Below are 163,092 nucleotides of genomic sequence, written 5' to 3' on the forward strand. Positions count from 1 at the left end.
TGGCCGCACACTTGAAGAGGGTGCGTATTTAAAACAACAAGATGTCCTCGCGCGGATGACAAATCGCGTATTTACGGCCGCCTGGTCGTGACTGCCTCAGTAACTAATCACAACTAAAAAGTGAGGGAGCTTCTATGTTCAAGTACTCGTCTTCAAGTGTTAAAGCGTTCACTGGATTAACTGCGTTACTTGTATTTACAGTGCCGGTCGCCGCCCATTGCGAAAGCCTGACGGTGATTTCATTCGGTGGCGCGACAAAGGCAGCGCAAGAGGGTGCTTATTTCAAACCCTTTGAAAAAAGCGGCGCGGGCAAAGTGGTGGTCGGCGAGTACAGCGGCGAGCTGTCCAAAGTGAAGGCCATGGTGGATGTTGGCCAGGTCAGTTGGGATGTCGTTGAAGTTGAAAGCCCCGAGCTGTTGCGCGGATGTGAAGAGGGGTTGTTCGAGAAGCTGAACCCGGCGCTGATCGGCGAAGCCGCCAACTACTTGCCCGGCGCGGTCAGCGAATGCGGCGTGGCCAGTTATGTATGGTCGATGGTGCTGGCCTACAATTCGGGCAAGGTCAGCGCAGCGCCAACCTCCTGGGCGGCCCTGTGGGACCTGCAGCAATATCCGGGCAAGCGCGGCCTGCGCAAAGGCGCCAAGTACACGCTGGAAGTGGCGCTGCTCGCCGATGGCGTCAAGCAGGCGGACCTGTACAAAGTCCTGGGTACCAAGGAAGGCGTGGATCGGGCATTCCGCAAGCTTGACCAGATCAAGCCCTCGATCCAGTGGTGGGAAGCGGGTGCGCAGCCTCCTCAATGGCTCACGGCAGGCGACGTCGTCATGTCCGCCGCCTACAACGGTCGCATTGCTGTCGCGCAGAAGGAAGGTTCGAAACTGGCGATCTCGTGGAACGGTCACCTTTACGACCCTGATCACTGGGCCATCGTGCGTGGCAGTCCGAACAAGGCGCTGGCCGAACGCTTCATCGTTTTTGCCAGCCAGGCGAGCGGCCAGAAGTCCTTTTCCACCCAGATTCCCTACGGCCCGATCCGCAAGGATGTGCTGGCGCAGCTGCCGGCCGACACCCTGGCCCAGCTCCCCACGGCCCAGGCCAATCTGGCTGAAGGCCAGTTGGTCGATGCCACCTTCTGGGTCGATCACGGCGAAGAACTCGAGGAACGCTTCAACGCCTGGGCGGCTCGCTAAGCGGCCATCAAGCGCGGCGCAAAGGGCTTATTCAACTCAGGAGAATCCGACATGCCAACAGACTTCAAACCCCAGCGCGAAACCAGGGACTATCAAGCCAGCGATGCCGCCCACCACATTCACGCTTTCCTTGATCAGAAGGCGCTGAATGCCGAAGGCCCTCGCGTCATCGTCGGTGGCGAGCGCCTGCACCTGTGGGACAACGACGGCAATCGCTACCTCGATGGCATGTCGGGTTTGTGGTGCACCAACCTGGGTTACGGGCGCAAGGATCTCGCCGCCGCGGCCACGCGCCAGCTGGAGCAGCTGCCGTACTACAACATGTTCTTCCACACCACCCACCCGGCGGTGGTGGAGCTGTCGGAACTGCTGTTCAGCCTGCTGCCCAGGCACTACAGCCACGCGATCTACACCAACTCCGGTTCCGAAGCCAACGAGGTGTTGATTCGCACCGTGCGCCGCTACTGGCAGATTCTCGGCAAGCCGCAGAAGAAGACCATCATCGGCCGCTGGAATGGTTATCACGGCTCGACCCTGGGCGCGAGTGCGCTGGGCGGCATGAAGTTCATGCATGAAATGGGCGGTGTAATTCCAGATGTCGCGCACATTGATGAACCCTACTGGTTCGCTCACGAGGGCGACCTGACCCCGGCGGAGTTCGGCCTGCGCGCGGCCCGTCAGCTGGAAGCGAAGATTCTCGAACTGGGCGCGCAGAACGTGGCCGCCTTTATCGCCGAGCCTTTCCAGGGCGCTGGCGGCATGATCTTTCCGCCAGAAAGCTACTGGCCGCAAATCCAGCGGATCTGCCGCCAGTACGACGTGCTGCTGTGTGCTGACGAGGTGATCGGTGGTTTCGGTCGGACCGGTGAATGGTTCGCGCACCAACACTTCGATTTCGAGCCGGACACCCTGTCGATCGCCAAGGGCCTGACGTCGGGCTACATCCCCATGGGTGGTTTGATCCTGAGCCGGCGCATGGCCGAGGTGCTGGTGGAGCAGGGCGGCGTGTTCGCCCACGGCCTGACCTATTCCGGTCACCCGGTGGCGGCCGCCGTCGCCATCGCCAACCTCACGGCGTTGCGCGATGAGGGGGTGGTTACCCAGGTGAAGCAAGACACCGGCCCGTACCTGCAACAGTGCCTGCGCGAAGTGTTTGGCGATCATCCGCTGGTGGGTGAGATCCAGGGCGTCGGGCTGGTGGCGGCGTTGCAGTTTGCGCAAGACAAGGCCACCCGCCAGCGCTTTGCCAACGAAGCTGACATCGCCTGGCGCTGTCGCACCCTCGGTTTTGAAGAAGGCCTCATCATTCGCTCGACACAGGGTCGCATGATCATGGCGCCGGCCTTGATCGCGACCCGCGGTGAAATCGATGAATTGGTATCCAAGACGAAGATTGCCGTGGATAGAACGGCGCAGGAAATTGGCGTGCTTTAAATATCTGAAACCGTAGGAGCGAGCCCTGCTCGCGAAACACTCAAGGGCGCCGCTGGGCGTCTGGTTTTACGCGTCATCGTTAACGATTATCGCGAGCAGAACTCGCGCCTACAGGTTTTGCGTCAATACATATTCAATAAAAAACAATGAAGTTATCGGCCAGTTTTTTTCTAACTAGTCACTATAAAAATCATCATTTCGCTATTTGCATTTGCCGAACAGAATAAAACCACCCCGCAAACAACGTTATATGCGCGGAACTTATTTATTAAAACGGCTGATCTGTCGCGTTTGAGAAGGGCACAAGCATGACCACTAATAAGATTGAAGTAGATACGCTTGTTGTCGGGGCGGGCCAGGCCGGCGTCGCCATGAGTGAGCACTTGAGCAAACTCGGTGTTCCCCATCTGGTTCTGGAGCGTAACCGCATTGCGGAAGCGTGGCGCACCGGGCGCTGGGATTCGCTGGTGGCCAACGGTCCGGTCTGGCATGACCGCTTCCCGGGGCTGGCGTTCGAAGACCTTGAGCCCGATGCCTTCGCCTCAAAGGATCAGGTGGCGGCTTACTTCCAAGCCTATGCCGAGAAATTCGAAGCGCCGATCCGCTCCGGTGTCGAGGTCAAAAAAGTGGTCCGCAACGCTGACCGTCCGGGCTTCACCATCGAGACCTCCGAAGGCGTGATCGAGGCCAATCGCGTGGTAGCGGCCACCGGCCCGTTCCAGCGCCCGGTCATTCCGCCGATTGCTCCAAAAGACGCGCGGATCACGCAAATTCACTCGGCCCAGTATTTCAATCCGCAGCAACTGCCCGAAGGCGGCGTGCTGGTGGTGGGGGCGGGCTCTTCCGGTGTCCAGATCGCCGATGAATTGCAGCGCGCCGGTAAACCGGTCTACCTGTCCGTCGGCCAGCATGACCGGCCGCCTCGCGCTTATCGCAACCGAGACTTCTGCTGGTGGCTGGGGGTCCTGGGGCTCTGGGATGCCGAGGTCATGCAACCGGGGCGCGAGCACGTGACCATCGCGGTCAGCGGTGCGCGTGGCGGCAATACCGTCGATTTCCGGGCGCTGGCCCGGCAGGGCGTCACGCTGGTGGGCCTGACCCGGTCCTTCCACGACGGCGTGGTGACGTTCCAGGAGGATCTGGCGCAGAACGTCGCGGCCGGCGACGAGAACTACCTGTCGCTGCTGGATGCGGCGGACGCCTACGTCACGCGCAACGGTCTCGACCTGCCGGAAGAACCCGAAGCCCGGTTCATGCTGCCTGACCCGGATTGCATCACCCACCCGATCCTGGAACTGGACCTGGCCGAGGCGGGTATCACCTCGATCATCTGGGCCACCGGCTACGCCGTCGATTACAGCTGGCTGCAAGTCGACGCGTTTGACGACAAGGGCAAGCCGCGTCACCAGCGCGGTGTGTCCAGCGAGCCGGGTGTGTACTTCGTCGGCCTGCCATGGCTGTCGCGTCGCGGCTCCAGCTTTATCTGGGGCGTCTGGCACGACGCCAAGCATGTCGCCGGGCACATTGCCACGCAGCGCCAGTACCTGGAGTACCGCGACCCGTCGCAGCGCTAGGAACCGATCATCAATCAAGTTTCAGGGGACTCTAAGATGCCGACTCACACGCGAATTCGCATGTTCAATACCAAGGACACCTATCCCAACCAATCCCTGGACAATGACCTTTGCCAGGCCGTGCGGGCGGGCAACACGGTGTACGTGCGGGGCCAGATCGGCACCGATTTCGAGGGCAACCTCGTGGGGCTGGGCGACCCGGGGGCGCAGGCCGAACAGGCGATGAAAAACGTCAGGCAGCTTCTGGAAGAAGCGGGCAGCGATCTGTCGCATATCGTCAAAACCACCACCTACATCATCGACCCGCGTTATCGCGAACCGGTGTACCAGGTGGTGGGCAAGTGGTTGAAAGGCGTGTTCCCGATCTCGACGGGGCTGGTGATTTCCGGGCTTGGACAACCGCAGTGGCTGATGGAAATCGATGTGATCGCCGTTATCCCGGATGACTGGCAGCCGAACTGAACTGGCGCGGTCAAATGTGGGAGCGGGCTTGCTCGCGAAAGCTGCATGCCAGGCAATATTGAATGGGGCTGACACACCGCCCTCGCGAGCAAGCCCGCTCCCACGGGCGTGGCGTCAAGGGGTCAAGGCGTGGCCGGTAGCAGGAACCGCGCAATCACCGGCAAATGATCGGAAATACGCAATGTATCATCCTGCCGGACCATGGCCTCGACACGTTTGATCCGCGGGCTGTAGAACAGGTAGTCGACGGTACGGTCCGGGCCGTTCAGGCCCGTGTCGTTCGGGTAGTGGGTCAGCCAGCGGGCGCGGTCGATACCGCCGGCTTCGTTGTTGGTGGGGATCATCGGGTATTTGTCCCACAGCACGTGCAATGCGCTGTCGGCGGCGTAGGGCGTGCGTTGCTCGGTGGGCAGGCGCTGGTATTGACCCAGCGGCAACAGATTGAAATCACCGCCGATCAGCCACGGTGTGCCACGGCTTTCGAACTTGTCGAGGACCTTGGCCACCGCCGAGATCTGTTTTTGCAGCGTCTCGTCGGCTTGCGTCACGCGGTCCAGATGGGTGTTGAGCACCGCGATCTGGCCGTTGTCGCTCAACGGCAGGTAGGCCACCAGCAAGGCGTTTTTCGGTTGGAACTGGCGGCTGATCACATTGGCTGGCGCGACCGGCAATTGCAGGCGCTGGGCATGTTCGATCTGAAAGCGGCTCAGGGTTGCCAGTTGCCGGCCAACGCTGCCGAAGATATGCGGATCAGGCACAAAGTCAGCCTTCCAGTCGAAGGCGTAGACGCTGCACGGGTACAGATCGGCAACCCGTTCCTGCAACAGTTTGAGCTGGTTCTGGTATTCGCTGGCCTTGGCGCCATCATCGAGTTCCTGCAACAGCACGACGTCCGGTTGCTCGTCGCGAATCACCCGCGCCACTTCGTCGAGGCTGAAGGCCATGTCTTCGCGGGTGGGGGCGTCGTCGGTGCCGGTGGCCAGGTCATTCCAGAACACATAGCGCTTGCCCGCCAGGTACTGGACGTTCCAGGTCATGACTTTCAGCGCCTGGCCAGGCGCCAGGGTCGGCGCCTTGGTGCTGCAACTGACCGGCAGCACTTCCCGGGCCTCCGGGCGCCAGGTCAGGCTATAAATCGTCACGGCGGCCAGGACGATCAGGATCAGCAATCCCGGCAAGGTGTAGCGCAGCAGTCGGGTCATGGCTCGGCTTATCGCGTTACGGAAGTTGTGCCCGAGCATACCCGAGTGACAGGCGGTCGCCCAAGGTCAGCGTGGCCCTTCGATTTTTTCCGGTGCCTCGCTGATCAGCATGAACAGGCGGAACAGCACCACGCTGGTGAACAGTTGCAGGAAACTCTGGGCGCTGTCGATCAGCAGCGACACCACCGGGTTCTGCGGCTCGGGATACACCGCCAGCGTCGCGCCCTTGAGCAGCCACAACGGTCCCATCACGCACAGGATGCACACCAGGATGCGGATGAAATGCCCGCGGGTCAGGCGCAGGCTTTCCTTCATCGCCGCCAGCGGCGCCAGGCCACGCAGCACCAGCAGGTACTCGCCGAAGGCCAGGGTCACCATCAACCAGATCCCCGGCAGGAAATACAGCGACAGGCCCAGCAGGATCAACAGAGTGTTGAGGGCGGTCAACAGGGCGAAGCGCGGCCACAGGTAGGCGGACCTGGACAGCAATTCGCGATTGCCCGGCGATTCGCCACGGCTGCGGGCATCGAGGAACAGAATCAACGCGGCGGTGTACAGCGGATAGACCAGCAGGCCGACGATCACGCTGATGCCGGGAAAACTGTCCGGCTCGGTGGAGTGGTCGACCACTTGTTGCAACAGGGCCTCGACGATCACCAGCGGCAGGCACAGCTGCACGATCTGGCCCAGATTGCGCTTGAAGAAATACAGGGAGTCACGCAGTACATCGAACGGATTCATCAGTCGGTATCGCAGGTGGGAAGCAGTGGCTCACTTTAACCGATGAAGTGCGGGAGGGCGCAAACGTAAACGTCGGGTAAAGGTCATTGAAACATCTTGTTTCAGCCTCCATTAAGGTCGGGCACCTTATCCTCAAGTGGAAAGGACAACGATTTCCCCCGGCAATCTACGAGGTCGCCATGAACAGCGAAGAACAAACCCTGATCGATGGACTGTTTTCCCGGCTGCAACAGGCCGAAACGGACTCAGCCCCGCGCGACGCCCAGGCCGAGACGCGGATCAAGGAGCATCTGGGCCGCCAACCCGCGGCGGGTTATTTCATGACCCAGGCGATCCTGGTGCAAGAGGCCGCGATCAAGAGCCTCGATGAACAGAACAGGCAACTGACCCAGCAGGTTCAGCAATTGCAGGCCGAGCTGCAACAAGCCAGGGCCCAGGCCGCCGCTCCGGCACCGGTTCCGGCCAGCGGTGGTTTCCTGTCGAGTATCTTTGGTGGCGGTTCCCGGGAGCCGCAGCCTGCGCCGAGCCAGAGCGCGCCCGCGTCGAGCGCCGGTGGCTGGCGTGAGCCGGGGCGGTCCTCGTTCAACTCGCAAGCCCCCCAGCAGAATGTTGCCGCCCCGACGCAACCTTACGCCCCGCAACAAGCGGCACCGATGGCCGGCAGCAGCTTCCTCGGTGGCGCACTGAAAACCGCGGCCGGTGTCGCGGGTGGCGTGATGCTGGCCCAAGGCATCAGCAGCCTGTTTCATCACAATCAGCAACCCCAGGAGGTCGTTGAAGTCATCAAGGAAGAACCGGCCCAGGTGAACGATCAGGGTAACAATGGCTGGGGCGACGACCAGCGTATGGCCGGTAATGATGCCTACGGCAATGACCAGGGCGGCTTTACCGACACCGACTACAGCGATGACAGCTCATCGTTCTTTGGCGGCGACGACGACACCTTCGTCTGATTCGCCATTCGTCCGGAGCGCCACGGCGCTTTCGGCCGATTATTCGCGGAATTCTCCTTCAGACTGGCATACTGGGCGACTTTTCGGGCCTGGTGCCTGATCCTGCCTGCGCACCAAGGGGATGTTGCGGTGAAGAAGATCGCTGTGTTCGCCGATGTCCAGAACCTCTATTACACCGTGCGTCAGGCTTATGGTTGCCACTTCAACTATGCCGCGCTGTGGGCTGAAATCAGCAAGCAGGGGCAGATTGTCGAGGCCTACGCCTACGCCATCGATCGTGGCGACAGCAAACAGCAGCAGTTCCAGCAGATCCTGCGCAACCTCGGTTTTACCGTGAAGCTCAAGCCTTACATCCAGCGCAGCGACGGCTCGGCCAAGGGCGACTGGGACGTGGGCATCACCCTCGACATCATGGACGCGGCCGACCATGTCGATGAAGTGGTGCTGGCGTCCGGTGACGGGGATTTCGACATGCTGCTGGAACGCATCATCAGCAAGCACGGCGTGCAGGCGGTGGCCTACGGCGTGCCGGGCCTGACCGCCAACTCGCTGATCCGCGCCGCCAGCCGCTACGTGCCGATCGAAGGCGCGTTGCTGCTCAAGAATTGATTTTTACGGAGTTGAAACAGGTTTGGAACGCATCGCAGTCATCGACTTTGAAACCACCGGGATCTCCCCGAGCAGCAGCTGCCGGGCCACGGAAATTGCCGTGGTGATCCTTGAACAGGGGCGCATCGTCGAGCGTTACCAGAGCCTGATGAATGCCGGCGTGCGCGTCCCGGCCTTCATCGAGCAACTCACGGGCATCAGCAACGCGATGCTGCGCACCGCGCCGTCGGCCGAGCAGGTGATGAACGAGGTCAACGAATTCGTCGGCACCACGCCATTGCTGGCGCACAACGCCGCGTTCGACCAGAAGTTCTGGGACTTCGAACTGGGGCGGATCAAACGCACACGCCTGCAGAACTTCGCTTGCTCGCTGTTGCTGGCTCGGCGCCTGATGCCCGCCGCGCCGAACCATAAACTCGGCACCCTGACTACCTTCGCCAACCTGCCCAACACCGGCAAGGCTCACCGGGCCATGGCCGACGCGGAAATGGCGGCCAACCTGACGGCGCACCTGGCTGAAGAGTTGCGCCAGAAGCACGGTTTGCGCGAGCTGTCCCATGATCTGCTGTGCAAGTTGCAGAAGGTGCCGGCGGCGAAAGTGGGCGAGCACCTCAAGCGTTATCGCGGGTTCTAGGACCTGCGCCCATCAAATGTGGGAGCGGGCTTGCTCGCGAATGCGGTTCATCATTCAACAATGGTGTTGGCTGACCCACCGCATTCGCGAGCAAGCCCGCTCCCACAGAGACAGTGCCAACTTACGCTTTACCATTCCCTTCCAACTGCCCCAACGGCACGCGCTTTTCGATCGCGCTCGACAACACGATCGACGTCTTGCTGAACCCGAACTGGGCCACCCGGTTGATCAGCTCTTCCAGCTCCGGCATCGAACCCACCGCCGCTTGCATGATCACGCACGGGTCGCCGGTCACCCGGTGGCATTCGGTCAGTTGCGGGATTTTGATCAGGTCGTCGTAGGCCTTCTGGTTGCCGTGCTGGTTCAGGCGCAGTTCGATCACACACTGGATCGGCAGCCCGACCCTGGACAGGTCGACTTTCGCCTGGTAACCGGTGATCACGCCGCTGGCTTCGAGCTTGGCCACGCGTTCGGCCACGGCCGGGGCGGACAGATTGACCTTGCGCGCCAGGTCGGCGTAGGAGGCGCGACCGTTTTCCAGCAGGGCGCTGAGCAGCATGCGATCGTACTTATCCATCGTGGCGACTCCTGAAAAATGGCGAACTTTCGAAAACACGGTTTATAGCCATGAACTCCGTGTTTTGAAAAGTGTACCGACGGTTTAAACAGGTTTTGTAACTTATTTTCCCGCCTCAGCCTTTCTAGAATAGCCGTTCACCTGTTCTGCCTGTGAGCTGCCCATCATGCCTGGCCTACGTCGCTTCCCCTTACCGTTGATCGCTGCCTTTTTCGCCTTGTACGTGATTTGGGGCTCGACTTACCTGGTGATCCGCATCGGCGTGGAGTACTGGCCACCCTTGCTGCTGGCCGGTATCCGCTTCGTGATCGCCGGAAGCCTGATGTACGCCTTCCTGCGCTGGCGCGGGGCACCGGCACCGACCTGGGCCCAGTGGAAAGCCGCCGGGATCATCGGCGTATTGCTACTGGCCTGCGGCAACGGCGCGGTCAGCGTGGCCGAGCACACGGGCGTGGCCTCCGGCGTGGCGGCGTTGGCGGTGGCGACGGTGCCGCTGTTTACCTTGCTCTGTGGTTATTTCTGGGGCGCGCGCAACACCCGTCTCGAGTGGGCGGGCGTTGCGCTTGGAATGATCGGCATTGTCATGCTCAACCTCGGTTCCAACCTGCAATCGAGCCCGTTGGGCGCAGCCCTGCTGATTTTTGCCGCCGCCACCTGGGCCTTCGGTTCGGTCTGGAGCAAACACTTGCCGTTGCCCCAGGGCGCCATGGCCAGTGCCGTGGAAATGCTGGTGGGGGGCGTGGTGTTGCTGATTGCCAGCGCCGTCAGCGGTGAGCACCTGGAGAAGGTGCCGCCGATCGAAGGCTGGGCCGCACTGGCGTACCTCACCGTGTTCGGTTCGATCATCGCGTTCAACGCCTACATGTACCTGTTGAAACACGTGCGTCCGGCGGCGGCCACCAGTTACGCCTACGTCAACCCGGCGGTGGCGGTGTTGCTGGGGATCGTGTTTGTCGGCGAGACCATCGGCCTCGAAGAGGCGCTGGCGATGCTGGTGATCATTAGCGCCGTGGTGTTGATCGGTCTGCCGCAGTGGCGTCGTACGCCGGAACGGCCAGTGGTGAAGGTTGTACCGACAGAATCCCGTGTGAATTAGGGTAAACTGCGCGCCATTGCATCTTGTTTTGCACACTTGTTTTGCACAACCCGCGCTGAATTTTCCTACGGTATTCCCATGACTTTCGCCTCCCTTGGCCTGATCGAACCCTTGCTGCGCTCCCTTGAGACGCTCGGCTACCAGACGCCGACGCCGGTTCAGGCGCAAGCCATCCCGGCGGTGCTGGCCGGTCGCGACCTGATGGCCGCCGCCCAGACCGGCACCGGCAAGACCGCCGGTTTCGCCCTGCCGCTCCTGCAACTGCTGGCCATGGAAGGGCCGAAAGTCACCGCCAACTCGGTGCGTGCGCTGATCCTGGTGCCGACCCGCGAACTGGCCGAGCAGGTTCACGAAGCCGTGCGTCAGTACGCCGAGAACCTGCCGTTGCGCACCTACGCGGTGTACGGCGGCGTCAGCATCAACCCGCAAATGATGAAGCTGCGCAGCGGCGTGGACCTGCTGGTCGCGACGCCGGGCCGCCTGCTCGACCTGTTCCGCCAGAACGCACTGAAGTTCAACCAGTTGCAAACCCTGGTACTGGACGAAGCCGACCGCATGCTCGACCTGGGGTTTTCCGAAGAGCTGGCGAACATTTACCGCGCCTTGCCGAAGAAACGTCAGACGCTGTTGTTCTCCGCGACCTTCTCCGATGACATCCGCCTGCTGGCCGGGCAAATGCTCAACGACCCGCTGAGCATCGAAGTCAGCCCGCGCAACGTGGCGGCCAACACCGTCAAGCAGTGGGTGGTGACGGTGGACAAGAAGCGCAAGCCGGAACTGTTCGTGCACTTGATGCGCAAGGGCAAGTGGAAGCAGGTGCTGGTGTTCGCCAAGACCCGCAACGGCGTGGACGCGCTGGTGGAAAAACTCCAGGGCCTGGGCATCAATGCCGACGGCATCCACGGCGACAAACCCCAGGCGACCCGCCAGCGGGCACTGGACCGCTTCAAGGCCAGCGAAGTGCAGATCCTGGTCGCCACCGACGTTGCGGCCCGTGGCCTGGACATCGAAGACTTGCCACTGGTGGTCAACTTCGACTTGCCGATCGTGGCTGAGGACTACATCCACCGGATCGGTCGTACCGGCCGTGCGGGTTCGACCGGCGAGGCCATTTCGCTGGTGTGCGCCGATGAAGTGAACCTGTTGTCGGCCATCGAGATGTTGACCCGCCAGACCTTGAAGCGCCAGAGCGAACCGGACTTCGAACCTGAGCACCGGGTGCCGGACACCGATGCCAGTGGCCAGGTGATCAAGAAGCCGAAGAAACCGAAGAAGCCAAAGGCTTCCGGTGGTGGCGGCAAGCGCAATCTGGGCAAGTGGGTAGACAGCGGTGAAGTGGCTGCGCCGGAGCCTTCGGTCAAGCCTGTGCGAAAAGTGCCGGTGTTCAATACCGGGCCGCGCAAGCGCAAGCCTTAATAACTGCTGCGCCTGTCAGGCCGCCTTCGCGAGCAAGCCCGCTCCCACATTTGGAATGCGTTCCAATGTGGGAGCGGGCTTGCTCGCGAAGGGCGCACCTCGGTCTTCAGCCCTTGCGCTGCAACCATTCAATAATCCCCAACCCCGCCGCCCGCCCACTGGCAAAACACGCAGTCAGCAGATAGCCGCCCGTCGGCGCTTCCCAATCGAGCATTTCTCCCGCGCAGAACACGCCGGGCAATGGCTTGAGCATCAATCGCTCATCCATCGCTTCGAACATCACACCGCCTGCACTGCTGATCGCTTCGTCCAGTGGCCGGGCTTTCACCAGGGTCAGCGGCAAGGCTTTAATCGCTTTGGCCAGCAACGACATGTCGTTGAAGGTTTCGGCGGATGTCAGCTCCCGCAACAACCCCGCTTTCACCCCGTCGATCCCCAACTGACTGTGCAGATGCTTGGCCATCGAGCGCGAGCCACGCGGCTTGCTCAGCGTGGCCTGGATTTTATCCACAGGCCGGCCCGGCAGCAGATCAATGTGGATTGTTGCCGAACCGTGCAAGTTAATCGCTTCGCGGATCGGCGCCGACAGGGCGTAGATCAGGCTGCCTTCAATGCCGGTGGCGGTGATCACGCATTCGCCCAACCGTGGAATGTCGTCGTTCAAACCGATGGCGATGTTTTTCAGCGGCGCTCCGGCGAATTTGCTGACCATCAATTCGCTCCAGGCCTGCACCTCGAAGCCGCAATTGCTAGGTTGCAGCGGCGCCAGTCCTACACCGCGCTGCTCCAGCGGCAGCATCCACGCGCCGTCGGAACCCAGGCGCGACCAGCTGCCGCCGCCCAGGGCGAGCAGGGTGGCGTCGGCCTGTACGGATTTCTCGCCGCCGGGGCTGTCGATTCGCAAGTGGCCGGCGTCATTCCAGCCGAGCCAGCGATGACGTGTGTGGATAACCACGCCAGCGTCGCGCAGGCGCTTGAGCCAGGCACGCAGCAAGGGTGCGGCTTTCATGTCGGTCGGGAAGACCCGGCCGGAGCTGCCGACAAAGGTGTCGATGCCCAGGTCGTGAATCCACTGGCACAACGCATCGGCACCGAAGCTGCGCAGCAGCGGCGCAATCTGCGGTGCACGCTCGGCGTAGCGCGAGAGGAACGCCGGATAGGCTTCGGAGTGGGTGATGTTCATGCCGCCGACGCCGGCCAGGAGGAATTTTCGCCCCACCGAAGGCATGCCGTCATACAGGTCGACCTGGATCCCGGCCTGGCTCAGCACTTCAGCCGCCATCAAACCGGCTGGGCCGCCGCCGATGATGGCGACGCGGGAAGGGGAGGAGGTCGAGGATTGAGTCATGGGAGCGCTGCGGTTTTGGCGAATGAAGCCGGGCATTCTACCGCACAGATCTAATGTGGGAGCGGGCTTGCTCGCGAAAGCAGTGTGTCAGTCGGCATCTGTGTTGAATGTTAAATCGCATTCGCGAGCAAGCCCGCTCCCACAGGTGACGGCTGTGGATTTGTGGGTGGTTAAAAAACAACCACTGCTCTGTAGCCCCCAACCGGCAAGGGCTGTAGTGCCTTTCACTCAGGTTATCCACAGGCGGTTCCACAGGCATTGTGGGTAAAGCATCCACAACTCAGTGACAACCTGATGACTGCCAGACCCGTTGTGCGCTGTGATGCAGGATACCGTGGCGTCGCGCCAGGGCCTGGCGGTCCTTGCTGTAGCCGCCGCCGATCACTCCGACCACCGGAATGTCGCGGCCCAGGCAATGGCGCATCACGCTTTCATCGCGGGCGGCGACGCCCTGGTCGGTCAGCTTCAGGTAACCCAGCGCGTCATCCTTGTGCACATCGACGCCGGCGTCGTACAGCACCAGGTCCGGCTGATAGAGCGGCAGCAGATAATTCAGCGCATCGTCCACCACCTTCAGGTACTCCTCGTCGCCCATGCCGTTGGGCAGCGGAATGTCCCAGTCACTTTCGGCCTTGCGTGCAGGAAAGTTCTTTTCGCAGTGCAGGGAAACGGTAATGGCCTCCGGGGTGTCGTGCAGGATGCGGGCCGTACCGTCGCCCTGGTGCACGTCGCAATCGAAGATCAGGACGCGGTTCACCCGGCCGCTTTCCAGCAGGAAATGGCTGATCACCGCCAGGTCATTGAAGATGCAGAACCCGGCCGGGTGATCGTAGTGTGCGTGGTGCGTGCCGCCCGCCAGGTGACAGGCCAGGCCATGTTCCAGGGCCTGCTCGGCCGCCAGCAGGGAGCCGCCGACCGCCCGCACCGTGCGCCGGGCCAGGGCTTCGCTCCAGGGCAGGCCAAGGCGCCGTTGATCCTCGCGGGACAATTCGCCGCCCATGTAGCGTTCGATATACGAAGGGTCATGGGCGAGGGCGAGAATCTCCGGGGGGCACAGTTGCGGGCGCAGCAGGTCGGCGTCGCGGGTCAGGCCGCTGTCCACCAGGTGATCGCGCAGCAGGCGAAACTTGTCCATGGGGAAGCGGTGATCCGCCGGGAACTCGGGGCTGTAGTCTTCGTGGTAGATCAGCGGCAGGGACATGATTGCGTTGTCTGCAAAGGCTTACGGGAATGAGTGAAGGATCCTACCAGCGTTGTAGACTGGCGACATCCAAACGGAGGGGCGGGGGACGATGGAGCCGATACTGAAACTCGAGAGCGCGCGTCTGTTAATGCGCCAGTGGCGCGATGAGGATCTGCCGGATTTTGCGGCGATGTGTGCCGACCCACAGGTCATGCGCTATTTTCCGACGGCCCTGAGTCGACTGGAAAGTGCGTCATTGATCGGGCGAATCAGGGGTCATTTTGCCGAGCACGGGTTTGGCCTGTGGGCACTGGAACGCAAGGACACCGGGCAGTTCATCGGTTTTACCGGGCTGCTGGTGGTCGGGTTCGATGCGCCGTTCACCCCGGCCATCGAGATCGGCTGGCGCCTGGCGCGCGAACACTGGGGCCTGGGTTATGCCAGCGAAGCGGCGTGGACCGCTCTGCGTTGCGGGTTTGACCGTGTGGCGGTGAACGAAATCGTCTCGTTCACCGCGGACAGCAACCTGCCATCGCAGAAAGTCATGCAGGCCATCGGCATGCACCATGACCCCGCCGACGATTTCGAGCACCCGAAGCTTGCGGTCGACCATCCCCTGCGTCACCACGTGCTGTATCGCATCAGCCGCGAACAATGGCTGCAAACCTTGCATGGATAACCTGACATAGACGTTTACAATGGCCCTCATGTTGGCACGGGCCAGAAACTGAATCGACCGACGCAGCCAAGACTGCGCGGCATTGCGTTGTGTGAGGAGAGTCTGAATGAGCCAAGTGTTGGATGATCTGGTGGACCTGCTGACCCTGGAACCGATCGAAGAAAACCTGTTCCGTGGCCGCAGCCAGGACCTGGGGTTTCGTCAGTTGTTCGGCGGCCAGGTGCTGGGCCAGTCGCTGTCGGCGGCCAGTCAGACCGTCGAAGAGACGCGCCATGTGCATTCGATGCACGGTTATTTCCTGCGTCCGGGCGATGCCGGGTTGCCGGTGGTGTATCAGGTTGACCGGGTTCGCGATGGCGGCAGTTTCAGCACGCGCCGGGTGACGGCGATCCAGAAGGGTCATCCGATCTTCACTTGCAGCGCCTCGTTCCAGTACGACGAAGAAGGCTTCCAGCACCAGAGCGAAATGCCGCAAGTGGTCGGGCCGGAAAACCTGCCGTCGGAGCTGGAGCTGACCCAGCAGCGCGCGCACCTGATCCCGGAAAAAATGCGCGAAAAACTGCTGTGCCCGAAACCGATCGAGTTCCGCCCGATCACCGAGAAAGACCCCTACAACCCGCAACCCTCCGATCCGATCAAGTACGTCTGGTTTCGCGCCGACGGTGCCCTGGCCGACTCCCCGGCGCTGCACAAGTATTTGCTGGCCTATGCCTCGGATTTCGGGCTGCTGACCACTTCGATGCAACCCCATGGCAAATCGGTCTGGCACAAGGACATGCAGGTTGCCAGCCTCGATCACGCGCTGTGGTTTCACGCCGACCTGCGCGCCGATGACTGGTTGCTCTACGCCATGGACAGCCCGTGGGCCGGCAACTCTCGCGGGTTCTCCCGTGGCAGCGTGTTCAACCGCGCCGGGCAACTGGTGGCCTCGGTCACGCAGGAAGGCCTGATTCGCCATCGCAAGGATTGGGCATGAGCCTGGCCGACGTCCGCCACTGGGTATTCGACATGGACGGCACCCTGACGGTGGCCGTGCATGACTTCGCGGCAATTCGCGTGGCCTTGGCGATCCCGGCCGACGACGACATCCTGACCCACCTCGCCGCGCTGCCGGCCGATGAAGCCGCGGCCAAGCACGCGTGGCTGCTGGAACACGAGCGCGACTTGGCGCTGGGCTCGAAGCCGGCACCGGGCGCGGTGGAACTGGTGCGTGAATTGGCCGGGCGCGGTTATCGCCTGGGCATCCTCACGCGCAATGCCCGTGAGCTGGCGCATGTCACCCTGGAGGCCATCGGCCTGGCCGACTGCTTTGCGGCACAGGATGTATTGGGCCGCGATGAAGCGCCGCCCAAACCCCATCCCGGTGGTTTGCTGAAACTGGCCGAGGCCTGGAAGGTACCGACCGGCGAGATGGTGATGGTCGGCGATTACCGTTTCGATCTGGATTGCGGGCGAGCGGCGGGGACACGCACAGTGTTGGTGAATCTGCCGGACAACCCGTGGCCCGAGTTGACCGATTGGCATGCGGCGGATTGTGTTGAGTTGCGGCGGATGCTCATTGTTTGAGATTGAAGATCAAAAGATCGCAGCCTTCGGCAGCTCCTACACGGGAATCGAGAACACCCTGTAGGAGCTGCCGAAGGCTGCGATCTTTTGGCGATTATTGAAACAACGCTTTTTGCCCCTCCGGCGAGGTCAACATTCCATCCCCGTTATGCCCGACCCCGGGCACCTCGATCAGCTGCTGATTCAACCCTTGCGGTTGCAGCCGCTTCAGATAATCGAAATACAAACGCCCACGCGCCAATCGGTTCGGCCCTTGGGCCTTGGCCTCGCAGCTTTTATCCAGCGCCCGATGATTCGGATCGATGTCCTGCTGCCCCAATAGGTAAACGATGTCGCGCTTGAGGTATTTTTCCTGCAGTTGCGCGGCGGTTTGTCCTTCGGCGTAGGCGGGTAAATCCGTCAGCCCGTATTTCCAGCGATTGAAGTCGGGGCACGCGGCGTGGTTGAAAGCCACTGGCCGGCGCTCATCGAAAAATGCGTAGGAAGACGGGTTGGCGATCACGTAGCGCACCTGCACGCCGGCGGCGTCCAGGGCGGGTTGATCGTGGCCCAGCAAGGCGTAGCGCTGAACCACTTGGGCGCCACCGGAGTGGCCGGCGATGACGATCTGCTTCACGTCCGGAAACTGCTGGCGGTCACCCAGGCGGGCGACGATCTCGTCCAGTGCCTCATAGGCGCTCAGGCGAAACGGCGCAGTGGATTCGCCACCGGCCATCCACTCGTTGCCTTGCCAGCGCAACACCGTGTCAGCCACCGGGTGCAGCGCGACATCGGTTTCGTTAAGGAATTGTGGGGCGATCACCAGGGTGGTTGCGCTTTGCCCCGCCAGTTCGGCCGAGTGTTCGCCGCTGTGCAGGTAGGTTTGCGCATTGCGCAGGCGACCGTGGACGATGATCAACACCCGTTCGATTTTTGCCGGGGCGGGGCTGATGCCGACCGCCATCTCGCCGGACTTCAACAACAGGCGTCCGGGACTGACTTCCTTGACGCCATGCCCGGCAGCCCAGGTAGTCGGGAAAGGGCTTGTGCAAGTGATCAGCAACGCCAACAACCATTTTTTCATCTACAGGTTTTTCGCCGCGAAGGTATCGCACTGGCCGACCTGGCCCTGGGCGAATCCGGTTTTGAACCAGCGCACCCGTTGCGCCGACGTGCCATGGGTAAACGAGTCCGGCACCACGCGGCCCTGACCCTGTTGCTGCAAGCGATCGTCGCCGATGGCATTGGCGGCGTTGAGTGCTTCTTCGATGTCACCCGGTTCCAGCCAGTTCAGGCGCTGCTGCGCATGGTTGGCCCAGACCCCGGCCAGGCAATCGGCCTGCAGTTCCTGACGGACCAGCAAACCGCCGTCACCTTCCATTTGCCGGCCCTGTTGGCGGGCCGCCTGAATCTTCGCGGACACCCCGAGCAAGGTCTGCACATGGTGGCCGACTTCGTGGGCGATCACGTAGGCCTGGGCGAAGTCGCCGGCGGCCGAAAAACGCTGGGACATCTCCTGGAAGAAACTGGTATCCAGATACACCTTCTGGTCCGCCGGGCAGTAGAACGGACCGGTCGCCGAGGTCGCCAGGCCGCAGGCCGAGTTGACGCGATTGCTGAACAGCACCAGGGTCGGGTCCTTATATTGACGGCCCGCCTGCTGGAAAATCTGCCGCCAGGTGTCCTCGGTATCGCCCAGGATCGAACGGACGAATTCGGCCCCTTCGTCATTGGCCGGGGGCGCCTTGCGGGTCTGGTTGGTGGCGGGTGCCGATTGCTCGCCCATTTGCCCGGTGAGCTGGCCGAGGATCTGCATCGGGTCCTGGCCGGTGATCCAGCCGATCCCGACAATCAGAATAATGGCTGTCAGGCTCAGGCCCTTGCCGCCACCGAAGCGCATCCCGCCGCCTCCGCCGCCGACATCATCGCCACGCGCATCGACCACGTTGTCGCTGCGTCGTCCTTTTTTCCATAGCATGTAGGAATCCTCTTGTGTTCTGGGTAAAGCTCCGTGCGATGAGTGTTGCTGCCAAGTGGGGGCGGCGCCAGTCCGGTCGTCAGACAGCCTGGGGCGCCGCGGGTTCTGCGCAGGGTGTGATATCAGCGGTTTCGATGACGGGTGGGTCTTACAAGTCCACGGGGGAGAAGGTGTCGCAAGCCTGCGTGAGGCCTGTGTCAAAACCGGTCTTGAACCAGCTCACGCGCTGCTCGGAGGTGCCGTGGGCGAATGTCTCTGGCCGAACGGGGGCGTTTTGGGCGCGTTGCAGGTTGTCATCGCCAAACGTGCTGGCGGCATGCAGGGCGGCTTCAAGATCGCCAGGTTCCAGCCACGCCAGGCGCTGCTGTGCATGGTGTGCCCAGACGCCGGCCAGGCAATCGGCCTGCAACTCGCCACGTACCTCCAGGCCGCCATCGCCGGTTACTGGCCTGCTTTCGCGCAATGCTTGTTCGAGTGGCTCGGACATGCCCAGTTCCAACTGCACGTGATGGCCAATTTCGTGGGCGATGATGTAGGCCCGCGCAAAGTCGGCGGCCACGGAAAACTGCCGCTCCAGTCTCGCGAAGAAGGCGAGGTCGACATACACCTGCTTGTTGCCCGGGCAATAGAAGGGGCCGCTGGAGGAGCGGGCGAAGCCACAGCCGGTGCTCACGCCGTTATCGAACAGCGTCAGCGTGGGCGGCGGATAGTGCCGTCCCGATTGCGCAAACAGCTGCGTCCAGGTGTCTTCGGTCTCGCCCAGGACTGACTGGACAAACGTCAGTTGCAGGTCTTCGGGGGGCTCGATCGAGCGGGTGGCGGCGGTGGGTTCATGAAGGCCAACGGGGGCGGTGTCACTCAGTGTCGCGTAAAGCCCTGCGCCTGCCAGGGCAAGCGCCGCCAGCCCGGCGCCGAGGGTTGTCCCTGTGAGTGTGCGGGCATCCTTGCCCTGGCGAGTGTCGTTTACGTGGTCGCTGCGTCTGGCTTTTTTCCATAGCATGGTTGCGGTCTCTCATGGATTGATGGCGGATATCGCCGGCTCCATGAATAACCGCGCCGGCCAAAGGCTGCGGGGGAAATGTGTAAGGGTTGGTAAGGCCATGGACGGTCGGGCGGTGATTGCGCGTCGTCCATGGCCATTGACCAGTTACGCGTCGAACGCATCCCACAGTGGCGCGAAGTCCGGGCTCACCTGGCGTTCGCGCTTGGACAGACCGGCGATCAAGCGACGGTCTTCGTCATCGAGTTGCACCTCAAGCGCCGCAAGATTGGCTTGCTGATTGGCCTTACTGCTGGCCTTGGGAATCGCCGCCACGTTCGGCTGGTCCAGCAACCACTTGAGCGCGACCTGGGTAGGCAGTACGCCATGTTTGGCGGCGATCTGCCGAATGGCCGGGATGTCCGACACCTTGTTGCGTGCCAGCGGCGAGTAGGCCGTCAGCGCCAGGTCGTGTCGGCGGGCGTAGTTCAGCAAGGCGTTCTGGCCGAGCAGCACGTGGTACTCCACCTGGATCGCCGAGAGCGGTACCCCCATGTCCTCGACGACTTTACGCAACAGCGGCAGCGGAAAGTTCGCCACGCCAATGTTGCGCGCCAGGCCCTGTTCCTTGAACGACACCAGGGTGTCGAGGGTGCGCGGCAAATCCCAGTCGGTGGCGGGCCAATGGATCATGAACAGGTCGACGTAGTCGCTGTGCAAGGCCTTGAGGCTGCGGTCCATGGAATGGCGCATGGCGTCGGGCTGCAACTGATCCCACCAGACCTTGGTGGTGACGTGGAGTTGCTCACGGGGTGTCGGACTATTCGCCAGCGCCTGACCGACTGCGTCCTCGTTGTTGTAGGCCGCCGCCGTATCGATGTGCCGATAGCCCAGCGCCAGGGCCTGTTCCACGGCACGGGTGCATTCGTCACCCAGCATCGGCCAGGTGCCGAGGCCGAGTATTGGCATGTTCAATCCCTGTGCATTAACGATGTGCTGCATGGTCGATCTCCTGTTCGTAAGCGGTGATGCCTGCAAGGTGGCGGGCGGCGACGTAGCCGAACGTCAGCGCCGGGCCAAGGTTGATGCCGCCGGCGGGGTAGTGCCCGCCCATGATGCTGGCCATGTCGCCGCCCGCCGCGTACAGCCCGGCGATGGGCTGGCCCGAGTCGTCCAGGACCTGGGCATGCGGGTTGACCTTGAGCCCGGCGAAGGTGCCAAAGCAGCCGGGCTGGACCTTCACGGCATAGAACGGCCCGTGTTCGAGCGGGGCGACGCAAGGGTTGGGCTGCTGCGACGCATCACCCTGTTTGCGGTTGTAGGGGGTCGAGCCCCGGCCGAACTGCGGGTCTTCGCCGTGGCGGGCGTGACGGTTGTACTCGGCCACGGTGTTGCGCAAACCAAGTGGATCGATGCCGCAGGCCGACGCCAATGCCTCAAGGGTATTGCCGGTTTTCAGATAGCCGCTGCGGATAAAGGGTGCCAGCGGCACGGGAAACGGCCGCGAGATGCCCAGGCCGTAACGCCGTTGAAAGCCGTGGGTGCAGATGAGCCAGGAGGCGACCGCGTCACCGGGCGGGGCGGCGGCGACCATGGCCGTCACATAGTCGTAGTAGCCGTTGGCTTCGTTGACAAAGCGCTGGCCGTTGCTCAGCACGCCGATGATCCCGGGCTTGCCGCGCTCGATGATGTGCGGGAAGTGACCGGTGCTGCCATCGCCGTGGGGCACTTCGGAGACGGGCGCCCAGGCGACGGGGGATTGCAGGTCGGTGTCCACCTGGGCGCCGACGCTTTCGCCCAGGCGCAGGCCATCGCCGGACACGCCGAGTGGCGGCAGGGCCAGGTGTTCATGACCGGTGGGCGTGCGCGGGAACAGTGCCTTGCGCCGTTCGATGTCATTGGCAAAGCCACCGGCCGCCAGCACCACCGCCTTGCGCGCATTGATCCGCACCGGGCCTTTGGTGGTGTTGACCACCGCGCCGCGCACCTGATTGTTTTCGTGCAGCAGCTCGGTGACGGGGGCCGACTCCCAGAGCAACACGCCGAGGTCATCGGCGGATTTTGCCAGGCGTGCCACCAGCGCCACGCCGTTGACCAGTTGCATCGCCCGGCCATGCACGGCGAGATCAAACAGATGACGGGTAAAACGCCGGGTGACGTGCCAGGCCGCCGACAGCGAACGGGTCAGGTTGAGAAACGCCGTGAGGTCCGCGCCCGCCATGATCGGCATGCCCATGAAGGACGTTTCCCGCATGGTTTTGCGCAGGCGCTTGAGCAACTTGCCGGTTTTTCGCCCGTCGTACGGCGCGGCGATCACCGAGCGCCCACCGGTGCCGGCGCCGGTTGTGTCGCCGTGGATGTCGGCGATCGCGTTGCCGTCGGCGAATTGCAGCGAGGTGTGCTGTTCGAAGAAGGCGACCATTTGCGGCCCGGCCTCCAGGAACGCATCGATCATCGCCGCTTGGTAATGCTCGCCCAACTCGTGTTTCAGGTAGGTGCGCGGCAGCTCGACGTCTTCGACGATGCCGGCGCGACGGGCCAGGGGGTTGCACGGCACCCAGGCCCAGCCCCCGGACCAGGCGGTCGCGCCGCCGAACACCGGATCCTTTTCAACCACGATGACGTTCAGGCCATGGTACGCCGCCGTCACAGCCGCCGATAAACCGGCCGCACCGGAGCCCACGATCAGCACATCGCAGTCGACGTCGGGAAGAAAGTGCGGTTGGGCAGGCATGGTTCGGGCTCCAGCGTTTATTGTTTTGGAATTAGGTTCCAGAAAATATAAGAAGCTGATTGAGGCAGGCAAGGACGGTGAGCGTAAAGCGGGCGGTTATCGGACGTTCAGTTCCAGATTTCGCGATCAGCCGGTTGTCTTCTAGAATCGACAAAATTTGCGTGGAGACGCCCATGGCCGGCAGTCAGATCGAACGTGTTTTCAGTGTGCTCGAAAGTCTCACCAGCGACCCTCGCGGCCTGCCGATGCAGACCCTGGCCGAGCAACTGGACATTCCCAAGAGCGCCACTCACCGTCTGCTCGCTGAGCTGATCCGCCTGGGTTATGTGCGGCAGAATCCGGATAACCTGCGTTACCAATTGTCGACCAAACTGGTGGCGATGGGGTTCCGTTACCTGTCGAGCAGCGGCGCCGATATCGTGCAGCCGGTGCTCGATCGCCTGGCGCAGGAAACCGGTGAACTGGTGCGCCTGGGGGTGATCGAGGGTGAGCGGCTGACCTGGATTGCCAAGTCCCAGGGCGCCCGTTCCGGACTGCGCTATGACCCGGACATGGGCCGTGACGCGCCCCTGTTCTACACCGCGTCCGGGCATGCGTGGCTGGCGTGCATGAGCGATGCCGAGGCCTTGTCACTTGTGGAGCGCCAGGCGGCGGACCGGCCGTTGACGCTGGGGCCGAATGCACCGCGTTCCAATATCGAGCTGCTGGAACGGTTACGTCTTGCGCGGGAACAGGGCTATGCCTGTGTCGAGGAAAGTTCGGCGGTGGGGACATCGGCGATTGCCGCCGTGGTGCGCCATCCGGGGGATGGGCGGGTGATCGGCGTGCTCAGCATTGCCGGACCCAGCGCGCGGATGCCGGGTGCGCGGTTGCATGAATTGGCGCCGTTGTTGTTGGCGTTTACCGGGGAGTTGTCGGCGGCGAGTGTGGCCTCCGAGTTGTTCACCTGATCCAGCCCACAGATCACTACTGTGGCAATCGGAAAATGTGCGTTGTTCGAACACTATTCATATCTGCTTGTGTAAGAATCTGGAACTCGGTTCTAAATTGTTGGAATTCGCTCCTCCAACAATAACCAAAAGAGGTCCACTCCATGAGTTCGCCCCTTCGCATCGCCCTGATCGGCGCTGGCAATATGGGTCAACAGCATTACCAACATCTGAAAACCCTTGAGGAAGCCACCTTGTGCGCGGTGGCCGATCCCGGACCGCAGTCGGCGGGTCTCGCGGCACAATGGGGTGTAGCGCATTTCGCCGATCACCGTCAGATGCTGGAGCAGGCCAGGCCCGAGGCGGTGATCGTCGCCAACCCGAACAATTTGCACGTCAGCACCGCGCTCGATTGCCTCGCCGCGGGCGTGCCGGTGTTGCTGGAGAAACCGGTCGGCGTGCACCTGGATGAAGTCCGCGAGCTGGTGGCCGCTTCGAAAGCCACGGGGGTGCCTGTGCTGGTGGGCCATCACCGTCGTCACAATCCGTTGATCGTCCGTGCGCATGAGCTTGTCGGGAGTGGCGCCCTGGGGCGGTTGACCACCGTCACGGCGCTGTGGCAATTGCGCAAACCCGACAGCTATTTCGAGACCGCGTGGCGCCGCGAGGCCGGTGCGGGCATGTTGCTGACCAACCTGATCCACGACCTCGATCTGCTCCGGCATTTGTGCGGTGAAGTGCGTCAGGTCCAGGCCGTGACCAGCAACGCGATTCGCGGCTTTGGCAATGAAGATTGCGCGGCGGTGCTGCTGCAATTCGACAACGGCGCGCTGGGAAGCCTGACCGGTTCCGATGCGGTGGCCGCGCCCTGGAGCTGGGAGCTGGGTTCGGGGGAGAACCCGGTATATCCGCGCCAGGCCGACCAGCCGTGCTATTTGCTGGCCGGGACCGGCGGGGCGCTGAGCATTCCGCAACTCCAGCGCTGGCACTACACGCAGGTCGACGGTGGCTGGCACCAACCGCTGGAGAAGACCCGGGAATCCTTCACGGCCGATGAGGCGTTGCGTTTGCAGTTGCAGCACTTTGTGCGCGTTGCCCGGAGGCAAGTCGAACCGCTGGTGAGTGCCGCCGATGCTGCCCGCACCCTGGCGCTGATCGAAGCCATTCGCCAGGCCGCCGAAACCGGGCGCGCTTGCGCACCGTCCTTGATCGAGGGTTGACCATGAGTGAACGTATCTTTTCCCTGGCCAGCCTGACGGTCCTGGAGTTGTCGCCGCCCGACATGGTCGAGGTCGCGGCGCGGGCCGGCTACAGCCATGTCGGCCTGCGCCTGGTACCGGCGACACCGGAGGAGCACCATTTTGCATTGGTGGCCGATGAGGATCTGCGGCGCCGGACCCTGGCGCGCCTGCGCGACACCGGCATCCGTGTACTGGATGTGGAAATCCTGCGATTGAAACCGCACACCGTTGTCGCCGATTTCGAGAAGGTGCTGGCGGTCGGCGCCGAATTCGGTGCCAGTGAATTGCTGGTGGCCGGTAACGATGCCGACGAACAACGAATGACCGAAAACTTTGCAGAACTTTGCGATCTGGCAGCGTCTTATGGGCTGCATCCGCATCTGGAGTTCATGCCCTGGACCGACGCGCCCGATCTTGAGCAAGCCGTGCGCATTGTCGAGCGCGCCGGGCGCGAAAACGGTGCGGTGCTGGTGGACGCGTTTCACTTCGACCGTTCGGGCTCGCGGCTGGAAGACCTGGCCAGGGTGGCGCCTTCACGGTTACGGTATGCACAGTTGTGTGATGTGGCCGGACCCAGGCCCGCGGACATGGCCGAGATCTTGCGTCAGGCCCGTAACGAGCGACGTTTTCCCGGCGATGGCGACTGCGATTTGTCGGGGTTGCTGGTTTGTTTGCCGGCTAACATTCCCTTGAGCCTGGAGATTCCCACGGTGCACTTGCTGGAGCAGGGCGTGAGCGGGCTGGATCGGGCGCGAATGGCGCTGGATAAAACCCGGGAATTGTTGGCGCGGCTGTAAGCGCTGCTGCGCACCTGATCGCCTGTAGGAGCGAGCTCTGCTCGCGATGGTATCAATGACACCGCGTACCCTCAGACAGCACGCGTAATCGTTGACGACCATCGCGAGCAGAGCTCGCTCCTACAGATTAAGGCTGTAATTAAAGGAAACCCAATGACTGTCAGCACCCCGCTTTCCGGCGTCAATCAGCCCTTCAAAGGGATCCTGCTGATCGTTCTCGCAACCTTCCTGTTTTCCAGCCATGACGCGTTATCGAAGTACCTGTCGGGGTTCTATCCGATTGTCATGGTGGTGTGGGCGCGGTATGTGGTTCACACCTTGTTGATGGCCGGGATCTTTCTGCCGCAATCGGGGTTGGGGGTCTTGCGTACCAAGCGCCCGCTGCTTCAGTTGACCCGGGCGCTGTGCCTGCTGGGCACCAGCCTGTTCTTTACCACCGGCTTGATGTACATCCCGTTGGCCGAAGCGACCTCGGTCAACTTCCTGGCGCCGGTGCTGGTCACCGCGTTATCGGTGCCGCTGTTGAAGGAGCGGGTGACGCGGGGCCAGTGGCTGGCGGTGATTTTCGGTTTCAGCGGGGTGCTGATCATCGTCCACCCGGGGGGTGATTTGTTCACCCCGGCGGTGTTGCTGCCGTTCTGCTCGGCGCTGTTTTTCTGTTTCTATCAGTTGCTCACGCGCAAGCTCAGCGAGATCGACAGCCCGACCACCAGCAACTTTTTCGCCGGCCTGTGCAACACCCTGGTGATGAGCGCGCTGGTGCCGTTCTTCTGGCAGGTGCCGAGCCTGGTTCATGGCGCGATGATGTTGGCGCTGGGGGCTTGCGGCATGACGGCGCACCTGTTCCTGACCCAGGCTTTCCGCCATGCGGCGCCGGCCTTGCTGGCGCCGTTCAGCTATTGCCAGATTGTCTTTGCCGGCCTGTTGGGCTGGCTGCTGTTTTCCCACACGCCGACCCTGACCACCGTGATCGGCATCGCCGTGATCTGCTGCAGCGGGCTGGCGGCGGCCTGGCAGCAAAGCCGCCGCTGAGGCCGCTCAGAACCGAAAGCGCAGCACCAGGTTTTGCAGGCCCGCCGCCAGTTGCGACATCTCCTGGCTGGTGGCGCTGGTGCGGGTCGAGGCGTCGGCGCTTTGCAAGGACAGGTCGCGGATGTTCAGCAGGTTCCTGTCCACTTCGCGGGCCACCGCCGCTTGCTCTTCCGACGCGCTGGCAATCACCAGGTTGCGCTCATGGATTTGCTCCATGGCCCGGGTAATTTGCGCCAGCGCGACGCCGGCCTGTTCGGCAATCGACAGGGTTTCGGCAACGCGCTGGCTGTTACCGTGCATCGACAACACCACGCCCTCGGTATCGCCCTGGACCCGGCCGATCATCAGTTCGATTTCCCGGGTCGATTGCTGGGTACGATGGGCCAGCGCCCGCACTTCATCGGCCACCACCGCAAAACCGCGCCCGGCTTCCCCGGCCCGGGCGGCTTCGATGGCGGCATTGAGTGCCAGCAGGTTGGTCTGTTCGGCGATGGCGCGGATCACGTCCAGCACCTTGCCGATTTCCCGGGATTGCTCGGCCAGGGTCTGCACCTGTTGCAAGGCCTGGCCGGCATTGGCGCTCATCGCCTGGATCGCGTCCAGCGTTTCGATCACCCGCGCCTGGCCCTGGCTGGCTTGCCGGGTCGATTGACGGGTGCTGTCAGATGTCGAGACGGCATTGCGTGCGACTTCCTCCACGGCAACGGTCATCTCATTCACCGCCGTGGCGGCTTGTTCGATTTCGTTGTGTTGCTGTTGCAGCCTGCTGGAATCCAGGTGCGTGCTGTGGTTCATCTGCCCGGCGGCTGCGGCGAGTTGGGTCGAGGCCTCGCTGATGCGTTGCAGGGTTTCGCGCAGGCTGCCCTGCATGATCGACAAGGCGCTCAGCAGACGCGCCGTTTCATCGCCACCCTGGCTGTGGATCGGCGTGCCGAGATCGCCGGCCGCCACTTGCTCGGCCACTGCCACGGCCTGGCGAATCGGCACGACGATGCTGCGAATCAACAGCCAGGCCAGGAACACGGTCAGCAACGACACGGCCACCAGCGCCGCGACGACCGTGACTTTCACTTGATGGTAAAGCGCATCGGCCTGCTGCGCTGACTGGCTGACTTCGTTGGCGGTGAGGGCCACCAGCTCGGCGAACTGATCACCGGTCAGGGTCGAGTCATCCTGAATCCTGCCGTTGAGCAGCGCGGTCATTTCTTCGTGCCGGTTGTCCTGTGACAGGCTTTCGTATTGCGCCAGGGCCTGACGGTAACGGGTCACCGTCGCGACGAACTTTTCGTACGGCGCCCGGTTGTAGTCGCCAACCAGCGGCGCGAACTTGTCCAGGGCTTGTTCAAGCCAGCCTTGTACCTGGTGCAGGCGGGTGACGGTGGCGTCGAGCACCTTGGGCTCGCGGTTGAGCGCCATGCGCAGGCTCAGCACGCGAATGCTCAAGATGTAGTCGCGGATTTCCCCCAGGTAGCGGGTACTGGGCAAAGAAACGCTCTCGGTGTGCTGGCCCGTGGCTCGTACCTCGGCGACTTGTTTCAGGGCGAACAAGCCTTGCAACAGGACGAGCAGCGCGATGATGCCGAAGCTGATCACGGCGCGCTTGGCGATGCTCAGGTGTCTGGGTGACATGGTTTGACTTCCTTGGCGTCGAGTGAAAACTCGTGGATGCATGAATCGCAGGCAAAAAAAAGCGCAGGCCCGAAACCGGGCCCGCGCCGAGGGAACATCAGTCTTCTACTGTCGGGATCTTGCGCGGTGCCATGAAGTACATCCAGGTCAGCGCAATGAAGTACATCGCCGGAATCAGGGTGAACAGCACGGTGTAGTTGTTGTTGGTGACGGTCAGGATGTGCCCGACCAGCTGGGTCATGAACATCCCGCCAATCGCCGCACACATGCCGCCGAAGCCGAACACCGTGCTCATCATGTGCTTGGGCGTGTAGTCCATCACCAGGCTCCAGATGTTCGCGGTCCAGGCCTGGTGTGCGCCGATGGCCAGGGAAATCGCGGCGACCGCGACCCACAGGCTGCTGGAGCCAGCCGCCATGACCACGCCGATGATGCAGCAGGCGAACAGGAACATGGACATCAGTCGCGCCTTGATCGGGTTGACGCCGCGGCCGATCAGGAACGAGGACAGAATCCCGCCGCCGACACTGCCGAAGTCGGCGGTGAGGTAAATGATGATCAGCGGAATGCCCATCTGGGTCACGTTGATGCCCAGGTTGTATTGCTGGTTGAGGAAAGGTGGCAGCCAGTACAGGTAGAACCAGAACACCGGCGCGGTCATCGAGTAGGCGAGGGCGAAGGCCCAGGTGCCGCGCATGCGCAGGATTCGCGAGAACGGTACGCGGGTCTGTTCCGGTTCGACTTCGTTCTGGATGTAGTCCAGCTCCGACTGTTTGACGCTGGGGTGATCTTCCGGGTTGAAGTACTTCAGGCCCCAGAACAGCAGCCAGATACCGCCCAGTGCCGACATGCACAGGAAGGCGGCCTGCCAGCCCCAGACATGGAGGATCAGCGGCAGCAGCATTGGCGTGAACATCGCGCCGACGTTGGTCCCGGCGTTGAAAATACCGGTGGCCACGGCGCGTTCGCCGGCCGGGAACCACAGGCGTGTGGTCTTCACGCAGGCCGGGTAGTTGGCGGCTTCGGTCAGGCCGAGGATGAAGCGGCAGACCATGAAGCCGACCGCCGAGGTGGCCAGGCCGTGGGCGCCGGTCGCCAGGCTCCAGAGCAGTACCGCGCAGAAGAACACGCGCTTGACGCCGACCCGGTCGATCAAGCGGCCCTGCAGCACGAAACCGATGGCGTAGCCGACCTGGAACCAGAAGTTGATGTTGGCGTAGTCCATCGCCGTCCAGCTCATTTCCTTGGCCAGGATCGGCTGCATGACGCCGAGGGCGGCGCGGTCGATGTAGTTCAGGGTGGTGGCGAAGAACACCAGCGCCAGCATGCCCCAACGGGTCTTGCCGACGGCCATGGCGCCGCGGATTTTGTCGCCGATACCGCCGGTGGCGGCACTCATGGCCGGAGCCATGCGAGAGCTTTGAGTAGGGTTCATCTGTGCCATCCGTTCAATGACTGACAAGCGAGGCTCGTCTGGACTTCAAGGGCGCGTGATCAATCGATGGCGGCGGGCGCTGGACTGATCGGCTGGTTTCGTCGGCTGACGGGTTATTCAGCGAGCGGCACGTGGATGCCGGCGGTGCGCAGGGTTCGGATGGACGCCAGGCAAGGCGTAATGACGGTGGTTCGAGCGAACAAGGCGTTGAATGAGCGCATGAGCGTTTACCCGTTTTTTGAAATTTTTATGTGGTGTTCTGGGTCTTTGGTAACTGAGGTGGCCGGTTGATGACCTGACTCAATGTCGTGTTGATGTTGCGCAGTGAACAAAAAATCGTCAATTCACTGAGGGTCATTTTGTTCGATAATCGAACACAAAACTAACCGGGTAGTACACTTTAAATTGCTGTGAGGGATCGCGCAGCCAATAATTCACTCCAAGATAAACGCAATCCCTGTGTAGGAGCTGCCGAAGGCTGCGATCTTTTGATCTGGATTTTCAAGATCAAGATCAAGATCAAGATCAAGATCAAGACCAAGATCAAAAGATCGTCCGAACGCGGCCCGAGCCTTCGGCAGCTCCTACACATAAAGCGTGCAATGCCCCTAACAAGATTGCCTCCACCACCGGGAGCCGAACCATGCAGCGTTCCATTGCCACCGTATCCCTGAGCGGTACCCTGCCGGAAAAACTCGAAGCCATTGCCGCCGCCGGCTTCGATGGCGTCGAGATTTTCGAGAACGACCTTCTCTACTACGACGGCAGCCCGCGAGAAATTAAACAGATGTGCGCCGATCTCGGGATCGCCATCACCCTGTTCCAACCGTTCCGGGATTTCGAGGGCTGCCGCCGTGACCGTTTGCCGCGCAACCTGGAGCGGGCCGAGCGTAAGTTCGACCTGATGCAGGAGCTGGGCACCGACCTGGTGCTGGTGTGCAGCAACGCTTCTGCGGATTCGCTGGGTGATGAGCAAATTTTAGTCGATGATTTGCGACTGCTGGCCGAACGTGCCGGCGCGCGCGGCTTGCGCATCGGCTATGAGGCACTGGCCTGGGGCCGGCATGTGAACACCTGGCAACAGGTGTGGAATATCGTCCGTCAGGCGGATCACCCCAGCCTCGGGGTATTGCTCGACAGCTTTCATACGCTGTCGCTCAAGGGCGATCCGAGCGCCATCGCCGAGATTCCCGGCGACAAGATCTTCTTCGTGCAAATGGCCGACGCGCCAATCCTGGCCATGGACGTGCTGGAGTGGAGCCGGCATTTCCGCTGCTTCCCGGGCCAGGGCGAGTTCGATCTGGCGGGTTTCCTCGCACCGATCATCCAGAGCGGCTACACCGGGCCGCTGTCCCTGGAGATCTTCAACGACGGCTTCCGCGCCGCGCCGCCACGGGCCAACGCCGCCGACGGTTTGCGCTCGTTGCTGTACCTGGAAGAGAAAACCCGCCAGCGCCTGGCGCAGCAAGCCCAGCCAACGGCCAATGTCGATATTTTGTTCGAGACCCCGAAAGCCAGCGAATACAACGGCATCGAGTTTCTTGAGTTCGCCGTGGACGAAAGCCTCGGCGCCAAGCTCTCCCACTGGCTGGAGCGCCTGGGCTTCGTCAAGGCCGGGCAGCATCGTTCCAAGAGCGTCAGCCTGCTGCGCCAGGGCGATATCAACCTGATCCTCAACTCCGAGCCTTACTCGTTCGCCCACAGTTTTTTCGAAGCGCACGGTCCATCGCTGTGCGCCACCGCCGTGCGGGTCAAGGACAGTGCCAGCGCCCTGGCACGGGCCGTGGCCTACAAAGGCCAGCCCTATCGCGGGCTGGTCGGTCCCAATGAACTGGAGCTCGCCGCCGTGCGTGCGCCGGACGGCAGCCTGATTTACCTGGTGGACCAGGAGAAAGATGTCTACGGCACCGACTTCAATCTGCTACCCGACGCCGTGGCCAGCGGCGGACTCAAGCGTATCGACCACATGGCCATGGCGCTGCCGGCCGACAGCCTCGACAGTTGGGTGCTGTTCTACAAGAGCCTGCTGGACTTCGAGGCCGATGACGAAGTGGTCCTGCCCGACCCTTATGGCCTGGTGAAGAGTCGCGCATTGCGCAGCCGCGACAGTTCGATCCGCCTGCCGCTGAACATCTCCGAGAACCGCAACACCGCGATCTCACACGCGCTGTCGAGCTATCGCGGATCGGGGGTGCATCACATCGCCTTTGATTGCGACGACATCTTTGCCGAAGTCAGCCGGGCGAAAGCGGCGGGTGTGCCGCTGCTGGACATTCCGCTCAACTATTACGATGACCTGGCGGCGCGTTTCGATTTCGACGATGAATTCCTCAGCGAACTGGCCTATTTCAACGTGTTGTACGACCGCGATCCCCAGGGTGGCGAGCTGTTCCACGTGTACACCGAGCCGTTCGAAGGACGCTTTTTCTTCGAGATCATCCAGCGCAAGAACGGTTATGCCGGGTACGGTGCGGCCAACGTCGCGGTGCGCCTGGCGGCCATGGCCAAGTCTCGAAGTGGTGCCGTACGTCAGGCAAAGTTGTAGGAAAATCGTAATCACGCCGACAAACCGCCGCCGCACGGCTTCCTTCAGTGTGCGGCGCGGCTCATAATCGCCAACCTGTGCAGTGATGGCCGTGAGCCCGCAATGACAATGACTTCAGACTTTCCCGCAGTCCCCGATCAGCCAATTGCCGAACCGCGCAAGAGTCGCAAGAACAACCCGGAAAAAACCCGCGAGAACATCCTCCAGGAAGCGATTGTCGAGTTCGTTCAACAGGGATTGTCCGGCGCTCGCGTCGATGCCATCGCCGAGCGCATCCACACCTCCAAGCGCATGATCTATTACTACTTCGGCAGTAAGGAACAGCTCTACGTCGAGGTGCTGGAAAAGCTGTACGGCGATATCCGCAACACCGAAAACCGTCTGCACCTGGCCGAACTGGCGCCCGCGGAGGCTATTCGGCGCCTGGTGGAGTTCACCTTCGACCACCATGATCGCAATGTCGATTTCGTGCGGATCGTCAGCATCGAGAACATTCACAACGCCGAGTATGTGAAGCGCTCCGATGCCATCAAGGCGATGAACAACACCATCCTCGATTCACTGGGCGAGATTCTGCGTCGCGGCGCCGAGCAAGGCGTGTTCCGCACCGGGCTTGATCCGCTGGATGTGCATCTGCTGATCAGTTCGTTCTGCTTCTATCGCGTGTCGAACCGCCACACCTTCGGCGAGATTTTCCAGATCGACTTGCCGGACGAAAGCGTCAAGCTGCGTCATCGCGAGATGATCTGCGAGTCGGTGTTGCGCTACCTGCAGGCCTGAAACAATCGCAGCCTGCGGCAGCTCCTACAGGTGTATACAAAACTCTGTAGGAGCTGCCGAAGGCTGCGATCCTTTGCTCTTCAGACATTCATGCTCTGAAAATGCGCCAGCATCCGCTGCGCATCCGGCACGACGCCGCTGAACAGTTCAAACGCCTTCACCGCCTGGAACACCGCCATGTTGCCGCCATCCAGCGTCCGGCAACCCAGGGCGCGTGCATGGCGCAGCAGTTCGGTTTCCAGTGGGAAATAGACAATCTCCGCCACCCACAGCTCGGCGCGCAGCCATTCGGCTGGCACCGGCATGCCCGGCAGTTTTTTCATGCCCATCGGCGTGGTGTTCACCAGGCCGTCAGCCCCGGCCAGGGTCTGCGCCAGATCATGACCGGCCACCGCGCGACCGCTGCCGAAATGTTGGTTGAGGTTGTCGGCCAGGCTCTGGGCGCGGCTGATTTCCACGTCGAAAATGCTCAGCTGCCGTACGCCTTCGCTCAGCAACGCGTGGGCAACCGCCGCACCGGCGCCACCGGCCCCCATCTGGACCACGCGCTCACGGGCAACGTCCTTCAAGCCCCGGCGAAAACCCTCGGCAAATCCCAGGCAATCGGTGTTGTGGCCGATGCGCTTGCCGTCCTTGAGCACCACGGTGTTCACCGCGCCAATGCCACGGGCTTCCGGCGACAATTCGTCGAGCAGCGGGATGATCGCTTGCTTGCAGGGGAAGGTGATGTTCAACCCGGTGAAGTTCATCCGCTCGGCGGCCATCAGCAAGTCGGGCAGGGCGTTGCTGTCGAGTTGCAATTGATCGAGGTCGATCAGGCGATAGACGTAACGCAACCCCTGGGCATCGCCTTCATGCTCGTGCAGGGTTGGCGTGCGCGACGCCTGGATGCCCGCGCCGATCAGGCCGGCCAATATGGTTTGATTCTGTTTCACGGTGTTCACCCTTTCAGACGTTGGCTGAAATGCTCCAGCGCCAGGCGATAGCCGTGGCTGCCGAACCCGGCCATGACCGCCGTGGCAATGGCTGACACAAAGGAATGATGACGGAAGGGCTCACGGGCGTGGACGTTGGACAAATGGACTTCGATCACCGGCAGTTCGCTGGCGACCAGCGCGTCGCGAATCGCCACCGAGGTGTGGGTCCAGGCGGCGGGGTTGATCACGATCCCGGCGCAGCGGCCGCGTGCGCCGTGAATCCAGTCGAGCAGTTCGCCTTCGTGGTTGGTCTGGCGAAACTCCACCGCCAGGCCGAAATCTTCGGCGGCGCGGCCGCACAGGGCAGAAATGTCTGCCAGGGTTTCATGGCCATACGTGGCAGGTTCACGGGTGCCGAGCAGGTTCAGGTTCGGGCCGTTGAGCACCAGAATGATGGGGGACATCGAGGTTTCTCCACTTATTATTTTTGGCATTGGCCGAAGACTCCGGCCTGTGGAGATAAATTGTACTAGATGGTTAATTTGGTCAATTGATGAGCGGATCCTCGGGCTTTTTGTGTGCGGTGATCGGACGGTTTCGATCTCAGCGTGGCAGATGCTCCATCAGGAAATCGATAAATGCCCGCACTTTCAGCGGCATATGGCGGCTTTGCGGATAGAGCAAGGTAAACGGCCGCGAACGTCCACCGTAGGGCTTGAGCACTTCCACCAGGGCGCCATCGGCCAGTTCCTTTTCAACGATAAAGCGATAGGTCTGAAACAGCCCCGCACCGTGTTTCGCCAACGTCACGCCACCCAACACGTCGTCGGAACAGCTCAAGTTGCCCTCGGCCAGGATCTCGCGCTGGACGCCATTGTCATTGAACAACCAGGCAATGCGCCGACCGCTGCTGGGCAGTTCGTACTGAATGCATTCGTGCTGTTGCAGGTCATCGAGGGTTTGCGGGGTGCCGGCTCGCTTGAGGTAGTCGGGGCTGGCAATCATCACCAGGGCGGCGTCCTCCAGCTGCCGGGCGATCAGGCCGGAATCAGGAATCGCGCGCACGCGAATCGCCATGTCATAGCCTTCACCGACGAAATCGATGTTGCGGTTGCTGATGTGCGACTCGACCTTCACCGCCGGAAAGCGCGCGCGAAAGGCCGGTAACAGCGGCAGGATCCGGTGGTGGGCGTAGGTGGTCGGAATACTGATGCGCAGCGTCCCGGACGGCACCTGCTGTTGGCCCATGACTTCGCGCTGGGCTTCCACCAGTTGCGCCAATGCCTGGCGGCATTCTTCGTAGTATCGGCGACCGCTGTCAGTCAGATTGACGCTGCGGGTCGTGCGCGCAAACAGCCGCACCCCCAGCCGTTCCTCCATGCGCGACACCGAGCGGCTCACCGCAGCCGGCGTGACACCTGCCACCAGCGCGGCCGCGGTGAAACTGCCGGCCTCGGCGGCCAGGCAAAACAGCTCGATGCTGCCCAATTGAAGATCGTCGAATTGTCGCTGCATGATTAATTACACCGGGGATCAAATTAAGTGCGTGAAACAGTATTTATCAGATGCTCGCACACAGATACAGTGAGCTTCCGTTGGTAAGCCTTTCTTAATCAGTCGAGCAGGAGAAGCAGCATGCCTTTCGTCAGCGTTCGTATTACCCGTGACGGTGTGACCCGTGAGCAGAAAGCCCAGGTCATCGCCGAAATCACCGAGACCCTGCAGCGCGTGCTCGGCAAACCGCCGGAGCTGACCCACATCGTGATCGAGGAAATCGACACCGATAACTGGGGGTACAAGGGCATTACCACGACGGAGTTTCGGAAAAATCAGCCGGGGTGATTGTGGCCCAAGGCTAGACAGCCGTCCTTGTGACGGCTTTTTTGTGGGCGATGGGAAAGGATTGCTTACGAACTACAAGGTCCAACAGCGGGACCGACCGCTAGGCTCTGAGGCGTATTTTCAGTTTGGCGATGTGAGCCGGTGATCGGGTTTTACAAGGAGCGTCGAATTTACGGGTTCAATAACCTAACGGATGGGTTAGCATGAGAATATTCAGCTACAAAGGGCTTTCGGTGGCGATCCTGTTGCGTGATGAGCATTGTCCGCCTCACGCACATGTGGAGGCGGGCACGTGGAGTGCGAGGTTCAGGTTCACCTTCTGGCACAACGGTGTCGAGCTCTGGGATGTGGTCCCGCTTTCGCGTCGACCACCGTTGGCGGTGCTTGAGGGGGTGCGCCAGTCGCTCAAGCAACCGGCCCATTTGCTGCGTGCTCGTGACATCTGGTGGCGAAAATTACAGACGGTTTGCCTTGATAATCAATTGTGGGACTGGCACAGCAACGAAGTCGTCGCGGTGAAAAGAGTCGTCAGCACGGCCAACATCATTGGATCGGCTCGCTACGAACCTGAAACGAACACGACGCGATTGTTTCTGGCAGGTGCACAGAAATGTGTGGAGATCGAGTTATGAAAACAGTGAAGGTCAAGGTTCAGCCTGATAGGCCCGTGACAGAAAGTCGCCTGGACGAAGCCATCAGGCGTGGGCAAATGCGCAGAAACAACAGCCTCCAGGCGACGGCAGTCAAGTTTATTGCCCCGTGCCTGGCCATCAGCTTCGAAGATGGCAGCGGCGTCTTGCTGCCTGTTGCGAATTATCCTGAGTTCGATGATTTCGAGGCCGAGGATTTTGCCCGCCTGACCGTTGGTTTCGCCGGTACAGCACTCTGCCATGAAGGCAAGGACCTGGATGTGTCTCTCGCAGGCATGATTTCGGCGAGCCAGTCATTGATGACCATGGCCGCCTCGTTGATTGCCTCACGCAATGGTCGCCAGAGCAGCGCCGCCAAGGCTGAAGCCGCTCGGGCCAATGGCAAGAAAGGCGGACGGCCGCACAAGGTCGACGTCGTGCTTTGAACGCCCACAAAAAAGCCGTCGTGATGACGGCTGATTTGTTTGTGGCATCTGCAATCACCGCCGGGTCAACAACACCCCGGATTCCATGTGATGCGTCCACGGGAACTGGTCGAACATCGCGCATTGGGTGATGCGGTGGGTGTCGTGCAGTTGGGCGATGTTGGCCGCCAGGGTCTCCGGGTTGCAGGAGATGTAGAGGATGTTGTCGAAACGCCGGGTCAGTTCGCAGGTGTCCGGGTCCATGCCGGCGCGTGGCGGGTCGACGAAGACGCTACCGAATTCGTAGCTTTTCAGGTCGATGCCGTGCAGGCGACGGAACGGACGCACTTCGTTCAGCGCTTCGGTCAGTTCTTCGGCGGACAGGCGCACCAGCGTGACGTTATCCACAGCGTTTTCGCTGAGGTTGCTCAATGCCGCGTTGACCGAAGTCTTGCTGATTTCGGTGGCCAGCACTTTGCGCACGCGGGTGGCGAGCGGCAGGGTGAAGTTGCCGTTGCCGCAGTACAGCTCCAGCAAGTCGTCGGCGCGATCACCGAGCGCGTCATACGCCCAGTTGAGCATCTTCTGGTTCACGGTGCCGTTGGGTTGGGTGAACGCGCCTTCGGGTTGGCGATAGCTGAAGGTGCGACCGCCGACATCCAGTTTCTCGACCACGTAATCGTGACCGATGACTTCGCGCTTGCCCTTGGAACGGCCGATGATGCTGACGTTCAAGTCGGCCGCCAGTTTCGTGGCCGCCGCATGCCAGTGCTCGTCCAGCGGGCGGTGATAGCACAAGGTGATCATCGCATCGCCGGCCAACGTGGTCAGGAACTCCACCTGAAACAGCTTGTGGCTCAGGGCCGAACTGGCCTGCCACGCCGCCTTGAGCTGCGGCATCAACTGGTTGATGCGCAGGCTGGCGATCGGGAACTCTTCGATCAGGATCGGTGTGCGTTTGTCTTCCTGGGAAAACATCGCGTAGTGGCGCTCGCCGGCTTCACGCCACAGGCGGAATTCGGCGCGCAGGCGGAAATTCTGCAGAGGCGAGTCGAAAACGACCGGCTCCGGCGCGTCGAACGGCGCCAGCAGGTCACGCAGGCGCGTGACCTTGTCTTCGAGTTGAGCGGCGTAGGCCTGGGAATCAAAAGTCATGCGTTGAACCAACCCAGCTTGATCACGAACAGAATCGACAGGATCACCAGCGCCGGATTCAGCTCACGGCCGCGTCCGGACATCAACTTGATCGCGGTCCAGGCAATGAAACCGAAGGCGATGCCGTTGGCGATGGAATACGTGAACGGCATGGCCAGGGCGGTGATTACCACCGGCGCGGCCACCGTAATGTCGTCCCAGTCTATTTCGGCCAGGCCGGATGTCATCAGCACGGCGACGAACAGCAGCGCCGGCGCGGTGGCAAAGGCCGGGACGCTGGCGGCCAGTGGCGAGAAGAACAGGGCCAGCAGGAACAGGATCGCCACAACGATGGCGGTCAGGCCGGTGCGGCCACCGGCACTCACGCCCGCGGCGGATTCGATGTAGCTGGTGGTGGTCGAGGTGCCCAGCAGGGAGCCGGCCATCGCAGCGGTACTGTCGGCGATCAGGGCCCGGCCCATTTTCGGCATATGGCCGTCCTTGCCCATCAGGCCGGCGCGCTTGGCGACGCCGATCAGAGTGCCGGAGTTGTCGAACAGATCGACGAACAGGAAGGCGAAAATCACGCTGACCAGACCGATGTCCAGCGCGCCCTTGATGTCCAGTTGCAGGAAGGTCGGCGCCAGCGAAGGTGGCATCGACATCACGCCGCCGAACGGGGTGAAGCCCATGACGATGGAAATGATGGTCACCACCAGGATGCCGATCAGCACCGCACCGCGCACGGCCAGGGCTTCGAGGGCGACGATCAGGGCGAAGCCGAGGGTGGCGAGGATCGGTGCCGGTTGTTTCAGGTCACCGAGGCCGACCATGGTCGCCGGGTTGCTGACCACGATGCCGGCGTTATGCAGGGCGATCAGTGCCAGGAACAGGCCGATACCGGCGGCAATCGCCGAACGCAGCGGCAGCGGGATGCTGTTGATGATCCATTCACGGATGCGGAAGATCGACAGCAGGAAGAAGCACACGGCCGAGATGAATACCGCACCCAGCGCCACTTGCCAGGTGTGGCCCATGTGCAGGACCACGGTGTAGGTAAAGAAGGCGTTCAGGCCCATGCCCGGTGCGAGGGCGATCGGGTAGTTGGCGATCAGGCCCATGGTCGCGGAGCCGATGGCGGCTGCCAGGCAGGTGGCGACGAACACCGCGCCCTTGTCCATGCCGGTCTCGCCGAGGATGCTCGGGTTGACGAACAGAATGTAGGCCATGGCCAAAAAGGTCGTGACGCCCGCCAGAATCTCGGTGCGTACGTTGGTGTTGTGTGCCTTGAGTTGAAACAGCCTTTCCAGCATGTCTGCTCCCCGTGGCGCGCCCGGCGCCGTGAATGTATCGACCTCAACAGCAAAGCACAGACCACTGCGGGCGCCTGGGAATTTTCTGCGGGTCGGAAAAAGCCGCGCATCATACCAGTAGCACAGGGTTATGGCTGCTTATGGCGGTGATCGTCGTCGATGTTTTGCGTTGCGCTCGAGTCAGCCATACTGCACGCCGGTTTTCGGGGTGATTTTCTGGGTGGAAAGTGCATGAAAAATGTTCTGTGGAGCTTGATGGCTTGGCTGCTGGGGGCTCAAGCCGCCCTGGCGGCCTCGGCACCGCCGTTGACCCAGCTGAAAGTGCTCAAGGTCGAGTCGCCGGGCTGTGGTTTTGAGTCGATTGACGAAGGGCAGGCGCAGACGCGCTGCAATCACAGTGGCCCGAACATCAGGATCTACGTGCTGGAAGTGGGCTATGGGCGCAGCCAGCCTCATGTCGCCCTGGACGGCTTCGAGGTGAACGGCACCCGCACGCCGGTCTGTGCCTACGATAACGGCAACCTGACCGAGTGCACCGCCGGCCGGAAAACCGTCGGTAATGTGTACATTTTCGATCTGGCTGGCAAACAGGAAGGCACCTTCACCTTCAGCAACACCTCCCTCAATGCACCGGGCAACACGATGTCGACGCAGCTCTACATCAAGTAGCGTCCGGGCCTCGAACAAGGGTAAGGAAAGCTGACTACGCTTCAAGGATCATTCCGTGGATAGCACTCATGACCTTTAGAGCTTTGATTACCCTCGCCGAGGGCATTGATGACCTGCAAGCGGTCACCCTGGTCGATGTGCTGCGCCGCGCCAAGGTAGAGGTGGTGGTGGCCAGCATCGAAGGACGGCGCATGCTCACCTGCGCCCGCGGTACTCGCCTGACCACCGACGCCATGCTGGTGGACTTGCTCGCCCAGCCCTTCGACCTGATTGTCCTGCCGGGCGGTGCCGTGGGGGCGCAACACCTGGCGGCCCATCAACCCCTGCAACAACTGATCAAGGACCAGGCCGCGGCCGGTCGCCTGTTCGCCGGCATCGCCGAAGCCCCGGCGCTGGCGCTGCAAACCTATGGCGTGTTGCGCCAGCGGCGTATGACCTGCCTGCCTTCGGCCAGTCATCAACTCTCGGGCTGCAACTTCGTCGATCAACCGGTGGTGGTCGATGGCAACTGCATCACCGCCCAGGGCTCGGGCGCCGCGCTGGCATTTGCCCTGGCGCTGGTGGAGCAGCTGTGTGGCAAAGCCGCGCGGGCGGCGGTGGCAGGGGAGTTGGTTGTTTAGAACAATCAGACCTTCGCTTCTTCTTTCACCGGCACATGCATCCGGTCACGCTGGGCCAGGGTCGGGAACAGCTTGATCCAGGTCCCGGTCACCACCAGCGTGCCGATGCCGCCCATGACCACCGCCGGCACGGTGCCGAACCAGTGGGCGGTCAGGCCCGATTCGAATTCGCCCAACTGGTTCGACGCGCCGATGAACAGGCCGTTCACCGCGCTGACCCGGCCGCGCATTTCGTCCGGGGTTTCCAGCTGCACGAAAGAGGCGCGGATGACCATGCTGATCATGTCCGCGGCACCCAATACCACCAGCACCGCCAGCGAAAACCAGAACGAGGTCGACAGGCCGAAGGCGATGGTGGCGACGCCGAATACGCCCACGGCGGTAAACATCACACGTCCGACATTGCGCTCCACGGCGAACCTTGCCAGGTACAGCGACATCAACAACGCCCCCACCGCCGGCGCCGAACGCAGCAGGCCCAAGCCCCAGGGACCGGTGAGCAGAATGTCCTTGGCGAACACCGGCAACAACGCCGTCGCACCGCCGAGCAGGACGGCGAACAGGTCCAGGGAAATCGCCCCAAGAATGTCCGGCCTGCTGCGAATGAATCGGATCCCGGCCAGCAGCGAGTCCAGGGTGGCCTTGCCCTTGTTCAAGGGAGTCTGGCGCGCCGGCAGGTTGAGCATCAGCGTGCAGGCGATGAGGTAGAGGATCACGGTCGGGCCATAGACCCACACGCTGCCGAAGGCATAGAGCAGACCGCCGAGTGCTGGGGCGACGATGGTTGCCGATTGCTGGGCCGATTGCGCGGCGGCGACGGCCCGGGGGAACAGGGTGCCGGGCACGATGCTCGGCAGCAAGGCCTGGGTGGTCGGCATTTCGAAGGAGCGGGCGGCGCCGAGCAGGAACGCGAGGATGAAGATCATTTCCCGGGTGACATGGTCGGTAGCACTGCCAATGGCCAGCGACAGGGCGATCAGCGCTTGCAGGGACTGGCAGATCGCCGCGACCTTGCGCCGGTCGTAGCGATCCGCGACGTGCCCGGTGTGCAGCATGAACAGCACACGCGGGGCGAACTCGACCAACCCCACCAGACCCAGATCGAGCACGTTGCCGGTCAGTTGGTAGAGGTTCCAGCCGATGGCCACGGTGAGCATCTGGAAGCCGCTGGCGGTGAAAACCCGGGCCAGCCAGAACGCGAGGAAAGGGCGGTGGTGACGTAACAGCAAAGGCTCTTGGCTGGGCATTTGAAGGCAAATCTGGGGAGAGGGGAGGCGTGAGGTTATCACCAGCCTGTAACAAAAAGTTGCTGGATTTGAAAATTTCATTAGCCAGACATCGATTTCTGCCACGGGACAAATCCCTGTGGGAGCGGGCTTGCTCGCGAAGGCGCAGTGTCAGTCGACATCAATGGTGGATGTACCGACCCCTTCGCGAGCAAGCCCGCTCCCACAGGGATGTGTATCGACCTGTTTCCCCAGCCATGAGGCAACTTGTCACGCGGCAAAAGACCACGCGGTTCAAGGCCGGAAATGGGACTACTCTTTCAACGTTGATTGATCCAGATCAAACCCCGCCCGGGAATTGATCCGGTGGCCGCAAGGCCAGACGCCCTGCGTTGTGATGCTTGCAATAAAAAGAACGAATTCGAATTCGCCGCACTCCATAACCGTGGGGACCGAGGATGCAGGTTTCCAGCCCGCAGCCGTACTACCTGACAGAGGAAGACTTATGTTCGGTTTAGAGGCACTTGATCTCGCCCGAATTCAGTTCGCGTTCACCATCTCGTTCCACATCCTGTTCCCTGCCATCACCATTGGCCTGGCCAGTTACCTGGCGGTTCTTGAAGGCTTGTGGCTGAAAACCCACAACGACACTTACCGTGACCTCTATCATTTCTGGTCGAAGATCTTTGCCGTCAACTTCGGCATGGGCGTGGTCTCGGGGCTGGTCATGGCCTATCAGTTCGGTACCAACTGGAGCCGCTTCTCGGACTTCGCCGGTTCCGTGACCGGGCCGTTGCTGACGTACGAAGTGCTGACGGCATTCTTCCTCGAAGCCGGTTTTCTCGGCGTGATGCTGTTCGGCTGGAACAAGGTCGGGCGCGGCCTGCACTTTTTCGCAACCGTCATGGTTGCGATCGGCACGCTGATCTCGACTTTCTGGATCCTCGCCTCCAACAGCTGGATGCAGACCCCCCAGGGCTTTGAAATCGTCAACGGCCAGGTCATTCCGACCGACTGGCTGGCGGTGATCTTCAACCCGTCGTTCCCTTATCGCCTGATGCACATGGCCACGGCGGCGTTCGTCGCGACCGCGTTCTTCGTTGGCGCCTCGGCGGCCTGGCACTTATTGCGCGGCAAGGACAACCCGGCGATCCGCAAGATGTTGTCGATGGCGATGTGGATGGCGCTGATCGTGGCCCCGATCCAGGCCGTCATCGGTGACTTCCACGGCCTCAACACCCTTGAACATCAGCCAGCCAAAATCGCTGCGATCGAGGGCCACTGGGAAAACAAAGGTGACGAGCCGACGCCGCTGATCCTGTTCGGCTGGCCGGACATGAAAGAAGAGAAGACCAAGTACGCCGTCGAGATTCCGTACCTGGGCAGCCTGATCCTGACTCACTCGCTGGACAAACAGGTGCCGGCGCTCAAGGAGTTCCCGCCTGAAGACCGGCCGAATTCGACCATCGTGTTCTGGTCGTTCCGGATCATGGTCGGCCTGGGTTTCCTGATGATCTTCACCGGTCTGTGGAGCCTGTGGCTGCGCAAGCGTGACACGCTCTACACGTCGCGCCCGTTCCTGTACCTGGCCTTGTGGATGGGACCGTCCGGGCTGATCGCAATCCTGGCCGGCTGGTTCACCACGGAAATCGGTCGTCAACCGTGGGTGGTGTACGGCCTGATGCGCACGGCGGATGCGTCTTCCAACCATAGCGTCATGCAGATGAGCATCACCCTGATCCTGTTTGTCGTGGTGTATTTCGCACTGTTCGGTGCCGGCCTGGGTTACATGATGCGCCTGGTGCGCAAAGGGCCGAAGATCGATGAAGGCAAGGAAACCAACGACGGAGGTCCTGGCCAGAAACGCACGCCGGCGCGTCCGCTGTCCGCTGCCGACGACGATCATGCCGATACCGACCGCACCGTGACCAAGGAGATTTGAATCATGGGTATTGATCTTCCGCTGATCTGGGCCGTGATCATCATCTTCGGCATCATGATGTACGTGGTCATGGACGGGTTTGACCTGGGCATCGGCATTCTCTTCCCGTTCATACCCGGCAAGACCGACCGGGACGTGATGATGAACACCGTCGCCCCGGTCTGGGACGGCAACGAAACCTGGCTGGTGCTGGGCGGTGCGGCGCTGTTCGGCGCCTTTCCGCTGGCTTATTCGGTGGTGCTTTCGGCGTTGTACCTGCCGCTGATCTTCATGCTGATCGGGCTGATTTTCCGTGGCGTGGCGTTCGAGTTCCGCTTCAAGGCGCGGGACGACAAACGCCATCTCTGGGACAAGGCCTTCATCGGCGGTTCGATCGCCGCGACGTTCTTCCAGGGCGTGGCGCTGGGCGCCTTCATCGATGGCTTGCCGGTGGTCGATCGACAGTTCGCCGGCGGTTCACTGGACTGGTTGACACCCTTCACAATGTTCTGCGGCGCCGCGTTGGTGGTGGCCTACGCGTTGTTGGGCTGCACCTGGCTGATCATGAAGACTGAAGGCAAGTTGCAGGAGCAGATGCACAACCTGGCGCGGCCACTGGCGTTCGTGTTGCTGGCGGTGATCGGTATCGTCAGCATCTGGACGCCGCTGGCCCACGCTGAAATCGCCGCGCGCTGGTTCACCCTGCCCAACCTGTTCTGGTTCCTGCCGGTGCCGATTTTGGTGCTGGTGACCTTGTACGGCCTGATTCGCGCGGTGGCCCGCAATGCGCACTACACGCCATTCCTGTTGACGCTGGTGCTGATCTTCCTCGGCTACAGCGGCCTGGGGATCAGCCTGTGGCCGAACATCGTGCCGCCGTCGATCTCTATCTGGGATGCCGCCGCGCCGCCGCAAAGCCAGGGCTTCATGCTGGTGGGCACGCTGTTCATCATCCCGTTTATCCTGGGCTACACCTTCTGGAGCTATTACGTGTTCCGCGGCAAGGTCACCCACGAAGACGGTTACCATTAGTCTGCCCCGCAGCCCTTGCTCGCGATGGCGTCGGCCGCGACGCCATCCATTTTGAAGAGGTTCAATGCAAATGAACGGCAAACATTCCCTGCACGACATTCAAGAAGCCGAAAAAAAGCCGCTGTGGCAGCGGCTCGGCTGGCTGGCCCTGATCTGGGTCGGCAGTGTCGGTGCACTGTTCATCGTGGCCAGCCTGATGCGGATGTTCATGAACGCCGCGGGCCTGAGCACTCACTGATATCCCATGCCGCGCTGTGCGGCGCGGATTCATAGCCCTCCGAGTGGAGGGTTTTTTTTGCCTCGTTATTTACGAGCCTTGAGAATCACGAACTTCGGCGTGGCCGCCACTTGTTCGACACCCCGGAACAAACGCGCCAGTTTGCTGTGGTACCCCAGGTGACGGTTACCGACGATGTACAGCGCACCGCCCACCACCAGCGCTTCCCGGGCTTGCTGGAACATCCGCCAGGCCAGGAAGTCGCCGACGACCTGTTGCTGGTGAAACGGTGGGTTGCACAGCACCACGTCCAGCGACTGGGGCTCCTGGCCAGCCAGGCCATCACCGGCACGCACGATGACATCGCGCTCACCCAGTGCGGCGCGCCAGTTTTCGGCGGCCGACTGCACGGCCATGAACGATTCATCCACCAGCGTGTAATGGGCGTCAGGGTTTTGCAGGGCACTGGCGATGGCCAGCACACCGTTGCCGCATCCGAGGTCGGCCACCCGTGCCGTGCCAAGACTCTTCGGCAGATGCGGCAAAAACGCCCGTGTGCCGATGTCCAGGCCTTCGCGGCAGAAGACGTTGGCGTGGTTGAGCAGTTCGATGGCAGGTGCGTCGAGACGATAGCGGGTCGGATAGGGCGACGTGACCGGCGCTTTGTCTTCAGCCGTGGCGATCAACAACCGCGCCTTCTTGACCGCCAGCGACGCCTGCACCGGCCCGATATAGCGTTCGAGCAGATCCCCCGCGGCACGTGGCAGATGCTTGATCATCGCCCCCGCGACGACTTGAGCGCCGGGTGCCAATTGGCCTTGCAGGCGAATCAGTTGTTCTTCCAGCAACGCCAGAGTCTTTGGCACGCGTATCAGGACCCGGTCAAACGGTCCCGCCGGTGTTTCGCTGGCTGCAATGGCCGGCACCGAATCGAATGCCAGGCCATTGCGGGCCAGGTTCTTCTCCAGCCCCTGGAACGCCAGGAATGAATCGCCGCTGCTGGTCACGTCGACCTTTCCGGCCAGGCTCGCGGCCAAGGCGCCGAAACTGTCGTTAAGGACCAGCACTCGTGTATCGATCGAGGTTTGCTGCTCGGCCAGATGGTTGAGCAGGTATTCGTCAGCCGCGTCAAAAGCTTGCAGCGGTTCGTTTTGCTGTTCAGGCTGGCGGATCAGGTCGAGGCTGGCGAAAGGTGTTTCGAGCAAAGGCATGGGGCGGGGCTCTGGGTAATCATCGGGGTATCCCGCGCCCAGGGGGCGTCGTGGCGGGCGGGGCCGTCCGAGTGCACTGCGTCGTGGAGGGTTCACACGTCAGCACTCAGGAGGAACCGTGGATGGTACTTTTTTTCGTGTCGGATTACTCGCAGGTTTTTCCAATCAGCGCATCAAAGTGCTGCTGAGCAAACCCGCCTTCGCGGCGGCAATGACAGCCGAGACCTTGTTGTTGACTCCGAACTTCCGGATGACTTCCTGGATATGGAAATTGACCGTGCGGGCGCTGAGGTTGAGGATCCGGGCGCTTTCATAAGCCGTCTTGCCATCCGCCGCCAGCTTCAACACGTCGATCTCCCGTGGCGACAAATGCGGCGATGACGATTTGGCTGGCACTTTGGGCAGTGTCTGCATCAACAGATGGTGTAAATGATGCCCGATGAAGAGGGAGAAACCGAGATTCTCATACAACTCCCACGCACTGATTTGGCGATGGCTCCTGGCCATACTCACGATGCTGCAGAATCCGCTTTGGTCATCATGAACGGCTTGCGACCAGCCATGCTGTAAGCCTTGTTGTTCGAGTGACTCCCATAGCCTGGGAGCATTGCGAAACAGTTCCTCACTCCAAAGTATTGGCAGTGTGGATTGATTGCAATGCGCCACTATTGGATCGATGGTGCCCAATTTGTTTTTCGCATATTCGGCGTTCCAGGCATCGGGATAATTGTTGAACCGCGACGTATGAAAATTCTCCGACTTCGTAGGGCAAGTTGTTGAAAAGGCGAAAAATTTAAAGCCGATGTTTTTGGCGAACTGCAGTGATGTTCGGTAGGCACTTTCAATTTCGCTCGTCGCAGATATTTGTTCGAGTTGTAACTCCTTCCACCTTTCCATCATGCAACTCCCTCTGTGTATATAACGCGATCAACCTAACTTGGATCTGGGATCACGATGAGTTTGGAGTGTAGGATGAATCCTACAATGACGCTGAGAATATTTTGAATTTATGCCCGGCTGAAAGTTACTGATCTGGTTCTATAGATAGGCGGTGGCAGGTTATTGAATGTCACTGTTAATATTAAAGATCTCATGGGTTAATCAAACTTCTGACGTGCTTCATATATAGATTGGCCGAATTTTTGTTGTTTGCAAATGAAGAGCATTTGCTCCAAAAACACTACAAATCGCCGGTGTTTATGGCGCCCGCTTTGCGAGACACTGCGGCTATCCGATGATTGGAGCCCCTCATGACCGCCAGTGAAGAGAAATTTACCCGTCAGACCCTGCTCGACGTTCAGCCCCTGACCCCGAACCTGTTCACCCTGCGCGCCACCCGGGATCCGGGCTTCCGTTTTCGAGCGGGGCAATTTGCCCGGCTAGGCGTCACCAAGGCGGACGGCAGCACGGTATGGCGTGCCTATTCCATGGTTTCATCGCCTTTTGACGACTTTCTCGAATTCTTTTCCATTGTTGTGCCGGGCGGTGAGTTCACCAGTGAGCTGAGCCGGCTGGGCGTTGGCGATACATTGCTGGTCGACCGCCAGGCCTTCGGTTACCTGACACTCGATCGTTTTGTCGATGGGCGGGATCTGTGGTTGTTGTCCACGGGCACTGGCCTGGCGCCGTTTTTGTCGATCCTCCAGGACTTCGAGGTATGGGAGAAATTCGAGCGAATCATCCTGGTCTACAGCGTTCGCGAAACCCGGGAGCTGGCCTATCAGGAGTTGATCGCTGGCCTGGCGCAGCGCGAATACCTGGCGGAATTCGCGCACAAGTTGCAACTCATCAACACCGTGACGCGTGAAGAGCATCCTGGCGCACTCAATGGACGAATTACCACGCTGATCGAAAATGGCGAACTAGAGCGCGCGGCCGGCGTGGCACTGACGCCGGAGCACTCGCGGGTCATGCTGTGCGGCAACCCGCAGATGATCGATGACACCCGTAAGTTGCTCAAGCAGCGTGACATGCACTTGAGCCTCAGCCGCCGACCGGGGCAGGTGGCGGTGGAAAATTTCTGGTAAAGAAACGGCGCCTGCAAGGCGCCGTCTTATTTGCCATCAGTGTGTTCAAGGTCGATTGTTCTGGGCCTTGAGCAGGTCGCGGATCTCCCCCAGCAACTCTTCTTCCTTGGTGGGAACCGGCGGCAGGGTAGGGGCCACGGCCTCCTCGCGCTTCAGGCGGTTGATGGCCTTGACGCCCATGAAGATTGCGAAGGCAACGATCACGAAGTCGATCAGGCTCTGGATGAATTTACCGTAGGCAAGCACCACCGCCGGGGCATCACCGCTGGCCGCTTTGAGCGTAATGGCCAGGTCACTGAAGTCCACCCCACCGATCAGCAGGCCAATGGGAGGCATGACCACGTCACCGACAAACGAGGTGACGATCTTGCCGAACGCGGCGCCGATGATGATACCGACGGCCATGTCGACCACATTGCCCTTGACGGCGAAGGCCTTGAACTCACTTATCACGCCCATAGGTTATTCCTTGTTACAGATGAGGTTGGTGAACGCAGTGTAATTCAGCAAGGTGCATTCTGCTTGAAACAACTGCTTGCAGGGCTTGCCTGCAATCGACCGGTTGGGCGTTGAAAAGTTTAAACAAAAGCTGATTTCGTCCTCGTATCTTCCTTTTTTGGCACACGCCTGCCAGGTCGTTTTCACTCTCTATCCAACTGGCCAGGATCTAAGGCTCGATTGATGATTTCTATGCGCCACAAAGTTTCGAAGGGTGGATATTTTCATGCTGTTGTAGAAGCGAATGATTCTAAGTTTAAACGTGGAGTGGAAATTCTATGCGGTGGTTAATACCCTTGCGGGTCCTGGGGTTGTTAGCTATTGAGTTGTACGGTGGATTTTTTATTTATAGGGTTCGTACAGGTTTCATATTTGATTGATGGCGGTTTTATAGGTTGTCGTCACGGATTGGTTATACAGCGGGTAACTTGATGTAATGTACTAACTGTTTAATGAGCTATAGGATTAGTGGTTCGTTTCGTTGCGCGCGATCAAATAAATTCCTTGCCTATCGACATCCGTAGGGCCTCAGCTCGCGCTGATTACGCGCGGCTGAGCTATCATCGCGGTTTTTGCCGGGAGTTCAGATGGCCAAGGCCAAGCGCATGTACGGCTGCACCGAGTGCGGCTCAACCTTCCCCAAGTGGGCCGGCCAGTGCGGTGAATGCGGGGCCTGGAACACACTGACCGAAACCATGGTGGAAAGCGGCGGGGCCGCGGCGCCCACCGGGCGTACCGGATGGGCCGGGCAACAGGCGCAGATCAAGACCCTGGCCGAAGTCAGCGTCGAAGAAATCCCGCGCTTTTCCACGGCATCCAGCGAGCTGGATCGGGTACTGGGTGGCGGTCTCGTCGACGGCTCGGTCGTGCTGATCGGCGGCGATCCCGGCATCGGCAAATCGACCATCCTTTTGCAAACCCTGTGCAACCTGGCCAAGAGCATGCCGGCCCTGTACGTCACGGGCGAAGAGTCCCAGCAACAAGTGGCCATGCGCGCCCGACGCCTGGGTTTGCCACAGGATCAACTGCGGGTCATGACCGAGACCTGCATTGAAACCATCATCGCCACGGCACGGCAGGAAAAGCCCAAGGTCATGGTGATCGACTCGATCCAGACGATCTTCACGGAACAACTGCAATCGGCGCCGGGTGGCGTCTCACAGGTGCGCGAAAGCGCGGCGTTGCTGGTGCGCTATGCCAAACAGAGCGGGACGGCGATCTTCCTGGTCGGCCACGTGACCAAGGAAGGCGCACTCGCCGGTCCTCGCGTGCTGGAGCACATGGTCGATACGGTGCTGTATTTTGAGGGCGAGTCCGACGGGCGTTTGCGCCTGTTGCGGGCGGTGAAGAACCGTTTCGGCGCGGTCAACGAGCTAGGCGTGTTCGGCATGACCGACAAGGGCCTGAAAGAAGTCTCCAATCCGTCGGCCATTTTCCTGACCCGCGCTCAGGAAGAAGTCCCGGGCAGTGTGGTCATGGCGACATGGGAAGGGACCCGGCCGATGCTGGTGGAAGTACAGGCGCTGGTGGATGACAGCCATCTGGCCAACCCGCGTCGAGTCACGCTGGGGCTGGACCAGAATCGCCTGGCAATGTTGCTGGCGGTGTTGCACCGTCACGGCGGTATTCCGACCCACGATCAGGACGTGTTTCTCAACGTGGTCGGTGGTGTGAAGGTCCTGGAGACAGCCTCTGACCTGGCGTTGATGGCGGCGGTGATGTCCAGCTTGCGCAACCGGCCGCTGCCCCATGATCTGCTGGTATTCGGTGAAGTCGGCCTGTCCGGCGAAGTGCGCCCGGTGCCCAGCGGTCAGGAACGACTGAAAGAAGCGGCCAAGCATGGCTTCAAGCGGGCCATCGTGCCCAAGGGCAATGCACCGAAAGAAGCGCCGGCGGGGTTGCAGATCATTGCCGTCACACGTCTGGAACAGGCCTTGGACGCCTTGTTCGAATAAACACAGGTCCCTGTAGCAGGCTGCGATCTTTTGACTTTGCTATTGAACAACAAGATCAAAAGATCGCAGCCTGCGGCAGCTCCTACAAGGTGTGCTCAGATGTCTATCAGGGCACCCAGCTCCCGCTCCAGTTCCTGCGGATCTCCCAGATTGAATTCAATCAACCGCCGCAGCCGTTCAATGGACTCCAGGCTGATATGCCGGCAGACAAATCCGAGCTGGCCGTGGTCTTCATGGCTTAGCCGCACATCCATCTCGATGTCGATGTCCTCGCTCAGATGAATATCGACGAAAAAATCCTGCCGCGGGTTGCCCAGCCAAGGTTCAGGCCGCTCGATCAGCAGCCCCTTGAGCGATAGATCGATCAGCTTCACCGGCCAGATGAACGCTCCCTGGCTCAGCTCGGTTTTGGCATCGAACGCAATACGTTTGAAGCGGCGGCGATCGGCGGGGTGGTCGCTCATGGCGCAATCCTCTGGATGTTCGCTGACTATAGACCCGCATTGTCAGAACCTGCCAGCCAGCACAAGCGTCTAGACCAACGTTGGGTATGGTCTTTGCCGTCAGTAGCGCTAAACTCGGTGTGGCTGTCTTTCTTGTCCACTCTGGCTGGAATCATAAAATGAAAAATAATAATAGCCTGCTACGCCACATACCCTGGCTGGTGCTGGCAATCGTGGGAGCGTGCGCCCTGGGCGTAGTGGCATTGCGCCGAGGCGAGGCGATCAACGCCTTATGGATTGTGGTCGCCGCCGTGGCCATTTATCTGGTCGCGTATCGTTACTACAGTCTGTTCATCGCTAACAATGTGATGCAACTCGACCCGCGACGGGCCACCCCCGCCGTGCTCAACAACGACGGTCTGGACTACGTTCCAACCAACAAACACATCCTTTTCGGCCACCACTTCGCGGCCATCGCCGGCGCGGGGCCGCTGGTCGGTCCGGTCCTGGCGGCGCAGATGGGCTACCTGCCCGGCACGCTGTGGCTGATCGCCGGTGTGGTGCTGGCCGGTGCAGTGCAGGACTTCATGGTCCTGTTCATGTCCACCCGCCGCAACGGCCGTTCGCTAGGCGATATGGTCCGTGAGGAAATGGGCCGCATCCCCGGCACCATCGCGCTGTTTGGCTGCTTCCTGATCATGATCATCATCCTCGCGGTTCTGGCGCTGATCGTGGTCAAGGCCCTGGCCGAAAGCCCGTGGGGCATCTTCACAGTGATGGCGACCATCCCGATCGCGATGTTCATGGGCATTTACATGCGCTACATCCGCCCGGGCCGCATCGGTGAAATCTCGGTAGTCGGCGTGTTGCTGCTGTTGGGTTCGATCTGGCTGGGCGGGCAAATCGCCGCTGATCCGGTGTGGGCCAAGGCCTTTACCTTCAATGGCGTGCAAATCACCTGGATGTTGATCGGCTACGGTTTCGTCGCCGCTTCGCTGCCGGTGTGGCTGATCCTGGCACCCCGTGACTACCTGTCGACCTTTCTGAAAATCGGCACCATCGTTGCCCTGGCGATCGGCATCCTGATCACCACGCCCGAGCTGAAAATGCCGGCGCTGACCCAGTTCATCGACGGCACCGGTCCGGTGTGGAAGGGCGGCCTGTTCCCGTTCCTGTTCATCACCATCGCCTGTGGCGCCGTGTCGGGTTTCCATGCACTGATTTCCTCCGGCACCACGCCCAAGCTGCTTGATAACGAGGTCAACGCCCGTTACATCGGCTACGGCGGCATGCTGATGGAATCCTTTGTGGCGATCATGGCCATGGTCGCCGCTTCGGTGATCGAGCCTGGCGTGTACTTCGCCATGAACAGTCCGGCGGCCGTGGTCGGCGGTGATGTGGTGGCAGTAGCACAAACCGTCAGCAGCTGGGGCTTTGCAATCACCCCGGAAGCGCTGCAAGCCGTGGCGCATGACATCGGTGAAACCACCATCCTGGCCCGTGCCGGTGGTGCGCCGACCCTGGCGGTGGGGATCGCGCAGATCCTGCACAGTGTGCTGCCAGGTGAAAACACCATGGCGTTCTGGTACCACTTCGCGATCCTGTTCGAAGCGCTGTTCATCCTGACCGCCGTCGACGCGGGCACCCGTGCCGGGCGTTTCATGCTGCAGGACTTGCTCGGTTCCTTCGTGCCAGCGCTCAAGCGCACGGAATCCTGGACCGCCAACCTGATTGCCACCGCCGGTTGCGTGGCCATGTGGGGCTGGCTGCTGTATCAGGGCGTGATCGATCCGCTGGGTGGCATCAACACCTTGTGGCCACTGTTCGGCATCTCCAACCAGATGCTGGCCGGTATCGCGCTGATGCTCGGCACCGTCGTGCTGATCAAAATGAAACGCCAGCGCTACATCTGGGTGACCTTGCTGCCAGCGGTATGGCTGCTGATCTGCACCACCACTGCCGGCTTCATCAAGCTGTTCGACGCCAACCCGGCGATCGGCTTCCTGTCGCTGGCCAAAAAATACAGCGATGCCCTGGCCAATGGTCAGATCCTCGCCCCGGCCAAGGACGTCACGCAGATGCAGCACGTGATCTTCAATGCCTACACCAATGCCACGCTGACCGCGCTGTTCCTGTTCGTGGTGTTCAGCATCCTGTTCTACGCGCTCAAGGTCGGCATCGCTTCCTGGGGCAAAAAAGAACGTACGGATAAAGAATCGCCCTTCCAGGCGCTGCCGGATGCGTGATCGAGGACTGCAACATGTTCAATGACTTGAGTCGCCTCGGTAAATACCTCGGTCAGGCCGCGCGCCTGATGGTCGGCATGCCCGACTACGACAATTACGTCGAGCATATGCAAAACAAGCACCCGGACAAACCGGTGATGAGCTATGAGGCGTTCTTCCGGGAACGTCAGGAGGCCCGTTACGGTGGCAAGGGCGGGCCGAAGTGTTGTTGATCCAACAACCAGGTTGACGCAATACCCTGTGGGAGCGGGATTGCTCGCGAAAGCGGTGTGTCATTCAACATTCATGTCGACTGATACGACGTCTTCGCGAGCAAGCCCGCTCCCACATTTGTTTTGTGTTTTTCTTTGAATTCAATGCAACAGGAGAGTCAGCGTGTCCTCCCCCATCCCGGTCACCATCCTCAGCGGCTTCCTCGGCGCAGGCAAAACCACGCTGTTGCGCCACCTGCTCAAAACCGAGCACGGCCTGAAAATCGCCGTGATCGAAAACGAATTCAGTGACGCCGGCATCGACACCCAACTGTTGGGTGATGAGCCGGTGCAAGTGATGACGCTGTCCAACGGCTGCGTCTGTTGCACCATCCACACCGACCTGACCAAAGCGCTGTATCTGCTGCTCGAACGCCTGGACAGCGGTGAAATCGCCTTCGACCGACTGGTGATTGAATGCACCGGCCTGGCCGATCCGGCACCGGTGGCGCAAACCTTCTTCATCGACGAAGAGCTGCGCGAGCGCTACATCCTCGACGGCATCATCACCCTGGTGGACGCCGCGCACGCCGAGACTCACCTGACCCAGACCATCGCCCAGGCACAGATCGGTTTCGCCGACCGTTTGCTGGTGAGCAAGCGCGACCTGGTGGATGAGCCGACGTTCAGCGCCCTGAGCGATCGCCTGACCCGTATCAACCGTCGCGCGCCGATTCGTGTGGTCGACCATGGCAAGATCGATCTGGCCGAACTGCTCGATGTGCGTGGTTTCAATCTCAATGCCGACCTGGGCGGCGGCGTGAGTTTGCGCCCGGTCACCCAGGCACCTTCCATCGACCGTATCTCCAGCCTGGTGCTGCGCACCGACAAGCCGCTGGATATCGACAAACTCAGCGAATTCATGAACGAACTGCTGGAAGACCATGGCAAGCAATTGCTGCGCTACAAGGGTGTATTGAACATCCTGGGCGAGCCACGGCGCATGGTGTTTCAAGGCGTTCTCAAGTTGTATGGATTCGATTGGGACACTGAATGGGCGGAAGATGAACCGCGTGAAAGCATCATCGTATTTATTGCCGATGATTTACCGGAGGATAAAATCCGAGAGGGGTTTACACGAGTGGCAGCAGAGTAGGGTTGAATAGTCGATACGATACGGTGAGTTGATAAGTGCCGTAGGAGCGAGGTTTTCATTCGAAAGCGATTTGTCTGGCCGTCGAGATAGCTCGCTCCTGGCGCATCGCAAGTAATCTTTACAGTCTGTTTCAGCCGGTTGGCATTTAAAAAGTACTTCGGATTGGCTGCTGATAGGTAGCGTCGTCGTTTACATTTTGTTCTGTTTGAAGTGGAGTGAAGTTTTCCGGTCAATGATAGTTTTGTTGTTCGCCAGTCAAGGCGATTAATAAACTTTCTTTCAGGAGAAACACCCATGCAAGAGCTGATTTTGGATCTGTCCGGTGAATTTGGTGCGGAGTTCCAGGCCTATGTGAATTCCGGTAACGCCGATGTCGCTGCGGAAATTGGTTGTGATACCACGGTTGGCTGTCCGACCGTGGCCTGCACCGTACTTCAACCCTGCTGCCTCCCATAATAAGACAAGGCGGGCTCTGGCCCGCCTTGTTTTTACGAGCTCCCGATATTGGCAAACTTTCTGAAAGTCGAGTGAATGTTATGAGTGCACCAATGGCGGAAAAGTATGATGCCTTGAGCAAAATGATTGATCTGCTGCACAAAGATGACAAGGCTATTCAGTATTGTTTTGGGATTGATCGTCAGGCGCTGCTGGAAGAGTATCGTGACACTTTATTGCTCGGTAATGCTACAGCCGATCGGGCAAGTGAGGCGGATCAGGCGAAAATAAGATTAATTGTTTCATTGTCTCAGGGTGACGATGCTGAGCAAGTTATGTTTGGCAGATTTTGTGCCTGTTGGTATGGTTTTCTAAGGCATGTGTTTGAACGTGATCCGAAGTATGAAACCCTATGTGAGTGGATTGATGTAGAAACGTTTTTGCCGAGTATTCGTTCTCACTTGACTTCACAGGTCAAACAACTTGCATTGAAATCCTTGGTTCATCAGCTCAACAGCCGGATTGCTGACGGTGCTGATCTGGATCTGGAACTATTTGATCGGGAAGTGGCTGGCGTGGGGCTGCCACAGTTCCTGGCATCATATCCGGTACTGACACGCATGCTGATTGAGCGGATCGAAGATACGGTCGCGTATCTGTACAAGATCCTATGTTATTTCAAGTTGGATATTTGCCAGCTTGAAAGCACTTTTGGATTATGCGAAAGGCAGATCGGTTCAATTTCCATGGGCTTGGGCGATGCTCATGCCAACGGCGAAACTGTCTGTTGCGTGAAAGTCGGCACTGTGGAGCTGATATTTAAACCAAGAAGCAATCGTGAAGTACTATTTTACAATGCGTTGCTCGAAAAGATGCGGACGCAGACGGGAAATAGCTATTTCGCCATACATGCACCCCTTATGGTTTCTTCGGATAATCACTGCTGGATTGAAAAAATCGAAAACGTGCCCTGCGAAACAGAAAGCGAGTTGTTGCTTTTCTATAAGCGCCTGGGGGCACAGGTTGCAGTGATCCATGCATTAAATGGCAAAGACTTCCACTATGAAAATATCATTGCCCATGGGAGCAGTCCGGTAATGATCGATCTTGAATGCCTGTTCACTTCGGCCATGGTTGATCTAAGGGTTGATGAACCGCATGGGCGGGCGCTTTTCAAAATCATCAGGCTCAATAGCCAGTCGGTGTTTACAACAGGTTTTGTTTCCAATGCAGCAGGCTCGGACAATGACCAAAGTGGTTTGAGCCGCCAACAGAGGTTTGTCGTCACGAGGCCACTGTTAGTACCTGAGCAGGGCTTCTATCGCTTGAAACCACAGGAAGTCGACACTCGCCCGTTGATGCAACACCTCCCTGTTTTCGAAGGTGAGGTGCGTTCGGTCATTGCTTACGAAGAGGCTTTTTTATACGGTTTCAAAGTTGGTTACGATGACGTAATGAACCATCGAGAGGCGGTACTTGAATTGCTGGCCGAGCATGCACAAGGGTTGAAGACCCGTGTGCTGATCAAAAGTACCCAACGCTATGCCGATTTCATCGGAATGATGACTCATCCACATTTCACTCAGTGTCAGTTCAAACATGAATTGTTACTCGCAACCTTGTGGGCTGATCTCGGTGACAGGCTAAATAAATACGATATCCCGAGACACGAAATCCACGATCTCAAGAAGGCTAATTTTCCATGTTTTACTCAAGCCTTGCTGTCTGACCATTTGCTCGACGCTCATGGTCAGACCGTTGCGCTTTTACCGATTGAGCTTCCTTTTGAGAGTTGCCGAAACAAGCTGGAAACACTATCCCCAAAGGACAAGGCGTTCCAGGTTCATATATTGCAGGCGTGTGTGTTTCCCCTCGCCACTGAATTTTTGCCACTCAATCGAAGTCACCACTTGGAAGCCGTCCCCGACTTTGGTCGCGTGCAGTATCTCGAAGGCGCTATGCGCATTGCCGCAATCATTGAAAAAAACCGCATCGACGGCGAGCTGGGCGATGTCGGCTGGACGTGCATTGAGACGCATCCCCGAACCGGCCGCAATTTTCTAACGCACATGGGCAATAGCTTGTTCAACGGAATGGGAGGACTGGCTATTTTCTACCTGAGTCTGTTCCGGGTTGGCGGGGTGACGCGTCACCGGGATGAGGCAGAGCGAATCCTGTATTCGATGAGTCAATCCCAAGGGCAATTTTCACGCAAGCTGGAGGTCAGTGCGTATCTCGGCCTGACTTCCTACCTGTACGTGTTGGTCAATTATGAGCTGATGACTGGCCGTCAGACCTATCAGGCGAACGTCGAAGAGCTGTTGTTGAAACTGGCGGATTTTCCACGCGAAGACGATGAATTCGATTTCATTCTGGGCTGGTGTGGCGCCCTGACCGTTCTGGTGAATCTGTACCAGCTCGGAAAGCGTGAGACATTGCGCCCCCTGATCGAAAAATTCTCAAACGCCATTCAATCGGCTCTGACGCTGGAGAAGGGAGTGCTGCGGCTCAAGACAACGGGGAAACCGCTGTTAACCGGTTTTTCTCATGGCATTTCGGGAGTTATGCAGGCAGTTGGCAAGGCTTGGGAGATTACGAAAGATCCACAGCTCGCCGAGCTGATTTCAACGTGGTTGCAAGCAGAAAACCATCACACGGTCGATGGTTACTGGCTTGACCTTCGGGAAGACGCCAAGTCTGCGTCATCTATTAAATGGTGCCATGGTGATGGCGGTATTCTCATTGCCCGGCATGGGCTGGTTCAATCGATGGGGAGGGCGTTGAGCGCCGAAACCAGAGCGGTACTCGAGCAGGATGCCGAGCGCTGTGAGCGCCATCTCTGGGAGCAGGGGCTCGGGTCTGGTTACAGCTTGTGCCATGGTGATTTTGGCAATCTGATGTGCCTGCTTAAACGCTATCGCGAGACAAGCAACGAATCGGGCATTGCGAAGGTCAATCGCGCGCTCTCTCAAGTGGCCCATAATTTCTTCAATGAAGATTTTCTGGATGAGTACAAGTTTCCCGACCTGAGCATGATGCTAGGCATCACGGGTGCTGGTCAGGCCCTGCTGCAGGCCGTGAATGCAGACTTGCCGGATGTATTGGCATTGGAGTTTGCCAAACCTGCTACTCACTGAGCGGCAATTTTGTCGCGCCCGTTGGCGTCAGCACACTACGGTACTGAGCGTGGCCCTTGTCGGGTGCCGGCATGACCCGCTCATAAAAAAACCGGCCATCTCTGGCCGGTTTTTCATTGCTGCGGTTTAGCGGGCTGATTAGGCGCCGTACACCGGCAGCTTCTTGCAGATAGCCTTGACCTTCTCGCGAACGGCGTCGATCACCGCTTCGTTGTTCAGGTCGGCCAGGATGTCGCAGATCCAGCCGGCCAGTTCCTTGCACTCGGCTTCCTTGAAGCCGCGAGTGGTCACCGCCGGGGTGCCGAAGCGCAGGCCGGAGGTGACGAACGGGGAGCGTGGGTCGTTTGGCACGGAGTTCTTGTTCACGGTGATGAACGCTTTGCCCAGAGCGGCGTCGGCGTCTTTACCGGAGATTTCCTGCTTGATCAGCGACAGCAGGAAGAGGTGGTTTTCAGTACCGCCGGAAACCACGTCGAAACCGCGCTCGATGAATACGCTGGCCATGGCCTGGGCGTTTTTCACCACTTGTTGCTGGTAGGCCTTGAACTCAGGCTGCAGCGCTTCCTTGAAGCAGATGGCCTTGGCGGCGATCACGTGCTCCAGCGGGCCACCCTGGGCGCCAGGGAATACGGCGGAGTTCAGCTTTTTCTCGATGTCGGCGTTGGCGCGAGCCAGGATCAGGCCGCCACGTGGACCGCGCAGGGTCTTGTGCGTGGTGGTGGTCACGACGTCAGCGAATGGAACCGGGTTCGGGTAGACGCCAGCGGCGACCAGACCGGCCACGTGGGCCATGTCGACGAACAGGTAGGCGCCAACTTTGTCAGCGATTTCGCGGAAGCGCGGGAAGTCCAGGATCTGCGAGTAGGCAGAGAAACCGGCCACGATCATCTTCGGCTTGTGCTCGACCGCCAGGCGCTCGACTTCGTCGTAGTCGATCAGGCCGTTGGCGTCGATCCCGTACTGGATGGCGTTGTACAGCTTGCCGGAGGACGAAACGCTGGCGCCGTGGGTCAGGTGACCGCCGTGGGCCAGGCTCATGCCCAGGATGGTGTCACCGGCCGACAGCAGGGCCAGATAGACGGCGCTGTTGGCTTGCGAACCGGCGTGCGGCTGAACGTTGGCGTAATCGGCGCCGAACAGTTCTTTTGCACGGTCGATGGCCAGTTGCTCAACGATGTCGACGTACTCGCAACCGCCGTAGTAGCGCTTGCCCGGGTAGCCTTCGGCGTACTTGTTGGTCAATACCGAGCCTTGAGCTTCCATCACCGCAGGGCTGGTGTAGTTTTCCGAAGCGATCAGCTCAATGTGCTCTTCCTGGCGCTGAGCTTCTTGCTCCATGGCGGCAAAGAGATCGGCGTCGTACTTGGCAATAGTCAAATCACGGCTGAACATGGCGGTCCTCAAGGATCGGGGGCAGAAAAGGGGGGCATTCTACCCCAACGGGTTTTGGAAGGCATATGAAAGGACATCATGTCGCAGACAAGTGGTGTTCATGCGGGGATTAGCGGTGATCGTGCCGGCCTCTTCGCGAGCAAGCCCGCTCCCACAGAGCAATGCATTCCAAAATGCGGGAGCGGCGGTGCGACGATTCGACTTGCTCGCGAAAGCGTCATCCGCCGCGTTGAAAAACGTCAGTCGAACACGAAGAGAGCATCATCGCTGAATTGCACTTCAAACCGGTCAGCCGGCATCGGCCGCCCGAACAGATAACCCTGGACCTCATCGCAACCGTGTTCCCTCAGGAAGTCCAGCTGCTCCTGGGTTTCCACACCTTCGGCGATCACCGCCAGGTTGAGGCTGTGGGCCATGGCGATGATCGCCCGGGCGATCTGCGCGTCCTGTTCGCCCGATGGCAGGCCGTCGACGAAGGTGCGGTCGATTTTCAGCACGTCGATCGGGAACTGCTTGAGGTAGTTGAGCGATGAGTAACCGGTGCCGAAGTCGTCGACCGCAATGCTCAGGCCGAGATTTTTCAAGCCGTCGAGGATCTGCATCGCCTCGCTGACTTCGCGCATCAGGATACTTTCGGTCAGCTCCAGTTCCAGGCACGCCGGTGGCAGGCCGGTGTCCTTGAGGATGGTGGCGATTCGCGTACCGAGCTGACCGTCGGAGAACTGTCGCGCCGAGATGTTCACCGACACCTTCGGCACCCGCACTTTGGCCTGATGCCAGGTCTTGAGCTGGCGGCATGCCTCGCTGATCACCCAGTCGCCCACGTCCACCACCAGGCCGAGCTCTTCGAGCACCGGGATGAAGTCCCCGGGCGGTACCAGGCCGCGGCGCGGATGGCGCCAGCGCAACAGGGCTTCGGCGCCGGTCAAACGTTTGCCATCGCCGCTGAATTGCGGTTGGTAATACAGGACGAACTCGTTCTGCTCCAGGGCATGGCGCAGGTCACTTTCCAGTTCCAGGCGCTCCAGGGCGCTGGCGTTCATGTCCGCCTGATAGAACTGGAAGTTGTTCTTGCCGCGCTCCTTGGCGTGGTACATCGCGGTGTCGGCGTTCTTCATCAGCTGGCTGAGTTCGTTGCCGTCCTGCGGGCTCAGGGCGATGCCGATACTGGCCGTGACGAAGAACTCACGGCCTTCGAGCACGAACGGTTTCACCAGGCTGGCGAGAATCTGTTCTGCCACATGAATTGCCCGGTTCAGGGCAATCTCCCGGTTGGCCCGTGGTTGCAGCAGCAGGGTGAACTCATCGCCGCCCATGCGCGCCACGGTGTCGTCGTCATCGACGCACCCCAGCAGGCGCGTGGCCATGTCCTTGAGCATGCGGTCGCCGGCGGCATGGCCCAGGGAGTCGTTGATCGGCTTGAAACGGTCCAGGTCAAGGAACATCAGCACCACCCACGACTTTTGCCGTTCGGCCGCTTGCAGCGCGGTGTGCAGGCGATCCTGGAACAGGGTGCGGTTGGGCAGGTGGGTCAGGGCATCGTAATAGGCGAGGCGATGAATCCGCTGCTCACTGGCCTTGCGCTCGCTGATGTCGCTGAAAAAGCACACGTAGCTGGCCAGGTCGCCTTCGTCGTCCAGTACCGCGGTAATGCCGACCCACGCCGGGTAATGTTCGCCATTACGGCGCTTGAGCCAGACTTCGCCTTCCCAGGTGCTGTTCTGGTTAAGTTGCTTGAGCACGTAATGCAGATGCGCTTCCTGTTCCTGGTCGACGGTCAGCATGTTCGGCAACTGGTCGAGTACTTGCTCCACCGCATAACCGCTGACGCGACTGAAGGCTTCGTTGGCCTGAACGATGTAGCCGGCCGGGTCGGTGATCAGGATCGCCGAGGTCGAGTGCTCGAATACCGTGGCGGCCATGCGCAGGTCTTTTTCGGCGCGGCGCTGCTGGCTGATGTCGCGACCGACACCGAGCACGCCTTCGAAGGTGTCGTGTTCGTCCCAGACCAGCACCAGCCGCAGTTCGATGGGAATCTTGCGCCCGTCGGCCCGCAGGCAGTCGAACAGGAACATCTGGGTCTGCACCTGGGTGCGCAACAGGGCCAGTTGTTCAGGTTGATCCAGGGCTTTGCTGACCCGCTCCATCAGGCTGTAGATGCCGGCCAGTTGCTGCGGGTTGGCGATGGTCGATTGCCAGCCGTTCTGGAAAATCCATTCGGCGTCGTAGCCCAGCACCGCTTGCACCGAGGGGCTGACGTAATTGAGTGACATGCGGTTGTCGGTGGAGATGATCACGTCGCTGATGCTTTCGGCGAGCATCCGGTAGCGCTGTTCGCTGTCGCGCAGGGACTCACTGGCCTCGATCTGCTCGGTGACGTCCTTGGCCACGCCGATGATGCGGGTCACCTGGTCGTGCTTGTCCCGTGCCAGGGCTTGTTCGCGAATGTCGAAACGCCGCCATTCCCCGTCCCGGTGACGGAAGCGCAGCTGGCATTGCATCAATTGGCTGTAGCCGCCTTGCCGCTGGTTCTGGCGCGAGCGGTGGTAGTAATCGGCATCGTCGGGGTGGAGGAGGATTTCCCAGAAATACTCGCCCATGTGCTGCAGTTCGGTGCGGTTGTAGCCCAGGGTCTGGCCCAGATGGTGGTTGCTGAAGATCATGCGCTGGCTGATCACGTCCTGTACGTACAGGTGATCGGGCACGGTGCGCACCACATCGGACCAGAATCCTTCGCGCTCCAGCAGTGACAACTCGATGAGCTTGCGGCTGGTGATGTCGGTGATGCTCAGGATCACCGCTTTGAAGCCTTCGGCGTTTTGTGGCAGGCGCAACACCAGCCACAGGTGCTGGTCGCGGCCGGTCGCGTCCTGGAGCTTGATTTCCAGTTCCAGTTGCTGCTGTTGATTGAGCACCGCTTCGAGCACCTGGTTGCCGATGGCGCTGCCGTCCAGCGGGTTGCCATCGATCAGCAAGTCCCAGGCTTGTCCGGAGGTACTGACGTTGAGCAACTGCAGGGCCACCTGGTTGACTTCGGTAATGCGCAGCGCCTGGAGCAGCTGCAGGCGCTGTTCCCGGTCCTCCAGCCACCCTTGCAGTTGCTCCTGACTCTGCAACCGGGCCTTGTCGAACGCGCTCTTGAGGCCAGACATGTCGAGTACACACAGCGCGACGCCCGTGCCTTCGAAGATTTCCTGATAACGGCGGCGACCTTCATGCAGCTGGCGCTGGCGCCGGCGCATGTTCAGCAGGACGATAAACGGCAGCATGGAGAAGGCCAGGCACAACAGGCATTTGCCGATGAAGGCCGGCAGCAGTTCCTCGAGCACCCGCTGGCGATCGAACAGCCCGCGCAGCTGCCAGTCACTGCCGCTCAGCGGAACGGTCAGTACGCTGTTGCTCACGTCGTCTTGGGTGAGCATGCCCGGGTTGACCAGGGGCAGCGCTTCATCGCGGCTGATGATCTGGTGGTTGAAGCGGTTTTCCACCAGCCATTGCGGACGGCCATCGGTCCCGTTCAGCTGGGTCAGGGACGAGAAAAACCTCGGATTGAAGCGCAAGGCCCAGTAGCCACGGGTACTGCCGCTGGCTTGATGCAGCAACAGATGCACCACCGAGCCATCGATGGCATTGCTGAAATAATGAGGCTGGGCACGACTGCGCCGGACCAGTTCGCTCAGGTAATCCGCGTCTTCGCTGTTGGTCGCGCTGTCGGTCAGGATGGTTCCGGACGGGCTGAGCAGGGCGAGGCTGGTCAGGTCGGGCAAGGACTTTTGCAGCTTGCGCAGCAGCTCCTGCTGTTCTTCGATACTTTGCGGCTGTTCAACGATCGGTAGCAGATTAAGGGCGATCTGCGCGTTGAGCGCCATGTTCAGGCTGACTTGCGCGGCCAGGTCGGCGGTGTAGTCGATGGTGTATTGGCGCTGGGTTTTCTGGTTTTCGCGCAGCTGGTCCAGCAGCTGCCAGAACAGCAGTGCAAGCAGTAAAAGCACGAGGCTCGCCAAGGCACTTTTCAGGGTTCCGCGCAGGGGCGAACCGTTCGCTGTTGAAGGTGCACTGGTGGTCAGGGGCGGAAGGACACTGGACAAGCTTTGATCCTGCGGTTTGGCTGGACTGGCGCGACGTGCACTATAAGCCGGACGCCCGAAGGGCGGCTAGCATGCCTTGAGTTGTGGCAAAGTGCCAGCCCCACTCGGCTGGACGGCCATCTGTCATTGAGGTAGCTTTGCCGGTTACGCGGGAGCGTTCCAGCTCCTAGAATCAGACTTTTTTCAGCGCGCACGCATTGATCCCCATCAAGCGGCCGACGCGCACGGTCTGGCCAGGCATCGCCTGCGCTTTATTATTCATCTGTCACTGACCCTAGGTTCTCCATGGCTCAATACGTATTCACCATGCATCGGCTGGGCAAAGTTGTGCCGCCGAAGCGGGAAATCCTGAAAAACATCTCCCTGTCGTTCTTCCCGGGCGCCAAGATCGGCGTGCTCGGTCTCAACGGTTCGGGTAAATCCACGCTGTTGAAAATCATGGCCGGCGTCGACACCGAGTTCGAGGGCGAAGCCCGTCCGATGCCGGAGCTGAACATCGGTTACCTGCCACAGGAACCGATCCTGGACCCGACCAAGACCGTGCGTGAAGTGGTCGAGGAAGCGGTCAGCGTGATCAAGAACGCCCAGGCACGCCTGGACGAGGTCTACGCGGCTTACGCGGATGAGGATGCCGACTTCGACAAACTGGCCGCTGAACAGGCCAAGCTCGAAGCCATCCTGCAAGCGGGCGACGGTCATAACCTGGAGCGCCAGCTGGAAGTCGCCGCCGATGCACTGCGCCTGCCGGCGTGGGATGCCAAGGTTGAATTCCTTTCCGGTGGCGAGAAGCGTCGTGTGGCCCTGTGCCGCCTGCTGCTGTCCGCCCCGGACATGCTGCTGCTCGACGAACCGACCAACCACCTGGACGCCGATTCCGTCGCCTGGCTGGAGCACTTCCTCCACGACTTCCCGGGCACCGTGGTAGCGATCACGCACGACCGTTACTTCCTGGACAACGTCGCCGGCTGGATTCTGGAACTCGACCGCGGCGCAGGCATTCCGTACGAAGGCAACTATTCGGGTTGGCTGGAAGCCAAGTCGGATCGTCTGGCGGCCGAATCCAAGCAACAGTCGGCTCACGAAAAAGCCATGAAGGAAGAACTGGAGTGGGTGCGCAAAGGCGCGAAGGCCCGCCAGTCGAAATCCAAGGCTCGCCTGCAACGCTTCGAAGAAATGCAATCGCAGGAATTCCAGAAGCGCAGCGAAACCAACGAGATCTACATCCCGGCCGGTCCGCGCCTGGGCGACAAGGTCATCGAGTTCAAGAACGTCACCAAGGGTTACGGCGATCGCGTGTTGATCGACAACCTGTCGTTCTCCATGCCTAAGGGCGCCATCGTCGGCGTGATCGGCGGTAACGGTGCCGGTAAGTCGACCCTGTTCCGCATGCTGATGGGCAAGGAAACACCGGATTCGGGCAGCATCGAAGTCGGCGAAACCGTGCAACTGGCGTGCGTCGACCAGAGCCGCGAAGACCTCGACGGCAGCAAGACGGTGTTCCAGCAGATTTCCGACGGTTCCGACCAGATCCGCATCGGCAACTACGAGATCCCGTCGCGCACCTACGTCGGTCGCTTCAACTTCAAGGGCGGCGACCAGCAGAAGTTCGTCAAGGACCTGTCCGGTGGTGAGCGCGGTCGCTTGCACCTGGCCTTGACCCTGAAGGAGGGCGGCAACGTCCTGCTGCTCGACGAACCGTCCAACGACCTCGACGTCGAAACCCTGCGTTCCCTGGAAGAAGCCTTGCTGGACTTCCCGGGCGCCGCCATTGTGATCTCTCACGATCGGTGGTTCCTTGACCGCGTCGCGACTCACATCCTGGCGTACGAAGACGACTCGCAAGCCGTGTTCTTCGAAGGCAACTACACCGAGTACGAAGCCGATCGTAAAAAGCGTCTCGGCGAAGCGGCTGCACAGCCGCACCGTGTACGCCACAAGAAACTGGCCTGATATCGGGTGGGTTGCATGAAAAAGCGGAGCCTTCGGGCTCCGTTTTTTTTTGCGTGTCTTTCAGTGCCTCTGCGGTGGGCCCATAGCGAGCAAGCCCGCTCCCACATTTGGTCGCATTCCACCTGGAGGAACGGGGTCAAAAGTGGGAGCGGGCTTGCTCGCGAATGCAGTCTTCATAACGGTGCGAATCTTGGTTTGTGAATCCCTTTTCAGGTGCAAAAACGGTCGGAAAACACGATCAATTTATATCCTGTGCACCATTTAATTTCATAAACGCGACATTCTGCTCTGTTCTTGTGCACGTTTCGTTTGTTAAAGTCCGGCCCAATTTCTTCCAACGACAATAATTTGCCGAGCCTTTTCCATGATCGAATCCGTCGAATCCTTCCTTGCCCGCCTGAAAAAACGCGATCCGGACCAACCTGAATTCCACCAGGCCGTCGAAGAAGTCCTGCGCAGCCTCTGGCCCTTTCTCGAGGCCAATCCCCACTATTTGACCTCCGGGATTCTGGAGCGAATTTGCGAGCCGGAGCGGGCGATCGTGTTTCGCGTTTCCTGGGTCGACGATCACGGCAAGGTGCAGGTCAATCGTGGTTTCCGCATCCAGATGAACAGCGCCATCGGTCCGTACAAGGGCGGTTTGCGCTTCCATCCTTCGGTCAACCTCGGCGTATTGAAATTCCTCGCGTTCGAGCAGACCTTCAAGAACTCGCTGACCTCGTTGCCCATGGGTGGCGGCAAGGGCGGTTCGGACTTCGATCCAAAAGGCAAAAGCGACGCGGAAGTCATGCGCTTCTGCCAGGCCTTCATGAGCGAGTTGTACCGTCACATCGGTGCCGACGTTGACGTGCCGGCCGGTGATATCGGCGTCGGTGCCCGGGAAATCGGTTTCCTGTTCGGCCAGTACAAGCGCCTGGGCAACCAGTTCACCAGCGTGCTGACCGGCAAGGGCCCAAGCTACGGCGGCAGCCTGATTCGTCCGGAGGCCACCGGTTTCGGTTGCGTCTACTTCGCCGAAGAGATGCTCAAGCGTCGCGGCCTGACGGTCGAAGGCAAGCGGGTAGCGATCTCCGGTTCCGGCAACGTCGCACAGTACGCGGCCCGCAAGGTCATGGACCTGGGCGGCAAAGTGATTTCGCTGTCGGATTCCGAAGGCACGCTCTACTGCGAGAGCGGTTTGACCGAGGAGCAGTGGCAAGCGGTGCTGGAGCTGAAAAACGTCCAGCGCGGACGCATCAGCGAGCTGGCTGGCCGATTTGGCCTGGAGTTCCTCGCCGGTCAGCACCCGTGGGAACTGAGCTGCGACATCGCGCTGCCGTGCGCCACGCAGAACGAACTGGATGCCGATGCCGCTCGCACTTTGCTGCGCAATGGCTGCGTCTGTGTGGCCGAAGGCGCCAACATGCCGACCACGCTTGAGGCAGTGGACCTGTTTATCGACGCCGGCATCCTGTTCGCGCCGGGCAAGGCTTCTAACGCGGGTGGGGTGGCCGTGAGCGGGCTGGAGATGTCGCAGAACGCCATGCGCCTGCTGTGGACCGGCGGTGAAGTGGACAGCAAGCTGCACGCCATCATGCAGTCGATCCACCACGCTTGCGTGCATTACGGTGAAGAGAACGGTCAGGTCAACTACGTGAAGGGCGCGAACATCGCCGGTTTCGTCAAGGTCGCCGACGCCATGCTCGCCCAGGGCGTGGTCTAAACCGGTTCGATACGGACGATCCCGATCAACTGATCGCCCGCCGGGCGTTGCCACAGCACCTCGTCACCGAGTTGCGCCCCGAGCAACGCCCGGCCCAGCGGCGATCCCCAATTGATCAGGCCTTTGGCGGCAGCGGCCTGGTCTTCACCGACCAATTGCACGCGGTGCTCGGTGCCTTGCTCATCGACGTAGGTGACCCGGCTGCCAATCTGCACCTTGCTGGTCGACGTCGCCGCGGGCACCACCTGAGCGCTTTGCAGGCGTTGGTGAAAGTAACGCAGATCCCGTTCAAGGTTGGCCAGCAGCTGCTTGTCAGCCTGATCACCCCTCGCCGATTGTTGGGCGTGCAATGCCTGCAACTCGGCGACCTTTTCCTGCAGCAGATCCAGGCCAGCGCCAGTGACGTAATTGGGCTGCGCGCTGACCTGCCGTTCGACCGGCTGATCGGCTTGCGCGGCGGCGTTATCTTCATTGACGAAGGCGCGACTCATGGTTTTCTCCCGAGATAGGGTTTGGGCCATGGTTGCAGGCTTTTGGTTTCAATGGATGTCTGTCAGCGACCTATTGCGAGCGATAGGCCCGGGCGGCGTCCTGATCCTTTTGCTGTTGCCAGGCTTTATCGCGCTCGTTCCAATGGCTGTTGCGATAGTCCGCGCGGTCCTGGTTCTCGCGCATGGCCTGGCACTGGCGAAAACCGTCACTCCAGCCTTCGGCGTAGTTGTTGTCTTTCAGGTAACGCGGGACATTTTTGCGAAACTCGCCGGTGATGGCGCCGGCGGCTTGCCGGCCACTGCTGCAGCCGTCATCGAAACCGTCGGCGAACGCCGGTGGATAACCCTTGGCGATCAGGTCTTCGTGGGTTGTCTGGCAACCGGTGATCAATAGCAACAAACCAACCAAACCTGCACAACGCCACATCCTCGACTCCCGGGCCGTTCGACGGCCTATAAGGAAAGTCTAGGTGCAGGCTTGTTAGCTGCTTGTGAAAGAAAGATCAAAAGATCGCAGCCTTCGGCAGCTCCTACAGGCGTACGCGATCCAATGTAGGAGCTGCCGAAGGCTGCGATCTTTTCAGTAGTGATACCACTTCACCTCAAGCATCACTTCATTTTCGGGCGAAGCCAGGTGGCTGAATTCGCGCTGGGCGCTCAGGCGCAGGCCCAGGTTGCGCGACAACGCCCACTGCTGGTTCAGGCTCACACTGCGGCGCACTTCGCCATTGGTGAAAAAATCCCCCTTGGATTCCAGGCTGAAATTGCCCAGCGGGTTCTTCCACAGCAGGCCGGTATTGAATCCCGCCGCTGGCGCAATAAACCCGGCGAAGTCATTGTTGTGCTCCACACGCACGGTGCCCAGGGCGAACCCCAGCATGTCGTCGCCCAGTTGCCAGGTGCCACCTCCGCCGCCATTGACGTGGCTGACCAGGTTTTCATCGTCATGCTTGCCCGGCACCCGCTCCAGGCCCCCGGTGACTTGCCACGACAGCGGTTGCAGCAGCTCATTGCGCGGGGTCAGGGAGCGTATGGTGGCCAGGTCCAGTTGTTGCACCTGCCAGTCATTGCCTTCGTACTGGCGCAGTTTCAGTTGCAGGATTTCGATCTGCGCTCCGAGGGGGAAACTTTCGGCGTTGTCGTTGAGGTCGTGGTAGGCCATGCGCAGGCCATATTCGCCAAAGGCCCGGTCCCCACGGGTGCCGATTCCCGCCTGCCAGGTACGGGATTCGTGGCCATCTTCAGGCAGGCCGGGTTGCGGGATGTCCAGTTCCGGTGCCGGGTTCTGGTTGATCGCCCGCAGCAGCTCGAAACTGCGCTGTGCCCGCTGCGGGTCACGCTCCTGGCCGTTGGCGCGGTAGCGTTCCAGGCGATAGGCGGCATCGATGATCAGCGCCTGCCGGTCGCGGGGTTGCGCCTTGAATTCCGGGTTTTGCAGTTGCTGCTGGTCGGCACTGACTTTCAGCACCCATTGCTGTTCTGCATCGGTCAAGGGTTCGGCACGGCTCAGCAGTTCGCGCTCGCGGGAAGGGCGGTACTCAATGGACTCCACCAGCCCTGCCTCTTTCACGGCTTTGACGGTGTCGGTGGGGATCGCGGTCAGCGGGAATTGCTCGGTCAGGCGCAAGCTCGGGCGCGCCACCTGCAGCAATTCCAGCAGGCGGTAGGAGCAGTTTTCGTCGAAGAAAAAGTAGTCGAACTGAATCTGTTTGAGTTCCCAGACATGCTCGACCATGCGCTCGGTCTCTGCCTGGGTCAGGTTCAGGCGGTACTCCCACAGGTCGCGATTTTCAAGGCTGCGGTATTCCGAGAGTTTCTCCTGGTAGGGGACCAGCGCGAACAGGCCGGGATACCCCCCCATCAAGCCTTTCCAGGCGTAGAGAATGCTGTTGTCCGAGCCTTCAATGTAGGCGCCGAAGTTGATCGCGTAACTGAGCAGTGAAGTCTTGTCGCTTTGTACATCCGCCTGGTCGATGCGCAGCAACGTGTGGCCGAACATTGAAGAGGGGCTATTGAGATAGGCCGCCGGGAAAATCATTACCGCGCTGTGGGGCGAGACGTCCTTGAACCATTGCTTGAATTCGGCACAGTCCGGCGCCGGCAAACCGGTCAGGTCGAGCTGCGCTTTCAGCCAACGGGTACGCGCCGGGTAGACGCATTGCGCATGCTGCTCGCCGGCACTGGCCGGAGCGTACAGTGCCTGTACGGTGGCTTGCAGTTCATGATCCGGATGTTCGTTACCGTCGGCGGCGAGAAAGAATTTCCTGTCACTGACATAGCTGCGCCAACCGCCAAGTTTGGCGGTTTCGTAATGGCCCAGGGAAATCCAGAAAGGGTCGTTGGCCAGTTGCTGCAAACGTTGATGATCGATAAGCGGCGCGGCGGACAGCGGCGCGCAGACACAGAGCGCCAGCCAGGCAAGGCGTTTGAGCATAGTCAGCAACTTAAACAGGAAAAAAACAAAGACCCAAAGTGGTCGATACCGCTCCACTGTAGGCGCTGACGAGTGAAACGAGGCTGCGATCTTTGCTTTTAGAGATCAAAAGATCGCAGCCTCGTTTCACTCGTCAGCTCCTACGGTTGATCGGGTGTTGTCCGACGAGGGCAGGTCCAAAAAATAAAGCCCGCTCCTCAAAGAGAAACGGGCGGGTCGAGCTTATGCCTGAGTGGCGTACTTGGCCAGACGAGGATCGTTCTTCAGAACGGCCAGGGTGTTGGTATGCACATCTTCCGCGGTCACGTCAGCCTTGCTGAAGATCTGCTGGAAGTGCTCGTGAGTGACGGCGGCGAAGTGCGCACGGTCTTCCGGCGCCACGCCCAGTACCACGGCGTAGGTCGTCAGCGCTTCGCCCTGACCTTTGGCCATGTCTTCGGACAGCTCGTTCATCATGCCATTCATGGCAAACCAGGATTTGCCGCCATAGGTCAGCGACGCGTTGGTCGAGCAACCGTTGGTACCGGAGGTCATACCGAAGGTTGCGTTACCGGAAGTGCCGTTGGTGGTGGATGCCAGGAAGTGAGCCGGAGTACCACGCTGACCTTCGAACAGCATGTTGCCCCAACCGCAATCCGGACCGCCTGGCGCCTGAGCCATGGCGTTGATGGATACAGCGGTGAAGAGAGTACCAAGAAGAATCCGTTTCATAGCTTTGTTCTCTTTATGTGCGTACCAATGGACAAGGGTTCTGACGCCTATCTCGTCAGTTTGGACCGGTTATTAATCCAGTCGCGCAGTTTGGAGTTTAGGCACGATCACGGGGTTCCGTGATTTTTTGCTAAATATTCGCTCAAAACAGCGATTTGGCGCGGCTCTGCGCCGGGGTTTCGACTTGTCTATGCTTTGGCTTGAGGCGCTCCTTGCCAGTCAGGCATGGGCGGCGCCAGAATGCCGCTATCTGCCCCGCCTGATTGTTAAGGAAGCCCGATGCCTGATCCTGTTGCTGCCAGCTTGCGTCTAGCGCCCGAAGCGCTGACCCGTCCGTTTTCCGCTGAACAGTTCAGCTTCTCTACCACCAATGATCTGGAGCCCTTTCGCGGTGTGCTTGGCCAGGAACGCGCGGTTGAAGCCTTGCAGTTCGGCGTGGCCATGCCACGCCCCGGTTATAACGTATTCGTCATGGGCGAGCCCGGCACCGGCCGGTTTTCGTTCGTCAAACGCTACCTGAAGGCCGAAGGCAAGCGCCTGCAGACCCCGGCGGACTGGGTCTACGTCAATAATTTCGATGAGCCGCGCGAGCCGCGCGCACTGGAATTGCCGTCGGGCACCGCTGGCGCGTTCATCGGCGACATCAACGGCTTGATCGACAACCTGCTGGCAACCTTTCCGGCGGTGTTCGAACACCCGTCCTACCAGCAGAAAAAAAGCGCCATCGACCGTGCGTTCAATCAGCGCTACGACAAGGCACTGGACATCATCGAGCGCCTGGCCCTGGAGAAAGACGTCGCGCTCTATCGCGACGCCAGCAATATCGCGTTCACCCCGATGCTCGAAGGCAAGGCGCTGGACGAGGCGGAATTCGCCCAGTTGCCGGAAGCTGATCGCGAGCGCTTCCACGAGGATATTTCCAACCTCGAGGAGCGCCTGAACGAAGAACTCGCCAGCCTGCCGCAATGGAAACGCGAGTCGAGCAATCAGCTGCGCCACCTCAACGAAGAAACCATCACCTTGGCCTTGCAGCCTTTGCTGTCGCCGTTGTCGGAGAAATACGCCGAGAACGCGGCGGTCTGCGGTTACCTGCAAGCCATGCAGGTGTACCTGCTCAAAACCGTGGTCGAGCAATTGGTCGATGACAGCAAGACCGACGCCGTTGCCCGCAAACTGCTGGAAGAACAATACGCGCCGAGCCTGGTGGTCGGTCATTCGGCCAGTGGCGGCGCGCCCGTGGTGTTCGAGCCGCACCCGACCTACGAAAACCTGTTCGGACGCATCGAATACAGCACCGATCAGGGAGCGCTGTACACCACCTATCGCCAGCTGCGTCCGGGTGCATTGCACCGGGCCAACGGTGGTTTCCTGATCCTGGAAGCGGACAAAATGCTCAGCGAGCCGTTCGTGTGGGACGCGCTGAAACGCGCCCTGCAGTCGCGCAAGCTGAAAATGGAATCGCCACTGGGCGAGATGGGCCGTTTTGCCACCGTCACCCTGACGCCGCAGCACATTCCGCTACAGGTCAAAGTCGTCATCATCGGCGCCCGTTCGCTGTACTACACGTTGCAGGACCTCGATCCGGACTTCCAGGAGATGTTCCGCGTCCTGGTGGATTTCGATGAAGACATCCCGATGGTCGACGAGAGCCTGGAACAGTTCGCCCAATTGCTCAAAACCCGTACGTCCGAGGAGGGCATGGCGCCGCTGACGGCCGATGCGGTGGCGCGCCTGGCGACCTACAGTGCGCGTCTGGCCGAGCATCAGGGGCGTTTGTCCGCCCGTATCGGCGATCTGTTCCAGCTGGTCAGCGAGGCGGATTTCATTCGTCACCTGGCGTCTGACGAAATGACCGACGCCGGCCACATCGAGCGTGCGCTCAAGGCCAAGGCCACCCGAACCGGGCGCGTCTCGGCGCGGATTCTCGATGACATGCTGGCGGGGATCATCCTGATCGACACCGACGGCGCCGCGGTCGGCAAGTGCAATGGTTTGACGGTGCTGGAAGTCGGCGATTCGGCCTTCGGTGTGCCGGCGCGGATTTCCGCCACGGTGTACCCGGGTGGCAGCGGCATTGTCGACATCGAGCGCGAGGTCAACCTCGGTCAACCGATCCACTCCAAGGGCGTGATGATTCTCACCGGGTACCTGGGCAGCCGTTACGCCCAGGAATTCCCGTTGGCGATCTCGGCGAGTATCGCCCTGGAGCAGTCCTACGGTTATGTGGATGGCGACAGTGCGTCCCTGGGCGAAGCGTGCACCTTGATTTCGGCCTTGTCGAAAACCCCGCTCAAGCAGTGTTTCGCCATCACCGGTTCGATCAACCAGTTCGGTGAAGTGCAGGCAGTGGGTGGGGTCAACGAGAAGATCGAAGGGTTCTTCCGCCTCTGCGAAGCCCGCGGCCTGACGGGCGAGCAGGGTGCGATCATTCCGCAGGCCAACGTGGCCACGCTGATGCTCGACGAGAAAGTGCTGGCGGCGGTGCGCGCGGGGCAGTTCCATGTCTACGCGGTACGCCAGGCCGACGAAGCGCTGAGCCTGCTGGTTGGTGAGCCAGCCGGCGCGCCGGATGAGAATGGCGAGTTTCCCGAAGGCAGCGTCAATGCGCGGGTGGTGGAACGCTTGCGGGTTATCGCGGAAATGATCAGCGAAGAGGACCTCAAGGAAGCCGAGAAAGAGATGGCGGTCGAGGCGTTGGTGGAGGCCAAGCCGGCCTGACATCAACAGGAGCACTGCGGTCCATTGTGGGAGCGGGTTTGCTCGCGAAAGCGATCTGACAGCCACTGATGTAGGGGCTGACGTGACGTTTTCGCGAGCAAGCCCGCTCCCACATTTGTTTCAGTTTTTGGCAGCAAAAGTGCCACTACTCTGACGTCAAACTTCACACAATGACCATTCGGCGCCTTCTGGTCTCACCTGACGTACTGGTCAGACTTTTCTTCTATTATCTGCTCAAGGATAGGGACAGAAATCACTGGATCGAGACAGCCTTCGCCTGGAGGCTGAATACCGGATCTACCGAGGGTCGCCGCCATGTCGCGCAACCTCTGCCTCACCCGTCAATGCCTGGGTCTTGTCACTCGTATCGAATGCGCCATCAAGCCGTTGGCTGGCGATACGGGCATGTGGACCTTACTGTTCGCCGCCGGCATGGCTGGCGAGCAACCTTCAGCCATCAAGGCCCAGGGCCCGTTCCATGGCCCATTCGTGGCTGAATCCATCCTCGATACCATCGTTGAAAGCCTGACCCTGCACGGCTACGAATTGGCCGATGATCCGCAGATCTGGTGCCTGCACCTGCAAGCCCAGCTGCGGGAAATCAATGGAGGCCGCTGCCGCAATGTGGGCGGTTTCGAGTTCCGGCCCGAACATTGACCCGCGTTATTGGGCCAGCCTGGATGTGTCAGCCCGATCGAGTTTGACCTCGTAACCATATTGCACGGTGGCGAGGTCAGTGCGCTGATAGCTTTCCAGGCGCGTGGGTTGCCCATAGAAGTAATGCACGGCAAACAGCGCCGGGCCTTCCGGGCTCGCGTCATGATTGACCGCCAGGATTTCCTTGAGGTAGTTACCGCTGTCGTCCTTGGCGAAAAAACGCCAGTCCTGATCCGCAAAGACTTTCTGATCGACGATCAGTGCATTGCCCTTGAGCTCAAGCCCCTTGGGCAGCTGGCGGGCATCGAGGGTCTTTTTCTCGATCGTGGCCAGGAACAGCGGCATGGAACCCACCACATAAGCCGGTGTTTGCGGGAACAGGTTCAAGTCGTAAGTGATGGTGCCGCGCAGGGGATCGACCTCATAGGCCTGCGGGGGCAGTTCGATCGGCTCATCGCGTTGGCCGTTGCTGTTCTCGGTGAAGAAACTCACCGGATTTTCACCGGGGTTGAAGGAAGTGCCGAGCAGTTCATCATTGAAGCTTCTGAGGTGATTGAACTCGATGCGCGCCGCGCTCGGGTCCTCCACCGATTGGCTGATACTGATACCCTTTTTCAGTTGTTCCTCGGTCAGCGTCGCGCCCTTGAGCCAGTTCGGCGCCTGGTCGTCATAGACCAGCACCGGCAGGTTCAGGGGCTGGATAGCCTTCTGCGTGGTGCGGCGGTCGAAGCGACGAACCGGCAGGTTCAGGTCCTTGCGGGTCACCGTGACCGCTGAAAAATCCAGCAGGCTGACTTCGAGACTCTCGATCGGTCCGTTGAAGTACACCTTGGAGTAGCGGTGCGTTTGCTGTTTCTCGAAGGTGCGCTGTTCTTGATCAAGCTGCTGTTCGAACGCCTCGCTCCAGACCTTCTGTTGCTGCATTTTCGCCAATTGTCGCTGATAGAAAGTGATTTGCGCGGTGGTTTCGTTGATCGAGCCGGAGCGCGAGAGGAATTGCCCGGTGGCGTCCCTGGCCTGGACGATGAGTGGGTTCAGCGGTGCTTCCCCGACTTCGGGGGCCTGCGGCGCATTGTTGTTGAATTCGATTTCCGCGTAGTTTTCGGCCAGTTTCAGCAAAGTGACGCTGAGGTTGTCATGGGTACGCGTGTGGCCAACATCCTTCTTCGTCAAATCGACACTGTAGAGCCGGCGCGGCGCAATGACTTCCACCTTGCCTTGCAGGCTGACCGGTTGCGGCTGGTTTTTGATGTCGACATCGAGGCCTTCGATGAAGGGGTAAGTCACGGTCAGGTCATCGGGGTTGGTCAGGTTGGAGCTTGAGGGGCTCAGCTGGATGCCGGGATCGGTTTCCGACCATTCCGGCTGGAAGGCAATGACGCGTTTGTTGCTCAGCGTGACCGATTGCCATTCCAGGCCATGGGGAAAAAGAAACGCGGCCGGTGTGCTGAAGTTGAAAGGAAACACCGGTTGCAGGTCGGTCAGGTAATCGGAGCTGGAGTCCTTATGCAGGATGAACAGCCCGTTGATGTAGGTGTCGACCAGCGCCTGCGGTGTGGGGTAATGCTTGAGGACGGCGAGGACATCTTCTGCGTATTCGGTCACCACCGGTTTGCTGTCGAGCTTGAGTTGCGCCCGTTCGAGCAACAACAGCGAGCCGCCGAGTTCGGCCACGGCATCCTTGAGTTTCGGGTCGGCAATGGCATCCAGGGATTTTTCGAACAGCGCTGTCTTTTCCTCAAGGCTGACCTCGCGCTTCTCTTCGCTGGGCGAACAGCCGTTCAGCAGCAGCGCCAGGCAGATTCCTGCACTGGTTAAAGGCAAGCGCACGTCCATTTCCCGTCTTCCTGTCCGATATCACTGAACTGTCAATGGTTTGGACACTAGCAGAAAAACTTTGACATACACGCGCAGGTGGCGGATTTACCGACGGTTTATGGCTGTAACGGTCGACTGCTATACTCGCGGCCATTTTCAGACCCTGTGTGAGATTCAATGGAACGCTTTATCGAAAACGCAATGTACGCCTCCCGCTGGCTGCTGGCGCCCATCTACTTCGGCTTGTCCCTTGGGCTGTTGGCCCTGGCGCTGAAATTCTTCCAGGAAGTCTTCCACGTCATCCCCAATGTGTTTTCGATGGCCGAATCGGACCTGATCCTGGTGCTGCTGTCGTTGATCGACATGGCGCTGGTCGGCGGTCTGCTGGTGATGGTGATGATTTCCGGATACGAAAACTTCGTGTCCCAGCTGGACATCGACGACAGCAAGGAAAAGCTCAACTGGCTGGGCACCATGGATTCGTCTTCCCTGAAGATGAAGGTGGCGGCGTCCATCGTGGCGATTTCCTCTATCCACTTGCTGCGCATCTTCATGGATGCCAAGAACGTCGATCCCGAGCATTTGCAGTGGTATGTGATCATTCACATGACGTTCGTGGTGTCGGCCTTTGCCATGGGCTACCTGGATAAAGTCACCAAGCACTGATCCCCCCCGCGGGTCCTCCTGGCGGGAAACAGACGGGCGGTGTGGTTTGTGGGTTGTACTTTGATGCGACGAGGCATATGCCTGTAACGGTATGACTCGCCACTGCACGAGGTGCGTTCATGAACCTGCAAGAGTTGAATGCCTACGCTGTCGCCGGGAAGGTCGACGAGCTGAATCTGATCTCGCTGGAAGGCGGGATCTACCTGCTGGAGGCGCGGATGCATGGCGCGGCCTTTCCATTGAGCGATACGCACGGTCACATGATGCACCTGCGTTCGGTGGAGCATGCCCGTGATGTCCTGCGCTCCTTTCCCAAGCTGAACTTCAACCTTGTGCATCACCTGGTGCATGACGAGATGTGCGGGCTCGGTGGCATTGACGAAAGCCTGAAGGTGCCGATCGACCTGCGTTCCACACGACAGGTCTGACGGCCCTCATCAACACGATGGCATCTGTGCTAGTCTGCTGGCCCTTTTGGTTCCGGGCGCTCCGGGACGCGCTGTGCACGCACGGCAAGTTCCCGGGCCGTCCGCACAGCGGAGCAGTGTCATGTCCGAAGTAAATCTGTCCACCGACGAAACCCGCGTCAGCTACGGTATCGGCCGTCAGCTGGGCGACCAACTGCGCGACAACCCGCCACCGGGCGTCAGCCTGGACGCGATCCTGGCCGGTCTGACCGACGCATTCGCCGGTCTGCCAAGCCGTGTCGGCCAGGAAGAAATGTCCGCCAGCTTCAAGGTGATCCGCGAAATCATGCAGGCCGAAGCTGCAGCCAAGGCTGAAGCGGCCGCTGGCGAAGGCCTGGCCTTCCTGGCTGAAAACGCGAAGCGTGACGGCATCACGACCCTGGCTTCCGGCCTGCAGTTCGAAGTACTGACTGCCGGTGAAGGCGCCAAGCCATCCCGTGAAGATACCGTGCGTACTCACTACCACGGCACCCTGATCGACGGCACTGTGTTCGACAGCTCCTACGATCGCGGCCAGCCTGCGGAATTCCCGGTTGGCGGCGTGATCGCCGGCTGGACCGAAGCCCTGCAACTGATGAATGCCGGCAGCAAATGGCGCCTGTACGTGCCGAGCGAACTCGCTTACGGCGCTCAAGGCGTTGGCAGCATTCCGCCGCACAGCGTACTGGTGTTCGACGTCGAGCTGCTCGACGTTCTGTAATACCTGGCCCGAATTCAACTCGGGCTGATGTGGGAGCGGGCTTGCTCGCGAAGGCGTTGCTTCAGTCGACCAACAAGTTGCCTGACACACTGCATTCGTGAACAGTTCCGCTCCCAGCGTTTTTACGGTGGTTCATATTTCGACCTTGTGATGCAGCTCACTGGTCGGGCGCAATGCCCGGGCATAGCAGAACAGGAACAGATTCCTCACCACTTCCTTGAGCACTACCGGTTCGCTTGAACTCAAGCCATTGAGGTCCAGGTCGCCCTGATCCTGCAGTTCGCTCAAGGCTTCCTCTTCAAGTACCGCACAGACTTCCCCGGTTTCCCGATGCAGGATTCTCAGGTAAGGGTGTGGGCGGTCCAGCCAGGCATCGATCAAATAAGTCATGTCTCATCTCCATTGATTGGGATTCAATGAGAATAATTCTTATTCATCAAATAGCAAGGGTCTATTGGCTGATCGAGGTTTTTTCCGGGTAAAGATTGCGTAAGGTCAAATCGGCTGGCGATTAGCTATCGGCTGGTTTTGTTGAGCGGGGCGGGGAGGGCGAGGCACCATCCCACGCGTGGCGCGGGATGGAATAGCGGCGAAATCAGACTTTCCTGACAAACTCGGATTTGAGCTTCATCGGGCCGATGCCGTCGATCTTGCAGTCGATGTCATGATCGCCATCGCACAGGCGGATGTTCTTGACCTTGGTGCCGACCTTGACCACCAGGGACGTGCCCTTGACCTTGAGGTCCTTGATCACGGTGATGGTATCGCCGTCCTGCAGGACGTTGCCGACCGAATCCTTTTTCACCGCGTCATCGGACACGGTTTCGGCTTCGCCGCTGGCGGACCATTCGTGGGCGCACTCGGGGCAGATCAGCTGGGCGCCGTCTTCATAGGTGTATTCGGAATTGCATTTCGGGCAGGGTGGCAACGTGCTCACTAAGGCTCCTTGAATTCAGGATCGCTAAAAAGCGCACATTGTATAGGGTTTTATCGGGGGAGGGTGCTGATAGCAAAAGATCGCAGCCTGCGGCAGCTCCTACAGGGTTAGTGTAGGAGCTGCCGCAGGCTGCGATCTTTTGATCGTGCTGTTGTGATCAGTGTGTACGGGCGACCGCAAACTCGCTCAATTCGACCAGTGCATCGCGATATTCGCTGGCGGGCAGCGCGTCGAGGCATTTGATCGCACGGGCCACGTAATCGCGGGCCAGGCGTGCGGTGTAATCCAGTGAACCGGACGCTTCCACGGCTTCACGGATACTTTCGAGGTCTTCGATGCCGCCTTTCTGGATCGCCTTGCGCACCAGGGCTGCCTGTTCCGGCGTACCTTCGCGCATGGTGTAGATCAGCGGCAGTGTCGGCTTGCCTTCGGCCAGGTCGTCACCGACGTTCTTGCCCAGGGTCTCGGCGTCGCCCTTGTAGTCCAGCAGGTCGTCGACCAGTTGGAAAGCCACGCCCAGGTGATCGCCAAAGGTGCGCAGCGCTTCGCTCTGCTCGGGCGTTGCACCGGCCAGGGCCGCGGCACTGTGGGTCGAGGCTTCGAAGAGCATCGCGGTCTTGCCGCGGATGACTTCCATGTAGGTTTCTTCGGTGGTGCTGGCGTCACGAACCTTCGACAGCTGCAACACCTCGCCTTCGGCGATGATGCGCGTGGCTTGCGAGAGGATCTTCATGACGGGCATGGATCCCAGTTCGACCATCATTTCGAAGGAGCGCGAATACAGGAAATCACCCACCAGCACGCTTGGCGCGTTGCCCCACATGGCGTTTGCCGTCGAGCGGCCACGGCGCATGCCGGACATGTCGACCACGTCGTCATGCAGCAGGGTCGCGGTGTGCAGGAACTCGATGGTGGCGGCCAGCAGGCGCAGGTCATCGCCTTCGCGGCCCAGCGCTTTGCCACACAGCAACACTAATAAAGGTCGAAGGCGTTTGCCGCCAGCCGAGGTGATGTAGTCGCCGATTTTCGATACCAGCGGCACTCGGGACGTCAGCTGCTTCTTGATGATGCCGTCGACGGCGCTAAAATCGTCCGCCACCGCGCGGTAGAAAGCTTGGGGTTGCATCAGCGACAGTCGCTCCAGAAGGGTTGCGCGGCATGCTAGGACCCACGTCCGGGCCTGTCAAGGCGCGATGGACGGCCTATTGCAAGGCGCTCGTGCCTTGCGTACAATCGCGCACCCTGAACTTCCTGGGCAGCACCTGCCTTACGCAATTGCAAGCGGGCCTTCCAGCCCCATGCAGCCATGCCAGCCAATACCTCTTCTTATAAAGAGCTGGGTGAGCAGGATTATCGGAGAAATACCATGTCTTATGCAGTAATCGTTACTGGCGGCAAGCAATACAAGGTCGCCCCAGGTGAATACCTGAAGATCGAAAAGCTGGAAGTCGCTACCGGCGAATCCGTTACCTTTGATCGCGTTCTGTTGGTTGCCAATGGCGACGACGTGAACATCGGCGCTCCAGTTGTTGCCGGCGCTACCGTTGTGGCTGAAGTGATCTCCCAAGGTCGTCACGATAAAGTCCGCATCATCAAGTTCCGTCGTCGTAAGCACCACATGAAGCGTATGGGCCACCGCCAGTGGTACACCGAGATCAAAATCACCGGTATTCAGGCTTAATTTCAGCCTAATTCCTCACTAGGAGAATTGACTCATGGCACACAAAAAAGCTGGTGGTAGTACCCGTAACGGTCGCGACTCAGAAGCCAAACGCCTTGGCGTGAAGATGTATGGCGGCCAGGCTATCAAAGCAGGCAACATCATCGTGCGTCAGCGCGGCACCCAATTCCACGCTGGCTACGGCGTTGGCATGGGTAAAGATCACACTCTCTTCGCGAAAATCGAAGGCGTGATCAAGTTTGAAGTAAAAGGCGCTTTCAACCGCCGTTACGTGAGCGTAATCGCGGCTTAATCGCGTGATCGCTGGAAAAGCCCTGTCTCGCGACGGGGCTTTTTCGTTTGTGGGGTGAGTCTCTTGCAAAACTGTTTGTATGGGCTGCCGGCGCTGGTTTTCGCGGTCGTTGATTGAGGTCGCTGCGCTCATTTTTGCAAGAGTCTTATGTCTTAGTGTTTTTCGGCTCGTCCGTATGGCGAGAGGCGTTTTGTTATGAAGTTTGTTGATGAAGTATCGATTCGGGTAAAGGCTGGCGACGGCGGCAACGGCTGCATGAGTTTCCGTCGCGAAAAATTCATCGAAAACGGTGGTCCGAACGGTGGTGATGGCGGTGATGGCGGCTCGGTCTACATGATCGCCGACGAAAACCTCAACACCCTGGTCGACTACCGTTACACCCGGCACTTCGATGCCGAGCGTGGCTCCAACGGCGGCAGCACTGACTGCACCGGCAAGAAAGGTGAAGAGCTGGTGTTGCGCGTACCGGTCGGCACTACGGTGATCGACTCCGCTACCCAGGAAGTGATCGGCGACCTGACCAAGGCTGGCCAGAAGTTGCTGGTTGCCCATGGCGGCTGGCACGGTCTGGGTAATACCCGTTTCAAATCCAGTACCAACCGTGCGCCACGCCAGACTACGCCGGGCAAGCCAGGCGAGCAGCGTGACCTCAAGCTGGAAATGAAAGTGCTGGCAGACGTCGGTCTGCTGGGCTTGCCGAACGCAGGCAAAAGTACCTTTATCCGTTCGGTGTCGGCCGCCAAGCCGAAAGTCGCCGACTACCCGTTCACCACCCTGGTGCCAAACCTGGGCGTGGTCAGCGTCGATCGCTGGAAAAGCTTCGTGGTGGCGGACATCCCGGGGCTGATCGAAGGTGCTTCGGACGGCGCGGGCCTGGGGATTCGCTTCCTCAAGCACTTGTCGCGTACCCGCCTGCTGTTGCATCTCGTCGACATGGCGCCGCTGGATGACACCAGTGCGCCGGACGCGGCAGAAGTCATCGTCAGCGAGCTGACCAAGTTCAGCCCGTCCCTGGCGGAGCGTGATCGTTGGTTGATCCTGAACAAGTGCGACCAGATCCTTGATGAAGAGCATGATGCGCGCGTCAAGGAAATCGTTGATCGCCTGGAGTGGACCGGTCCGGTCTACGTGATCTCGGCCATTGCCAAGCAGAACACCGAGCGTCTGTGCCACGACATCATGCGTTACCTGGAAGATCGTGCAGATCGCCTGGCTAACGACCCGGCCTACAAGGAAGAACTGGCCGATCTCGATCAGCGTATCGAAGACGAAGCCCGTGCCCAGCTGCAGGCGCTGGATGACCAGCGTGCCCTGCGTCGCAGCGGCGTGAAGTCGGTTCATGACATCGGTGACGATGATTGGGACGAAGAAGATGTGGATGACGAAGACGGTCCGGAAATCATTTACGTGCGCGACTGATTCGTTGCGATAAACTTAAGCGCCGCTCAATCGAGCGGCGTTTTAGTATCTGGAAATCGGTTGGTCACGAATAACGTCACGGGCAGTGCCAGGTCGCGCTGTCCTCAAGCTAAGGTTGAAGATGATGCGGAGCAAGGTGACAGGTGCGCAGCGTTGGGTCGTGAAAATCGGCAGCGCGTTGCTGACGGCGGACGGCAAGGGCCTGGATCGCGCGGCAATGGGTGTCTGGGTAGAGCAGATGGTGGCCCTGCATGAGGCTGGTGTCGAGCTGGTGCTGGTGTCCTCCGGGGCGGTGGCGGCTGGCATGAGCCGTTTGGGCTGGACTTCGCGACCCAGTGCAATGCACGAACTCCAGGCTGCTGCGGCCATCGGCCAGATGGGGTTGGTGCAGGCCTGGGAATCGAGCTTTGCCGAGCATGGCCGGCACACGGCGCAGATTCTGCTGACCCACGATGACCTGTCCGACCGCAAGCGCTACCTGAACGCCCGCAGCACCTTGCGCGCGCTGGTCGAGCTGAAGGTCATTCCGGTGATCAACGAAAACGACACCGTGGTCACCGACGAAATCCGTTTCGGCGACAACGACACCCTGGCGGCGCTGGTGGCCAACCTGGTCGAGGCGGACTTGCTGGTGATCCTGACCGATCGCGACGGCATGTTCGATGCTGATCCACGCAATAATCCCGATGCCCAGCTGATTTACGAAGCGCGCGCCGATGATCCTGCGCTGGATGCGGTGGCCGGCGGTACCGGGGGTGCGCTGGGGCGCGGTGGCATGCAGACCAAGTTGCGCGCGGCGCGTCTGGCGGCGCGTTCCGGGGCGCATACAATCATCGTCGGCGGGCGCCTTGAGCGTGTGCTGGATCGCCTGAAAGCGGGCGAACGCATTGGCACCTTGCTCTCGCCAGAGCGCGGCATGCTGGCGGCGCGCAAGCAGTGGCTGGCCGGACATCTGCAAACCCGTGGCACGCTGGTGCTGGATGCGGGCGCTGTGACGGCGTTGTCGCAAGGGAACAAGAGTTTGTTGCCGGTAGGCGTCAAGCTGGTGCAGGGCAGCTTCCGTCGCGGCGAGATGGTGGTCTGCGTGGCGCCGGACGGTCGGGAGATTGCTCGTGGCCTGGCCAACTACAGTGCACTGGAGGCGCAAAAAATCATCGGTCAGTCGTCTGAGGCGATTGTCGGTTTGCTGGGTTACATGGCGGAGCCGGAACTGGTTCATCGCGATAACCTGATTCTGGTCTGAAGGAATACCTGAATGCGTGTGGCGAAAGGATTACTGGGGCTGCTGCTGGCGATGCCGCTGTTGGCGTCGGCCGAGGAAATTGGCCAGGTGTCGACGGTGTTCAAGTTCGTCGGCCCGAACGACCGGATTGTCGTCGAGGCCTTCGACGATCCGAAGGTGGAGGGTGTGACCTGCTACCTGTCGCGCGCCAAGACCGGTGGCGTGAAGGGTGGCCTGGGATTGGCCGAGGATCGTGCCGAGGCTTCCATCGCTTGTCGCCAGGTCGGGCCGATCAAGTTCAGGGGTGATCTGAAGGATGGCGACGAGGTGTTCAAGGAGCGCACTTCGCTGGTGTTCAAGACCATGCAGGTCGTGCGTTTTCTCGACAAGAAGCGCAATACGCTGGTGTATCTGGTCTACAGCGATCGCTTGATCGAGGGCAGCCCGCAGAATGCGGTGACGGCGATTCCGATCTTGCCGTGGGCTAGCACTCAATAAGCTAGCGCAGGTCCAAATGTGGGAGCGGGCTTGCTCGCGAATGCGGTGTGTCAGTCAACATCTTTGCTGAATGACACACCGCATTCGCGAGCAAGCCCGCTCCCACTTTTTTCGCGTCAAATTCACTAAGTCACAGGCAATAAAAAACCGACCCTAAGGTCGGTTTTTTAATGAGCGTGTCGCTTAGGCAGCAGCGGCAACGTTCAGGGCCTTTACGTGGCCATTCAGGCGGCTCTTATGACGAGCGGCCTTGTTCTTGTGGATGATGCCTTTATCGGCCATACGGTCGATAACTGGCACAGCCAGAACGTAAGCAGCTTGAGCTTTAGCAGCGTCTTTTGCGTCGATGGCCTTAACTACATTCTTGATGTAGGTACGAACCATGGAACGCAGGCTGGCGTTGTGGCTGCGACGCTTCTCAGCCTGTTTTGCACGTTTTTTGGCGGAAGGTGAGTTGGCCACCGTCGAGCTCCTCGAAAGACTTTTTAGGAAATAGCAAACAAAATAGGCCGCGAATCATGCCGATGAGTTGATGTGTTGTCAAGGGCGGTTGATGCGTTCCGCTGAGTGGTCGATCTAAAGAGGCGGGATATTTATTTCCGGCGCTTGACCTGTAAACTCGCGAGCTTTGGCTCTGTGCTGTTGCGGCGCGGAGTATCGCATAAGTAGGCGCATAGTTCGCCTGCTGTTTATCGACAGGCACAAACTCCTTCAATGAATCTGCTCAAATCGTTGGCCGCCGTCAGCTCTATCACGATGCTTTCCCGGGTTCTGGGGTTCGTTCGTGACACCCTCATTGCGCGCACATTCGGCGCGGGAATGGCGACCGACGCCTTCTTCATCGCCTTCAAACTGCCCAATCTGTTGCGGCGCATCTTCGCCGAAGGGGCATTTTCCCAGGCGTTCGTGCCGATTCTTGCCGAATATAAAAGCCAGAAAGGCGATGAGGCGACACGCACGTTCATCGCCTACGTGTCGGGCCTGTTGACGCTGGTGCTGGCGTTGGTCACGGCATTGGGCATGCTGGCCGCGCCATGGGTCATCTGGGTGACGGCGCCGGGTTTTGCCGACACCCCGGAAAAGTTCGAGCTGACCTCCAGTCTGTTGCGGGTGACCTTTCCCTACATCCTGCTGATTTCCCTGTCGTCATTGGCCGGTGCGATTCTCAATACCTGGAACCGGTTCTCGGTGCCGGCCTTTGTGCCGACGCTACTCAACGTCAGCATGATCATATTCTCGCTGTTCCTGACGCCGTATTTCGATCCGCCGGTGATGGCGCTGGGCTGGGCGGTCCTGGCGGGCGGCCTGGCGCAATTGCTGTATCAGCTGCCTCACCTGAAAAAGATCGGCATGCTGGTGCTGCCGCGCCTGAATCTGCGTGACAGTGGCGTCTGGCGGGTGCTGAAGCAGATGCTGCCGGCGATTCTGGGTGTGTCGGTGAGTCAGATTTCGCTGATCATCAACACCATTTTTGCCTCGTTCCTGGTGGCCGGTTCCGTGTCCTGGATGTATTACGCCGATCGCTTGATGGAGCTGCCATCCGGCGTGCTGGGCGTGGCCCTGGGGACGATCCTGCTGCCAACGCTGGCCAAGACCTATGCCAGCAAGGATCGCCAGGAATATTCGCGCATCCTCGATTGGGGCCTGCGCCTGTGCTTCGTGCTGGTATTGCCCTGCGCCCTGGCGCTCGGGATTCTGGCCGAGCCACTGACCGTTTCACTGTTTCAATACGGTCAGTTCGATGCGCATGATTCGGCCATGACCCAGCGCGCGCTGATTGCCTATTCGGTCGGCCTGCTCGGGATTATCGTGATTAAAGTGCTGGCGCCGGGCTTTTATGCGCAACAAAACATCCGCACGCCGGTAAAAATCGCGATTTTCACCCTGATCGTCACGCAGCTGTTCAACCTGATGCTGATCGGCCCGCTGGCCCACGCCGGCCTGGCGCTCGCCATCAGCGCCGGCGCCTGTCTGAATGCCGGGCTGCTGTTCTACCAACTGCGCAAGCAGCAGATGTACCAGCCGCAACCGGGCTGGGCCAGGTTCGGCTTGAAACTGGTGATCGCGGTGATCGTAATGTCTGGTGTGTTGCTGGCCGGGATGCATTTCATGCCGGCCTGGGGCGAAGGGCAGATGCTTGAGCGTTTCCTGCGCCTGGGCGCCCTGGTCGTCGCGGGTGTGGTGGCGTATTTCGGCATGTTAGTGTTGATGGGCTTCCGCTTGCGCGACTTCAACCGCAAAGCGTTGGGCTGAGGATAAAACCTCGGTAAACAGGGGCGGGCCGGCATTTTTGTCGGCTCGATGACTTTGGGTTACGGTGTTGCCTGTCGTCGGCCGCCGGGTGTGGTTATAATCGACCACTTTATGAGCAAGAAGCGCGTTATGCAGCTGGTTCGAGGCCTCCACAATCTGCGCCCCCAGCATCGGGGCTGCGTCGCCACTATTGGCAACTTTGACGGTGTACACCGTGGCCACCAGGCTATCCTGGCGCGCCTGCGTGAGCGTGCGCTCGAGTTGGGCGTGCCCAGCTGCGTGGTGATTTTCGAGCCGCAGCCACGGGAATTCTTCGCTCCGGACACGGCACCTGCGCGTCTGGCCCGCCTGCGGGACAAACTGCAGCTGCTGGCCGCCGAAGGCGTCGACCGGGTGCTGTGCCTGGCGTTCAATCAGCGCCTGAGCAAGCTCAGCGCCAGCGAATTCGTCGATACCATCCTGGTCGATGGCCTCGGTGTGCAGCACCTTGAAGTCGGTGACGATTTCCGTTTCGGCTGCGACCGGGTAGGGGATTTCGATTTCCTGCAACAGGCCGGCGTCATGCAGGGTTTTACCGTCGAGGCGGCGCAGACGGTCGAGCTGGACGGCATCCGGGTCAGCAGCACCCAGGTGCGTAACGCGCTGGCCGCCGCTGACTTTGTCCTCGCCGAACGCCTGCTCGGTCGCCCGTATCGCATTGCCGGGCGTGTACTGCACGGCCAGAAACTGGCGCGTCAGTTGGGTACGCCCACCGCCAATATTCAGCTCAAGCGCCGTCGCGTTCCGTTTACCGGGGTTTACCTGGTCGACGTCGATATCGACGGCAAGACCTGGCCCGGTGTCGCCAATATCGGCGTACGGCCTACGGTTCAAGGTGACGGCAAAGCCCACCTCGAAGTCCATCTTTTAGATTTTGCCGGCGATCTGTACGACCGGCGTTTGACGGTGGTTTTCCACCACAAGCTGCGTGAAGAGCAGCGTTTCGCCTCCCTGGAGGCGTTGAAAACGGCGATCAACGCGGATGTCGCCGCCGCCCGTGCACTAGCCGCACCTAGCGCCCATCGCTAATGAAGAGCCTTAAATGACCGACTATAAAGCCACGCTAAACCTTCCGGACACCGCCTTCCCAATGAAGGCCGGCCTGCCACAGCGCGAACCGCAGATCCTGCAGCGCTGGGACAGTATTGGCCTGTACGGAAAGTTGCGCGAGATTGGCAAGGATCGTCCGAAGTTCGTTCTGCACGACGGTCCTCCGTATGCCAACGGCACGATTCACATCGGTCATGCGCTGAACAAGATTCTCAAGGACATGATCATCCGTTCGAAGACCCTGTCGGGCTTCGACGCGCCGTACGTGCCGGGCTGGGACTGCCACGGTCTGCCGATCGAGCACAAAGTCGAAGTGACCCACGGCAAGAACCTGGGCGCGGACAAGACCCGCGAACTGTGCCGTGCCTACGCCACCGAGCAGATCGAAGGCCAGAAATCCGAATTCATCCGTCTGGGCGTGCTGGGCGACTTCGCCAACCCGTACAAGACCATGGATTTCAAGAACGAAGCCGGTGAAATCCGTGCCTTGGCTGAAATCGTCAAGGGCGGTTTCGTGTTCAAGGGCTTGAAGCCTGTGAACTGGTGCTTTGATTGCGGTTCGGCCCTGGCCGAAGCGGAAGTCGAGTACGAGAACAAGAAGTCCTCGACCATCGACGTGGCGTTCCCGATTGCCGATGAGGCCAAGCTGGCGGCCGCGTTCGGTCTGCCATCGCTGGCCAAGCCTGCCTCGATCGTGATCTGGACCACCACCCCGTGGACCATCCCGGCCAACCAGGCGCTGAACGTCCACCCGGAATTCAACTACGCGCTGGTCGATGTTGGCGACAAGCTGCTGGTTTTGGCTGAAGAACTGGTCGAGCCATGCCTGGCCCGCTACAACCTGGAAGGTTCGGTCATCGCGACCACGACCGGTAAAGACCTGGAGCTGATCAACTTCCGTCACCCGTTCTACGACCGTCTGTCGCCAGTCTACCTGGCTGACTACGTCGAACTGGGCGCCGGCACCGGCGTGGTTCACTCCGCACCGGCCTATGGTGTGGACGACTTCGTGACCTGCAAGAAATACGGCATGGTCAACGATGACATTCTCAATCCGGTACAAAGCAACGGCGTTTACGCGACCTCGCTGGAATTTTTCGGCGGCCAGTTCATCTGGAAGGCCAACCCGGCCATCGTCGACAAGCTGACCGAAGTGGGTGCGCTGCTGCACACCACTATCATCGAACACAGCTACATGCATTGCTGGCGCCACAAGACGCCACTGATCTACCGCGCCACTGCGCAGTGGTTCATCGGCATGGACAAGCAACCGACCACGGGCGACACCCTGCGCCAGCGCTCGATCAAAGCCATCGAAGACACCAAGTTCGTCCCGGCCTGGGGCCAGGCGCGCCTGCATTCGATGATCGCCAACCGTCCGGACTGGTGCATCTCCCGTCAGCGCAACTGGGGCGTGCCGATCCCGTTCTTCCTGAACAAGGAAAGCGGCGAGCTGCACCCACGCACTGTCGAGCTGATGGAAGAAGTCGCCAAGCGTGTCGAAGTCGAAGGCATCGAAGCCTGGTTCAAGCTGGACGCCGCCGAACTGCTGGGTGATGAAGCGCCGCAGTACGACAAGATCAGCGACACCCTGGACGTCTGGTTCGACTCGGGCACCACGCACTGGCACGTCTTGCGCGGTTCGCACCCGATGGGCCACGAAACCGGGCCACGCGCCGACCTGTACCTGGAAGGTTCGGACCAGCACCGCGGCTGGTTCCACTCGTCCCTGCTGACCGGCTGCGCCATCGACAACCACGCGCCGTACCGCGAGCTGCTGACCCACGGTTTCACCGTCGACGAGTCCGGTCGCAAGATGTCCAAGTCGCTGGGCAACGTGATTGCGCCGCAAAAGGTCAACGATACCCTGGGCGCCGACATCATGCGTCTGTGGGTCGCGTCTACCGATTACTCGGGCGAGATGGCGGTTTCCGAGCAGATCCTGCAACGCAGTGCGGACGCCTACCGGCGTATCCGTAACACCGCGCGCTTCCTGCTCTCGAACCTGACCGGCTTCAACCCGGCCACCGACCTGCTGCCCGCCGAAGAAATGCTCGCGCTGGATCGTTGGGCGGTCGATCGCACCCTGCTGCTGCAACGCGAGTTGCAAGAGCACTACAGCGAATACCGTTTCTGGAACGTCTACTCCAAGATCCACAACTTCTGCGTGCAGGAGCTGGGCGGTTTCTACCTCGACATCATCAAGGATCGCCAGTACACCACGGGCGCCAACAGCAAGGCCCGCCGTTCGGCGCAAACCGCGCTGTACCACATCTCTGAAGCGCTGGTGCGCTGGATCGCGCCGATCCTGGCATTCACCGCCGATGAACTGTGGCAATACCTGCCGGGCGAGCGCAACGAGTCGGTGATGCTCAACACCTGGTACGAAGGCCTGACCGAATTGCCGGAAGGCTTCGAACTGGACCGTGCATATTGGGACCGGATCATGGCGGTCAAGGTGGCGGTCAACAAGGAAATGGAAATCCAGCGCGCGGCCAAGGCCGTCGGTGGCAACCTGCAAGCCGAAGTCACGCTGTTTGCCGAGGAGGCCCTGAGCGCCGACCTGGCCAAGCTGAGCAACGAGCTGCGCTTCGTCCTGATCACCTCCACCGCCAGCGTTGCGCCTTTGGTCAAGGCACCTGAGGACTCGGTGGTGACCGAAGTCGCCGGCCTGAAGCTCAAGGTGGTCAAGTCGAGCCACGCCAAGTGCGCCCGTTGCTGGCACTGCCGTGAAGACGTCGGCGTGAACCCGGAGCATCCGGAGATCTGCGGTCGCTGCGTCGACAACATCAGCGGCGCCGGCGAGGTTCGCCACTATGCCTAATGCCGTTGGCCGTTTCGGACGGCTGAGCTGGCTCTGGTTGAGTTTGCTGGTCCTGGTCATCGACCAGGCCAGCAAGTTCTACTTCGAAGGCAAGCTCCAGATGTACCAGCAGATTGTAATCATCCCCGATTACTTCAGCTGGACCCTGGCGTACAACACCGGCGCGGCGTTCAGCTTCCTGGCTGACAGCTCCGGCTGGCAGCGCTGGCTGTTTGCCCTGATTGCAGTGGTGGTCAGTGGTGTGCTGGTGGTGTGGCTCAAACGCCTTGGGCGCAACGAAACCTGGTTGGCCGTCGCCCTGGCGCTGGTGCTGGGTGGCGCGCTGGGCAATCTGTATGACCGCATTGCCCTGGGCCATGTGATCGATTTCATCCTGGTGCACTGGCAAAACCGCTGGTACTTCCCGGCATTCAACTTTGCCGACAGTGCGATCACTGTAGGCGCTGTGATGCTGGCACTGGATATGTTCAAAAGTAAAAAGACCGGAGAAACCGTTCATGACTGAACAGGTATTGGCTGAGCAACGCATCGGCCAGAACACGGAAGTCACCTTGCATTTCGCATTGCGCCTGGAGAACGGCGACACGGTGGACAGCACCTTTGACAAAGCCCCGGCGACCTTCAAGGTCGGTGATGGCAACCTGTTGCCAGGTTTCGAAGCGGCGCTGTTCGGTTTCAAGGCGGGCGACAAGCGTACGCTGAACATCGAGCCGGAAAACGCGTTCGGCCAGCCCAACCCGCAAAACGTGCAGATCATCCCGCGCTCACAGTTCCAGGACATGGACCTGTCGCCCGGTTTGCTGGTGATCTTCAACGATGCGGCCAATACTGAATTGCCGGGCGTGGTGAAGGAGTTCGATGACGCGCAAGTGACCATCGACTTCAACCACCCGCTGGCTGGCAAGACGCTGACCTTTGACGTCGAGATTATCAACGTCAAACCGTTGTAACAGGCCGGATGGTCAAAAATGTGGGAGCGGGCTTGCTCGCGAAAGCGAAGTGTCAGTCGACAATAATGTTGAATGTTATGACGCTTTCGCGAGCAAGCCCGCTCCCACATTGGGTTTCACTGTTTTCGAGTTCAGTGTTCGAATGACAGGCAGCAATTCTATTTCTTGCGCGCAAGACACGAGGCACAGCATGCAAATCAAACTCGCCAACCCCCGTGGCTTCTGCGCCGGCGTGGACCGGGCGATCGAAATCGTCAATCGCGCCCTGGAAGTCTTCGGGCCGCCGATCTACGTGCGCCATGAAGTGGTCCACAACAAATTCGTCGTCGAAGACTTGCGCAACCGTGGCGCGATCTTCGTCGAGGAGCTGGATCAGGTGCCGGACGACGTGATCGTGATCTTCAGTGCCCACGGCGTTTCCCAGGCGGTGCGCACCGAAGCCGCCGGCCGTGGCTTGAAAGTGTTCGATGCCACCTGCCCGCTGGTGACCAAGGTGCACATCGAGGTGGCGCGCTACAGCCGCGACGGTCGTGAATGCATCCTCATCGGCCACGCCGGTCACCCGGAAGTCGAAGGCACCATGGGCCAGTACGATGGCAGCAATGGTGGCGCGATCTATCTGGTTGAAGACGAGAAAGACGTCGCCGAACTGCAAGTTCAGAACCCCGAAAGACTGGCGTTCGTGACCCAGACGACCCTGTCCATGGACGATACCAGCCGTGTCATCGATGCCCTGCGTACGCGTTTCCCGGCCATCGGCGGTCCGCGCAAGGACGATATCTGCTACGCCACGCAAAACCGTCAGGATGCGGTCAAGCAACTGGCCGACGAGTGCGATGTGGTGCTGGTGGTGGGCAGCCCGAACAGCTCCAATTCCAATCGCTTGCGTGAACTCGCCGAGCGCATGGCCACCCCGGCCTATCTGATCGACGGCGCCGAAGACCTGAAGAAGAGCTGGTTCGACGGCGTCGAGCGAATCGGTATTACCGCCGGTGCCTCCGCCCCGGAAGTGCTGGTGCGTGGCGTGATCCAGCAATTGCAGGCCTGGGGCGCGACCGGCGCCGATGAGCTGGCGGGTCGTGAAGAGAACATCACGTTCTCCATGCCTAAAGAGTTACGCGTTCGTTCGCTGTAGTAAGCCTGAATCACTCGTGCATAACGCCTGGGCAGCCTTGTTGCTGCGCAGGCTGATGCGACCGCTTGATGCCAGCACGACCTGGTGCACGCTCACCGGTTCGCGTGCTGCGCAAACATGCACCGTCCCCGATTGAAAGCCTCCGTTTACCAGCTCGCCCAAATTGTTGAAGCGTACGGACGTCCTGACATTTCGATTGCCGATTACGCGCAATGGAATGCCACTGCGACGCTCGATCAGCAGCGGGTTGCTCTCGTCCTCATAGCCCTTGCCGCTGACATCCAGAATGATTCGCCAGCCCTCGCTCCAGTTGCCGTTTATGCCGTGAATGACGACGGTCTGGCTTCGCGATATTGCTTCGCTTCTCGCATTGCGCATTCCACTGAAAAGCGACCTCGCCGCCTCCTCGCGATAATTCGATTCCACCACGGCCGCAAATGCCGGACTGACCAAATGCAGAACAATCCCGACAATCGTCAGTCCCATAAGAAGTTCGATCAGGCTGAACCCGTTTTCACGCATGGCAGCTCCCTCCCTGGAGTGTGATGGCCCGTGCACTCCCTGCACGGGTAATGGCAAAACAATCGCGCCTCGGCGGTCGAATGTTCTAGCGTGTAACAGGTATAGCGGACGGCAACGGAGGGCACCGATGGATCACCGTACAAAAGGTTTCACGCTGATCGAGGTACTGATCGCGCTGGGGATCTTTCTGGTCCTGATCACCCTGGCTGTTCCGGCGTTCACCCGTTCCACGCAAATTTCCAAAGCCGACACCGAGATCGGCGATCTGCTACGCGGCCTGAACTTTGCCCGCCTGGAGGCAATCGATCGAGGTGTGACCACGCGGGTGCGCCCGACGGCGGGGGGCAGTATCTGGACTGGAGAACTGTCCGTGTATGACGGCACCGGCAACCCTGCCAATGTATTGCGTGTTGTTCCGGCGATGAGCAGCGGCGCGACGCTGACGCTAACCTCAGGAGTGACCGCCATCGATTTCAACAATCTGGGCGGGTTGTCATCACCGTCCACGGCGGTGGTGATCAGCTATGTGCTGGGAGCGCAAAGCAGGACGCTGAATGTGTGTTTGAACGGACGAATTCTATTGGGTGGAAGCTGCGGATGAGGCAATGGAGCAGGCGGGCACAGGAAGGCATGACGTTGATCGAAGTCCTCGTGGCGTTGTTGATTCTGAGCGTGGGGTTGTTGGGGGCGGCGGCGTTTCAACTCAACGCGCTGAAGTACACCGACAGTGCGCGCATGACCAGCCAGGCCAGTTTCATCGCCTACGACATGATGGACCGCATTCGCGCCAACGCTGCCGCCGACTACACCGTGACGCCGCCCACCTCAGGCAATCTGACGATCGCCCGGGACCAGGACCTCTACGATTTCACCAACAATATCGTCAGTTTTGGTGGCGCCTCGGCGACCGGCAGCATCAGCCTCAATCAGCGCGTATACACCATCACCATCACCTGGGACGACTCCCGGGCCGCCAACAGTGCCAATACCCGTCGCAGCTTCGTGCTGACCAGTCGAGCCACCGTCGACCCGGTGGCCACGCCATGAGTCGCGTACAGAGAGGTTTCGGCTTGATCGAACTGCTGATCGCTCTGGCCTTGAGCCTGATCGTGGTGTTGGGCGTGGTGCAGGTATTCATTGCCGCGAAAAACACCTACGTCAGTCAGAACGCGGCTGCCACCATGCAGGAGGATGCGCGCTTTGTGTTGAGCAAGATGATCCAGGAAATCCGCATGGTCGGGATGTTCGGCTGTCTGGGGACGATCACTGATGCCAGTACGGCAGGGGATTTCAGTGCCGCGCAGATCACGCCGATCAATTGGGATAATGCCAATCTCAAGCTGACCCTGGTGACGGCGGATGTCGGCAGTAGCGGGGGGGCGCCGACCTGGACCGTGGTGTCGGATTGCCGCAACAGTGCGACCGCTTATACCGACGCGCGTGCACCGGTTTCGGGGCAGCTGGCCTTTCCGATCCGCCGGTTGATCTACAGCTTGAAGAATGGTCAGTTGACGATGGGTGTGGGCCGGGGCACGCCGACCCAATACGTGCTGGCCGATAACGTCAGCGCCTTCAACGTCAGCTTCGGCCTCGCCAGTTCCGCAACCGACACGGCCGCCTCCAGTTACAGCAGCAACCCGTCGGACCCGGCGCGCATCCGCAGCGTGCGTTTAAGCCTGACCCTCACCGACCCGAACAACCGGGTGGGCAATCAAACCTTCAACGTGGTTGCCGCCTTGCGCAACCGCTTGCCATGAGGGAAGGGCGGATGGGTGTTTCTCCAATGACCCCTTGTTCCCAGCGCGGCATGGCGCTGCTGGTCAGTCTGGTGTTCCTGTTGCTGCTGACACTGATCGGTATCTCATCCATGCAGAACGCTACCCTGCAGGAAAAAATGGCCGGCAGCGTGAGCTTGCGCAACCAGTCGTTCCAGGCCGCTGAAGCGGTGCTGCGTGTTGGCGAAAGCGCGGTGCAACTGGACAGTTATTCATTGGCGGTGTGCAGCGGCATCACCCAGTGCGCACCACCGGCCGAGTCCTCGACCGTCAAGGCTGCCGGGCTCAATTCCACCTCGGGGGTGACCTGGATCGCTTCCGGCAATGGTTTTTACGGTGTGCAAAACATCGGCACCACGCTGACGGCGGTGAATGTACCGAGCAACACCTCGGCCACGTTGTACCGGGTGACCGCCGTGGGCATCACGGGCAGCTCGCGCAGCGTGGTGGAGAGTATTTATGCGAAGTACTGAAAGGTGCGCGGGCCTTTGGCGGCAGCTGTGCGGCGTGGTGCTGGGGCTGTATCTCTCGGCCCCGGTCTATGCGTTCACGCCTTCGGACTCGCCCTTGTTGAGTGCCGCCGCGGTCGCGCCGAATGTGATGCTGGTGATCGACGACTCGGGGAGCATGAATAACATCATCTGGGCGCCGGGTTTCGATCCCACGGTCAGTCGCGCGCAAATTGCGATATGCAGCTCCAACGCCCTGTGCATCAGCGGCCAGAACCTGGACATGAGCGACACCAACATTTCCCTGTCGAGCCTGAATCGCGGCGGTTGCTCGACCAGTGGCAACTGGTACGGGTTCTATCGCGGTTTCCTTGGGCTGACGCCGGTTTGCCTGAAACTGCCTGACCCGGTGGGCAATGAAAACACCCGTTACACCGCAAACTACCTGGCGTACCTGCTGGGCCTGGCCAACGGCGCCAATCGTGACTTCACCACCGGCGCCAACGCGATCCCCAACGATTACCGCATCAGCGTGGCGCAGGACGTTTCCACCAGCCTGGTCAGCAGCAATCGCACGTTGCGTATCGGCCTGGCCACCTTCAATCCACCGGTCAACAACAATCCCGGCAACGGCGGGTTCATCGCCCGGGCGGTCAGTGACCTGTCGGTGGATGCCAACTACAACGCGCTGATCGCCTCGATCAATGGCTTGAGTGCCGTGGCCAACACGCCGTTGGCGGAGACCTATTACGAAGTGACGCGCTACCTGCGTGGCATGGCGCCTTACTACAACTCGACGCCCGCCACCTACACCAGTCCGATCCAGTACCGCTGCCAGAAAAACTACGGCGTGGTGATTACCGATGGCTTGCCCACCTATGACCGGACATTCCCCACTAATGATCCGCTCGGTGGCACTCGCCTGCCGAACTGGGACGGCAACAGCGCCAACGACGGCGACAACCTGAACGGTGACGGGGAAGGGGACACGCTGTACCTGGATGACATCGCCAAGTTCGCCTTCGACATCGACATGCGTTCCACCGGGACCGACCTGGCAAATAAAAGCTGGAACGCCGCGGATTTTCCCAAGCAGAACTTGAACACTTACACCGTGGGTTTTACCGCGGCGAATCAGATGCTGTCGGACGCCGCCAGCTACGGCCAGGGCAAGTACTACCAGGCCACCGACAGTGCCGGGCTGAACGCCGCATTGTCCTCGGCCTTGAGTGAAATCACCTCCAAGGCCGGTTCCGGTGGCAGTGGCGTCACCAACGGGACGGTGCTGACCAGCGGCAGCAGTTACTTCCAGACCAGCTACGACCCCAAGGACTGGCGCGGCACAATCAAGGCTTTTGGTTTCAACGCCAATGGCACGGTCAATACCGGCTCGGTGCTGTGGACTACCGACACCGCCATCGTGCCCGGTGCCACGGCGCCGACCTATCAATCCTGGAACAGCCAGACCAATACCGCAGTCACCCTGGCTTACGCCAACTTTTCCACGGCCCAGCAAGCCGTCCTCAGTCAGGGGCTGCCGACCGGCATTACCGGTAGCGACCTGGTGGAGTGGAGCAAGGGCACCAACAAGACCGGCCTGAAGGTGCGCAGCGCGCTGCTCGGTGACATCGTCAACTCGCCGCTGGCCCTGGCGTCACCGACGGATAAAACCGCTTCCGATCTGTCGGGTGACACCACCTACAGCACCTACCTGGCGACCAAGGCGGCCAACATGAGCGCCAGCCTGGTGGTCAATTCCAACGACGGCTTCGTCGACATCATCAATACCGGTAACGGCACGCGTCGTTACGCTTACATGCCGTCCAGTGTCTTGCCGTCGCTGCGCTACATCGCCGACACCACGTACATCAACGGCGTCAGCCATAAATTCCTGGTGGACGGGCAGGTGGCCGTGTTCGACGCCCAACTCAACAGTGCCTGGAAAACCCTCGCGCTGGGCGGCACGGGCGCGGGCGGTCGCACCTTCTATGCGCTGCAACTGTTCGATGCGGCGGCGGGCAATGTGCCGAAAGCCCTGTGGGAGTTCAGTGCGCCGGCCACGGCCAATACGTCGAACGCGTTCAACGACCTGGGATATGCCTACGCTCGCCCGGAAGTGGCACGCCTGGCCGACGGCCGTTGGGCCGCGTTCATCGCCAACGGCTACGGCAGCAATTCCGGGGTGGCCGCGTTGTATGTGGTGGATGTTCGCGATGGGTCGTTGATCAGGAAAATCGTGGTCGACAGCACTGAAACCACCAATGGTTTGTCCTCGGTCAAACTCAAGGTCAACTCGCAGAATGTGGTGCAGGCGGCCTATGGTGGCGACTTGCAAGGGCGGTTGTGGAAGTTCGACCTGAGCAGCACCGGCACGGACAACTGGGGCGTGGCGTTTGCCGGCAAGCCGCTGTTTACCGCTGCGGGCGGCGCCACTCAGCCGATTACGGCGCAGCCCTTGCTGGCGGATAATCCCCTGGGCGGCAAGGTGGTGTTTTTCGGCACCGGGAAATTCAACGAGACTGCCGACAAGACCAACAAGGATCTGCAAGCGTTCTACGCGGTCTGGGATGCCGACGGCGGTTCCGGGCAGATCACCACCTCCAGTTTGCAGGCCCAGGCAATCACGGGCGTGTTCTCGGGAAGCACCGGACAACTGATCACCACCAGCCAGAACGAGGTGACTTACCCGGCGGAAAAGGGCTGGTATCTGCCGCTGGTGTATAACAACGCGCTGACCGGCGAGCGGGTGATCAATCAGGCCAGCCTGGTGCTCGGGCGGATCATTTTCACAACGGCCAGCGTAGACACCACCGACCCCTGCGCAAGCTTCGGTACTGGCAAACTGGTCGAACTCGATGCGTTCAGCGGTAAGATGCTCAATTACGCGGTGCTCGACACCACGGGCGACGGCGTGGTCGACAGCACTGATGCGGTGTCCAGCGGGGTGGTGTTTACCGGAGGCAACCCGACCCTGAACGCTATCGTCAATGGCGCAACCCGCAAAATCGTGAACGATTCCAGTGGCAACATCACCACGCTGGTGGAAAAATCCGGCGGCGGCAGCCGTCGCATCATGTGGCGACAAATACAGTAAGCGAGAGTTGAGGCATGCACAGATCCAACCGCGGTTTTACCCTGATCGAAATCATGATCGTGATTGCGATCATCGGGATTGTCATGACCATCGCCATGCCGAGCTTTACGGAGTATCTGAACAAAGGGCGCCGAACCGAAGTGGCCGGCCTGCTTTCCGAGCAGGCGCAGATCCTCGAACGCTTTTACTCACAAAAGAACATCTACACAGGTGCCACCGGCCTTAGTGCTGGCAACGATTACTACACCATCACGCCGACGCTGACCGATCAGACCTTCCTGCTGACAGCCGTGCGCAAGGCTGGAAAAAGCATGGCCACTGACAAGTGCGGTGATTTCACCCTCACCAATACCGGTGTCCGCAGCATGGTCAACGCCACGGCGGGCCTGACCACCAAGGATTGCTGGGGTCGCTGAGTTTTCTTTTCGGACGCCTTTTGCGTCCTCTGTCTATCTATCGGTTGGATCAAAACATGATCAGGCAACAGCAAGTGGTGATTGTCGGCGGTGGGGTAATCGGTCTGCTGACGGCCTTCAATCTCGCGCCCGAAGTGCAGAGCGTTGTGCTGCTGGACCGTTCGAATGTCGGTCAGGAGTCGTCCTGGGCGGGTGGCGGGATCGTGTCGCCGCTCTATCCATGGCGTTACAACCCGGCAGTCACCGCGTTGGCCCATTGGTCACAGGATTTTTATCCACAACTGGGCGAGCGCCTGTTTGCCGCCACCGGGGTCGATCCCGAAGTGCACACCACTGGCTTGTATTGGCTGGATCTGGATGACGAAGCCGAGGCGCTGGCCTGGGCTGCGCGGGAGAACCGTCCGTTGCGGGCTGTGGATATCTCGGCGGCCCACGATGCGGTGCCGGTGCTGGGGGGCGGTTTTTCCCGGGCGATCTACATGGCCGACGTGGCCAACGTGCGCAATCCGCGGCTGGTGAAATCCCTCAAGGCGGCGCTGCAGGCACTGCCGAACGTGACGATCCATGAGCAGTGCGAAGTCAGCGGGTTTATTCGCGAGGACGACAAAGTGGTTGGCGTGCAGACGTCTACGGGCGCGATCCACGGCGATGAAGTGGTGCTGACTGCTGGCGCCTGGAGTGGCGATTTGCTCAAGAGCCTGGGCCTTGAGTTGCCAGTCGAACCGGTGAAGGGGCAGATGATTCTCTACAAGTGCGCGGCAGATTTTCTGCCGAGCATGGTGTTGGCCAAGGGGCGGTATGCGATCCCGCGCCGCGACGGGCACATCCTGATTGGCAGTACGCTGGAGCACGAAGGCTACGACAAGACGCCGACCGACTCGGCGCTGGAAAGCCTCAAGGCCTCGGCGGTGGAGTTGATACCCGCGTTGGCGGATGCCGAAGTGGTGGGGCATTGGGCCGGCTTGAGGCCGGGTTCGCCGGAAGGCATTCCCTACATTGGCCGGGTCCCGGGGTTTGACGGGTTGTGGCTCAACTGCGGGCATTTCCGCAATGGCTTGGTGCTGGCGCCGGCGTCGTGTCAGTTGTTTGCCGATGTGATGCTGGGGCGCGAGCCGATTATTGATCCGGCGCCGTATGCGCCGACCGGGCGGATCTGAAGCAAAATCAAAAGATCGCAGCCTGCGGCAGCTCCTACAAGTACGTTTCCTGTAGGAGCTGCCGCAGGCTGCGATCTTTTAACATTTCAATCCAGCCCTAATTTCTTCAGCCTGTAGCGCATCGAACGAAACGACAAATTCAACCGCTGAGCCGCCGCCGTGCGGTTCCAGCGGGTTTCCTCCAGCGCCTGGAGAATCAACTGGCGTTCGACGTTTTCCAGATAGGCCTCCAGATTGTCGATCTGCGTCAGGTCCGGCACGCTCCCTTCCGCAGTACAGTTACCTTCGGCCAGTCGCAAGTCGCCGGCTTCGATCTGCTTGTTTTCGCACAGCGTGTGCGCCCGTTCGAGCATGTTCTCCAGTTCCCGCACATTGCCCGGGAATCGGTAGCTTTTCAGCGCTTCAAGGGCTTGCGGGTGAAGTTTTGCAACCGCTTGCCCCGTCTCGGCGGCCAGGCGCTTGAGCACATGGCCGGCAAGCGTTTCGATATCGTCGCGACGCTCGCGCAAGGACGGCACCCGCAGTTCGATCACGTTCAGCCGGTAGTACAAATCCTGGCGAAAGCGCTCGGCAGCGACTTCAGTGGCGAGGTCTTTGTGGGTGGCGCAGAGAATGCGTACGTCGACCACCATTTCCTGCTGCCCGCCGACGCTGCGCACGGCTTTCTCCTGAATGGCCCTCAGCAGTTTGACCTGCATCGGCAACGGCAGGTCGGCCACTTCGTCGAGGAACAGGGTGCCGCCGTGGGCGGCCTGGAACAGGCCGGGCTTGTCTTCGATGGCGCCGCTGAAGCTGCCTTTGCGATGGCCGAAAAACTCGCTTTCCATCAGCTCCGACGGGATGGCGCCGCAATTGACCGGAACAAAGGGTTGGTTGGCGCGTGGTCCACGGTCATGGATCAGGCGCGCGACCAGTTCCTTGCCGCTGCCGGATTCGCCGCTGATGTACACCGGGGCCTGGCTGCGCGCCAGTTTATCGATCTGTTTACGCAGGTTGCGCATGGGCAATGAATCACCCAGCAAGCGGCGATCGATCGCAAGGCCGGGGGTGGGCAGCAGCAGGGCGCTGGTGACCAGTTCCCGCAGGCGGGTGAGGTCCACCGGTTTGCTCAGGAAGTCGAAGGCGCCGGCCTTGAGGGCGTTGATCGCGGTATCGACACTGCCATACGCGGTGATCATGGCCACCGGCACTTGCGGGTAGCGTTGCTGGATATGCTGGACCAGTTCAAGACCGGTGCCGTCCGGCAGGCGCATGTCGGTCAGGCACAGATCGAAACTCTCGCGCTTGAGCAGGGCCAGGGCCTCGCCAGCGTTGCGGGCACTCCAGGTATCGAGCTTCATCCGTCCCAGGGTGATTTCCAGGAGTTCGCGGATGTCCGGTTCGTCGTCGACGATCAGGACTTTTTGCCGTGGGCTCATGTTCAACTTTGTTTCCGTCCGTGAGCAAAGGTGATGCGAAAGCAGCCGCCGCCTTGGCGTGGTTTGAAGTCTAGGCGCGCCTGGTTGCTTTCGCACAGCTCACGGGACAGATACAGCCCCAGGCCGGTGCCCTGGTGGCTGGTGGTGAAAAACGGTTCGAATAATTGCGCTTGATGGTCCGGGGTGACGCCGGGGCCATCGTCGACGATGTCGAGGATCGGCAACTGGCTATCCGGATCGGTGAACAACTCCAGCCAGACCTGCGCCTGATCGTGGCACTGGGCGCTGTGGCGCCAGGCGTTGCGTATCAGGTTGTCGAGAATCTGGTTCAACTGGTTCGGGTCCATCAAGGTCTTGAAGTCACCGGGGGCGATGTGCAGATGGATCTGCTGGCGCTCGGTCGCGCCCTCGCGGATTTCGGAGACGAACTGTTGCAGCCAGGGCTTCAGGTCCAGCCGTTGCGCAACGGTTTGCTGGCGGCGGGACAATTGCAGGACGTTTTCGATAACCCGATTCATTCGCTGAGAGTGGTCTTGGATAATCTGGGTCAGACGTTGATCCGCGCTGTTCAGTTCCTCGGATTCTCGTAATAGCTGCGCGGCGTGACTGATGGCGCCCAGCGGGTTGCGGATTTCGTGGGCAATGCCGGCGGTCAGGCGCCCGAGGGCGGCAAGCTTCAGCTGTTGGGCCTGCTGGGCGATCTGGGCGAGGTCTTCGAGAAAGACCAGGGTCTGGTGCTGCGGGCTCGGGGCCAGCGCAATGAAGCTCGGTTGCAGCTCCATGCCGCTACCAGCGACTTTCAGGCTTTGGGGGCGCAGCGTTGGGTTGCTGAGCCACAGGTGCAGGCGTTCGACCAGCGCGGGCACATGGTCGTCGATCAGGCAGCCTTCCAGGGGGCCGCAGCCGAGCAGTGACAGGGCACTGTGGTTGGCCAGTTGCACGCGCCGCTGCTCGTCGAGCACCAGAATACCGGTGCGCATGCGTTGCAGGATCAGGGCATTGAGCGCTTCCAGGCCAACGACTTCGCTGGCCTTCTGCTCCGCCAGGGTTTCACTGACTTGCAGGCGTCGCATCAAGGCTTGCACCAACAGCGCCGCGGCAAAACACAGCGCGCCGAGGGTGCCGACCTGCAAATAATCATTGGGACTGGGGAGATGGCTGATGTTCAGCAGGAAACTCGAACCGACGATACCGAGGGCACCGACGGCGGCAATCAGCAGGCCGATGCGTCTTCGCAGCAACGTATTGCTGATGGCCACCGAGACGATCAGCAAGTTGCCAATGGCGCTGCCCACGCCGCCGCCCGCGAAGAACAGAGCGCACAGCAGCAAGATGTCGAGCAGCGCCAGGCTGAACAGTTGCGCCGGGTGGCGGGTGTTCTCGAAGAACACCACCAGCAGAATATTCAGCACCAGATACAACCAACTGCCATTGCGCAGCAGTTCGTCATTGGCTGAGGTCAGCAACCGGTTGTCCATGTTGCTGGAGATCAGCAGCACCAGGATGATGCCGACGCTTAACCGGTAGAGATGATAAAGGCGCAGCAGTCGCTGGGCCTGTTTGTCGCCGTGAGTGGACGACTCAGCGATCACTGGAACCGGGGCCTTGCTCCAGATGAGCCTGGCTGCAATACCACTGTTGTTGCAAACTCACGGCGCGATCACGGGGCAAGTGCACGCCGCAATGGGCGCAGCGAACCATCGGTGCAGCTTCCAGCTCGGCAGATGACTTGGGCGCGGCAGCCTGGCCCTTGTATTTGCGCCAGAACCACACGGCGGCGGCAATCACGGCGATCCAGAATAATAAACGAAGCATGATGAGCGGCTTTTTGACGGATGAACCCGCAGTTTAGCCGGGGGACATGGCAGGCGCACAGCGCAATTGTTCTGTGCAAAAACAGCTCAACAAAAAAGGGAGACTCAAGAGTCTCCCTTTCGGTGCCGCCGGTCGTGTCAGTCGAACACGCCGAAGGTCATGTAGCTGAACCACGAGCGATCGTCGTTGTTGCCTTCGGCTTCGTGATTTTCTTCTTCGATTACGTCACCGTCTGCATCTTTAGGCTTGAGTTCGCTAGGAATGGCGTCCTTGGCATCCTGGAACTGCTTCTGCACGTCCTGGTTGGCGCGGGTTTCGCCTGGTGGCAGCGGCGGACGGGATTCGATCAGGCCCAGGGTGGCCTTGCTCAACCACGAACGGTTGTCGGCTTCGGCGACCGACGGCACGAACTGACCATCCACCAGGCTTGGGTGGTTCGGGTAGTTGAGTTTCAGGGTTTCGAGGCTGGTGGCCGCCAGGTCGTCCAGGTGCAGGCGCTGGTAGGATTCAGTCATCACCGCCAGGCCGTCACCAACGGATGGGGTTTCCTGGAAGTTTTCCACCACATAACGGCCACGGTTCGCAGCGGCGACGTAGGCCTGACGGGTCAGGTAGTAGTCGGCCACGTGAATTTCGTAGGCCGCCAGCAGGTTGCGCAGATAGATCATGCGCTGCTTGGCGTCCGGCGAGTAGCGGCTGTTGGGGAAGCGGCTGGTCAGCTGGGCGAACTCGTTATAGGAGTCGCGAGCGGCGCCCGGGTCACGCTTGGTCATGTCCAGCGGCAGGAAACGCGACAGCAGGCCGACGTCCTGGTCGAAAGACGTCAGGCCCTTGAGGTAGTAGGCGTAGTCGACGTTCGGATGCTGCGGATGCAGGCGAATGAAACGCTCGGCGGCGGCTTTTGCAGCCTCGGGCTCGGCGTTCTTGTAGTTCGCGTAGATGAGTTCGAGTTGGGCCTGGTCGGCATAGCGACCGAACGGATAACGTGATTCCAGGGCCTTCAACTTGGCGGTTGCGCTGGTGTAGCTGTTGTTGTCCAGATCGGCCTGAGCCTGTTGGTACAACTCGACTTCACTCAGGTTTTCGTCTACGACTTCCTTCGATGAGCAAGCAGCGGTCAATGCGAGGATGGCGATCAGCAGCAGGTGTTTCACTTGCATGGCGGCTTGCGTCCCTATGACGGCCGCTGTCTTGGGCGTGGCCGTCCTGTTATGATGAGCGCCCCGTTGAATAGCCTCGGGGCAAAAGACGCCGTATTTAACCACAAGCGCGCAGCCGAAACCAAAGGCTGTGCCGACGCCTAGTCTGAGCATGTCCGATAAAATTGAACTTCGCGCAGAGGTGCCGTCCGAATTGGGCGGCCAACGCCTCGATCAAGTCGCCGCACAATTATTCGCTGAGCACTCGCGCTCGCGCCTTTCCGCCTGGATCAAAGACGGCCGCCTGACTGTGGATGGGGCGGTTATCCGCCCGCGAGACATCGTTCACGGTGGCGCCATTCTTGAACTCACTGCCGAGCAGGAAGCTCAGGGCGAATGGGTCGCTCAAGACATTGCCCTGGACATCGTCTATGAAGACGACGACATCCTGGTGATCAACAAGCCCGCGGGCCTGGTGGTGCATCCGGCTGCCGGCCACGCCGACGGCACGCTGCTCAACGCCCTGCTGCACCATGTGCCGGACATCGTCAACGTGCCCCGCGCCGGTATCGTGCACCGTCTGGACAAGGACACCACCGGTCTGATGGTGGTGGCCAAGACCATCCAGGCGCAGACGCAACTGGTGACACAGTTGCAGAGCCGCAGCGTCAGCCGCATCTATGAATGCATCGTGATTGGCGTGGTGACCGCCGGCGGCAAGATCAACGCGCCAATCGGTCGTCATGGCCAGCAGCGCCAGCGCATGGCCGTGATGGAAGGGGGCAAGCAAGCCGTCAGCCATTACCGCGTGCTCGAACGTTTCCGCTCCCACACCCACGTGCGGGTGAAGCTGGAAACCGGTCGTACGCACCAGATTCGCGTGCACATGGCGCACATCAACTTCCCGTTGGTCGGAGATCCTGCCTATGGCGGTCGTTTCCGTATCCCGCCGGCCGCCAACCCGACCATGGTCGAGTCGTTGAAAAACTTCCCGCGTCAGGCGCTGCATGCGCGGTTTCTGGAGCTGGATCACCCGACGACCGGTAAACGCATGAGCTGGGAGTCGCCGCTGCCGGAAGACTTCGTCTGGTTGCTGACCCTGCTCAAGCAAGACCGCGAGGCGTTCGTCGGATGAGTGACTGGCTGATTCCTGACTGGCCCGCGCCGGCCGGGGTCAAGGCCTGTGTCACCACCCGTGCGGGTGGCGTCAGTCTGGCGCCATTCGACAGCCTCAACCTGGGCGATCATGTCGACGACAGCCCCGAGGCTGTCGCCGAGAATCGCCGTCGTCTGACCGATCAGTTCTCCATTCGACCGGCCTGGTTGCAGCAGGTCCACGGTATTGCCGTGGCTGATGCCGATCCGGATCAGGTGGTTACCGCTGATGCCAGTTGGACATCGACTCCTGGTATCGCCTGCGCCGCAATGACCGCCGATTGCCTGCCTGCACTGTTTTGTGACCGTGCCGGCACTCGCGTTGCAGCGGCTCACGCCGGTTGGCGCGGGTTGGCGGCGGGTGTGCTGGAAGCGACTTTCGACAGTCTGGCCGTGCCACCTGCCGAGGTGCTGGTCTGGCTGGGTCCGGCCATTGGCCCGAAAGCCTTTGAAGTGGGGCCTGAAGTTCGGGAAACCTTCATCGAGCAACTGCCTGAGGCTGTTGAAGCCTTTGTGCCGAGTCAAAACGAAGGCAAGTTCATGGCCGACATCTATATGCTGGCGCGCCTGCGTCTGGCAGTTCGTGGTGTCACCGCAGTCTATGGTGGCGGATTTTGCACCGTGACTGACCCGCGCTTCTTTTCTTACCGCCGTGCGCCCCGCACCGGTCGATTCGCCTCCCTTATCTGGCTCGAACGCTAGACTGTTCTGACCTGCATCAACGTCACGACGCTTGAAACTCCCAGAATCGACCGCATCTATTGTGGTATCTGGCAGGTTTCTTCATTCAGGATGTTTTATAGGTCCGGCCTGCTCAAAAGGAAGGTGACCCATGCGTATAGACCGTTTAACCAGCAAATTGCAGTTAGCGTTGTCCGATGCCCAATCCCTGGCCGTCGGTCTCGATCATCCCGCCATTGAACCGGCGCATTTGATGCAGGCTCTGCTTGAACAGCAGGGCGGTTCGATCAAGCCCCTGCTGATGCAGGTGGGCTTTGACGTCAACAGCCTGCGTAAAGAGCTGACCAAAGAGCTCGACCAGCTGCCGAAAATCCAGAACCCGACCGGCGACGTCAACATGTCGCAGGACCTGGCGCGCCTGCTCAATCAGGCCGATCGCCTGGCCCAGCAGAAGGGCGACCAGTTCATTTCCAGCGAGCTGGTGTTGCTCGCCGCCATGGACGAAAACAGCAAGCTGGGCAAGTTGCTGCTGGGCCAGGGTGTCAGCAAGAAAGCCCTGGAAAATGCGATCAACAACCTGCGTGGTGGCGAGGCGGTCAATGACCCCAACCACGAAGAGGCGCGCCAGGCGCTGGACAAGTACACCGTCGACCTGACCAAGCGTGCCGAGGACGGCAAGCTCGATCCGGTGATTGGCCGTGACGACGAAATTCGCCGGACGATCCAGGTCCTGCAACGCCGTACCAAGAACAACCCGGTACTGATCGGTGAGCCTGGCGTCGGTAAAACCGCCATCGCCGAAGGGTTGGCCCAGCGCATCATTAATGGCGAAGTGCCGGACGGCCTGAAAGGCAAACGGTTGCTGTCCCTGGACATGGGGGCGCTGATCGCCGGTGCCAAGTATCGCGGCGAGTTCGAGGAGCGGCTCAAAGCGCTGCTCAATGAGCTGTCGAAGCAGGAAGGGCAGATCATTCTGTTCATCGACGAACTGCACACCATGGTCGGCGCCGGCAAGGGCGAAGGCTCGATGGATGCGGGCAACATGCTCAAGCCGGCCCTGGCGCGCGGTGAGCTGCATTGCGTCGGTGCGACCACGCTCAACGAGTACCGCCAATATATAGAGAAGGACGCGGCCCTCGAACGGCGCTTCCAGAAGGTCTTGGTGGACGAGCCGAGCGAAGAAGACACCATCGCGATCCTGCGTGGCTTGAAAGAACGCTACGAGGTTCACCACAAGGTGGCGATCACCGACGGCGCGATCATTGCGGCGGCCAAGCTCAGCCATCGCTACATCACGGACCGTCAGTTGCCGGACAAGGCCATTGACCTGATCGACGAAGCCGCCAGCCGCATCCGCATGGAGATCGACTCCAAGCCGGAAGTGCTGGACCGCCTGGAGCGTCGTCTGATTCAGCTGAAGGTGGAATCCCAGGCACTGAAGAAAGAGAGCGACGAAGCGGCGATCAAGCGCCTGGAAAAACTCCAGGAAGAAATTGCTCGCCTGGAGCGTGAGTACTCGGATCTTGAAGAGATCTGGAACTCGGAAAAAGCCGAGGTCCAGGGATCGGCGCAGATCCAGCAGAAAATCGAGCAGTCCCGTCAGGAACTGGAAGCCGCACGCCGCAAAGGCGACCTGAACCGCATGGCCGAGTTGCAGTACGGGGTGATCCCGGACCTGGAGCGCAGCCTGCAAATGGTCGACCAGCACGGCAAAAGCGAAAACCAGTTGCTGCGCAGCAAGGTGACTGAAGAAGAGATCGCCGAAGTCGTGTCGAAGTGGACGGGTATTCCCGTGTCGAAAATGCTCGAGGGCGAGCGCGACAAGCTGATGAAGATGGAAAGTCTGTTGCACCAGCGTGTGATCGGCCAGGACGAAGCGGTGGTGGCGGTTTCCAACGCGGTGCGGCGTTCTCGCGCCGGGTTGTCCGACCCGAATCGCCCGAGCGGATCGTTCATGTTCCTCGGCCCGACCGGTGTCGGTAAAACCGAGCTGTGCAAGGCGCTGGCCGAGTTCCTGTTCGATACCGAAGAGGCGATGGTGCGCATCGACATGTCCGAGTTCATGGAGAAACATTCCGTGGCTCGCTTGATTGGCGCGCCACCAGGGTATGTAGGTTATGAAGAGGGCGGTTACCTGACCGAGGCGGTGCGTCGCAAGCCTTATTCGGTGATCCTGCTGGACGAGGTCGAGAAGGCGCACCCGGATGTGTTCAACATCCTGCTGCAAGTGCTGGAAGACGGCCGGTTGACTGACAGCCATGGTCGCACGGTGGATTTCAAGAACACCGTGATCGTCATGACCTCCAACCTGGGCTCGGTGCAGATCCAGGAACTGGTGGGTGATCGTGAAGCCCAGCGGGCGGCGGTGATGGATGCGATTTCCTCGCACTTCCGGCCGGAGTTCATCAACCGGGTCGACGAAGTGGTGATCTTCGAGCCATTGGCGCGAGATCAGATCGCCGGCATCACCGAGATCCAGTTGAGCCGTCTGCGCAGTCGCCTGACCGAGCGGGAGCTGAAACTGGAGCTGAGCCCTGAGGCCATGGATAAGCTGATCGCGGTCGGTTACGACCCGGTGTATGGCGCACGTCCACTCAAACGTGCGATCCAGCGCTGGATCGAAAACCCGCTGGCCCAGCTGATTCTATCGGGTCGATTCATGCCGGGGGATACGGCCACGGGCACGGTGGAGAACGACGAGATCGTTTTCGGCTGAGCCTGAATGGCAGCACAAAAAAAGGAGGCCTCGCATTGCGAGGCCTTTTTTTCGCCAGGCTGTTGAACTTAAAGGAAAAGGCTTGTAAAGTGCGCCCCGCAGTAAGTCACCCGGTAGGGTTTCTGCTCCCCAAGCAGGAATCTGAAATAAGTTGCAAATCATTAACTTGAAAGCGATTTAGGGGGTTGACAGAGGTGTTTAAGATTGTAGAATAGCGCGCCTCAGACACACGAACGCAGCGATGCGAACGGGTCGAAGAGAACGCAGTAAAGCTTCACCGTAGTAAATTGAAATATGTAGTTCCGTGATAGCTCAGTCGGTAGAGCAAATGACTGTTAATCATTGGGTCCCAGGTTCGAGTCCTGGTCACGGAGCCAATTTCAAACCGGGGTATAGCGCAGTCCGGTAGCGCGCCTGCTTTGGGAGCAGGATGTCAGGAGTTCGAATCCCCTTACCCCGACCATTTTTGGGTCGTTAGCTCAGTTGGTAGAGCAGTTGGCTTTTAACCAATTGGTCGTAGGTTCGAATCCCACACGACCCACCATTTTTGAAACCAGTTAACGCTGGAATCGAATCTTAAGATCAGACGCCAAAAGCTCTGTTCGCAGAAGGCGCCTCTCGAAGGTGCCTTTTTTTTACCGGGGTATAGCGCAGTCCGGTAGCGCGCCTGCTTTGGGAGCAGGATGTCAGGAGTTCGAATCCCCTTACCCCGACCATATTAAAAATCCTCGTATCGAAAGATACGGGGATTTTTTTTGCCTTCGAAAAAAGTATTCACTTCAAGTCATCGTACAACTTGCCGATAACGAGCTGTCGGGGCGTTGCCCTCCACTCAAGCCAATAAAAACAAAGGCGCTCGTTATGTTTCTTCGTCAGTTGAATATTGCCCCTCGTGCTGCGCTGGGTTTTGCCTTGATCGCGGTGCTCGTGGCGCTGCTGGGGATTTTTGCCCTGGGGCAGATGTCGAGCATTCGCGAGAGCGAGGTGGCGGTGGAGAAACAATGGCTGCCGAGTATTCGCGGCGGTGACGAGATCCGCGAAATCATGCTGCGCATTCGCACCATTTCCCTGCGCATGGCGCTGGATCAGGACCCGAAGAATATTGCGCAGTACCGCAGCCAGATGGATACCCGGGACAAGGAGCTGAGCGAGAAAATCGCCGCCTATGACAGGCTGGTCACCACGCCCGAAGGCAAGGCGTTGTACGACCAATTCAAGAGCACCTTCACGGCCTATCGCGCCGGTATCGCGCAATCCTTCACCCTGGCTGAACAGGGGCGTCGCGATGAACTGACCAAGCTGTTGCTGGTGGACATGAAAACCGTGGTCGACGGCTCCGGCAAGCAACTCAGTGATCTGGCGCAGCTATTCACCGAGCAAGTCGCCGCCGAAAGCGAGAAGTCCAAGGCGCACTACGAAACGTCGCGCACGATTGTCAGCCTGTTTATCGCCCTCGCGGCCCTGGCGACCGTCGCCCTGGCCATGTTGCTGACCCGCAGCATCGTGCGCCCGCTCAGTGAGGCCGTGAGTGCTGCCGAGCACGTCGCCCAAGGTGACCTGACCCATCCGATCGAAACCCACGGCAATGACGAAGTCAGCCGCTTGCTCAAGGCGCTGGCGGCCATGCAGCAGAACCTGCGGGAAACCCTGCAGGGCATCAGCGGTTCCGCCACGCAACTGGCGACGGCTGCTGATGAGTTGAATGCGGTGACCCTCGACAGCACCCAGGGGCTGCAACAACAGAACAACGAGATTGAACAGGCGGCCACGGCGGTCAATGAAATGACTACCGCCGTGGAAGAGGTCGCGCGCAATGCCGTCTCCACCTCCGATGCCACTCGCCAGTCCAGCGAATCGGCGCATCTGGGGCAGGAGCGGGTCAGCGAAACGGCCAGCGCCATCAGTTCACTGGCCCATGAGGTGCAAAGCACGGGAGAACTGGTGCAGTCCCTGGCCAATCAATCCCAGGACATCGGCAAGGTGCTGGATGTAATTCGCGCCATCGCCGAGCAAACCAACCTGCTGGCGCTGAATGCGGCGATTGAAGCGGCACGGGCGGGGGAGAGCGGTCGGGGTTTCGCAGTGGTGGCCGATGAAGTGCGGGCCTTGGCTTATCGCACACAGCAATCGACCCAGGAAATCGAGCAAATGGTCCAGGGTATGCGCAATGGTTCGAGCCTGGCCCTCGATGCCATGCACGCCAGCGCGTCCCGTGCCGCCAGTACGCTGGTGCTGGCCGAACGCGCAGGCGAGGCGCTGCAAACCATCACGGCTTCCGTGCATGAGATTCACGAGCGAAACCTGGTGATCGCCAGCGCGGCCGAAGAGCAGGCGCAAGTGGCCCGTGAGGTTGATCGCAACCTGGTGAACATTCGGGATTTGTCGGTGCGATCGGCCGCCGGGGCTGATCAGACCAGTGCATCGAGCCATGAACTGTCGCAACTGGCCAATGCCCTGCAGGGGATGGTGCGGCGGTTTCGGGTGTAACCCGACGCGATTCGCAAAGTGAAGGAGAGCACATGTGGGAGCGGGCTTGCTCGCGAATGCGGAATGTCAGTCGACATATTTACTGACTGACAGACCGCCTTCGCGAGCAAGCCCGCTCCCACACTGGACCGAGTTAGTGCAGTTTCAGTCGCGGCTCAGTCCCGCGCCCGATCTTGCTGCCCAGCATCAGCATCGCCGTGCGGAACGGCCCGTATAGCGCCATCTGGTGCATGCGGTACAGCGACACGTAAAACATCCGCGCCAGCCAGCCCTCAAGCATCACGCTGCCAGTGAGGTTGCCCATCAAGTTACCCACAGCGGAAAACCGCGACAGTGAGATCAGCGAGCCGTAGTCGGTGTACTTGTACTCAGGCAAGGCCTTGCCTTCGATCCGCAGCTTCAGCGATTTGGCCAGCAACGACGCCTGTTGATGCGCAGCCTGGGCGCGTGGTGGCACGTTGCGGTCGGTGCCCGGTTGCGGGCAGGCCGCGCAGTCACCGAAAGCGAAGATGTTCTCGTCGCGGGTGGTTTGCAGGGTCGGCAGCACTTGCAGCTGGTTGATGCGGTTGGTTTCCAGGCCATCGATGTCCTTGAGGAAACCCGGCGCGCGAATGCCCGCGGCCCAGACTTTCAGGCTGGCGTTGATCACTTTGCCATCGGCGGTGATCAAGGCATCGGCCGTCACTTCACTGACCGCCGCGTTGGTCATGACATTGACCCCGAGTTTCTCCAGGGTTTTATGCACAGGCCCGCCGATGCGTTCCGGCAGGGCTGGCAACACCCGTGGCCCGGCTTCGATCAGGGTGATGTGCATGTTTTCCGGTTTGATCCGGTCCAGGCCATAGGCTGCCAGCTCATGGGCGGCGTTGTGCAGTTCAGCGGCCAGCTCGACCCCGGTCGCGCCGGCGCCGACGATGGCCACGCTGATCTGCTCGACCTTGTCGGTCTGCCCGGCGTGGGCGCGCAGGTAGTGATTGAGCAATTGCTGGTGGAAGCGTTCGGCCTGCTTGCGGGTGTCGAGGAACAGACAGTGTTGCGCCGCACCCTGGGTGCCGAAATCGTTGGTGGTGCTGCCGACGGAAATCACCAGCGAGTCATAAGCCACTTCCCGCGCGGGCACCAGTTCCAGCCCGGCCTCGTCATAAGTGGCCGCCAGCTGGATTTTCTTCTGCGCGCGATCGAGTCCGCTCATGCGCCCCAACTGGAACTCGAAATGGTTCCATTTCGCCTGGGCGACATAGTTGAGTTCGTCTTCGGAAGAGTTCAGGGAACCGGCCGCCACTTCGTGCAACAGCGGTTTCCAGATGTGCGTCAGGTTCGCGTCGACCAGCATCACACTGGCCGTGCCGCGCTTGCCCAGAGTCTTACCCAGACGGGTAGCCAACTCCAGGCCGCCGGCGCCGCCGCCGACAATAACAATACGATGGGACATGGGGATAACTCGCAAGGCTAAAAGAAATCGGTGCGGTTACCCTCGCGAGCGCAATGCGGCTCATAGCGTCAGGTAACTGATAAAACGGCTCAACAGGCCCAAACCAATGGTCACTGCCAACACCAGCACCAGGAGCATCCACGGCCGGAAGGGCCGGCGCTCGACTCGGTGCTGGGACAACTGCAGGTACTCTTCGACATGCTTCTGGTCGTCGGGGTTCAGGCGGCTGGTCATAAAGGCCTCGTCAGGTAGACGTTGCTGAATGTGTAGAAGCTACAGGCTGATTTAACGAACGATGAACGGAGCATAGCCAGTGTCCGGGATGGGCTCGACGCTCACCGTGTCGTCCAGGCGAATGATGCCACTTTGTAACACCCGGGCGGTGATTCCGCCATGCCCGCGAACCGCCTGAAAGGTCCCGGGACCCAGGTTGTGTTGCAGGCGCGCGCACGGCTGGCACCAGCCGGTGGTTTCGAAAATCGCCTGGCCGATCCGGAAGCGCCGGCCCTTGAGGCTCAACAGATTGATCCCGCTGACAACCAGATTGCGCCGCAACTCTTCGGGCTTGACCGGTTGATGATCGGGACGGCCCATCAGCGAACTGATCACCGCCAGGTGCTCCCACTGAATCAGTGTCACCTGCCGCGCATTGCGCACGCCTGGCCGGGCGCGATCACCGGTTAAGCCGGCCTCGAGTCGTGCTTCCACGGCCTCCAGTTCGATCATTGGTGCATGAGGTTGTGGCCGCACGCCGATCCAGCGCACGCGGCCGACCTGCGGGACTTCGGCAATCAGCGCCTGCAGTGGGCTCACAGGCTGATCCCGACGTCGAACACAATGCTGCGCCCCAGGTTGCTGCGAAGGAAATCCGGTGCATCGGGATGCGCGAACAGCACGCGGGCGAAAGTCGGGCCTACCAGTGACAGCGAACGCCAGCCCTGGCGCAGGTATTCGGTGGGCGGCGGGAAATGACTGTTGAGGTCCAGCACTTCGCGCTTGAGGCTGGCGAAGGCGATGATGTCCAGCTCACCCAGATCCATGCCGCGTTCCTTGTAGTTATGTGCTTTTTTGCGCAAGGTCGGCGCCAGTCGCAGCAGGAACTCGTTGGCCGGTATGCGCCGGGGCTTGGCCTCGCGCCGTACCAGCTGGCTGAGGGAGAACGCGCTGCGCCGGCGTTGCAGCTCGTCGCGCCATTCATCGTTGAGGCGCCGCCCCTCGTCGAGGACGAAGAACACTTCGAAACTGGCATCGCGAAACAACACATCCGGTGGCTCACCCGCGGGGGCGAATTCGTCGGCACGATAAGGAATGTTCAAGCCTTGCAGCAGGCGCTGGCAGACCCAACGCTCACGCTCCCATTTGCGGGCATTGGACAGGAACGCGTTGGCTTGCTCGGCCGCAATGGTCAGCAGGCGTAAATAATCTGAGTCATCCATAGGCCCAAGCTTAGCGCTCAAATGTGATCGTAAAGAAAACAGTTTGTCGCGCCGCTGCGAATTCGCACGCGATATCCCCGCCTTAACGCCCGAATCCCCCCCTCTGCACAAAACGGATAGCGATCTGCGCAACGCGGATATTGACACGTGCCTGTCGTCATTACCCTCGGCAGTACGGGACGTTCGCCGCATTTGCGAGCCTCTTCAAAAACAACAACAAGAGATGAATGCCATGCGCAAAATCGACGTACATGAGGTTATCGACAAGGCTCGCTTCAACCGTTTCCACTGGATGGTGCTGTTCTGGTGTGCCCTGATCATCATCTTCGACGGTTACGATCTGGTGATCTACGGCGTGGTCCTGCCGATGCTGATGAAGGAGTGGGGGCTCAGCCCTCTGCAAGCCGGTGCCCTGGGCAGTTATGCCTTGTTCGGCATGATGTTTGGCGCGCTGTTCTTCGGCCCGCTGTCCGACAGGATCGGCCGTAAAAAAGCCATCACCATCTGTGTGATTCTGTTCAGTGGTTTCACCGTGCTCAATGGTTTCGCCAGGAATCCCACGGAGTTCGGCATCTGTCGCTTCATCGCCGGCCTGGGCATTGGCGGCGTGATGCCGAACGTGGTGGCGCTGATGAACGAGTACGCGCCGAAAAAAATCCGCAGCACCCTGGTGGCGATCATGTTCAGCGGGTACTCGGTGGGCGGCATGCTGTCCGCCGGGCTGGGCATCGTGCTGATCCCTTCTTTCGGCTGGCAGTCGGTGTTTTACGTGGCGGTCCTGCCGCTGCTGCTGTTGCCGCTGATCATGTACTTCCTGCCCGAGTCGGTGGGTTTCATGCTGCGCCAGGGGCGCAATGAAGAAGCGCGCGCCGTTCTGCAGCGCATCGAACCGTCCTACGTCGCGCAAGCCGATGATCAACTGCACATGAGCGAAGTGAAGGGCACCGGCACCCCGGTGTTGCAGCTGTTTCGCGAGGGGCGCGCGCTGCGCACGCTGATGCTGTGGCTGGCGTTTTTCTGCTGCCTGCTGATGGTCTACGCCTTGAGCTCCTGGCTGCCGAAACTGATGGCCAACGCCGGGTACAGCCTGGGTTCAAGCCTGTCATTCCTGCTGGTGCTGAACTTCGGCGCGATCTTCGGCGCAGTGGGCGGTGGTGTGCTGGGTGACAAGCTCAACCTGCCGCGCGTGTTGGCAGTGTTTTTCACCCTGGCCGCCGTATCGATCACCTTGCTGGGCATCAATAGCCCGATGCCGGTGTTGTACCTGCTGATTGCCATTGCCGGCGCCACCACCATCGGCTCGCAGATTCTGCTATATGCCTGCGCCGCGCAGTTCTACTCGATGAACATTCGTTCCACTGGTCTGGGCTGGGCGTCGGGCATCGGGCGTAACGGTGCGATCGTCGGACCTTTGCTGGGCGGTGCCCTGCTCGGGATCAGCCTGCCGCTGCAATTGAACTTCATGGCGTTTGCCTTGCCCGGGGCGATCGCCGCCATCGCCATGACCGTGTTCGCCATCAGCAGTCGGCGCACTGCCCGACTAATGTCGCAACAGGTTTCGCCTGACGGGGCTGCCGGCGAGGTTGCATGAAAAGGTTAATCCAAGACTTTTCCCTGTCGGCCGCCGTCGCCGGATTTATCGCCACGGTGATTTCCTACGCCGGCCCGCTGGTGATTATTTTTCAGGCCGCCGAGGCGGCCCACCTGTCGCGGGAGGTGCTGTCGTCGTGGGTCTGGGCGATTTCCATCGGCAGTGCTGTGCTCGGCATCGGTTTGAGCCTGCGCTACCGGGTGCCGGTGATCATTGCGTGGTCGGCGCCGGGCTCGGCGTTGTTGGTGGCGCTGCTGCCGGGGATCTCGATGCCGGAAGCAGTGGGGGCTTATCTGGTCAGCAGCCTGATCGTTTTCCTGGTCGGGGTGTCGGGGGCGTTCGACCGGATCATCGGCAAGCTGCCGGCAGCCGTGGCGGCCGCGATGCTGGCGGGGATTCTGTTCAGCTTCGGCACCGGGTTGTTCGTCTCGTTGCAGGGCAAGCCGTTGCTGGTGCTGGCGATGTTCGCCACGTACCTGGTGTGCAAACGGCTGATGCCGCGTTATGCCGTGCTGATGGTCCTGCTGGTGGGCTGTTCGATGGCGTTTCTCGCCGCAGATCTGCACAGCGACGCGCTGGTGATCGGTTTGGCCACGCCGGTGTGGATTACGCCGGCATTCAGCCTGAGCGCGACGCTGAACATCGCGTTGCCGCTGGTGATGGTGGCACTGACCGGCCAGTTCGTCCCCGGCATGGCGGTGCTGCGCGCCAGCGGCTACGCCACGCCGTCCGGACCGATTATCGCCAGCAGCGCGCTGGGCACGGCGCTGCTGGCGCCGTTCGGCTGCCACGGGCTGAACCTGGCGGCAATTACCGCGGCCATTTGCACGGGCCGCGAAGCCCACGAGGAACCGGGCAAACGTTACGTGGCGGGGATCGTGGGCGGTCTCTGTTACCTGGTGTTGGGGATCTTCGGCGCCACCCTGGTTTCGCTGTTTTCGGCGTTCCCCAAAGAACTCATCGCGGCCCTGGCCGGGCTGGCGCTGTTCGCCGCAATCGCCGGGGCATTGGCGGGTGCGATGGCGGTGCCGAGTGACCGTGAAGCCGCGCTGGTGACCTTTCTCACCACCGCGTCGGGCATGTCGCTGTTGGGTTTGTCCGCCGCGTTCTGGGGGCTGATTTTCGGCATGGTCACCCATTTGATCCTGAACGCCCGTCGCCCCGCCGCGCGCAGTGAAAGCGCTGCGGCCAAAGCACTTCTACCTGTCGATCAATAAAAATAAGAGAAAAAACGATGAAACAGATTCTTCCAGCAACCGGTTCAGTGTTGTCCATGGCGCTCGTCTCGAGTTTCTCCGCCGGGGCGACAGCCGCCGAGCGTGGCTTCGTCGAAGACACCACCGCCACCTTGCAAGCGCGCAACTACTACTTCAGCCGGGATTTTTCCGACATCGTCGGGGCCAACCAGCAGTCGAAGGCTGAAGAGTGGGCGCAAGGTTTCATCCTCAACGTTAAATCGGGATACACCCAGGGCACCGTCGGATTTGGCGTGGACTTGATCGGCCTGCTCGGGCTCAAGCTCGACAGCAGCCCGGACCGGGTCAATACCGGTCTGTTGCCGGTGCAGGACGACGGGCGCGCGGCCAATGATTACAGCCGTATCGAGGCAGCCTTGAAGGTGCGTTACTCCAAAACCGAACTGAAGGTGGGGGAGCTGCAACCCAACCTGCCCGTGCTGGTGTTCAGTGATATCCGCTTGCTGCCGCCCAGCTATCAGGGGGCAAGCATCAGTTCCAGTGAGATCAATGGCCTGACACTGCAGGCCGGTCATTTGAACTCGACCAGCCTGCGCAACGAGGCCGGCGACGAAAAAATGCAGGCCATGCTCGGCCACGTACCGCAACGTCAGGTCAGCAGTGACGGCTTCAATTTTGCCGGCGCCGATTACGCCTTCAACGATAAACGCAGCTCGGTCAGTTCCTGGTACGGGCAACTGGAAGATATCTACAACCAGCGATTCCTGGGGCTCAAGCACAGCGAGCCATTGGGAGACTGGACCCTGGGCGCGAACCTCGGTTACTTCGATTCGCGCGAAGACGGCAAAAAGCTGCTGGGCAACATCGACAATCAGGCGTTTTTCTCCCTGTTGTCGGCCAAGCGCGGTGGTCACACCTTTTACGTCGGTTATCAGGGCATGTTCGGCGACAGCGCTTTCCCGCGGGTCTTTGCCAACATCTCACCGCTGGGCAACGAAGTGCCGACCTATGAGTTCGCCTATACCGACGAGCGCTCCTGGCAAGTGCGTTACGACTACGACTTCGCGGCCCTCGGCGTGCCGGGGCTGACCAGCACCGTGCGCTACATCACCGGCAACAATGTCGATACCGGGCAAGGCTTTGAAGGCAAGGATCGCGAGCGCGACCTGGACATCGGCTACGTGTTGCAGAGCGGCAGCCTCAAAGGCCTGGGCATCCGTGTGCGCAATGCCATGGCGCGCTCCAACTACCGCAGTGATATCGATGAAAACCGCTTGATCCTGAGTTACACCTGGTCGCTGCTATGAACCAGTGATCACAGGTTGCTCGTGCAATCGCCCATGACCTCGTAGGTCACTCGGTGGGTCTGGCCCTGATGATCGACATACACCATGGTCGCCGGCACCACACCGCAGGCGGTCGCGGTGTCTGACACGGAAACCACCTTGGCGATGTCCAGCGGTTGCGCCGGGTTGTACGGGGTAGCGGCTGGCTCGCTGGTGGCGGCCATTGCGGAGGTGGCGATGAGGGTCAGAAACAGCGTGCTAAGGGTTTTCATGTTGTTGGCTCGGGGTTGATTCTGATGCTTGAAGTTTAGACTTTGGTCGCAAGTGATAAAGAGCTGTTCCGCTGATTCAGCCTTGCAGGAAACGTAACAATCGGCGCGATCCTGTAGGCGAGGGCTCTGCTCGCGATGGACGTTAACGATGACGCGTACGGCCTGAAGGACCGCGTTGTCCTGGCGTTTTTCGCGAGCAGAGCTCGCTCCTACAACGGGGGCGGGTGCGGTGTAGACTGAGGGCCTCTTCATGTTCGGAGTGTGCCCCCGCAATGATCGGCGTCGAACTGCTATCACCCGAAACCCTGACTGTGGGATGGCTGGTTTATGCGCCGGTGCTGATCTGGGCGATCTGCCGAGCCCCCTGGGTCGAATTGTTTACCGACAGCCGTCGTCAGCATTTGATGTTCGGCACGGTGTTCGCGCTGTTCGTGTTGTGGCTGGTGCGGCGGGATTTCGACACTGGCGTGTCTTATCACTTCATCGGCATGACCGCCGTGACGTTGTTGCTCGACTGGCCTTTGGCGATTGTCGGCGGGCTGGTGGCGCAAACGGGGTTGGTGCTGTTGGGCCGACAGGACCTTGCTGCAATGGGCGTGAATGGCGCGCTGTTGATAGCGCTGCCGGTGCTGGTCACCGAGTGTTGCGCGATCGCGGTGGAGAGAGCGCAGCCACGCAACCCCTTCGTGTATATCTTCTGCTCCGGATTCTTTGCCGCAGCCCTTTCGGCGTTACTGTGCCTGGTGTTGTCGCTCACGGTGTTGTGGTACGACGAACGTTTTGCCATGCCGTACTGGCTAGAGGATTTCATCGGCTATCTGTGGCTGCTGATTTTCCCCGAGGCGTTCATCAACGGCATGGTGGTCAGCGCGCTGGTGGTGTTCTGCCCGGAATGGCTGGAAACCTTCAACCGCACACGCTATCTCTCCGCTCCCTGGAAAGACGACGATCCCAAGCCTTGAAACCGTCGACGTTTCTGCGCCTCAGTGACGCGGGTCGAAATCGCCGCTGAACAATTCGTCCTCGGCATCGGGGGCCACCGGAATCTTGTGCTCTTCCGATGCCCAGGCGCCCAGGTCGATCAGTTTGCAACGGTCGGAACAGAATGGCCGGAATTTACTCTCGGGGCTCCATTCGACAGGGGCGCCGCAGGTCGGGCATTCGACGGTTGGGATCTGGCTCATGACTGGCCTCCACGCAAGGAAAGATAAAAGTGATGCAGGCGCTCGACCTCGCTGCGCAGCCAGGCGAGGTCGCGGTCGTTGACCACCACATCGTCGGCATGGCTTACGCGATCCTGGCGGCTGGACTGGACCTTGAGGATTGCCTGGACCTGCTCTTCGCTGGTCTGGTCACGCCGCAAGGTGCGTTCGATCTGCAGCTGTTCGGGGGCATCGATCACCAGCACCCGCTGGGCCATGGCGTACTGGCCGGACTCGATCAGCAAGGGCGAAACCAGAATCGCGTAAGGTGATTTTGCCAGCGCCAGATGATGGGCGATTTCTTCGCCGATCAGCGGATGCAGCAAGGCTTCCAGCCAGCGGCGTTCATCCGGCACTTCGAAGATCAGTTTGCGCAAGGCGGCGCGATCCAGTTGCCCGTCGGCTTGCAACACGCCAGGGCCGAAGTGTTCGGCGATGCTCGCCAGTGCCGGCCGGCCGGGCTCCACCACCCAGCGCGCGGCATGATCGGCATCGACCACGTGCACGCCGAGGTCGATGAAGTGTTGCGCCGCCGCACTTTTGCCGCTGCCAATGCCGCCGGTCAGGCCGAGAATCCAGGGTTTTTCCACAGGGGTATTCATTTCAAACCGACAAACTGCCAATAGAAGTCGGTTATTTGACCACCCCAGAGCAAGGCAATCCAGCCGGCAATGACCAGATAGGGGCCAAAGGGGATCGGCGTCGAGGTTTTTGCCCCGCGCACGCGCAGGTAAATCATGCCGATGAGCGCCCCCACCAGGGAGGAGAGCAGGACCGTCAGCGGCAGAATCTGCCAGCCGCCCCAGGCCCCCAGCATCGCCAGCAGCTTGAAGTCGCCATGGCCCATGCCGTCCTTGCCGGTGATCAGCTTGAACAACCAGAACACCGACCACAGCAGCAGGTAGCCGGCGATGGCGCCCCATAGCGCGTCATGCACCGGCACGAACAGGCCGAAGCTGTTGACGATCAGCCCGAGCCACAGCAGCGGCAGCACCAGCACGTCCGGCAGCAACTGATGTTCGGCGTCGATCTGGCTCATGGCCAACAGGCCCCAGGTCAGGATCAGCGCCATGCATGCTTGCCAGCCAAAACCGAAGTGCCAGGCAATGAAAGCAGACAACAGGCCGCAGGCCAGTTCGGTCAGCGGGTAACGTTTGCTGATCGGCGCCGCGCAGCCTGAGCAGCGCCCGCGCAGAAACGCAAAACTGAGCAGCGGTATGTTTTCCCAGGCACGAATCCGGTGGCCGCAGTGCGGGCATTCGGAGTGCGGCAGCAGCAGATTGTAGGTCGGCGGCAGCGTTTCACCGGGCAACCCGAGGATTTCATGGGCCTGCACGCGCCACTCGCGTTCGAGCATCTTCGGCAGGCGCCAGATCAGTACGTTGAGAAAACTGCCGACCAGCAGGCCCAGCACGCCGGCGATGACAACAAAGGCCAGTGGGTAAAGGTTCAGGATTTCGTCGAGGGGCATGTCAGATCGCTGCGCCGAGTTGGAAGATGGGCAGGTACATCGCGACCACCAGGCCGCCGACGATAACACCCAGCACCACCATGATGAACGGCTCCATCAGGCTGGTGAGGTTATCGACCATATTGTCCACCTCGTCCTCGTAGAAGCCGGCGACTTTGTCGAGCATGTCGTCCAGCGCGCCAGACTCCTCGCCAATGGCGGTCATTTGAACCGCCATGTTCGGAAAGACACCGGAGGTGCGCATGGAAAAATTCAGCTGCATGCCTGTCGAAACGTCTTGCCTGATGCGCAGTACCGCACGCTTGAACACCACGTTGCCGGTGGCGCCGGCCACCGAATCCAGGGCTTCGACCAAGGGCACGCCGGCCGCGAAGGTGGTCGACAGCGTACGGGCGAAACGGGCCACGGCGGATTTGTACATCAGGGTCCCCACCAGCGGCAGTTTCAGCAGCCAGGCGTCCATGCGATCACGAAAACCTTGGGACGTCTTGAAGGCGTGGCGCACCGCGAAGGCCGCCACGAGCATCGCGCCGAGCATCGCCCACCACCAGTCCTGCATGAACCGCGACAGGCCGATGACCATAACGGTAAAGGCCGGCAGTTCGGCGCCAAAGCCTTCGAACACCGACTGGAACTGCGGCACCACCTTGACCAGCAGGATCCCGGTCACAATGGTTGCGACGAACACGACCACCAGCGGGTAAGTCATGGCTTTCTTGATCTTGGCCTTGAGGCTTTCGCTCTTTTCCTTGTAGGTCGCGACCCGTTCCAGCAGGGTATCCAGGGCGCCGGCCTGCTCGCCGGCATCCACCAGGTTGCAGTACAGCTCATCGAAGTAGCGAGGCTTTTTACGCAGGGCGGCGGCGAAGCTGTTGCCCGCCGCGACTTCCTGCTTGACCTCGTCCACCAGCGTGCGCATGGCCGGGTTGTCGAAACCTTCGGCAATGATGTCGAATGACTGCAACAGCGGCACGCCGGCTTTCATCATGGTCGCCATCTGCCGGGTAAAGAGGGCAATGTCCTGGGCCTTGATGCGCTTGCCCAGGTTGAACAGTGACGTGGTTTTCTTGCGAACCCTGGCGGGATTGATGCCTTGTTTGCGCAGTTGCGCCTTGATCAGTGCCGGGTTTTGACCGCTCAACTCACCGGTGACCTTGGTGCCTTTGCGGTCAGTGCCTTCCCAGGCATAAATGCTGATTTTTGCTGCTTTGACCGCCATGTTCAGTCCTTGGTGACCCGGTTGATTTCTTCAAGGCTGGTGATGCCTTGCATGGCTTTGAGCAGGCCTGAGGTGCGCAGGTCATTGAAGCCGTCCCTGCGCATTTGCTCATCGATTTGCAGCGAGTTGCCATCGGCCATGATCAACCGTTGCAAGTCCGGGGTGTTCTTCACCACTTCATAAATGCCCACTCGCCCTTTATAGCCGCCGTTGCACAGTTCGCAACCGACCGGCTCATAGATCGTGAATGTGCCGATGCGTTCCTCGGGGAAGCCTTCTTTGAGTAGTGTCTGGCGCGGGACGTCGAGGGGCGCCCGGCAATGGCTGCACAGTTTGCGTGCCAGGCGCTGGGCGATGATCAGGCTGACGGAAGTGGCGATGTTGAAACCCTGGATGCCCATGTTCTGCAGGCGGGTCAGGGTTTGCGCGGCGCTGTTGGTGTGCAGGGTCGACAACACCAGGTGCCCGGTCTGGGCGGCCTTGATGGCGATTTCGGCGGTTTCGAGGTCACGGATCTCGCCGACCATGATGACGTCCGGGTCCTGGCGCAGAAACGAGCGCAGCGCCTGGGCAAAATCCAGGCCCTGCCTGGGATTGACGTTGACCTGGTTGATGCCTTCCATGTTGATCTCCACCGGGTCTTCGGCGGTCGAGATGTTGATGTCCACGGTGTTGAGAATGTTCAGCCCGGTGTACAGCGACACGGTTTTGCCCGAACCGGTGGGGCCGGTTACCAAAATCATGCCCTGTGGCTGCTTGAGGGCGCTCATGTACAGCTCTTGCTGTTCAGGCTCGTAGCCGAGGGCGTCGATGCCCATTTGCGCGCTGGACGGGTCGAGGATCCGGATCACCACTTTCTCGCCCCACAGGGTCGGCAGGGTATTGACGCGGAAATCGATGGATTTGCTCTTGGACAGGCGCATCTTGATCCGCCCGTCCTGGGGCTTGCGACGCTCGGAGATGTCGAGGCTGGCCATGACTTTCAGCCGAGCCGCGATGCGGTTGGCCAACTGGACCGGTGGTTTTGCCACTTCGCGCAGCATGCCGTCGGTGCGCATGCGCACGCGGTAGATTTTTTCGTAGGGCTCGAAATGCAGGTCGGAGGAGCCGCTTCGGATCGCATCGAGCAGCATCTTGTGGACGAAGCGCACCACCGGCGCGTCGTCGGCATCCTGGCCGACGATGGCGTCCTCGCGCGGGTCATCGATCGTCTCGATGTCATGGCCGTCGAGGTCAACGTCGGCCATCTCTTCCAGGCCAGTGCCGTGGCTGTCGAAGAATTTCTCGATGGCATCGCTGAGCTTGTCGTCCTCCACGAGGATCGCTTCGGTGGAAAGCCCGGTGCTGAACTGGATGTCGTTGATGGCCTGGTGATTGGTCGGGTCGGAAATCCCCACGAACAACTTGTTGCCCCGACGCCAGAGCGGCAGTGCGTGGTGCTGGCGGACCAGTTTCTCGCTGACCAGTCCCTTGGGCTGGGTTTCCTTGTCCAGGCTGTTGAGGTCCATCAGGGCGATGCCGAAATGTTCGCAAGCGATCTCGGCAACCTGGCGGCTTTTCACCAGTTTGTTCTGCACCAGGTAACTGACGAGGGAGATGCGGTTGCGTTGGGCTTGTTGAGACGCCTGTTGCGCGCTTTTTTCAGTGAGCAGCCCGGCCAGGACCAATTGCTTGGCCAGGCCGCTGAGGGCGATGTCATTCATTGTGATTCCGGACCAGGACCGTTGAATGACTTATAGCCTAGTCAAGCGATGGAACCAAACCAGCGACGCTCAGGTGACAAAAAGTGTCAGATAGTGCGGATCCTCGCAGCCCCACAGCGCGCTGGCGAGGCCGTACACCCTGTCAACAGGGCGTACGGGGCTTGGCATGGGCTGTGCTGCGACAGAATCAGATCATGAGATTTCGACTCATGCACGGAGGCTGTCTATGAACACTCAAAAAGGTTTTACCCTCATCGAGCTGTTGATCGTGGTGGCGATCATCGGGATTCTCGCGACCTTTGCGATACCGGCTTATTCCAAGTACCAGGCGCGGGCGAAGGTGACGGCGGGGCTGGCCGAGATTTCGGCATTGAAAGTGCCGTTCGAAGACCTGATGAATCAAGGGACCGATCCGGACCTGACGAAAATTGGCGGTAACACGACAACCTCCAACTGCACGACGACCGCGTCGGGCAAAGCCGCGGATGGCACGGGCACGATTGCTTGCACCATCCTCAATGCGCCGGGCCCGGTGCTGAACAAAACCATTACCCTGACCCGTGCGTTGACGGGTTGGACATGCGCCACGGGCGTCGATCAGGAATTCGCGCCTAAAGGCTGCACCGGCGTTGTACCTAAAGCCTGATCCCTTGGGTGCAACACCAATACCTCGCCTCTGGCGGGGTATTTTTTTTAATGGCCGGTCGATAAATCGGCTCATCTGGAAAATCCCCGATATTTCATGGCCTTAGGCCTTCTACAAAACCTGCAACTTGCATGTAGAGAAAGAGCAACTCATGCATTTTGCATGATTACGGAAAATGACCAATTTTATAACTTATTGATTTATAAGGATTTATAAGGTGTCTCAAAGTTGGCACAGCGTTCGCAATATCTCTGGTAACCCTGCTGACAAGACACCCAGCAGACTTTCCAGAAAAACAGGAGTTACTCGTATGAAGAAGTTCGCTATCGCTGCCGCTACTGCTACCGCGCTGACCCTGACCATGGCCAATGCTGCGTTTGCACAGACTCAAGCCACCCAGGCTCCTCTGACACTGGCAGCCGGTGAAATGACCAAGGCCACGGAAGCCGGTTCCGATACCTGGATTACCACCAAAGTCAAAACCGACCTGGTTACCGAAAAAGGCATTCCTGGCACCGACATCAAAGTTGAAACCAACAAAGGCGTTGTGTCCCTGTCGTCCACTGTTGCAGTGACCGATGCCCAGAAAGCCACCGCCGTGGCAATCACCAAGAAAATCAAAGGCGTCAAGGCGGTTTCCGCCGACGGCCTGAAAGCCGAGTAAGGCAAGGCTTCTCGCCTGGACTGGGAGAAGGCGCGGCAGGCGGGCCGAGGTATACGTCTGTCGCATCTTTAGGAGTTCATGCGAACGGCCATAAGGATGTGGCCATTACAGGCCCCGGCATTCGTGTCGGGGCCTGTTCTATTCCGGGCAACACAAACCCCCTGTAGGAGCGAGCCTGCTCGCGATAGCGGTCTGTCATTCAACATCCGAGTTGCCTGACAGACCGCTATCGCGAGCAGGCTCGCTCCTACAGGGGGTTGTGGTGGTCTTAGTTACCGCGTTTGCTGGTGATCTGCTTCAAGCGATTGCCCTCGAACCGCAGGTACTGATACATCCCGCCATTCGGTCCGTAGGTCCATTCCTCGACCTGGAACTCTTCCCGTCGATTGGCGCTGCGTTTGTAGCCCAGCAGGTCGCGGCTGGCCGGTTCGCCGCACTTTTGCAGCACTTCGCTCGACCGGTCGCCGACGCTGACCAATTGGCTGCCGCAGCGCAAAGTGTCCGCCGCCCAGGCCTGGCTCGCGGCCATCGCCAGCGCCAGTGCGAGCAGCAGCCTTTTGGCCATCACTCGGCGTCCAGATGCATCGGCGTAACCACCTTGCCGTCTTTTTCCGCTTCGCCCAACTGCGCGTCGATGAAGTACACGCGGTCATCGGCCAGCTGGCCTTTGTCGACCAGATAGTCCTTGATGCTGCTGGCGCGTTCCTGGCCCAACTCGCGCAACAGCACTTCGCTGGAACTCCAGAACTGGATCACGCCTTCGCGCATCTTGGCTGTTCGATCTTCCTTGCCCAGGTCTTTCCATTCGGCAGGCGGCTGGGTTTTCAGGCGTGTGCGGTAGATGCCCTCCAGCAGCGGACCTTTCTCGCTGTCGGGTACTTCCAGCAAAGCGGCTTTGGCCGGAACCTTTTCACCGCGACGCTGGAGCATTTTGTAGTAGTTGTACTGGTATTCCCGTTCCAGGCGTTGCTCGGCAATCAGCGGGCCGTCGCTGCTCTTGGCGGCGGTGCCTTCGATTTCCAGGCGCAGGGCCGGGCGTTCCTTGAGGGCGTTGGACAGCTTGACCAGTGCGGCTTCAGCGTCCTTGCTCAGCTCGCTTGAACCTGGCGCGAAGGACACGCTGCCCAGGTCTTCCGAGCCACCGCCACTCACCAGTCCACCAATCAGTTTGAACGGCGCGGCGGCGGCCTTGACGATCAGGTTGCGCAGGGTCTGCCAGACAATCGGCATGACACTGAATTGCGGGTTGTTCAGGTCGCCGGACACCGGCAATTCGATGGAAATCTTGCCATCGACATCCTTGAGCAAGGCAATCGCCAATTTCAGCGGCAGGCTCACGGCGTCCGGGCTGTCGACTTTTTCACCCAGTTGTAGTTGCTCGACCACCACCTTGTTTTCGGCCTGGAGCTGGCCCTTGGTGATTTTGTAATGCAGGTCGAGATTCAGCCGGCCCTTGCGGATGCGGTAACCGGCGAACTTGCCGGAGTAGGGCGTCAGGGTGGTCAGTTCCACGCGTTTGAAGCTGGTGGCGATGTCGAGGCTGGCCATCGGGTCGAACGGGTTGACCGCGCCCTTGATGGTCACGGGCGCATAGCGGTCGACCTTGCCCTTGACGTCGACGCTCGCCGGTTTTGCCTGGCGGCTGTCGATGGTGCCGATCTGGCCGTTGAGTTGCTGAACGGCGGTGGCGAAGTTAGGGGTCAGGCTGAAGTCGGCGAAGTTGGCCGAACCGTCGTTGATGGCAATGCCACCGATGTGGATGCCCAGGGGTTTTTCTTTGCTGGCGGGCTGGGCGGCGGCAGTCTTGGCGCCGGAATCGGCCGGTTGCGGAATGAGAAGGTCATCGACGTTGGTGGTGCGGTCATCGTTGATCATGAAACGCACGTAGGGTTGCAGCAAGTTGACCTTGTCAATCGACAGGCTGTCGCCATGCTGGTAGTTCAGGCCTTCGACCACCACCTGCTGCCACTTGAGGAAGTCGCGGGTTTTCAGGGTGTCGAGGGTGTGCAACTGATCGATCTGGGCACGGCCGGTGACGCTGAGGGCCAGCGGCTCGGTGCTTTTCAGGTTGACCGCCAGATCACTGCCGAGCATGCCGCTGCGCAGTTCCAGGCGAATGAACGGGTTGATGTAGGACTGCGCGACACGCAGGTCGATGTCCTTGGTCTGCACATTGAGCCTGGCGCTGACCGGGGCCAGGTTGACCTCGCCATCGGCCATGATCCTGCCTTGTTTGCCCACCCCGGTGTCGAGCTTGAGGGTGAAGGGCGAGCCATTGAGGCTGTCGAACTTCTGCAGATCGAGATTCAGCGGGCTCAGTTCGAGTTCCACGACGGGCTGTGCCTTGCGGTCCGCCAGATGCACCTTGTAATCGCGCAGTTGCACATCGTTGAGCAGCACCTGCCAGGGTTTGCTCGCTGGCGCCGGCTCGGGTTTTGGCGAGTCGGCCGCCGCCGGGGTGCTTGGTGGTTCGGCGTTGGCCTTGGCCGCGGGTTTGGACGGCTGGCTGGCGAACAGCTTCTGCCAATCGAGCTGGCCATCGGCTTCCAGGGCTGCCCAAGTTTCCAGTTTCTGGCTGCGGACCTTGCCAACGACCACTTGCTGCTTGGCCAGGTCGACCGTGGTGTCGCTGACGTCCAGGCGTGCGAGCTTCACCAGTGGCCGACCGTCCGGCGCCTTGATGGCGAAGGGGGCGACACTGAGGGCGACGTTGCTCAGCAGCAGTTCGGTTTCTTTGGACAGGTTGATTTTGTAATCAGTACTGAGGGTGTAGACGCCGTCTTCGAGTACCAGTGGCACCGCATCGCGCACATAGGGCCAGAAGGCTTTCATCTTGCCGTCGGTGACCTTCAGCTTGCCTTCGGAGGCAATCGGGATGAGGCTGAAGTTACCGGTCCAGTCGATCTGCCCGCCATGCGGTCCAATGGCCACCAGGGTCATGTCGGCACTGTCTTCAGGCAAGGTGCTGAGGTTTTTCAGCTCGAAGTCGAGTTTGTCGTAGAGAAATTCGATGGGTTCGCTGGGGCGTTCATCCTGGAAGTGCACCGCGCCGCCCGCCAGTTTGATGCTGTCGATGCGCAGCGGGAATGGCTTGGCGTCGGGATCGGCGGGTGTCGGCTCGCTCGCTGGCAGTTTGAACAGGCCTAGCAGGTTGAGTTTGCCGTCCTTGCCAAAGAGCACTTCGGTTTTGGGTTTGTCCAGTTCGATGTTGGACAGGTGAAGCGCCTTGGTCCAGAGACTGTCGAGTTGCAGGTTGGCATACAGGCGTTCGAAGCCGACCTGTTCCTTGCCGGGCTCGCCAATGTTCAGGCCCCAAAGGGTCACTTCAAGGCTGAAAGGGTTGAGTTCGATTCGCTGGATCGTGGCGGGGGTCGTCGCGTAGTTGGCCAACTGTTGGTTGGCTATCCGCAAGGCGATGCCTGGCAAAATCAGAAAACCCAGCAGGCTGTAGAGAGCCAGAGCAGTCAACAAGGCGCCGAGGGCGCGAATCAATCCTTTGTACATGTGTGGCTTCATCTGTCTGAACCGGAGTGCCTTGGAGTATGGCACGCGTTTCCGGTTCCGAAGTATTCGCCCAATCGAGGTTTTTCAGATTTGTCTGACGTGGATCAGAGCTGCAGGATCAGGGTTTTCAGTGGCGGCTGCTGATCCATCGACGGGAAATCGCCACCCGGTTTCATCACCGTCCACTCACGCACGGGCCGCCCGGCCTTTTCTGCGCAACGCAAAACCTGTTCACGCCAGTCGTCCATGCTGACTTTAGCCAGGTTATTGCAGCAGATCAGCACGCCGTTGTCGGCGGTGGCCAGCAGCGCCGGTTTGAGCAGGCTCTGGTAGTCGCGCAGCAGGTCGACCGTGCCGAAAGCGCTCTTGGCCCAGGCCGGAGGATCGAGCAGCACCAGATCGTACTGGCGCTGTTCCAGGCGCGGATAGTTTGGCAGCTTTTGTCCCCGTCGCTGGCTGATGGGCAAGCCGGCCAATTGGCGGATGGCCGGAAAGTAATCGGACTGGACAAATTCCATGGTCGGCAGCTGCGGGTTGAGCAGGCCGTTTTCACGACCGACCGCCAGGTTGCCCTCGGCGAAGTCCAGGTTACACACCTCACGGGCGCCACCGGCCGCCGCGCTAAGGCCTACGCCGCAGGTGTAGGCAAACAGGTTGAGCACGCTTTTGTTTTTGCTGTGGGCCTTGACCCAGCCACGGGTGTTGCGCAAGTCAAGAAACAGCAGGGGGTCCTGCCCGGCGTGACGCCCGCGTACCCGGTAATTGAGGCCCCATTCGTGGCCGACCAGATCTTGCAACGCCGCTTCGTCGGCGCGGTAAACGGTGTCTTCGCGGTCAATTCGCGAGTTGCCGCGGGAGCGGTCGTTGTACACCAGCAGGCTTTCAAGTCCCAGGTGCTGGTTGATGGTTTCGTGCAGCTGTAACAGCGCATCGCGTTCCAGCGACTGGTGAAAGCTTTGCACCATCAGTTGCGGACCATAGCGGTCGATGGTCAGGCCGCCGGCGCCTTCCTGGCTGCCATGGAACAGGCGGTAGCAATCGGTGCCCTGGCTGTGCAGCTCGGCCAACAGGTCCTGGCGATGTTCGAGGGCGGCGCGCAGCGCCTGATTCAAGGAAGACATGCTGGGCGCCTTGCAGGTGGGAATTTGGCGCGGGAGTTTAACAGCTTGGCATTCATCCGAGGTGCTGCCTTCGCGATCAAGCCCGCTCCTACCGCTGTCTGCGGTGTCCACACATTTGGTTTTCGACACAGATCAAAGGTGTGAGCGGGCTTGCTCGCGAAGCTGTTGCACTTCAACTGAGCAAACCCATCCGCCGCTTGGCTCGCTGCACCGAACCATTGCGCACCGCCCAGCGCAGCATGGGCGCGCTGCGATTGATGCTGGCGCGGATCAGCTTGCGTTGCAGCGGGCTCTGGCTGACGCCGAGCAGGTCGCTGGCCCAGTCCGGCAGCAGGTCGATCCCGGCCTGCATCATCAGTCCGCCAAACGGCTTGGCCAGGCGGCTCGGCGCCGGGGCATTGAGCAACAGGCGCAGCACTTCGCGACTGCGTTCGTCACACAGCAGTTGCGGCTTCATTTGCTCAAGATAATCGGCAACTGCCTGTCGGGAGCGGGGCACGTTCCGGGCACCCAGGCGTTCGGCGACCAACGCGATTTCTGCGTAGTAGCGATCCTGATCGGCCGGTGACAGATGCGGATTGCGATAACGCAAGTGCGCGGCCAGAAAGTGACTGACTTCGGCCACATGCACCCAGGTCAGCAGGTCGGGATCGCTGGCGGCGTAAGGTCGTCCGTCCGGTGCCGTGCCGGTGATCTGGAGGTGAATGGTACGCACTTTCTCGATCAGCCAGTCGGCATCCTGGCGTGAACCGAAGGTGGTGCCGGAGATGAATTGCCCGGTGCGGCGCAGCCGGCCAAGCATGTCCTCGCGAAAATTCGAATGGTCCCACACACCCGCCAGGGCCAGGGGATGCAGGGCTTGCAGCATCAGGGCGCTGATACCGCCGATGAGCATGCTGCTGAAATCACCGTGCACTTGCCAGCTCACTGAGTCAGGCCCGAACAGGCCGGGATCGCCCTTGGGGTTTTCCAGATCGAGCTTGCCCAGGGACAGCCCTGTCAGGCTCATGATTTGCGTTTCGATGCGGCTGCGGATGAATTCCATGGGATCCCGGTGATTTTTTGTAGGAGCTGCCGCAGCCTGCGACAGCTCCTACAGGAGACGGCAGTAGGTCATTGGTTCAGGCGTTTATCGATCAGGCCCTGCACCACGCTCGGGTCGGCCAGGGTCGAGGTGTCGCCAAGGCTGTCCAGCTCGTTGCAGGCAATCTTGCGCAGAATACGTCGCATGATCTTGCCCGAACGGGTTTTCGGCAAGGCCGGCGCCCACTGGATCAGGTCCGGCTTGGCGAAACTGCCGATTTCCTTGCTGACCAACCCCAGCAGTTCCTTCTTCAGTTCGTCGTTTGCGTCCACGCCGTTCATGGGGGTGACGAAAGCATAGATGCCCTGGCCCTTGACGTCGTGGGGGTAACCGACCACGGCGGCCTCGGCGATGCTGTCGTGCAGCACCAGGGCGCTTTCCACTTCGGCGGTGCCGATGCGGTGCCCGGACACGTTGATCACATCGTCGATGCGCCCGGTGATCCAGTAATCGCCGTCTTCGTCGCGGCGGGCGCCATCGCCGGTGAAGTAATAGCCGGGGTAAGGCTTGAAGTAGGTGTCGACCATCCGTTGCGGATCGCCGTAGACGCTGCGGATCTGCGCCGGCCAGCTGGACTTGATGGCCAGCACGCCGCTGCCGGCGCCTTTGATTTCCTTGCCGTGCTCGTCGAGCAGCACCGGTTGCACGCCAAACATGGGCTGCGTGGCACAGCCAGGCTTGATGCGTTGAGCACTCACCAGGGGGCTGAGCATGATGCCGCCGGTTTCGGTCTGCCACCAGGTATCGACAATTGGGCAACGCTCTTCGCCCACCGTGTGGAAATACCATTCCCACGCCTCCGGGTTGATCGGCTCACCGACGGTGCCGAGCAGCCTGACGCTGGCGCGGGACGTTTCCTTCAGCGGTTCGGGACCTTCACGCATCAGGGCGCGCAGGGCGGTCGGAGCGGTGTAGAAGATGTTTACCTTGTGCTTGTCGATCACTTGCCAGAAGCGCGAGGTGCTCGGATAACCCGGTACGCCTTCGAAGATCAGCGTGGTGGCGCCATTGGCCAGCGGGCCGTAGACGATGTAGCTGTGGCCGGTGACCCAGCCGACATCGGCGGTGCACCAGAAGACTTCGCCGTCGCGGTAGTCCAGCACGTACTTGAACGTCATTGCCGCTTGCAGCAGGTAGCCGCCGGTGGTGTGCAGCACGCCTTTGGGTTTACCGGTGCTGCCGGAGGTATAGAGGATGAACAGCGGGTCTTCGGCGCCCATCGGCTCGGGCGGGCAATCGTCGCCGACGTCGCGCAGCGCCTGGTGATACCAGAGGTCCCGGCCTTCGACCCAGTCCACCTGATTCTGCGTGCGCTCGACCACGACCACAGTGCTGACAGCAGGGCAACTTTGCAGGGCTTTATCGACATTCTGTTTGAGCGGGACGAATTTTCCGCCGCGCACGCCTTCATCGGCGGTGATCACGGTGCGGCAATCGGCATCCAGGATGCGGTCGCGCAGGGAGTCCGGGGAAAAGCCGCCGAACACCACCGAATGCACCGCGCCGATGCGCGTACAGGCGAGCATGGCGTAGGCCGCCTCGGGGATCATCGGCATGTAGATGCACACCCGGTCGCCTTTCTTCACGCCACGGCTTTTGAGCACGTTGGCCAGGCGACAGACGTTGTGGTGCAGTTTTTTGTAGGTGATTTGCGTGGATTCGGCGGGGTCGTCGCCTTCCCAGATGATTGCGACCTGATCGCCGCGCTGTTCCAGATGGCGGTCGATGCAGTTGTAGCTGACGTTCAAGGTGGCGCCGGCAAACCAGCTGGCTTCGCCGGTTTTCAGGTCATAGCGCTGGACGGTGTCCCAGGGTTTGCTCCAGTCGAGAAAGCGACTGGCCTGTTCGGCCCAGAACGTACTGGGGTGTTCGATGGATTCGCGGTAGAGGCGGTGGTAGTCGTCTTGACTCAGTTGTGCAGCCCGGCGGACGGCATCGGCTTTGGGGAACGTGCTGATATCGAACATGACGGTTCCTTATTCTTGTTTTTGGCAACAAGTAATAAAGATGCGCCGAGTACCCAACGGGTTCAAGTCATCCACAAAACAACTGTGGGAGCGGGCTTGCTCGCGAAGGCGTCGTGTCAGTCGATGAATTTGCCGACTGACACGCCGCCTTCGCGAGCAAGCCCGCTCCCACAGGGGTAGCAGGTTTGTTCAGGTTATCCGCGGTGACGACCGCGGAAGTAGTTGATCAGCCCTTGGGTGGACGGGTCATCAGCCGGGGTTTCTTCGCTGCCGACCAGGCGGTTGTAGACGCCTTTGCCCAACTCCTTGCCCAGCTCCACGCCCCACTGATCGAAGGCGTTGATGCCCCAGATCACGCTCTGCACGAAGACTTTGTGTTCGTACATCGCCACCAGCGCACCGAGGCGACGCGGGCTGATGCGCTCGACCACCAGGGTGTTGCTCGGACGGTTGCCCGGGATCACCTTGTGCGGTGCGATTTTGTGCACTTCGGCTTCGCTCATGCCTTTGTCGCGCAATTCCGCTTCGGCTTCGGCCAGGGTCTTGCCCAGCATCAGCGCCTGGCTCTGGGACAGGCAGTTGGCGTACAGCCACTGGTGGTGGTCGGACACCGGGTTGAAACTGACGATCGGCACGATGAAGTCGGCCGGGATCAACTGGGTGCCCTGATGCAGCAACTGGTGATAGGCATGCTGGCCGTTGCAGCCCACGCCACCCCAGATCACGGGACCTGTGTCGGTGGACACTGGCGTGCCGTCCTGGCGCACGCGCTTGCCGTTGGACTCCATGTCCAGCTGTTGCAAGTGCTTGGTGATGTTACGCAGGTAGTGGTCATACGGCAGGATCGCGTGACTCTGCGCACCCCAGAAGTTGCCGTACCAGACACCGAGCAGGGCCAGCAGCACCGGCATGTTCTGTTCGAACGGCGCGCTCTGGAAGTGCTGGTCCATGGTGTAGGCACCGGACAGCAGTTCCTTGAAGTTCGACATGCCGATCGCCAGGGCGATGGGCAGGCCGATGGCCGACCACAGCGAGTAACGCCCGCCGACCCAGTCCCACATCGGGAAGATGTTCTCTTCGCGGATGCCGAACGCCACGGCGGCGGCGTTGTTGCTCGAAACCGCGATGAAGTGACGATGCAACTCGACTTCCGAACCGCCCTGGGCCAGGTACCAGGCACGGGCGGCCTGGGCGTTTTTCAGCGTTTCGAGGGTGTTGAAGGATTTCGACGACACGATGAACAGCGTGGTCTCGGCACGCAACTTCATCGCCAGTTCGTGGAATTCGCTGCCGTCGATGTTTGCCAGGTAATGGCAGCGCACGCCTTTCTGGGCGTAGGCCAGCAGCGCTTCGGACACCAGCTCCGGGCCGAGGAACGAGCCACCGATGCCGATGTTCACCACGTCGGTGATCGGCTTTTCGGTGTAACCGCGCCACAGGCCATCGTGGATGCGGCCCACGAGGTCGGTGATCTGGTTCAGCACCTTGTGCACTTCAGGCATCACGTTGACGCCGTTGACCGACAACTTGTCGCCGACCGGACGGCGCAGGGCCGTGTGCAGGGCCGGGCGACCTTCGGAAGCGTTGACGATTTCACCATCGAACAGCGACTTGATCGCGCCCTTGAGGTCGACTTCGTTGGCCAGACCCACCAGCAGGTTGCGGGTCTCGGCGTTGATCAGGTTTTTCGAATAGTCGAGAAACAGGCCGCAGCTGCTGAGCGTGAATTGAGTAAAACGCTGCGGATCGGCATTGAAAGCCTCGCGCATGCTGAAATCCTGCATGGCTTGGCGGTGGTCATTCAACGCTTGCCAGGCGGGCAGAGCGGTCACGTCGTGAGGAGTGCGGTAATACGCCATCGCTGCGGGTTTCCTTTTTACTTGAACGGCCTTTTGAACACAAAAAATCCCGGAGCGCTGTGGGTGGGCGTCCGGTCAACTGCGCCGACACCATTTCATGGCGCAGGGCGAATACAGTAAACCCCGCGCAATGATCTGTCTTGACTTTGTCTGACCTGTTTCCGGTACTTTTTAGCATCAAATTCAGGAATCGTCCGACAGACGGAGGTCAGACTGCCTGCGATCAGGCGACCTGGACCGGAATGGCGTTGCTGGTGTGGCTCAGTTCGTTGCCCGGCGCCATGTAGAGCATGCGCGGTTTGAAGTTGAGCAATTCGGCTTCGCTGTAGTGGGCGTAAGCGCAGATGATCACGCGGTCGCCAACCTTGGCCTTGTGCGCGGCGGCACCGTTGACCGAGATCATGCGCGAGCCTTCCTCGCCACGAATGGCGTAGGTGGTGAAGCGCTCGCCGTTGTCGACGTTGTAGATCTGGATCTGTTCGTATTCACGAATGCCGGACAGGTCCAGCCATTCGCCGTCGATGGCGCAAGAGCCTTCGTAATCGAGTACAGCGTGGGTGACTTCGGCGCGATGCAGCTTGGCTTTGAGCATGATGGCGTGCATGAGGGTTTTCCCAGGTCGGTGGGCAAATGGCCCGAAGGGTTTATGGATGGAGTACGCAATGGAATCCAACGGGTATCCAATGTGGGAGCGGGCTTGCTCGCGAATGCGGTGTGTCAGTCAGAAATGATGCCGACTGACACACTGCATTCGCGATGCAAGCCCGCTCCCACAGGAATTGCGGTGCTCAGGCGGGGGTATCGAGGTTCAGGTGCAGGTTGTCGATCAACCGCGTCGTCCCGAGGAACGCCGCCACCAGAATCACCAGGTCCCGATCCTCGGGAGTCGCCGGGCGCAATGTCAGGGCGTGGCGAATTTCCAGGTAGTCCGGGCGCAAGCCGGCGGCTTCGAGCTGCTTGATCTGCGCACTGATCAGCGCCGGGAAATCCTGCTCGCCCTGCTTGATCGATGCGGCGATCTCGCTCAGGGTGCGATACACAATCGGTGCGACCGCGCGCTGCTCTTCGCTGAGGAAGCCGTTGCGCGAAGACAACGCCAGGCCATCGGCCGCACGGACCGTCGGCTCGCCGATGATCTGGATCGGCATGTTCAGGTCGTGGACCAGGGCGCGGATAACGGCGAGTTGCTGGAAGTCTTTCTGGCCGAAAATCGCCAGGTCCGGCTGGACCATGTTGAACAGCTTGCTGACCACGGTCGCCACGCCTTCGAAATGCCCCGGACGGCTGGCGCCGCACAGGCCTTCGGACAATTGCGGGACGCTGACGCGCGTCTGGCCGGCCATGCCGTCGGGATACATCTCTTCGACTGTCGGCGCGAACAGCAGGTCGCAGCCGGCTTCAAGCAGTTTTTCCTGGTCGGCGGCGAGGGTGCGCGGGTATTTGTCGAGGTCTTCGCCGGCGCCGAATTGCAGCGGGTTGACGAAGATACTGGCGACCACGAAATCGACCCGCTGGGTAGCCTTGGTGATCAGCGCGACGTGACCGCTGTGCAGGTTGCCCATGGTCGGCACGAAGCCGATGCGCTTGCCTTCGTTACGGGCACGGGCCACGGCGGCCCGCAGTTCGCGGACGGTTTTTACGGTGTTCATGCAGAGAATCCATGTTCGATGCCAGGGAAGGTCGCCGCTTTGACTTCAGTGACGTAGGCGCTCAAGGCGGCGTGAATGCTGTCCTGGCCGGCCATGAAGTTCTTCACGAATTTGGGTACCCGACCGGTGATGGACAGGCCCAGCATGTCGTGCAGGACCAGTACCTGGCCGTCGGTGCGATGGCCGGCGCCGATACCGATCACCGGAATCTTCACTGCCTGGGTGATCTCTTCGGCCAGCTCGCTTGGCACGCACTCGAGCAACAGCATCGCCGCGCCGGCCTGTTCCAGGGAAATCGCATCGGCACGCATCTGGCGCGCCTGGTTTTCATTGCGGCCCTGGACCTTGTACCCGCCGAGGATGTTCACCGATTGCGGCGTCAGGCCCATGTGTGCGCACACCGGGATACCACGCTCGGCGAGCAGGCGAATCGAGTCGGCCAGCCACAATGCCCCTTCGACCTTGACCATGTGCGCACCGGCCTGCATCAACAGGGCACTGTTGGTCATGGCTTGTTCGGGGGTGGCATAGGCCATGAAGGGCAGGTCGGCGAGGATCAACGCGTCGGTGTTACCGCGTTTTACGCTGGCCACGTGGTAAGCCATTTCGGCGGTGGTGACCGGCAGGGTGCTGTCGTGACCTTGCAAAACCATGCCGAGGGAGTCGCCCACCAGCAGCACTTCGACGCCAGCCTGGTTGCAGGCGTGGGCGAAGGTCGCGTCATAGCAGGTCAGCATGGTGATTTTTTCACCTTTCTGCTTGAGGCTCTGGAGCGTGGTCAGGGTGATGGCTGGCATGTCAAAAAATCCTCGTTCAGGCGCTATGGAAACTACTGCGAGTAACGCGCGTGATTCGTCATCTACTCAGGCGCACGGTCTTTTGTCGTGCTTATAAGGCCTGGATTGCGCCCTTGCGTGCCGTGATGGCGGCAGCGGGACGCCTATAGTCGTGAGGAGAACTCGGGAAGTCAATTGCATGTGTTACCGCATTGTTACGCGGGCGGTGTTACCGAAGGGGACTGATGCGTTTCAGCAAATTCTGTAGGAGATGTTGCACATCAATGTGGGAGCGGGCTTGCTCGCTAATGGGGTGTGCCAGTCAAAAATGGTGTCGACTGATACACCGCCTTCGCGAGCAAGCCCGCTCCCACGGGGAGTTGTGTCAATTTGTAGTCAGGCGTTCCAGGCCGACGAACGGGCAGGCCGCGAGCAATGCTGTGAGGCTGCGGCCATCGGCGAGGCGCAGATCCGCGGGGGCCAGTTCCGCCAGGGGATACAGCACGAAGGCCCGTTCCTGCATGTGGTAATGCGGGACTTTGAGGCGCGGTTCGTCGATCAGGCGGTCGCCGTACAGCAGGATGTCGAGATCCAGCGTGCGCGGTCCCCAGCGCTCGAGTCGCTCGCGACCCTGCTCGTTCTCGATGGCTTGCAGGGCATCGAGCAAGTCCAGCGGCGCCAGGGTGCTGTCGAGGGCGGCGACCGCGTTGGTGTAACGCGGTTGGCCGGGCAGCAGCGAGTCGCTTTGATAAAAGTCGGAAACGGCGACCAGTTTCGAGTGCGGCAGCTGCGCCAATGCAGCGACTGCGCTGCGCAACTGTTCGGCGGGGGCGGCGAGATTGCTGCCCATGCCGATGTAGATGCGTTCCATGGATTACTCGCCCGAAGAATCCGAAACACCGGCGGTGCGCTTACGCTTGGAGCCACTGGTGCGGCGACGTTTGCGTGGTGCACCGGTGCCTTCGTCCTTGCCGCTGAGGTCGCGGATCATGTCGCGACGTTCACTGTCGTTGGCGTCTTGATAATCCGTCCACCATTCGCCCAGGCCGTCGGTCTGCTCCCCAGCGCTTTCGCGCAGCAGCAGGAAATCGTAACCGGCGCGGAACCGTGGGTTGTCCAGCAACAGGTCGGCACGTTTGCCGCTACGCCGTGGCAGGCGCTCCTGCATGTCCCAGATCTCGCGGATCGGCAGGGTGAAGCGTTTCGGAATCGCAATGCGCTGGCACTGTTCGGCAATCAGCTCGTGAGCCGCTTCCTGCATCGCCGGAATCGGTGGCATGCCACGTTCCTGCAAGCGCAGTACCCGTGCCGGCAGGGCAGGCCACAGCAGGGCCGCAAACAGGAACGCCGGCGTTACCGGTTTGTTCTGCTTGATCCGCAGGTCGGTGTTGATCAGCGCTTCGCTAATCAGGGTGTGGGTGTAGGTCGGGTTGTATTCCAGCGCCTCGGCACTGGCCGGGAACAGCGGATCGAACAGCTGCAGGTCGACCAGCATTTCGAAGGTGTCCGCGGCATGGCCGGAAAGGAACAGCTTGAGCACTTCTTCGAACAGGCGGGCTGCCGGGATCTCGCGCAGCATCGGGGCCAGGTCGCGGATCGGCAGGGCGCTGTGCTTCTCGATGCCGAAGTTCAGCTTGGCCGCGAAACGCACGGCCCGCAGCATCCGTACCGGATCTTCCTGATAGCGCTGCTTGGGATCGCCGATCAGGCGGATCAGGTGATTGCGGATGTCGTGCACGCCGTTGGCGTAATCGAGAATGCGCTCGCTGACCGGGTCGTAATAGAGGGCGTTGATGGTGAAGTCGCGACGCTGCGCGTCTTCTTCCAGGGTGCCGTAGACGTTGTCGCGCAGGATGCGCCCGCTCTCGTTGCGGGAAGACTGGTTACTGTCTTCCTCTTCGTCGTTTTGCGGGTGATTGGCGCGGAAGGTCGCGACTTCGATGATTTCGCGGCCAAAGTGGATGTGCACCAGCTTGAACCGGCGACCGATGATTCGCGCGTTGCGAAATTCGGCCCGGACTTGCTCAGGGGTGGCGCTGGTGGCGACGTCAAAGTCTTTCGGCGTGATGCCAAGCAGCATGTCGCGCACACAACCACCGACCAGATAGGCCTGGTAACCGGCGCCCTGCAGGCGTTCGACGATGTTCACCGCGTAGCGGCTGAATTGTGCCTTTTGCAGCGAATGTTGGCCGCTGTTGAGCACTTCAGGCGTGCTGCGGATGTGTTGCGTACGACGCACGGGTGTACGGAATGACTGGAACAACTTCTTCAGCATGGGATGCACTGTTTGAAGGAATGTTCGGCCAAAACGAAGAATGACCGCATGATGGGCGGGGATTCTAGCATTTAGTCGGGGGATGGTGTAGGACGCAGGAGATTTGAGCTGTAGGCCGCACGTTTCAAGGCAGCGGCGGGCGTGAAGCGGTTTCTGAATCGCGGAAACTACAAGGGGAGCCGAAGCTCCCCAAGAAGTAGTTGCATGCTCTATTTTTGTTATTGGTTTCGGGCTTCTTGTTTTTGTTGAGTGCCCACGCCATGAAGCTTCCTTCATGACCCTCCCAATTGGGAGCCAAGAGCAAACGGATTGCTTTGGTCGCTGAATTGCAGTGATCTCTCGATCCAACCAGTACAGGCTCTGTCTTATGACAGTTTTTTGTTGTTCTCGGCCTGGTCGTGGGGCAAGCCCCAAATACAACGCCTCTCCAAAAGAATCAGTTAGCTGCGCCTCTCGCCGTCTTGTTTTTATTGTGCGTGAGTCGATTCGTCTTATTTTTATTGTCTTGTGCATTGCTTGTTATTGTTCTTGTATCAAACATATAGCAGGGTGCGTGCCAACTTTTGCAAAGCCCAGTAAAACAAGGGGTTAGGCGATCTGGTGGGTTAAGTGCAGGCGAAAAAAAGCCGGGGTTTCGTTACCGTAAGCCCCGGCTTCTGTTACGTGAAAAATCTGAGGTAACAGTTTTTTCACAAAGTCACGTGTTACCCACACATCAGACAGGGACGGTTCAGCTTTCGCTGGCGACCCCGGTCTTGCGCCGTGGAATGCCCAGGCGTTGACGGCGTTCCCACAGGCACTTGCGGCTGACCCCGAGTTTGCGGGCCAGTTCGGTTTCGGTCATGTGGTCCTGATGCTCAAGCACGAAATGCTGGAAATAGTCTTCCAGGGACAGGTCTTCGGTCGGTTCGTGGTTGTTGTTACCGGCGTTATTGTTGCCCTGTTGCGGGGGCAGTCCGATGAATTCGTCGTCTTCCAGATCGCCCAGTTCGATGTCGATACCCAGCAGCTCGGCGGAAATCTCCGGGCTCTCACACAGGATCACGGCGCGCTCGACGGCGTTTTCCAGTTCGCGAACGTTGCCCGGCCATGAGTAATGGCGAATGGCTTGTTCGGCGTCCGGGGCGAATTTCAGGTCGGTGCGATTGATCCGCGCGCTCTGCCGCGCGAGGAACGCATTGGCAATTTCGTTGACGTCGGCACCGCGCTCGCGCAGGGCCGGCAATTTCAGGGCGATCACGTGGAGGCGGTAGTACAAGTCTTCACGGAACTGGCCGATCTTCGCCAGGCTCTTGAGGTCGCGGTGAGTCGCCGCGATCAGGCGCACATCGACCTTTTGCGACTGCACCGAGCCGACCCGCCGAATCTCGCCTTCCTGGAGCACGCGCAACAGACGTGCCTGGGCTTCCAGTGGCAGTTCGCCAATTTCGTCGAGGAACAGGGTGCCGCCGTCCGCGGCTTCCACCAGGCCGGCACGCCCGGCACTGGCACCGGTGAACGCGCCTTTTTCGTGGCCGAACAGTTCGGACTCGATCAGGCTTTCCGGAATGGCCGCGCAGTTCACCGAAATCATCGGTGCCTTGGCGCGTTTGGACAGGTTGTGCAGGGCGCGCGCTACCAGTTCCTTACCGGTGCCGGACTCACCCTGGATCAGCACGTTGGAATCCGTTGGCGCGACCTTGCGGATCTTGCCGTACAGATCCTGCATCGGTGGACACGAGCCGATGATGCCGATCTCGCCGTTGCTGTTATCGATACCGGTTTTCGCCGCGCCATTGGCGACTTTGCCGGCCACCGGTTCGCCGCTGGCTTGCACTGATTGACGATCGCGCAGGATGCGCGCAACCGCCTGCAGCATTTCATCGTGATCGAAAGGCTTGGCGATGTAATCCACCGCGCCCATCTTCATCGAGTCCACCGCTGAGCGCAGGCTGGCGTAGCTGGTCATGATCAGCACCGGAGTGCCCTGGCCCAGTTTGATCAGTTCGGTGCCCGGGGCGCCAGGCAGGCGCAGGTCACTGACGATCAGGTCGAATGTGGGAATGGTGAAGCGTTCTTGTGCTTCCTGCACTGAACCGGCCTCGCTGACCTGGTACTGGTTACGTTCCAGCAGGCGGCGCAAGGCGGAGCGGATGATGGTTTCGTCTTCGACGATCAAAATGTGCGGCATTGATTCGATACTCTCGACGGTCTCAGTTCACAGCGGACGTCGCTTCGACATGACGCGGTAAGGTCACCCGGATACGGGTGCCGCGTTGGCTCTGAACATCAGCCGGGCTGTCGATGGTGATTTGTCCATAATGCTCTTCAACGATGGAATAGACCAGTGCAAGGCCCAGACCGGTGCCTTCGCCAGGGTCCTTGGTGGTGAAGAAAGGTTCGAACAATCGGTCCATGATGTTCTTCGGAATACCGCTGCCCTCGTCTTCCACGATCAGGTCGACCGTGTGTTCGCCGGCTTCGCTCTTGACGCGTACCGCGCTGCCCGCAGGCGAGGCGTCGCGGGCGTTTGAGAGCAGGTTGATCAATACCTGGGCAAGCCGTTGCGGGTCGCCTTCGACCCAGTGATCGGGGTCGCACAGGTTGTAGAACTGCACTTCGAAATTGCGTCGGTTCAGGGCCAGCAAGCCAATGGCGTCCTGGGCGACTTCCGCCAGACAAACGGGCTCGTCGCTGTGCTGGTGGCTGCCGGCATGGGCGAAACTCATCAACGATTGCACGATGCGCGACACGCGTTTGGTCTGTTCGAGGATCTGCCCGCTGATTTCCTTGAGCTCGCCGTCTTCCTCGCGCTCTTCGCGCAGGTTCTGCGCCAGGCAGGCAATGCCGGTGATCGGGTTGCCGATTTCATGGGCTACGCCGGCCGCCAGGCGCCCGATGCTGGCCAGGCGCTCGGAATGCACCAGTTTGTCTTCGAGCATCTGGGTTTCGGTCAGGTCTTCCACCAGCAGTACCAAGCCGCTGTTACCCGGGGCAAGCGGTTCGTCGATCGCCGCTTTGTGCAGGTTCAGCCAGCGGGTCTGGCCGTCGAGGGCCAAGTGCTGTTTGTGCAAATGTTCGTCCGGCAAATTGATGAAGCCTTGCAGCAGCTCCCTCCACGGGTCGGCAATGGTGCTAAGGCGCGACCCGACCACGCGCTGCGCGGCAATCCCGGTCAGCTCCTCCATGGCCTTGTTCCACATGAGGATTTCCTGGTCCTTGGCCAGCGAGCAGACGCCCATCGGCAATTCCTGCAGGGTCTGTCGGTGGTAGCGGCGCAGGGCGTCGAGTTCGGCGGCCAGCCCGGTCAGGCGCGAGTGGTAATCCTCGAGGCGGCTTTCGATGAAGTGGATGTCCTCGGTGACATAGTTCTCGCCGCCGGCTTTGTACGGCAGGAAGGTCTCGACCATGTCCTGGGCGACACTCGGCCCCATCAGGCCGGAGAGGTTGGCCTCGATGCGGTCGCGCAGGCGGCGCAAGGCGTAAGGCCGGCGCTCGTCGAAGGGCAGGTAGAGATCGCGCAGGGCCTGCTCGACTTCCTTTTGCGCCGCCTTGGCGCCCAGTGGCTTGGCCAGCTGCGTGGCGAATTCCTGGGGCGAGGCGGCATGCAGCTCGCGGCGTTGCGGGCGGCGAACGTTGTCCACGGCGCAGGCTTCCGCGGCGCTGGCTTCTTCGGTGCTGGCGTTGGTGAACAGTGAAATCAGGGTGAACATCAACACGTTGGCGGCCAGCGAGGCGATTGCCGCCATGTGCCAGCTGGTGTCGTCCAGCACGTAGATCATGTTCAGCAGCGGAATATAGAAGCCCTGCAGATTGCCCACCAACGGCAGCAGCATGGTCACCAGCCAGACCAGAATGCCCGCCAGCAAACCGGCAATGAAGCCGCGTCGGTTGGCGGTCGGCCAGTACAGCACCGACAGCACGCCCGGCAGGAATTGCAAGGTCGCGACAAAGGCGACGATGCCGAGGTTGGCCAGGTCTTGTTCCGCGCCCAGCAGCAGGTAAAAACCGTAACCGGCCATGATGATCGCGACGATCAACGCCCGGCGCGTCCACTTCAGCCAGCGGTAGATGTTGCCCTCCGCCGGCGGTTGATAGAGCGGCAGCACCAGGTGGTTCAGGGCCATCCCCGACAGCGCGAGGGTTGTCACGATGATCAGGCCGCTGGCGGCGGACAGCCCGCCGACATACGCCAGCAGCGCCAGTGCCTTGCTGTTGGCGGCGATGCCGATGCCGAGCGTGAAGTATTCCGGGTTGGTGGTGGCGCCGAGTTTCAGTCCGGCCCAGAGAATCAAGGGCACCGCCAGGCTCATCAGCAGCAGGAACAGCGGCAGGCCCCAGCTGGCGCTGACCAGCGAGCGCGGGTTGAGGTTTTCAGTGAACGTCATGTGGTACATGTGCGGCATCACGATCGCCGAGGCGAAGAACACCAGCAGCAGCGTGCGCCATGGACCTTCCTGCAAAGGCGTGTGCAGGGCGGCCAGGGCGGTCTGGTTTTGCAGCAGCCACAACTCCAGCTGTTGCGGGCCATCGAATACACCGTACAGCGCATAGAGGCCGACACCACCGAGCGCGATCAGCTTGATCACCGATTCGAAGGCGATCGCGAACACCAGGCCTTCATGCTTCTCGCGGGTGGCGATGTGCCGGGAGCCGAAGAAAATCGTGAACAGGGTAATCAGTGCACAGAAGCTCAGGGCCACGCGGTGCTGCACCGGCTCGCGGGTGAGAATGCCGATTGAGTCGGCCACGGCCTGAATCTGCAAGGCCAGCAGCGGCAGCACGCCGATCAGCATGAAAATCGTGGTCAGCGCGCCGGCCCAGGTACTGCGGAAACGAAACGCGAACAGGTCCGCCAGGGACGACAGCTGGTAGGTGCGGGTGATCTTCAGGATGGGGTACAGCAACACCGGCGCCAGCAGGAATGCCCCGGACACCCCTAAATAGCTGGAGAGAAAACCGTAACCGTACTGGTAGGCCAGGCCCACGGTGCCGTAAAACGCCCAGGCACTGGCATAGACCCCCAGCGACAGGGTGTAGGTGAGCGGGTGGCGAATGATCGCCCGGGGGATCATGCCCCGTTCGCTGATCCAGGCCACGCCGAACAGCACCGCCAGGTAGGCGGCGCTGATCAGGATCATCTGGGTCAGGCTAAAGCTCATCGGCATCTTTTTGGCTCTGCAGGATGAAGGTCACGACAATCAGGATCAGCCAAAGCAGATATGGGCGATACCAGGCGCCAGTGGCGTCGATCCACCAATCCATGATGGCCGGGGAAAACAGATAAATCCCCACTACCAGGAGCAGGACCAAGCGATAGATGTACATCCCGGCCTCTCTTTTTTATGCCCGTGCCCGAAAACGTGCGGCGATGGTAACGGATGGGTGCGCCACTGCAAGCATCATCACTGTAGCTGCGCCTCCGGCAGGCTCAAGGTGCGCGGGATCAGGCTCGCATTCCAGTGGGTGATACCCCAGTTCAGCACTTCCCTTGGCGTGGCGTAGGCCAGTTCAGCCCCGGGATTGTGGCCCAGTGCGCGCAGGGCTCGCAGCAACAACGGCGTGGCCTGGTCTTCGGTCAAGGGCGGCGAGCGGTAGGACTTGCCCAGTTTGTGGCCATCGGGCTGTGTGATCAGCGGGATGTGCAAGTAACGGGGTTGCCGCAGGCCGAGCAGTTCCTGCAGATACAGCTGGCGCGGCGTGGAGTCGAGCAGGTCGGCGCCGCGCACGATATCGGTGATGCCTTGCCAGGCATCGTCCAGCACCACCGCCAGTTGGTAGGCGTAGAGCCCGTCGCGGCGGCGAATCACGAAATCACCGACATCACGGCCCAGGTGCTGATGGAACTCACCTTGCACGCGGTCAATGAAGTGGTAGTCCAGTTCGGGAGCGCGCACCCGGATCGCCGCCTCTTCGCAGGCATGCCCGGCATTGCGGCACAATCCCGGATAGATGCCGTGGTAGGGCTCCAGTTGTTTGCGCGAGCAGGTGCAGGCATAGGCCAGGCCCTGATGGAACAGGCGATTGAGCACTTCGGCGTAGGCATCATGCCGGTCGCTCTGGCGGACCATCTCGCCGTCCCATTCAAAACCGTAACTTTCCAGCGCCTTGAGAATCGCGGCCTGGGCACCGGGTTCTTCACGGGGCGGGTCGAGGTCTTCCATGCGCATCAGCCAGCGACCACCCACCGAGCGTGCGTCGAGGTACGAGGCCAGTGCGGCGACCAGCGAGCCGAAATGCAGGTGACCACTGGGCGTGGGGGCGAAGCGTCCAATGTAGGTGGGGCTGGTGATGGCGGTCATGAGGGTAACGATACGTTTTCCAGGCTTGTGCTAACCACCCTGTGGGAGTGGGCTTGCTCGCGAAGAGGTCATCAGCGTTGACATCAGTGCGGGCTGATTCACCGCTTTCGCGAGCAAGCCCGCTCCCACAGCGGTTTTTCGTCGAGGCAAATTGCGGAAACAAAAACGGAGCGTTCGCACGCTCCGTTTTTCATTCAAGTCGCTTTTACTTGCCGACTTGCTTTTCCTTGATTTCCGCCAGGGTCTTGCAGTCTACGCACATGTCGGCGGTAGGGCGGGCTTCCAGGCGCTTGACGCCGATTTCGACGCCGCAGGAGTCGCACCAACCGTACTCTTCGTCTTCGATCAATTGCAGCGTCTTGTCGATCTTCTTGATCAACTTGCGCTCACGATCGCGGGCTCGCAGTTCGAGGGCAAACTCTTCTTCCTGGCTGGCACGGTCTGCCGGATCCGGGAAGTTGGCTGCTTCGTCCTTCATGTGATCAACCGTGCGGTCGACTTCCTGCATCAAGTCCTGTTTCCACTTGTTCAGGACCTTGGTGAAGTGCGCGCGCATGGGCTTGCCCATGTACTCCTCGCCCTTGGTTTCAACGTAGGGTTCGAAGCCGCTGATTGTCGGCTGTTGCTGCTTTGCTTGGGTGGACATGAAATAGACCGCCTCTACTCTTGTAATCCATCTGCGCAGGATTGCTCCATCACCGGCACCCGCCGGCCCTGCGGCTGCAAGCGGGCGAACTTACCAGATCAATTCAGGCCGCGCTACTCCCGGATGTCGCGGTCGCGACCCTCGGTGCCTGCAATTGATGGCAAAGCGCTGTCTGGTGGCACTGGAGCCCTGATCAATTATTGATTTTAGTCAAACCTGGGGCGCTCGCCTGAGTCGTTTTGGGCTTGGGTTATACGGCTCTGACCGCTTTAGGCTCTCGCTCGTTCCTGCGCTTGGGTAGAATCGATTCTTTTCTTCGTTGAAGGAAGGCCAATGGCTCAGTCCTACAGTGCCCGCAGTCGCGCGATCGAACCTTTCCATGTCATGGCGTTGCTGGCGCGGGCCAATGAATTGCAGGCCGCCGGTCACGATGTGATTCACCTGGAAATCGGCGAACCGGACTTCACCACCGCCGAACCGATCATCCGTGCCGGCCAGGCCGCACTCGAATCGGGAAAAACCCGCTACACCGCCGCACGCGGCATTCCCGAGCTGCGCGAGGCCATTTCGGGCTTTTATCAGCAGCGTTATGGCCTGGATATCGACCCGCGCCGGATCCTCATCACACCGGGTGGTTCCGGCGCGCTGTTGCTGGCCAGTGCCTTGCTGGTCGATCCGGGCAAGCATTGGCTGCTGGCGGACCCGGGTTATCCGTGCAACCGGCATTTCCTGCGGCTGGTAGAGGGCGCTGCGCAGCTGGTTCCCGTGGGCCCTGAGGTGCGTTATCAACTGACGCCGGACCTGGTCGAGCGGCATTGGGATCACGACAGCGTGGGTGCACTGGTGGCGTCCCCGGCCAATCCGACGGGAACGATCCTCACACGCGACGAACTGGCGGGTCTGTCCACCGTCATCAAGCAGCGCCATGGACACCTGGTGGTCGACGAGATCTACCACGGCCTGACCTACGGCACCGACGCGGCCAGCGTGCTGGAAGTCGACGACAGTGCCTTTGTGCTTAACAGTTTTTCGAAATATTTCGGAATGACCGGTTGGCGACTGGGTTGGCTGGTGGCGCCCGACGCGGCGGTGGGTGAGCTGGAGAAACTCGCCCAGAACCTCTACATCAGCGCCCCGAGCATGGCCCAGCACGCTGCGTTGGCCTGTTTCGAGCCAGCCACCCTCAGCATTCTCGAAGAGCGGCGGGCCGAATTCGGACGTCGACGGGATTTCCTGCTGCCTGCCCTGCGGGAGTTGGGTTTCGGAATCGCCGTGGAGCCAGAGGGTGCGTTCTACTTGTATGCTGATATCAGCAAGTTCGGTGGAGATGCCTTCTCGTTCTGCCGGCACTTCCTTGAAACCGAACACGTGGCCATCACCCCCGGACTCGACTTCGGGCGCTATCAGGCGGGCCACCATGTACGCTTTGCCTACACGCAAAACATCGAGCGTCTGCAGGACGCGGTGGAACGTATTGCCCGTGGCCTGCGGAGCTGGCAAGGCTGATGCGTTTTCATCCTCCCCTTGAAGAAGGTCGCCTGATCCGTCGTTACAAGCGCTTTCTTGCCGATATCGAGACGGTTGATGGCCAGCTACTGACCCTTCACTGCCCGAACACCGGCTCGATGCTCAATTGTCAGGTCGAAGGCGGGCAGGTCTGGTTCAGCCGGTCCAGTGATCCGAAGCGCAAGCTGCCCGGCACCTGGGAAATTGGCGAAACCCCGCACGGCCGGCAGTTTTGCGTGAATACCGCGCGGGCAAACGCCTTGATCGAGGAAGCGCTTCACGCCGGGGTCATCACCGAGCTGAACGGCTTTACCGCCCTCAAGCGCGAAGTCCCTTACGGCCTGGAAAAGAGCCGGATCGATTTTCGTCTCGATTACCCGGGCGGGCCGGCCTATGTGGAAGTCAAAAGCGTCACGCTGGGTTTCGACGGTGTGGCGGTGGCGGCGTTTCCCGATGCGGTGACCCAGCGAGGGGCCAAGCACTTGCGTGAGTTGGCCCATCTGGCTCGGGACGGTGTTCGCGCGGTGCAGTTGTACTGCGTGAACCTCACGGGGATCGAAGCGGTGCGTCCTGCCGAGGAAATCGATTCGGCCTACGCACAAGCCTTGCGCGAGGCGGTGGCCTGTGGAGTTGAAGTGCTGGCCTATGGCGTGCGCCTGAGCCATGAAGAAATGGTGGTGGATCGACGCCTGGAGGTACTGCTCGGCGATTAAACGCTGACCCAGATACCCTGGGCATCCTCCCGGCAGTTCACCTGGGTCAACGATTGCCCCGCGCAAGGGCCGGCGACACACTCCCCATCCTCGATCAAAAACAAAGCGCCGTGGGTGGCGCACTGGATCAGGCTGTTGCTGGGGTCCAGGAACTGATCAGGTTTCCATTCCAGGCCGACGCCGCGGTGCGGGCAGCGATTGATATAGACGTAGACCTGGCCGCCCCGGCGCACGGCGAACAGCTTTTGCCCGTCGAGTTCGAATCCTCGGCTGCTGGAATCGGCCAGCTCCACGCCTGTACACAAAAACTTCATGCCTATCCTCGGAGCGCACAGTCGTGACCGGATATGTCCGAGCTTGACGTGCAAATGCAAGCAATTATCAAATGGCTGACTTGCCCGCGGGTGCAGGTGCCAGGTGCACAGGATACTTGGCCTGCTCCCCTGACGCCCGGTAAACCCTCAAAGGAAGCTGTTCATGCGCCTGAGAACTCGCGTTGCTGCACTTTGTGTCGGACTTCTTGCCAGTCATCACGCCGCAGCGGCTGATTTGCCGCAGCGCTGGGTCAGCGCCGGTGGCGCGCTTTCGGAGTGGATCAGCGCATTGGGCGGTGAATCGAAACTGGTCGGTGTCGATACCACCAGCCAGCATCCTCAATCATTGAAGGCTTTGCCCAGTATCGGTTATCAGCGCCAGCTGTCGGCCGAAGGTGTGCTGAGTTTGCGTCCGCAGATTCTGGTCGGCACCGAAGAAATGGGGCCACCCCCCGTGCTGTCGCAAATCCGCAGTGCGGGCGTGAAGGTTGAGTTGTTCTCGGCCCAGCCAGATCTGGCGACGCTGCAGAACAACCTTCAGCATTTGGGTCGGTTGCTGGGAGCCGAAGACCGGGCGGCGCAGTTGCTCGCCACTTATCAACAGGCGCTTGAGCAGCATAAGACCCGGGTTACCCGGGCACAGTTGACGCAACCCTCTCCAGGCGTGCTGTTGTTGCTCGGGCATGCGGGCGGAAAACCGCTGATCGCCGGCAAGGACACCGCAGCCGATTGGTTGCTGCAACGGGCCGGTGGCCACAACCTGGCGACCCATAGCGGTTACAAGCCGTTTTCCAATGAATCGCTGGTCAGCCTGGACCCCGACGTGCTGGTGTTCGCCGACCGTGCGCTGAGCGGAGAGGCGGCGCGCGCGGCGCTGTTCAAGGAGAATTCGATCCTGGCCTCGACTCGCGCCGCCAGGGATGGTCGGGTCATCGAACTTGATCCAACCTTGCTGGTGGGTGGGTTGGGACCACGGTTGCCGGAGAGTCTGAAAAAGCTGTCCGACGGTTTCTATCCTGAATCGGCTGACCGGTAACCCGGCTTCGTGATTCCCGATCACGGCGTGTAGGAGGGTGACGACTTTTCCACAGGCAAAAAAAGACCCGGCAAGAGCCGGGTCAAATAACCGTGATTAGCCTGATGAGGAGATAATCTGAGAGTCCGAACCAAGGGCTATTCAGAATATCGACCAGTCTCGCGACCAGTTGTGATAATCATATCGATTCTCATTACCAAGTCAACAGCTGATTGCTCATCAGTCTGTTTTGTGTCGCATGTGTTTGGTAAGTCTCTGTAATCATTGAATATAGGCCTGTCGTTTTTAGTGAACTCATCTTTTTGATTCGCGACCAGCCAGGGGTGCCATCGGTGCTGGCTCAGTTCTTGTGGCGCGACGAGATGGCTTCCAGCTGTTTATTCAGGGCCTCTTTGCGTTCAGCGGGTATATCGTTCCAGTGCACGTCCATCAGGGCGCCTTCGATTGCATACAACAACACCTTGGACGCCCTAAATCCGCGCGTTCGCACGGCCCGATAAGCGTCCACCGCCCCCAGGCGACGCAAGTCCGAGGCGCTGTGGATGCCCACGGCATGCAGCCACTGCGCCGACGTCTTGCCAAGATTCTTCAGGTGTTGCAGTTCATCATTCATCAAGCCTCCTTGCGATGGCCGAATGGTGCGTGGGCAAGCTTCTGAGGAGTGTAGCCATCAGTAGGAAAAGCGTGATTGTTTGGTCGTTTTCGACGCAAATGCTTCTAAGAGGCAGGGGCTTGAGGGGGCGTGAAAGTTCACGAATGAAGTAGCAGGAGGGGTGAAGAGGGTGGAAAGCGTGTCAGACCTGCCCGAAGTCCAGTGCGAGGCGGGGGCACCGGACTTGTCACGTTGTGATGGGGTTCAGCGGGTGCGGTAACGCAGTCGAGTACCGAAGTTCATCGACATCAGAATCTCGTCAGCACTCAGCTCGGCCGGAAAGTAAGCACCGGAAATCTGTGCATGACCCAGGCTCGCGCCTTCGAGCGACGCCTTGCGAAAGTCGATGCCGCGCAAATCGGCGGAGCGGAAGTAGGCATCGGTAAAGTCGACGCCGTCAGCGTTCAATTCGCGCAAATCCAGGCCGCGAAAGTCCCCGCCGACCATGTCGATAGGCCCGTCCTTGGGGCGCTCATTGTTGAAACCTGTGATGTCGTCTTTGTGCAGCAAGGCATAAAGCGGAGTGTCGAGAAGTTTTGGCTGGCTCATGTCACATCACCTGTTGGTTTTATGACGCCAGTATAGTGCCACTATTTAACAGCCGTGAAGCGGGCAAAGGCCTCACGGCTGAAATAGTTTTTTACAGACCTGGCAGGCGTTGGCGAATTTGCGCGACGACCGTGTCGAGCGTTCCGCTTTCATTGGTCTGGACACGTTTGCTGCAGAGGATTTCTGCCGGAGTCAGGGCTTCGCGGCTGGCTTGCTGGGCTTCGATGACCGCCAGCGTTGCGTCGGATGGATCAGTTTTATCGGCCTGACGCAGGGCTAGCCACGATTCGATCACCGCTTGCGGCGCATTGCAGTCGAGGATCAGGAACGGCGTACCCGTGGCTTCGGCAATTTTGGCTGCGCTGCTGCGCTGGTCGTGCTTGAGGTAAGTGGCGTCGATCACCACCGGGAAACCGGCGCGAAGGATGATGGCGGCAATTTCATGCAAGCGGTTGTAGGTCGCGGTGCTGGCGTCGGTGCTGTAGATGCCGGCTTGCAGGTCGTTTGCAACGCTTTGTTCGCCGAACAGGCGCTTGCGTTCAACATCGGAGCGCAGACGAATCGCACCCAGTGCTTCTACCAGACGCATCGCAACGTGGCTCTTGCCGACGGCGGAAACCCCGTGGGTGATGGCCATGAAGCGCGAAGGAATGGTGCTGTAGCTTTCCGCCAGGTTGGCGTAGGTGCGGTATTGGCGCAGGGTGGTGGCGCGCTGCACCGGTGTCGCGTCGGCCGGCATGCTGAACAGGCTGACCTTCGCACGAACCATGGCGCGGTACGCTTTATAGAAGTTCAGCAGCTCCAGACCCTGGTAGTCACCGGTCAGCTCCAGGTACTGGCTGATGAAGCGGCGTGCCAGGCACTTCAGGCCGCGGTCTTCCAGGTCCATGGCCAGGAAACCGGCGTCGGCATACACATCGGTGAAACGGAACGGTTCGTTGAATTCGATGCAGTCGAAGATCACGACGGTACCGTCGATTAGCGTGGCGTTACCCAGGTGAATGTCGCCATGGCATTCGCGGATGAAGCCGTCGGCCTTGCGCTGGATGAAGGCCGGCTTGAGGCGGTCGAAGCTGCTCTCGGCCCAGGCTTGCAGGGCGTCGAGTTGCAGCAGGTCGGCCTTGTCGCTGAGGAATGGGCGGATCTGGTCGAAGTTCTGCCGCACCGGCGCCATGACGCTGTCTGGCGTACCGGCATCGTGTTCGGCCGGGACTTTGGGGGCGCTCAGGTGGAAACGGGCAATTTGCGCCGCCATGGCATCGATGTGCGCAGGGGTCAGTTCGCCATTGGCCTGCAGGGTGCTGAGCAAACCGTCTTGTGGGAACTGGCGCATTTTCAATGCGTATTCGATCGCGGGGCCTTCGCCGTTGAGTTGCGGTGCTTCGCTGCTGCCAGTGATCGGCAATACTTCGAGATACAAGTCCTCGGTCAGGCGCTGATTCAGGCGCAACTCTTCGCCGCAGAAGTGTTCGCGAGCGTCTAGGGTGGTGAAGTCGAGGAAGCCGAAATTGACCGGCTTCTTCACTTTATAAGCATAGGGGCCAGTGAGCAGCACCCAGGAAATATGGGTCTCGATGACCTTGAACCCGTCGACAGGATGCGGATAGAGGGCCGGGTTTTGCAGGGCAGCGATCAGGGACTGGCTCACGGGGGTGATCCTTCAGAGTCGGGGAAAATTCAGGTCGTCATTATGGCGGCTAGCCAGCCTAACGCAAACTCGGAGGGCTCCTGTTGAGTATGAATAAAGTGCGTATAATCCGCCGCCATGACTCGTACTCGAACCCCCCGTACCCCTAAAAAACCACCCTCCCGAGGCCTGCGGCCCTGGCTGGGCTGGGCCCTTAAACTCAGTCTGGTCGGCCTTGTGGTGCTGGCCGGCTTTGCCGTTTACCTCGATGCCATCGTGCAGGAGAAGTTCTCCGGCAAGCGCTGGACGATTCCGGCCAAGGTTTATGCGCGGCCGCTGGAACTGTTCGTCGGACAAAAGCTGAGCAAGGACGACTTTCTTACCGAGCTCGATGCGCTGGGCTACCGACGCGAAAGCGTAAGCAACGGCCCCGGCGCGGCGGCGGTCAACGGCAATACCGTGGACTTGAATACCCGTGGCTTCCAGTTTTATGAGGGGCTGGAGAGTGCTCAACCGGTGCGCGTGCGCTTCTCCGGCGACTATGTCGCCGAACTCTCGGCGACGAACGGTTCGAAGCTGTCCGTGGTACGCCTGGAGCCGCTACTGATCGGCGGGATTTACCCGAAAAACCTCGAAGATCGCATTCTGATCAAGATCGATCAGGTCCCGCCGTACCTGCTGGAAACCCTGGTCGCCGTGGAAGACCGGGATTTCTACAGTCACTGGGGCGTCTCGCCCAAATCGATTGCACGAGCCATCTACGTCAACACCTCCGGCGGCAAGATGACCCAGGGCGGCAGTACGCTGACGCAACAGCTGGTCAAGAATTTCTACCTGACCAGCGAACGCAGCCTGACCCGAAAGCTCACCGAAGCCATGATGGCGATGCTGCTGGAGTTGCATTACGACAAGCGCGAAATTCTTGAGGCTTACCTCAATGAAGTGTTCGTCGGTCAGGATGGCCAGCGCGCGGTGCATGGTTTCGGCCTGGCCAGCCAGTTCTTCTTCGGGCAGCCATTGTCCGAACTGAAGCTGCATCAAGTCGCAATGCTGGTGGGCATGGTCAAGGGTCCGTCCTATTACAACCCGCGTCGCAACCCTGAGCGGGCGCTCGAGCGGCGCAATCTGGTGCTCGATGTGCTCGAGCAACAAGGCGTCGCCACCGCCGAGCAGGTCGCGGCTGCGAAGAAAATGCCGTTGGGCGTGACCACGCGAGGCAAGCTGGCGGACAGCTCGTTCCCTGGCTTCCTCGATCTGGTCAAGCGTCAATTGCGCGAAGACTATCGTGATGAAGACTTGACCGAAGAAGGCCTGCGCATCTTCACCAGCTTCGACCCGATCCTGCAGATGAAGGCTGAAGCGTCGGTCAACGACACCTTCAAACGCCTGTCCGGGCGCAAGGGTTCCGATGACGTAGAAGCGGCGATGGTCGTGACCAATCCGGAAACCGGTGAAGTCCAGGCCATGATCGGCAGTCGCCAGGCCAGCTTTGCCGGTTTCAACCGCGCGCTGGATGCGGTGCGTCCCATCGGTTCGTTGATCAAGCCGGCGGTATACCTGACAGCGCTTGAGAAACCGAGCCAGTACACCTTGACCAGTTGGCTGTCAGACGAGTCGTTCTCGGTCAAAGGTGCGGACGGTCAAGTCTGGAAGCCGCAGAATTATGATCGCCGCTCCCATGGCACGGTCTTCCTTTATCAAGGGCTGGCGCATTCCTACAACCTGTCGACCGCGCGCCTCGGTCTGGCGGTAGGCGTACCGAATGTGCTCAAGACCCTGGGGCGCCTGGGCGTGAGTCGTGAGTTCCCGGCATTCCCGTCGATGTTGCTGGGGGCGGGCGGCATGACCCCGATCGAAGTGGCGACCATGTACCAGACCCTCGCCAACGGTGGTTTCAATACCCCGATGCGCGGGATCCGTAGCGTACTGACCGCCGAAGGCGAACCGCTCAAGCGCTATCCGTTCCAGATTCAGCAGCGCTTTGATCCTGCGTCCATCTACCTGATCCAGAGTGCCATGCAGCGGGTCATGCGAGAGGGCACCGGCAGTTCGGTTTACAACGTGCTGCCCAAGACCCTGACCCTGGCCGGCAAGACCGGCACCAGTAACGATTCCCGGGACAGCTGGTTCGCCGGCTTCAGCCAGGATTTGCTGGCAGTGGTCTGGTTGGGCCGTGATGACAACGGCAAGACGCCGTTCACCGGCGCCACCGGTGCGTTGCAGGTCTGGACCAGTTTCATGCGCAAGGCCGATCCATTGCCGCTGGACATGCCGCAGCCGGATAATATCGTTCAGGCCTGGGTCGATTCGCGGACCGGTCAAGGCTCTGATGCCAACTGCCCGGGCGCCGTGCAGATGCCGTATATTCGCGGCAGCGAACCGCCTCCCGGTGCCGCTTGTGGTGGCGAAAGCCCTGCTTCCGGTGAAACGGTGATGGATTGGGTCAAAGGCTGGATGAATTAAGCAAAGAGGGTTTCAAGTGAACAAGTGGTTGATTCCAGCGGTTACCGCCGTGGCTTTGCTCAGCGGTTGCTCCACCGTACAGCGCGGCTCTATTCCGGTTGTCGATTCCGGTACAGCCGTTTCCAACAGCGAGCGGGTCTCGGCGAATGGCGGTTTCCGTCAGTCGACCGTCAAGCGTCCGGCGCAAGCGCAGGTGCAGGAAATTCCGCAAGGCGATACCGGTGTCGTCGTGATGGTCCCGGGTGGTGGCGCAACGACGTCGACGCCGATCAGCACCACCCCGATCACCCCGGGCCCGATTACGCCGGGGCCGATTGATACCGCGCCGGTGCAGTCTGCGCCGATCAACCAGGGCAGCTACAGCATGCCGTCGGCGCCGAGCGGGATTCCTTCGGCCAGCGCCGGTGGCTTGTCCGCTGACGAGCAACTGGATGGTCCGGTCCTGGCCTTGTTGACCACTGCCCAGCAGCAACAGGCGGGCGGTGACCTCAATGGCGCGTCATCCAGTCTGGAGCGCGCCCAGCGCGTCGCCCCGCGTGAGCCGCAAGTGCTTTATCGTCTGGCGCAAGTGCGCATGGCCCAGGGCGATGCGCCGCAGGCCGAGCAGTTCGCCCGTCGTGGTCTGACGTTCGCCAACGGCCGTCCAGCCCTTCAGGCCAGTTTGTGGGAGTTGATCGCCCAGGCGCGGGAGAAGCAGGGTGACTCTTCGGGTGCGGCATTGGCCCGTCAGAAGGCGAAGGTTTCGTCGTGATGGATACGCGCTTTCCGAAGATCGCCGATCAGTTGCTGTTGATTGAGCGTGAGTTGCGGGTGCAAGGCTGGTGGGACGAGGTTGCGCCATCTGCTGAAGCGCTATCGAGTGTCGAGCCCTTTTCGGTCGATACCCTGGACTTCGAACAGTGGCTGCAATGGATCTTCCTGCCGCGCATGAAGGCGATCCTCGAACAGAATCTGCCCCTGCCAAACGCTTCGGGGATTCAGGAGATGGCCGAAATGGTCTTCGCCTCCCGTAACGTGCAGGGCAAGGATCGACAGCTGCAGGTGCTGCTCAAAGAGTTCGATCAACTGATCACGGCTGCTCGCTGACACCGAACGCTTGTAGGCGCCCGTGGATGCCCGTGGGTGCCTACGAATGCCTACTGGCAGTTATCTGCTATCTGCTTCTGCGTTTCGCCTATACGCTCTTGCCGCTGAGTGTCATCCAGGCGACGCAACTCTCCCTCCACTTCCTCTCTGAGCCGCGGGTTGTTCTGCAACTGCGCAAGGTTTGTTCGCGCCTGATCACAAAACACCTTCAGTTCTGCCTGTTGCTCGGCGACCTGCTTTTTGACGTTTTTGTCGATGGCCTGTTGATCGCCTATCGTGCCGCTGTTCAAGGGGGTGGCCGGTTTCGGGCTGGGCGAGGAAGGCGTCAAGACGACAGTGGTTTGCTGGCCAGGGGGCGGTTGTGCATCAAAGTGAGTAACGCCCTGGGCGTCGACCCACCTGTAAATCGGTGCAGCCATGCTCATTGGGCTGAGGCCGATCAACAGACCGGCGGTCAGGAATAACGCTCGCATGTCATTTCCTTGTCTCGGGTTGCGCAATTGAAGCTAACACACTTGCGTTTTCGCGGTTTTTTCTTGCTTTCTCATGTGCTTAGTTCAATAAAGCACATACACGACTTGACTTGCAGGGGACGAAACAGAAGAATCCAAAGTCCGCTGTAGAGGGACTGCCAGAAGCAGACCCACTCGGCAGATCATGAGGCGCACATCCGCGCCGACCTGTTACACCCGCAACGCGTTACCTCGCGCTGGGTGGGAAAGGCCCGCAACACTTGGGACGATCCCAATACTTGCTCAGTCAGTGCTGACGTAGTCGGCGACCACCGTCGCTCATGCTCTGCTGAGAAGTAAACCTATTAAGACCCGTCCCTTTTTTCGTGGACGGTATTCTGGCGTTTTAGAGGTGGACAACGTGGAGCTTTTATCTGGCGGTGAAATGATCGTCCGCTTTTTGCGTGACGAAGGCGTCAAGTATATCTATGGGTACCCGGGCGGTGCCGCATTGCATATCTACGATGCGCTGTTTAAAGAACCGACCGTTCAACATATTCTCGTCCGTCATGAGCAGGCAGCCACTCACATGGCTGACGGCTATGCGCGTGCCACCGGCAAGGCCGGCGTTGTACTGGTGACCTCGGGTCCCGGCGCGACCAACGTCATTACCGGCATCGCCACGGCGTACATGGACTCCATCCCGATGGTGATCCTGACCGCCCAGGTGCCTAGCACCATGGTGGGTACCGATGCATTCCAGGAAACCGACATGATCGGTATCTCCCGGCCGATCGTGAAACACAGCTTCATGATCAAGCATGCGTCGGAAATCCCGGAAGTCATGAAAAAAGCGTTCTATCTGGCGCAATCCGGTCGTCCTGGCCCGGTCGTTGTCGATATTCCGAAAGACATGACCAATCCGGCCGAGAAATTTGAATACATCTTCCCGAAAAAAGCCAAGCTGCGTTCCTACAGCCCGGCCGTTCGTGGTCATTCGGGTCAGATCCGCAAAGCCGTGGAAATGCTGTTGGCGGCCAAGCGTCCGATCATCTATGCCGGTGGCGGCGTCATCATGGGTAACGGCTCCGCGCCGTTGACCGAGCTGGCGCAACTGCTGAACGCTCCGGTGACCAATACCTTGATGGGCCTTGGTGCTTATCCGGGGAATGATCGCCAGTTCCTCGGCATGCTCGGCATGCACGGCAGCTACACCGCCAACCTGGCGATGCACCATGCCGACGTGATCCTTGCAGTCGGCGCACGTTTCGATGATCGCGTGATCAACGGCCCGTCGAAGTTCTGCCCGAATGCCAAGATCATTCACATCGACATCGACCCGGCTTCCATCTCCAAGACCATCAAGGCCGACGTGCCTATCGTAGGTCCGGTGGAAAGTGTAATGACCGAAATGGTCGCTACCTTCAAGGAGATCGGCGAGACGCCAAACAAGGAAGCGGTTGCGACCTGGTGGAAGCAAGTCGAAGAGTGGCGTGGCGATCGCGACATGTTCCCTTACAACAAGGGTGACGGCAGCATCATCAAGCCGCAGACCGTGATCGAGACGCTCAGCGAAGTGACAAACGGCGACGCCTATGTGTCCTCCGACGTGGGCCAGCACCAGATGTATGCGGCGCAGTACTACCGCTTCAACAAGCCGAATCGCTGGATCAACTCCGGTGGCCTGGGCACGATGGGCTTCGGTCTGCCGGCAGCCATGGGTGTGAAGTTGAACTTCCCTGATGCCGACGTTGCCTGTGTGACCGGTGAAGGCAGCATCCAGATGAACATCCAGGAGCTGTCGACCTGCCTGCAACATGACTTGCCGCTCAAGATCATCCTGCTCAACAACGGTGTGCTCGGCATGGTTCGCCAGTGGCAGGACATGAGCTACGGCGCGCGTCACTCGCATTCCTACATGGAATCGTTGCCTGACTTCGTCAAATTGGCCGAGGCCTATGGGCACGTTGGGATGCGCATCACCGACTTGAAGGATTTGAAGCCGATGATGGAAAAAGCATTCGCCATGAAGGATCGCCTGGTGTTCCTTGATATCAAGGTCGATGCCAACGAGCACGTCTACCCGATGCAGATCAAAGACGGCTCCATGCGCGATATGTGGCTGAGCAAGACGGAGCGTACCTAATCATGCGTCACATTATTTCCTTGCTTCTGGAAAACGAACCCGGCGCTTTGTCTCGCGTAGTCGGCCTGTTCTCGCAGCGCAACTACAACATCGAAAGCCTGACCGTGGCGCCAACCGAAGACCCGACCCTGTCGCGTCTGACGCTGACCACCGTGGGCCACGATGAGATCATCGAGCAGATCACCAAGAACCTGAACAAACTGATCGAAGTGGTCAAATTGGTCGACTTGTCGGAAAGTGCTCACATCGAGCGCGAACTGATGTTGGTCAAGGTCAAGGCCACCGGCGCCCAGCGCGCCGAGATCAAACGCACTACCGATATCTACCGTGGGCAGATCGTCGATGTCAGCGCCAGCGTTTATACCGTTCAGTTGACCGGTACCAGCGACAAGCTCGACAGCTTCATCCAGTCCATCGGCACCGCTTCGATTCTGGAAACCGTCCGCAGTGGCGTTACCGGTATCGCCCGCGGCGACAAAGTACTCAGCATCTAAACCAAATTAGCGAATGGCCTGAACGGCCTGGATATATAGGGGAAATTCATGAAAGTTTTCTACGATAAAGACTGCGACCTGTCGATCATCCAGGGCAAGAAAGTTGCCATCATCGGTTACGGTTCCCAGGGCCACGCTCAAGCGTGCAACCTGAAAGACTCCGGCGTAGACGTTACCGTTGGCCTGCGTAAAGGTTCGGCCACTGTCGCCAAGGCCGAAGCTCACGGCCTGAAAGTGACTGACGTTGCTTCCGCTGTTGCTGCTGCCGACCTGGTCATGATCCTGACCCCGGACGAGTTCCAGTCCTCCCTGTACAAGAACGAAATCGAGCCGAACATCAAGAAAGGCGCCACCCTGGCCTTCTCCCACGGCTTCGCGATCCACTACAACCAGGTTGTACCGCGCGCCGACCTCGACGTGATCATGATCGCGCCAAAGGCTCCAGGCCACACCGTACGTTCCGAGTTCGTGAAAGGCGGCGGTATCCCTGACCTGATCGCGATCTACCAGGACGCTTCCGGCAACGCCAAAAACGTTGCGCTGTCCTACGCTGCTGGCGTGGGTGGCGGTCGTACCGGCATCATCGAAACCACCTTCAAGGACGAGACTGAAACCGACCTGTTCGGCGAACAAGCCGTTCTGTGCGGCGGTACCGTCGAGCTGGTGAAAGCCGGTTTCGAAACCCTGGTTGAAGCTGGTTACGCGCCAGAAATGGCCTACTTCGAATGCCTGCACGAACTGAAGCTGATCGTTGACCTCATGTACGAAGGCGGTATCGCCAACATGAACTACTCGATCTCCAACAACGCCGAATACGGCGAGTACGTGACCGGCCCGGAAGTGATCAACGCCGAGTCCCGTCAGGCCATGCGCAACGCCCTGAAACGTATTCAGGACGGCGAATACGCCAAGATGTTCATCAGCGAAGGCGCTACCGGCTATCCTTCGATGACCGCCAAGCGTCGTAACAACGCCGCTCACGGTATCGAAGTCATCGGTGAGCAACTGCGCTCCATGATGCCGTGGATCGGTGCCAACAAGATCGTCGACAAAGCCAAAAACTAAGTCTGACCCTTGTACGAAAAACGCGGCCCAGGCCGCGTTTTTTCGTTTGGATGGCTGGTTCTGGTATAAAGCTGCATCGTTTGCGAGGCGAACCGGCGTCGCAGGCATTTGTCGAAACTTTCCACCCCGTTGCAAGGTATTGTCCATGAGCGAACGTCCCGAAGAGCCAAACAAGGCCTCTGACGCCGAAAGCCTGCTGCCCATCGATGAACATGTCGAAGAAGGGCATGACGCTGAAGGCCGTAAAGTCCGGCATCGTGGTATCTATCTTCTGCCGAATCTGTTCACCACTGCGAACCTGTTCGCAGGGTTTTATTCCATCATCAACTCGATGAGTGCCCAGAGCGCCTTGAGTGCGGGTGACTCTCTGGGGGCCAGCAAGTATTTTGCGTTCGCCGCCATCGCGATTTTCGTCGCCATGGTGCTCGACGGCCTTGATGGTCGTGTGGCGCGCATGACCAATACCCAGAGCGCCTTCGGTGCCGAGTACGACTCGTTATCGGACATGGTCGCTTTCGGCGTAGCGCCGGCATTGCTGGCGTTTGGCTGGGCCCTGGGTGACATGGGCAAGGTCGGCTGGATGGTCGCCTTCATATATGTCGCGGGCGCGGCGTTGCGCCTGGCGCGCTTCAATACCCAGGTCGGCACGGCCGACAAGCGTTACTTCATTGGTCTTGCCAGCCCGGCCGCCGCGGGTGTGGTAGCGGGGATTGTCTGGGCGTTCAGTGATTACGGCATTCAGGGCTCCAAGATGTCTTTCCTGGTGGCGCTGATGGTCGCAGCCGCCGGTATGCTGATGGTCAGCAATATCAAGTACAACAGCTTCAAGGAGCTGGACCTGAAGGGGCGCGTGCCTTTCGTGGCGATTCTCGCCGTGGTGCTGGTGTTTGCGGTGGTGTTCAGCGATCCGCCGCGCATCCTGCTGCTGGTTTTCCTCGCCTATGCAGCGTCCGGTCCGGTGCAATATCTGTTACACCTTCGTCGACGCAAAAGCGCCGAGTGATGTAATTTCCCTCATACTCCGCAGTCTGTTGGTGCATCTGTTCTCCAATGCTGCGGAGTAGCCATGCTGATCAAAGTCCCCAAAGTATCCGACTGCCATGAATCGGATGTCACGCCTGAATCCATCTATCTTTCTCGACGTCATGTATTGGGTGCAGCCGCTGCCGGTATCGCCGTGAGCGCGATGCCGCGGTGGGCCAGTGCCGATGAGACTGCGCGTTATGCGGATGTAGAGCCTGGGAAGGCGCCTTCCTGGTTTAGTGAGAAACTTCCCTCGACCCGGTGGGGAGCGGTTAACGTCAAGGATGAGGCGATAACCCCTTTCAAGGATGCAACCCACTACAACAACTTCTATGAGTTCGGCACTGACAAGGGCGATCCCGCTGCCAATACCGGTGCGTTGAAGACTGAGCCATGGACAGTGGTGGTGGATGGCGAAGTGGGCAAGCCAGGGCGCTATGCGCTGGAGGACTTCATGAAGCCTTATCAACTGGAGGAGCGCATCTACCGCCTTCGTTGTGTCGAGGCCTGGTCAATGGTTATTCCATGGCTGGGTTTTCCTCTTTCGGCTTTGCTTCAGCAGGTGGAGCCAACCTCCAGCGCCAAATTCATTCGCTTCGAAACCCTGCAGGATCCAAAGAGCATGCCCGGGCAGCGTTCCGGTTTCGCGCTGATCGACTGGCCTTATATAGAAGGGCTGCGATTGGACGAGGCAATGAATCCGTTGGCGATTCTGGCGGTCGGGATGTACGGCCGCGAGTTGCCGAATCAGAACGGTGCGCCATTGCGATTAGTGGCGCCGTGGAAATACGGCTTCAAGAGCATCAAGTCCATCGTGCGCATCAGCCTGGTGAGTGAGCAGCCAAAAACGACCTGGCAAAGCATCGCCTCGGACGAGTATGGCTTCTATGCCAATGTGAACCCGACTGTTGATCATCCACGCTGGACCCAAGCCCGTGAACGTCGTCTGCCGAGTGGTCTCTTCAAGCCGAATGTGCGTGACACGCAAATGTTCAATGGCTACGCGGATGAAGTGGCTTCTCTATATGCAGGGCTCGATCTGCGGAAGAACTACTGATGCGGTATCCGCTTTGGCGTATGGGGGTGTTCTTCGCCGCGTTGGTGTGGCCACTGCTTTGGTTGTACCAGGCCTGGCAAGACGCACTTGGTCCTGATCCGGGTAAGGTGCTGGTTGACCGGTTGGGATTGGGCACGCTTGTTCTGTTGCTCATTACATTAAGCATGACGCCGTTGCAGAAGCTCACTGGCTGGGCAGGCTGGATTGCTGTCCGGCGGCAGATTGGGCTGTGGTGTTTCGCCTATATCGTCCTGCACTTGAGCGCCTACCTGGCATTCATCCTTGGCTTTGATTGGTCGCAGTTGGGCGTCGAGTTGCGCAAGCGTCCATACATAATTGTCGGGATGTTGGGCTTTGTGTGTTTGTTGGCGTTGGCAGTGACATCCAATCGATACAGTCAGCGGCGATTAGGCGGGCGCTGGAAGAAGCTGCATCGTCTTGCTTATGTAATTCTCGGGCTCGGATTGCTGCATATGCTCTGGATTGTGCGTGCCGATCTGAAGGAGTGGTCGGTCTACGCCTTAATAGGAGGGGTGTTATTACTGTTACGACTACCGCCAGTAGCCCGCCGAATTCCGCGTTTAATGGCTAAAAAGACACCTTCAGCGAAAAAGGCGTAATTAGAGGTTGACGGCAGATTTCAGATGTCTATAATTCGCCCCACTTCCGGCGCAGTCGAAACGGAAAACTCCTTGGTAAACAATGAGTTACGTAGGTTTCGACAGCAAGTTGCTTCAGGTCATCG

General features: G+C 60.2%; 149 protein-coding genes, 4 tRNA genes and 1 pseudogene. 85 read left to right on the forward strand and 69 right to left on the reverse strand.

Features of this window, described 5'->3' with window-relative positions; all coding sequences use genetic code 11:
• Nucleotides 1–134 precede the first annotated feature (134 nt).
• From F8N66_RS28870 to F8N66_RS28885, 4 genes are all read left to right on the forward strand, one after another.
• Nucleotides 135–1,190, forward strand: a complete 1,056-nt coding sequence (locus F8N66_RS28870) for an ABC transporter substrate-binding protein (protein WP_150773330.1) — start codon at nt 135–137, stop codon at nt 1,188–1,190.
• A gap of 51 nt (nt 1,191–1,241) precedes the next feature.
• The gene (locus F8N66_RS28875; RefSeq protein ID WP_150773331.1) at nt 1,242–2,624 is read left to right on the forward strand and encodes an aspartate aminotransferase family protein; all 1,383 of its coding nucleotides are present in this window, start codon (nt 1,242–1,244) and stop codon (nt 2,622–2,624) included.
• A gap of 308 nt (nt 2,625–2,932) precedes the next feature.
• Nucleotides 2,933–4,198 carry a flavin-containing monooxygenase gene (locus F8N66_RS28880; RefSeq protein WP_150773332.1) on the forward strand — a complete coding sequence of 422 codons (1,266 nt, stop codon included), beginning with the start codon at nt 2,933–2,935 and terminating at the stop codon, nt 4,196–4,198.
• Nucleotides 4,199–4,234: 36 nt separating this feature from the next.
• Nucleotides 4,235–4,660, forward strand: coding sequence for a RidA family protein (locus F8N66_RS28885; RefSeq protein ID WP_150773333.1), 426 nt, complete (start codon nt 4,235–4,237; stop codon nt 4,658–4,660).
• 122 nt (nt 4,661–4,782) lie between these two features.
• Here F8N66_RS28885 and F8N66_RS28890 read toward each other — a convergent pair whose 3' ends face one another.
• Together F8N66_RS28890 and F8N66_RS28895 are read right to left on the reverse strand one after the other, a co-directional pair.
• Nucleotides 4,783–5,862: an endonuclease/exonuclease/phosphatase family protein gene (locus F8N66_RS28890; RefSeq protein ID WP_150773334.1), complete on the reverse strand. Its 1,080-nt coding sequence runs from the start codon at nt 5,860–5,862 to the stop codon at nt 4,783–4,785.
• Nucleotides 5,863–5,928: 66 nt separating this feature from the next.
• Nucleotides 5,929–6,603, reverse strand: a complete 675-nt coding sequence (locus tag F8N66_RS28895) for a YciC family protein (protein ID WP_150773335.1) — start codon at nt 6,601–6,603, stop codon at nt 5,929–5,931.
• 179 nt (nt 6,604–6,782) lie between these two features.
• On the opposite strand from F8N66_RS28895, the gene F8N66_RS28900 reads away from it, so the two are divergent.
• From F8N66_RS28900 to F8N66_RS28910, 3 genes are all read left to right on the forward strand, one after another.
• Nucleotides 6,783–7,556, forward strand: a complete 774-nt coding sequence (locus F8N66_RS28900; protein ID WP_150773336.1) for a DUF2076 domain-containing protein — start codon at nt 6,783–6,785, stop codon at nt 7,554–7,556.
• Between the two features lie 129 nt (nt 7,557–7,685).
• Nucleotides 7,686–8,165: an NYN domain-containing protein gene (locus F8N66_RS28905; RefSeq protein ID WP_096514962.1), complete on the forward strand. Its 480-nt coding sequence runs from the start codon at nt 7,686–7,688 to the stop codon at nt 8,163–8,165.
• Between the two features lie 22 nt (nt 8,166–8,187).
• Nucleotides 8,188–8,799, forward strand: a complete 612-nt coding sequence (locus F8N66_RS28910; protein WP_150773337.1) for a PolC-type DNA polymerase III — start codon at nt 8,188–8,190, stop codon at nt 8,797–8,799.
• Nucleotides 8,800–8,920: 121 nt separating this feature from the next.
• Here F8N66_RS28910 and F8N66_RS28915 read toward each other — a convergent pair whose 3' ends face one another.
• Entirely contained in the window at nt 8,921–9,376 is a 456-nt protein-coding gene (locus F8N66_RS28915) for an Lrp/AsnC family transcriptional regulator (protein ID WP_150773338.1), read from the reverse strand.
• Nucleotides 9,377–9,542: 166 nt separating this feature from the next.
• Here F8N66_RS28915 and yedA point away from each other — a divergent pair, with 166 nt between their 5' ends.
• A complete protein-coding gene (gene yedA / locus F8N66_RS28920) occupies nt 9,543–10,472 on the forward strand; it encodes a drug/metabolite exporter YedA (protein WP_150773339.1) in 930 nt (309 codons plus the stop codon).
• Nucleotides 10,473–10,550: 78 nt separating this feature from the next.
• Nucleotides 10,551–11,888 carry a DEAD/DEAH box helicase gene (locus F8N66_RS28925; protein ID WP_150773340.1) on the forward strand — a complete coding sequence of 446 codons (1,338 nt, stop codon included), beginning with the start codon at nt 10,551–10,553 and terminating at the stop codon, nt 11,886–11,888.
• A 106-nt stretch (nt 11,889–11,994) separates the two neighbouring features.
• Here the strand turns inward: F8N66_RS28925 and F8N66_RS28930 are convergent, their stop codons facing one another.
• Together F8N66_RS28930 and F8N66_RS28940 are read right to left on the reverse strand one after the other, a co-directional pair.
• A complete protein-coding gene (locus F8N66_RS28930) occupies nt 11,995–13,236 on the reverse strand; it encodes a TIGR03862 family flavoprotein (protein WP_150773341.1) in 1,242 nt (413 codons plus the stop codon).
• Nucleotides 13,237–13,516: 280 nt separating this feature from the next.
• Nucleotides 13,517–14,437: a histone deacetylase gene (locus tag F8N66_RS28940; RefSeq protein ID WP_150773342.1), complete on the reverse strand. Its 921-nt coding sequence runs from the start codon at nt 14,435–14,437 to the stop codon at nt 13,517–13,519.
• 91 nt (nt 14,438–14,528) lie between these two features.
• Between F8N66_RS28940 and F8N66_RS28945 the strand changes: the two genes are divergently transcribed.
• The 3 genes from F8N66_RS28945 (at nt 14,529) to F8N66_RS28955 (ending at nt 16,664) form a co-directional block, all read left to right on the forward strand.
• The gene (locus tag F8N66_RS28945) at nt 14,529–15,098 is read left to right on the forward strand and encodes a GNAT family N-acetyltransferase (protein ID WP_150773343.1); all 570 of its coding nucleotides are present in this window, start codon (nt 14,529–14,531) and stop codon (nt 15,096–15,098) included.
• Between the two features lie 106 nt (nt 15,099–15,204).
• On the forward strand, nt 15,205–16,074 hold the full coding sequence (gene tesB / locus F8N66_RS28950; protein ID WP_150773344.1) for an acyl-CoA thioesterase II: 870 nt from the start codon (nt 15,205–15,207) through the stop codon (nt 16,072–16,074).
• Nucleotides 16,071–16,664 carry an HAD family hydrolase gene (locus F8N66_RS28955; protein ID WP_150773345.1) on the forward strand — a complete coding sequence of 198 codons (594 nt, stop codon included), beginning with the start codon at nt 16,071–16,073 and terminating at the stop codon, nt 16,662–16,664. The genes tesB and F8N66_RS28955 overlap by 4 nt, the downstream gene beginning before the upstream one ends.
• A gap of 94 nt (nt 16,665–16,758) precedes the next feature.
• Here F8N66_RS28955 and F8N66_RS28960 read toward each other — a convergent pair whose 3' ends face one another.
• From F8N66_RS28960 to F8N66_RS28980, 5 genes are all read right to left on the reverse strand, one after another.
• Nucleotides 16,759–17,727: an alpha/beta fold hydrolase gene (locus F8N66_RS28960; protein WP_150773346.1), complete on the reverse strand. Its 969-nt coding sequence runs from the start codon at nt 17,725–17,727 to the stop codon at nt 16,759–16,761.
• Nucleotides 17,728–18,621 (reverse strand): neutral zinc metallopeptidase, encoded by an 894-nt coding sequence (locus F8N66_RS28965; RefSeq protein ID WP_150773347.1) that lies wholly within the window; start codon nt 18,619–18,621, stop codon nt 17,728–17,730. It lies immediately after the preceding gene.
• A 148-nt stretch (nt 18,622–18,769) separates the two neighbouring features.
• Nucleotides 18,770–19,621, reverse strand: coding sequence for a neutral zinc metallopeptidase (locus F8N66_RS28970; RefSeq protein ID WP_150773348.1), 852 nt, complete (start codon nt 19,619–19,621; stop codon nt 18,770–18,772).
• 147 nt (nt 19,622–19,768) lie between these two features.
• On the reverse strand, nt 19,769–20,602 hold the full coding sequence (locus tag F8N66_RS28975; RefSeq protein WP_150773349.1) for an aldo/keto reductase: 834 nt from the start codon (nt 20,600–20,602) through the stop codon (nt 19,769–19,771).
• Nucleotides 20,586–22,334, reverse strand: coding sequence for an FAD-dependent oxidoreductase (locus F8N66_RS28980; protein WP_150773350.1), 1,749 nt, complete (start codon nt 22,332–22,334; stop codon nt 20,586–20,588). Before F8N66_RS28980 ends, F8N66_RS28975 begins: the two co-directional genes overlap by 17 nt.
• A gap of 173 nt (nt 22,335–22,507) precedes the next feature.
• On the opposite strand from F8N66_RS28980, the gene F8N66_RS28985 reads away from it, so the two are divergent.
• From F8N66_RS28985 to F8N66_RS29000, 4 genes are all read left to right on the forward strand, one after another.
• Entirely contained in the window at nt 22,508–23,284 is a 777-nt protein-coding gene (locus tag F8N66_RS28985; RefSeq protein ID WP_150773351.1) for an IclR family transcriptional regulator, read from the forward strand.
• A gap of 143 nt (nt 23,285–23,427) precedes the next feature.
• Nucleotides 23,428–24,483: a Gfo/Idh/MocA family protein gene (locus tag F8N66_RS28990; protein WP_150773352.1), complete on the forward strand. Its 1,056-nt coding sequence runs from the start codon at nt 23,428–23,430 to the stop codon at nt 24,481–24,483.
• 2 nt (nt 24,484–24,485) lie between these two features.
• A complete protein-coding gene (locus F8N66_RS28995) occupies nt 24,486–25,301 on the forward strand; it encodes a sugar phosphate isomerase/epimerase family protein (RefSeq protein ID WP_150773353.1) in 816 nt (271 codons plus the stop codon).
• Nucleotides 25,302–25,454: 153 nt separating this feature from the next.
• On the forward strand, nt 25,455–26,333 hold the full coding sequence (locus F8N66_RS29000) for a DMT family transporter (protein ID WP_150773354.1): 879 nt from the start codon (nt 25,455–25,457) through the stop codon (nt 26,331–26,333).
• A gap of 6 nt (nt 26,334–26,339) precedes the next feature.
• Here F8N66_RS29000 and F8N66_RS29005 read toward each other — a convergent pair whose 3' ends face one another.
• Together F8N66_RS29005 and F8N66_RS29010 are read right to left on the reverse strand one after the other, a co-directional pair.
• A complete protein-coding gene (locus tag F8N66_RS29005; RefSeq protein ID WP_150773355.1) occupies nt 26,340–27,962 on the reverse strand; it encodes a methyl-accepting chemotaxis protein in 1,623 nt (540 codons plus the stop codon).
• A 97-nt stretch (nt 27,963–28,059) separates the two neighbouring features.
• Nucleotides 28,060–29,397: an MFS transporter gene (locus F8N66_RS29010; protein ID WP_150773356.1), complete on the reverse strand. Its 1,338-nt coding sequence runs from the start codon at nt 29,395–29,397 to the stop codon at nt 28,060–28,062.
• A gap of 643 nt (nt 29,398–30,040) precedes the next feature.
• On the opposite strand from F8N66_RS29010, the gene quiC reads away from it, so the two are divergent.
• Nucleotides 30,041–31,942, forward strand: a complete 1,902-nt coding sequence (gene quiC, locus F8N66_RS29015) for a 3-dehydroshikimate dehydratase QuiC (protein ID WP_150773357.1) — start codon at nt 30,041–30,043, stop codon at nt 31,940–31,942.
• 102 nt (nt 31,943–32,044) lie between these two features.
• Nucleotides 32,045–32,722 (forward strand): TetR/AcrR family transcriptional regulator, encoded by a 678-nt coding sequence (locus F8N66_RS29020; protein ID WP_150773358.1) that lies wholly within the window; start codon nt 32,045–32,047, stop codon nt 32,720–32,722.
• A gap of 80 nt (nt 32,723–32,802) precedes the next feature.
• Here the strand turns inward: F8N66_RS29020 and F8N66_RS29025 are convergent, their stop codons facing one another.
• The 3 genes from F8N66_RS29025 to F8N66_RS29035 form a co-directional block, all read right to left on the reverse strand.
• Complete coding sequence (locus F8N66_RS29025; RefSeq protein WP_150773359.1) at nt 32,803–33,657, reverse strand: shikimate dehydrogenase; 855 nt, start codon at nt 33,655–33,657, stop codon at nt 32,803–32,805.
• A 5-nt stretch (nt 33,658–33,662) separates the two neighbouring features.
• Nucleotides 33,663–34,103, reverse strand: a complete 441-nt coding sequence (gene aroQ / locus F8N66_RS29030; RefSeq protein WP_150773360.1) for a type II 3-dehydroquinate dehydratase — start codon at nt 34,101–34,103, stop codon at nt 33,663–33,665.
• Between the two features lie 139 nt (nt 34,104–34,242).
• Nucleotides 34,243–35,154: a LysR family transcriptional regulator gene (locus F8N66_RS29035; protein ID WP_150773361.1), complete on the reverse strand. Its 912-nt coding sequence runs from the start codon at nt 35,152–35,154 to the stop codon at nt 34,243–34,245.
• 120 nt (nt 35,155–35,274) lie between these two features.
• Here F8N66_RS29035 and F8N66_RS29040 point away from each other — a divergent pair, with 120 nt between their 5' ends.
• The 3 genes from F8N66_RS29040 to F8N66_RS29050 all read left to right on the forward strand — a co-directional run bounded on the left by F8N66_RS29040 (nt 35,275) and on the right by F8N66_RS29050 (nt 36,556).
• Nucleotides 35,275–35,481 carry a tautomerase family protein gene (locus F8N66_RS29040; RefSeq protein WP_034148192.1) on the forward strand — a complete coding sequence of 69 codons (207 nt, stop codon included), beginning with the start codon at nt 35,275–35,277 and terminating at the stop codon, nt 35,479–35,481.
• 203 nt (nt 35,482–35,684) lie between these two features.
• Complete coding sequence (locus tag F8N66_RS29045) at nt 35,685–36,113, forward strand: DUF4160 domain-containing protein (RefSeq protein WP_150773362.1); 429 nt, start codon at nt 35,685–35,687, stop codon at nt 36,111–36,113.
• Complete coding sequence (locus F8N66_RS29050) at nt 36,110–36,556, forward strand: DUF2442 domain-containing protein (RefSeq protein WP_150773363.1); 447 nt, start codon at nt 36,110–36,112, stop codon at nt 36,554–36,556. Before F8N66_RS29045 ends, F8N66_RS29050 begins: the two co-directional genes overlap by 4 nt.
• 54 nt (nt 36,557–36,610) lie before the next feature.
• On the opposite strand, the gene trmA is transcribed toward F8N66_RS29050, so the two are convergent.
• Nucleotides 36,611–37,690 carry a tRNA (uridine(54)-C5)-methyltransferase TrmA gene (trmA, locus tag F8N66_RS29055; RefSeq protein ID WP_150773364.1) on the reverse strand — a complete coding sequence of 360 codons (1,080 nt, stop codon included), beginning with the start codon at nt 37,688–37,690 and terminating at the stop codon, nt 36,611–36,613.
• A complete protein-coding gene (locus F8N66_RS29060) occupies nt 37,687–38,982 on the reverse strand; it encodes an NCS2 family permease (protein WP_150773365.1) in 1,296 nt (431 codons plus the stop codon). Before F8N66_RS29060 ends, trmA begins: the two co-directional genes overlap by 4 nt.
• 231 nt (nt 38,983–39,213) lie before the next feature.
• Between F8N66_RS29060 and F8N66_RS29065 the strand changes: the two genes are divergently transcribed.
• Nucleotides 39,214–39,651, forward strand: coding sequence for a DUF4879 domain-containing protein (locus F8N66_RS29065; protein WP_224790529.1), 438 nt, complete (start codon nt 39,214–39,216; stop codon nt 39,649–39,651).
• A 68-nt stretch (nt 39,652–39,719) separates the two neighbouring features.
• Nucleotides 39,720–40,271: a DJ-1 family glyoxalase III gene (locus tag F8N66_RS29070; protein WP_150773367.1), complete on the forward strand. Its 552-nt coding sequence runs from the start codon at nt 39,720–39,722 to the stop codon at nt 40,269–40,271.
• Between the two features lie 5 nt (nt 40,272–40,276).
• Here F8N66_RS29070 and F8N66_RS29075 read toward each other — a convergent pair whose 3' ends face one another.
• Nucleotides 40,277–41,518: an MFS transporter gene (locus tag F8N66_RS29075; protein ID WP_150773368.1), complete on the reverse strand. Its 1,242-nt coding sequence runs from the start codon at nt 41,516–41,518 to the stop codon at nt 40,277–40,279.
• 484 nt (nt 41,519–42,002) lie between these two features.
• On the opposite strand from F8N66_RS29075, the gene F8N66_RS29085 reads away from it, so the two are divergent.
• The 3 genes from F8N66_RS29085 to F8N66_RS29095 all read left to right on the forward strand — a co-directional run bounded on the left by F8N66_RS29085 (nt 42,003) and on the right by F8N66_RS29095 (nt 44,688).
• Complete coding sequence (locus F8N66_RS29085; RefSeq protein ID WP_150773369.1) at nt 42,003–43,439, forward strand: cytochrome ubiquinol oxidase subunit I; 1,437 nt, start codon at nt 42,003–42,005, stop codon at nt 43,437–43,439.
• A 3-nt stretch (nt 43,440–43,442) separates the two neighbouring features.
• Nucleotides 43,443–44,450 (forward strand): cytochrome d ubiquinol oxidase subunit II, encoded by a 1,008-nt coding sequence (gene cydB, locus F8N66_RS29090; protein WP_150773370.1) that lies wholly within the window; start codon nt 43,443–43,445, stop codon nt 44,448–44,450.
• Between the two features lie 70 nt (nt 44,451–44,520).
• Nucleotides 44,521–44,688 carry a DUF2474 domain-containing protein gene (locus tag F8N66_RS29095; RefSeq protein WP_150773371.1) on the forward strand — a complete coding sequence of 56 codons (168 nt, stop codon included), beginning with the start codon at nt 44,521–44,523 and terminating at the stop codon, nt 44,686–44,688.
• A gap of 65 nt (nt 44,689–44,753) precedes the next feature.
• On the opposite strand, the gene F8N66_RS29100 is transcribed toward F8N66_RS29095, so the two are convergent.
• Together F8N66_RS29100 and F8N66_RS29105 are read right to left on the reverse strand one after the other, a co-directional pair.
• Nucleotides 44,754–45,878, reverse strand: coding sequence for a methyltransferase (locus tag F8N66_RS29100; protein ID WP_150773372.1), 1,125 nt, complete (start codon nt 45,876–45,878; stop codon nt 44,754–44,756).
• 165 nt (nt 45,879–46,043) lie between these two features.
• Complete coding sequence (locus F8N66_RS29105; RefSeq protein WP_150773373.1) at nt 46,044–46,775, reverse strand: helix-turn-helix transcriptional regulator; 732 nt, start codon at nt 46,773–46,775, stop codon at nt 46,044–46,046.
• A 353-nt stretch (nt 46,776–47,128) separates the two neighbouring features.
• Here F8N66_RS29105 and F8N66_RS29110 point away from each other — a divergent pair, with 353 nt between their 5' ends.
• A complete protein-coding gene (locus F8N66_RS29110) occupies nt 47,129–47,905 on the forward strand; it encodes a ferredoxin--NADP reductase (RefSeq protein ID WP_150773374.1) in 777 nt (258 codons plus the stop codon).
• 45 nt (nt 47,906–47,950) lie between these two features.
• On the opposite strand, the gene mscL is transcribed toward F8N66_RS29110, so the two are convergent.
• Nucleotides 47,951–48,364, reverse strand: coding sequence for a large-conductance mechanosensitive channel protein MscL (gene mscL, locus F8N66_RS29115; RefSeq protein ID WP_150773375.1), 414 nt, complete (start codon nt 48,362–48,364; stop codon nt 47,951–47,953).
• 626 nt (nt 48,365–48,990) lie between these two features.
• Between mscL and radA the strand changes: the two genes are divergently transcribed.
• Nucleotides 48,991–50,358 (forward strand): DNA repair protein RadA, encoded by a 1,368-nt coding sequence (gene radA, locus F8N66_RS29120; RefSeq protein ID WP_150773376.1) that lies wholly within the window; start codon nt 48,991–48,993, stop codon nt 50,356–50,358.
• 95 nt (nt 50,359–50,453) lie between these two features.
• Here radA and F8N66_RS29125 read toward each other — a convergent pair whose 3' ends face one another.
• Nucleotides 50,454–50,822 (reverse strand): PilZ domain-containing protein, encoded by a 369-nt coding sequence (locus F8N66_RS29125; RefSeq protein ID WP_150773377.1) that lies wholly within the window; start codon nt 50,820–50,822, stop codon nt 50,454–50,456.
• Nucleotides 50,823–50,980: 158 nt separating this feature from the next.
• On the opposite strand from F8N66_RS29125, the gene F8N66_RS29130 reads away from it, so the two are divergent.
• The 5 genes from F8N66_RS29130 to lanM all read left to right on the forward strand — a co-directional run bounded on the left by F8N66_RS29130 (nt 50,981) and on the right by lanM (nt 57,966).
• The gene (locus F8N66_RS29130; protein ID WP_150773378.1) at nt 50,981–53,047 is read left to right on the forward strand and encodes a carbon starvation CstA family protein; all 2,067 of its coding nucleotides are present in this window, start codon (nt 50,981–50,983) and stop codon (nt 53,045–53,047) included.
• Nucleotides 53,048–53,061: 14 nt separating this feature from the next.
• The gene (locus F8N66_RS29135) at nt 53,062–53,259 is read left to right on the forward strand and encodes a YbdD/YjiX family protein (protein ID WP_077046022.1); all 198 of its coding nucleotides are present in this window, start codon (nt 53,062–53,064) and stop codon (nt 53,257–53,259) included.
• 163 nt (nt 53,260–53,422) lie between these two features.
• Nucleotides 53,423–54,394 (forward strand): GTPase, encoded by a 972-nt coding sequence (gene yjiA, locus F8N66_RS29140; protein ID WP_150773379.1) that lies wholly within the window; start codon nt 53,423–53,425, stop codon nt 54,392–54,394.
• 294 nt (nt 54,395–54,688) lie between these two features.
• Nucleotides 54,689–54,850 (forward strand): hypothetical protein, encoded by a 162-nt coding sequence (locus F8N66_RS31570; RefSeq protein ID WP_191623064.1) that lies wholly within the window; start codon nt 54,689–54,691, stop codon nt 54,848–54,850.
• A gap of 80 nt (nt 54,851–54,930) precedes the next feature.
• Entirely contained in the window at nt 54,931–57,966 is a 3,036-nt protein-coding gene (gene lanM / locus F8N66_RS29145; protein ID WP_150773380.1) for a type 2 lanthipeptide synthetase LanM, read from the forward strand.
• Nucleotides 57,967–58,104: 138 nt separating this feature from the next.
• On the opposite strand, the gene glyA is transcribed toward lanM, so the two are convergent.
• Together glyA and F8N66_RS29155 are read right to left on the reverse strand one after the other, a co-directional pair.
• Nucleotides 58,105–59,358 (reverse strand): serine hydroxymethyltransferase, encoded by a 1,254-nt coding sequence (gene glyA / locus F8N66_RS29150; RefSeq protein ID WP_020798669.1) that lies wholly within the window; start codon nt 59,356–59,358, stop codon nt 58,105–58,107.
• Between the two features lie 239 nt (nt 59,359–59,597).
• Nucleotides 59,598–63,446 (reverse strand): bifunctional diguanylate cyclase/phosphodiesterase, encoded by a 3,849-nt coding sequence (locus F8N66_RS29155; protein WP_150773381.1) that lies wholly within the window; start codon nt 63,444–63,446, stop codon nt 59,598–59,600.
• A 285-nt stretch (nt 63,447–63,731) separates the two neighbouring features.
• Between F8N66_RS29155 and ettA the strand changes: the two genes are divergently transcribed.
• Together ettA and gdhA are read left to right on the forward strand one after the other, a co-directional pair.
• Nucleotides 63,732–65,396, forward strand: coding sequence for an energy-dependent translational throttle protein EttA (gene ettA, locus F8N66_RS29160; protein WP_150773382.1), 1,665 nt, complete (start codon nt 63,732–63,734; stop codon nt 65,394–65,396).
• Nucleotides 65,397–65,760: 364 nt separating this feature from the next.
• Nucleotides 65,761–67,098, forward strand: a complete 1,338-nt coding sequence (gdhA, locus tag F8N66_RS29165) for an NADP-specific glutamate dehydrogenase (protein WP_150773383.1) — start codon at nt 65,761–65,763, stop codon at nt 67,096–67,098.
• On the opposite strand, the gene F8N66_RS29170 is transcribed toward gdhA, so the two are convergent.
• The 4 genes from F8N66_RS29170 to F8N66_RS29185 all read right to left on the reverse strand — a co-directional run bounded on the left by F8N66_RS29170 (nt 67,095) and on the right by F8N66_RS29185 (nt 70,734).
• A complete protein-coding gene (locus F8N66_RS29170) occupies nt 67,095–67,589 on the reverse strand; it encodes a GreA/GreB family elongation factor (protein ID WP_150773384.1) in 495 nt (164 codons plus the stop codon). The two genes, gdhA and F8N66_RS29170, sit on opposite strands and share 4 nt — an antisense overlap.
• Nucleotides 67,590–67,659: 70 nt before the next feature.
• Nucleotides 67,660–68,016 (reverse strand): hypothetical protein, encoded by a 357-nt coding sequence (locus tag F8N66_RS29175; RefSeq protein WP_150773385.1) that lies wholly within the window; start codon nt 68,014–68,016, stop codon nt 67,660–67,662.
• Between the two features lie 153 nt (nt 68,017–68,169).
• Complete coding sequence (locus F8N66_RS29180) at nt 68,170–70,023, reverse strand: DUF4105 domain-containing protein (RefSeq protein WP_150773386.1); 1,854 nt, start codon at nt 70,021–70,023, stop codon at nt 68,170–68,172.
• A gap of 222 nt (nt 70,024–70,245) precedes the next feature.
• Nucleotides 70,246–70,734 (reverse strand): DUF3015 domain-containing protein, encoded by a 489-nt coding sequence (locus tag F8N66_RS29185; protein ID WP_008058249.1) that lies wholly within the window; start codon nt 70,732–70,734, stop codon nt 70,246–70,248.
• 279 nt (nt 70,735–71,013) lie between these two features.
• Here F8N66_RS29185 and F8N66_RS29190 point away from each other — a divergent pair, with 279 nt between their 5' ends.
• Entirely contained in the window at nt 71,014–73,452 is a 2,439-nt protein-coding gene (locus tag F8N66_RS29190; RefSeq protein WP_150773387.1) for a Lon protease family protein, read from the forward strand.
• 315 nt (nt 73,453–73,767) lie between these two features.
• Nucleotides 73,768–74,109 (forward strand): hypothetical protein, encoded by a 342-nt coding sequence (locus tag F8N66_RS29195; RefSeq protein ID WP_046815727.1) that lies wholly within the window; start codon nt 73,768–73,770, stop codon nt 74,107–74,109.
• Nucleotides 74,110–74,115: 6 nt separating this feature from the next.
• Here the strand turns inward: F8N66_RS29195 and F8N66_RS29200 are convergent, their stop codons facing one another.
• Nucleotides 74,116–75,945 (reverse strand): hypothetical protein, encoded by a 1,830-nt coding sequence (locus tag F8N66_RS29200; protein WP_150773388.1) that lies wholly within the window; start codon nt 75,943–75,945, stop codon nt 74,116–74,118.
• 159 nt (nt 75,946–76,104) lie between these two features.
• On the opposite strand from F8N66_RS29200, the gene F8N66_RS29205 reads away from it, so the two are divergent.
• From F8N66_RS29205 to F8N66_RS29215, 3 genes are all read left to right on the forward strand, one after another.
• The gene (locus F8N66_RS29205; RefSeq protein ID WP_007970904.1) at nt 76,105–76,593 is read left to right on the forward strand and encodes a TIGR00645 family protein; all 489 of its coding nucleotides are present in this window, start codon (nt 76,105–76,107) and stop codon (nt 76,591–76,593) included.
• Nucleotides 76,594–76,712: 119 nt separating this feature from the next.
• On the forward strand, nt 76,713–77,021 hold the full coding sequence (locus F8N66_RS29210; protein WP_150773389.1) for a DUF6482 family protein: 309 nt from the start codon (nt 76,713–76,715) through the stop codon (nt 77,019–77,021).
• Between the two features lie 121 nt (nt 77,022–77,142).
• Nucleotides 77,143–77,760, forward strand: a complete 618-nt coding sequence (locus F8N66_RS29215; protein WP_053162553.1) for an FKBP-type peptidyl-prolyl cis-trans isomerase — start codon at nt 77,143–77,145, stop codon at nt 77,758–77,760.
• Nucleotides 77,761–77,892: 132 nt separating this feature from the next.
• Here F8N66_RS29215 and F8N66_RS29220 read toward each other — a convergent pair whose 3' ends face one another.
• The 3 genes from F8N66_RS29220 to F8N66_RS29230 all read right to left on the reverse strand — a co-directional run bounded on the left by F8N66_RS29220 (nt 77,893) and on the right by F8N66_RS29230 (nt 79,823).
• Nucleotides 77,893–78,150: a hypothetical protein gene (locus F8N66_RS29220; protein ID WP_150773390.1), complete on the reverse strand. Its 258-nt coding sequence runs from the start codon at nt 78,148–78,150 to the stop codon at nt 77,893–77,895.
• Nucleotides 78,151–78,355: 205 nt separating this feature from the next.
• Entirely contained in the window at nt 78,356–78,697 is a 342-nt protein-coding gene (locus tag F8N66_RS29225) for a zinc ribbon domain-containing protein YjdM (protein WP_150773391.1), read from the reverse strand.
• Between the two features lie 157 nt (nt 78,698–78,854).
• A complete protein-coding gene (locus F8N66_RS29230) occupies nt 78,855–79,823 on the reverse strand; it encodes a polyprenyl synthetase family protein (protein ID WP_150773392.1) in 969 nt (322 codons plus the stop codon).
• Nucleotides 79,824–80,063: 240 nt separating this feature from the next.
• Here F8N66_RS29230 and rplU point away from each other — a divergent pair, with 240 nt between their 5' ends.
• The 5 genes from rplU (at nt 80,064) to F8N66_RS29255 (ending at nt 83,809) form a co-directional block, all read left to right on the forward strand.
• Nucleotides 80,064–80,378, forward strand: coding sequence for a 50S ribosomal protein L21 (gene rplU / locus F8N66_RS29235; protein ID WP_007950961.1), 315 nt, complete (start codon nt 80,064–80,066; stop codon nt 80,376–80,378).
• A gap of 34 nt (nt 80,379–80,412) precedes the next feature.
• Nucleotides 80,413–80,670, forward strand: coding sequence for a 50S ribosomal protein L27 (gene rpmA / locus F8N66_RS29240; RefSeq protein ID WP_150773393.1), 258 nt, complete (start codon nt 80,413–80,415; stop codon nt 80,668–80,670).
• 195 nt (nt 80,671–80,865) lie between these two features.
• The gene (gene cgtA, locus F8N66_RS29245) at nt 80,866–82,089 is read left to right on the forward strand and encodes an Obg family GTPase CgtA (protein ID WP_150773394.1); all 1,224 of its coding nucleotides are present in this window, start codon (nt 80,866–80,868) and stop codon (nt 82,087–82,089) included.
• Nucleotides 82,090–82,213: 124 nt separating this feature from the next.
• Nucleotides 82,214–83,332 carry a glutamate 5-kinase gene (proB, locus tag F8N66_RS29250; RefSeq protein ID WP_033047437.1) on the forward strand — a complete coding sequence of 373 codons (1,119 nt, stop codon included), beginning with the start codon at nt 82,214–82,216 and terminating at the stop codon, nt 83,330–83,332.
• Between the two features lie 12 nt (nt 83,333–83,344).
• Nucleotides 83,345–83,809: a CreA family protein gene (locus tag F8N66_RS29255; RefSeq protein ID WP_150773395.1), complete on the forward strand. Its 465-nt coding sequence runs from the start codon at nt 83,345–83,347 to the stop codon at nt 83,807–83,809.
• A gap of 183 nt (nt 83,810–83,992) precedes the next feature.
• Here the strand turns inward: F8N66_RS29255 and rpsT are convergent, their stop codons facing one another.
• Nucleotides 83,993–84,271, reverse strand: coding sequence for a 30S ribosomal protein S20 (rpsT, locus tag F8N66_RS29260; protein WP_007970922.1), 279 nt, complete (start codon nt 84,269–84,271; stop codon nt 83,993–83,995).
• A gap of 252 nt (nt 84,272–84,523) precedes the next feature.
• On the opposite strand from rpsT, the gene murJ reads away from it, so the two are divergent.
• The 6 genes from murJ (at nt 84,524) to ispH (ending at nt 92,060) form a co-directional block, all read left to right on the forward strand.
• Nucleotides 84,524–86,062: a murein biosynthesis integral membrane protein MurJ gene (gene murJ / locus F8N66_RS29270; protein WP_150773396.1), complete on the forward strand. Its 1,539-nt coding sequence runs from the start codon at nt 84,524–84,526 to the stop codon at nt 86,060–86,062.
• Between the two features lie 129 nt (nt 86,063–86,191).
• The gene (ribF, locus tag F8N66_RS29275; protein ID WP_191623065.1) at nt 86,192–87,130 is read left to right on the forward strand and encodes a bifunctional riboflavin kinase/FAD synthetase; all 939 of its coding nucleotides are present in this window, start codon (nt 86,192–86,194) and stop codon (nt 87,128–87,130) included.
• Nucleotides 87,131–87,143: 13 nt separating this feature from the next.
• Nucleotides 87,144–89,975 carry an isoleucine--tRNA ligase gene (ileS, locus tag F8N66_RS29280; RefSeq protein ID WP_150773398.1) on the forward strand — a complete coding sequence of 944 codons (2,832 nt, stop codon included), beginning with the start codon at nt 87,144–87,146 and terminating at the stop codon, nt 89,973–89,975.
• Nucleotides 89,968–90,480 (forward strand): signal peptidase II, encoded by a 513-nt coding sequence (lspA, locus tag F8N66_RS29285; RefSeq protein WP_150773399.1) that lies wholly within the window; start codon nt 89,968–89,970, stop codon nt 90,478–90,480. Before ileS ends, lspA begins: the two co-directional genes overlap by 8 nt.
• A gap of 7 nt (nt 90,481–90,487) precedes the next feature.
• A complete protein-coding gene (gene fkpB, locus F8N66_RS29290) occupies nt 90,488–90,925 on the forward strand; it encodes an FKBP-type peptidyl-prolyl cis-trans isomerase (protein ID WP_191623071.1) in 438 nt (145 codons plus the stop codon).
• A gap of 190 nt (nt 90,926–91,115) precedes the next feature.
• Nucleotides 91,116–92,060: a 4-hydroxy-3-methylbut-2-enyl diphosphate reductase gene (ispH, locus tag F8N66_RS29300; RefSeq protein ID WP_150773401.1), complete on the forward strand. Its 945-nt coding sequence runs from the start codon at nt 91,116–91,118 to the stop codon at nt 92,058–92,060.
• Here the strand turns inward: ispH and F8N66_RS29305 are convergent.
• Nucleotides 92,040–92,582 (reverse strand): GspH/FimT family protein, encoded by a 543-nt coding sequence (locus F8N66_RS29305; protein WP_150773402.1) that lies wholly within the window; start codon nt 92,580–92,582, stop codon nt 92,040–92,042. The two genes, ispH and F8N66_RS29305, sit on opposite strands and share 21 nt — an antisense overlap.
• A 127-nt stretch (nt 92,583–92,709) precedes the next feature.
• Here F8N66_RS29305 and F8N66_RS29310 point away from each other — a divergent pair, with 127 nt between their 5' ends.
• From F8N66_RS29310 to thiO, 7 genes are read left to right on the forward strand one after another with little or no spacing between them, the layout of a single operon-like run.
• Nucleotides 92,710–93,183, forward strand: a complete 474-nt coding sequence (locus F8N66_RS29310) for a GspH/FimT family protein (protein ID WP_150773403.1) — start codon at nt 92,710–92,712, stop codon at nt 93,181–93,183.
• Nucleotides 93,180–93,629, forward strand: coding sequence for a type IV pilus modification protein PilV (gene pilV, locus F8N66_RS29315; RefSeq protein WP_150773404.1), 450 nt, complete (start codon nt 93,180–93,182; stop codon nt 93,627–93,629). Before F8N66_RS29310 ends, pilV begins: the two co-directional genes overlap by 4 nt.
• A complete protein-coding gene (locus F8N66_RS29320; protein WP_150773405.1) occupies nt 93,626–94,339 on the forward strand; it encodes a PilW family protein in 714 nt (237 codons plus the stop codon). The genes pilV and F8N66_RS29320 overlap by 4 nt, the downstream gene beginning before the upstream one ends.
• Before the next feature lie 11 nt (nt 94,340–94,350).
• Nucleotides 94,351–94,830: a PilX N-terminal domain-containing pilus assembly protein gene (locus F8N66_RS29325; protein ID WP_150773406.1), complete on the forward strand. Its 480-nt coding sequence runs from the start codon at nt 94,351–94,353 to the stop codon at nt 94,828–94,830.
• Nucleotides 94,817–97,900 carry a pilus assembly protein gene (locus tag F8N66_RS29330; RefSeq protein WP_150773407.1) on the forward strand — a complete coding sequence of 1,028 codons (3,084 nt, stop codon included), beginning with the start codon at nt 94,817–94,819 and terminating at the stop codon, nt 97,898–97,900. Before F8N66_RS29325 ends, F8N66_RS29330 begins: the two co-directional genes overlap by 14 nt.
• 14 nt (nt 97,901–97,914) lie before the next feature.
• Complete coding sequence (locus tag F8N66_RS29335; protein WP_150773408.1) at nt 97,915–98,316, forward strand: type IV pilin protein; 402 nt, start codon at nt 97,915–97,917, stop codon at nt 98,314–98,316.
• 56 nt (nt 98,317–98,372) lie between these two features.
• Complete coding sequence (thiO, locus tag F8N66_RS29340) at nt 98,373–99,473, forward strand: glycine oxidase ThiO (RefSeq protein ID WP_150773409.1); 1,101 nt, start codon at nt 98,373–98,375, stop codon at nt 99,471–99,473.
• Nucleotides 99,474–99,559: 86 nt separating this feature from the next.
• Here thiO and F8N66_RS29345 read toward each other — a convergent pair whose 3' ends face one another.
• The 4 genes from F8N66_RS29345 to F8N66_RS29360 form a co-directional block, all read right to left on the reverse strand.
• Nucleotides 99,560–100,891, reverse strand: coding sequence for a sigma-54-dependent transcriptional regulator (locus tag F8N66_RS29345; protein ID WP_150773410.1), 1,332 nt, complete (start codon nt 100,889–100,891; stop codon nt 99,560–99,562).
• Nucleotides 100,892–100,893: 2 nt separating this feature from the next.
• Nucleotides 100,894–102,483: a sensor histidine kinase gene (locus F8N66_RS29350; RefSeq protein ID WP_150773411.1), complete on the reverse strand. Its 1,590-nt coding sequence runs from the start codon at nt 102,481–102,483 to the stop codon at nt 100,894–100,896.
• Nucleotides 102,473–102,706: a PP0621 family protein gene (locus tag F8N66_RS29355; RefSeq protein WP_150773412.1), complete on the reverse strand. Its 234-nt coding sequence runs from the start codon at nt 102,704–102,706 to the stop codon at nt 102,473–102,475. The genes F8N66_RS29350 and F8N66_RS29355 overlap by 11 nt, the downstream gene beginning before the upstream one ends.
• A gap of 137 nt (nt 102,707–102,843) precedes the next feature.
• Nucleotides 102,844–103,866: an outer membrane protein assembly factor BamD gene (locus F8N66_RS29360; protein WP_150773413.1), complete on the reverse strand. Its 1,023-nt coding sequence runs from the start codon at nt 103,864–103,866 to the stop codon at nt 102,844–102,846.
• A 151-nt stretch (nt 103,867–104,017) separates the two neighbouring features.
• Here F8N66_RS29360 and rluD point away from each other — a divergent pair, with 151 nt between their 5' ends.
• The 9 genes and pseudogenes from rluD (at nt 104,018) to F8N66_RS32280 (ending at nt 110,884) form a co-directional block, all read left to right on the forward strand.
• Nucleotides 104,018–104,980 (forward strand): 23S rRNA pseudouridine(1911/1915/1917) synthase RluD, encoded by a 963-nt coding sequence (gene rluD, locus F8N66_RS29365; protein WP_150773414.1) that lies wholly within the window; start codon nt 104,018–104,020, stop codon nt 104,978–104,980.
• Nucleotides 104,977–105,702 (forward strand): peptidoglycan editing factor PgeF, encoded by a 726-nt coding sequence (pgeF, locus tag F8N66_RS29370; RefSeq protein WP_150773415.1) that lies wholly within the window; start codon nt 104,977–104,979, stop codon nt 105,700–105,702. The genes rluD and pgeF overlap by 4 nt, the downstream gene beginning before the upstream one ends.
• A gap of 130 nt (nt 105,703–105,832) precedes the next feature.
• A complete protein-coding gene (clpB, locus tag F8N66_RS29375; RefSeq protein WP_150773416.1) occupies nt 105,833–108,397 on the forward strand; it encodes an ATP-dependent chaperone ClpB in 2,565 nt (854 codons plus the stop codon).
• A 301-nt stretch (nt 108,398–108,698) separates the two neighbouring features.
• A tRNA-Asn gene (locus tag F8N66_RS29380) sits at nt 108,699–108,774 on the forward strand.
• Nucleotides 108,775–108,783: 9 nt separating this feature from the next.
• Nucleotides 108,784–108,860 (forward strand) — tRNA-Pro (locus tag F8N66_RS29385).
• Nucleotides 108,861–108,865: 5 nt separating this feature from the next.
• A tRNA-Lys gene (locus F8N66_RS29390) sits at nt 108,866–108,941 on the forward strand.
• A gap of 95 nt (nt 108,942–109,036) precedes the next feature.
• Nucleotides 109,037–109,113 (forward strand) — tRNA-Pro (locus F8N66_RS29395).
• 145 nt (nt 109,114–109,258) lie between these two features.
• Nucleotides 109,259–110,029, forward strand: a pseudogene (locus tag F8N66_RS32275) (MCP four helix bundle domain-containing protein); the annotation flags it as partial.
• Nucleotides 110,021–110,884, forward strand: a complete 864-nt coding sequence (locus F8N66_RS32280; protein ID WP_412070759.1) for a methyl-accepting chemotaxis protein — start codon at nt 110,021–110,023, stop codon at nt 110,882–110,884. The pseudogene F8N66_RS32275 and the gene F8N66_RS32280, both read left to right, overlap by 9 nt.
• A 133-nt stretch (nt 110,885–111,017) precedes the next feature.
• Here F8N66_RS32280 and F8N66_RS29410 read toward each other — a convergent pair whose 3' ends face one another.
• From F8N66_RS29410 to F8N66_RS29425, 4 genes are read right to left on the reverse strand one after another with little or no spacing between them, the layout of a single operon-like run.
• Nucleotides 111,018–112,316, reverse strand: coding sequence for an NAD(P)/FAD-dependent oxidoreductase (locus F8N66_RS29410; protein ID WP_150773418.1), 1,299 nt, complete (start codon nt 112,314–112,316; stop codon nt 111,018–111,020).
• A gap of 60 nt (nt 112,317–112,376) precedes the next feature.
• On the reverse strand, nt 112,377–112,550 hold the full coding sequence (locus F8N66_RS29415) for a DUF3094 domain-containing protein (protein WP_128605912.1): 174 nt from the start codon (nt 112,548–112,550) through the stop codon (nt 112,377–112,379).
• A gap of 51 nt (nt 112,551–112,601) precedes the next feature.
• A complete protein-coding gene (locus F8N66_RS29420; protein ID WP_150773419.1) occupies nt 112,602–113,129 on the reverse strand; it encodes an MOSC domain-containing protein in 528 nt (175 codons plus the stop codon).
• Nucleotides 113,126–113,752: a DUF1780 domain-containing protein gene (locus tag F8N66_RS29425; RefSeq protein WP_007970534.1), complete on the reverse strand. Its 627-nt coding sequence runs from the start codon at nt 113,750–113,752 to the stop codon at nt 113,126–113,128. The genes F8N66_RS29420 and F8N66_RS29425 overlap by 4 nt, the downstream gene beginning before the upstream one ends.
• A gap of 232 nt (nt 113,753–113,984) precedes the next feature.
• On the opposite strand from F8N66_RS29425, the gene F8N66_RS29430 reads away from it, so the two are divergent.
• The 3 genes from F8N66_RS29430 to F8N66_RS29440 are packed head-to-tail and all read left to right on the forward strand — an operon-like array spanning nt 113,985 to nt 117,846.
• Entirely contained in the window at nt 113,985–115,343 is a 1,359-nt protein-coding gene (locus tag F8N66_RS29430) for an aromatic acid/H+ symport family MFS transporter (protein WP_150773420.1), read from the forward strand.
• Nucleotides 115,340–116,560, forward strand: a complete 1,221-nt coding sequence (locus F8N66_RS29435; protein WP_150773421.1) for a benzoate/H(+) symporter BenE family transporter — start codon at nt 115,340–115,342, stop codon at nt 116,558–116,560. Before F8N66_RS29430 ends, F8N66_RS29435 begins: the two co-directional genes overlap by 4 nt.
• A 17-nt stretch (nt 116,561–116,577) precedes the next feature.
• The gene (locus F8N66_RS29440; protein ID WP_150773422.1) at nt 116,578–117,846 is read left to right on the forward strand and encodes an OprD family porin; all 1,269 of its coding nucleotides are present in this window, start codon (nt 116,578–116,580) and stop codon (nt 117,844–117,846) included.
• An 8-nt stretch (nt 117,847–117,854) separates the two neighbouring features.
• On the opposite strand, the gene F8N66_RS29445 is transcribed toward F8N66_RS29440, so the two are convergent.
• Nucleotides 117,855–118,097, reverse strand: coding sequence for a DUF2790 domain-containing protein (locus tag F8N66_RS29445; protein WP_150773423.1), 243 nt, complete (start codon nt 118,095–118,097; stop codon nt 117,855–117,857).
• A gap of 272 nt (nt 118,098–118,369) precedes the next feature.
• Here F8N66_RS29445 and F8N66_RS29450 point away from each other — a divergent pair, with 272 nt between their 5' ends.
• A complete protein-coding gene (locus F8N66_RS29450; protein WP_150773424.1) occupies nt 118,370–119,059 on the forward strand; it encodes an energy-coupling factor ABC transporter permease in 690 nt (229 codons plus the stop codon).
• Between the two features lie 21 nt (nt 119,060–119,080).
• Here F8N66_RS29450 and yacG read toward each other — a convergent pair whose 3' ends face one another.
• The 5 genes from yacG to pilB are packed head-to-tail and all read right to left on the reverse strand — an operon-like array spanning nt 119,081 to nt 123,692.
• Entirely contained in the window at nt 119,081–119,281 is a 201-nt protein-coding gene (yacG, locus tag F8N66_RS29455; protein WP_060543361.1) for a DNA gyrase inhibitor YacG, read from the reverse strand.
• Nucleotides 119,278–119,901, reverse strand: coding sequence for a dephospho-CoA kinase (gene coaE, locus F8N66_RS29460; protein ID WP_150773425.1), 624 nt, complete (start codon nt 119,899–119,901; stop codon nt 119,278–119,280). Before coaE ends, yacG begins: the two co-directional genes overlap by 4 nt.
• Nucleotides 119,898–120,770 carry a prepilin peptidase gene (locus tag F8N66_RS29465; RefSeq protein ID WP_150773426.1) on the reverse strand — a complete coding sequence of 291 codons (873 nt, stop codon included), beginning with the start codon at nt 120,768–120,770 and terminating at the stop codon, nt 119,898–119,900. Before F8N66_RS29465 ends, coaE begins: the two co-directional genes overlap by 4 nt.
• Nucleotide 120,771: 1 nt before the next feature.
• Nucleotides 120,772–121,989, reverse strand: coding sequence for a type II secretion system F family protein (locus tag F8N66_RS29470; RefSeq protein WP_150773427.1), 1,218 nt, complete (start codon nt 121,987–121,989; stop codon nt 120,772–120,774).
• A 2-nt stretch (nt 121,990–121,991) separates the two neighbouring features.
• Complete coding sequence (gene pilB, locus F8N66_RS29475; protein ID WP_150773428.1) at nt 121,992–123,692, reverse strand: type IV-A pilus assembly ATPase PilB; 1,701 nt, start codon at nt 123,690–123,692, stop codon at nt 121,992–121,994.
• Nucleotides 123,693–123,918: 226 nt separating this feature from the next.
• On the opposite strand from pilB, the gene F8N66_RS29480 reads away from it, so the two are divergent.
• Nucleotides 123,919–124,338 carry a pilin gene (locus F8N66_RS29480; RefSeq protein WP_150773429.1) on the forward strand — a complete coding sequence of 140 codons (420 nt, stop codon included), beginning with the start codon at nt 123,919–123,921 and terminating at the stop codon, nt 124,336–124,338.
• A 310-nt stretch (nt 124,339–124,648) separates the two neighbouring features.
• Nucleotides 124,649–125,002, forward strand: coding sequence for a BON domain-containing protein (locus F8N66_RS29485; protein WP_150773430.1), 354 nt, complete (start codon nt 124,649–124,651; stop codon nt 125,000–125,002).
• A 268-nt stretch (nt 125,003–125,270) separates the two neighbouring features.
• On the opposite strand, the gene F8N66_RS29490 is transcribed toward F8N66_RS29485, so the two are convergent.
• From F8N66_RS29490 to dksA, 16 genes are all read right to left on the reverse strand, one after another.
• Nucleotides 125,271–125,567: a DUF2845 domain-containing protein gene (locus F8N66_RS29490; RefSeq protein WP_150773431.1), complete on the reverse strand. Its 297-nt coding sequence runs from the start codon at nt 125,565–125,567 to the stop codon at nt 125,271–125,273.
• Complete coding sequence (locus F8N66_RS29495; protein WP_150773432.1) at nt 125,567–128,518, reverse strand: DUF748 domain-containing protein; 2,952 nt, start codon at nt 128,516–128,518, stop codon at nt 125,567–125,569. Before F8N66_RS29495 ends, F8N66_RS29490 begins: the two co-directional genes overlap by 1 nt.
• 92 nt (nt 128,519–128,610) lie before the next feature.
• Entirely contained in the window at nt 128,611–129,627 is a 1,017-nt protein-coding gene (locus F8N66_RS29500) for a class I SAM-dependent rRNA methyltransferase (protein WP_150773433.1), read from the reverse strand.
• A gap of 172 nt (nt 129,628–129,799) precedes the next feature.
• A complete protein-coding gene (locus F8N66_RS29505; RefSeq protein ID WP_150773434.1) occupies nt 129,800–130,672 on the reverse strand; it encodes an oxygenase MpaB family protein in 873 nt (290 codons plus the stop codon).
• 68 nt (nt 130,673–130,740) lie between these two features.
• Nucleotides 130,741–132,678: an acetate--CoA ligase gene (gene acs, locus F8N66_RS29510; protein WP_150773435.1), complete on the reverse strand. Its 1,938-nt coding sequence runs from the start codon at nt 132,676–132,678 to the stop codon at nt 130,741–130,743.
• 194 nt (nt 132,679–132,872) lie between these two features.
• Nucleotides 132,873–134,537 carry a glucose-6-phosphate isomerase gene (gene pgi / locus F8N66_RS29515; protein WP_150773436.1) on the reverse strand — a complete coding sequence of 555 codons (1,665 nt, stop codon included), beginning with the start codon at nt 134,535–134,537 and terminating at the stop codon, nt 132,873–132,875.
• Nucleotides 134,538–134,760: 223 nt separating this feature from the next.
• Nucleotides 134,761–135,141 carry an aspartate 1-decarboxylase gene (gene panD, locus F8N66_RS29520; protein ID WP_003228271.1) on the reverse strand — a complete coding sequence of 127 codons (381 nt, stop codon included), beginning with the start codon at nt 135,139–135,141 and terminating at the stop codon, nt 134,761–134,763.
• A gap of 184 nt (nt 135,142–135,325) precedes the next feature.
• Nucleotides 135,326–136,186, reverse strand: a complete 861-nt coding sequence (gene panC / locus F8N66_RS29525) for a pantoate--beta-alanine ligase (protein ID WP_150773437.1) — start codon at nt 136,184–136,186, stop codon at nt 135,326–135,328.
• Nucleotides 136,183–136,983 carry a 3-methyl-2-oxobutanoate hydroxymethyltransferase gene (panB, locus tag F8N66_RS29530; protein WP_150773438.1) on the reverse strand — a complete coding sequence of 267 codons (801 nt, stop codon included), beginning with the start codon at nt 136,981–136,983 and terminating at the stop codon, nt 136,183–136,185. The genes panC and panB overlap by 4 nt, the downstream gene beginning before the upstream one ends.
• A 364-nt stretch (nt 136,984–137,347) precedes the next feature.
• On the reverse strand, nt 137,348–137,833 hold the full coding sequence (gene folK / locus F8N66_RS29535; protein ID WP_150773439.1) for a 2-amino-4-hydroxy-6-hydroxymethyldihydropteridine diphosphokinase: 486 nt from the start codon (nt 137,831–137,833) through the stop codon (nt 137,348–137,350).
• Between the two features lie 3 nt (nt 137,834–137,836).
• Nucleotides 137,837–139,237, reverse strand: coding sequence for a polynucleotide adenylyltransferase PcnB (locus tag F8N66_RS29540; protein WP_150773440.1), 1,401 nt, complete (start codon nt 139,235–139,237; stop codon nt 137,837–137,839).
• A gap of 730 nt (nt 139,238–139,967) precedes the next feature.
• The gene (locus tag F8N66_RS29545; RefSeq protein WP_095196565.1) at nt 139,968–141,407 is read right to left on the reverse strand and encodes a sigma-54-dependent transcriptional regulator; all 1,440 of its coding nucleotides are present in this window, start codon (nt 141,405–141,407) and stop codon (nt 139,968–139,970) included.
• Nucleotides 141,408–141,429: 22 nt separating this feature from the next.
• Entirely contained in the window at nt 141,430–144,384 is a 2,955-nt protein-coding gene (locus F8N66_RS29550; protein ID WP_191623066.1) for a sensor histidine kinase, read from the reverse strand.
• Nucleotides 144,368–144,544 carry a hypothetical protein gene (locus F8N66_RS29555; protein WP_003176118.1) on the reverse strand — a complete coding sequence of 59 codons (177 nt, stop codon included), beginning with the start codon at nt 144,542–144,544 and terminating at the stop codon, nt 144,368–144,370. Before F8N66_RS29555 ends, F8N66_RS29550 begins: the two co-directional genes overlap by 17 nt.
• Before the next feature lie 77 nt (nt 144,545–144,621).
• Nucleotides 144,622–145,518: a tRNA glutamyl-Q(34) synthetase GluQRS gene (gene gluQRS / locus F8N66_RS29560; protein WP_150773441.1), complete on the reverse strand. Its 897-nt coding sequence runs from the start codon at nt 145,516–145,518 to the stop codon at nt 144,622–144,624.
• A 205-nt stretch (nt 145,519–145,723) separates the two neighbouring features.
• Nucleotides 145,724–146,164, reverse strand: coding sequence for an RNA polymerase-binding protein DksA (gene dksA / locus F8N66_RS29565; protein ID WP_150773442.1), 441 nt, complete (start codon nt 146,162–146,164; stop codon nt 145,724–145,726).
• A gap of 333 nt (nt 146,165–146,497) precedes the next feature.
• Between dksA and F8N66_RS29570 the strand changes: the two genes are divergently transcribed.
• Complete coding sequence (locus tag F8N66_RS29570) at nt 146,498–147,670, forward strand: pyridoxal phosphate-dependent aminotransferase (RefSeq protein ID WP_150773443.1); 1,173 nt, start codon at nt 146,498–146,500, stop codon at nt 147,668–147,670.
• Nucleotides 147,670–148,383 carry a DNA/RNA nuclease SfsA gene (sfsA, locus tag F8N66_RS29575; RefSeq protein WP_150773444.1) on the forward strand — a complete coding sequence of 238 codons (714 nt, stop codon included), beginning with the start codon at nt 147,670–147,672 and terminating at the stop codon, nt 148,381–148,383. Before F8N66_RS29570 ends, sfsA begins: the two co-directional genes overlap by 1 nt.
• Here the strand turns inward: sfsA and F8N66_RS29580 are convergent.
• Complete coding sequence (locus F8N66_RS29580; RefSeq protein ID WP_150773445.1) at nt 148,380–148,697, reverse strand: Rieske (2Fe-2S) protein; 318 nt, start codon at nt 148,695–148,697, stop codon at nt 148,380–148,382. The genes sfsA and F8N66_RS29580 overlap by 4 nt on opposite strands.
• 163 nt (nt 148,698–148,860) lie before the next feature.
• Here F8N66_RS29580 and F8N66_RS29585 point away from each other — a divergent pair, with 163 nt between their 5' ends.
• Nucleotides 148,861–149,733 (forward strand): heme/hemin ABC transporter substrate-binding protein, encoded by an 873-nt coding sequence (locus tag F8N66_RS29585; RefSeq protein ID WP_150773446.1) that lies wholly within the window; start codon nt 148,861–148,863, stop codon nt 149,731–149,733.
• Nucleotides 149,734–150,073: 340 nt separating this feature from the next.
• Here F8N66_RS29585 and F8N66_RS29590 read toward each other — a convergent pair whose 3' ends face one another.
• The 3 genes from F8N66_RS29590 to F8N66_RS29600 form a co-directional block, all read right to left on the reverse strand.
• Entirely contained in the window at nt 150,074–150,346 is a 273-nt protein-coding gene (locus F8N66_RS29590) for a TfoX/Sxy family protein (RefSeq protein WP_007971093.1), read from the reverse strand.
• A gap of 243 nt (nt 150,347–150,589) precedes the next feature.
• A complete protein-coding gene (locus tag F8N66_RS29595; RefSeq protein WP_150773447.1) occupies nt 150,590–150,934 on the reverse strand; it encodes a pentapeptide repeat-containing protein in 345 nt (114 codons plus the stop codon).
• A 91-nt stretch (nt 150,935–151,025) separates the two neighbouring features.
• A complete protein-coding gene (locus F8N66_RS29600) occupies nt 151,026–152,582 on the reverse strand; it encodes a bifunctional aminoglycoside phosphotransferase/ATP-binding protein (protein ID WP_150773448.1) in 1,557 nt (518 codons plus the stop codon).
• Between the two features lie 117 nt (nt 152,583–152,699).
• Here F8N66_RS29600 and mrcB point away from each other — a divergent pair, with 117 nt between their 5' ends.
• The 3 genes from mrcB to F8N66_RS29615 are packed head-to-tail and all read left to right on the forward strand — an operon-like array spanning nt 152,700 to nt 156,110.
• Nucleotides 152,700–155,024 carry a penicillin-binding protein 1B gene (gene mrcB / locus F8N66_RS29605; RefSeq protein WP_150773449.1) on the forward strand — a complete coding sequence of 775 codons (2,325 nt, stop codon included), beginning with the start codon at nt 152,700–152,702 and terminating at the stop codon, nt 155,022–155,024.
• 16 nt (nt 155,025–155,040) lie between these two features.
• Nucleotides 155,041–155,775 carry a hypothetical protein gene (locus tag F8N66_RS29610; RefSeq protein ID WP_150773450.1) on the forward strand — a complete coding sequence of 245 codons (735 nt, stop codon included), beginning with the start codon at nt 155,041–155,043 and terminating at the stop codon, nt 155,773–155,775.
• On the forward strand, nt 155,775–156,110 hold the full coding sequence (locus F8N66_RS29615) for a YqcC family protein (protein ID WP_150773451.1): 336 nt from the start codon (nt 155,775–155,777) through the stop codon (nt 156,108–156,110). Before F8N66_RS29610 ends, F8N66_RS29615 begins: the two co-directional genes overlap by 1 nt.
• A 50-nt stretch (nt 156,111–156,160) precedes the next feature.
• Here F8N66_RS29615 and F8N66_RS29620 read toward each other — a convergent pair whose 3' ends face one another.
• Nucleotides 156,161–156,583 carry a DUF4124 domain-containing protein gene (locus F8N66_RS29620; RefSeq protein WP_150773452.1) on the reverse strand — a complete coding sequence of 141 codons (423 nt, stop codon included), beginning with the start codon at nt 156,581–156,583 and terminating at the stop codon, nt 156,161–156,163.
• Between the two features lie 400 nt (nt 156,584–156,983).
• Between F8N66_RS29620 and F8N66_RS29625 the strand changes: the two genes are divergently transcribed.
• From F8N66_RS29625 to msrQ, 6 genes are all read left to right on the forward strand, one after another.
• Nucleotides 156,984–158,708: an acetolactate synthase 3 large subunit gene (locus F8N66_RS29625; RefSeq protein ID WP_150773453.1), complete on the forward strand. Its 1,725-nt coding sequence runs from the start codon at nt 156,984–156,986 to the stop codon at nt 158,706–158,708.
• A gap of 2 nt (nt 158,709–158,710) precedes the next feature.
• Nucleotides 158,711–159,202 (forward strand): acetolactate synthase small subunit, encoded by a 492-nt coding sequence (ilvN, locus tag F8N66_RS29630; RefSeq protein WP_003205610.1) that lies wholly within the window; start codon nt 158,711–158,713, stop codon nt 159,200–159,202.
• A gap of 48 nt (nt 159,203–159,250) precedes the next feature.
• Nucleotides 159,251–160,267 (forward strand): ketol-acid reductoisomerase, encoded by a 1,017-nt coding sequence (gene ilvC, locus F8N66_RS29635; protein WP_007909969.1) that lies wholly within the window; start codon nt 159,251–159,253, stop codon nt 160,265–160,267.
• A 145-nt stretch (nt 160,268–160,412) separates the two neighbouring features.
• Complete coding sequence (gene pssA, locus F8N66_RS29640) at nt 160,413–161,270, forward strand: CDP-diacylglycerol--serine O-phosphatidyltransferase (RefSeq protein ID WP_150773454.1); 858 nt, start codon at nt 160,413–160,415, stop codon at nt 161,268–161,270.
• 63 nt (nt 161,271–161,333) lie between these two features.
• On the forward strand, nt 161,334–162,347 hold the full coding sequence (gene msrP, locus F8N66_RS29645) for a protein-methionine-sulfoxide reductase catalytic subunit MsrP (RefSeq protein ID WP_150773455.1): 1,014 nt from the start codon (nt 161,334–161,336) through the stop codon (nt 162,345–162,347).
• Complete coding sequence (gene msrQ / locus F8N66_RS29650) at nt 162,347–162,967, forward strand: protein-methionine-sulfoxide reductase heme-binding subunit MsrQ (RefSeq protein ID WP_150773456.1); 621 nt, start codon at nt 162,347–162,349, stop codon at nt 162,965–162,967. Before msrP ends, msrQ begins: the two co-directional genes overlap by 1 nt.
• Nucleotides 162,968–163,092: the final 125 nt, after the last annotated feature.

Source organism: Pseudomonas fluorescens (assembly GCF_902498195.1).
GTDB lineage: Bacteria > Pseudomonadota > Gammaproteobacteria > Pseudomonadales > Pseudomonadaceae > Aquipseudomonas > Aquipseudomonas fluorescens_BU.

Bases quoted from the DNA above. Each gene is read 5' to 3' on its own strand.
- F8N66_RS28870 (WP_150773330.1), top strand. From the start codon at position 135: ATGTTCAAGTACTCGTCTTCAAGTGTTAAAGCGTTCACTGGATTAACT.
- F8N66_RS28875 (WP_150773331.1), top strand. From the start codon at position 1,242: ATGCCAACAGACTTCAAACCCCAGCGCGAAACCAGGGACTATCAAGCC.
- F8N66_RS28880 (WP_150773332.1), top strand. From the start codon at position 2,933: ATGACCACTAATAAGATTGAAGTAGATACGCTTGTTGTCGGGGCGGGC.
- F8N66_RS28885 (WP_150773333.1), top strand. From the start codon at position 4,235: ATGCCGACTCACACGCGAATTCGCATGTTCAATACCAAGGACACCTAT.
- F8N66_RS28890 (WP_150773334.1), bottom strand. From the start codon at position 5,862: ATGACCCGACTGCTGCGCTACACCTTGCCGGGATTGCTGATCCTGATC.
- F8N66_RS28895 (WP_150773335.1), bottom strand. From the start codon at position 6,603: ATGAATCCGTTCGATGTACTGCGTGACTCCCTGTATTTCTTCAAGCGC.
- F8N66_RS28900 (WP_150773336.1), top strand. From the start codon at position 6,783: ATGAACAGCGAAGAACAAACCCTGATCGATGGACTGTTTTCCCGGCTG.
- F8N66_RS28915 (WP_150773338.1), bottom strand. From the start codon at position 9,376: ATGGATAAGTACGATCGCATGCTGCTCAGCGCCCTGCTGGAAAACGGT.
- yedA (WP_150773339.1), top strand. From the start codon at position 9,543: ATGCCTGGCCTACGTCGCTTCCCCTTACCGTTGATCGCTGCCTTTTTC.
- F8N66_RS28925 (WP_150773340.1), top strand. From the start codon at position 10,551: ATGACTTTCGCCTCCCTTGGCCTGATCGAACCCTTGCTGCGCTCCCTT.
- F8N66_RS28930 (WP_150773341.1), bottom strand. From the start codon at position 13,236: ATGACTCAATCCTCGACCTCCTCCCCTTCCCGCGTCGCCATCATCGGC.
- F8N66_RS28940 (WP_150773342.1), bottom strand. From the start codon at position 14,437: ATGTCCCTGCCGCTGATCTACCACGAAGACTACAGCCCCGAGTTCCCG.
- F8N66_RS28945 (WP_150773343.1), top strand. From the start codon at position 14,529: ATGGAGCCGATACTGAAACTCGAGAGCGCGCGTCTGTTAATGCGCCAG.
- tesB (WP_150773344.1), top strand. From the start codon at position 15,205: ATGAGCCAAGTGTTGGATGATCTGGTGGACCTGCTGACCCTGGAACCG.
- F8N66_RS28955 (WP_150773345.1), top strand. From the start codon at position 16,071: ATGAGCCTGGCCGACGTCCGCCACTGGGTATTCGACATGGACGGCACC.
- F8N66_RS28960 (WP_150773346.1), bottom strand. From the start codon at position 17,727: ATGAAAAAATGGTTGTTGGCGTTGCTGATCACTTGCACAAGCCCTTTC.
- F8N66_RS28965 (WP_150773347.1), bottom strand. From the start codon at position 18,621: ATGCTATGGAAAAAAGGACGACGCAGCGACAACGTGGTCGATGCGCGT.
- F8N66_RS28970 (WP_150773348.1), bottom strand. From the start codon at position 19,621: ATGCTATGGAAAAAAGCCAGACGCAGCGACCACGTAAACGACACTCGC.
- F8N66_RS28975 (WP_150773349.1), bottom strand. From the start codon at position 20,602: ATGCAGCACATCGTTAATGCACAGGGATTGAACATGCCAATACTCGGC.
- F8N66_RS28980 (WP_150773350.1), bottom strand. From the start codon at position 22,334: ATGCCTGCCCAACCGCACTTTCTTCCCGACGTCGACTGCGATGTGCTG.
- F8N66_RS28985 (WP_150773351.1), top strand. From the start codon at position 22,508: ATGGCCGGCAGTCAGATCGAACGTGTTTTCAGTGTGCTCGAAAGTCTC.
- F8N66_RS28990 (WP_150773352.1), top strand. From the start codon at position 23,428: ATGAGTTCGCCCCTTCGCATCGCCCTGATCGGCGCTGGCAATATGGGT.
- F8N66_RS28995 (WP_150773353.1), top strand. From the start codon at position 24,486: ATGAGTGAACGTATCTTTTCCCTGGCCAGCCTGACGGTCCTGGAGTTG.
- F8N66_RS29000 (WP_150773354.1), top strand. From the start codon at position 25,455: ATGACTGTCAGCACCCCGCTTTCCGGCGTCAATCAGCCCTTCAAAGGG.
- F8N66_RS29005 (WP_150773355.1), bottom strand. From the start codon at position 27,962: ATGTCACCCAGACACCTGAGCATCGCCAAGCGCGCCGTGATCAGCTTC.
- F8N66_RS29010 (WP_150773356.1), bottom strand. From the start codon at position 29,397: ATGAACCCTACTCAAAGCTCTCGCATGGCTCCGGCCATGAGTGCCGCC.
- quiC (WP_150773357.1), top strand. From the start codon at position 30,041: ATGCAGCGTTCCATTGCCACCGTATCCCTGAGCGGTACCCTGCCGGAA.
- F8N66_RS29020 (WP_150773358.1), top strand. From the start codon at position 32,045: ATGACAATGACTTCAGACTTTCCCGCAGTCCCCGATCAGCCAATTGCC.
- aroQ (WP_150773360.1), bottom strand. From the start codon at position 34,103: ATGTCCCCCATCATTCTGGTGCTCAACGGCCCGAACCTGAACCTGCTC.
- F8N66_RS29035 (WP_150773361.1), bottom strand. From the start codon at position 35,154: ATGCAGCGACAATTCGACGATCTTCAATTGGGCAGCATCGAGCTGTTT.
- F8N66_RS29040 (WP_034148192.1), top strand. From the start codon at position 35,275: ATGCCTTTCGTCAGCGTTCGTATTACCCGTGACGGTGTGACCCGTGAG.
- F8N66_RS29045 (WP_150773362.1), top strand. From the start codon at position 35,685: ATGAGAATATTCAGCTACAAAGGGCTTTCGGTGGCGATCCTGTTGCGT.
- F8N66_RS29050 (WP_150773363.1), top strand. From the start codon at position 36,110: ATGAAAACAGTGAAGGTCAAGGTTCAGCCTGATAGGCCCGTGACAGAA.
- trmA (WP_150773364.1), bottom strand. From the start codon at position 37,690: ATGACTTTTGATTCCCAGGCCTACGCCGCTCAACTCGAAGACAAGGTC.
- F8N66_RS29060 (WP_150773365.1), bottom strand. From the start codon at position 38,982: ATGCTGGAAAGGCTGTTTCAACTCAAGGCACACAACACCAACGTACGC.
- F8N66_RS29065 (WP_224790529.1), top strand. From the start codon at position 39,214: ATGAAAAATGTTCTGTGGAGCTTGATGGCTTGGCTGCTGGGGGCTCAA.
- F8N66_RS29070 (WP_150773367.1), top strand. From the start codon at position 39,720: ATGACCTTTAGAGCTTTGATTACCCTCGCCGAGGGCATTGATGACCTG.
- F8N66_RS29075 (WP_150773368.1), bottom strand. From the start codon at position 41,518: ATGCCCAGCCAAGAGCCTTTGCTGTTACGTCACCACCGCCCTTTCCTC.
- F8N66_RS29085 (WP_150773369.1), top strand. From the start codon at position 42,003: ATGTTCGGTTTAGAGGCACTTGATCTCGCCCGAATTCAGTTCGCGTTC.
- cydB (WP_150773370.1), top strand. From the start codon at position 43,443: ATGGGTATTGATCTTCCGCTGATCTGGGCCGTGATCATCATCTTCGGC.
- F8N66_RS29095 (WP_150773371.1), top strand. From the start codon at position 44,521: ATGAACGGCAAACATTCCCTGCACGACATTCAAGAAGCCGAAAAAAAG.
- F8N66_RS29100 (WP_150773372.1), bottom strand. From the start codon at position 45,878: ATGCCTTTGCTCGAAACACCTTTCGCCAGCCTCGACCTGATCCGCCAG.
- F8N66_RS29105 (WP_150773373.1), bottom strand. From the start codon at position 46,775: ATGGAAAGGTGGAAGGAGTTACAACTCGAACAAATATCTGCGACGAGC.
- F8N66_RS29110 (WP_150773374.1), top strand. From the start codon at position 47,129: ATGACCGCCAGTGAAGAGAAATTTACCCGTCAGACCCTGCTCGACGTT.
- mscL (WP_150773375.1), bottom strand. From the start codon at position 48,364: ATGGGCGTGATAAGTGAGTTCAAGGCCTTCGCCGTCAAGGGCAATGTG.
- radA (WP_150773376.1), top strand. From the start codon at position 48,991: ATGGCCAAGGCCAAGCGCATGTACGGCTGCACCGAGTGCGGCTCAACC.
- F8N66_RS29125 (WP_150773377.1), bottom strand. From the start codon at position 50,822: ATGAGCGACCACCCCGCCGATCGCCGCCGCTTCAAACGTATTGCGTTC.
- F8N66_RS29130 (WP_150773378.1), top strand. From the start codon at position 50,981: ATGAAAAATAATAATAGCCTGCTACGCCACATACCCTGGCTGGTGCTG.
- F8N66_RS29135 (WP_077046022.1), top strand. From the start codon at position 53,062: ATGTTCAATGACTTGAGTCGCCTCGGTAAATACCTCGGTCAGGCCGCG.
- F8N66_RS31570 (WP_191623064.1), top strand. From the start codon at position 54,689: ATGCAAGAGCTGATTTTGGATCTGTCCGGTGAATTTGGTGCGGAGTTC.
- lanM (WP_150773380.1), top strand. From the start codon at position 54,931: ATGAGTGCACCAATGGCGGAAAAGTATGATGCCTTGAGCAAAATGATT.
- glyA (WP_020798669.1), bottom strand. From the start codon at position 59,358: ATGTTCAGCCGTGATTTGACTATTGCCAAGTACGACGCCGATCTCTTT.
- ettA (WP_150773382.1), top strand. From the start codon at position 63,732: ATGGCTCAATACGTATTCACCATGCATCGGCTGGGCAAAGTTGTGCCG.
- gdhA (WP_150773383.1), top strand. From the start codon at position 65,761: ATGATCGAATCCGTCGAATCCTTCCTTGCCCGCCTGAAAAAACGCGAT.
- F8N66_RS29170 (WP_150773384.1), bottom strand. From the start codon at position 67,589: ATGAGTCGCGCCTTCGTCAATGAAGATAACGCCGCCGCGCAAGCCGAT.
- F8N66_RS29175 (WP_150773385.1), bottom strand. From the start codon at position 68,016: ATGTGGCGTTGTGCAGGTTTGGTTGGTTTGTTGCTATTGATCACCGGT.
- F8N66_RS29180 (WP_150773386.1), bottom strand. From the start codon at position 70,023: ATGCTCAAACGCCTTGCCTGGCTGGCGCTCTGTGTCTGCGCGCCGCTG.
- F8N66_RS29185 (WP_008058249.1), bottom strand. From the start codon at position 70,734: ATGAAACGGATTCTTCTTGGTACTCTCTTCACCGCTGTATCCATCAAC.
- F8N66_RS29190 (WP_150773387.1), top strand. From the start codon at position 71,014: ATGCCTGATCCTGTTGCTGCCAGCTTGCGTCTAGCGCCCGAAGCGCTG.
- F8N66_RS29195 (WP_046815727.1), top strand. From the start codon at position 73,768: ATGTCGCGCAACCTCTGCCTCACCCGTCAATGCCTGGGTCTTGTCACT.
- F8N66_RS29200 (WP_150773388.1), bottom strand. From the start codon at position 75,945: ATGGACGTGCGCTTGCCTTTAACCAGTGCAGGAATCTGCCTGGCGCTG.
- F8N66_RS29205 (WP_007970904.1), top strand. From the start codon at position 76,105: ATGGAACGCTTTATCGAAAACGCAATGTACGCCTCCCGCTGGCTGCTG.
- F8N66_RS29210 (WP_150773389.1), top strand. From the start codon at position 76,713: ATGAACCTGCAAGAGTTGAATGCCTACGCTGTCGCCGGGAAGGTCGAC.
- F8N66_RS29215 (WP_053162553.1), top strand. From the start codon at position 77,143: ATGTCCGAAGTAAATCTGTCCACCGACGAAACCCGCGTCAGCTACGGT.
- F8N66_RS29220 (WP_150773390.1), bottom strand. From the start codon at position 78,150: ATGACTTATTTGATCGATGCCTGGCTGGACCGCCCACACCCTTACCTG.
- F8N66_RS29230 (WP_150773392.1), bottom strand. From the start codon at position 79,823: ATGCAACCCCAAGCTTTCTACCGCGCGGTGGCGGACGATTTTAGCGCC.
- rplU (WP_007950961.1), top strand. From the start codon at position 80,064: ATGTCTTATGCAGTAATCGTTACTGGCGGCAAGCAATACAAGGTCGCC.
- rpmA (WP_150773393.1), top strand. From the start codon at position 80,413: ATGGCACACAAAAAAGCTGGTGGTAGTACCCGTAACGGTCGCGACTCA.
- cgtA (WP_150773394.1), top strand. From the start codon at position 80,866: ATGAAGTTTGTTGATGAAGTATCGATTCGGGTAAAGGCTGGCGACGGC.
- proB (WP_033047437.1), top strand. From the start codon at position 82,214: ATGCGGAGCAAGGTGACAGGTGCGCAGCGTTGGGTCGTGAAAATCGGC.
- F8N66_RS29255 (WP_150773395.1), top strand. From the start codon at position 83,345: ATGCGTGTGGCGAAAGGATTACTGGGGCTGCTGCTGGCGATGCCGCTG.
- murJ (WP_150773396.1), top strand. From the start codon at position 84,524: ATGAATCTGCTCAAATCGTTGGCCGCCGTCAGCTCTATCACGATGCTT.
- ribF (WP_191623065.1), top strand. From the start codon at position 86,192: ATGCAGCTGGTTCGAGGCCTCCACAATCTGCGCCCCCAGCATCGGGGC.
- ileS (WP_150773398.1), top strand. From the start codon at position 87,144: ATGACCGACTATAAAGCCACGCTAAACCTTCCGGACACCGCCTTCCCA.
- lspA (WP_150773399.1), top strand. From the start codon at position 89,968: ATGCCTAATGCCGTTGGCCGTTTCGGACGGCTGAGCTGGCTCTGGTTG.
- ispH (WP_150773401.1), top strand. From the start codon at position 91,116: ATGCAAATCAAACTCGCCAACCCCCGTGGCTTCTGCGCCGGCGTGGAC.
- F8N66_RS29305 (WP_150773402.1), bottom strand. From the start codon at position 92,582: ATGCGTGAAAACGGGTTCAGCCTGATCGAACTTCTTATGGGACTGACG.
- F8N66_RS29310 (WP_150773403.1), top strand. From the start codon at position 92,710: ATGGATCACCGTACAAAAGGTTTCACGCTGATCGAGGTACTGATCGCG.
- pilV (WP_150773404.1), top strand. From the start codon at position 93,180: ATGAGGCAATGGAGCAGGCGGGCACAGGAAGGCATGACGTTGATCGAA.
- F8N66_RS29320 (WP_150773405.1), top strand. From the start codon at position 93,626: ATGAGTCGCGTACAGAGAGGTTTCGGCTTGATCGAACTGCTGATCGCT.
- F8N66_RS29325 (WP_150773406.1), top strand. From the start codon at position 94,351: ATGGGTGTTTCTCCAATGACCCCTTGTTCCCAGCGCGGCATGGCGCTG.
- F8N66_RS29330 (WP_150773407.1), top strand. From the start codon at position 94,817: ATGCGAAGTACTGAAAGGTGCGCGGGCCTTTGGCGGCAGCTGTGCGGC.
- F8N66_RS29335 (WP_150773408.1), top strand. From the start codon at position 97,915: ATGCACAGATCCAACCGCGGTTTTACCCTGATCGAAATCATGATCGTG.
- thiO (WP_150773409.1), top strand. From the start codon at position 98,373: ATGATCAGGCAACAGCAAGTGGTGATTGTCGGCGGTGGGGTAATCGGT.
- F8N66_RS29345 (WP_150773410.1), bottom strand. From the start codon at position 100,891: ATGAGCCCACGGCAAAAAGTCCTGATCGTCGACGACGAACCGGACATC.
- F8N66_RS29355 (WP_150773412.1), bottom strand. From the start codon at position 102,706: ATGCTTCGTTTATTATTCTGGATCGCCGTGATTGCCGCCGCCGTGTGG.
- F8N66_RS29360 (WP_150773413.1), bottom strand. From the start codon at position 103,866: ATGCAAGTGAAACACCTGCTGCTGATCGCCATCCTCGCATTGACCGCT.
- rluD (WP_150773414.1), top strand. From the start codon at position 104,018: ATGTCCGATAAAATTGAACTTCGCGCAGAGGTGCCGTCCGAATTGGGC.
- pgeF (WP_150773415.1), top strand. From the start codon at position 104,977: ATGAGTGACTGGCTGATTCCTGACTGGCCCGCGCCGGCCGGGGTCAAG.
- clpB (WP_150773416.1), top strand. From the start codon at position 105,833: ATGCGTATAGACCGTTTAACCAGCAAATTGCAGTTAGCGTTGTCCGAT.
- F8N66_RS32280 (WP_412070759.1), top strand. From the start codon at position 110,021: ATGCAGCAGAACCTGCGGGAAACCCTGCAGGGCATCAGCGGTTCCGCC.
- F8N66_RS29410 (WP_150773418.1), bottom strand. From the start codon at position 112,316: ATGTCCCATCGTATTGTTATTGTCGGCGGCGGCGCCGGCGGCCTGGAG.
- F8N66_RS29415 (WP_128605912.1), bottom strand. From the start codon at position 112,550: ATGACCAGCCGCCTGAACCCCGACGACCAGAAGCATGTCGAAGAGTAC.
- F8N66_RS29425 (WP_007970534.1), bottom strand. From the start codon at position 113,752: ATGGATGACTCAGATTATTTACGCCTGCTGACCATTGCGGCCGAGCAA.
- F8N66_RS29430 (WP_150773420.1), top strand. From the start codon at position 113,985: ATGCGCAAAATCGACGTACATGAGGTTATCGACAAGGCTCGCTTCAAC.
- F8N66_RS29435 (WP_150773421.1), top strand. From the start codon at position 115,340: ATGAAAAGGTTAATCCAAGACTTTTCCCTGTCGGCCGCCGTCGCCGGA.
- F8N66_RS29440 (WP_150773422.1), top strand. From the start codon at position 116,578: ATGAAACAGATTCTTCCAGCAACCGGTTCAGTGTTGTCCATGGCGCTC.
- F8N66_RS29445 (WP_150773423.1), bottom strand. From the start codon at position 118,097: ATGAAAACCCTTAGCACGCTGTTTCTGACCCTCATCGCCACCTCCGCA.
- F8N66_RS29450 (WP_150773424.1), top strand. From the start codon at position 118,370: ATGATCGGCGTCGAACTGCTATCACCCGAAACCCTGACTGTGGGATGG.
- yacG (WP_060543361.1), bottom strand. From the start codon at position 119,281: ATGAGCCAGATCCCAACCGTCGAATGCCCGACCTGCGGCGCCCCTGTC.
- coaE (WP_150773425.1), bottom strand. From the start codon at position 119,901: ATGAATACCCCTGTGGAAAAACCCTGGATTCTCGGCCTGACCGGCGGC.
- F8N66_RS29465 (WP_150773426.1), bottom strand. From the start codon at position 120,770: ATGCCCCTCGACGAAATCCTGAACCTTTACCCACTGGCCTTTGTTGTC.
- F8N66_RS29470 (WP_150773427.1), bottom strand. From the start codon at position 121,989: ATGGCGGTCAAAGCAGCAAAAATCAGCATTTATGCCTGGGAAGGCACT.
- pilB (WP_150773428.1), bottom strand. From the start codon at position 123,692: ATGAATGACATCGCCCTCAGCGGCCTGGCCAAGCAATTGGTCCTGGCC.
- F8N66_RS29480 (WP_150773429.1), top strand. From the start codon at position 123,919: ATGAACACTCAAAAAGGTTTTACCCTCATCGAGCTGTTGATCGTGGTG.
- F8N66_RS29485 (WP_150773430.1), top strand. From the start codon at position 124,649: ATGAAGAAGTTCGCTATCGCTGCCGCTACTGCTACCGCGCTGACCCTG.
- F8N66_RS29490 (WP_150773431.1), bottom strand. From the start codon at position 125,567: ATGGCCAAAAGGCTGCTGCTCGCACTGGCGCTGGCGATGGCCGCGAGC.
- F8N66_RS29495 (WP_150773432.1), bottom strand. From the start codon at position 128,518: ATGAAGCCACACATGTACAAAGGATTGATTCGCGCCCTCGGCGCCTTG.
- F8N66_RS29500 (WP_150773433.1), bottom strand. From the start codon at position 129,627: ATGTCTTCCTTGAATCAGGCGCTGCGCGCCGCCCTCGAACATCGCCAG.
- F8N66_RS29505 (WP_150773434.1), bottom strand. From the start codon at position 130,672: ATGGAATTCATCCGCAGCCGCATCGAAACGCAAATCATGAGCCTGACA.
- acs (WP_150773435.1), bottom strand. From the start codon at position 132,678: ATGTTCGATATCAGCACGTTCCCCAAAGCCGATGCCGTCCGCCGGGCT.
- pgi (WP_150773436.1), bottom strand. From the start codon at position 134,537: ATGGCGTATTACCGCACTCCTCACGACGTGACCGCTCTGCCCGCCTGG.
- panD (WP_003228271.1), bottom strand. From the start codon at position 135,141: ATGCACGCCATCATGCTCAAAGCCAAGCTGCATCGCGCCGAAGTCACC.
- panC (WP_150773437.1), bottom strand. From the start codon at position 136,186: ATGAACACCGTAAAAACCGTCCGCGAACTGCGGGCCGCCGTGGCCCGT.
- panB (WP_150773438.1), bottom strand. From the start codon at position 136,983: ATGCCAGCCATCACCCTGACCACGCTCCAGAGCCTCAAGCAGAAAGGT.
- folK (WP_150773439.1), bottom strand. From the start codon at position 137,833: ATGGAACGCATCTACATCGGCATGGGCAGCAATCTCGCCGCCCCCGCC.
- F8N66_RS29540 (WP_150773440.1), bottom strand. From the start codon at position 139,237: ATGCTGAAGAAGTTGTTCCAGTCATTCCGTACACCCGTGCGTCGTACG.
- F8N66_RS29545 (WP_095196565.1), bottom strand. From the start codon at position 141,407: ATGCCGCACATTTTGATCGTCGAAGACGAAACCATCATCCGCTCCGCC.
- F8N66_RS29550 (WP_191623066.1), bottom strand. From the start codon at position 144,384: ATGCCGATGAGCTTTAGCCTGACCCAGATGATCCTGATCAGCGCCGCC.
- F8N66_RS29555 (WP_003176118.1), bottom strand. From the start codon at position 144,544: ATGTACATCTATCGCTTGGTCCTGCTCCTGGTAGTGGGGATTTATCTG.
- gluQRS (WP_150773441.1), bottom strand. From the start codon at position 145,518: ATGACCGCCATCACCAGCCCCACCTACATTGGACGCTTCGCCCCCACG.
- dksA (WP_150773442.1), bottom strand. From the start codon at position 146,164: ATGTCCACCCAAGCAAAGCAGCAACAGCCGACAATCAGCGGCTTCGAA.
- F8N66_RS29570 (WP_150773443.1), top strand. From the start codon at position 146,498: ATGGCTCAGTCCTACAGTGCCCGCAGTCGCGCGATCGAACCTTTCCAT.
- sfsA (WP_150773444.1), top strand. From the start codon at position 147,670: ATGCGTTTTCATCCTCCCCTTGAAGAAGGTCGCCTGATCCGTCGTTAC.
- F8N66_RS29580 (WP_150773445.1), bottom strand. From the start codon at position 148,697: ATGAAGTTTTTGTGTACAGGCGTGGAGCTGGCCGATTCCAGCAGCCGA.
- F8N66_RS29585 (WP_150773446.1), top strand. From the start codon at position 148,861: ATGCGCCTGAGAACTCGCGTTGCTGCACTTTGTGTCGGACTTCTTGCC.
- F8N66_RS29590 (WP_007971093.1), bottom strand. From the start codon at position 150,346: ATGAATGATGAACTGCAACACCTGAAGAATCTTGGCAAGACGTCGGCG.
- F8N66_RS29595 (WP_150773447.1), bottom strand. From the start codon at position 150,934: ATGAGCCAGCCAAAACTTCTCGACACTCCGCTTTATGCCTTGCTGCAC.
- mrcB (WP_150773449.1), top strand. From the start codon at position 152,700: ATGACTCGTACTCGAACCCCCCGTACCCCTAAAAAACCACCCTCCCGA.
- F8N66_RS29615 (WP_150773451.1), top strand. From the start codon at position 155,775: ATGGATACGCGCTTTCCGAAGATCGCCGATCAGTTGCTGTTGATTGAG.
- F8N66_RS29620 (WP_150773452.1), bottom strand. From the start codon at position 156,583: ATGCGAGCGTTATTCCTGACCGCCGGTCTGTTGATCGGCCTCAGCCCA.
- ilvN (WP_003205610.1), top strand. From the start codon at position 158,711: ATGCGTCACATTATTTCCTTGCTTCTGGAAAACGAACCCGGCGCTTTG.
- ilvC (WP_007909969.1), top strand. From the start codon at position 159,251: ATGAAAGTTTTCTACGATAAAGACTGCGACCTGTCGATCATCCAGGGC.
- pssA (WP_150773454.1), top strand. From the start codon at position 160,413: ATGAGCGAACGTCCCGAAGAGCCAAACAAGGCCTCTGACGCCGAAAGC.
- msrP (WP_150773455.1), top strand. From the start codon at position 161,334: ATGCTGATCAAAGTCCCCAAAGTATCCGACTGCCATGAATCGGATGTC.
- msrQ (WP_150773456.1), top strand. From the start codon at position 162,347: ATGCGGTATCCGCTTTGGCGTATGGGGGTGTTCTTCGCCGCGTTGGTG.